The sequence below is a fragment of the Peribacillus simplex NBRC 15720 = DSM 1321 genome, from assembly GCF_002243645.1.
Taxonomy (GTDB): Bacteria; Bacillota; Bacilli; order Bacillales; family DSM-1321; genus Peribacillus; species Peribacillus simplex.
In genome coordinates this window covers 1577917-1808602 of record NZ_CP017704.1, presented here as the reverse complement: position 1 = coordinate 1808602, position 230686 = coordinate 1577917, and the positions used below count along the sequence as shown (strand labels likewise).

203 protein-coding genes, 1 tRNA gene, 8 pseudogenes and 3 riboswitches (2 of these 215 running past the window's edge) are annotated in these 230686 nt (G+C 39.6%); of the genes and pseudogenes, 161 read left to right on the top strand and 51 right to left on the bottom strand.

Going from position 1 to position 230686, the window contains the following annotated elements:
* Positions 1-331, top strand: a pseudogene (locus BS1321_RS08515) (ABC transporter permease); its annotated part reaches 113 nt to the left of the window's first position; the annotation flags it as partial.
* Positions 332-392: 61 nt separating this feature from the next.
* Here the strand turns inward: BS1321_RS08515 and BS1321_RS08510 are convergent.
* Positions 393-1619, bottom strand: a complete 1227-nt coding sequence (locus BS1321_RS08510) for an MFS domain-containing histidine kinase (protein WP_063235361.1) — start codon at positions 1617-1619, stop codon at positions 393-395.
* 670 nt (positions 1620-2289) lie between these two features.
* On the opposite strand from BS1321_RS08510, the gene BS1321_RS08505 reads away from it, so the two are divergent.
* The 8 genes and pseudogenes from BS1321_RS08505 to BS1321_RS08475 all read left to right on the top strand — a co-directional run bounded on the left by BS1321_RS08505 (position 2290) and on the right by BS1321_RS08475 (position 9566).
* Positions 2290-3213 carry a glycerophosphodiester phosphodiesterase gene (locus BS1321_RS08505; RefSeq protein WP_063235362.1) on the top strand — a complete coding sequence of 308 codons (924 nt, stop codon included), beginning with the start codon at positions 2290-2292 and terminating at the stop codon, positions 3211-3213.
* Positions 3214-3338: 125 nt separating this feature from the next.
* A pseudogene (locus tag BS1321_RS08500) lies at positions 3339-3659 on the top strand (glutathione-dependent formaldehyde dehydrogenase); the annotation flags it as partial.
* A 294-nt stretch (positions 3660-3953) separates the two neighbouring features.
* Positions 3954-4406, top strand: a complete 453-nt coding sequence (locus BS1321_RS08495) for a hypothetical protein (RefSeq protein ID WP_063235364.1) — start codon at positions 3954-3956, stop codon at positions 4404-4406.
* Positions 4407-4638: 232 nt separating this feature from the next.
* Positions 4639-5175 carry a histidine phosphatase family protein gene (locus BS1321_RS08490; RefSeq protein WP_063235365.1) on the top strand — a complete coding sequence of 179 codons (537 nt, stop codon included), beginning with the start codon at positions 4639-4641 and terminating at the stop codon, positions 5173-5175.
* A gap of 165 nt (positions 5176-5340) precedes the next feature.
* Positions 5341-6129, top strand: coding sequence for an HAD family hydrolase (locus tag BS1321_RS08485; RefSeq protein WP_063235366.1), 789 nt, complete (start codon positions 5341-5343; stop codon positions 6127-6129).
* A 116-nt stretch (positions 6130-6245) separates the two neighbouring features.
* Positions 6246-6360: riboswitch (TPP riboswitch) on the top strand.
* 135 nt (positions 6361-6495) lie between these two features.
* Positions 6496-8277: a phosphomethylpyrimidine synthase ThiC gene (thiC, locus tag BS1321_RS08480; RefSeq protein ID WP_063235367.1), complete on the top strand. Its 1782-nt coding sequence runs from the start codon at positions 6496-6498 to the stop codon at positions 8275-8277.
* A gap of 22 nt (positions 8278-8299) precedes the next feature.
* Positions 8300-8470, top strand: a complete 171-nt coding sequence (locus BS1321_RS27445; protein WP_155726515.1) for a hypothetical protein — start codon at positions 8300-8302, stop codon at positions 8468-8470.
* Between the two features lie 466 nt (positions 8471-8936).
* A complete protein-coding gene (locus BS1321_RS08475) occupies positions 8937-9566 on the top strand; it encodes a spore coat protein (protein ID WP_063235368.1) in 630 nt (209 codons plus the stop codon).
* Positions 9567-9675: 109 nt separating this feature from the next.
* Here BS1321_RS08475 and BS1321_RS08470 read toward each other — a convergent pair whose 3' ends face one another.
* The 3 genes from BS1321_RS08470 to BS1321_RS08460 form a co-directional block, all read right to left on the bottom strand.
* On the bottom strand, positions 9676-10041 hold the full coding sequence (locus BS1321_RS08470; RefSeq protein ID WP_063235369.1) for a carboxymuconolactone decarboxylase family protein: 366 nt from the start codon (positions 10039-10041) through the stop codon (positions 9676-9678).
* 113 nt (positions 10042-10154) lie between these two features.
* The gene (locus BS1321_RS08465; protein WP_063235370.1) at positions 10155-10937 is read right to left on the bottom strand and encodes a cytochrome c oxidase assembly protein; all 783 of its coding nucleotides are present in this window, start codon (positions 10935-10937) and stop codon (positions 10155-10157) included.
* Complete coding sequence (locus tag BS1321_RS08460) at positions 10927-11445, bottom strand: DUF2243 domain-containing protein (protein WP_063235371.1); 519 nt, start codon at positions 11443-11445, stop codon at positions 10927-10929. The genes BS1321_RS08465 and BS1321_RS08460 overlap by 11 nt, the downstream gene beginning before the upstream one ends.
* A 288-nt stretch (positions 11446-11733) precedes the next feature.
* Between BS1321_RS08460 and BS1321_RS08455 the strand changes: the two genes are divergently transcribed.
* The 8 genes from BS1321_RS08455 to BS1321_RS08425 all read left to right on the top strand — a co-directional run bounded on the left by BS1321_RS08455 (position 11734) and on the right by BS1321_RS08425 (position 18371).
* Positions 11734-12579: a manganese catalase gene (locus tag BS1321_RS08455; RefSeq protein WP_063235372.1), complete on the top strand. Its 846-nt coding sequence runs from the start codon at positions 11734-11736 to the stop codon at positions 12577-12579.
* 179 nt (positions 12580-12758) lie between these two features.
* Positions 12759-13739 carry an NAD(P)H-quinone oxidoreductase gene (locus BS1321_RS08450; RefSeq protein ID WP_063235373.1) on the top strand — a complete coding sequence of 327 codons (981 nt, stop codon included), beginning with the start codon at positions 12759-12761 and terminating at the stop codon, positions 13737-13739.
* Between the two features lie 199 nt (positions 13740-13938).
* On the top strand, positions 13939-14706 hold the full coding sequence (locus BS1321_RS08445; protein ID WP_063235374.1) for an arylamine N-acetyltransferase family protein: 768 nt from the start codon (positions 13939-13941) through the stop codon (positions 14704-14706).
* A 176-nt stretch (positions 14707-14882) separates the two neighbouring features.
* Positions 14883-15119 (top strand): hypothetical protein, encoded by a 237-nt coding sequence (locus BS1321_RS08440; RefSeq protein WP_063235375.1) that lies wholly within the window; start codon positions 14883-14885, stop codon positions 15117-15119.
* A gap of 358 nt (positions 15120-15477) precedes the next feature.
* Positions 15478-16095 carry a hypothetical protein gene (locus BS1321_RS08435; protein WP_144480313.1) on the top strand — a complete coding sequence of 206 codons (618 nt, stop codon included), beginning with the start codon at positions 15478-15480 and terminating at the stop codon, positions 16093-16095.
* A gap of 382 nt (positions 16096-16477) precedes the next feature.
* Positions 16478-16621 carry an anti-repressor SinI family protein gene (locus BS1321_RS27440; protein ID WP_144480311.1) on the top strand — a complete coding sequence of 48 codons (144 nt, stop codon included), beginning with the start codon at positions 16478-16480 and terminating at the stop codon, positions 16619-16621.
* 138 nt (positions 16622-16759) lie between these two features.
* Positions 16760-17329, top strand: a complete 570-nt coding sequence (locus BS1321_RS08430) for a YdhK family protein (protein ID WP_063235377.1) — start codon at positions 16760-16762, stop codon at positions 17327-17329.
* A 559-nt stretch (positions 17330-17888) separates the two neighbouring features.
* Entirely contained in the window at positions 17889-18371 is a 483-nt protein-coding gene (locus tag BS1321_RS08425; RefSeq protein ID WP_063235378.1) for a GNAT family N-acetyltransferase, read from the top strand.
* Positions 18372-19016: 645 nt separating this feature from the next.
* Here BS1321_RS08425 and BS1321_RS08420 read toward each other — a convergent pair.
* Positions 19017-19853: an RMD1 family protein gene (locus BS1321_RS08420; RefSeq protein ID WP_063235379.1), complete on the bottom strand. Its 837-nt coding sequence runs from the start codon at positions 19851-19853 to the stop codon at positions 19017-19019.
* Between the two features lie 532 nt (positions 19854-20385).
* On the opposite strand from BS1321_RS08420, the gene BS1321_RS08415 reads away from it, so the two are divergent.
* From BS1321_RS08415 to BS1321_RS08385, 6 genes and pseudogenes are all read left to right on the top strand, one after another.
* A complete protein-coding gene (locus BS1321_RS08415; RefSeq protein ID WP_063235380.1) occupies positions 20386-21570 on the top strand; it encodes a glycosyltransferase family 4 protein in 1185 nt (394 codons plus the stop codon).
* A 20-nt stretch (positions 21571-21590) separates the two neighbouring features.
* A complete protein-coding gene (locus BS1321_RS08410; protein ID WP_063235381.1) occupies positions 21591-21914 on the top strand; it encodes a hypothetical protein in 324 nt (107 codons plus the stop codon).
* Between the two features lie 37 nt (positions 21915-21951).
* Complete coding sequence (locus BS1321_RS08405) at positions 21952-23742, top strand: glycosyltransferase family protein (protein ID WP_063235382.1); 1791 nt, start codon at positions 21952-21954, stop codon at positions 23740-23742.
* A 346-nt stretch (positions 23743-24088) separates the two neighbouring features.
* Positions 24089-24573 (top strand): annotated as a pseudogene (locus BS1321_RS08395) (PaaI family thioesterase).
* Positions 24574-24770: 197 nt separating this feature from the next.
* Positions 24771-25226: a LytTR family DNA-binding domain-containing protein gene (locus BS1321_RS08390; RefSeq protein WP_063235384.1), complete on the top strand. Its 456-nt coding sequence runs from the start codon at positions 24771-24773 to the stop codon at positions 25224-25226.
* Entirely contained in the window at positions 25226-25642 is a 417-nt protein-coding gene (locus BS1321_RS08385) for a DUF3021 domain-containing protein (RefSeq protein ID WP_063235385.1), read from the top strand. The genes BS1321_RS08390 and BS1321_RS08385 overlap by 1 nt, the downstream gene beginning before the upstream one ends.
* Before the next feature lie 218 nt (positions 25643-25860).
* On the opposite strand, the gene BS1321_RS27435 is transcribed toward BS1321_RS08385, so the two are convergent.
* Together BS1321_RS27435 and BS1321_RS08380 are read right to left on the bottom strand one after the other, a co-directional pair.
* Positions 25861-26028, bottom strand: a complete 168-nt coding sequence (locus tag BS1321_RS27435; protein WP_155726516.1) for a hypothetical protein — start codon at positions 26026-26028, stop codon at positions 25861-25863.
* A 72-nt stretch (positions 26029-26100) separates the two neighbouring features.
* Positions 26101-28167: a Na+/H+ antiporter gene (locus BS1321_RS08380; RefSeq protein ID WP_063235430.1), complete on the bottom strand. Its 2067-nt coding sequence runs from the start codon at positions 28165-28167 to the stop codon at positions 26101-26103.
* Positions 28168-28550: 383 nt separating this feature from the next.
* On the opposite strand from BS1321_RS08380, the gene BS1321_RS08375 reads away from it, so the two are divergent.
* From BS1321_RS08375 to BS1321_RS08335, 9 genes are all read left to right on the top strand, one after another.
* Positions 28551-30143, top strand: coding sequence for a spore germination protein (locus BS1321_RS08375; protein WP_081113048.1), 1593 nt, complete (start codon positions 28551-28553; stop codon positions 30141-30143).
* On the top strand, positions 30140-31384 hold the full coding sequence (locus BS1321_RS08370) for a Ger(x)C family spore germination protein (protein WP_081113049.1): 1245 nt from the start codon (positions 30140-30142) through the stop codon (positions 31382-31384). Before BS1321_RS08375 ends, BS1321_RS08370 begins: the two co-directional genes overlap by 4 nt.
* Positions 31385-31398: 14 nt before the next feature.
* Entirely contained in the window at positions 31399-31602 is a 204-nt protein-coding gene (locus BS1321_RS08365; protein WP_232522777.1) for a hypothetical protein, read from the top strand.
* A gap of 59 nt (positions 31603-31661) precedes the next feature.
* Positions 31662-32762, top strand: a complete 1101-nt coding sequence (locus BS1321_RS08360) for a GerAB/ArcD/ProY family transporter (RefSeq protein ID WP_063235389.1) — start codon at positions 31662-31664, stop codon at positions 32760-32762.
* 189 nt (positions 32763-32951) lie between these two features.
* Positions 32952-34058 (top strand): GerAB/ArcD/ProY family transporter, encoded by a 1107-nt coding sequence (locus BS1321_RS08355; RefSeq protein ID WP_063235390.1) that lies wholly within the window; start codon positions 32952-32954, stop codon positions 34056-34058.
* Positions 34059-34567: 509 nt separating this feature from the next.
* A complete protein-coding gene (locus tag BS1321_RS08350) occupies positions 34568-35305 on the top strand; it encodes an extracellular solute-binding protein (protein WP_419555888.1) in 738 nt (245 codons plus the stop codon).
* Positions 35306-35326: 21 nt separating this feature from the next.
* Positions 35327-35797: a COG4315 family predicted lipoprotein gene (locus tag BS1321_RS08345; protein ID WP_063235391.1), complete on the top strand. Its 471-nt coding sequence runs from the start codon at positions 35327-35329 to the stop codon at positions 35795-35797.
* Between the two features lie 80 nt (positions 35798-35877).
* Positions 35878-36432, top strand: a complete 555-nt coding sequence (locus BS1321_RS08340; RefSeq protein ID WP_063235432.1) for an RNA polymerase sigma factor — start codon at positions 35878-35880, stop codon at positions 36430-36432.
* Positions 36433-37155 (top strand): anti-sigma factor, encoded by a 723-nt coding sequence (locus BS1321_RS08335; protein WP_063235392.1) that lies wholly within the window; start codon positions 36433-36435, stop codon positions 37153-37155.
* Between the two features lie 228 nt (positions 37156-37383).
* On the opposite strand, the gene BS1321_RS08330 is transcribed toward BS1321_RS08335, so the two are convergent.
* The gene (locus BS1321_RS08330) at positions 37384-38757 is read right to left on the bottom strand and encodes a sigma-54 interaction domain-containing protein (RefSeq protein WP_063235393.1); all 1374 of its coding nucleotides are present in this window, start codon (positions 38755-38757) and stop codon (positions 37384-37386) included.
* A gap of 280 nt (positions 38758-39037) precedes the next feature.
* Between BS1321_RS08330 and BS1321_RS08325 the strand changes: the two genes are divergently transcribed.
* The 10 genes from BS1321_RS08325 (at position 39038) to BS1321_RS08285 (ending at position 49130) form a co-directional block, all read left to right on the top strand.
* Positions 39038-40057 (top strand): NAD(P)/FAD-dependent oxidoreductase, encoded by a 1020-nt coding sequence (locus tag BS1321_RS08325; protein ID WP_063235394.1) that lies wholly within the window; start codon positions 39038-39040, stop codon positions 40055-40057.
* 23 nt (positions 40058-40080) lie between these two features.
* Positions 40081-40329 (top strand): ferredoxin, encoded by a 249-nt coding sequence (locus BS1321_RS08320; RefSeq protein WP_063235395.1) that lies wholly within the window; start codon positions 40081-40083, stop codon positions 40327-40329.
* 76 nt (positions 40330-40405) lie between these two features.
* Complete coding sequence (locus BS1321_RS08315; protein WP_063235396.1) at positions 40406-41488, top strand: aromatic ring-hydroxylating oxygenase subunit alpha; 1083 nt, start codon at positions 40406-40408, stop codon at positions 41486-41488.
* Positions 41481-42932, top strand: a complete 1452-nt coding sequence (locus tag BS1321_RS08310) for an aldehyde dehydrogenase family protein (protein ID WP_063235398.1) — start codon at positions 41481-41483, stop codon at positions 42930-42932. The genes BS1321_RS08315 and BS1321_RS08310 overlap by 8 nt, the downstream gene beginning before the upstream one ends.
* A 16-nt stretch (positions 42933-42948) precedes the next feature.
* Positions 42949-44031 (top strand): tartrate dehydrogenase, encoded by a 1083-nt coding sequence (locus BS1321_RS08305; RefSeq protein ID WP_063235399.1) that lies wholly within the window; start codon positions 42949-42951, stop codon positions 44029-44031.
* A gap of 97 nt (positions 44032-44128) precedes the next feature.
* Entirely contained in the window at positions 44129-44266 is a 138-nt protein-coding gene (locus BS1321_RS27430; RefSeq protein ID WP_155726517.1) for a hypothetical protein, read from the top strand.
* Positions 44250-46010, top strand: a complete 1761-nt coding sequence (locus tag BS1321_RS08300) for a CocE/NonD family hydrolase (RefSeq protein WP_063235400.1) — start codon at positions 44250-44252, stop codon at positions 46008-46010. Before BS1321_RS27430 ends, BS1321_RS08300 begins: the two co-directional genes overlap by 17 nt.
* Positions 46011-46553: 543 nt before the next feature.
* On the top strand, positions 46554-46742 hold the full coding sequence (locus BS1321_RS08295) for a DUF3311 domain-containing protein (protein WP_063235401.1): 189 nt from the start codon (positions 46554-46556) through the stop codon (positions 46740-46742).
* Positions 46739-48223, top strand: a complete 1485-nt coding sequence (locus BS1321_RS08290; protein ID WP_063235403.1) for a sodium:solute symporter family protein — start codon at positions 46739-46741, stop codon at positions 48221-48223. Before BS1321_RS08295 ends, BS1321_RS08290 begins: the two co-directional genes overlap by 4 nt.
* Before the next feature lie 211 nt (positions 48224-48434).
* Positions 48435-49130 (top strand): YjjG family noncanonical pyrimidine nucleotidase, encoded by a 696-nt coding sequence (locus BS1321_RS08285; RefSeq protein ID WP_063235433.1) that lies wholly within the window; start codon positions 48435-48437, stop codon positions 49128-49130.
* Positions 49131-49221: 91 nt separating this feature from the next.
* On the opposite strand, the gene BS1321_RS08280 is transcribed toward BS1321_RS08285, so the two are convergent.
* Positions 49222-50520, bottom strand: a complete 1299-nt coding sequence (locus BS1321_RS08280; RefSeq protein ID WP_063235404.1) for an MFS transporter — start codon at positions 50518-50520, stop codon at positions 49222-49224.
* Between the two features lie 468 nt (positions 50521-50988).
* On the opposite strand from BS1321_RS08280, the gene BS1321_RS08275 reads away from it, so the two are divergent.
* The 14 genes from BS1321_RS08275 to BS1321_RS28115 all read left to right on the top strand — a co-directional run bounded on the left by BS1321_RS08275 (position 50989) and on the right by BS1321_RS28115 (position 67344).
* Positions 50989-51168, top strand: a complete 180-nt coding sequence (locus BS1321_RS08275; RefSeq protein ID WP_063235405.1) for an IDEAL domain-containing protein — start codon at positions 50989-50991, stop codon at positions 51166-51168.
* Between the two features lie 1494 nt (positions 51169-52662).
* Entirely contained in the window at positions 52663-54132 is a 1470-nt protein-coding gene (locus BS1321_RS08270) for a CoA-acylating methylmalonate-semialdehyde dehydrogenase (protein WP_063235406.1), read from the top strand.
* A gap of 73 nt (positions 54133-54205) precedes the next feature.
* Positions 54206-55021 (top strand): 5-deoxy-glucuronate isomerase, encoded by an 816-nt coding sequence (iolB, locus tag BS1321_RS08265; protein ID WP_063235407.1) that lies wholly within the window; start codon positions 54206-54208, stop codon positions 55019-55021.
* Positions 55022-55043: 22 nt separating this feature from the next.
* Positions 55044-56021, top strand: a complete 978-nt coding sequence (gene iolC / locus BS1321_RS08260) for a 5-dehydro-2-deoxygluconokinase (protein WP_063235409.1) — start codon at positions 55044-55046, stop codon at positions 56019-56021.
* Between the two features lie 32 nt (positions 56022-56053).
* Complete coding sequence (iolD, locus tag BS1321_RS08255; RefSeq protein WP_063235410.1) at positions 56054-57964, top strand: 3D-(3,5/4)-trihydroxycyclohexane-1,2-dione acylhydrolase (decyclizing); 1911 nt, start codon at positions 56054-56056, stop codon at positions 57962-57964.
* Positions 57965-57980: 16 nt separating this feature from the next.
* The gene (gene iolE, locus BS1321_RS08250) at positions 57981-58868 is read left to right on the top strand and encodes a myo-inosose-2 dehydratase (RefSeq protein WP_063235411.1); all 888 of its coding nucleotides are present in this window, start codon (positions 57981-57983) and stop codon (positions 58866-58868) included.
* A gap of 22 nt (positions 58869-58890) precedes the next feature.
* Entirely contained in the window at positions 58891-60303 is a 1413-nt protein-coding gene (locus BS1321_RS08245) for a sugar porter family MFS transporter (protein WP_063235412.1), read from the top strand.
* Between the two features lie 48 nt (positions 60304-60351).
* The gene (gene iolG / locus BS1321_RS08240; RefSeq protein WP_063235414.1) at positions 60352-61383 is read left to right on the top strand and encodes a bifunctional inositol 2-dehydrogenase/D-chiro-inositol 1-dehydrogenase; all 1032 of its coding nucleotides are present in this window, start codon (positions 60352-60354) and stop codon (positions 61381-61383) included.
* 47 nt (positions 61384-61430) lie between these two features.
* Positions 61431-62309 (top strand): sugar phosphate isomerase/epimerase family protein, encoded by an 879-nt coding sequence (locus BS1321_RS08235; protein ID WP_053533868.1) that lies wholly within the window; start codon positions 61431-61433, stop codon positions 62307-62309.
* A gap of 4 nt (positions 62310-62313) precedes the next feature.
* Entirely contained in the window at positions 62314-63159 is an 846-nt protein-coding gene (gene iolI / locus BS1321_RS08230) for a 2-keto-myo-inositol isomerase (RefSeq protein WP_063235415.1), read from the top strand.
* A gap of 43 nt (positions 63160-63202) precedes the next feature.
* A complete protein-coding gene (gene fba, locus BS1321_RS08225; RefSeq protein ID WP_063235416.1) occupies positions 63203-64057 on the top strand; it encodes a class II fructose-1,6-bisphosphate aldolase in 855 nt (284 codons plus the stop codon).
* 108 nt (positions 64058-64165) lie between these two features.
* Positions 64166-65359, top strand: coding sequence for an MFS transporter (locus BS1321_RS08220; RefSeq protein ID WP_063235417.1), 1194 nt, complete (start codon positions 64166-64168; stop codon positions 65357-65359).
* Between the two features lie 313 nt (positions 65360-65672).
* Positions 65673-66698 carry a LacI family DNA-binding transcriptional regulator gene (locus BS1321_RS08215; protein WP_063235419.1) on the top strand — a complete coding sequence of 342 codons (1026 nt, stop codon included), beginning with the start codon at positions 65673-65675 and terminating at the stop codon, positions 66696-66698.
* 403 nt (positions 66699-67101) lie between these two features.
* Positions 67102-67344 carry a BclA C-terminal domain-containing protein gene (locus BS1321_RS28115; RefSeq protein ID WP_232522776.1) on the top strand — a complete coding sequence of 81 codons (243 nt, stop codon included), beginning with the start codon at positions 67102-67104 and terminating at the stop codon, positions 67342-67344.
* A gap of 257 nt (positions 67345-67601) precedes the next feature.
* On the opposite strand, the gene BS1321_RS08200 is transcribed toward BS1321_RS28115, so the two are convergent.
* Positions 67602-69005 carry a sigma-54 interaction domain-containing protein gene (locus BS1321_RS08200; protein ID WP_063235420.1) on the bottom strand — a complete coding sequence of 468 codons (1404 nt, stop codon included), beginning with the start codon at positions 69003-69005 and terminating at the stop codon, positions 67602-67604.
* Between the two features lie 316 nt (positions 69006-69321).
* Here BS1321_RS08200 and speB point away from each other — a divergent pair, with 316 nt between their 5' ends.
* From speB to BS1321_RS28615, 10 genes are all read left to right on the top strand, one after another.
* On the top strand, positions 69322-70320 hold the full coding sequence (gene speB, locus BS1321_RS08195; RefSeq protein ID WP_063235421.1) for an agmatinase: 999 nt from the start codon (positions 69322-69324) through the stop codon (positions 70318-70320).
* A gap of 97 nt (positions 70321-70417) precedes the next feature.
* A complete protein-coding gene (locus BS1321_RS08190; RefSeq protein ID WP_063235422.1) occupies positions 70418-71839 on the top strand; it encodes a sodium:solute symporter family protein in 1422 nt (473 codons plus the stop codon).
* Positions 71840-71883: 44 nt separating this feature from the next.
* Positions 71884-72645 (top strand): class II aldolase/adducin family protein, encoded by a 762-nt coding sequence (locus tag BS1321_RS08185; RefSeq protein WP_063235424.1) that lies wholly within the window; start codon positions 71884-71886, stop codon positions 72643-72645.
* A 77-nt stretch (positions 72646-72722) separates the two neighbouring features.
* A complete protein-coding gene (locus BS1321_RS08180; protein ID WP_063235425.1) occupies positions 72723-73712 on the top strand; it encodes a D-2-hydroxyacid dehydrogenase in 990 nt (329 codons plus the stop codon).
* Between the two features lie 165 nt (positions 73713-73877).
* Positions 73878-73970, top strand: a complete 93-nt coding sequence (locus BS1321_RS28735) for a putative holin-like toxin (protein WP_220126990.1) — start codon at positions 73878-73880, stop codon at positions 73968-73970.
* Between the two features lie 247 nt (positions 73971-74217).
* Complete coding sequence (locus BS1321_RS08175; RefSeq protein ID WP_063235426.1) at positions 74218-74790, top strand: TetR/AcrR family transcriptional regulator; 573 nt, start codon at positions 74218-74220, stop codon at positions 74788-74790.
* Between the two features lie 61 nt (positions 74791-74851).
* Entirely contained in the window at positions 74852-76279 is a 1428-nt protein-coding gene (locus BS1321_RS08170) for an MDR family MFS transporter (RefSeq protein ID WP_063235427.1), read from the top strand.
* A 270-nt stretch (positions 76280-76549) separates the two neighbouring features.
* On the top strand, positions 76550-77755 hold the full coding sequence (tnpB, locus tag BS1321_RS08165) for an IS200/IS605 family element RNA-guided endonuclease TnpB (RefSeq protein WP_094246684.1): 1206 nt from the start codon (positions 76550-76552) through the stop codon (positions 77753-77755).
* A 222-nt stretch (positions 77756-77977) separates the two neighbouring features.
* Complete coding sequence (locus tag BS1321_RS08160) at positions 77978-79036, top strand: alkene reductase (protein WP_081113084.1); 1059 nt, start codon at positions 77978-77980, stop codon at positions 79034-79036.
* Positions 79037-79253: 217 nt separating this feature from the next.
* Entirely contained in the window at positions 79254-79460 is a 207-nt protein-coding gene (locus BS1321_RS28615) for a P-loop NTPase family protein (RefSeq protein WP_326151201.1), read from the top strand.
* A 509-nt stretch (positions 79461-79969) separates the two neighbouring features.
* On the opposite strand, the gene BS1321_RS08150 is transcribed toward BS1321_RS28615, so the two are convergent.
* The 3 genes from BS1321_RS08150 to BS1321_RS08140 form a co-directional block, all read right to left on the bottom strand.
* The gene (locus BS1321_RS08150; RefSeq protein ID WP_063235944.1) at positions 79970-81376 is read right to left on the bottom strand and encodes a M20 family metallopeptidase; all 1407 of its coding nucleotides are present in this window, start codon (positions 81374-81376) and stop codon (positions 79970-79972) included.
* A gap of 43 nt (positions 81377-81419) precedes the next feature.
* Entirely contained in the window at positions 81420-82679 is a 1260-nt protein-coding gene (locus BS1321_RS08145; protein WP_063235945.1) for an amidohydrolase, read from the bottom strand.
* A gap of 112 nt (positions 82680-82791) precedes the next feature.
* Positions 82792-84321 (bottom strand): AbgT family transporter, encoded by a 1530-nt coding sequence (locus BS1321_RS08140; RefSeq protein WP_063235978.1) that lies wholly within the window; start codon positions 84319-84321, stop codon positions 82792-82794.
* Between the two features lie 446 nt (positions 84322-84767).
* Between BS1321_RS08140 and BS1321_RS08135 the strand changes: the two genes are divergently transcribed.
* Entirely contained in the window at positions 84768-86072 is a 1305-nt protein-coding gene (locus tag BS1321_RS08135) for a helix-turn-helix domain-containing protein (RefSeq protein WP_063235946.1), read from the top strand.
* A gap of 330 nt (positions 86073-86402) precedes the next feature.
* Positions 86403-87563 carry an MFS transporter gene (locus BS1321_RS08130; protein WP_063235947.1) on the top strand — a complete coding sequence of 387 codons (1161 nt, stop codon included), beginning with the start codon at positions 86403-86405 and terminating at the stop codon, positions 87561-87563.
* A gap of 196 nt (positions 87564-87759) precedes the next feature.
* Here BS1321_RS08130 and BS1321_RS08125 read toward each other — a convergent pair.
* Together BS1321_RS08125 and BS1321_RS08120 are read right to left on the bottom strand one after the other, a co-directional pair.
* Positions 87760-88352 (bottom strand): annotated as a pseudogene (locus BS1321_RS08125) (IS6 family transposase).
* 155 nt (positions 88353-88507) lie between these two features.
* Complete coding sequence (locus BS1321_RS08120; RefSeq protein WP_063235948.1) at positions 88508-89740, bottom strand: MerR family transcriptional regulator; 1233 nt, start codon at positions 89738-89740, stop codon at positions 88508-88510.
* A 185-nt stretch (positions 89741-89925) separates the two neighbouring features.
* Here BS1321_RS08120 and BS1321_RS08115 point away from each other — a divergent pair, with 185 nt between their 5' ends.
* The 5 genes from BS1321_RS08115 to BS1321_RS08095 all read left to right on the top strand — a co-directional run bounded on the left by BS1321_RS08115 (position 89926) and on the right by BS1321_RS08095 (position 96200).
* Entirely contained in the window at positions 89926-91212 is a 1287-nt protein-coding gene (locus tag BS1321_RS08115) for an NAD(P)/FAD-dependent oxidoreductase (RefSeq protein WP_063235949.1), read from the top strand.
* Positions 91213-91225: 13 nt separating this feature from the next.
* Positions 91226-92698, top strand: a complete 1473-nt coding sequence (locus BS1321_RS08110) for an aldehyde dehydrogenase family protein (RefSeq protein WP_063235950.1) — start codon at positions 91226-91228, stop codon at positions 92696-92698.
* 45 nt (positions 92699-92743) lie between these two features.
* Complete coding sequence (locus BS1321_RS08105) at positions 92744-94162, top strand: MATE family efflux transporter (RefSeq protein ID WP_063235951.1); 1419 nt, start codon at positions 92744-92746, stop codon at positions 94160-94162.
* Positions 94163-94207: 45 nt separating this feature from the next.
* Positions 94208-94489 (top strand): cupin domain-containing protein, encoded by a 282-nt coding sequence (locus BS1321_RS08100; RefSeq protein WP_063235952.1) that lies wholly within the window; start codon positions 94208-94210, stop codon positions 94487-94489.
* A gap of 91 nt (positions 94490-94580) precedes the next feature.
* Positions 94581-96200: an amidohydrolase gene (locus tag BS1321_RS08095; protein ID WP_063235953.1), complete on the top strand. Its 1620-nt coding sequence runs from the start codon at positions 94581-94583 to the stop codon at positions 96198-96200.
* 131 nt (positions 96201-96331) lie between these two features.
* On the opposite strand, the pseudogene BS1321_RS28730 reads toward BS1321_RS08095, so the two are convergent.
* A pseudogene (locus BS1321_RS28730) lies at positions 96332-96950 on the bottom strand (IS110 family transposase); the annotation flags it as partial.
* A gap of 410 nt (positions 96951-97360) precedes the next feature.
* Between BS1321_RS28730 and BS1321_RS08080 the strand changes: the two are divergent.
* The 4 genes from BS1321_RS08080 to BS1321_RS08065 all read left to right on the top strand — a co-directional run bounded on the left by BS1321_RS08080 (position 97361) and on the right by BS1321_RS08065 (position 101756).
* Positions 97361-98659, top strand: a complete 1299-nt coding sequence (locus BS1321_RS08080) for a hypothetical protein (protein WP_063235956.1) — start codon at positions 97361-97363, stop codon at positions 98657-98659.
* Positions 98660-98835: 176 nt separating this feature from the next.
* Entirely contained in the window at positions 98836-100023 is a 1188-nt protein-coding gene (locus BS1321_RS08075) for a M20 family metallopeptidase (RefSeq protein ID WP_063235957.1), read from the top strand.
* A gap of 12 nt (positions 100024-100035) precedes the next feature.
* Entirely contained in the window at positions 100036-100236 is a 201-nt protein-coding gene (locus BS1321_RS08070) for a DUF3311 domain-containing protein (protein WP_053344651.1), read from the top strand.
* Positions 100233-101756 carry a sodium:solute symporter family protein gene (locus BS1321_RS08065; RefSeq protein ID WP_063235958.1) on the top strand — a complete coding sequence of 508 codons (1524 nt, stop codon included), beginning with the start codon at positions 100233-100235 and terminating at the stop codon, positions 101754-101756. The genes BS1321_RS08070 and BS1321_RS08065 overlap by 4 nt, the downstream gene beginning before the upstream one ends.
* 304 nt (positions 101757-102060) lie before the next feature.
* Here the strand turns inward: BS1321_RS08065 and BS1321_RS28500 are convergent, their stop codons facing one another.
* Together BS1321_RS28500 and BS1321_RS08060 are read right to left on the bottom strand one after the other, a co-directional pair.
* Positions 102061-102189, bottom strand: a complete 129-nt coding sequence (locus BS1321_RS28500; RefSeq protein WP_255256698.1) for a hypothetical protein — start codon at positions 102187-102189, stop codon at positions 102061-102063.
* Positions 102190-103468: 1279 nt separating this feature from the next.
* Positions 103469-104812 carry an alpha/beta hydrolase family protein gene (locus tag BS1321_RS08060; RefSeq protein WP_063235959.1) on the bottom strand — a complete coding sequence of 448 codons (1344 nt, stop codon included), beginning with the start codon at positions 104810-104812 and terminating at the stop codon, positions 103469-103471.
* A gap of 351 nt (positions 104813-105163) precedes the next feature.
* Positions 105164-105329, top strand: a riboswitch (M-box (ykoK) riboswitch).
* A 289-nt stretch (positions 105330-105618) separates the two neighbouring features.
* Here BS1321_RS08060 and mgtE point away from each other — a divergent pair.
* From mgtE to BS1321_RS08035, 6 genes are all read left to right on the top strand, one after another.
* Entirely contained in the window at positions 105619-106977 is a 1359-nt protein-coding gene (gene mgtE / locus BS1321_RS08055) for a magnesium transporter (RefSeq protein ID WP_174524199.1), read from the top strand.
* 491 nt (positions 106978-107468) lie between these two features.
* Positions 107469-108497: an NADP-dependent oxidoreductase gene (locus tag BS1321_RS08050; RefSeq protein WP_063235960.1), complete on the top strand. Its 1029-nt coding sequence runs from the start codon at positions 107469-107471 to the stop codon at positions 108495-108497.
* A 426-nt stretch (positions 108498-108923) separates the two neighbouring features.
* Entirely contained in the window at positions 108924-110150 is a 1227-nt protein-coding gene (locus BS1321_RS28105; protein WP_232522775.1) for a hypothetical protein, read from the top strand.
* Complete coding sequence (locus tag BS1321_RS28100; RefSeq protein WP_335672017.1) at positions 110048-110869, top strand: FUSC family protein; 822 nt, start codon at positions 110048-110050, stop codon at positions 110867-110869. The genes BS1321_RS28105 and BS1321_RS28100 overlap by 103 nt, the downstream gene beginning before the upstream one ends.
* 166 nt (positions 110870-111035) lie before the next feature.
* The gene (locus BS1321_RS08040; RefSeq protein WP_063235961.1) at positions 111036-111449 is read left to right on the top strand and encodes a YbjN domain-containing protein; all 414 of its coding nucleotides are present in this window, start codon (positions 111036-111038) and stop codon (positions 111447-111449) included.
* Between the two features lie 185 nt (positions 111450-111634).
* Positions 111635-111708: transfer RNA gene (locus tag BS1321_RS08035), tRNA-Gly, on the top strand.
* Between the two features lie 702 nt (positions 111709-112410).
* On the opposite strand, the gene BS1321_RS08030 is transcribed toward BS1321_RS08035, so the two are convergent.
* Positions 112411-113079, bottom strand: coding sequence for a B3/B4 domain-containing protein (locus BS1321_RS08030; protein ID WP_063235962.1), 669 nt, complete (start codon positions 113077-113079; stop codon positions 112411-112413).
* A 105-nt stretch (positions 113080-113184) separates the two neighbouring features.
* On the opposite strand from BS1321_RS08030, the gene queG reads away from it, so the two are divergent.
* The 8 genes from queG (at position 113185) to BS1321_RS07990 (ending at position 120880) form a co-directional block, all read left to right on the top strand.
* The gene (gene queG / locus BS1321_RS08025) at positions 113185-114324 is read left to right on the top strand and encodes a tRNA epoxyqueuosine(34) reductase QueG (RefSeq protein ID WP_063235963.1); all 1140 of its coding nucleotides are present in this window, start codon (positions 113185-113187) and stop codon (positions 114322-114324) included.
* A gap of 201 nt (positions 114325-114525) precedes the next feature.
* The gene (locus tag BS1321_RS08020; protein ID WP_063235964.1) at positions 114526-115383 is read left to right on the top strand and encodes an amidase domain-containing protein; all 858 of its coding nucleotides are present in this window, start codon (positions 114526-114528) and stop codon (positions 115381-115383) included.
* Between the two features lie 67 nt (positions 115384-115450).
* On the top strand, positions 115451-115939 hold the full coding sequence (gene trmL / locus BS1321_RS08015) for a tRNA (uridine(34)/cytosine(34)/5-carboxymethylaminomethyluridine(34)-2'-O)-methyltransferase TrmL (RefSeq protein ID WP_063235965.1): 489 nt from the start codon (positions 115451-115453) through the stop codon (positions 115937-115939).
* An 86-nt stretch (positions 115940-116025) separates the two neighbouring features.
* Positions 116026-116775, top strand: coding sequence for an oxygen-insensitive NADPH nitroreductase (nfsA, locus tag BS1321_RS08010; protein ID WP_063235966.1), 750 nt, complete (start codon positions 116026-116028; stop codon positions 116773-116775).
* Positions 116776-117079: 304 nt separating this feature from the next.
* Positions 117080-117928, top strand: a complete 849-nt coding sequence (locus tag BS1321_RS08005) for an ABC transporter ATP-binding protein (protein ID WP_063235967.1) — start codon at positions 117080-117082, stop codon at positions 117926-117928.
* Positions 117879-118799, top strand: a complete 921-nt coding sequence (locus BS1321_RS08000; RefSeq protein WP_063235968.1) for an iron-hydroxamate ABC transporter substrate-binding protein — start codon at positions 117879-117881, stop codon at positions 118797-118799. The genes BS1321_RS08005 and BS1321_RS08000 overlap by 50 nt, the downstream gene beginning before the upstream one ends.
* Positions 118800-118865: 66 nt before the next feature.
* Positions 118866-119876, top strand: a complete 1011-nt coding sequence (locus BS1321_RS07995) for a FecCD family ABC transporter permease (protein WP_063235969.1) — start codon at positions 118866-118868, stop codon at positions 119874-119876.
* Positions 119873-120880, top strand: coding sequence for a FecCD family ABC transporter permease (locus BS1321_RS07990; protein WP_063235970.1), 1008 nt, complete (start codon positions 119873-119875; stop codon positions 120878-120880). Before BS1321_RS07995 ends, BS1321_RS07990 begins: the two co-directional genes overlap by 4 nt.
* 73 nt (positions 120881-120953) lie before the next feature.
* Here BS1321_RS07990 and BS1321_RS07985 read toward each other — a convergent pair whose 3' ends face one another.
* Positions 120954-121901: a response regulator gene (locus tag BS1321_RS07985; protein WP_063235971.1), complete on the bottom strand. Its 948-nt coding sequence runs from the start codon at positions 121899-121901 to the stop codon at positions 120954-120956.
* A gap of 4 nt (positions 121902-121905) precedes the next feature.
* Positions 121906-123168: an ATP-binding protein gene (locus tag BS1321_RS07980; protein ID WP_063235980.1), complete on the bottom strand. Its 1263-nt coding sequence runs from the start codon at positions 123166-123168 to the stop codon at positions 121906-121908.
* Between the two features lie 437 nt (positions 123169-123605).
* Between BS1321_RS07980 and BS1321_RS07975 the strand changes: the two genes are divergently transcribed.
* The 3 genes from BS1321_RS07975 to BS1321_RS07965 all read left to right on the top strand — a co-directional run bounded on the left by BS1321_RS07975 (position 123606) and on the right by BS1321_RS07965 (position 128835).
* The gene (locus tag BS1321_RS07975; protein ID WP_155726531.1) at positions 123606-124595 is read left to right on the top strand and encodes a glutaminase; all 990 of its coding nucleotides are present in this window, start codon (positions 123606-123608) and stop codon (positions 124593-124595) included.
* A 200-nt stretch (positions 124596-124795) separates the two neighbouring features.
* Positions 124796-126430 carry a glutamate/serine transporter AimA gene (locus BS1321_RS07970; protein WP_063235972.1) on the top strand — a complete coding sequence of 545 codons (1635 nt, stop codon included), beginning with the start codon at positions 124796-124798 and terminating at the stop codon, positions 126428-126430.
* A gap of 509 nt (positions 126431-126939) precedes the next feature.
* Positions 126940-128835, top strand: a complete 1896-nt coding sequence (locus BS1321_RS07965; RefSeq protein ID WP_063235973.1) for a PrkA family serine protein kinase — start codon at positions 126940-126942, stop codon at positions 128833-128835.
* 237 nt (positions 128836-129072) lie between these two features.
* Here BS1321_RS07965 and BS1321_RS07960 read toward each other — a convergent pair whose 3' ends face one another.
* The gene (locus BS1321_RS07960; RefSeq protein ID WP_063235974.1) at positions 129073-129282 is read right to left on the bottom strand and encodes a hypothetical protein; all 210 of its coding nucleotides are present in this window, start codon (positions 129280-129282) and stop codon (positions 129073-129075) included.
* 118 nt (positions 129283-129400) lie between these two features.
* Between BS1321_RS07960 and BS1321_RS07955 the strand changes: the two genes are divergently transcribed.
* The 16 genes and pseudogenes from BS1321_RS07955 to BS1321_RS27415 all read left to right on the top strand — a co-directional run bounded on the left by BS1321_RS07955 (position 129401) and on the right by BS1321_RS27415 (position 149344).
* The gene (locus BS1321_RS07955; RefSeq protein WP_063235975.1) at positions 129401-129580 is read left to right on the top strand and encodes a hypothetical protein; all 180 of its coding nucleotides are present in this window, start codon (positions 129401-129403) and stop codon (positions 129578-129580) included.
* A 520-nt stretch (positions 129581-130100) separates the two neighbouring features.
* Positions 130101-131270, top strand: a complete 1170-nt coding sequence (gene yhbH, locus BS1321_RS07950) for a sporulation protein YhbH (RefSeq protein ID WP_063235976.1) — start codon at positions 130101-130103, stop codon at positions 131268-131270.
* A 1555-nt stretch (positions 131271-132825) separates the two neighbouring features.
* The gene (locus tag BS1321_RS07940; protein ID WP_094246596.1) at positions 132826-134979 is read left to right on the top strand and encodes a toxin Cry1Ac domain D-VI-related protein; all 2154 of its coding nucleotides are present in this window, start codon (positions 132826-132828) and stop codon (positions 134977-134979) included.
* Positions 134976-136241, top strand: coding sequence for a toxin Cry1Ac domain D-VI-related protein (locus BS1321_RS07935; RefSeq protein WP_094246595.1), 1266 nt, complete (start codon positions 134976-134978; stop codon positions 136239-136241). Before BS1321_RS07940 ends, BS1321_RS07935 begins: the two co-directional genes overlap by 4 nt.
* A 183-nt stretch (positions 136242-136424) precedes the next feature.
* A complete protein-coding gene (locus BS1321_RS07930) occupies positions 136425-136961 on the top strand; it encodes a DUF4352 domain-containing protein (protein ID WP_063235595.1) in 537 nt (178 codons plus the stop codon).
* Positions 136962-137595: 634 nt separating this feature from the next.
* Complete coding sequence (locus BS1321_RS07925) at positions 137596-138933, top strand: nucleotide sugar dehydrogenase (RefSeq protein ID WP_063235596.1); 1338 nt, start codon at positions 137596-137598, stop codon at positions 138931-138933.
* 95 nt (positions 138934-139028) lie between these two features.
* Positions 139029-139688 carry a YveK family protein gene (locus tag BS1321_RS07920; RefSeq protein ID WP_157732807.1) on the top strand — a complete coding sequence of 220 codons (660 nt, stop codon included), beginning with the start codon at positions 139029-139031 and terminating at the stop codon, positions 139686-139688.
* Positions 139689-139744: 56 nt separating this feature from the next.
* On the top strand, positions 139745-140419 hold the full coding sequence (locus BS1321_RS07915) for a CpsD/CapB family tyrosine-protein kinase (protein ID WP_063235652.1): 675 nt from the start codon (positions 139745-139747) through the stop codon (positions 140417-140419).
* 68 nt (positions 140420-140487) lie between these two features.
* The gene (locus BS1321_RS07910; protein WP_063235598.1) at positions 140488-141219 is read left to right on the top strand and encodes a tyrosine-protein phosphatase; all 732 of its coding nucleotides are present in this window, start codon (positions 140488-140490) and stop codon (positions 141217-141219) included.
* A 26-nt stretch (positions 141220-141245) separates the two neighbouring features.
* Positions 141246-143057, top strand: a pseudogene (locus BS1321_RS07905) (polysaccharide biosynthesis protein).
* A 260-nt stretch (positions 143058-143317) separates the two neighbouring features.
* A complete protein-coding gene (locus tag BS1321_RS07900) occupies positions 143318-143902 on the top strand; it encodes a sugar transferase (RefSeq protein ID WP_063235599.1) in 585 nt (194 codons plus the stop codon).
* A 140-nt stretch (positions 143903-144042) separates the two neighbouring features.
* Complete coding sequence (locus BS1321_RS07895) at positions 144043-144666, top strand: acetyltransferase (protein ID WP_063235600.1); 624 nt, start codon at positions 144043-144045, stop codon at positions 144664-144666.
* Positions 144667-144679: 13 nt separating this feature from the next.
* Positions 144680-145840 (top strand): DegT/DnrJ/EryC1/StrS family aminotransferase, encoded by a 1161-nt coding sequence (locus BS1321_RS07890; RefSeq protein WP_063235601.1) that lies wholly within the window; start codon positions 144680-144682, stop codon positions 145838-145840.
* 130 nt (positions 145841-145970) lie between these two features.
* Positions 145971-146144, top strand: a complete 174-nt coding sequence (locus BS1321_RS27420; RefSeq protein WP_155726521.1) for a hypothetical protein — start codon at positions 145971-145973, stop codon at positions 146142-146144.
* A 1066-nt stretch (positions 146145-147210) separates the two neighbouring features.
* Positions 147211-148707: a BglG family transcription antiterminator gene (locus tag BS1321_RS07880; protein ID WP_063235603.1), complete on the top strand. Its 1497-nt coding sequence runs from the start codon at positions 147211-147213 to the stop codon at positions 148705-148707.
* 496 nt (positions 148708-149203) lie between these two features.
* Positions 149204-149344, top strand: coding sequence for a hypothetical protein (locus BS1321_RS27415; protein ID WP_155726522.1), 141 nt, complete (start codon positions 149204-149206; stop codon positions 149342-149344).
* Positions 149345-149360: 16 nt separating this feature from the next.
* Here the strand turns inward: BS1321_RS27415 and BS1321_RS07875 are convergent, their stop codons facing one another.
* The 4 genes from BS1321_RS07875 to BS1321_RS07865 form a co-directional block, all read right to left on the bottom strand.
* Complete coding sequence (locus tag BS1321_RS07875) at positions 149361-150584, bottom strand: CynX/NimT family MFS transporter (protein ID WP_063235604.1); 1224 nt, start codon at positions 150582-150584, stop codon at positions 149361-149363.
* Between the two features lie 14 nt (positions 150585-150598).
* Positions 150599-151276, bottom strand: a complete 678-nt coding sequence (locus tag BS1321_RS07870; protein ID WP_081113063.1) for a FadR/GntR family transcriptional regulator — start codon at positions 151274-151276, stop codon at positions 150599-150601.
* Between the two features lie 144 nt (positions 151277-151420).
* Entirely contained in the window at positions 151421-151558 is a 138-nt protein-coding gene (locus tag BS1321_RS27410) for a hypothetical protein (protein ID WP_155726523.1), read from the bottom strand.
* A 203-nt stretch (positions 151559-151761) separates the two neighbouring features.
* A complete protein-coding gene (locus BS1321_RS07865; RefSeq protein ID WP_063235653.1) occupies positions 151762-153093 on the bottom strand; it encodes an amino acid permease in 1332 nt (443 codons plus the stop codon).
* A 429-nt stretch (positions 153094-153522) separates the two neighbouring features.
* On the opposite strand from BS1321_RS07865, the gene BS1321_RS07860 reads away from it, so the two are divergent.
* Positions 153523-153657, top strand: a complete 135-nt coding sequence (locus BS1321_RS07860) for a YjcZ family sporulation protein (protein ID WP_081113064.1) — start codon at positions 153523-153525, stop codon at positions 153655-153657.
* A 343-nt stretch (positions 153658-154000) separates the two neighbouring features.
* On the opposite strand, the gene BS1321_RS07855 is transcribed toward BS1321_RS07860, so the two are convergent.
* From BS1321_RS07855 to galU, 3 genes are all read right to left on the bottom strand, one after another.
* Positions 154001-155395 (bottom strand): cytochrome P450, encoded by a 1395-nt coding sequence (locus BS1321_RS07855; RefSeq protein WP_063235606.1) that lies wholly within the window; start codon positions 155393-155395, stop codon positions 154001-154003.
* 194 nt (positions 155396-155589) lie between these two features.
* Positions 155590-155730: a hypothetical protein gene (locus BS1321_RS27405; RefSeq protein WP_144480203.1), complete on the bottom strand. Its 141-nt coding sequence runs from the start codon at positions 155728-155730 to the stop codon at positions 155590-155592.
* Positions 155731-156006: 276 nt separating this feature from the next.
* Positions 156007-156867, bottom strand: a complete 861-nt coding sequence (gene galU / locus BS1321_RS07850) for a UTP--glucose-1-phosphate uridylyltransferase GalU (protein ID WP_063235607.1) — start codon at positions 156865-156867, stop codon at positions 156007-156009.
* A gap of 177 nt (positions 156868-157044) precedes the next feature.
* Here galU and BS1321_RS07845 point away from each other — a divergent pair, with 177 nt between their 5' ends.
* The 7 genes and pseudogenes from BS1321_RS07845 to BS1321_RS07815 all read left to right on the top strand — a co-directional run bounded on the left by BS1321_RS07845 (position 157045) and on the right by BS1321_RS07815 (position 165933).
* Positions 157045-158709 (top strand): DUF6044 family protein, encoded by a 1665-nt coding sequence (locus BS1321_RS07845; RefSeq protein ID WP_174524196.1) that lies wholly within the window; start codon positions 157045-157047, stop codon positions 158707-158709.
* Positions 158710-158724: 15 nt separating this feature from the next.
* Entirely contained in the window at positions 158725-159747 is a 1023-nt protein-coding gene (locus tag BS1321_RS07840; protein WP_063235608.1) for a glycosyltransferase family 2 protein, read from the top strand.
* On the top strand, positions 159707-160162 hold the full coding sequence (locus BS1321_RS07835) for a GtrA family protein (protein WP_063235609.1): 456 nt from the start codon (positions 159707-159709) through the stop codon (positions 160160-160162). Before BS1321_RS07840 ends, BS1321_RS07835 begins: the two co-directional genes overlap by 41 nt.
* A 361-nt stretch (positions 160163-160523) precedes the next feature.
* Positions 160524-160668, top strand: a riboswitch (cyclic di-AMP (ydaO/yuaA leader).
* A gap of 138 nt (positions 160669-160806) precedes the next feature.
* A pseudogene (locus tag BS1321_RS07830) lies at positions 160807-162632 on the top strand (APC family permease).
* A 990-nt stretch (positions 162633-163622) separates the two neighbouring features.
* Positions 163623-164096 (top strand): hypothetical protein, encoded by a 474-nt coding sequence (locus tag BS1321_RS07825; RefSeq protein ID WP_063235611.1) that lies wholly within the window; start codon positions 163623-163625, stop codon positions 164094-164096.
* Positions 164097-164277: 181 nt separating this feature from the next.
* On the top strand, positions 164278-165132 hold the full coding sequence (locus BS1321_RS07820) for a RhaT/GlcU family sugar-proton symporter (RefSeq protein ID WP_063235612.1): 855 nt from the start codon (positions 164278-164280) through the stop codon (positions 165130-165132).
* Between the two features lie 15 nt (positions 165133-165147).
* Entirely contained in the window at positions 165148-165933 is a 786-nt protein-coding gene (locus tag BS1321_RS07815; RefSeq protein ID WP_063235613.1) for a glucose 1-dehydrogenase, read from the top strand.
* A gap of 77 nt (positions 165934-166010) precedes the next feature.
* On the opposite strand, the gene BS1321_RS07810 is transcribed toward BS1321_RS07815, so the two are convergent.
* Together BS1321_RS07810 and BS1321_RS07805 are read right to left on the bottom strand one after the other, a co-directional pair.
* Positions 166011-166556 (bottom strand): NADPH-dependent FMN reductase, encoded by a 546-nt coding sequence (locus BS1321_RS07810; RefSeq protein WP_063235614.1) that lies wholly within the window; start codon positions 166554-166556, stop codon positions 166011-166013.
* A 118-nt stretch (positions 166557-166674) separates the two neighbouring features.
* A complete protein-coding gene (locus BS1321_RS07805; protein WP_063235615.1) occupies positions 166675-167628 on the bottom strand; it encodes a bile acid:sodium symporter family protein in 954 nt (317 codons plus the stop codon).
* A gap of 315 nt (positions 167629-167943) precedes the next feature.
* On the opposite strand from BS1321_RS07805, the gene BS1321_RS07800 reads away from it, so the two are divergent.
* The 4 genes from BS1321_RS07800 to cobT all read left to right on the top strand — a co-directional run bounded on the left by BS1321_RS07800 (position 167944) and on the right by cobT (position 171213).
* Positions 167944-168360 carry an RrF2 family transcriptional regulator gene (locus tag BS1321_RS07800; RefSeq protein ID WP_063235616.1) on the top strand — a complete coding sequence of 139 codons (417 nt, stop codon included), beginning with the start codon at positions 167944-167946 and terminating at the stop codon, positions 168358-168360.
* Between the two features lie 114 nt (positions 168361-168474).
* Positions 168475-169182: a nitroreductase family protein gene (locus tag BS1321_RS07795; protein WP_081113065.1), complete on the top strand. Its 708-nt coding sequence runs from the start codon at positions 168475-168477 to the stop codon at positions 169180-169182.
* A gap of 303 nt (positions 169183-169485) precedes the next feature.
* Positions 169486-170034, top strand: coding sequence for a signal peptidase I (gene lepB, locus BS1321_RS07790; RefSeq protein ID WP_063235617.1), 549 nt, complete (start codon positions 169486-169488; stop codon positions 170032-170034).
* A gap of 132 nt (positions 170035-170166) precedes the next feature.
* Positions 170167-171213, top strand: a complete 1047-nt coding sequence (gene cobT, locus BS1321_RS07785; RefSeq protein WP_081113066.1) for a nicotinate-nucleotide--dimethylbenzimidazole phosphoribosyltransferase — start codon at positions 170167-170169, stop codon at positions 171211-171213.
* Between the two features lie 74 nt (positions 171214-171287).
* Here cobT and BS1321_RS07780 read toward each other — a convergent pair whose 3' ends face one another.
* On the bottom strand, positions 171288-172688 hold the full coding sequence (locus BS1321_RS07780; protein WP_375781452.1) for a sigma-54 interaction domain-containing protein: 1401 nt from the start codon (positions 172686-172688) through the stop codon (positions 171288-171290).
* 260 nt (positions 172689-172948) lie between these two features.
* Here BS1321_RS07780 and BS1321_RS07775 point away from each other — a divergent pair, with 260 nt between their 5' ends.
* Entirely contained in the window at positions 172949-174631 is a 1683-nt protein-coding gene (locus tag BS1321_RS07775) for an alpha-keto acid decarboxylase family protein (protein ID WP_063235619.1), read from the top strand.
* 672 nt (positions 174632-175303) lie between these two features.
* Positions 175304-175507 (top strand): hypothetical protein, encoded by a 204-nt coding sequence (locus BS1321_RS07770; protein ID WP_063235620.1) that lies wholly within the window; start codon positions 175304-175306, stop codon positions 175505-175507.
* A 279-nt stretch (positions 175508-175786) separates the two neighbouring features.
* On the opposite strand, the gene BS1321_RS07765 is transcribed toward BS1321_RS07770, so the two are convergent.
* From BS1321_RS07765 to BS1321_RS07745, 5 genes are all read right to left on the bottom strand, one after another.
* Positions 175787-176959 carry a C40 family peptidase gene (locus BS1321_RS07765; RefSeq protein ID WP_081113067.1) on the bottom strand — a complete coding sequence of 391 codons (1173 nt, stop codon included), beginning with the start codon at positions 176957-176959 and terminating at the stop codon, positions 175787-175789.
* 295 nt (positions 176960-177254) lie between these two features.
* Entirely contained in the window at positions 177255-178091 is an 837-nt protein-coding gene (locus tag BS1321_RS07760) for a TIGR03943 family putative permease subunit (RefSeq protein WP_063235621.1), read from the bottom strand.
* A 14-nt stretch (positions 178092-178105) separates the two neighbouring features.
* Positions 178106-178987, bottom strand: a complete 882-nt coding sequence (locus BS1321_RS07755) for a permease (RefSeq protein WP_375781817.1) — start codon at positions 178985-178987, stop codon at positions 178106-178108.
* A 341-nt stretch (positions 178988-179328) separates the two neighbouring features.
* Complete coding sequence (locus BS1321_RS07750; protein WP_063235623.1) at positions 179329-179961, bottom strand: DNA-3-methyladenine glycosylase; 633 nt, start codon at positions 179959-179961, stop codon at positions 179329-179331.
* Positions 179962-180070: 109 nt separating this feature from the next.
* On the bottom strand, positions 180071-181636 hold the full coding sequence (locus BS1321_RS07745) for an MDR family MFS transporter (RefSeq protein WP_063235624.1): 1566 nt from the start codon (positions 181634-181636) through the stop codon (positions 180071-180073).
* 274 nt (positions 181637-181910) lie between these two features.
* On the opposite strand from BS1321_RS07745, the gene proC reads away from it, so the two are divergent.
* Positions 181911-182717: a pyrroline-5-carboxylate reductase gene (gene proC, locus BS1321_RS07740; RefSeq protein WP_063235625.1), complete on the top strand. Its 807-nt coding sequence runs from the start codon at positions 181911-181913 to the stop codon at positions 182715-182717.
* Between the two features lie 84 nt (positions 182718-182801).
* On the top strand, positions 182802-184169 hold the full coding sequence (locus tag BS1321_RS07735) for an FAD-binding oxidoreductase (RefSeq protein ID WP_063235626.1): 1368 nt from the start codon (positions 182802-182804) through the stop codon (positions 184167-184169).
* A 237-nt stretch (positions 184170-184406) separates the two neighbouring features.
* Here BS1321_RS07735 and ald read toward each other — a convergent pair whose 3' ends face one another.
* From ald to BS1321_RS07705, 6 genes are all read right to left on the bottom strand, one after another.
* Positions 184407-185540: an alanine dehydrogenase gene (ald, locus tag BS1321_RS07730; protein WP_063235627.1), complete on the bottom strand. Its 1134-nt coding sequence runs from the start codon at positions 185538-185540 to the stop codon at positions 184407-184409.
* A gap of 171 nt (positions 185541-185711) precedes the next feature.
* On the bottom strand, positions 185712-186533 hold the full coding sequence (locus BS1321_RS07725) for an EcsC family protein (protein WP_063235628.1): 822 nt from the start codon (positions 186531-186533) through the stop codon (positions 185712-185714).
* A gap of 49 nt (positions 186534-186582) precedes the next feature.
* The gene (locus tag BS1321_RS07720) at positions 186583-187839 is read right to left on the bottom strand and encodes a PucR family transcriptional regulator (RefSeq protein ID WP_063235629.1); all 1257 of its coding nucleotides are present in this window, start codon (positions 187837-187839) and stop codon (positions 186583-186585) included.
* Positions 187840-187982: 143 nt separating this feature from the next.
* Entirely contained in the window at positions 187983-188981 is a 999-nt protein-coding gene (locus tag BS1321_RS07715) for an inorganic phosphate transporter (protein ID WP_063235630.1), read from the bottom strand.
* Positions 188982-188996: 15 nt separating this feature from the next.
* Positions 188997-189617: a DUF47 domain-containing protein gene (locus BS1321_RS07710; protein WP_063235631.1), complete on the bottom strand. Its 621-nt coding sequence runs from the start codon at positions 189615-189617 to the stop codon at positions 188997-188999.
* Between the two features lie 238 nt (positions 189618-189855).
* Positions 189856-190854, bottom strand: a complete 999-nt coding sequence (locus BS1321_RS07705; RefSeq protein WP_063235632.1) for an inorganic phosphate transporter — start codon at positions 190852-190854, stop codon at positions 189856-189858.
* Positions 190855-191249: 395 nt separating this feature from the next.
* Here BS1321_RS07705 and BS1321_RS07700 point away from each other — a divergent pair, with 395 nt between their 5' ends.
* Positions 191250-192080, top strand: coding sequence for an aldo/keto reductase (locus tag BS1321_RS07700; protein ID WP_063235633.1), 831 nt, complete (start codon positions 191250-191252; stop codon positions 192078-192080).
* 475 nt (positions 192081-192555) lie between these two features.
* Positions 192556-192810 (top strand): GlsB/YeaQ/YmgE family stress response membrane protein, encoded by a 255-nt coding sequence (locus BS1321_RS07695; RefSeq protein ID WP_170946860.1) that lies wholly within the window; start codon positions 192556-192558, stop codon positions 192808-192810.
* Between the two features lie 260 nt (positions 192811-193070).
* On the opposite strand, the gene BS1321_RS07690 is transcribed toward BS1321_RS07695, so the two are convergent.
* Positions 193071-193913: an RluA family pseudouridine synthase gene (locus tag BS1321_RS07690; RefSeq protein WP_335672016.1), complete on the bottom strand. Its 843-nt coding sequence runs from the start codon at positions 193911-193913 to the stop codon at positions 193071-193073.
* A 301-nt stretch (positions 193914-194214) separates the two neighbouring features.
* On the opposite strand from BS1321_RS07690, the gene BS1321_RS07685 reads away from it, so the two are divergent.
* Entirely contained in the window at positions 194215-194634 is a 420-nt protein-coding gene (locus BS1321_RS07685; protein WP_063235634.1) for a DUF5365 family protein, read from the top strand.
* Between the two features lie 68 nt (positions 194635-194702).
* Here BS1321_RS07685 and BS1321_RS07680 read toward each other — a convergent pair whose 3' ends face one another.
* A complete protein-coding gene (locus tag BS1321_RS07680) occupies positions 194703-195173 on the bottom strand; it encodes a thioredoxin family protein (RefSeq protein ID WP_063235635.1) in 471 nt (156 codons plus the stop codon).
* Positions 195173-195610: a disulfide oxidoreductase gene (locus tag BS1321_RS07675; RefSeq protein ID WP_063235636.1), complete on the bottom strand. Its 438-nt coding sequence runs from the start codon at positions 195608-195610 to the stop codon at positions 195173-195175. The genes BS1321_RS07680 and BS1321_RS07675 overlap by 1 nt, the downstream gene beginning before the upstream one ends.
* A 202-nt stretch (positions 195611-195812) precedes the next feature.
* Here BS1321_RS07675 and BS1321_RS07670 point away from each other — a divergent pair, with 202 nt between their 5' ends.
* The 3 genes from BS1321_RS07670 (at position 195813) to BS1321_RS07660 (ending at position 199938) form a co-directional block, all read left to right on the top strand.
* The gene (locus BS1321_RS07670) at positions 195813-197360 is read left to right on the top strand and encodes a carbon-nitrogen hydrolase family protein (protein WP_063235637.1); all 1548 of its coding nucleotides are present in this window, start codon (positions 195813-195815) and stop codon (positions 197358-197360) included.
* 153 nt (positions 197361-197513) lie between these two features.
* Positions 197514-199244, top strand: a complete 1731-nt coding sequence (locus tag BS1321_RS07665) for a phospho-sugar mutase (protein ID WP_063235638.1) — start codon at positions 197514-197516, stop codon at positions 199242-199244.
* A 166-nt stretch (positions 199245-199410) separates the two neighbouring features.
* Positions 199411-199938 carry an NADPH-dependent FMN reductase gene (locus BS1321_RS07660; RefSeq protein ID WP_053533937.1) on the top strand — a complete coding sequence of 176 codons (528 nt, stop codon included), beginning with the start codon at positions 199411-199413 and terminating at the stop codon, positions 199936-199938.
* Between the two features lie 131 nt (positions 199939-200069).
* Here BS1321_RS07660 and BS1321_RS07655 read toward each other — a convergent pair whose 3' ends face one another.
* Entirely contained in the window at positions 200070-200312 is a 243-nt protein-coding gene (locus BS1321_RS07655; protein ID WP_048689737.1) for a YhdB family protein, read from the bottom strand.
* A 132-nt stretch (positions 200313-200444) separates the two neighbouring features.
* Here BS1321_RS07655 and BS1321_RS07650 point away from each other — a divergent pair, with 132 nt between their 5' ends.
* The 3 genes from BS1321_RS07650 (at position 200445) to BS1321_RS07640 (ending at position 202906) form a co-directional block, all read left to right on the top strand.
* Positions 200445-201413 (top strand): M14 family zinc carboxypeptidase, encoded by a 969-nt coding sequence (locus tag BS1321_RS07650; RefSeq protein ID WP_063235639.1) that lies wholly within the window; start codon positions 200445-200447, stop codon positions 201411-201413.
* 49 nt (positions 201414-201462) lie between these two features.
* Positions 201463-201783: a DUF3889 domain-containing protein gene (locus BS1321_RS07645; RefSeq protein ID WP_063235640.1), complete on the top strand. Its 321-nt coding sequence runs from the start codon at positions 201463-201465 to the stop codon at positions 201781-201783.
* Positions 201784-202024: 241 nt separating this feature from the next.
* Positions 202025-202906, top strand: coding sequence for a radical SAM/SPASM domain-containing protein (locus BS1321_RS07640; protein WP_063235641.1), 882 nt, complete (start codon positions 202025-202027; stop codon positions 202904-202906).
* Between the two features lie 94 nt (positions 202907-203000).
* Here the strand turns inward: BS1321_RS07640 and BS1321_RS27395 are convergent, their stop codons facing one another.
* Positions 203001-203162, bottom strand: a complete 162-nt coding sequence (locus BS1321_RS27395; protein ID WP_155726524.1) for a hypothetical protein — start codon at positions 203160-203162, stop codon at positions 203001-203003.
* Positions 203163-203538: 376 nt separating this feature from the next.
* On the opposite strand from BS1321_RS27395, the gene BS1321_RS07635 reads away from it, so the two are divergent.
* The 12 genes and pseudogenes from BS1321_RS07635 to BS1321_RS07580 all read left to right on the top strand — a co-directional run bounded on the left by BS1321_RS07635 (position 203539) and on the right by BS1321_RS07580 (position 215261).
* On the top strand, positions 203539-204381 hold the full coding sequence (locus tag BS1321_RS07635) for a MurR/RpiR family transcriptional regulator (RefSeq protein ID WP_063235642.1): 843 nt from the start codon (positions 203539-203541) through the stop codon (positions 204379-204381).
* Between the two features lie 63 nt (positions 204382-204444).
* The gene (locus BS1321_RS07630) at positions 204445-205599 is read left to right on the top strand and encodes a M20 peptidase aminoacylase family protein (RefSeq protein WP_174524195.1); all 1155 of its coding nucleotides are present in this window, start codon (positions 204445-204447) and stop codon (positions 205597-205599) included.
* Entirely contained in the window at positions 205592-206386 is a 795-nt protein-coding gene (locus BS1321_RS07625; RefSeq protein WP_063235643.1) for a GNAT family N-acetyltransferase, read from the top strand. Before BS1321_RS07630 ends, BS1321_RS07625 begins: the two co-directional genes overlap by 8 nt.
* Positions 206387-206403: 17 nt before the next feature.
* On the top strand, positions 206404-207513 hold the full coding sequence (gene menC, locus BS1321_RS07620; protein ID WP_063235644.1) for an o-succinylbenzoate synthase: 1110 nt from the start codon (positions 206404-206406) through the stop codon (positions 207511-207513).
* A 163-nt stretch (positions 207514-207676) separates the two neighbouring features.
* Positions 207677-208756 (top strand): YkvI family membrane protein, encoded by a 1080-nt coding sequence (locus BS1321_RS27830; protein ID WP_063235645.1) that lies wholly within the window; start codon positions 207677-207679, stop codon positions 208754-208756.
* A gap of 170 nt (positions 208757-208926) precedes the next feature.
* Positions 208927-210342, top strand: a complete 1416-nt coding sequence (locus tag BS1321_RS07610; protein WP_063235646.1) for a SpoVR family protein — start codon at positions 208927-208929, stop codon at positions 210340-210342.
* 170 nt (positions 210343-210512) lie between these two features.
* Entirely contained in the window at positions 210513-210998 is a 486-nt protein-coding gene (locus BS1321_RS07605; RefSeq protein WP_063235647.1) for an arsinothricin resistance N-acetyltransferase ArsN1 family A, read from the top strand.
* A gap of 22 nt (positions 210999-211020) precedes the next feature.
* Positions 211021-211230, top strand: a complete 210-nt coding sequence (locus BS1321_RS07600) for a hypothetical protein (RefSeq protein WP_063235648.1) — start codon at positions 211021-211023, stop codon at positions 211228-211230.
* Between the two features lie 60 nt (positions 211231-211290).
* Positions 211291-211746, top strand: a complete 456-nt coding sequence (locus BS1321_RS07595; RefSeq protein ID WP_063235649.1) for a MarR family winged helix-turn-helix transcriptional regulator — start codon at positions 211291-211293, stop codon at positions 211744-211746.
* 63 nt (positions 211747-211809) lie between these two features.
* Positions 211810-213186, top strand: a complete 1377-nt coding sequence (locus BS1321_RS07590; RefSeq protein WP_094246594.1) for an FAD-dependent oxidoreductase — start codon at positions 211810-211812, stop codon at positions 213184-213186.
* Positions 213187-213353: 167 nt separating this feature from the next.
* Positions 213354-213653: a hypothetical protein gene (locus BS1321_RS07585; RefSeq protein ID WP_063235651.1), complete on the top strand. Its 300-nt coding sequence runs from the start codon at positions 213354-213356 to the stop codon at positions 213651-213653.
* 333 nt (positions 213654-213986) lie between these two features.
* Positions 213987-215261, top strand: a pseudogene (locus BS1321_RS07580) (IS110 family RNA-guided transposase).
* A gap of 485 nt (positions 215262-215746) precedes the next feature.
* On the opposite strand, the gene BS1321_RS07575 reads toward BS1321_RS07580, so the two are convergent.
* Positions 215747-216538 (bottom strand): putative protein N(5)-glutamine methyltransferase, encoded by a 792-nt coding sequence (locus BS1321_RS07575; RefSeq protein WP_063236583.1) that lies wholly within the window; start codon positions 216536-216538, stop codon positions 215747-215749.
* 183 nt (positions 216539-216721) lie between these two features.
* Positions 216722-217084 (bottom strand): YrdB family protein, encoded by a 363-nt coding sequence (locus BS1321_RS07570; protein WP_002144369.1) that lies wholly within the window; start codon positions 217082-217084, stop codon positions 216722-216724.
* A 381-nt stretch (positions 217085-217465) separates the two neighbouring features.
* On the opposite strand from BS1321_RS07570, the gene BS1321_RS07565 reads away from it, so the two are divergent.
* The 3 genes from BS1321_RS07565 to arsC are packed head-to-tail and all read left to right on the top strand — an operon-like array spanning position 217466 to position 219582.
* Entirely contained in the window at positions 217466-217813 is a 348-nt protein-coding gene (locus tag BS1321_RS07565) for an ArsR/SmtB family transcription factor (RefSeq protein ID WP_063236451.1), read from the top strand.
* Between the two features lie 18 nt (positions 217814-217831).
* On the top strand, positions 217832-219130 hold the full coding sequence (locus BS1321_RS07560) for an arsenical efflux pump membrane protein ArsB (protein WP_063236450.1): 1299 nt from the start codon (positions 217832-217834) through the stop codon (positions 219128-219130).
* A gap of 32 nt (positions 219131-219162) precedes the next feature.
* The gene (gene arsC, locus BS1321_RS07555; RefSeq protein ID WP_063236449.1) at positions 219163-219582 is read left to right on the top strand and encodes an arsenate reductase (thioredoxin); all 420 of its coding nucleotides are present in this window, start codon (positions 219163-219165) and stop codon (positions 219580-219582) included.
* A 185-nt stretch (positions 219583-219767) separates the two neighbouring features.
* Here arsC and BS1321_RS07550 read toward each other — a convergent pair whose 3' ends face one another.
* A complete protein-coding gene (locus tag BS1321_RS07550; protein WP_063236448.1) occupies positions 219768-220544 on the bottom strand; it encodes a SurA N-terminal domain-containing protein in 777 nt (258 codons plus the stop codon).
* A 682-nt stretch (positions 220545-221226) separates the two neighbouring features.
* On the opposite strand from BS1321_RS07550, the gene BS1321_RS07545 reads away from it, so the two are divergent.
* From BS1321_RS07545 to BS1321_RS07495, 11 genes are all read left to right on the top strand, one after another.
* Positions 221227-222225, top strand: coding sequence for an alpha/beta hydrolase (locus tag BS1321_RS07545; protein WP_063236447.1), 999 nt, complete (start codon positions 221227-221229; stop codon positions 222223-222225).
* Between the two features lie 1019 nt (positions 222226-223244).
* Positions 223245-225068, top strand: coding sequence for a group II intron reverse transcriptase/maturase (ltrA, locus tag BS1321_RS07540; protein WP_063236446.1), 1824 nt, complete (start codon positions 223245-223247; stop codon positions 225066-225068).
* A 73-nt stretch (positions 225069-225141) separates the two neighbouring features.
* The gene (locus BS1321_RS27825; protein ID WP_063236445.1) at positions 225142-225378 is read left to right on the top strand and encodes a lysozyme family protein; all 237 of its coding nucleotides are present in this window, start codon (positions 225142-225144) and stop codon (positions 225376-225378) included.
* 8 nt (positions 225379-225386) lie between these two features.
* Positions 225387-225680 (top strand): C40 family peptidase, encoded by a 294-nt coding sequence (locus tag BS1321_RS07530; RefSeq protein WP_063236444.1) that lies wholly within the window; start codon positions 225387-225389, stop codon positions 225678-225680.
* 193 nt (positions 225681-225873) lie between these two features.
* Entirely contained in the window at positions 225874-226398 is a 525-nt protein-coding gene (locus BS1321_RS07525) for a sigma-70 family RNA polymerase sigma factor (protein ID WP_063236453.1), read from the top strand.
* Positions 226395-227159, top strand: a complete 765-nt coding sequence (locus BS1321_RS07520; RefSeq protein ID WP_063236443.1) for a LolA family protein — start codon at positions 226395-226397, stop codon at positions 227157-227159. Before BS1321_RS07525 ends, BS1321_RS07520 begins: the two co-directional genes overlap by 4 nt.
* 361 nt (positions 227160-227520) lie before the next feature.
* Positions 227521-227724, top strand: coding sequence for a hypothetical protein (locus tag BS1321_RS07515; protein WP_063236442.1), 204 nt, complete (start codon positions 227521-227523; stop codon positions 227722-227724).
* 181 nt (positions 227725-227905) lie between these two features.
* Entirely contained in the window at positions 227906-228253 is a 348-nt protein-coding gene (locus tag BS1321_RS07510) for a VOC family protein (RefSeq protein ID WP_063236441.1), read from the top strand.
* A gap of 411 nt (positions 228254-228664) precedes the next feature.
* Complete coding sequence (locus BS1321_RS07505; RefSeq protein WP_063236440.1) at positions 228665-229129, top strand: hypothetical protein; 465 nt, start codon at positions 228665-228667, stop codon at positions 229127-229129.
* Between the two features lie 342 nt (positions 229130-229471).
* Entirely contained in the window at positions 229472-229891 is a 420-nt protein-coding gene (locus BS1321_RS07500; protein WP_063236439.1) for a VOC family protein, read from the top strand.
* 421 nt (positions 229892-230312) lie between these two features.
* A protein-coding gene (locus BS1321_RS07495; protein WP_053347531.1) for an SRPBCC family protein crosses the window boundary here: on the top strand, positions 230313-230686 show its 5' portion. 67 nt of this gene lie beyond the right edge of the window; the window shows 374 of its 441 coding nt (coding positions 1-374); the start codon lies at positions 230313-230315; its stop codon lies off the right edge, out of view.

The window sequence follows — 230686 nt, the reverse complement described above, 5'->3', positions numbered from 1 at the left end:
TGTGGATAAAAAACTATACGATGTTGCTCTAATCTTGGAGTTTAGCCGTCGGGAACAAATAACGAAACTCATGATTCCGGCAGCTTTACCAAACATATTACTTGGTATCCGTTTAGCCTTAAGTGCGGCTTGGATGTGCCTGGTCGTCGCTGAATTGCTGGGTGCTGATAGAGGGGTGGGCTTCATGATCCAGGATGCCCGTTCATTCATGCAAACGGACGTCGTATTCGTAGGCATCATCATTTTTGCCCTCGCTGGTAAAATCTCAGACTCGTTTGTCCGCTTTTTAGAAAATCATTTGCTGAAATGGCAAGATAGTTTTAAAGCCTAATTGAAAAAGGATGACCGCCCGGTGATGGGTGGTCATCCTTTTGCTTATTTGGAATGTATGTTTAATCTATTTCTTTATATAAGGGCAAATAAATGGTGAAAGATGTTCCTTTGTTCACTTCGCTCTGTACCACGATTTTCCCTTTGAATTTTTGAACGATGGAATAACAAACGGTCAGGCCGATACCGGTTCCTCTATCTTTAAGTGAATAAAATGGGGTACCTAGTATTTCAAGCTGTTCTTTTGAGAGGCCTATTCCTGTATCCGTTATTCGTATTTTTGCCATGGTGCGTTCCTGCTCTGTTTCCACCTTGATGAATCCGGGTTTGTTCATTGACTCAATTCCATTTTTCATGATATTGACCAGTATCTGTTTAAGCTCGATGGGATTCATGTTAATGAACAGGTCGTCACGGAAATCCAGGAGAAAGCCTATGTTGCGATTATTGGCGAAACTGGTTAATAGATCGGAAATCTTTTGGATTTCATAATTTAAAGGAATGACCTGTACATTATCCGTTTGCGGTTTTGCCAAAGACAAATAGTCATTGATAATCACTTGTGTATATTCAAGTTCTGTAAGCATGGTCTGTACATAAAATTTTTCCGTTTCATTCAGTTCCTTCTCTTGATCTAATAACTGGGCAAATCCTTTCACGACTGTAATCGGATTACGTATCTCGTGTGCAATGGTGGCAGCGAGCTGTCCCACTGAGTTCAATTGCTTGGCCTGCTGTATTTCCTTATGAAATGCATTAGTGGATTCCACCCTATTATTGGTTCCTATGAATACGAATACCAATATGATTTGTATAGCGATGAAATTAAGCGTGTTGCCGAAACTATCCAAAGCGACATATTCATAAGTGTATTGAAGATCCGTTTTTGAAATGATCAAGATGGAAGCGGGACCTAATATGATATTTAAAGTGGCGACAATATAAAACCCGATTTTATCAAAGAGAAAAATGGGAATCAAGGGCGCTATAGCAAATAAAGCCAGCATGATGGCGGTATCCGGGAATATCCAGAATTTGCTATACAAATAAACAGTAATTAAGAAAATGAATAGGGTTTTATAAAAATTGACTTCTGTTTTTAAGAAAAATAACAGAGAAATTATCATCCCCGATATTAAAATGACCTGCAATATCATCTCGTAGGGATTATCTTTCCAACTTATAGGTGATACAGAAATCCCAACTAATAGTAAAAAGGATATCATTGCCATGAATGCTTTCAGTATAAATCGGTGTTTGTTTTGATAATATTGATAATTTTTTAACATAATTCCCCTTAATATTAATATTCTGTTTGTTTGTTTAATAGTAATATGATACTAGTTTTTTGTAAATCAGAAAAAAATAGATTTTGTCACCCCTCTATCTATATTTTAGAAAGGGCTTTTCTCCAGGCAAGGTTCGGGTGAAAATTAGTACCGGAAGGGGTGCAGTATAGGAAACCACTTGTCCAGGTCCACTTGGTAAGTCAACATTAGCACATCTGATCTAATATCTGGAATTTATCGGCTCTAAGTTTGATTTATTATGGATAGGAAGACTATTGAGTGAAGGAGTGATAAAGAATGAGACTAGCGAAAGTTTTGGGATATTTAGTTATGTTCATTTGGGTGACTGTTTTTTTCTACTATTTTAATATGTTCATGCCAAGAAACGTACTATATTTTCTTATTGGTTTACCAGTATCCATGTTTAGCACATTTTTCATTTATGATTTTTTTAGAAAAAGAGGCTTTTAGTGGGTTTCTAATTCAAAGAATTAAGCTGTCATTCACCTGTTTGGTCAGGTACAACAAACTAAATGAGTGCGCTGCGGGTATTGTATTTGATAGGTTATTCTACCCATTTTGACTAATATATTATTTCTTTACATTATATTCGCTGTAGATTCACATTCCCCTTTTAAAATAATGGTAATAATAGGAGGGAGAGAGGGAAATGAAAACGAATATAAAGAAATTCGGTTTATGTATGATGAGTGCGGCCTTTATATTGCAGGCTACATCCATGGGGGCTTCAGCAGCAAAAGGAAATCATTCCAATTCATCTATTTATGAGAAGAAAATCGTGAATATCGCACATCGGGGAGCTTCTGGTTATGCACCTGAACATACCATTCCCGCTTATCAATTGGGAGAACAAATGAAAGGCGACTACATAGAAATCGATCTTCAAATGACCAAGGATGGAAGATTGATAGCAATGCATGATGAAAAGGTAGATCGTACAACGAATGGTACTGGTCTGGTGAAGGATTTAACGCTGGCAGAAATCAAGAAACTGGATGCTGGTACATGGTTCAATGAAAAATATCCGCAATTGGCAAAAGAGGTCTATGAAGGGTTAACGGTTCCCACTCTTGAAGAAGTCTTTAAGAAGTTCGGCAAGCAGGCCAATTACTATATCGAAACAAAGTCCCCTAATGTGTATCCAGGAATGGAAGAAGAACTCCTGCAGGTTCTGGAAGAATATAAAATGGTGGATTCCAAAGGCCGTACCAAGAATGTATTAATACAATCGTTCAGTAAAGAAAGCCTTATGAAGGTTCATGACATGAATCCAAAGTTACCGCTTGTGCAACTTTTTTCTTATAAGAACCAAGCAACCATTTCCGATGAAGAATTGGATTCCATTAAGGAATATGCAATTGGCGTTGGCCCGAACTTCAGTAAGGTAGACGGACAATATGTGAAGATGGTTCGCAACCATGACCTTCAATTCCATCCATATACGGTAAATGATAGAGCCGATATGAAAAAGGCTCTTGAATGGGGTGCAACGGGGCTGTTTACGAATTATCCGGATGTATTCAATGAGGTACTAAGAGAGTACAAGCATAATAATAATAATGGCAATAAATAAAGTACTAAATAAATGGTTTCATAGGTGAGTCCCGGTTTTCCGGGGCTTTTTTTGTAATGAAGGACATCTAATTCCTGGGGAAATTAGGTGTTCATAGGCTTAGTAGTCTTTTGGACGGGTATATTAAATCAACGATCGAGGCGATTGAGCAAAAGTTGAAACTTCAGGGTGGAACGTTAAGTGCGATCGAGATTGCACTTAATGCCGTACGTAAATTCGGCACGATTCAACTGACTGGCGTATACGGATCCAAATATAATATGTTCCCATTAGGTAATTTATTTGAGAGGAACATTAACCTGAAAATGGGGCAAGCACCGGTCATTCACTACATGCCCAAGCTTTTTGATAAAATCACGGCAGGAGAGTTCGACCCCACGGAAATCATATCCCATAAAGTCCCTCTTGAAAAAGCGAGTGAAGCTTCACAAATGGATCGAAGTTAATGCTGTATTATGAATCCGTATAAAAGAGGTGTGAAATATGAATGATAAATTAAGCCCGTGAACTGAAGAAATCAGGATTACAATGATTTTTTTGACTATAATCGTGGCTTTCGTTTCAAGGGAATCCGGGAATGTGACGATTGACCCTTCAGATGATGAAGGAGCGTATGATTTGAAAAAGAAGAGTTTATTTAAAAATAAGATGCAGTGCCAAGTGATCTTGAATAAGGGTTTTTGGTAATGAAATGTAGTATTTATATTATATAATGATAGTGACAAAAGGAGGATGTACAGATGGTATATAATTCGGCAGCAGAACTTTGTGAAGGGTTTGGGTATCCGCCCGTTCACGTTAAATTGACGATAGAGATCATCGATAAGAGATTGGGACCTGTAAAGGCAGAAGCGGAGATTGCCATCAAGCCTGTTAAGTCAAAGGAATATCTAGAAGTATTGGTGGAAGAATTGGAATCGGAGCATATCTTTGCTAATGAAAATGGCAGTATCTATGGCAGCTTCGGCATCGATCAAAGCATCCAGATATATGATGAAGTCCTGACTACCATTCCGTTCAAAGAGTTAATAGGAAATGAAAATTGGAAAGAGACAGTTGAGGAAACCATCACGGTGGATAAGCTAAAGGAACAACTGGGGAAATCCCTCAATGATTATCAATTCAGTGATTTGAGCGGGAAATATAAATTCAGGAAAAGATGTACAATAACAGAACTTCAATTCATAGATTAAACCATGACTGGAGAAGGCGAAATGCTTTCTCTTTTTTCGATGCTATCATAATCAAAGCCTAGCAGTGACACAAACCGTGAAATTTTTTTAACATACACAATGTCAAAGAGAGCTCAGTAAGGTTTTTCTGGTTTCAACTTGCATTTATTATATAGTTTTACATAGGGTAATATATTGATAAGGGCTTTTACAAAAAAGAAACGAATATTTTAAAAGATAAAAAGGAGAATATATGAAAATTGGTTTGGTACGGCATTTTAAGGTGGCACATGAATTTCCTACTGGGAGATCTTTGACGGCGGATGATATGAAGCAATGGTTTGAGGACTATGATGCAGCGGATATTATTTTTGGAACGACTTTATTTGGCGTAGAGGAATGGCAGGAATGTTATTGCAGTGATATGTCGAGGGCTGTCAAGACAGCGGAACATATCTATCCAGGTACGGTTCATCGGATGGAGGAGCTGCGGGAAATACCTTCTCCCCCTCTTAAAGGAAGGGTGAAACTGCCGTTCATCCTTTGGGCCATCTGGATTCGCAGCTGCTCGGTGTTCAACAAGCAGACAAGGGCGGAAATTAAGATTGCAGAGCGAAGGATCAATAAAGTATTGGATGAAGTCTTTGCAAAGGGGGAAAGGGATGTTCTGATCGTGAGTCATGCGGCCCTCATGGTATATATAAGGAAGGAGCTGATCCGACGGGGGTTCACCGGTCCGAAATTCAAGATTGCCAGTAATGGAAAGCCGTATGTATTTGAAAGATGCTGAGGGGAGAATATAGGCTTTCCCACCAGAAAGAGTGAGTCATTTTGCTGACTTTAAGAAAGAGTAAGGCATTTTCCGAATAGTTATTCTTTTTTTATTGGTTGTGGTTTATTATTGTAATAGTGTAATTTTTACGAATTCAATAATAGGGAAAGAGGGGTGGACATTTTGCTTAAAGCAGTTTTTTTTGATTTAGATGATACATTACTATGGGATCAGAAAAGTGTAAAAGAGGCTTTTGTGGCCACATGCGAAGTGGCCAAGGAGAAATATGATCTGAATGTCGACGAGTTTGAAGAAGCGGTGCGAAAGGAAGCGCGTGAGCTTTATTCTTCTTACGATACATATGCATTCACTCAAATGATCGGAATCAACCCATTTGAGGGACTATGGGGGAATTTTCAGGATGATCATGATGAATTCCGGAAGATGGCTGGGATTGCACCGGCTTATCGGAAAGAAGCGTGGACGAGAGGTTTAATGGCATTAGGGATCGATGACCCGGAATTTGGGCTTGAACTGGCAGAACGTTTTCCGGCCGAGAGACGCAAAAAGCCATTTATCTATGAAGAATCATTCCGTGTTCTGGATGAATTAAAAGGGAAGTACAAATTGCTATTGCTTACGAACGGATCTCCTGAACTGCAAAATACCAAACTTGAAATTACGCCTGAACTGGTTCCCTATTTCGACCAAATCGTGATTTCAGGTGCATTTGGACGAGGTAAGCCAGATGCCTCCATTTTTGAGCATGCTTTGGAAATCATGGAGCTTGATAAGGATGAAGTATTGATGGTCGGCGATAATTTAATGACTGATATCCTTGGGGCATCACGGGTAGGCATAAAGTCGGTCTGGATAAATCGCCATGATAAGCAACGGAATGAAGTGCTTCCAACCTATGAAATCAAGCATTTAGAGGAGCTTTTCCCTATCCTTGAGAGCCTGGGGAACTAATTGGCGGTACTCCTCCAAATAACAAATTTTGGAGAGTTGTAAAGGCAATATTAGGTCTTTCAAAGTATTTACAGAATGAAAAGGGTGATATATAGTTACCCTGTAATTAATTAAATAATTCAGACTAGGGGTGTCCAATAAAAGTTGGGCTGAGAGAGAAGCGCTTAAGCTTCTTAACCCTCAGGACCTGATCTGGTTCATACCAGCGTGGGGAAGTTAGAATCTACTAAACAATGACATTTCAATTGGTCATTTTTGTAGTCATACTAACGTTAGCCGGGTCTTAAATATGAGATCCGGCTTTTTCGTGCGAAATGGATTGGATTTTGTCCTTTTTAAATGAACTTAAAAAGGAGAAATGAAATCATGATGAGTAATTCAGTAAATGACATGAACGTTTCAATTATGTCCAGTTTTGCCGGGAGTAAAAAAGTGTATGTTGAGGGATCTAGACCTGATATTAAAGTACCTATGCGTGAAATTAAGCTAAGTCCCACTACAGGGGCATTCGGTGAAGAGGATAATCCTCCTTTACGAGTATATGACACAAGCGGTTTTTATACGGATTCAGAATATCCCATTGATATTCATAAAGGTCTTGCCCCGATTAGACGCAGTTGGGTTCTGGAACGGGAAGATGTTGAAGAGTATGAAGGCCGTGAAATAAAGCCCGAAGATAATGGGTATAAAAAAGTGGAATCACAATCCAATGCCGAAGTTTTTCCGGGATTGAAAAGAAAACCATTGCGTGCAGTGAAAGGACAAAACGTAACCCAGCTCCATTATGCCCGTAAAGGTATCATTACTCCAGAAATGGAGTTCATTTCGATCAGGGAAAATGTGGCACCTGAGTTTGTAAGAGAAGAGGTGGCTAGCGGGCGTGCGATCATTCCGGCAAATATTAACCATCCTGAAAGTGAGCCTATGATCATCGGACGTAATTTTCACGTGAAAATAAATGCGAATATTGGAAATTCCGCTGTTAGTTCATCGATCGAAGCTGAAGTGGAGAAAATGACTTGGGCTACACGATGGGGTGCAGACAATATAATGGATCTTTCCACCGGAAAGAATATTCACACGACCCGGGAATGGATTATCAGGAATTCACCTGTTCCGGTTGGGACGGTTCCGATATATCAAGCATTGGAAAAAGTGAATGGAGTAGCGGAAGATTTAAATTGGGAAGTTTTCCGGGATACATTAATCGAGCAGGCTGAGCAAGGTGTCGATTACTTCACAATACACGCTGGTGTGCTTTTGCGATACATCCCCATGACAGCAAAGCGAGTTACTGGAATTGTTTCCCGAGGGGGCTCCATCATGGCACAATGGTGCTTGGCCCACCACCAAGAAAGTTTTCTCTATACTCACTTTGAAGAGATTTGTGAAATCATGAAGGCGTATGATGTCTCTTTCTCATTAGGTGACGGCCTCCGTCCGGGATCCATTGCAGATGCAAACGATGAGGCACAATTTGCTGAATTGGAAACACTTGGGGAACTGACGAAGATTGCTTGGAAGCATGATGTTCAAGTCATGGTGGAGGGACCCGGTCACGTACCGATGCATTTGATTAAAGAAAATATGGATAAGCAGCTGGAAGTCTGTCAAGAAGCACCATTCTATACCCTGGGACCATTGACAACGGATATAGCTCCTGGATACGATCATATCACTTCTGCGATTGGTGCTGCCATGATTGGATGGTTTGGAACTGCCATGCTTTGTTATGTGACACCGAAAGAGCATTTGGGACTTCCGAATAAAGAGGATGTTCGAGTAGGGGTCATTACTTATAAAATTGCGGCCCACGCAGCTGACCTTGCTAAAGGCCATCCGCATGCAAGAAAACGGGATGATGCGCTTTCTAAGGCTAGATTCGAATTTCGTTGGAGAGATCAATTCAATCTTTCCCTCGATCCTGAAAGGGCGGTCGAATATCACGATGAAACACTTCCGGCTGAAGGTGCCAAAACAGCCCATTTCTGTTCAATGTGCGGACCAAAATTCTGCAGTATGAGAATCTCTCAGGACATCCGTGATTTGGCGAAGGAAAAGGGTCTGGGTTTTGAGTCGGTGATCGATGAAGGGCTTAAAGAAAAAGCGAATGAATTTAGGAAAACGGACGGGGAAATCTATCAATGATTCCGACGAGAGGGAGAATTCGATGAATCGGGTAATCCAGATAAAAGTTGAAATGAAACAGTTGGAAACTCAATTGGAACAGCTGAAAAGAGAGCTGGACATTTTTCGGGAGAATTGTAATCATGAATTTGTAAAAAATGATTATAGTCAACAATGTACAAAGTGCTACTTAATCGAAAGTCTGCAATGGTAGTGATTCCTTAATCGTCCTTTCATTATCTGAATTAACCCCTTAATCATATTGGAGTCAATCACAAAGTTAACATGATTAAGGGGATATTCTTTAGCTCTTCAATTAAAGAAAAGTTGGAAAATATAGATGCCGCTTGATACTTTACCTTTTATTTCTTGTAGCAATTCTTGATAACATTCATCACAGAGCATTTCATTTCTATCCATGTCAGTAACTTGAAACGTTACGATATGGATTTTTTTTCTTCCGTGTCATCAATACAAATAGAAGCATTTATGTGTGTCATTAGAAATCCTCCCATACATATAAAAGTGTTTATAGTTTAAAGCGCCACGGCTTTTTTATACAGAAAACATGATGTAGGCAGCTTAATCGGTCATCTTGGAAGAGTTTAGATTGAATAATCCTGTTGGGTTTTAACATACTAAACTTGTTCGCATGATTGATAAAACGAGGAGGGAATACAATGCAAAATCAATATCAACAAGGTCAAGTACACCAGAACATGCAAACGGGTGCTATTCCTCCACAAATGAATCACGGTGGTCACGAAGTATTCGATGTACATGAAGTGTTATCGGGAACGATTGGTACATTAAACACTTATATGCTTTTGCGTCAGCATGTACAGGATCAGGAATTGCTGGATATTTTGGATCGCCAATATCAGTTCATCCAAGATGAATATAATATTACATTGGAGTGCTTTCAAACGGGCCAGGATCCTTCTAAACCGACCCAGAGCTACAAAATGAATCAAGGTAACGATTTTATATATGGATTGACTCCAACACAGCCAAAGAAACCTTTGCAATCCGTCTCGGAAATTACGGATGAATGCATTTCAGGCATGATGCTTGGAGCTGTTAAGTCTGCAGCATCCTTGAAAGCGATGTCAGCGCTTGAAATAACGAATCCTGTGGTTCGCCGCGTATTTGCAGATTCCGTGCCGAACTGCATTGAGATGGCATATGAGATTTCGTTATATCAAAACAAGCATCATTACTACCAAGTTCCACAGCTTGCACAGCAGGATATGCAACAAATGATGAATTCGTATGCACCCGCACAAAGAAATAACAACATAAGTCATTAAAAGCACACATTAAATGACAAGGCCTTTTTTGGCCATGAATGCTAAATGGATTTCTTTGTCAATAACATAAAAAAAGGGGTAGGACTAAAACTGTCCTATCCCTTTTTTATTACTGTTTCATCTGATTTATTTCCTGGATGCATTCCTGGACGAGGGTTACAGCCTGACTCATGGTTGCTCCTCCGCCAAATGCTGCTGTCACACCAATTGCTTCAAGAATTTCTTGTTCGGAGCATCCTTGATCAAGACATCCTTTTGTATGATAGATAATACAGTATTCATCTTGAGAATATAAGCTTATTCCTAGTGCGATAAGCTGTTTTTCTTTCCTGGATAATTGACCTTCTTTAAAGCACTCTTCCGTAAAAGAATTGAATTTCTCAGCAAGATCTGGCATTTTATGCGTAAAGGCACCGATTCCAGCTTTATAATCACGAAGAGCATTTTCAGTAGAATTGTTAGCTTCAAATTCCATTTTCCATTCAGCTCCATCCTGAATTTTTTTCATCAAAAATTAGTATGAGCTAAATGTTGGACGAATAAACAGAAACACAGGAGTTTATCAAAGCAATCATAGAACCGTTCCTGCTACAAGGCAAGGGTGCCTTTAGGATGGGTGGCTTTGAACCATTGATAGCAAAGGATGCAGATAAGTGTCACGTCAATGGCATCACCGGCATAGTACATTAACATTCCGCCATTTTCCGCCTGTTCCTTGGTGACCCCGCTTGGCGGGTGAGCAAAAATATATTTAGAAAGGATATCATGGCCGGCCAGTGAAATTGTAAATACGATAGATCGAAACATGAAGCTGAACCTGTGGGGAGTCGGGTCCATATAAATCATCGAGGCAGTGAATAGATAGCCCACTATGAACACGTGAAAATGCACCAATGCATGTAGAAGGGCGTCCTGATGCATCACCCCAAATAAACCGGTTGTATAGAGTAACCAAAGCCCTCCAATATTAAGCACGGAGGCAGTGATAGGATTGCTTAAAATGCGTAGCGGCCGACTTTTCAACACCTGTGAAAGGCGTCTTGCTGATGGCACATCAAGTGTTCGCAGTGCAAGAGTAATAGGTGCAGCAAGCACGAGTAAGATGGGTGCAATCATTCCAAGCAGTAAATGACCAACCATATGCGCCGTGAAGTCCATATGCGCGCGATTGGCTATGGGGCCTGAAATTGCAGAGGCTGCACAGATGGTGCCAAGAATCCAAAAGAAAGTACGGTATAAGGGCCATTTTTTATAGCGGCGGCTCGAAATTACGACAGCTGCGATATAAATCACTATAACAAGCGTGAATAAAATCAATAAAATTGGTTCAAAACCAGAACCATTATCATGAATATGTCCATTACTGTTCATTGCGGGCGTCTTCTTTCGTTTTAAGTAAGCTGCGTCTTGTTTGAATGACGAGGGTAATGCCAATCAAGATCATGATTGTGGCTGCAATGTTCCAAATCAAGTCGTATGGAAGAATGGCGACATTGTAACGGATTTGATGGAGACGCATGAGTTTGTGCTGAATTATCCCGTCATATAATTGAAATGAACCTGCCCCGAGCAAAACTCCTCCTATCCACCTTTTCAGCCATAATCCCTTTCGACGACGAAGATCAGCGAACATGAACAAAGACCCGACCGTTGCGAACCAGCTTAGTGCATGAAATAATCCATCCGAGACAAGCCCGATATTGGATGTGGACTTGTCATAGAAATGGTGCCAATGTAATAGTTGATGAAAGATGGCCTCATCGATGAATGCCACCAATCCGATCCCAAATAGAAAACCGGACCATAGATTACGAGCGGAATAAGTATAACGTAATTCTGAAATAGATTGATCTTTTTGATTTCGGGGCTTAAAATCCATTTTCCATCCTCCTTTTAGGTTTCTTTTATATGGTTTATTTTCCTATATATGGTTCTTTTTACTTTACCCTGTATTGTAAAGTTATAGACAGGTAAATGGACCTTTTAATCTTATTTATCGAGCCATTCATAGTCCCAAGATAACTCTTGGCTTATAAGTTCAGTGATCATTGTTAACGGTATGTAAATTTTTTCTAATTATTGTGGATTCGAGTTTCAAGCATGGACAGGCGGGTAATTAAAAACCGTTAGATCATAAAAATAACCTAAAATAGAAGGAGGAGTTTATATGTTTCGTCATCAAAAAGAATTGCAATTTGAAGTTAAGGTAGATCGACCAGATCCGATGCTTGCCCGTCAAATTCAGGAAGTGTTAGGTGGACAGTTTGGGGAAATGACTGTCATGATGCAATATCTTTTTCAGGGTTTTAACTGCCGTGGAGAAGAAAAATACAAAGATATGCTGATGGATATTGGTACAGAGGAAATTGGACACGTAGAAATGCTTTGTTCGCTCATTAGTCAATTGCTTGATGGCGCTTCTCCGGAAGATCAGGCTGAAGCCGCAAAGGATCCTGCTATGGCAGCGATCATGGGTGGAATCAATCCCCAGCATTTGCTCGTGAGCGGTCTTGGCGGACTGCCAACCAACTCGAATGGGGTGCCTTGGAACGGATCTTATATTGTAGCGAGCGGAAATCTATTAGCGGACATGCGATCGAATCTGCATGCTGAAAGCCAAGGACGCCTTCAAGTTGCCCGTTTATATCATATGACCAAAGATGAAGGGGTACGTGCTACCTTCCGTAAAATGTTAGCCCGTGATCGTTACCACCAATATCAATGGATGGCGGCCATTGCAGAACTTGAAGAAAAAAATGGCGTTGTCGTTCCCGCGTCATTCCCACCGGAAGCGGAAATGGAATCTCAATCGGAAGCGTACGAATTCTGGAACTTGTCAGAAGGTAATGAATCAGCAGACGGCCTGTGGGCAACAGGAAGCGCCCCAGATGGTACGGGAGATTTTGTTTATGTAGCAGAACCAGTTGCAAAAGGGCAGATTCCTATCCCTAAGGTACCGGCAGCACAATTGCATCATGACTTGGATAGAAATCAATCGCTTAATAAAAGGTAATAGAATCCTTCAAAATATGCTCGATGGCCCCGAAAGGGACATCGGCTTTTTTTATTCTCTCATGTTTACCAAAACCTAATTATTTGCTTGTGGATATTTTTTGGAGTAGCATAGTTTCCATCTTCAAGACAAACCATTTTAAAGGATGGTCACTAATTTAATGGTAAGGAGTGGGTCAAATGAAAGCAGTAGTGGTTAAAGAACCGGGTGGAGCAGAACAATTACTATTTAAAGATTTTTCAAAGCCCATGCCGGGAAAAGGGGAAATATTGATTAAGGTGAAAGCCTCTGCGATAAATAGAACGGATATTGTTTCACGAGAAGGGAAATCCGGTTATATGGCCAATCCAATATTAGGGATTGAAGTTTCTGGGGAAGTGGTGGAAACAGGGGAAGGTGCCAATATACAATTAGGGACAAGGGTGATGGGCCTTGTAAACGGCGGCGGTTATGCTCAATATGCCTTGATGCCGGCTGATCGAGCAATGAAGATCCCGGATAACCTGTCATTTGAAGAAGCGGCAGCGATTCCTGAAGTATTCTTGACGGCGTACCAAACCTTGTTTTGGTTAGGTGAATTGACGGATCAAGATACGATATTGATTCATGCTGGCGGAAGCGGTGTAGGCACAGCAGCTATCCAACTGGCAAAAAAATTGACAAAAGCGAAGATCATCACCACAGCCGGCTCAAAGGAAAAATTGGATTTCTGTCACTCACTAGGAGCGGATATCTGTATCAACTATAAAGAACAATCTTTTGATGAGGAGGTACTGAAAGCTACAAATAATCAAGGAGTGGATGTTATCCTGGATTTCATCGGTGCTTCTTATTGGGAGAAAAACCTTAAAAGCATAAAAACTGATGGACGATGGGTACTGATAGGCATTCTAGGCGGAACTGTAGTCGAGAAGGTGAACTTGATGGAACTTCTCTTAAAAAGAGTACAATTAAAAGGCACTCTATTAACTCCTCGGAGTGATGAATATAAAAAAGAGTTAACGGAAGAATTCGTTAAAAAGGCCATGCCGTTGTTCCTCCAAAATGAAATCAAGGCAATCGTGGATCATGTCTTCCCTTTTGAAGAGGTACAAAGGGCGCATGAACATATGGAAGCCAATAAGAATTTAGGTAAAATCATTTTACAGGTAAATGAATGATTAAAGAAAACTGCTTCGAAGCATGAATGGAGGAGGTTGCCCATGATTAAGACATTATTGGACGTCCTTTTTTCATGTGATAAGGAAAAGGTGGAACCAATGGCAGAATGATTGAAGAATGAAATATGGACAAAGTAAAATGAATATATACAAAGTCAGGATACTCTTCGCCGGTATCTGTCTAAAGGGGGGAATCTTAATGAATGAACTGAATGCATTATTCAGGAAAAGAATAGGTCTCCAGGAAGATGTGAAACTGACATTTGAGAAATTAGATGAAATTCTGGATAAGACAGCGAAAACCATTCCTTTTGAAAACTTATCAATCATGGCATCCCATCTGAGTGATATCAATAAAGAGAATATCATCAACAAAGTCCTCGTGAGGAATGAGGGTGGACTATGCTATGAATTGAATGCAGCCCTTTATTTTTTCCTGATGGAAAATGACTTTGATGTATTCTTGGTTCGGGGTGTCATCTATAATCAGGGGTGGATGACCATAGGAAGGACCCATGTCACCATTCTATTGAACCACGAGGGCCAAACCTATTTGATCGATACGGGTTTTGGCGGGAATCTGCCCTTAAAACCAGTTCCGTTGAACGGAGAAACGGTCGTTTCCCAAAATGGTGAATTCAGGATAAAAAAAGAAAGTACCGACCATGGAGATCATATCCTTGAATTAAAACTGAAACATAAAGATCGCGATTGGAGAATAGGGTATGCTTTCGATTCTTCAAAATCTGTAGGAAATGTAGCGGAACTTAATGAGGTCCAAACGATCATCAGGGAAAATCCCCAATCGCCATTCAATAAGCATCAATTAATCACCCGTTTGACAAACAGAGGGAACATCACTTTAACTGATACATCCTTTACACAGTGGGAAGATGGGAAAGTGACGAAAGAAGAAATAGATGGAACACGATTTAAGGAGTTAATGAAACAACACTTCGATAGATAAAAGGTCTAGTATCAAAAGCTAGCTCACCGAAAGACTGTCCATTCTCGACAGTCTTTTTATGAATAGTATGATCATCCCATGGGACGTCATTGATGTGAAAGACGATCTAACTTTGCTGAAAGCAGGACAATTGTCATTCCTTGTCGAATGAAGTAGTTGAAAAGAGGCTGATGAAAATGAGTAATGCAAAATATAAATTTTATTATGTGAATGGTGAGACAGAAGAGTTAGAGACGAATGAACAATATTCTGATGAAGCTAATAGTATCCTGAAATTGCAATTAATTCAAAATGCGACGTGGCTGCAAGCCGGTGGCAAACATATCAATTTGGCTAATGTAATCAGTATTGAATATACAGGAGAAAAAGGTAATCATAAATCGGAGTCGATAAAGTTCAGACCTAATAAGTAAAATATCCATTATAAATGTTCAGTTTTTCGACAAAAGGGGGTTCGGAATGTCTCATCCCGAACCAATATTAAGACTAGTATATAATTTGTGTTTTATGAAATTCTCATTGAATTGAAGAAATTTGCGACACTCCTGCCGAATAACTGGCTAGTTGAGATCCCGCAGGCGTTTGCTTTGATGAGGCTTGGCAGACAGTCGGCGGAAAGGAAGCAGATTTCTGAAAACACTTGAAACGTTTTTTAAGAAAAAAATTGTAGGCAAACTCGCTTTCTTAGAATTTGTCTACAGTCTGAAACATCCATTATGGATGTTTTTACTATTTATTCAATAGATTCGAATTCAGTGGGGTGAAAAGGATATGGAGAGGAAGAATCGATTGGTTTTTACTAGATCGAATGCAGCTGCTAAACAAAAATTTGATGAAGCGATCACCATTTTGGAATATAGTGTAATGCTTGTTGAATTCTTTGGATTGGAAGAGTTCAACAATATAATTGCCGGACAGTTAAGGCTGATTCTATGTGAAACGAAAAATACGCGCATAAAGCGGGAAAAGGTCACGATTGACCAATCATTAATAAAGAAAATCAATCCTAACCCGAAATTGTATCCCATCAAAGACTCCATTCAAATGAGCAATGTTCATATTACGGAAGACCTCTTCGATTATACTAAACAGAGGGTTGAGCTTAAACTTTGGAGAAATCAAATTATCTATAAAACCGATATCGAAGGAAAAATCCAGGAAATTAAAATCATTGATTTTATTAAGGAAACAGCTAATAAGATTGGCGGTGCTCAAGCTGAATCAAGTTTCCCTAATAAGTCCATTATTTTGGATGGACATACCAAAATCATATTAATAGGTTTAGCGAAAGGGTTATTCAAATCCATAGGCAGGGATTATAAAAAACGTGCCTCCATGAACCTTTCACATATCATACAAAAAATCGAACAATCAACTTTGGAAGACTAGACATAAGAAGGACTTTTGGCCAAGTCCTTCTTGCTTTGTTTTCAAGCAATCTCCAGCAGGATTGAAGACCTCAATTAACCTCTATCAATAAATCATCTCTTTTTACTCCGTTATACCACTCTCGATAGATGCTATTCACTTTTATTAATATATAATTACGGTTATTAGTATAGAAGAATGGGGAATTCCCTGATTACATAACAAATATTGGGGCCTTATATGTAAATGTAAAGACTTTTTAAATTTACACTAAAATGCAGCTATAGATGATTGAGATAATTTATAATGATATTCCGAATATAGCTTTACATCGAAATAGACTGAATATTGCACGTTAAGATTCAGATGAATTAACTAAAAATAAAAAGAAAGAGATGATGATATGAAGGATTTTGATGGGAACCTTCCTGACGAATGGCTGGAATTAGTAACATTGGCAATGAAATCGGATGTTACAAAAGAGCAATTCAAAAAGTTTCTGCAAGAAAAGTCGAATAATAATAAAAGCAGCAATTGTGGTGGCTAAATAGAATTCTGTTCCGCCAAAGTAAAGCGATGTACATAAAAAATATGATGCTCCATTTCTTTTGCCACTAGTTACTCCATATTTTCTGCATATTTAATTGGTAAGATGGCTGTAATCATAAGGGAGGTTTTATTCAATATGAAAAAAAGAACAAAATTGCCTATCATTTTATCATTATTAGCGGCTCTGTTTTTAGTCCTTGGTGCATGTTCCAACAGCGATGATAAAAACAAAGAAAATAAAGAAGAAAAGGAACATAGTGAAATGGACATGAATCATTCTAGCTCGGGTGATGTTCCAGCAGGATTAAAAGCTGCAGAAAATCCAACTTATGAAGTTGGAAGTCAAGCGATTATCGAATCAGGTCATATGGAAAGTATGAAGGGCGCGGAAGCAACAATAGTTGGTGCCTTTGATACGACTGCTTATGCAATTTCATATACACCTGCAACTGGCGGAGAAAAAGTGGAAAATCATAAATGGATCATTCACGAAGAAATTAAAGATGCAGGTGAGAAAACGTATAAACCCGGAGCGGAGGTCACAGTAAATGCTTCTCATATGGAAGGGATGAACGGGACAGTCGCTGAAGTTGAATCTGCTGAAAAAACGACTGTTTATATGGTCGATTTCACACCGACTACGGGAGGAGAAAAAGTGAAGAACCATAAATGGGTAACGGAAAGTGAATTATCGGCGTCTGAATGATCTAACATTATGATTTTAAAACAAGACTAGATTATCCTTAATGTTTTTTTACTATAATCCTTATTGGATTGAAGAAATTTGCGACACTCCTGCCGAAAAACTGGCTAGCCGAGACCACGCAGGCGCTTAGGCGAGGAGGCTTGGCAAACAGTCGGCGGAAAGGGAGCGGATTTCTGAAACCAACTGGAACGTTTTTAAAGAAAACTTGGTTATCCTAAATGTTTTTTTACTATAATCCTTATTGGATTGAAGAAATTTGCGACACTCCTCGCCGAAAAACTGGCTAGCCGAGACCCCACAGGCGCTTGCTTTGATGCGGCTTGGCAGACAGTCTGCGGAAAGGGAGCGGATTTCTGAAACCAACTGGAACGTTTTTTTGAAAAAATTGTAAACAACTCGCTTTTCTGCGAGTTTGTCTACAGTCTTAAGGAATGGTAAACAAAGCCATTCCTTTTTTTGTGAATATGTTTTTTTGATAATTATTGTTTGTAGCGGATTGTAAAACTTTGGTATCTGCTAATATAGATTTATCAGAAATGTAACAAAATGGGGTGCGAGTATGGTGACTGGATTAACTATTAGACCTTTTATGGAAAATGACTATAAGGCGCTGAGCAACTATTGTTTACCTATTGAACAAGCAATCTATACTTCTTTACCTTTGAAAGTTATCGAAGACTTCAGGAAGGATAAATATAACCTCCCCATGGTCATTTATTTAGATGAGGATTTGATTGGTTGTTTTGCCTTATATACGGATAAAGCGGGAAATCAATATACAAGTAATGAGAATGCGATTCTTCTTAAATCATTCTCCTTGGATTTGCGCCATCAAAAAAAGGGGCTAGCTTTTAAGACTTTAAAAGTGTTGCCTGATATGATCAAACTAAGTCATCCAGATAAAGATGAGATTATTCTAACAGTGCATCATTCGAATGCTCCAGCGATAAATTTATATAAAAAAGCTGGATTCATTGACAAGGGATACAGATTTAACGGGGAAGAAGGGGAGGAATTTATCTTCCACTTTGCTCTGGATTAAGGGAGCTTTAGATGACTTCAGAAAATATGTATATAGAAGTGGAACGTGTTTGAAAATGAAACACCTCGGGGGATTATGATAGAAGAAAAACAGATCTCCCATGAGACGGTTATCAGAAAAGAAACGATAGGGGATTAATCATTATTAGAGGCATAAAGGAAATGGGAATCTCCCATAGTACCTATTCCCCGATATGAATGGAATTTAATTAAACTTCCGTATACAGTAACTTAAAAATGAAAGAGTGGTTAAACACAAAATAGGGTTCGGAATGGTCTCTTCAAGAATCCCTTTCACGGCTTTATCGAGGGAATGATTACCATGATTTTTTACTCTTTTATATGGGATGAAACCTTATTAGATTGAAGAAATTTGCGACACTCCTGCTGAACAACTGGCTAGACAAGACACCGCTAGATGCTTGCTTTGATGCGGCTTGGCAGACAGTCTGCGGAAAGGGAGCGGATTTCTGAAATCAACAGGAACGTTTTTCAAAGAAAAAAACTGTAGGCAAACCCGTTTTTCGAATTTGCTCACAGTCTGAAGCATCTAAACGAGTTTTATTTTTTGGAAGGGATACCATCCAACCTATTATGCAGGAAAATTTTCACCATAATTTTAATATGGATACGATATGTTCATAATTCATGGTATCCATCCTACAATTTCTAAAATCGTCAGAACAATCTCAAAGACAATGAGAATCACAATGATCCATTCAACGAATAGTCCCCTGATCGAATGGCTGATGTTAGAAAACCCATCCATAATATTATATAAAATTTCGGTTTTACTTTTCAAGATTTTATACCGATCATTCAATTCAAAAAAATCAAGCATTCTGTCATAAAATTCGCCAGCAATACTGCTTGTCCATGTAATATCAGGTTTATCCAGAATCATGATATACGCTAGGGTATTATATTCGTGACGTACGATTTTTGCCGTCGTCCTTGCTAGTTCCTTGTTGCCGATTCTCAGCTTGCCTTTTTCCAGTCGGTCTATCATGGCTTCGAGCTTGTCGTGGATTTTTCCGAGTTGTTCCTCAGTTTTTTCAAGTGCCACAGATTTTGCGAGAATAGTGGAAATTAATTCAGGGTAGAAAAATTCATATTTAGGCACAACAACATATTCGTCTGTCAAATTGATGTTTTCAGTTTCACTGAGTTGAAGGCTGTAATCGTCTGTATATCTATCTACAGTGACGAGATCAATGTCCGGTTCGAAAGAATGGATAAATGATGAAAATTCCTTTATCTCATCCGCGTGTGAGTAATTAATGAAGACAATGCTGCCAAAGGAAAAAACCAGTACCTGTTGCGATTCGTCCACATTTTTTTTAAGGATGGAACTTAGAATATCGCCTTTAAGGATTAAAGGCTCTTCCCAGGTGAATTTTTTAGGAATGCCACAATGAATGGCGATTTTGTTCAAATCAATTTCATTAGTGATTGCACATGCTTTAAAGGTAATTGGTCCCATCTATATCACTCTCTTCAGCAAATTGGTCTTTTTTCGATTCTATTCTATTCTTACAAAAACATGCTTGAATAATTCTTGAAGGTAGAAAAAAGTTTACTGACTGGTAATTAAACTAATAACTTCCATTAAGGATATAAAAAATAATCAAGTCTAATAAAATGGGCTTTATGCTTTACACTCCCAATTCCTTTTAACAGGGGCCAATATTCTCCAATGTACACAAAAATAATAGTTTGAATTTAAGAGGGCGATTCCGGTAAATGGATCGTCCTTCTTTATTTTGCTTGTTTATACGAATACTGATCCCCCCGGTAATGCCATTACTGAAACTTTACAAAAACAGATAAAAGTTCATGAAAACTTTACTTTTATTTACAGAATTCTCATATTGATGTCAATATTCAGTAATACATGTTTGTTATAATCGATTGACGGTTTTAAAAGAGATTGCAAAAGGGTCTTCTAAAAATCCTTCATTTACAGATAAGTAGCAGGCTGATTGAAGATGACTGAATAGTAGGAGTGAACAAAAATGGAGGAATCTATAAATCTTTATGAGCTTACATTTAGTGAAAAAGATAGATATGTAATCATTACGAATGCTTATCCACATGAAGATCAATTATATCGGAATGGGTTTATCCACCGAAGAGTCAAGGCTTATCTGGATGAGGGTTTGAAGGTTGATGTCTTTGTTTTGCATCCTGCCTACAAAAAAGCAGAAAAGTATACGTATGAAAATGTGCCTGTTTATCGAGGAACTGAACAGCATCTGCGCATTTTCTTAAATCATAAAGTACATAAAAAAGCGCTCATTCATTTTGTTAATCCAAAAATGGTACAAGCGATAAAAGAAACGAATACAGATTTACCGATTATCACCTGGATACATGGATTTGAAACGGAAGCATGGCATAGAAGATGGTTTAATTTTCTTGAAAGCCCTGAAAGCTTGCGGAAGATACTTGAAATGTCGGACGACTATTATGTAGCACAGCTTTCTTTCATGAATTGGTTTTATCAAACGAATGAATTGGATACAACCTTTGTTCATATTTCCAAATGGTTCAAAGAACATATAGCGGAATGTGACGCAAGAGCAGAGTCGAAAAATTCAGTCATCATTCCTAATGTAATAGATGACAATCTGTTTAACTTTATTGAAAAGCCAGTTGATATGCGGACAAAAGTCCTTTCAATCAGGCCATACGCTTCACGAAAATACGCCAATGATTTATCGGTGAAAGCAGTGCTGGAACTATCGAAGAGACCATACTTCGATAAGTTAGAATTTGCATTTTATGGTGATGGAAAATTGTTCGATCAAACCGTTGAGCCAATCCGGGATTTTGAGAATGTAACGATTCATAAAGGTTTTCTATCTCAGGAGCAAATCGCTGCATTACATAAGGAGTATGGAATTTTCCTTTGCCCGACCCGTTTGGATTCTCAAGGGGTTTCTATGTGTGAGGCAATGTCGAGTGGGCTAGTGCCGATTTCAACAGATATTACGGCAATCCCGGAATTCGTTAAACATGACGTTTCGGGCCTTCTAACAAAACCTGAGTCTCCTATCGAAATTGCCGATGCAATAGAGCGATTATATTACAACTCGGACGTATTTTTAAGAGTGTCAAAACAAGCTTCTCAGTCGATTTGGGAAAAATGCGCGGTAGATGTTGTTATTAAAAGAGAGTTGGAGATTATCCAAGGTTAAATGAGGGGAGTTTTTTCAATATGGACGAACGAAACGAATATTGGAAAACTATGTATGAGGAACTTGAATTACAAATGAAAGACATGATGTCCATGACATTGGAGCTCATAGAGGGCAATGGCATTGAAAAACAAAAAATAATTGAGAACGTTACAAAAGAAAATAATATGCTGCGAGAAGAATTAGAAAAAAGTAAGATGGCCCAAAAAGAAAATATTAAGCTTAACAAAGAGATACGAAGACTTAAGTTATTAGAACATAAATTCAATGTTACATATGCAGGGAAATTCACGTTAAAATATCTTGCGCTTAAATCATCTATTAAAGAACAAATAAAAAAATAAAAATTCATATCAGATTTCAGTCATTGGAGTGAAAACTTTGAATTCACATGAACTAGTTGAAAACAGAAAAATGAAGGTACTTCTATTTGGCTTTATTGACATGAATTCAATGGATGGATCTGCAGTATTTTTATCTTCCTTAGCATCGACCATTGCGTTAGATACCAATATCGAAGTTGACTTACTTTTAGCTAGCCCGGTCAAACGTGATATCTTAATTCAGCCTCTTGAGAAATTTGATAATATAACCATTCTCAATCCTTTTGTTGATCCTTTTTTTAGTGCCAACGATGATGAATGGGTAAAAAAAGGTGTCATTGATTTTGATATAGCTGAAATGCTCATTTCTCATTATTGGAGTCAAAAGGGATATGATTGGCTATTTGTTAGAAGCATCGAGACTGTTGAAAAAATAGCAAAGCATAAGCATATCATAAAGAATACATTAGTATATGCTACAGGATTGACTCACATAGGCCAGAATGTTAATGAAGAAAAATTTGAGAGCATCAAAAATATATATGATCAGTGTGCGTATTTTTTATGTCAAACAGAAGAGATGTGCGAATTTGTCATTGAGATTCTTAATTTGAATAAAGAAAAAAACAAAGTTTCCCTGCTTACGCCGATGATACCGAACGTTGAATCAGCAGAAGGGCAGACCCGGTTAACAAACAAACTTGTATATACAGGGAAATTCGACCCCGATTGGAAGACCATCCCCATTATTACTGCTTTTAAAGAATTAAAACGCGAGATTCCGAATCTATCACTTGATGTAGCGGGAGATAAGTTCAAATGGGTTAAAGATGATTCTCAGTTTAAGGAAGAAGCGGCATACCTCCTTAAAAATACAGATGGGCTTACATGGTACGGGGCATTGACAAGGGAGAATGCCCAACAATTAATCGTGAACAGTGATATTGGGATAACCTGGAGAAGTGAGGAAATGGACAGCAGTCTGGAACTGTCTACAAAGCTATTGGAGTATGGGATTTTGAGGAAGGCAGTAATAATGAATCCAACCAAAATGCATATAAAGCTTTTTGGCGAAGATTACCCGTTATATGCTGTTACAGAGAAGGATTTCCGTGACGCTGTCAAATTAGCGCTATGTAATAAGGATATATATGAGTTTGCGGCAAAACGAATGTATCAGGTTAGCAGGCAGTTTCTATTTTCGGAAGCAATAAAAAAACTGCAAGGACTATTATGGAGCAAACGTATTACAGATTATGTAGATCAAAGCACAAATATGTTTTATATTGATGAGGATGACTTTGATGAACTGAATAAGCATGCACCATCAAAAAAAGTGAAAAAATTGCCTGCAGAGTTTAATGTTGACGAAGTTGTCACCTATATTGTCAAAAATATACCTGAAGAAATAAAACGAGTCGAAAAACTGTTTAAACTGTCTGGGTATGGTCAAATTATTTCAGTGGAAAAATATGGATGTTATACATTCCTCCACATCCATAAAAGTTATGGAAACTTTGAACAAAATTTTCAAAATAACATGCCATATTTAAAAACCATAGGATTCGAAAACTATGGAAATCCTAAATTAAAACCAAAAGATGTGGAAATTTCCATGAAAGAACGGGTAACTGTTGATAAACAAAAATATGATATGAAAGCGAAAAATAAAGAATTTTCTAAAGTAGTAAAGCAATTAAAAAGACTTAATGCAGTTCAACATAAACAAATTACTAAGCTAGAAAAGCAAAACCTAGCACTTGGACGTAAATACGATTCACTTTCGAAGTCGAAAATGGGTAAAATGACATTCAAGTATTGGGATTTAAGAAAAAGGTTTAATTTTTAATAAGAAGGCAAGCCTGCAACAGAATAGGAGACAATGCAATGGAAGAAACTTCTTAACTATATTAGTCAAAGGAAAGCTCCTGAATGCTACGCGCTTACAGGGGCCTTTGTCATTTATATCGATATATCGAGTAAAGGAGCAGGGATTCTTGCAAACTTTTTTTTGAATGTCGATTTACACAGTATGTATAAAGCTGCGTCAGTTTACTATTCTATGAAAATTAAAACATGGAAGTAAGCTAACAAAGAATCATGGAATTACAAAAAAACTAACCTTTCAGTAATTATCCAAATAGACCGATTATTCTTTAATGATGTTATAATATTCTGAAAAAGGGGGAGAGATAATGGAGGAGAATGTGCTAAAAGCGATTCAAGATGATTATCCAGATGCATTTGCATGGTGTTATGGATGTGGTCGCTTAAACAAAGATGGTCATCATTTTCGAACGGGTTGGCAAGGCGAGCAAACAAGGACAATTTATACACCACGTCCAGAGCATATCGCAATTCCAGGATTTGTTTATGGCGGCTTGATTGCATCTTTAATTGATTGTCATGGAACAGGTTCCGCTGCATTGGCTTTACACCGTAAAAATGGTCATGAAGTTGGAGATGGAGTGAGCCTCCCAGGTTCGTGACTGCGTCACTGAAAGTGGAGTTCGTAAAGCCAACCCCAAATGATGTGCCATTAATAGCCATTGGGACGATTCATGAAATTCACCCTAAGAAATGGAGAATCGAAACAGAGGTATTTGCCATCGATAAACTTTGCGCCCGTGGAGAGGTAATCGCTGTGGTGATGCCAAGTACTTTTACAAGCAAAGAGTGATCTTAATCAATATAAACGCATTCAAAAATAGATTTTTCATATCAATGGGCCGTCCAATTATTTGGACGGTTATTTAGTGTATCTGACTATCCATTTCAAGCATGTTATCACTGTAAAGTTACATGTAGCCGGAAATCACAAGCGAATTGTCAAAAATATCAATATACTTACATTATAAGCAAAGGGAGGTCGCAGAGATGAAAATAAACGTAGAGATAGATGAGGAGTTCAAGGCGATAGAGGTGCTTATCCGTAATAATGAATGGAATGAGGAAGTGGAGGAACTGATGGAGCGCTTGAAGGAAAAGAAAAGACCGTATTTTGTTGGCAGGAAAGAAGAAATGCAGCACGTGATCCGGGCAGAGGAAATAATCTGTTTGTTCACAGAGCAAGATTCCATAATGGTGCGGACGAAACAGGGGACTTTCGAAATGAAAGAAAGGTTATATGAACTGGAAAGGGACCTTCCTGGTAATCAATTCGTGCGATTGTCCAAGTCAGTGATTGCCAATTTAGATGAGTTAAGCAGATTCGAGGCATCTTTCAACGGGACCTTATGTGTGTATTTCCGATCAGGGGAAAAAGAATATGTTTCTCGGCACTATGTTCAAGGGATCAAGAAAGCATTTCAATGGAAAAGGAAGGGATTATGATGAAAACACTATTATTCCGTAGCTTTGTTGGGATTTGCTTTGGGGCACTCGTGATGGTGCTGACGTGTTTTGGAGTGATCGCTTTTGGGGAGGTCACTGCATTAGACAGTGGAATATTTGTGAAAAACGCGATAGGCTGCATATTATGTGGCTGGTTCTTCAGCACGGCAACAATCTTCTTTGAAAATGAAAAATGGAGTTTGTTATCTCAAACCATTCTGCACTTCCTTACTGTCAGTATTCTTTACTTCCTATTATCTTTCTTTGTTGGTTGGATTCCATTCAGCTTAAAAGGTTTAGCTATAGGAATTGGGATTTTCATACCATTCTATATGATCATCTGGACCGTATTCTATCTCTACTTTCGCTTCCAAATGAAAATATTGAATGATGGACTTGATAAAAGAAGAAATTGAGAGTGGACTGACACATGGGATTGACCAGTTAGAGTAACTTGGAGGGGAGAGCTGTACCGTAAGAAAAAAATAAACCGACAGGAAAGACATTTTCATATACCCCGCCGGCTTTATGATACTTGTATCAACTGAGGTGGGTTCAATTGTAACAACTACTGCTTTTACAATAAAATGTGGAAGCTCTCTTTGAAGATAAAGCTGCAAAACGGTGATTTAACTTACCATTGTGACCAAACAAGAACCCCAAAAAGAATAATGGGGACAGATGCCATGAAGATTCCGTACCAACTTAAACTAAAATCTTCTGGATTTCCCATGAAAGCCCTTATACCTGCTCGATCTATAGCAGGTCTTTTCATTTCTTTTTTCCTGAGGTATTTCTCCATTTCTTTGACCCCCCTTTGGTTTTAAATAAAGAGACACCGCTCCCTGTTGTATCGGTGTCTCTTTATAATTTATCAATTTTGTATCATTAACATTTCATCATAGATTAAGTTTTGTCTAAGCTCAGTTGCCGTTTGCATGGATATTTGCTCATCTTCAACCATTAGCTGAATGATATCACGTTCGATTTGCATCGCATTCAACTGAAAATGACTCACCATCTCTTCAAAGCGATTTGCTTCTTTTTCACTTAATGTTCCGAATGGATTCAGATAACGATTATATCTTTTAATGACAAGCATGACTTCATGACGGTTTTCAGGTGTAGTTTGTTGTTTGATTAATGAAATAGCTTCCTTTGAAGCTTCTTTTTGTGCTTTACGGAACTCCCGGATCAGGTCCGCATTTCTAACGATGGATTCCTCTAATTTCGCTTCCCATTTCTTATCCCATTTGACATTGATCTTTTTCTTGAAAAGAATGGCCTGCAAATTGATCCAAGCCCTTTTCAGCGAAGATTTTTGCATATAATTTAAGGTTCTTGAAATATACACTTTATAAAGGTCTAAGGCTGTTTCAGAGATAGCCCCTTTTTCGGCTAATCCGGAAACGACCTCCAATTCCTTATTGGCCCCTAGCTCCACTAAATCGCGTATTGTCCGATTATCCGGTCTATTCGTTATTCCCCGTTCCAAATCTATCAGTTGTTCATTTAAATCTTCCATTACTTGATGGACAGCTTTCTGATTATCCATGGTTGCTTCTTTGCTCAGCTGATTGATCGTTTTATTTAAAACAATTTTATAAGCCTCCTCAGTGGTTAGGCGTTCATCTTTGAATTCAATCGGTGTCTTTACCAGTAATGGCAAGAGAACCGTAGCCAATGTGACGCTTAACAATATAACGCAAGCTGCGATAAACAAGACTGTATTACGCATCGGGAATAAAGTGTCATCCGGCATAAAATATGGTATGGATAAAGCTGTAGCTAATGTAATGGTTCCATGAATGCCGCTAACGGATGTCAGCAATGCAAATCGTGATCTTGAAACACTCTCCTCATCGGTGTCATTGCTATCTTCTGGGTGAACCCTGGACATAATGAATTGCTCTAATGGATTCACTCTGTTTTTCGTAAAAGTATCATGCAGAATGTATACCCAAATAAAACGGATCACCAATAATAAAAGAACAATCAAGACACTTATCCCAAAAAGATTACCCCTATTTAAGTTGGACTCAATTTCCTGATAAATACTCGGCAACATAAATCCTAACAAAGCAAATACAAGTCCATTCAAAACATAACCTAATACAGACCATGTATTAGTTGATACAATTTGCAATTTAGTTGTGGAACTCTGAAGGCGATCCCGCTCGATGCCATGAATTACACCTGCAGCAACCACTGCCAAGATTCCGGATACATGGAATTCTTCAGCTACCATATAGATGGCAAAAGGCGTAATTAGTTCAATAACAATAGACATGGAGATTTCTTCAAGTCCATGAACCCGTAAAAATAATCGTAATTTAACAATTAAATAGCCCAATAGGATACCTATAAAGATACCGCCTAAAGCTACAAATATAAAATTAAGCGAAGCATCTTTTATAGAAAATACTCCAGTTAAGGCAGCTGCCAGGGCAACTTTAAAAGCAACGATTCCAGCAGCATCATTGAAAAGTGATTCACCTTCCAGGATGGGCAACATATTTCCGGGCAATTTCAATCCTTTTGTAATCGATTGTACCGCTACGGCATCCGTAGGGGTAATTGTAGCTGCTAAAGCAAAAGCAACAGCCATCGGCATATCAGGTATTAACCAGTGAATGAAAAAACCTCCTGCAAAAACGGTCACAAATACTAACCCAAAGGCCAATAACAGAATAGGCTTACGCAATTCAAGCATTTCTTTACGGGACGTATTTTTTCCTTCTGTAAAGAGCAGCGGAGCAATGACACAGATCATAAATAATTCTGAATGAAAATCAAACGATAAGTGAAATGGTAATAATGAAAACACTGCTCCCATGGAAATCTGATATATCGGCAGTGGAATACGAGGCCATATTGCATTTAATATTGTAGCGATAATTGTGGAAACCAATAATCCGAGCAATGTGATTAAGAATGACATAGAATCTCCCTTATCTTCTAATGTTTTAGTCTGATTGCCCATGAAACTTCTATGAAAAAGATAAAAAAGCAGAGGTATTTTAAAGCGAATATACATCCTTTAAAAAGTATCCCCTACTTTATGGCCTTGCATATCTTGGTCAAAATCCATACTTAAACAGAGACGATATTTTCGACTAATCTGTAGCCTCGGTTTTTGTTATACCCCTTAGTTATTAATTACAAACAGGATATCACAAAGGTTTACGATTTATTCAATATCAACTTATAACGTAGCTTTTCAATTCTGCTAAATATAAGTTCATGCTGGACTCAGGATTTTCTGTATAAAATACCCTTAATGAAGAAACATAGAAAAATGGAGTTAGAGCGACCTGCAAAAAAATGGGGGTAACCGGCTTGATTCGTAATGTGGGCAAATTGTTAAGAAAAACGAAAGAAAAAAAATCCTTGATACAAAATGATTACCAAGATTCTAAGCCTGCAGATGCACTGGATGTGAGCTTCAGTCAAAATGTAGAAACACTTCGTTCTGTTTATGATAATTGCTCGGATGTCATGTTCCGTTCGTTCTTACTTTTCGGAAAGACGCGGGCGATGCTCATTTACATTGCGGGACTCTCAGACATCGAGGCGATAGAGCAATATGTGCTATCTCCACTCATGCAAGAGTCATCAAAAGAACCACAACCATTAAATGAGTTTATTGAACATAAAATGCCCGTTCCTAAAGTGGTAAAAGTGAATATGTTGGCGGATTGCATTGAATCGATTTCCTCTGGAAACCCGATCCTTCTATATGAAGGGGAAAGCGATGGGTTTTCTCTAGGATTGTCCAAATGGGAAAAGCGAGCGATTGAAGAACCTGTGGCAGAGGGGGGAGTTAGGGGGTCACGAGAGGGATTTATTGAATCTCTAGAAGTAAATACATCCCAATTGCGACGTATTATCAAAAGTCCTGCCCTTAAAATACAATCGATGAAGATTGGTACTCTTACCAGGACGAATGTTTCAATTGCTTATATTGATGGACTTGCGGATAAAACACTGATTGAAGAGATTACAACTCGGTTGGAACGAATTAAAATAGACGGAATTTTAGAAAGCGAGTACATCGAGGAAATGATCGAGGACAATCCGTTTTCACCATTCCCTCAGATCATGTCGACAGAACGGCCGGATGTAGCCTGTGCCAGCTTGCTGGAGGGACGAGCTGTCATTCTTGTAGAAGGAACCCCTTTTACTTTAATTGCACCAATATCCTTCTTTTCTTTGATTCAATCACAAGAGGATTATGCTCAACGTTTTATGGCAGGCACTTTTATCCGTTGGTTACGATATTTCTTTATGGGATTATCCCTTTTGCTTCCGTCACTTTATGTTGCTATTTTAACGTTCCATCATGAGGCGGTCCCAACCGCACTCCTGCTAAGCGTAGCAGCATCCCGGGAATCGGTCCCTTTTCCTGCAATAGTAGAGGCATTGGCTATGGAAATTACGTTTGAAGCACTAAGAGAGGCAGGGGTTCGATTGCCGAAGCAGGTAGGTTCTGCCGTCAGCATTGTTGGAGCGCTAGTGATTGGTCAAGCTTCCGTACAAGCGGGTTTAGTTTCAGCGCCTATGGTCATCGTGGTTGCGATTACGGGAATCGCTTCTTTTATGATGCCTCGTTATATTGCCGGAATTACTTTCCGGATGCTTCGTTTTCCAATGATGCTGCTTGCCGGTACCTTAGGACTGCTTGGCATCATGATGGGGATCATCGCCATAGTCATTCACTTATGCAGCTTGCGTTCTTTTGGCGTTCCATACTTAGCGCCACTGGCACCGTTAAAAGGTAAAGAGCTGAAAGATGTGCTGTGGAGAGCTCCTTGGTGGATGATGGATACACGCCCGCGTCTCACAGGGGATTCTAATGTATACCGTCAAGCCCCGGAACAGAGACCAAATCCAAAAAGGGGGAGTGAAACGGAGTGAATAATAGCTGGATGCGAACAAGGAAATTGGTGAAAGTAAAGAGGCGTCATTTAATGAAATGTGTCCTTCTTTTGCTCGGTATTTGTGGAGCGACCCCTTTTCTAAGCGGTTGTTGGGACCGAACAGAAATCACTGATTTGGCGATTGTCACAGCAGCCGCCATCGATAAGAAGGGCAATAATCAAATTGAATTATCCATCCAAGTCTTTATTCCAAGTTCAATAAGTAGTGGAGGCGGTCAAGGAGGGACCAGTCAAGAAGGGGGTGGGGTTACGACATTGGTTAGACATGAAATAGGCTCCAATATTTCAGATGCATTGTCTAAGCTTCAAAGCAAGCTTCCGCGAAAAGTATTTTGGGGACATTGTAAAGTATTTGTATTCGGTGAAAAGTTAGCGAAGGAAGGAATTCAAGAGCAGCTGGATTTTTTGCTGCGCCATCCGCAGCCAAGAGAGAAAGCAAATGTGTATGTCAGCAAAGGGAAAGCGAAGCCCATCCTTGAATCTTTGCCACCTCTAGAAAACTATTCAGGGGAAGTGCTTAGAGAACTATCTGATTTACATATTGGGATGCTGGTCACACTACAGGATTTAGATGAAATGTTAACGGGTAAACCTCAAGCTGCCGCACTTCCAGTCGTTAAAATTTTACCACCCGCGAAAGGGCAAAAGAAATTACAGGGAATTCCTTACATTGTCGGGACAGCCGTATTAAAAAAAGATAAGATGACCGGGACGATGACGGAAAAAGAAACAAGAGGGCTATTGTGGTTAAGAGATGAAATTGAATCATACACCGTGACCTTTCAACCCAAAGGTGTGAAAGGGGAGATTTCTTTAAATCCAGTGACGGCCCAAGTCAAGAAGATTCCGCTAATCCGAAATAACAAATGGAAAATTATGGTTAAGGTAAATACGGAAGGTGCTGTTATACAAAATGGAACGAATTTGGACCTTTCAAGTCCAAAATCTCTAAAAGCTGCAGAACAGGCATATCAAAAAGATATAAAAAAACGCCTCGAGATGGCTTTTCTGCATACTCAGCAGAAGAAAGCGGACATTTTAGGGTTAGGTAAAGATTTCTATCGGAAATATCCTAAACAGTTTAATCAAATCGAAAGCCACTGGGATGAGATATTCGCGGAAATGGAAGTGGAAATCGATGTTGCGGCCCATATTCGAAGACAGGGCTATATAAACAAACCGGCGGGTTTGTCTGAGAATGAGGTGAAGGACAAGTGAGATGGGGGGCTTTTTTGTGTACAGCAGTGATCGTATTTCTAATCATTTTGTATGAATGGCCGAAAATGAAAAAAAATCCTAAAAAAGATAAAGTGGCATTTCTTACACTGCTCCTCACTGGCTTGGCACTGTCCATGTTCAATCTCCCAGAGATGTCAGGACCCACTGAATGGATTCAAACTCTTTTCAGGCCGTTTGGAGAGTATATGGAAAAGTGAATCTTTCAGTAGGTTGCGTGATTTCAATTTTCGATATTATCACAGAAAGGAGAAAGATGATGGAGAAAGGGAAGATTTCATCTCTGCAGATGGCATTCATGATGTATCCGACGATTGTGGCAACGGCTATTCTCGGGGTTCCAAGCATCACAGCAAAATATGCCAAAAGTGATTTATGGCTTTCTCCCATTTTTGCTGCGCTCATAGGGTTTCTGACGGTGTATATCGCTTATAAACTGCACCAACTTTATCCAAAACAAACGGTTATCCAATTCACTGAAAAGATCATTGGTCGGATTCCGGGGAAAATTCTCGGTTTCTTACTCTTGTTTTTTTATATCGAGAACACGGGGCTGATCGTTAGAGGCTACGCAGAATTTGTTGTCGGCTCTTTTCTGGTACGTACCCCGATTATTGTGATCATGGCATCGATGGTGCTTCTGTGTGCGTTCATCGTACGCGGGGGAATAGAGGTGCTGGGGAGAGCTGCTGAATTGTTTGTACCTGTTTTTATTTTTCCAATCTGTATCTTAATCATCTTGCTGATCCCTGATCTCGAATTTAAGAATATATTCCCGATGTTAGGGGATGGTATAATGCCCCCAATCAAGGGAGCGATTGTACCGGGAGGGTGGTTCAGCGAGTTTTTTCTGATCATTTTTCTTCTTCCTTTTTTGGCGGATATGAAAAAAGGGATGAAATCCGGGATGATGACTGTGTTTGCCGTGATGATAACGTTAATTGTGGTGAATCTTTTGGTTCTTTTTATACTCGGGTCAACAACAGCCTCAAAGAATTATCCCTTGATAAATGTATCTCGATACATCAGTTCGGCCGACTTTTTTGAACATGTGGAGTCCGTTGTCATGGCGGTATGGATAGTAGGGGCATTTGTGAAAATTTCCGTATTTTATTATGCATCTGTTTTAGGTACAGCGCAGTGGCTGAATCTCTCCGACTATCGTCCTGTTGTATGGCCGATAGGGATTTTGATTGTCATATTCAGTTTTTGGTCGTTGCCTAGTACTATCGATGTCAGTCGTAATGATACCAACGTATTCCCTTTACAAGGAATTTTGATGCAAACGATTATTCCTCTGTTATTGTTGGTGATTGCTGTTGTAAGGAAAAGAAGTCATAAAGGAACCGAAACCAGCTGACTGGGCATTTTTTATGCTAAATATCCTATCGAAAAGGTGCTATCTATGTTCGTACTCGCGCAGAGGGCAGGACCAACTGAATGGATTGCATCTCTTTTTTTAGCCATTTGAAGAGTTTATGAAGGAGTAAATCTATCAGTGGGCTACGTGATTTCAAATTTACATACTATCACAGAAAGGAGGAAGATGATGGAGAAAGGTAAAATTTCATCTCTACAGATGGCATTCATGATGTATCCAACGATTGTGGCAACGGCTGTTCTCGGTGTTCCGAGCATCACAGCGAAATATGCAAAAAATGATTTATGGCTGTCCCCCATTTTGGCGTCTCTCATCGGGTATGCGACGGTGTATATCACTTATAAACTGCATCAACTCTATCCGAAACAAACAGTTATCCAATTCAGTGAACAGATCATCGGTCGGATTCCGGGGAAAATTCTCGGTTTTTTATTCTTGTTTTTTTATATCCCGATCACAGGGCAAATCCTAAGAAGTTACGGAGAATTTATTGTCGACTCTTTTCTGGTCGAAACCCCGATTAGCGTGATCATGGCATCGATGGTACTCCTCTGTGCCTTTATCGTACGCGGAGGGATAGAGGTGTTGGGGAGAGCTGCCCAATTGTTGGTTCCTGTTTTTATCCTTCCAATCCTCCTTTTAATTGTCTTACTGGGTCCTGATCTTGAATTTAAGAACATATTACCGATATTGGGAAATGGAATTATGCCTCCAATCAAGGGTTCGATTGTACCGGGTGGATGGTTCAGCGAGTTTTTTCTGATGATTTTTCTCCTCCCTTTTTTAACCGATATGAAAAAAGGGATGAAATCCGGGATGATGTCTGTTTTTGCCGTGATGATGACGTTAATTGTGGTGAATCTTATGGTTCTTTTTGTACTCGGGTCAACAACAGCCACAAAGATTTATCCCGTGATGAATGTATCTCGGTACATCAGTTTGGCCGACTTTTTTGAACATTTGGAGTCCGCCATCATGGCCGTATGGATAGTAGGAGCGTTTGTCAAAATTTCTGTGTTTTATTATGTGGCTGCTTTAGGTACCGCGCAGTGGCTGAATCTCTCTGACTATCGTCCTGTTGTATGGCCGATAGGGATTTTGATTGTAGAATTCAGCTTTTGGTCGTATCCTAGCTCTATGGCTGTCAGTCGATATGATATCATCGCCTTCCCATTTCATGGAATTTTGATGCAAACGATTATTCCTCTGTTATTGTTGGTGATTGCTGTGATTGGGAAAAGAAAAAGACAGAGAAAGGGAAGCAATTCAAGCTAACCTTTTCTGTCATTGCTTTGATTTAAGAGACTTGAAAAAGTATGGGCATGAAAGCAGGTAAAAGGAGTTCTATTTTAATTTTAAAACAAAGGTGATTGGAACGGAAGGTACGAGACTCCTGCGGGAAAACGCGTCCAAGGGATACCCAGCGGTCGTAAAGGCGCCGAGGGCGGACTGCCCACGGAAAGCGAGTGCCTGAAGTGAACGCAACGTTCAATTTATACACATCCTCAAAAAACAGTAGACAAACTCAATTATTATCGAGTTTGTCTACTGTCTGCAACCATTCCGTTTTCGAATGGTTTTTTTGTTGAGGGAAAAAAGAGAATAGCTGAAGATCATAAGGTTTATTTGGCAGAAGGATATTTGGGATTAAGCTTTAAAAAAATAATTAACAATTTTTTTCAAACCGTTTCGGGATTTGTTCCGTTATCTATAGTACAAAGGCTTTTTAGGAGGGAGAGAAGAAAGACTTGAAAAAGGTCATTTTTGTTGGGTGGATATCATTGATGTTAGTCTTGTTAGGATTTTCACCAGAAATGGGTTCGAATCGGGGGCAAGCTGTCAACGATGTCTTAAAAGTATATGGACCAGGTGGGCCTCTTGGACCTATCAAGGAAGTAGCCGAGGAATTTACCAAAGAAACGGGAATAAAAGTTGAGGTAACAGCGGGACCCGAAGAAAAATGGATTGATCAAGCCAAACAGGATGCCGATATCATTTACGGAGGTTCCGAGTATATGCTAACTGATTTTATGCATGATCATCCAGGTATCATTAATGAAAAGAGCCGTACTGAATTGTATTCGCGGGCAGCTGGAATTCTGGTTAGAAAAGGAAACCCAAAGAATATACAGTCTTTGGAGGATTTAACGAAGAAGGGTGTAAAGATTGTGGATGTTAATGGAGCAGGGCAACTGGGGCTTTGGGAAGATTTGGCGGGAAGAAAAGGATTGATTCCTGGAATTAGCAGGAATATTGACATTTCAGTGAAATCCAGTGCAGAAGCTATCGATCTATGGAAGGCAAATTCTAAATTAGACGCCTGGATTACCTATGAATCCTGGCATTACCGTCTGTCGGATGTGACCGACCTGGTTCAACTCCCTGAAGAAGACAAGCTCTATAGAGGAACCCCGGTAAGCATAACAAGTAAGAGTGAAAACAAGAAAAAGGCAAAACAATTCATTGATTATCTAAAAACGGAAGAATCCCATCAAGTGTTTCAAAAATGGGGTTGGAAGTAAATTGACGAGGAGTGAGAGTATATGAAAAAGTGGATGGTTTTTTCGGTTATCATGATGGTACTAGTATTGGCGGCTTGTGGAAATGAAGCGAAGGATTCACCGGAAAAGGATCAAGTTGTTAGTGGTACTGCCGATGAAAAAGCAGTAACCCTAAAATTATTGGAAAGTGAAAAAACAGGCGAATACTTGGCTGATTCTAAAGGAATGACGCTTTATTTTTTCAAAAACGATAAATCCGGAAGAAGCAATTGTGCGGATGATTGTTTGGAAAAGTGGCCGCCGTTCATGGAAGGGGATTTTGCTGTCCCAAAAGGATTTGAAGAAAAAGACTTTGGAACCATTCAAAGGGAAGATACAGGGGAAGAGCAGGTAACGTACAAAGGATTTCCACTCTACTATTTTGCGAATGATAAGTCAGCGGGAGATGTCAATGGCGAAGGTGTGAAAAATGTTTGGTATATTGTAAATAACAAAACAGTTTTTCCAAAATAAGAAAAAAGGGACGACCACTGATGGTGGTCGTTCCTGTTATACGTTTTTTCCAAATTTACTGTGAGGAGTTGCAGGTGCGATTGAAAGAAAAACTTGATAAGGAATTGATGGCATTAGTAATGAAAAAACATCGTCCTGCTCTGGAAGAACTTTATGACCGGCATATTAAATTAATCTATGGTTTTATTTTTAAGTTCACAAATGGAAATGCCGAAAAAACTAAAGAGATTGTGCAGTTGGTCTTTTTAAAGCTCTGGACCACAAAAAGCAGTTACAATTCCGAAAAGGGGCACTTTGTAAGCTGGCTTTTGACCGTTACACGTAATGTGTGTGTGGATTATGTCCGTAAAGACAGCGTTCATATTCGGAATAACAAACACATGGACATGAGTCATCCCATTGACATAGAAGATCCTAATAATGATATAGAAAATGGGCTATTACACAGTGAAATTGCCAATGCAAAAAGTAAGTTAAGCAAGCCGCAAAAAAGATTGATTGATTTACTGTATTGGAAAGGGTACTCGTTAACGGAAATTGCCAAAATTGAAAATGAACCGATTGGTACCATCAAGAGCAGACTTCATCAGTCGCTTAAATTGTTGAAAAAGCATTTGGAAGTAGGTGGTTTGTAAATGAATACAGAGTGCGCTAACCTGCTTTCATTTTTATCGGGTGAATTGGGAGAAAAAGAAAAAAAAGCATTCGCGGAACACTTAGTTCAATGCTCTGAATGCACTAGGGAGTATGAACAAATGACGGAAGCCTGGAATTCATTGAAATGGGATTTCGAAGAAATAGAACCTTCTTCTTCCCTGAAATCAGAGGTTATGAATTTCGTTTTTGAGACTGATGATGAAGTTCCGGTGAGAAAGGAAAAGAATTGGAGTATTTATTTCTTTAGGCAGTTTACACCAGTAACTTCAGGTCTCTTGCTTGCCGTTCTGGTTTTGGTGTTTGTGCTGTTATATTCCAATATTCAACTAAAAAAAGAACTTGCAGCTATCAATCTGCCAATGGAGGTTAAGACGGCTCTATCTCTGCAGCCTGCCGATAAAACGGCTGTAAATAAGAATACGGACGGAGCTGCATACATTTTGCAGCAAGGTGAAGAAAGAAGGTTAATCGTGCAGATCCAGAATTTGCCTAGCCTTCAAGAGTCCGAGGTGTATCAGGTGTGGTTGCTGAAAGATGGAAAACGGACAAATGCAGGAACTTTCAAGCCTGATGAAGCCGGCACGGGGTCATTGACATACAAACTGTCAATTAAAGATAAATTCAATCAAATTGGCATCACAAGAGAACCAGATTCTAATAGTACAAAACCGAGAGGCGAAAAAATAGTAGGATCTTCATAAAAATAAGAGACTTGCCCGCAAAGGGGAAGTCTCTTATTTTCTGTTCGTACCTCAATTTAATAGCTAAGTGATTTAAACAAGAAGAAGTCGGGATTTACAATGGAACTCATATGAATTATAAGTGTTTACCATTCACTATCGATCACTAGCAACGGATAACCAGCATGTTTCGGTTGGGGGCAAATGGACCTGTTTAAGGTTAGACAAACATTGTCATTTTCATGGTACCTATTTATTCATTAAATCCTCACAGTACTCCCGGATCAATGCTGAGGCTTTCGTTTGGCTGATAGAGAGATCCTTCGCGACTTTTCTTGATGACTTGTATGTTTGGTAAGATTTCCTGATCAATATCCGTTTCGTTTCATCAAGTGCTTTATCGAGAGAAGTGGGGAGATCGATCTGTGTCATCTGTTCAACGTTCTCGGTTATCATTTCAGGCAAGTCGGACATTAGGATAACGGAGTCACTTATTAAGACCAACCTTTCAATCAAGTTTTCGAGCTGGCGCACATTGCCTGGCCATGAATAATGAATTAATAGGTTCAAGCACTCTTCAGAAATGACTTTATTTTCATGATATCTATCATTGAACTTATTTAAAAAATTGTACGTAAGGGGAATGATGTCTTCTTTACGTTCTCGCAATGGAGGCAATTGAATATCAATCACATTCAAACGGTAAAATAAATCTTCACGGAATTTTTTATCATTAACCATTTCGATCAAGTTCTGGTTTGTTGCAGCGATGATGCGGATGTCGACTTTTTTCATTTCATTGCCGCCGACGGGTATGAATTGTTTATCCTGGATTACTTGGAGAAGCTTCGCCTGCAGAGCGAGCGGTATTTCCCCAATTTCATCAAGAAAGACAGTGCCACCATCTGCGGATTCAATCAATCCAAGTTTTCCAGCTTTGTTCGCACCCGTGAATGCACCTTTTGAATAGCCGAATAATTCGGATTCGAGCAGCTCTTCCGGAATGGCAGCACAGTTGATTGTCAGGAAAGGTTTGCTTTTCCGTTTACTGATCCGGTGGATGAAATGGGCAAGCACTCCTTTTCCGGTTCCAGATTCCCCCTGAATCAAAATAGTCGAATCGGTCGGCGCCACTTTTTCACAAAAAGTGAGGATGCGGTTGATTTTACCGCTATTAGTAATGAATCTCCCCGTTTCATCTTCGTCATGAGTGATTTTTGACTCGCCACTTGCTTCATTTGCTTTTAACATTTTATACGTTTGTGTTTCTGTGGATGTAGTGACGACCAGTTCAATTTCCCCCGCATCATTTAAAATTGGAATCGCTGATGTCATCAATTCAGCCCCAATATACGTTTGTTGTTTAATGTAGCAAGGCTTTTTCCTTTTAAATACTTCAGGCACGATGGAGGGCGTCCAGTACCCTTTTTCAAATAAGTCCTCATTATATTTGCCAATGACATCAGTAGGTTTCAACCCATAATGTCGCTCACATGCCTTGTTGACGTAAAGAATCCGCTTTTCGCCGTCAAGGACGAAAATCTCATCTGAGGAATGATCAAGAATTTTTAATAGAGTTTGGAGCGTCATCTCGACACTTTCAGTTGAATCCGTACTTTTCATAATGTAATCCTCTCTTTTTAAAAGGGAATGAGTGAATTCTGAATAAGGTTTCATAAATATCGAGTTAATTATAACTCGATATGATAGCGTTTTCATAGTTAATTCTAAATATTTTGTTTATTAAGGCTGTTTCCCGAGGTTGGCATGCAGATTGCATTATATAAAATTATCAATTGGTGAAATTTACGATTGGCTATGCATGAATTGACATCTGAGCATAGCAGAATTCTAGTAAATGGAATTATCTTATCTCACGGAAGACATCTAGGGGGGAATGAGTTTGGAAGAAAAGTATAAAGTCTCTGACATCACTATTATCGGTGGAGGGCCGGTTGGATTGTTCACCGCTTTTTATGCGGGGATGCGCCAAGCTTCAGTGAAAATCATTGAAAGTCTCCCTCAATTGGGAGGGCAGCTGTCTGCTTTGTACCCTGAAAAATACATTTATGATATTGCAGGTTTCCCGAAAATCCAGGCCCAAGAGCTCATCGATCGATTAATGGAACAAATGGGTCAATTCAAAACGGATATTTGTCTTAATCAATCTGTAGAGACCATTGTTCGTACTGCGGACGGGATGTTTGCCATTACGACATCCGGTGGAACACATTATACGAGAGCGATAATCATCACTGCTGGAAACGGGGCATTCCAGCCTCGGAAACTAAAAATCGAAGGCGAAGAAAGATTTGAAAATGCCAACCTTCATTATTTCGTCCAGAATATGAATCAATTCGCTGATAAGAAAGTGGTTGTGTTCGGTGGCGGTGACTCAGCGGTCGACTGGTCGCTAATGCTTGAACCGATAGCGGAAAAAGTGACACTCATTCACCGCAGGGATAAATTTCGTGCCCATGAACACAGTGTAGAGCGTTTGAAACAATCCAATGTGGAGGTCTTGACTCCTTATCTCCCAGCCGGACTGATCGGAGATGAAAAGATAGAAAAAGTGATTGTGACGGATGCGAAGAGTGGAAAAACGCTTGAATTGGAAGTCGATGACGTTCTCGTCAATTATGGATTCGTATCATCAATAGGGCCAATAAAGGATTGGGGTCTTGAAATTGAAAACAATTCCATCGTTGTCAATTCTAAAATGGAAACGAATATCAAAGGCATATACGCAGCAGGAGATATTTGCACGTACGAAGGTAAGGTGAAGCTGATTGCTAGCGGGTTCGGTGAAGCGCCAACAGCAGTGAGTAATGCAAAAGTTCATATCGACCCAAGTGCGAAAGTTCAGCCGCTGCACAGCACGAGCACAATGGGAGGAAAAGAGAAAAGCACAACGTCCGTTTAATAATGTAAAAGGGGGGAAACCACATGGCTACATACACAATAGTTGATCAGGAGACATGTATCGCTTGCGGGGCATGTGGAGCGACTGCACCGGAAATTTTCGATTATGACGATGAAGGAATCGCTTTTTCAATCCTGGATGCCAACACAGGAATAACTGAAGTATCCGAAGATCTGGAGGAGGACTTGGAGGATGCTTTTGATGGTTGTCCGACAGATTCGATTAAGTTGGCGACGGAACCTTTCGCCAATATACCAGTGACAGCCGGTTGAAGCGGAAGGTCGGATCAATTTCTTTATATCTAGTATGGCAGAAATGCTTGTAATCATTTTTTAGGGGGAAATAATGATGGCTTATAACAAAGTGGAAAATGTTACAAATCGTACATTTGAAAGAACATTGACATATGACAAATACACGGATCCGAAAGTTCTCGAAAAGGAAATCGATCTAGTATTCTCTAAATCTTGGCAGCTTGTGGGTCATGTCAGCCAATTGGAAAAAGTGGGATCATTCTTTACGACAGAAGTAGCCAATGAGCCGATCATAGTGAACCGCGGCCAGGATGAGGTGATCCGCGCTTTTTATAACGTTTGTCCGCATCGTGCTACTAAGCTTGAAAAAAGTGAATCAGGCAAGAAGAAAATTTTACAATGCAGTTATCATGGTTGGACGTTCAAATTGGATGGGAAATTGAACAAAGCGCCGAATTTTAAAGGAGAAGATGAAGCCTGTGTACAAGATGCCTGTTTACGTTCCGTTCGCATGGAAATCTTGGAATCTTTAATTTTTGTAAACTTGGATGATAATGCGAAACCTCTTAGCGAATCCTACGGCGATTTCTTTGACCGTTTAAGTAAATACCCGTTTTTAAGCGAGTTAAAAAGAACAAGCCAAAAAACGAGGGTGATTAAGGCAAACTGGAAAGCGTTCATAGATAACTATTTAGAATGTGACCATTGTCATGTAGCACATCCAAGCTTTGTTGCAGCACTAGATATGGATGATTACCAAATCATTACTTGCGATAACTATTCACTGCAAGGTTCGATCGTTAAACCGGATAAAAATTACGGAACGGTCGATTTAAATCAGGCGGAAATGCAGGGTGGATCCTTTTTCTGGCTGTGGCCTAACTTGATGTTGACCATTTATCCAGGTCCCGGAAATATGGCAACCATTCAAATGGTTCCGATTGATCACGAAACGACTTTGGCTGTTTACACATATTATTTCCGCGATGAGAATTTGACTCAGGAAGAGAAAGATCTTGTTACGTTTGCCGAACAAGTCCGACAGGAAGATGTGGAACTTGTAGAGCTGGAACAAATAGGTTTCCGCTCCCGTGCCTTTAACAAAGGTAGATATTCCTCTTCGGAAAAAGCAATTGTTCAATTTCATGAAATGGTATTGGAGGCCCTAAATGAGTAAATTAGCGAATCAATTGAAATCAATGAAACAATATCTGATGATCAATGGTGAAAAAGTCAAAACGGTAAGCTATGCTCCGCTATATTCCCCTTATTCCGGGGAAGAAATCGCCCAAATTGCCATGGCGGATAAAGAGCTGACCGAAAAGGCGATTGCAGCCGCCTACAATGCACGCGAAGTCATGGCAAAAATGCCAGCTTATCAAAGGGCGGATATATTGGAGAGGGCTGTCGCGTTATTAATGGAGAATGCGGAAGAAGCGGCGGAAATCATATCCCGTGAATCAGCCAAACCGATCATGTTCGCAAAAGCGGAAGTTGGAAGGACCATCGAAACGTATAAGTTCTCGGCTGAAGAAGCTAAAAGGATTCACGGTGAAACGATTCCTTTTGATGCAGCCATAGGCGGGGTTGGCCGAATTGGTTACACGTTAAGAGAGCCGATCGGGGTAATTGGTGCCATCACCCCGTTTAACTTCCCAATGAACTTAGTGGCGCATAAAGTCGGACCGGCAATAGCTGCAGGGAACACCATTGTGTTGAAGCCAGCTTCGCAAACTCCGCTTTCCGCACTTTTCATAGCAGAAATCTTTGAAAAAGCGGGTTTGCCGGCTGGCGTACTTAATGTAGTGACGGGTCCGGGCAGCACGGTTGGAGAAGCGATTGTAGAAAACGATCGGGTAAGCATGATCACATTCACAGGCAGCCCAAGCGTAGGAATCGGCATCCGCAACAAAGCGGGTCTGAAAAAGACCACCCTTGAACTTGGCTCGAACTCGGCTTTAATCATTGATAAAGATATAGATATCGATCAAATTATCGATCGTTGCATCATGGGTGCCTTCTCCAATCAGGGGCAAGTCTGTATTTCATTGCAACGTGTATATGCACATGAAGAAGTGTATGAAGAGTTTGTCGAAAAATTCACTGCAGCGGCCAAAAAACTTAGAATTGGCGATCCATTGGATCCGGATACGTATATTTCCTCCCTAATCTCCAAAGGGGAAGCGGCCCGTGTATTGGGCTGGATTGAGGAAACTAAAGGGAGTAAGGCAACGATCGCTGCAGGGGGGAAATTGCAAGGTGACATTCTTGAACCGACAATCATTACAGATGCGGATCATACGCTAAAAGTTTCATGTCAGGAAGCATTTGCTCCGGTTGTCATTGTAAATAAAGTGGGTTCAGTGAACGAAGCGATTGATCAAGTGAATGATTCCCGCTTTGGCTTGCAGGCCGGGATATACACAAACAATGTGAAAAACGCATTGTACGCTTCACGGGAATTGCATGTAGGCGGTGTGATCATAAATGATGTGCCGACCTATCGTGTCGACCAAATGCCATACGGCGGAGTAAAAGAAAGCGGCACTGGTCGTGAAGGCATTAAATACGCTGTGGAAGAAATGACCGAAATGAAATTGGTCGTTTGGAACCAAGACTGAAATCGAGGAGATAATTATGAAACAATTCAAAATTGCCGTCATCGCAGGAGATGGCATTGGCCCTGAAGTGATTAATGAAGGCATAAAAGTATTAAAAAAAGTGGCTGAACTGGATTCAGGTTTTCAATTGGATTTCACATACTTCCCATGGGGCTGCGAATTTTATGCCGAAAATGGTAGAATGATGGATGATGATGGGATCGATAAGCTGAAAGCGTTTGACGCGATTTATTTGGGAGCTGTCGGATTTCCGGGCGTTCCAGACCATATTTCACTATGGGAGCTATTATTGAAAATCCGTAAAAGTTTTGATCAGTATGTCAATATCCGGCCCGTGACATTATTAAAAGGGGCTCACTTGCCTCTCGTTGATGTGAAACGTGAAGATATTGATATGCTGTTCATCCGCGAAAACAGTGAAGGTGAATATTCAGGCGCAGGAGATTGGCTGTTTAAAGGGCAGGAACATGAAGTTGTTCTGCAAAACGGTGTGTTTTCCCGTAAAGGGACGGAAAGGATCATCCGTTATGCTTTTGAAACCGCGAAAAAAGAAGGCAGATCGCTCACGAGCATTTCTAAAGCCAACGCCCTGAATTATTCGATGGTTTTCTGGGATCAGGTATTCGAAGAGGTCAGCAGGGAATATCCTGAAGTCGAAACGGCTTCATATCTTGTCGACGCAGCGGCAATGCTGATGATCAAAGACCCGAAGCGCTTTGAAGTCGTTGTCACTTCGAACCTGTTCGGTGATATTTTAACAGACTTAGGGGCTGCGCTTGCTGGAGGAATCGGCCTTGCTGCCGGTGCCAATATTAATCCTGAAAGGGAATTTCCATCGATGTTCGAACCAATTCATGGCTCAGCTCCTGACATTGCCGGCAAAGGTATCGGAAATCCGCTTGCTTCCATTTGGTCAGCAAGCCAAATGCTCGACTTTTTTGGCTATGAATCACATGGTAAGATTGTTCTTGATGCGATGGAGCAACTGTTGCTGGAAGCCCGGGTGCTCACGCCCGATATGAATGGCACGGCATCCACTTCCGAAGTGGGGGACCGGGTAACGGATATCATCGAGTCAATCATTTTATCCAAGGTCTGACGTGAATTGATAAAGGATCGTTCATTATGATTGAATGGTCATCTGAATGCATCCAAGTATTAAGCCAATCGTTTATACAAAAAGAAGAGGCCAAGGCTTGGAAAGAAAAGCACTTGGTCTCTTTGTTTTTACGAGCAAGGAACACGGAATGGGGAAGGGGATCATTAATAAACAGTCAATAGTAACTCTAATCAATGGTATAGCGAAGAGGAGCGGTCATGATGAAAAAAGTTGAAATAGTTGTCGAAAAAAATGTGCCATGCACTATGAGGGACGGCACCGTACTTTATGCGGATGTATACAGACCTAATTTGACTGGGCATTTTCCGGTGTTATTGACCAGGCTTCCGTACAGTAAGGACTTACCGCTTTACTCCCATCGTTATTTGGACACAAATCGTCTTGTTGAAAATGGATTCGTTGTCATCATTCAGGATGTGAGAGGACGCTTTCAGTCAGAAGGAGAATTCCAGCCATTCAGCCAGGAAGCAGATGATGGATACGACACAGTGGAATGGGCGGCTTCACTCTCGTATTCCACGGGGAAAGTGGGCATGTTTGGCCTATCCTATTATGGATACACGCAACTGCTTGCAGCAGAAAAAAAACCTCCACACTTAATCGCCATTTTTCCAGCAATGACGCTGAATGACCAAAGAAATGGAACGGTTTATCGTAATGGGGCTTTTGCTCTCGGCCTTTTTGAAACGTGGACATTGGAATCGATTGTACCTGATTTGCTGAAGCGGAAGTATGAAAAAAATAAGGAAATGACTTCAGCATTTCGAAAGCTTGCTGACTCCCTCAACAATATTGAGGAATCGTATGCATATGCACCTATTAATGATTGGCCGCCATTAAAGGTTCTGGACGAAGATAACTTTTTCTTTGAACATTTGAATCACCCAATCGAAGACGAAACTTATTGGCAGAATTCAAGTATTACTGAGAAATTTGATAGGATACAGCTGCCTGCTTTTCATTTGGGCGGTTGGTATGATTGTTTTATCGGCCCTACTCTCGAAAATTACGTGGAAATGAACAAAGTGAATGGCCAATTAAGCAAAACTCAAAAACTAATTGTTGGACCATGGAGCCATGGCCTTTTTTCCTCGGTCCAGGGTGAACGCTCTTTTGGAGTGCACGCGTCTGGGGATTGGATTAACCTTGAAGAAGATATTACCACCCTTCATATTCGCTGGTTTAATCACTGGCTGAAAGGCATCGATAATGGGATTGTGAAGGAACCGCCCGTGAAAATATTTGTAATGGGGACTAATGTATGGCGTGATGAAATGGAATGGCCGCTTGAACGGACTGAATATACGAGTTATTATTTGCACAGTAAGGGAAAAGCGAATACGAAAACAGGTGATGGGCGCTTAAGCAGGGAGGAGCAGGAGGGTGAAAAGACGGATTCATATATATATGATCCCCAAAACCCTGTACCGACAAAGGGTGGAGCTACACTTTTTTCCGGCCCACTTACAATGGGGCCATATGATCAGAGCGAAATCGAAAAGCGGAACGACGTGCTCGTTTATACTTCAGATCCATTGAAAGAAGCACTTGAAGTAACAGGTCCGGTTAAAGTGAAGTTGTTTGCATCAACTGACGCAGCGGACACTGATTTTACTGCAAAGCTTGTGAATAAATCACCGGATGGCACAGCGATTATTTTAACCGAGGGAATCGTCAACGCAAAATACCGGAACGGCCATCGAGCTGAAAAAGAACTGAATGGGGAAATCGTTGAATACGAAATTAACTTGTGGGCTACAAGCAATGTCTTTCTTCCGGGGCATCGAATCTTGCTTGAAATTTCATCAAGTAGTTTTCCGCAATATGCCCCCAATCCGAATACAGGGAAATCAATGATTGAAAGCAGTGAAACAAAAACGGCCAGACAAACGATTTATCATAGCAGGGAATTTCCTTCTCACATTCTATTGCCAATCATTCCTACAAGTGAAAAATGATTGAGGAGACTACCTTATGTTTGGTTTTTAGCATTGTCACCTGTTTTATGAGTTAAAAACAGTTCAGGTGAGGTGATTAAAACTCAAGAAACAGATGCTCAATAATAAAAAAACAAAATTGTAAGGTTAATAAAAGCCTTGGGAGATTTAAATCACTAGTATTAATAGGGTTAAAGGGTGAATGGTTATGACTAAAAGACATTGGCATAACTCTTGCAAATAATAAAATGAAGGGGGGATAAGTTCATCCATTATTATAGATTCCAGGCATAAGGAAATGACCGAACAGATGAGGCATAATTTTGTCCTTATGTTATATGTAAGACCAGGAAAAGGTGATTACACTGGAATCTTATCTGCAACCTTAATTAGAGAGAAATTGATAATAGTAGTTTGAAAATTTGTAATATTTTTTCTTTTTGAGGTTAGTAGTGAAGCTACTGCCAGTGTGAAGGTGGTTAAGGAACAAGATTTGCATAACCCATTTTTAAGCGCCTTCACAGGCCGTTTCATTAACAGATTTATTAAGAGGGGGACTTCAATTTGAAGAAAATCATTGTGCTGCTCAGCGTCATACCCGCAATTGGCTCATTATCTGTGGTTAACCGTGTGGAGCCATATATATTCGGTTTGCCATTCATTATCTTTTGGTCCACAGCCTGGCTTATTTTGACATCCATCTGCCTTTATATTAGCAGTGTGATCTGTGATAGAAAGGAGGAGAATAAATGAACAGTTCCATATTAATCATCACCATAACTCTTGCTTTGGCTTTTTACTTAGGTATCCGCGCAAAAAAGGGGCGCGAAATGAAGCTTGACCAGTGGGCAGTCGGGGGGAGGAACTTCGGTTCTTTAATCATGTTCGTTCTGATGGCAGGAGAGATGTTTTCGACTTTTGTGTTTCTTGGAGCCAGCGGAGCGGCATACCGTATGGGTGGTCCCACTATCTATATATTTTGCGCTCTTACTTACATCGTTCCTTTCTGGATTTTACCTCCAATTTGGCGCTATGCGAAAAAACATAATGTGCTGACGCAATCTGACTTTTTCACAAAAAAGTATAATAGTAAGTCATTGGGACTTCTGGTTGCTGTTATTGGAGTCCTATCAATGATTCCCTATATCGTATTACAATTAAAAGGCTTTCAGATCATTGTTTCCGAAGCATCATATGGATTGATTCCCCCAACGGTTGCCGTTTGGATTGGAATGCTCTGCGTAACTGTTTTTGTATATGTGTCAGGTATTCACGGTTCTGCGTGGACGGCAGTATTGAAAGATATCCTCATTCTTATCGTAATTGTGTTTTTGGGCATTTATTTGCCAATACATTACTTCGGTGGAATACAACCAATGTTCGAAACTCTAGAAGCAACAAAACCGGGATTCTTATTGCTTCCGGATGAAGGGTTGAGCATCTCTTGGTATGTTTCCCTTTGCCTGACCATCGCATTGGGCCAATATATGTGGCCGCATTGCTTTGGAGCGAGTTTATCTTCCCAAAACGAATCAGCTCTCAGGAAAAACTCTGCCATTTTACCTCTGTATCAAATCATTCTGGTTTTCATTCTTTTTATCGGTTTTACGGCGGTTTTGCAGATACCGAATTTACAAGGCGGAGATACGGACCTTGCCTTATTTAAAATCGCGAAAGATGCTTTCCCGCCCTGGATTGTTGGCGTTGTCGGAGCAGCAGGCATGCTTGCAGCCCTTGTACCATGTTCGATGTTAATCTTGACAGCAGCCACGATTTTATCAAAGAATATTTACAAAGCTGTTAAGCCTGACACATCGAATGAACAGCTTGCCAAACTAACCCGTATATTTGTTCCAATCGTATCATTAGTCTCCTTAATCTTTACATTCTATGGAGGTAATACGATGATTGCGTTACTGACCATGGCTTACAGTTTTGTCCTGCAACTTTTCCCTCCTTTAGTATTCAGCTTGCTACAGAGAAATCCGGTAAGTAAAGCGGGGGCCTCTGCAGGGATGATCTTAGGGGTGGTGTTGGTCGCTTACTTTACGCTGGCCGAGGCAACAATGGCCACTTTATTCCCAAATGCACCACATTTCATACAGGATCTTGATATAGGAATCGTCGCTATTACCTTTAACCTTATCGTCATGCTGGCTGTCAGTGCTTTTACAAGAAAGAACCAACAAACGATACTGGAAGAAGAACCGGTTAAACGAATAATCACTTCTTGATTAAAGGAAGGGGGGATGTTAGAAACCGTCCTATTAGTCTTTTCCTTCTATGACTATCGATAAAGAACCATGCAAAAAAGGATAGCCTTTGAAGCTATCCTTTTTGTAGTTCTCCAAGTTTGCAGTATATCTTTACCATGAAATCTACTTTAAGTAATACGTAATGAAAGGAGATATGTTAAGTTGGACTAAAATGATTATGGAGGCAGCGATGAAATACGAGATTATCTTATTTGATGTTGATGATACATTGCTAGACTTTGGAATATCGGAAAAAAAGGCACTGCATGAAGCTTTCTTAGAGTTCGGTTTGCCCAGAGGGGCAGTGGATTATACGGGATGCTATCAAGAAATCAGTGAGGTATTATGGAGAGAATTGGAACAGGGGCTTATTGATTTAACAAATCTGGGAGTGGAAAGGTTCAAGCGGTTGTTCCAGAAGCATGGGCTTGATATTGATGCGGATTCATTCAGCCGTGCGTACCTAGAACATTTGGGAAAGGAAATACATCTTGTGCCCGGGGCTTTAGAGGTTTGCGAGAAGCTTGGAGGATGCCGACTGGCCATTATAACAAATGGCTTCACGACAGTGCAGACAGCAAGAATCGGTGGGTCACCCCTTTGCAATACCTTTGAAACTTTGATAGTTTCCCAAGAGGCTGGGTTTCAGAAGCCTGATAGAGGGATTTTTGATTATGCATTTTCCAAGTTAAAGATTACAGATAAATCGAAAGCGTTGATAGTGGGTGACTCCTTGACATCAGATATACAGGGCGGCTTGAATTATGGAATGGATACATGCTGGTACAATCCCCATCAAAAGGATAATAATCTGGGAATCAAGCCCACCTATGAAATCCGGACGCTGACTGATCTTTTGAAGATTGTAGGAAGTAAGGAAGTTTAGAGAGGTATATGCGTTCTAAAAAAACAGAGGCCGCTTGTCCAAGTAATAGGACATGCAGCCTCTGTTTTTACTTATGCCAGGGATTTTAGAATCAGTTCAAATCCAGCTTATGTGGTTTGTGTGTTTGATCCTTTACAATCCTTCTGCTGAAATACGGTGATAATATACAAAGCGCCAGGGAAATTGCGAGACCTGCCATCATGAATCCGCCAAATACCAAAGGGGATGGGCCATATGATTCCGCCATGGTAGTCCAGATGAGCGGACCGAAACCTGCAATGGCTGCCGCGACCTGATAACCGACAGATAATCCAGTATAACGGACCTTGGCTGGAAAGAGCTCCGAGAATAATGTCCCTTGTGTAGAAAAAATGGCTCCCCAGATGACGCCGAGTACAACTGCCTGCATAAAGTAGAACCAGCCGACCCCACGCCCAATCATTGTGAAATATGGGATGGCCAAGACGAAAAGGAGAATCAGGCCCCCAAAATAGATGATTTTTCGATCGATAAAATCAGAAATGTAACCAATGATAGGAATGGTAATTAGCATTGTAGCGCAGCCAATCGTTAAACCGGTAAGTGCTGAATCTTGGGAATAACCAAAATACAGTGTAGTAAAGACGAGAACATAGGACATGATGAATACATTGAAGAACCCGTCCCCAATTTTTAGTCCGATTACTTGCAGCACACTTCTCCAATCGTGTTTCAACGTTTCAATAATGGGAACTTTCGCAAGATCACCGCTATCTTTCTGCTGTTGGAATTCCGGCGTTTCTTCAATGCCACTCCTTACCCAAATTGCCAATCCAATCAGTACACCGCTTAAAAGGAATGGAATTCGCCAACCCCAAGATAAAAATTGGGCATCGGTTGTCAAGGAACTGATAAGGGTTAGGCTGAACGAACCAGCAACCAAACCGATGGGGACCCCTAGTTGGGGAACCGATCCATATAACCCACGAACACCCTTTGGAGCAGATTCCGTTGCCAATAGGATGGCTCCGCCCCATTCACCTCCCAAGGAAATTCCTTGAATCAACCTCAGCACCACCAAGATGGCGGGGGCGGCCAACCCAACCTGGGCATAAGTGGGCAGAACACCAATAAGCATTGAACTCCCTCCCATACCAATAAGGGTGAACATGAGTGCTGCCTTCCGTCCGATGCGATCACCCATATGACCGAATAGGATACTTCCGATTGGACGGGCTGCGTAGCCAGCCCCGAAAGTGACAAAGGCGAGAAGAAGTGAAATCGCAGGATCTTGATTGGGAAAGAATAGAGTTGTAAAAACCAGGCCTGTTGCTGTACCGTATAAATAGAAATCATACCACTCAATAACGGAACCAGCTAAACTTGCGAAAAGAACTCGACTTTTTTTCATGGAAAATGCTCCTTTAATGCATAGTTTTTCATCAAAATTGTTTTTGAAAATAAATAAAGCCGAAATGAACAAAAATGATGGTTAAGGAATATAAGTAAAAAACTGGATTATTTAGATTATTTTAGAGGGCTGATTCATATCGGTCAATATATTTCTGGCTTTTCTGAAAAAATGAAGCGAATAACTTAGCTCTTATCACCTGTAATGGAATATAATTAATTCTAAAGTAATGGAAATAAACGATCCGACCTTCCCGGATAAAATGACTAAAGAGAAATATGGAAAAGTTTTAACTAATGAGGAGAATTAAACTCAAAACATTCAGTATTTTTTAGGTATAGAAGAGTGGCAAAGTGGAGATCATGTGGATAAGGAAATGAAAAAGAGGAAAGGATAAGATTTTAATAAATAATAATAATCTCCAAGTTATTTAGTATAATAGAAAAAAGGTTAAGGAGTTGGTTTCGTATGGAGAAGCAATTGCCAGGAACATCGCTTGAACCTGAAGAGATGGCTGAAATGGTTTTAAAAAAGGCCCTTAGTGATTACCGGAAAGCACAAATTGAAAAAGAAATCGATGACTCATTAAAGAATCGTGATAAGGAAGAGTTCCTACGTTTAACTGAAATTTTGAAGGGCATCTCATGAAATTTTAAACACTGTGAACTAGACAAGTATAGGAAGTACACCTAAAAGCCAGCACAGCTAGATAATATAAATATGATGAAGATAAAACTTTATTTATCTGGAACATTCTAAGTAAATAGCAATCTATAGTATTATAATATTTTACATTGTAAGCGCTTTCTTGTATAATCAAATAAAGAAAATGATGGAGAGAAGAAATGAAAGTAAGCTAATGGCTGGACTCCCAGGTATTAGTGGCTGAAAAGCTTATGCACCGGGATAAAAACTAAAAGGGGGAAAAGGTATGAAAAAAAATGGAGTGTCTTTAGTTGAATTTGTTCAGGAGGATCGATTCGAACTCAGCTCCTACATTACTTCTTTATTTAACAAACTGAATGACTATGTTCCCAAAAGTCTTAAAGATAAAAGGTGAATGACAATAAAAATGGATCAGGAAGATCTGCATAACTTCCTGATCCATTTTTGTTTTAGGAATTTAGATTTTTAAGTAGTGCTTAAGTCAAAACCTCAATAATTGACCATGAGAATCTTTATCGACTAAAATGTTTCATTAGAAAAGATATTTCTTAAGTTACTGGGTGGAATATCCCATTTCTCAACTATCGCGGCGCATAGGGATGCGGAATGGTTACCGTTCACATACAATAGCTTACCTTCACTAAAATTCAGGCTCCCATTTAGGGGTGCCTTTTTTTGTTATGTAATTCCTATTCTGTTGATATATTAAAATATCTTTTACTTTATTAAATTGGTCACATTGATGGAAATGTAAAGTAAAGGAGAGAGCAGGAAGGTCGTTCTGTATGTTTATATATACAATTTATAAGAGATGCAGTTCTAAGGATGGCTGGAATTCCTACGATAAAGTCAATTAGGATTAGAAATATTAATATTCAAAAATACCATTAAAGATATCTTTAAAGTAGTGGTTAATTAATATGGGATCAAGACCTGTCCAAGCTGGGATTTCAAATACGGCGAAGAGGTATTCTCCCTGGAAATGCTTTTAAGTAAATATCCAAGCCCATTTCCATATCTATCAATGATTTGAAGTGCAAAGAAGAGAGAATATTAAAAAAAATCCAAAAAAAGTGTTTACAGGGAAAAAAATTCATTGTAATATTTCCTTATAAAGTAAATGAAATCGATTTCATCCCGGAACGCGATTATGTACAAGCTTTATTCAGAAGTTGAAGTGCGAATAGTTATGAACTAATTCATGTTTAAGGTTGAATAGATATTCGTTAGCCTGGATTGGTCTTCACCTTTTTCTTCAGGTTGAACTCCTGAAAGAAATGAAATCGATTTCATTCGCAGTTTTATGATGGATTTGATATTGGGATTGAGCTAGAAAAACTAATTGATCCCAGAAAGAAACCTGGATGGATTGTCTCCAAAGTCAAATGAAATCGATTTCATTTGGCGTCGATATCTATACTTTTTAAAAATGGCTTGATGATCTAACATACTACTTTATTTTAAGGAGGAAAAAACATGTCATCAGTAACATATGAGGTGAAAAAATTAAAAAATTATATAAATGGTGAGTGGATTGAATCCACTTCAAAGGAAACGGAAATCGTGTTCAACCCTGCAACTGGTGAGGCGATTGCCGAGGTGCCACTTTCAACTAGGGAAGATGTGGATCGTGCGGTTCAAGTGGCGGACGAGGCTTTTAAAAAATGGTCGCAGGTTGCTGTCCCGAAGCGGGCTCGCATATTGTTCAAATATCAGCAGCTACTTGTGGAAAATTGGGAAGAACTTGCTAAACTGGTCACTATAGAAAATGGTAAAAGCCTATCGGAATCGATTGGTGAAGTACAGCGGGGCATCGAGTGTGTCGAGTTTGCGGCGGGTGCACCTACGCTGATGATGGGCAAACAGCTTCCGGATATCGCGACAAACATTGAATCGGGTATGTACCGTTACCCAATTGGTGTAATCGGCGGTATCACCCCATTTAACTTTCCGATGATGGTCCCTTGCTGGATGTTCCCGCTTGCAATCGCATGTGGCAATACATTCGTGTTAAAGCCATCTGAACGTACACCTTTACTTGCAGCACGCATTGTTGAGCTTTTTGAGGAAGCAGGTCTTCCTAAAGGAGTATTGAACATTGTAAATGGAGCACATGACGTGGTTAATGGGCTTCTGGAGCATAAGGATGTGAAAGCTATCTCCTTCGTCGGTTCACAGCCAGTGGCAGAATATGTATATAAAACAGGCACGGCTAACTTGAAGCGAATCCAGGCTCTTGCTGGAGCGAAGAATCATTCGATTGTCTTGAAAGATGCCAACCTTGAAATGACGGCCAAGGAAATAACAAGTGCGGCTTTTGGGTCGGCCGGTGAGCGTTGCATGGCCGCTGCGGTTGTTGTCGTAGAAGAAAGTGTAGCGGACGAGTTAGTTGGAAAATTGAAACAGGCAGCTGATGCCATTACGATCGGTAATGGTCTGGATGACGGTGTTTTTCTTGGACCGGTGATCCGGGAAGGAGCTAAGAAGAGGACCATCGATTACATCGAATCCGGAATAGCTCAAGGTGCGACCCTTGTACGCGATGGCCGTAAAGACGAGGCAGCAAGCGGCAATGGTTATTACCTTGGGGCTACGATTTTTGATCATGTGACACAGGAAATGAAAATCTGGCAAGATGAAATTTTTGCACCAGTGCTCTCCGTTGTCCGCGCCAAAGATTTAACGGAAGCCGTTGAGATTGCCAATGCTTCAGCCTTGGCAAACGGGGCTTGCCTTTATACAGACAGTGCTGCTGATGTACGTCAATTCCGTGAAACGATCCATGCCGGGATGTTGGGCATAAATGTGGGTGTTCCTGCACCTATGGCGTTCTTCCCATTCTCTGGATATAAAGATTCATTCTATGGTGATCTTCATGCAAATGGTACCGACGGTGTGGAGTTCTATACACGTAAAAAAATGGTGACTGCACGCTACGTGAAATAAGTGAACGATAAAGATATTGCAAGATGGCCCGTTTGGATACGGGCCGGATTTTTTGAAAAATAAGGAGGTAAATATGAGTAAACTGCTTCAAAAACCGGAAAAACAAGAGGTCGCTGAAGGTGTTAGAGTCGTTCAAGCGGTTACGAAAGGAAATTCCCCTTTAGAATTTGTTGAATTCAAAATAGTGGAGTTGACTCCTGGTGCTAAATATTCAGAATTATTAATCAAGAAGGAATGCTGCATTGTCGCTCTTACGGGAAAAATCAATGTGACTGTAGGCGAAGATGTATACCATGACTTGGGCACACGCGATAGTGTATTTGATAAAGTGCCGACTGATAGCATTTACGTGTCAAATGATAGAGGTTTTGAATTGGAAGCGATAACCAAGGCCAGAGTGGCGCTGTGTTATTCGCCTTCTGATAAGCAACTTCCGACTAAATGGATTAAAGCGGGAGATGTTGACGTGGAACATAGGGGCATTTTGAGCAATAAGCGGATGGTGCATAATATATTACCGGATTCAGCTCCGTATGCGAATAGCCTTCTGGTGGTTGAAGTATATACAGAAAGCGGAAACTGGTCGAGCTATCCTCCGCATAAACATGATCGGGATAACTTACCAAATGAGTCATTATTGGAAGAGTCCTATTACCATGAAATGAACCCGCCTCAGGGATTCGTCTTTCAGCGAGTATATACAGATGACCGTTCGATCGATGAGACCATGTCCGTCGAAAACGGTGATGTCGTTCTTGTACCGGCCGGTTATCATCCGGTAGGGGTACCTGACGGTTATGAATCTTATTACTTGAATGTCATGGCCGGTCCGACAAGGACATGGAAATTCTACAATGATCCCGATCATGAGTGGATCCTGAATCGTTAAATGAAAAGGAGCTGTTAACCGGATGAACTATACTTTTAATCTCAATAAGGAGTTTGACTTGATTGCCATTGGCCGTGCCTGCATCGATTTGAATGCCAATGAATATAACCGTCCGATGGAAGAGACCATGACATTCACAAAATACGTTGGCGGTTCACCTGCCAATGTTGCCATCGGAAGTGCAAAATTAGGCTTGAAAGTCGGATTCATCGGTAAGCTTGCAGATGATCAGCACGGCCGTTTCATCGAGCGTTATATGCGTGAGGCAGGTGTTGATACATCTAATATGGTAATCGATCAAGAAGGGCATAAAACGGGACTCGCCTTCACGGAAATTAAAAGTCCTGAAGAATGCAGTATCCTGATGTATCGGGATAATGTAGCCGACCTTCATTTAGCACCTTCGGAAGTGGATGAAGAATATATCAAAAAATCAAAGATCCTATTGGTTTCAGGGACGGCTTTAGCAAAAAGCCCATCACGTGAGGCAGTTTTAAAAGCCGTCAGCCTTGCGAAAAGAAATGATGTAAAAGTCGTATTTGAATTGGATTACCGTCCTTATACATGGAATTCCATTGAAGAAACCTCCGTTTACTATTCGTTAGTCGCAGAGCAATCAGACATTTTGATTGGCACGCGTGATGAATATGATGTAATGGAAAATATCGAAAAAGGTACAAATGAAGAAACCGTCCGTTACTTGTTTAAACATTCCGCAGACCTGGTGGTCATCAAACACGGCGTCGAGGGTTCATATGCCTATGCCAAATCAGGCGACGTTTTTAAAGCGAAGTCCTATAAAACGAAAGTATTGAAAACGTTCGGCGCAGGGGATTCATATGCTTCCGCTTTCTTATATGCGTTAGTGAGTGACAAAGGGATTGAAAGCGCTTTGAAGTTTGGCAGTGCTTCCGCTTCCATAGTAGTAAGCAAGCACAGCTCATCCGAGGCGATGCCCGTTGCAGAAGAAATCGAGGGTTTGATTGCCGAACGCGTGTAAGGAATTTATCTACATAGAGGGGTGAACAGAAGATGGGAACAGTGAGATTGACGACAGCCCAGGCTTTAATCAGGTTTTTAAATCAGCAGTACATTCATGTTGATGGTGAGGAGTCTCCCTTTGTAGAAGGGATATTTAATGTATTCGGCCATGGTAATGTCGTTGGTATTGGTCAGGCACTCGAACAGGATGCTGGCCACTTGAAAGTGATTCAAGGAAAGAATGAGCAAGGGATGGCACACGCAGCAATCGCCTACAGCCGGGAAATGCTACGAAGGAAAATTTATGCCGTCACTACATCTGCCGGTCCAGGCTCGGCAAACTTGATTGCTGCGGCGGGGACTGCACTTGCCAACAATATTCCTGTCCTCTTACTTCCTGCTGATACATTTGCGACACGTCAGCCGGATCCGGTTCTTCAGCAACTTGAGCATGAGCATAGTACGGCCATCACCACAAATGACGCTTTTCTGGCAGTATCAAGATATTGGGATCGCGTCACTCGCCCTGAGCAGCTCATGTCCAGTCTGATCCGTGCCTTCGAGGTGATGACCGATCCCGGGAAAGCTGGGCCAGCGACGATATGCATCTCACAGGATGTAGAAGGGGAAGCATTCGATTTCGATGAGCATTTTTTTGAAAAACGCGTCCATTATTTAGATCGGAAAGCTCCGGTTGAACGGGAACTGCTAGGAGCTGCCGATAGAATTAGAGCAAGTAAGAAGCCGATCATCATCGTCGGTGGCGGAGCAAGATATTCCGGAGCTCGGGATATTTTGATGAAGCTTGCTGAAAAGCATAACATTCCACTTGTGGAAACACAGGCCGGTAAATCGACGGTGGAATCATCTTTTCCTAAGAATTTGGGCGGAGTAGGCATTCTCGGTACGATGGCTGCCAATAAGGCTGCCCGCCAGGCAGATCTCGTAATTGGTGTCGGGACCCGCTATACGGACTTTACGACTTCTTCCAAAACTGCATTTGATTTTGAAAGGACAAAGTTTTTGAACATTAACGTCAGCCGCCTTCAAACCTATAAATTAGATGGATTTCAAGTCGTCGCCGATGCAAAAGTGTCGCTCGAGAACCTTGAAGCATTACTAGTGGGCTATGAAACCGAATATGGGGAAATGCTTGGAGAATGGAAGGCGGAGTGGCTTTCCGAACGGACCCGTTTAAGTCAAGTCACTTTCAGCCGTGAAAATTTCACGCCTGAAATCAAAAGCCAGTTTTCACAGCAAGTCTTGAACGAATACTCGGATGCATTGAAAACTGAATTGGCCCAATCCACTGCGATGATCGCAATAAACGATACGGTCGATCAGGAGAGTGTGGTGGTCGGTTCAGCCGGATCACTTCCGGGTGACTTGCAGCGCCTCTGGCATTCAAGCGTACCAAACACGTACCATCTTGAATATGGATTCTCCTGCATGGGCTACGAAATTGCAGGAACATTAGGAGCTAAGCTTGCCCATCCAGACAGGGAAGTCTATGCAATGGTAGGGGACGGCAGTTTTCTGATGCTTCATTCGGAATTGATCACAGCCATCCAATATAATCATAAAATCAACATTTTATTGTTTGATAATTCAGGCTTTGGCTGCATCAACAATTTGCAAATGGAGAATGGCAGCGGAACATATTGCTGTGAGTTCAGAACACATGATAACCAAATCATGAATATTGATTACGCAAAAGTGGCGGAAGGGTACGGGGCCAAAACATATCGGGCCAATACAGTCGATGAGCTGAAAGCCGCATTGGAGGATGCAAAGAATCAATCCGCATCTACATTAATAGAAATGAAGGTTCTGCCGAAAACGATGACGGATGGTTATGACTCCTGGTGGAATGTTGGCGTGGCAGAGGTCTCGGAACGGAAAAGTATACAAATGGCATATGAAGCGAGACAAGAGAAATTAAAAAAGGCCAAACAATATTAAAAGGGGGAAGTCAATAATGCAGGAGATTTCGTGGGGGATTGCCCCAATTGGCTGGCGTAATGATGATATTCCGGAAATCGGGGCTGAAAACACCTTATCCCACCTTTTAAGCGATATTGTCGTGGCAGGATTTCAGGGGACCGAAGTAGGAGGTTTCTTCCCGGAACCGGCGGTCCTGAATAAAGAGCTGCAGCTTCGGAACTTAAAAATAGCCGGTCAGTGGTTCAGCAGTTTCATCATCCGTGATGGCATCGAAAAAGCAGAACGGGATTTCCATGAACACTGCAAATATTTACAGGCTGTCGATGGAGATGTAGCGGTAGTATCCGAACAGACTTACAGTATCCAAGGCGGAAGGTACGATGTATTTAAGGAAAAGCCCCACTTTACTGATGAAGAATGGGGAATATTGTGTACGGGCCTGAATCGGCTCGGGGATATTGCTGGACTTTACAACTTAAAACTGGTGTATCACCACCACATGGGGACAGGGGTCCAGACACTGAGTGAAATTGACCGCCTTATGGAAAATACCGAAAAGAAAGTGCATCTGTTATATGATACTGGACATATTTATGTATCGGATGGCGATTGCAAGTCCCTTCTGCAAAAGCATATCGACCGCATTGGACACGTTCATTTCAAGGATGTAAGGCATGACGTGCTGGAGCAGTGCCGGAAAGAGGGAAAATCATTTCAAGAATCTTTTTTAGCGGGTATGTTCACAGTGCCTGGTGACGGCTGTATTGACTTTGTGGAAGCTTACCATACATTACTGAAAAATCATTATAAAGGCTGGATTGTAGTAGAAGCGGAACAAGATCCGTCCGTTGCTCATCCATTGGAATACGCATTAATGGCTCGCAAGTATATAAATGACAGGCTGCTCCTAGTTCAAGATTAAAAACCGGAAAGAAGTGATTAACTTGAGTAATGATGGAAATCAAATGGCATTCTTACGCAAGATTATTATTATCTCGACGTTAGGCGGTCTTTTGTTCGGATATGATACAGGTGTCATTAATGGCGCTTTGCCGTTCATGTCCGAAGCGGATCAACTTAACCTCAATTCACTTACGCAAGGACTTGTTGCCAGTTCACTTCTATTAGGCGCGGCACTTGGAGCGTTTCTGGGAGGCAGGCTTTCGGATTATGCGGGCCGCCGAAAAAACATTCTTTTTCTTTCGGTACTTTTTTTCTTTTCCACCCTTGGATGCACGTTTGCACCGAATGTTACGGTCATGATTGCTTGCCGTTTTTTACTCGGCATTGCGGTAGGCGGGGCGTCAGTAACCGTTCCTACTTATTTGGCGGAAATGTCTCCTGCTGAACGACGCGGCAGGATCGTCACCCAAAATGAATTGATGATTGTTAGCGGACAGCTGCTTGCATTCATCTTCAATGCCATTCTAGGGACAACGATGGGTGACAGTTCACATGTTTGGCGTTACATGCTGGCAATAGCATCACTTCCAGCTATACTTCTTTTCTTTGGCATGATCAGGTTGCCTGAAAGTCCAAGGTGGCTTGTGTCCAAGAACAAAAATGAAGATGCCCTGAAGGTTTTGAAAAGAATACGTAAAATGGATGAGGCAGAATCGGAATTTCAGGGAATCAAAGCGACATTCGATAAGGAGAACCATGTTAAAAAGGCTACATATAAAGATTTGACCGTCCCCTGGATACGGAGAATCGTCTTTCTTGGAATCGGGATTGCCATCGTTCAGCAAATAACGGGCGTTAATTCTATCATGTACTATGGTACCCAAATTTTAAAGGATGCAGGGTTTGAGACAAAAGCTGCTTTGATCGGGAATATTGCAAACGGTATCATTTCTGTTTTGGCAACGGTTTTAGGTATCTGGCTGCTTGGTAAAATCGGGCACCGTCCAATGCTCATAACCGGTTTGATCGGGACTACGACCACATTGCTTTTGATTGGCGTCTTATCTTCCCTTCTCGAAGGGACGGCTGCCCTTCCCTATATCGTTTTGTCCTTGACCGTCACTTTCCTTGCCTTTCAGCAGGGAGCCATTTCACCGGTTACCTGGTTGATGCTTTCAGAGATCTTCCCGCTTCAAGTACGTGGGCTCGGTATGGGTGTCACCGTATTTTTCCTTTGGGGCGTGAACTTTCTAATCGGCTTAACATTCCCGGTTTTATTAGATAAAGTCGGATTGTCTACCACATTCTATATCTTTTTCGCTTTAGGCATCATCGCTATCATCTTTGTGAAAAAGTGTTTACCGGAAACGAGAGGACTTACACTTGAACAGCTTGAACAAAACTTCCGCAATCATGGAAAAGAACCTGCAAACGAAATAACACAAATAATTTAAGAATTATAGAGTAATAAACCAGATATTCATAAAAGGAGGAATATGATCATGACATTAAATTTTGGTGTAATAGGAACGGGTGCCATCGGCCGGGAGCATATTAAAAGAATTACAGACAAATTATCCGGAGGGAAAATTGTGGCTGTAACCGATGTGAATGAAGAGGCGGCAAAACAGGTCGTGGAACAATATGGACTTGAGGCACTTGTATATCCGGATGACCAATCACTCGTAAACTCGGAAAATGTCGATGCTGTGCTTGTTACGAGTTGGGGCCCTGCACATGAGCAAAACGTATTGAATGCGATTGAAGCTGGCAAATATGTATTCTGTGAAAAGCCACTGGCAACAACGGCGGAAGGCTGCAGGAGAATTGCCGAAGCGGAAATGAAACACGGGAAGCGTTTGGTGCAAGTTGGTTTTATGCGACGTTATGATAGCGGTTACGTACAACTGAAAGAAGCCATTGATAGAAATGAAATTGGCGAGCCGCTCATGGTCCGCTGCGTACACCGCAATCCAGAAGTGGATGAAAAATATACGACGGAAATGGCGGTCGTTGATACATTGATTCATGAGATTGATGTATTGCATTGGTTAATCAGCGATGATTACAAATCAGTTCAAGTCATTTACCCGAAGAAAGCAAGCCGCGCGCATGCTAATTTAAAAGATCCCCAACTCATCATAATGGAAACGAAGAGCGGGATTGTCATTCAAGCTGAAGTATTTGTGAATTGTAAATATGGCTATGATATCCAATGTGAAGTCATTGGTGAGGACGGTGTTGCATATCTTCCTGAACCGGCGAGCATCGTGACAAGGAAAGGCGCAAAACGGAGCACGGATATCTTGGTAGATTGGAAAGATCGTTTTATGGATGCATATGACATAGAATTACAGGATTTCATAGATTCCATTATAAAGACAGGTCAGCCGAATGGTCCGACTTCATGGGACGGATACATTGCTGCCGTAACAGCTGATGCTTGTGTAAAAGCACAAGAGTCAGGACAGAAAGAATCCGTTGCTCTAGAAGAGAAGCCCGTTTTTTATACGGGAAAAATCACTGTACAGTGAACGTAACTATGCATCGAAAACTAAAATGAATTATAGGGGGAACGACAATGAAACTAGCTTTGGATCCTACAATGTATGCCAATTTATCATTAAAAGAAATGGTCGATAAAACGGCGGAACTTGGCTATGAATATATCGAACTGTCACCGAGGGAAGATTTTTGCCCATTCTATAAATATCCTAAAGTGGATAAGGAACAGATTAAAAATTTGAAACGCTGGTGTAGTGACGCAGGTGTGAAGATATCATCCTTGCTTCCGCTATACTACTGGGCCGGTCCGGATGAGGAAAGGCGCCAGGCGGCTGTCCGTAATTGGAAACGTGCCATTGAAGTGGCAGTGGAATTGGATGTTGACTTGATGAATAGTGAATTTAACGGTTCTAAATTCAATGAAGTTATCTGTGAAGAGAAATTCATTAAATCAATGGATGAACTTCTCCCGGTATTTGAAAGGGAAGGCGTTAAACTGAATTTGCAGGCACACCCATTCGATTTCATCGAAACGCATGAGGGAGCGATGGATATGATCCGTGCCCTTGACCGTCCGTGGATAAACCTTGTGTATTCAACCGCACATACATTTTTCTATGATGATGGCAAAGGCGATATTGCCCCTATGTTCGATTCTGCCGGGGATCGCCTGCAGCACGTCTTGTTTGCAGATACATTCAATCATAAAGCATCCAACGGACTCCGTTATATCGTCAATCCTCCAGGCGTCGAGGCAACCGTCCACCAGCATTTGAACATCGGCGAAGCGGAAGTTGACTTTGATACGATCTTCAAAAAACTGAAAGAAATGAATTTTGACGGCATCGCGACAAATGCAGTATTTGCTTGGATCGACAAAGCAGACTGGTCAAGTAAGCTTATGCTTCAAAAAATGAGAGACGGATTGGGTTTAGCAGAAAGAATTGGAGGCTGACAGAATGAAACTTTGTTTCAACCAAGCGACAACACTTGAAAATTCCAACTTGGTCAAAGATCTCAAACACTGTGAAAAACATGGTTACGATTATATCGAAATCCGTACCATGGATAAATTGCCTGAGTATTTGGAAGAGCACTCTATTGAAGACCTAGCCGAATTTTTTAACGCAAATCATATTAAACCACTTGCCTTCAACGCTCTCGTATTCTTTAATAACCGAGATGAAGACGGCCATAAGGCGATAATAGCCGAATTTAAAAACATGATGATCATGGCGAAGAAATTGGGTGTGAAATATGTGGTGGCGGTTCCGCTTGTAACGGAAGCGAAAATATTGAAAGAAGATATTAAAAACAGCTGTGTGGAAGTATTGGCTGAGCTTTCCGAGATTGCTGAACCGTTTGGCGTTAAAATTGCAGTGGAATTTGTCGGGCATCCGCAATGTACTGTGAATACATTTGGACAGGCATACGATATCGTTGAAACAGTCAACCGTGATAATGTTGGGTTGGTGCTGGACTGTTTTCACTTCCATGCTATGGGTTCCAGTTTGGAAGACTTGAAGAAAGCGGATGGGGAGAAAATCTTCATTTTACACATTGATGATACAGAGGATTTTCCGATCGGCTTTTTGACGGATGAAGACCGGGTATGGCCTGGGCATGGTGCCATAGATTTAGACAGCATATTATCCATCTTGAGGGGAATTGGTTATTCTGACGTCGCCTCTGTGGAATTGTTCCGTCCAGAATATTATGAACTCGATGCTGAAGAAGCCATTAAGACCGCAAAAGAAACGACAATTCAAGTTATTTCGAAGTACTTTGCTCTACAGAATTTATAAGTGGATCATGATAATCTCGTGAATAAAAGGGGGTGATGGAATAATGCCTTTAGTATCAATGAGTGAGATGCTTTTAAAAGCAAAAGCAGAAAGGTATGCTGTGGGTCAATATAATATTAATGGTTTGGCATTCGCCCAGTCGTTTTTACAGGCTGCCAATGAGGAACGAGCGCCGATCATACTTGCGGCATCGGACAGGCTTGTTGATTATCTTGGCGGATTTAAAACGATTGCGGCTATGGTAAAAAGCCTTATGGAAGAAATGGACATTACGGTTCCAGTTGCCCTTCATCTTGATCATGGAATGGATGTGGAACGTTGCAAGAAAGCGATCGATGCGGGTTTTACATCGGTCATGATCGATGGCTCCCATCATCCAATAGATGTAAATATTGAAATCACCAAAATGGTTGTCGACTATGCCCAAAAGAGCGGCGTTTCCGTTGAGGCGGAAGTGGGGACAGTCGGAGGGACGGAAGATGGCCTCGTCGGCGGTATTCAATATGCAGATCCCCGTGAATGCAGTAGGATTGTAAAAGAAACGGAAATTGATGCACTAGCGGCTGCTTTGGGTTCCGTTCATGGACCATATCAAGGAGAACCTAAACTCGGTTTTGAGGAAATGGAATTAATTTCGAACATGACGAATGTGCCCCTCGTCTTACACGGTGGTTCTGGTATTCCACTGCACCAAATCAAAAAAGCAATTGAACTTGGACACGCTAAAATAAATGTCAATACCGAAAGCATACAAGTGTGGGCAAAAACGATTCGGGAAGTATTGGCCGTTGAAGGAAAAGTATACGAGCCTCGCGCCATCATCACACCAGCGAAAGAGGCTATCATCTCCGTCGTGAAAAGGAAAATGGCAGAGTTCAATACAAGTGGAAAGGCTTAAGAATGAAAAGGTGTTCCCAATTACGTTGCGGGCACCTTTTTGTATATTCACTTTTTATATGAGGTGCCATTGGTAAAAAATAGCTTACTGGTCAGAGGAAGTGGTGCAATGACTTTGTTACATACCGCACGAAATAGATTTTTGTTTTTAGTGCTCTCATTTATTTTTTGGTTTTCAAATTTCATTTATATACCCATTTTGTCTCCTTACCTTGAGACGATTGGAGGAGATTATACATTTATCGGCCTGGTATTAGGCAGTTATGGACTGATGCAATTTCTCTTCAGGCTTCCGTTCGGAATTTTTTCCGACCTCATAAAAGTAAGAAAACCTTTTATTATCTTTGGAATGGTCGTGAGTACTTTGAGTTGCGTGACATTTGCATGGGCCGATAGTTTAGGCTGGATCCTTTTGGCCCGCTCATTAGCTGGAGTTGCCGCCGCAACTTGGGTAGCGTTCACCATTTTATTTTCCAGCTATTTTTCAGATCGTGATCTTCACCGAGCGATGGGCAGTATCTCGTTAGCTGTGGTTCTGGCACAGCTGCTTGGAATGGCGATCAGCGGATACATTGTCGATCTATGGGGATGGCACGCGCCTTTTTGGATAGGAGGAATTATCGGTTTCGTTGGTATCGTCCTTTCACTTTTTATTTATGAATCGAACGAAGATTTTCACAAAGAGCCTATTCAATTGAAAGAACTGGTATCAGTCATGCTTGAACCGGCGCTATTAAAAGTATCATTTCTATCCATTCTTGCACATGGCATCATCTTCACGACAATGTTCGGCTTCACCCCGGCATTTGCTTTAAAGCTTGGGCTCCAGACTGATGAAATCAGCATGGTCATCTTTTCATTCATGATTCCACATGCCATTGCCACCATGCTTAGCGGTAAAATATTCGTACCATTATTCGGACAATGGAGGTTACTGAAACTAGCTTTCGGACTAACGGCCATTTTTACAATATGTACGCCAATGATAGATACAAAAGGGATGCTTTTTCTGATTCAAGGATTGAATGGATTCTCATTAGGCATTCTTTTTCCATTATTTTTAGGAATGGCGGTGGAGTCGATTCCCCTTGAAAAAAGGGCAACGGCCATGGGGGCATATCAAGCAATCTACGCGATTGGTATGTTTGCGGGACCCTTCATTGCAGGAGTATTGATTTCACATTTAGGTATTTCTGCAGGATTTTATTTCGCTGGATCATTAGGTGCAACCGCTGTGTTCTTTATGATTTTTTGGAGTCGCCTTGAAAGGAAAGCAACAAAACATAATTTGAAATGGAACTAAGCGATGTGTAAGGGTTTAGTTACTGATATTTTAGTTTACATGCCATTTGAAGAGATGCTGGATACGTGTGTGGATCAGGGAATAGAGACACTGGAGCTTGGATGTGGCATGGTCCGATGATCCACATCTCGATCTCGATGGACTTCTTGGCAGTGCCGCAAAACGAAAGCAATTTTTAAATGAATTAAAAAATCCATGAATGTTTTGAAAGAAACGTTGCCTGAGAATTCGATATTTTAACATGAAGTCTAAATTACTTTATAATGAACTTAATGAAAATCACAAAAAGAAATAGGCAGGTGGAGATAATAGTATGAAAATGAGCGATGTGGCTAAATTGGCCAACGTATCTCCTGCAACCGTTTCAAGAGTGCTCAGACAGCCGGACTTAGTCAGCGAGGATACCAAACAAAAGGTGCTGCAGGTGATTGAAGAGATGAATTACAAGCCTCACATGATCGCCAGTCAGTTCAGGACGAAAGAGACGAAGATCATTCTGGTCGTCGTTCCGGATATAACAAGGCCCTTTTTTTCCGAAGTGCTTCGGGGCATTGAGCATACAGCTGTAGAAAATGGCTATCAGGTTATATTGGGAGATACGGAGAACGACATTGAGCGGGAAAAGGAATACATCGATTTGCTATATAAAAAGCAGGCGGATGGAGCGTTACTCCTTACTGCTAGAATGAACAGGGAGAGCCTGGAAAAACTATCGAATCAATTTCCGATTGTGCTGGCATGTGAATACGTGGACGGACTGGACATTCCAACTGTATCGATCGACAATGTAAGCAGTGCCAGAAAAGTAACGGAACATTTAATCAAGCTTGGACATACACGGATCGCCCATATAACAGGGCCAATGAACATCATTCTTAGCCGGGATCGCCTAGGGGGGTTCCAGCAGGCAATGAAGAATCATCACTTGAAAGTCAACCCGGAATTCATCCCGGAATTCATCCAGGAAGGGGATTATGGCATTGACTCAGGTTATGACCAGATGGTGAAATTATTATCGCTGAAAAACAAGCCTGAAGCAGTGTTTGTTTTTAATGATGAAATGGCGCTGGGAGCTGTAAAGGCGATCCAGGATCATGGGTTGAGCGTTCCCGAGGATATTGCTGTCGTTGGTTTTGATAATTTGAAAATAGCATCGATTTTTAATCCTCATATTACGACCATTGACCAGCCTAAGTACGAAATAGGGAAAAAGGCAACGAACTTATTGCTGACCTTAATGAAAGGCGGAACCATTGAAAAGAAAAAATTCGTTCTGAAAGATGAGTTGATCATCCGCGAATCTTGCGGTTCCAAATTGGAAAAAAGCTTGAAAGCATAAAAATGTTTGGCAAGTTTGCTATGTTAGTAAATGAATGGCTTCCTTTTATGGGAGCCTTTTTGCATTTCGACTAAGATGTGAAAAAACCACATTTGGGGAGTTGGCCAAACATACCAGGAGGATTTCTGATAGTATGAATTATTGGGTCTATAAAGCAGGGGGGAAACCGGAACAACCGGAGCAACTGGAATAATAGGAGCTACTGGATCACCCGGGAAACTGGTACAACTGGAATAATAGGAGCAAACGGAGAAACAGGAGCTACAGGAATAACAGGTGAAACGGGTGCAACAGGAGAAGTGGGGACAACCGGTTTCCGCTTATAAGTAACCAAAATTCAGGGTCACTTTCAGTGAATGGAGGAAACACTACGTTTACCGTTCCTGTGACTTGTCTTTAATTCTTGACGTATCAAATAAATACAACCGCTGGACTTCTTGCTGGTTCGAGGTTAATTCTAAATGGTGCTACACCTATTCCCAGCTCCATAATATCACCAGCAGTCGCGATTTCTAATTATAATAATGATGTGATTCTATATTTATCAGCAGGTGATACAACCTTTCTTCAGATATTTGGTCTAGTGGCTACCGTTATTTTAACAGGTGGGGCAGGAGCTTCACTGACAATCATTCGGTTGAATTAATGTAAGCCTGCAAATCTTTAACCATAATAATATGGAAACGTAAATCATATTTGTGAATCCCTTTCATCATGAATGTGGATTTTTTTCGCTGGAATGTATTTAGGGCTTTTTTAATTGGCCTTATTGTCGATAATCATCATAGGTTTCACTTGATTTGCCGACATATAAGGTTTCAAAAAGCTCCCTTAGCTTGAATACATCTATTACTAAAGGTTAAGGACCATTCAAGGTTTGCAGAGATTCTAGTCCAGATGAATTTACAAATATTTTTTGTATTTCTTTAATTTATAGATGACTGTTGGCTGGCTGATGCCCAAATGTTCTGCCATTTCGTATGTGGTTTTACATTTTTTCCATGCTTTTGCAATCAGTTGCCTTTCAACCTTTTCCAGTGTCTTCTTTAAATCGAAATTCTCTTCACATTCCTGTTCGATAGTCAAGACGGTGGAGTCTTCAGGCTGTTCTATTTGCCCTGTGATGGATTGCGGAAGGTGTTCGGGAAATATAATTGGTTCTTCGATGGTCAGGATTAACCGTTCAATTAAGTTTTCTAATTCTCGTATATTTCCGGGCCAATGATAATGAGTCAAAACTTCATAAGTCGATGGATGGATTTTTTTGAATTTCTGGTATTTATCACTGGTTTTCTGTAAGTAATGCTGAATTAAGAGAGGGATATCTTCTTTACGTTCATATAATGCCGGAATTTGGATGGGAATCACATTCAAACGGTAATATAAGTCCAATCTAAACTTACCTTGACTTACCATATCCTTCAAATCTTGATTAGTTGCTGCAACCAGGCGGAAGTTAATATAGTTATCTTTTTTTCCACCGATGCGCTTTATCTTTTTTTCCTGTAATACTTTCAGTAATTTAGCTTGCATGGTAAGTGGAAGTTCCCCGATTTCATCCAAGAAAAGAGTTCCGCTGTCAGCTTGCTCGATCAGGCCTTGCCTTCCTTGTTTATTTGCCCCTGTAAATGACCCCGGCTCATAGCCGAATATTTCTGATTCAAACAAACTATCAGGTATCGTACTGCAATTCACTTCGATAAAAGGTTCTTTCTTTCTGTTGCTTTGGTCATGAACAGCACGGGCAAAAGTGGTTTTCCCTACCCCGGAAGGTCCTAATAAGAGAATCGTGACATCGGTTTTTGCAACATTATGGATCGTTTTTAAAATATGCTTCGTTTCATTACTTCTAGCAATCATATAATGGTAATCCAGTTCCCTTTCCCTTAAATCCTCGACTTCAGTTTGATAGCCTTTTACTTTTCGTTGTAATTGCTCAAATTGATCCTGCAATTGCAGGATCTCGGTTTGATCCTGACCATAGCTGATTACCCTAACGAGAAGTCCTTCCTTATTAAAAATGGGATAGCCAGTCGACATGACAACATGACCTGTTTTTGTTTCTTGCATTATGCGCTTAGCTTTCTTTTCTTTTAAAACAATCGCATTGATGGAAGGTGTGAGAAGTCCCTCGCTTTCTAATTGATAGACGGAGGTACCGATATAAGAGTCACTTTCCATACCATAAATCTCCCAAAGCTTTGGGTTGGAATATAAAATGATTCCATCTTGATCGGTAATGAGAATGTTATTATTCGATGTCTCAATAATCTTATTTAGTTCTTCCTCCAACATATCGTCGTACATGAGTTCCGCTCCTTTGGGTTTTGGGATGCTGTTTAATTAAAATATAAATCAAAAAGTCTAAATAATCAAAAATTAAATTAAAAAACAAGAAAATGATTAAGTTTTTAATCATTTGATGAAACAAAATAATGAAAAGCCTTATATACTGCAGAGAAATAGTTGGCCTGAATCTTGCTTATGTAAAAGGTAAGAAGGGAATTTTCAAGGGTGTTATATATATCCATTCTATTAGAAAAGATGGAAGTTTGTATGGCATCTGCAATTGCAGTGGAGTGAAAAATAATAATAGCAGAATTAGAATTTAGGAGGATGTTACATGATGAAGTATCAACCGAAAGACTCATTCAAATCACCCCGTTTTTGTGGAGTACGTACGTTTATGCGGCTCCCATTTGTTGAACAGATAGATGAACATATGGATTTTGTCATTACGGGAATTCCTTTTGATTCCGGGCAATCATTTAGAACGGGTGCGAGATTCGGACCAGAAGCCATTCGCGATTTTTCAATCCTTTTACGTCCTTATAACCCAGAACAAGATATTAATATTTTTGACTATATATCAGGAATTGATTATGGGGATATTCCGATCATTCCGGGGTATATTTCTGAAACATATAAAAAGATCGAAGAAGAGCTTACTCCCGTCATTGAAAAAGGGATCATTCCCATTTCATTGGGAGGCGATCATTCCATTACACTAGGGGAGTTACGTGCGATCGTAAAAAAACATGGACCTGTTGCCTTGCTTCAATTTGATGCTCACTCTGATACTTGGGATAGTTATTTTGATCAAAAGTATAATCACGGAACCGTTTTTCGCCGCGCAATAGAAGAGGGTCTCATCGATGTATCGCGATCTCTTCAAATTGGTATGAGGGGTGGTCTGTACGGACCGGAAGATCTTCAGGATGCCCGGGATTTAGGTTTGGGCGTTTATACGACAAACGATTATAAACGTATCGGGGTCGAAAAGATGCTAGGGGTCATTCATGAGCGTGTTGCGAATGGTCCGGTGTTTTTATCTTTTGACATTGATTTTTTAGATCCGGTCTATGCTCCAGGAACGGGAACACCTGAAGTTTCCGGTGCCAGCATTGATGATGCTTTAGCCTTAGTGAGAGGATTGACGAATATAGATTTTGTTGGATTCGATCTTGTTGAGGTTTTACCATCATACGATCACGGGCAAATCACGGCTGCAGCGGCCGCTAATATTGTCTATGAATTCATCACTCTCATCGCTCTCGCAAAAAAAGGGAAACTGGAGAAAAAAGAGAGAGTGGGAGATTTGGAAACACAGCTTAACAACTAGTTTCCATTCTAATGGAAGGGATCGAAGAAAAATCCCTTCCTTCCATCTTTAACAAAAGGCGTTATAAAATAAAACAACTTTAAAAGGAGATGTGTACATGCATATTTTGGATATATCGATCATGATTCTATACTTTTCTGTTTTAATCATTGTGGGAGTAATCGGATCCAAACGGGCAAAAACAGCAGATGATTTCATTGTAGCAGGGCGTAATCTCGGTCATTTTATGTATTTATCCTGTTTAGCTGCTGTTATATTAGGGGGAGCTTCTACTCTAGGAACAGCAAAGTTAGGTTATCAGTTTGGGATATCCGGTATTTGGCTAGTTGTGATGATCGGGCTCGGGATTATCGCAATCGGGTTGTTTTTAACGAATAAGATCTTTGATTTAAAAGTACTGACGATCAGTGAAATGCTTGAGAAGCGCTACAACTCTCAAACAAGATTGATCAGTGCCCTTGTCTCTGTTATCTATACATTCATGCTGACTGTAACGCAAGTGATCGGGATGGGGACAATCTTACATGTTTTGGCTGGCTGGAATTTAACAGTTTCCATGATAGTCGGGGGTGGGATCGTTTTATTTTATACAATTTTAGGTGGTATGTGGTCAGTCACCATGACTGATGTCGTGCAATTCGTCATCATGACGATCGGTATTTTCTTTATCATGCTTCCGATGAGCATCTCTAAGGCAGGAGGGTGGGGCTCGCTTAAAGAAAATCTCCCTGCATCACATTTCGAGTTAGGCAACATTGGCGGAGAGACAATTTTTCAATATTTCCTACTATTTACTCTAGGGGTAGTTGTTGGCCAAGATATTTGGCAGCGTCTTTTTACCGCACGAACCAAAGCGATCTCTCGTGGCGGAACGGTAGGAGCGGGAATATATAGTGTTTTTTATGCGATTGCAATCAGTATCATTGGAATGTGCGCTTTTATTATCCTTCCTAATTTAGGCGATCCACAAAATGCATTTACTAGTATAGCGATGGAAACTTTACCTGCTGGTCTATTGGGGGTTGTCATTGCGAGTGTGGTATCTGCCCTTATGTCCACAGCTTCAGGAACATTGCTTGCTTCGTCCACTTTAGTTGTTAATGACATCATTAAAAAATATATCGGTCCAGGAATGAGTGAACGTCAATTTTTAAAAACATCTCGAATTACAACTTTAACGATTGGTGTATTGACCATAATCGTTTCGATATGGATTCAAGATATTTTAGTTGCACTGGATGTAGCTTACGCAATTTTATCCGGTGCTGTGTTCTTTCCGATCATTCTTGGCTTCTTTTGGAAGAGAGTCACGGCTAAAGCTGCATTCTACTCCATTCTAGCTAGCATGATCGTTATTATTGTTGGATTGGTCATTAATGGACCTTCCTCCACTCAACCCATTCTATACGGACTCGCTACTAGTTTTGTCGTCATCACTACCCTTACTTTCCTCAGCCCCAATAATGAGGTAAAACAAGATGTAAAGGATAAAGCGGACATGGACACCATGGCTAATTGATGGTAGGCAAAAAATGAGGAAAAAGAATCGAGGAGGAAAGAAAAATGACAAAGACAATTTCCCTGCAACCCGCAACATTCAATACAATGGAAGAAGAACGTAATCACCGGAAAGAACGATTGGCAGCTTCATTCCGTCTTTTTTCAAAGTTTGGTTTCGATGAAGGGATAGCTGGCCATATTACGGTCCGCGATCCTAAATATCCTGACCATTTCTGGGTTAATCCGTTTGGGATGCATTTTAGTCAAATTTCCGTTTCCGATCTTATATTGGTTAATCATAAAGGTGAAATAGTAGAGGGGGAACATTCAGTGAATGGTGCTGCCTTTGCCATTCATTCGGAAATCCATAAAGCACGACCGGATGCCATAGCAGCGGCACATGCTCATTCGGTATATGGAAAGACATGGTCTTCATTAGGGAGACTGCTAGATCCGATTACGCAAGATGCCTGCCAATTCTATAAAGATCATGCATTGTTCGATGATTTTACTGGTGTGGTTTATGCATCTGAAGAAGGGAAACGCATCGCTAGGGCTTTAGGTCAATATAAAGCTGTCATCCTCCGCAACCATGGTCTGCTTACGGTGGGCCAATCTGTAGATTCAGCTGCGTGGTGGTTCATAACGATGGAACGTTCATGTCAAGCGCAGATTATGGCCGAATCAGTCGGTAAGCCCATTTTTATAGAGGAGGAGTATGCAAAATTAACAGCAGAACAAACGGGCACGGAATATGAAGGATGGCTGAGCTTTCAACCACTTTGGGATAGAATTAGAAAAGAGCAACCAGATTTCCTGAAGTGATCATAAAGCATGGCATTCGACTTGACATCTCATTAATTAAAGAAAAAGGAATCGTAGGTTCTTGAGGAGGTTTTATCATGTCAGAATCAAAGAAAGCAGCTCCCTCACTTTATATAAGGGTCGATATACCGGAGAAATACATCAATGAGTTGAAGGAGATTTGTTCTGATGTCGTTGTCGAACCATGGGAATTCGGCGAACCTGAACCACAGCCAACCGTTGATCTATCCAAGTTTGATGTTCTTTATACGATGGGACTTCATGATAACCTCAGCATTCTTAAAAAGGCACAAAAGATTCAATGGGTCCATTCAGACAGTGCGGGAGTGGAGGCCATGCTTAATGAAGGTATTCAAAACAGCGATGTCACCATCACCAATGTCAAGGGCTGCACATCTGTCCCGATTGCCGAGCATACGATTGCGATGCTATTTTCGTTAGCAAGAGGTGTGCCGACAATGATCCGAAATCAAATGAATAAAAAATGGGTTGAAATTCCTGTGACAGACCTTGAGAATTCGACAGTGGGGATAATTGGGTATGGTGACATTGGCTTTGAGATAGCAAAGCGATGTAAAGCACTTGGAATGACCGTTATTGGCTGTCGTCGAAATCCCGCCAAGAGGAACGAAGAATATGAACCTGCTGATTTGATAATGGGTATGGATCAAGTGGATGAGGTCCTTTCACGGTCCGATTTTGTTGTCTTGGCGCTCCCATTTACGAAAGAGACGTCGTATTTTTTTAATGAAGAACGATTAAATAAAATGAAAAAAGGCAGCTATTTAATTAATGTCGGCCGAGGCAATACGATTGTGGATGAGGATTTAATTGAATCCTTGAGCAACGGGCACATAGCTGGGGCGGCGCTCGACGTGTTTGAAGTAGAACCTTTACCTGAGGATCACCCTTTCTGGCAGCTTGAAAATGTCATGGTTTCCCCACATAATGCTTACAACTCTTCCAAACACCTAGATCGTGTGATGGAATTATTCCTGAAAAATTTAAAGCTTTTTTCTGACGGTAAACCCCTAATGAACGTTGTGGAAAAAAAACTAGGTTATTAATCGGTTATTTGAACAGAAAGTTTCAACGATCAATGATATGAATGGAGTAGAGGGCAGACCCTGATTGGGTTTGCCCTTTTTTGTTTAAAAGCCACCCTTTCATTTTTTTCTTGTATAGGACAATCTCTGATCAGGAAAAGCTGGATATAAGGAGGCGATGTATGAATGGGTACTTTCGAAGTTATTTCCCTGATGCTAAGCTTTGGCATGTTTGTAATTGCTATTCTTGATTTCAAAAATCATGACAAGAATCCTTGAAGATAATGAAGGCAGGCCTGTATGATGGATTAATAATGGAAGTGTTTGAAAAAAATACCGGATTTTATATAAAAGGTATTGAATTCTTTTAAAAACTTGCAGAGAACACCATTATGAGGTGTTCTTTTTGTTTTCAATGAGTTCAATAGCATATTCCATTCATAGGCTGTCATTTTTGACAAAACAATGATATACAAGTATAGTCTCTAATAGACCGGTTGATATAATTTCAAGGAGTGATCCAGCTATGGCAGAAAAACGAAACTCGAAAGACATTCTTATTGAAGCTGCTTCCCGACTTTTTCGTATACGTGGATATTACGGTGTAGGGCTTAAGGACATTATTGAGGAAAGTGGTATCCCAAAAGGTTCGCTGTATCATTATTTTCCGAAAGGCAAAGAAGAATTGGCGATCGAAGCGATTATTCATACAAAAGAATTCGTGATAGATGAAATTAAACGGGGATTTGATGAAATCGAAGACCCTATCAAAGCCATTCAGACTCATATTTTTCATTTATCCGAGGTTTTTGGTGATAGTGAAAATCTATTAGGACTGCCAATCGGGACGATTGCAGCGGAAACATATACGACGAGTGAGCAGATAAGAACGGCTTGTCAAGAAGCGATAGAAGATTGGCAAGCCATATATGTGAAGAAATTACTCGAGGCGGAATTCAGTGAGAAACGGGCAAAAGAATTGAGTATCGTAATTAATGCATTAATTGAAGGAGGTATCCTTTTATCCTTAACGGCGAAAAACGGGGAACCTCTCCAAGCCATTGCGGAACAGATACCATTATTGCTGATAAATAAATAAGTCATACAGAAAAATTATCTTAAGCTTAGGTCGAACAGTTAGTAATTGGAGGAACTATTTTATGTCTACAGATGCAACACAGCAACAAAACCCAGTTATTAGAACGACCCCCATTTTAATTGCTTTTTTAATTGCAGGGTTCATTGGGTTATTCAGTGAGACGGCTTTAAACATGGCGTTGGGGGATTTAATCCAGGAATTCAATGTCAGTCCTTCGACCGTGCAGTGGCTGACAACGGGTTATCTATTAACATTGGGGATATTGGTTCCCGTTTCGGGACTCTTGATCCAGTGGTTCAATACTCGTCAATTATTTATTGCCTCAATGGTGTTCTCCATCATTGGGACGCTCATTGCAGCAATTGCACCTGGATTCGGCATCTTGATGCTAGCCCGTGTCATCCAGGCAATCGGAACGGGTCTTTTATTGCCTCTCATGTTCAATACCATTTTATTGATTTTCCCTATTCATAAAAGGGGAGCAACGATGGGATTGATGGGGCTGGTGATCATGTTTGCCCCAGCAATCGGGCCGACAGTATCAGGTTTGATTATTGAAAATCTAAATTGGAATTACATTTTCTGGGTGTCTTTGCCGTTCTTTGTGATCGCTTTACTATTCGGTCTCAAGTATATGCAAAACGTTTCAACAATCACCAAACCTAAAATCGATGTACCTTCCATCATTTTATCGACCATTGGTTTTGGGGGAATTGTTTATGGTTTTAGTATTGTTGGAGAGCAAGGATGGAGCAATGCAATAGTTCTATCCTCGATCATTGTCGGACTTATAGCGCTATTCCTGTTTGCTGTAAGACAATTCAACATGGATAAACCGATGATTGACTTGCGCGTTTTTAAATACCCGATGTTCACGTTAGGGTTAATCACCGTCTTCATCACCTTCATGATCATCATGTCATCCATGATTCTCTTACCGCTATACCTGCAAACCGGGCTTGCATTAGCTGCGTTTTCAGCTGGGCTTGTACTTTTACCGGGTGGAGTGCTTAATGGTATCATGTCTCCGGTTACGGGGCGCATTTTTGATAAGTTCGGGCCAAGAGGGTTAGTGATCCCAGGCTTCATTATCATGATTGTCATGTTATGGACTTTGACGAACGTAACGACTGAAACTACGATCATTATGGTAATCGTCATGCATTCTCTCCTTATGATTGGAGTTTCGATGGTCATGATGCCGGCCCAGACAAATGGGCTGAATCAACTGCCGAAAAATCTTTATCCGGATGGAACAGCTCTAATGAATACTTTGCAACAAGTATCGGGGGCTATCGGTACAACCGTTGCCATTACAATCATGTCAGCATCACAAAAAAATTATATGGCAAATGCAGAAGATCCGTTCGATCCATCTGCCATAAGCGGTTCATTGACTGCAGGCGTTCAAGATGCCTTCATTTTCGGTCTTGTCCTTGCAATCATTGGTTTGATCGTGTCGGTTTTTATTAGAACAGCACGAGACTAATAAGATCTTAATGAAGAAAAATAAATTAGCCAGCAGGGAAAAGATATTCTCTGTTTGGCTTTTTTGTTTGAAAAAAAGCAGTAAATTATAAACAATGCTGAGGAATAAATCGTTTTTTATCATTTCCCGCCAGAAGACTCCCTCTTAAAGCGTGCGAAGGGCGAAAGCCCAACGGTAAGGGGGAGATGAATGGCGGTTGGCATAAGCCAAAGTAATCTTTTGGCAAACATACGTTCCCTGATTAATAATAACTATAAGGGGGTGAAACCAATGGTTATAAACAAAGCTTATAAATTTCGAGTCTATCCAACGAAAGAACAACTAGTTCTAATCAATAAAACGATCGGCTGCTCCCGTTTTGTCTATAACTTCTTTTTAGGCAAACAAAAGGAGAAAGATGCCTACTGGTATATCTGTGAAGAAATGAAGCAGAACGGCCAATTACCCTCTAATGAATGGAAAGGTTCTTTTCTGAATAAATACGCAACAATCAAAGAACTTCCAGCTTTAAAGAACGAGTATTCTTTCCTGAAAGAAGTAGACAGTATTGCCTTACAGAAATCGGTGGAAAATTTAGCAGATTCCTATAGTCGATATTATAAAAAGCAAAACAAATCACCACGCTTCAAATCAAAAAAGAATCCTATCCAGTCCTACACGACTAAACATACGAATGGGAATATTGGAATGATTGGTAACCAAATCAAATTACCAAAACTCGGTCTCGTTCGTTTTGCTATAAGCCGCGAAGTCGAAGTACGAATCATCAATGCCACAATCAGGCGAAACCCTTCGGGTAAATATTTCATTTCCGTTTTAGCCGAAACCAATGTACAAGTACTTCCTAAAACGAATCGTTCTTGCGGTGTAGATCTTGGTTTGAAGAACTTTGCATTTCTTTCAGATGGTACGGTCTATAAAAACCCAAAATTCTTCCGGACGGTCGAAAAGAAATTGGCCAAAGCACAACGAATTCTTTCAAGGCGACAAGAAATAGCCTTGAATCAAAAGAAACCATTGGCTGAAGCCAAAAACTATCAAAAACAAAAACGAAAAGTGGCCATCCTACACGAAAAAATTTCAAATGCCCGAATGAATTACTTACATAAAGTCTCTACCGAAATCATCAAAAACCACGATGTTATTGGAATGGAAGACTTGCAAGTGTCCAATATGATAAAAAATTACAAACTAGCCAAAGCGATTAGTGAAGTATCTTGGTACCAATTCAAAAAAATGTTGGAATACAAAGCAAAATGGTATGGTAAACAAATCGTGACCGTATCTAAAACGTTTGCTTCTAGTCAATTGTGTTCTGGCTGCGGGTACCATAATAAAGACGTTAAACATCTGAATCTTCGTGAATGGGATTGTCCTTCTTGTTCTACTCACCACGATCGAGATATTAACGCAGGACTCAATCTAATGAATGAAGCCATAAGGCTTCTAACCGTAGGAACTACGGGGATAGCCTAATTAAAAATTGGCCGATAGGCTAATGTTCTTAGGAATCCCCGACTTCAATCAGACCGTAAGGTCGATAAGTTGTGGGTAGTTCAATGGTCTTTATTACCATATTTTATCAATGGTTATAAAATCTGAGTAAATTATTTGAAAATCAACCACTTATCGGATAATCTTACACAGTAATAGTTACTAAAAGTTAGCTCAATAAAGTGGTTAACAGGAGGAATTCAAATGAATAAAATAAAAACCAAAATGTTTGAACCTGTAACAATAGGAGCATGGAACTTAAAAACAAGAACGGCAATGGCTCCTATGACACGGTCGTTTGCCGATAACGAAACCGGTGTTGTGAATGACCAGACCGTAGAATATTACCGAAAACGGGCTCAAGATGGAATCGGACTTATCATTACTGAAGGTGTAGTGATTTCACCAAGAGCAAAGGGCAATCCTGGAGTTCCCGGAATATATACTCAAGAGCAAATCAACGGGTGGAAAAAAGTAACGGAAGCAGTACACGCAGAAGGCGGAACGATTATTGCGCAAATCTGGCATGTGGGCCGTGCAAGCCACCATGAAATTGCAGGAGGACTTCCTCCGCAGGCTCCGTCACCTATTGCTGCAGAAGGAAAGGTTTCACGATTCGGCAAACCTTTTGACATTCCTGAAGAAATGACGGAGACGGATATTGCAGAAGTTGTGAACCAATATAAACAAGCTGCAAAGAATGCAATGGATGCTGGCTTTGACGGCGTTGAAATTCATGGTGCACACGGCTACTTGATAGACCAGTTCAATTCTGACACTTCCAATAAAAGGACCGATCGGTACGGTGGTGATTTAAAACAGCGCCTGACATTTATGAAGGAAGTGCTAAAAGCAGTTATAGATACGGTTGGAATGGAACGTACCCTTATTCGTTTCTCGGCTTTGAAAATTGACCAGCCATCTTACATGTGGGAAGACCCTGAAACAGCGATCCAAACATTTATAGAGGCGTTCAATGAAACAGGAGTCAAAATGATTCACCCATCCACGATGGAATTTACCAAACCGATTGCAAGAGGATTGACCATGCATGAATTGGTACGCAGCCACTGGGATGGAATTATAGTCGGTGTGGGCGGGCTTGATCCTGAAACTGCAGAAGCCGCACTGGAAAAAGGCATCATTGACGTTGCGGCGATTGGACGTCCGCTTATCGCCAACCCGGATTATCTGGCACGAGTTAAGCAGGATGAAAAACTTGTTGATTACGAGGCAAAGAAACATTTAGGGCAACTGATTTAATAGAGATAAAAAATAAGGCAGGCTTGTTCATTGACAGGACAACGCAGTAACCATACTTCCTTTTCTATAACTGATGCGATTCTTCATTCAAGAAGGGTCGCCTTTTCTTATGGAACTAAAAGGGAAGGGTAGAGGAAGAAGGATGTTAAAAAGGTTATATATATTTGGTAGACTTACTGGTTATTTCAATAAATAAAGTGAGGAAGCTGGTATATCAATGGAACGTATAATGGTTATCGGAGTGTCCGCCGGTGTTGGAAAATCTACTTTTGCAAGAAGACTTGGAGATAATTTGAATATCGAAGTGCATCATTTGGATACTTTCTACTGGAGGCATGGCTGGGTGGAAGCTCCTTTAGAGGATTTTATTTCTTCTCAGAAGGAAGTATTGAGTCATGACAAGTGGATAATGGAAGGCAATTAGAGTAATTCTTTTAATTTACGTTCGGATCTTGCCGATACGATTATTTATTTAGAACTCCCTCTCCGTGTTTGCCTTTACCGTGTTATAAAACGTTGGTTATCTTATCTAGGTAAAACAAGACCTGATATGGGCAAAGGCTGCAATGAAAAATTAGACTGGCAGTTTGTTAAATTTATCATGACCACCTACTTTCCTCGCAAGAAAGAAATGAAAACCAGATTTGTAGATCTTCAAAAGAGTGACCCTGAAAAGCAAATAGTTATTTTAAAAAGCAAGCACGAAATTGAAGGATATCTGTTGAATATGAAGGGATAAGCTTTTTACCATTAATTTTTATGACACTTAGAGATTTCCGAAACTTAGGGAAATTTGGAGTTAATATAAAGCCCCCAATGGAAAATGGATCTTCAAATCGAAGATCCATTTTTATACATCAAGGGTTTCATGAGCTCATTACCATAAAATGCTGCGAACAAAGGACGATTACAGCATTACTCTAATCTAGTCTATCATCTTTTAACTAAAGGCTTTACATCTTGCGGAATAGGGGAGATATAGCCTTTCCCTTGTAATCGTTCTTTTAGCTCTGCTTTAGCCTTTTCAATTAATTCAGGATTTTGAAGTACTTCTACTGCAGTGGCAGCAATGACCTTGCCAGCATGAAGCATTCCTTTATGGGCAATAGATGTTGATCCGAGTGTAACCCACTGCCAGCTATGCAAAGGGGAACCAAGAACAAAACAAGCTGTTGTGCATTGGGCAGTAGGAACAATCCAACTAACATCTCCCACATCCGAGGAACCTGTTAATGGCGCTTGGAAGCCCTCAATGGGTTCTAACCAATTTGCCAGTGCATCATCTTGATTATCTTTAAATGGATTGATTGTACTGTTCCTTTCTTGTTCGGTTAAGGTAGCACGGATTTCTTTGGCAAGCTGTTTTTCCTCATCATCGTGTTGTGGAATACCTAGTTCTTGAAAATTCCTATACATGACGGAATCCAACACAGTGTTTTGGATAACATTGGAACAGGCTTTATCGAAAACGATTTCTACTTCAGTTCCTGTCATAAGGGCAGCTCCTCTAGCAATATTACAAACTCTCAAGTAAATATCTTGTACTTGTGAAACTTCTGGAGCTCGTAATAAATAAAGAACTTCTGCATCTTGTTGGACCACATTAGGCGATAATCCACCTGAATTCGTTATCGCATAATGGACTCTTGCTTCTTGGATAATATGCTCTCTTAAATAGTTCACGCCAACATTCATAAGTTCTACGGCATCTAAAGCACTCCGTCCCAAATGTGGTGATGCTGCTGCATGAGAGCTTTTGCCTTTAAATTTATAATACACTTGGAAATTGGAAAGCGAATCCATCGACATAACGCCGTTAACATCCAGTGGATGCCAACAAAATGCAAAATCAACGTCATCGAACAAACCTTCTCTGACCATGAAGGTTTTGCCCGATCCGCCTTCTTCTCCTGGACATCCATAATAACGAACTGTCCCATTTATATGATTCTCTTCCATATAATCCTTCACTGCAACAGCTGCAGCTAAAGATCCCGTACCAAGTAAATTGTGACCACATCCATGGCCATTTTCACCTTGTACAATTGGCTCTTGTTTAGCTGTAGCTTTTTTTTGACTCATACCTGACAACGCATCAAATTCTCCCATGATTGCCACAACAGGTTTACCGGTTCCAAAGCTGCCAATGAAAGCCGTTTCTATGTTTCCAACACCTTTTTCAACGGAAAATCCTTCGCTTTCTAACGTGCTGCATAGCAATTCAGCAGATTGATATTCTTCAAAACGTGTTTCTGCAAAATTCCATATACAGTCACTGACTTCAATGAATTTTTCTTTTTTTTGTTCAATGATTTCTGATAGTCTATTTATATATGACATTTCACTCTTTCCTTCCTATATTGTATTCGAGTTAATATGAAAATTATTTTAAAAGCCGTCTTGCAATAAGATTCAAAAGTTCTACACTCCTTGGTAAAACTTCTTCTTGAATATCAAATTTAGGGTGGTGATGTGGAGCGGGAATATCAGTCCCAATAATCATATAAGTTCCTTTACCGCCATTATCCTGTACTCTTCGAATCATAAAACTTGCATCTTCGCTGCCAGCAGAACCGGATTCCCTGCATGCTTTGATTGTTGAAAAACCATCTACATTTCGAGCTTCTTCCATGGCTAGATCGACCAGTTCTTGATCACAATGAATGGTAATTGCTTGTCCTATAATTTCAATTTCATGTTCAAGCTCATGCATACCTGCACTGTGAGCCACAATATTTCGAACTCGTTTCTCTATTTCTGCATTTGTTTCTTCGGTTACAGAACGGGTTTCAATTACCATTTTTGCATGCGCTGGAATAATATTAGCGGCTGTTCCGCCATTAAGAATACCTACATTTATGCGGGTTGAGCCTGAACTAAATCTTGGGATAGCATGAATATTCAATAATGCAGTGGCTGCTCCTAATAATGCATTTTTTCCTTTTTCAGGAGAAGCACCTGCATGAGAAGATACTCCATGAAAATGGGCGGCCATTTTCGTACTTGCTAAAAAGCCAGAAGACCCACCATGAAATTCTCCTAAAGGGACATCTGTGCCAAGGTGCATACAATATATATGATCCACATCATCCAAAATTCCTTTTTGTACAATAGAATAGGCACCGCGTACTCCTTCTTCAGCTGGTTGAAAAATAAGCTTGACCGTTCCTGCGAAGTTCCGGTCCGCTAATTTTTCAGCAAGCCCTAAGCCAATTACTGTATGGCCATCGTGAGCACAGGCATGCATATTCCCTTCATATTTGGAGCGAAAACCGTTTGCTTGTGGGAAGTGGTCAGAATCAGTGCTTTCCGTAACAGGCAATGCATCCATATCAAACCGGAATGCTACAGTTGGACCTTCTGTTTTTCCTTTTAATATACCGATAACGGCAGTATATCCGCCCTCCATTTCTTGGAGAATTTCTGGATTGGCGCCATCTTGCAATGCTCTATTAAATGCATCTTGTAATACTTCTGTAGGGGGAACTCCACGGCGGGAATCCCCATCTAAAGCATCTCTCCCAAATATCACGTTATATTTCAGAGAAGTTAGTGCTTCCACTACCTTTGAAGCAGTTCGAAATTCGGTAAACCCAACTTCTGGGTGTTGATGAAGATCACGTCTTAATGAAATAATATCCAATTCGTTTCACTCCTAATTTTATTTGATGAAATTTATAAATGTTTCGACTGGCCCAAGTACCGCAGCCCCTTAAGTCGCTGAAGGGGCTACAAGGCGCATTTGATTTTTCAAATTACGGTAATTTCGGATATACTCCTGGACCAATTGGGAGGCCAAGGAAATACCAAACCACTACCAATAGCGTCCAAATGATAAAGATGATAATCGGATATGGCAATATAAGAGAATAATATGTTCCTAGTTTTGCATCTTTTCGATACTCTTGTAAGAAACTTAAGAATAGTGGGACAAATGGAGATACAGGTGCTAATGGAAGTACAGATGAATCCGCTACCCTGAACAACATTTGAGCGAAGGCAGGATGATAGCCCAATACCATGAACATTGGGACAAAAACAGGTGCTAATATAGACCAAATGGCGGATCCGCTAGCAATAAACATGGAAAGAAGCCCGGATAAGAACATTAGCCCAATAAGGACTGGTGCACCATCTATGTTTAGCTGTTCTAAGAGATCCGTGATGGATAAAGCTAAAAATTTACCCATATTACTCCAGTTAAAGCAAGCGACAAACTGCGAAAGTGGAAAAACCATAATAATGAATCCGGCCATTCCTTTAATTGGGTCTACTAATAATTCCGGAATGTCATTTTGTTTCTTAATCGCTCCCACCTTAACTCCATAAGTAATAGAAACTGTAAAAAAGAAGAGTAAGATGATTGCGACAATTCCAGACATGAATGGTGAGGGGAGAATAGCTCCAGTTTCTGGATTTCGTAATAGAGCACCTTCTGGAACGACTAGAACTACCATAACAGCTATAAAAATCAATGCTGAAATGCCTGTAGCCAGGAGTGCTTTGTTTTGTTGCTTCGTTAATTGCTCCAATTTTTTATGCTGACCGCTACCTTCATATTTTCCTAAGCGCGGCTCAACAAATTTATCTGTAATCAAGGCAATGACAACAGTAAGTACGAGAACTGAAGTCGCCATAAAGAACCAGTTATCAGTAACGTTAACTGTCAAATTTGCTTTCATGCCATTAGCTACTTCTGAACTAATTCCTGAAAGCAAGACATCTGTTGTGACGATTAATAAATTGGCAGTGAAACCCGAACCAACCCCAGCAATAGCAGCGAGCAACCCAGCAACAGGGTGACGTCCCACAGCAAGGAAAATTAAAGCTCCAAGAGGAGGCATAATAACAAGCGCAGCATCAGAAGAGACATGGCTAAAAAAGGCGACGAATACAACTAAATAACTCGCGTATTTCCCTGAGACCTTTAACGACATTTTCCGAATCAAAACTTCTAACAAACCGACTTTTTCAGCAAGTCCTACGCCTAACATAAGGGCTAAAATAGAACCTAGTGGTAAAAAGCCGGAAAAGTTTTTAATCATATTCGGCAGTATCCATTGAATGCCTTCACGGCTTAAGAGGTTTTGAACTTCTACTTTCTCTCCACTAATGGGATCCGATGCCGAAACATGGAAAACGGATAAGAGAGCGGTTACAACAAATAAAAAGGCAATCATATAAATAAATAAAATAAACGGATGGGGGATTTTGTTTCCTATTCTCTCTACTTGATTGAAAAATCCACCTTTTTTATGATTTTGCAGATTAGTTGTATCTTTCATTACTTTTTGTTCCATTACATTCTCCTCCTAAACCTTCTTCCATTTGTAGTTTGTGCTTTTTTTGTACCAATCATGTTTAAACCTGCTTAAGCCTTCGTGCACTTCATACATACCTTGGTTTTTATTTAACGAATACTTAACGTTATTTTCGTTAAATGTATTATATAATTAAGAATAATCTATTTCAATAAAATTTTCAGATAAAATAGAATATTTTTTTTCAAGCTTTAGGAATCTTGCTAAACAAACAATAGGCTTAGGATCCTTGAAATGCATTCGTACCCACGATTGAGAAGTCAACCATATTAAAAAGTAGCACTGTTTATTTATGTCAAACGGTGCTTTACATGTTATTAATATTTGGATCTCATTATTATTCCCTGTTGGGGTTAATTGGTTATTTTGATATAATAAATCTAATAGTAGGATGTAGGGGTGAAGGAAACTTGTATAAAATTGGTGTTGTAGGTCCACTTGCATCTTTAAAGAAAATTCGGGATGTAACCAATGAATTTGAGCATGAAATAGATTTTATTGATTTTCCATATGAAGATGCACGAGAGGTAACGGACATTATAAAAAATCACCAAAGTACTGTAAATGGTTGGTTTTTCTCTGGACCAGTTCCTTATAGAATAGCAAAAGGAATGTTGGATTCAGAGGCTAATTTTACATATTGTCCTCCTGTAGGATCTAGTTTATATAGATGTTTTTTACAAATGTCTGCAGATCAAAAACATTTTTTCGATAAGATATCCATCGATATGATTCGATTGGAAGACTTTTTTTTGCAAGAGTCGCTGCAAGAGCTAGGGATTTCCACCGAACATATTTATGTAAAAACATTTGATGAACAATATGATTATCAAGAAATTGTTCAATTTCATCTTCAGTTATGGAGGGAAGGGGAGATACATGGTGTCCTAACCGTTTTACAATCTGTATATGAGGCCTTGAAGAAAGAAAATGTTGCTGTCTACAAAATAAATATGACAAAGATGGAAATTCGACAAGCGGTCAAAATTTTGATTGAAAAAGCAAAAAGCACCTATTTTAAAGATAGTCAGATAGGTGTAGAGATTATTGAAATTGATCAGTTTGATCAATTTGTAGACGAGGTTAATATTCGTTATCATCTTCAGCATTTGGAGCTGAAAATTAAACAAACATTGCTTTCATTTTGCGAAAAATTAGATGGATCCCTCATAGAAAATGGAAACGGCCGCTATCAAATATTTAGTTCACGGAAGGCAATTGAACGAGAAATTAGTAGCTTGCAAAGTACTGTTCAATTACTGGCCCTTGATATGGATGTCTCAGTTGCAGTTGGTATTGGTTTTGGTGAGACGGCTGCATCGGCTGAAATCAATGCTCGCAAGGCGATCCGTCATTCGAAAACGCAAGGCAGTTCCGGAATTGTTGTTATCCAAGAAGATGGTGTAATGATTGAATCCGTAGGTCAAGAAGAACAATTGGCATATACCTTCCGTTCTAATGATAAAGAACTGCTTGATAAATTGAATCAGGCTAACATTAGTGTAAAAACGTATAAAAAGATAGAAGCATTGGTTGATCGTATGGGCTGGGATGGCTTCACTTCCTCAGACTTAGCTTCTCATTTATCCATGACCGTTCGAAATGCCCAGAGAATAATGAGTAGTTTAAGTGAAAGCGGTTTAGTGGAGTACAAAGGAGAAGAACTTCAATCGCCTAGGGGAAGACCTCGTAAAATTTATATGTTAAAGAAGTAACACCTCGACGTTCTTGGTACGCAAAAAAAATATGGTAATAAGACCTTGTAAGCAATCGTGCTATTATATTTATAACAGAATACATAATCTAAGGAGTATTGAAAAATTCATTTATGTACATAAAAAAGATGGGTACCAATCCGGAGGTAATTGAAAATTCTAAGCGGGATTCATTATCGATTCCTGTCCACGAATTATTTTTTTGTGGTTCTGCCAACTCTTTAGAGAAAAATTAGAAGGAGTATGGGAGTGAATGAGAAAAGACCTAGCTAAACATGGCGGGCTATTTTTTATCGGGTATTTATCTTGCTTTTTAGAGAGGAGTTAAATTTGGATAAACGCGTGTATTTATTGGCGATTGTCTCGTTTGTTGTCGGGATGGTTGAATTAATCATTGGCGGTTTACTAGATATTGTCGCGAATGATTTAGATGTGAGTCTTGGGCAAGCGGGTTTCCTTATGACTGTTTTTTCCCTTGCATTCGCGTTAGCAGCGCCCATATTGTTATCAGTAACACAAAGAGTGGAACGAAAACGGCTAACTTTAATTACTTTGGTTATTTTTTTATTAGGAAATGTCATTGCCATTTTAAGCCCCTATTATAGTATTTTACTTGTTGGGCGTATCATTGCAGCTTCTAGTGGTTCATTGCTTATTGCTTTATGTTTAACGATGGTTCCAAATATTGTAACTGAACAATACCGTGCAAGGGCGATCGGAATTGTTTTTATGGGAGTCAGTGCCTCTCTTGTACTAGGGGTACCAATTGGATTGATGCTTGGAAATGCTTTTGGCTGGCGGGCCCCCTTTATCATGATCTCCATCCTAACCTTAGTTTCGATGGCGGGGGTGTTTTTCTTTCTGGAAAGGATGGCACCAAAACCCTCTATTCCAATTAGAAGACAATTACGTACATTGAAAAATCGAAAAATTTTATTTGCCCAGGCAACTTCCTTTGTCATGTTGACAGGTCATTTAACACTATATGGATACCTAACTCCATTTTTAAAAATGAAACTAGGCCTTGATGGAACATGGGTTAGTATTGTCTATTTAATTTTTGGAATTGCAGCTGTAGTTGGCGGGGGAATTGGAGGCTTTCTGGCTGACCGTTTCGGCTCAAAGCGTACTATAATTTCTGTCATTATCTTTTTTGCGGTTTCTATGTTATCAATCCCTTATACAACCTTCTCTTTACCGCTTTTCCTAATCTTGATGGTAATATGGAGTATGCTAAGTTGGGCGATCACACCAGCGATGCAAAGTTATCTGATTGAGTTGTCACCAGAAACCTCGGATATCCAGCAAACCTTAAATAATTCGGCGGTCCATGTCGGTATTGCTTTTGGTTCATTTATTGGTGGAATTGTCATTGAGCAAACCTCTGTCGAGTTCAACCCTACAGTTGGTGGTGTGCTCGTCTTGATATCCTTAGGTACAGCTGCTCTTTCTGTCATGAGTTATGGTCATCAAGAGTTCAAAAAAAGCTGATTTCCCTTAAAATTGTCTTAGCGTGTTTCTTTCCTTTTTGCTGGCGGCACCCGGGTAATACCAGCGTCCGTGCAACCAGAGGCAAAGTATATCCAATTTTGTTTATATAATCCTATGGGTTCCGGTACAAATACTTAGGAAAGATATAAAGCGGCGAAAAGTTTCCTAGAGGAACAATTCCAAATAGATGGATGAACTACACATGATTTTGGACAGGCTTGTCCATTGAATAATTCGCATTTTTTGCCATATGTATAGCTTGTATTCCAGAAATAATGGATGTAGCTGTGCGAAAGGGTTTCAATCCTAACATCGAACGAACCTGCTTTTTAATGAGATACTTCACTTGCCTTATTTGGATGCCTAATGGCATCTTTTTTTTCTCAATTCTTCAACTACAATAGGATAAGCCAGATTTTTATCGACTGTCACGACACTAGAATCAGAAAATATGAAAAGACTGCAAAGAATTGCTTTGCAGCCTTGTGGTTTCTTGTTTTGCTTAGGTGAAAATCGATGGTATTTCCATTCGAATCGTACCGGTACACTTTGATTTATGTTTCATCGACTCTCCAAGAGTCATTGGTTTGCTTGAGATGACGACGGATTCGTTTGTCTAATTCAAGACCATACTGATGAACCCAACGCATAATCGTTGTATGAGCAAATGATAAGCCCCGTTCTTTCATCATTTCTACCTAATCACGAAAGCTAAAGTTTCCATCTTACTGTTTGCAAAAAAATATCATGATGATAATGTTTCCACTTGAATAAATTTCGCTTTTTCATTCTGAAGCACCTTTATTAGAGTAATAGTATCAGTATGTCCAAAATTTAGAGATTACTTGTATTTATCTCGAAGTTTTCGCACCAGAACTTTTTTTGCTACAAGGGAGCTGTCTCATCCGTCAACTAGCCTACTTTTCGGCCAGCCTCTTTGTGTGCTATTTTTTCATACTAGCCAAATACATTAGCATGTGGAATTTTTCGTCTATTACATGATAATCAAAAAAAGGCCCTGGATCTGTACAGTAACCGATATTTTCACTTTGCGTAATTTGAAATCCGTTGACTGATATATTTTCTTCTATGTATTTTGGATATAAAATATGCACGTGGGAATTTGGATATAAGGCTGAAATATTTTTCAAGGATTTGGCCGAGCTATCATAATAGGAGTACCCGCCGACAATTGTTGAACTGCTATGTAAATAGTTTTTTAGAACATGAATTGGGAACTGCGGATTGAGCAGTGAAAAATCATTTGCTGTAAAACTATCCACAAAAACATCGATGCTAAGCGGTTTCAATGGCAGGTTTAAATCAGAATTCAAAATATAAAGGACATTTGGCTTCGGATTCATACGCTCAATTCTTTTTCTAACCTTCTTGAGCATCGCAAGCGAATAGCCACTGAATACATAGGATGCGCTCGTTTCAAGAATATCGATATATTTGGGTAGTGACACAAAAGCGTCAACGTTTGTTTCCACGATTAACTTGTTTTTCAAATCTACATTTTGTAGAACTTTTTGAAACCAAAAATTACTTTTTTCAAATAAGTTAATCATATTGGGATTGATCTCTTTAATCGTTTCTTTATCGTAAAAATAAGATGGATAAGGAGACGTCTCGTACAAGTTCCCGGTAATGATAATACCTTCCTCGATAGCTGCCTCGTATCCACAGGTACAAGTTAAACTCCCAGTTTGAATGTAGACTTTTTTAATCGTCACATCTTTCATTTCAAGTGGAATGTGGCACTTCGGACAATAGAGCAAATTTACAAAGGAAAGTGGGACCCCTGTAAAATTCTCTTCTTTGGATGAAGGCGAGTTGGTTTGAACCGTTTTTTCAATCAATTGGATAGCATTTGATATGTCTTCTTTTTTCTTGGTCAGCTGGTTCTTTTTATCAATGAGAAAGTTGTTGTAGTAGTCGATATCCTCATGGTCCGAGAAGTTTGTGACACGCTGATACGATAAAATTTGTTGAATTTCTAGCAGTGAAAAATGAAATTTTTTCAGCTCAGTAATAAAAGCCATGTCGTCGAGACACAATTGGTTCATTTGATACTGGGTGTTTTTTTTGTCTGGTATTAATAATCCCAGTTCAATGTAATAACGAACGGTATCGGTGGTAACATGAAAAAGCTTTGCAAATGTACCAATTTTCATAGATGCCCCCCAATGAAGAAAGTGGAGTTACTCCACTTTTTTACGAAAATGAATTCAAAAAACTCTTAAATGGCTATTGACTTGGAGGAAACTCCAAGTCATATGATGGACTCAATAAGTGTGAATATTGTGAATAAAATTTGACTGTATTATAGCATACATGTCACATAAGGAGAATAACAAGCATGGATAAGATGGATCGAATGGATACTCTATCACTGTGGGCAGTGACTGCAAACAGCTATGAAAAAGGAAAGTTTCTTGAAGGAAATGAAGAGGCTGATGTTGTCATTATTGGAGCAGGTTTCACAGGTCTTTCTTCTGCGTATCATTTGCAAAAATTAGGGAAGAGTGTCATTGTCCTTGAGCAAGAAACGATCGGATATGGTGCCAGCGGTCGTAACGGCGGGATGGTATTGCCAGGCTATAAGCCAACGATGAAGGAGCTTGCCAAAAAGTATGGTGCCGACGAGGCAAGACAGCTTAACGATCTCTCCTTGTTTAGCGTTGAACTGGTTAAAAAAATCATTGACGAGCATCAAATCAACTGTGACTTTAGAAAGACAGGTCACATTGTGGCGGCTTACAAAGCCAAGCATTTTGAAGAATTGAAACATGAAAGCGAATTCTTAAACAAAAATTTTGGGTACGATTCAAGCGTGCTTGATCGAAGTCAGTTGCATCAAGAGATCGATTCCCCACTTTATTATGGCTGCTTAGTCGACAACTCGAGTTACTCGTTCCAGCCACTGAATTATGCAATTGGTTTGGGAGAAGCAGCTAGATCGATCGGTGCAAAAATCTTTGAGCATTCGAAAGCACTATCTATTGAGTACGGTCAAAACAGAGTGAAAGTTGTAACAGAAAAAGGAGCTGTTACTGCGAAAGACATTATTGTCGCTACAGATGGTTACTCCGGAAAAATCATGAATGAACTGAACAAAGGCGTACTGCCAATTTCGGCACGTATTATTGCTACTGAACAGCTTCCAGAATCACTGGTGAATACCGTCATTCCTAAAGATCGCATGGTTTTTGATACAAGCAATTTCCTTTACTATTTCCGACGTACACCAGATAATCGGATCGTATTCGGCGGTGGCGATATTCGTCCAAACTTAGGCGATGCCGTTTATCAAAGTGTTTACGATGCCATGGTTAAAATAATGCCAAAACTAGCAGGAAGCAAGATTGATTTCAGTTGGGGTGGATTTATCGGGGTTACAATTGATACGTTCCCTGTTATCGGCAAATCCAAAGAAGGCGCATATTTCGCAACGGGTTATACGGGCCACGGCGCTTCTCTCTCGACATTGTTTGGCAAGTTATTGGCACAATGGATCGTTACGGGGAGTGCAGGTGGATATCGATTTGAAAAGGAACGCCTCAAATCATTCCCATTCTATAATCAGAAAACCATGCTGGTAAATCTAGCACATATTGGTTTTAAACTGGTAGATATTATTGCTTAAAGGAGAGTTGTTTATGAAAATAAACATGTTCATTGATGGGAAATGGGTAGAAGCATTATCCGCTGATAGACGAAACATTATCAATCCTGCAACCGGAGAGGTGATCGCAACGTCTGCTGATGGATCAGCAGACGATGCGAAGATAGCAATCAAGGCGGCCCGTAAAGCGTTTGTCAGCGGGATCTGGTCGGATTTATCAGCTGATGAAAGAGCTGATTATCTCTATAAGATAGCAGACCGTCTTGAAGAGAAGGCAGCTGAAATTGCACGTTTGGAAACTGCAAATAACGGTAAGGTTATTCGTGCAACCACCTATGTGGATATTCCGGTATCGATTCAATGCTTCCGCTATTATGCTGACTTGATCAAAGGCATGAAAAAGGAATCTTACACTCGTGCTGATTCTTCAGAAACAATTATTATTCATGAACCGATTGGTGTTTGTGGACTTATTGTACCTTGGAACTTCCCACTTATGTTAGCTGTTTGGCAAATTGCTCCTGCACTCGCCGCAGGGAATACAATTGTACTTAAGCCTGCTGAGGCCACTCCTGTAAGCGTTTTCAAATTATTTGAAATTATCGAAGAGGTTGGACTTCCGGCCGGAGTGGCAAACTTGCTATTGGGACCTGGATCAACAGTTGGGAATGAGCTTGCCGAGAGCCATGATGTTGACAAGATTGCCTTTACTGGTGGAACAAAAACAGGCCAAAGCATTATGCGCGCAGCTGCGGGCAATATGAAAAAAATCACCCTTGAACTGGGTGGTAAATCTCCACTTATTGTGTTTGACGATGTGGATTTTGAAGCTGCAGTCGAGAATGCGATGTTTGGTATTTTCCACAATGCTGGGCAAGTTTGTTCAGCTGCATCTCGTTTGCTTGTACAAGAGACCATTTACGATAAGTTTGTTGAAAGATTAGCCGAGCGTGCAAGCAAAATTGTAGTTGGCAACGGGGAAAGCGAAAACATTGAAATGGGAGCCCTCACAAATGAGACTCATATGAATGAAGTTTTACATTACATCAAGAGCGGAATCGAAGAAGGTGCAAAATTAGTTTGTGGTGGTAAGCGCTTAACAGAAAATGGGCTTGATCGAGGATTTTTTATTGCGCCAACGATCTTTGCTAATGTAAATGCGAATATGCGTATTGTTAAGGAAGAGATTTTTGGTCCAGTCCTTGTTGTACAAAAATTTAAAGATGAGGAAGATGCCATCCAAAAAGCGAATGATTCCATTTATGGATTAGCTGGTGCTGTATTTACTGAAGATATGGATCGAGCAAAACGTGTCATTAGTAAATTGCGTGCGGGAATTACTTGGATTAATAGTTATCATCTCGCTTATGTTGAAGGTCCTTGGGGAGGATATAAGCAAAGTGGAATCGGCAGAGTGTTAGGTGCTGTTGGGCTGGAGCACTTTATGGAAACGAAGCAAATCAATATCCACCAGCATGCCAAGCCTGTAGGTTGGTATGCGAATTAATAGAGCTTAACTTACTACATCTATTATTTATAGGGGGACATGCTCATGAAAATAGCAGACAACCGTCCGTCATCGAAGATAGAGCAAGTAGAAGTAATGAATAAGCCAGCGTATGATTCATTGCTGGGAACTAAAAGTATTCCGTTACTATATTTACGATTTGCTTTGGCAGGAATTATGGCTAACGCGATTCTAGGGGTTGCAGCGGTTGTCGATGGCTATTTCGTCAGTGGCTTTCAGGAGGTGGAAGTAGAAGGGATTGGAATTGGATTTACGGTCATGGTTATTACCCGTATGCTTGGAGTTCTTTTGGGTGTGGGAGCCGGAGCGGTCATTTCACTTCGGCTTGGAAAAGGGAAAATCGAAGAAGCTAGAGGTATTATGGGACAAACCTTATGGTTTACTCTTTTCTTCTCCATTTTGCTAGCTGTAATTGGAGTGGTCCTTGAAAATCAAATTATGACCTTATTCGGAGCAAGTGATGAAGCGCTTCCATATGCGGTGCAATATAGCCGACTGCTATGGGTATCATTGCCATTAACGATATTGGCCGTTGTATTAAGTGTTTTAACAAATATCGATGAAAAACCTGTTTTATCAATGAACAGTTGGTTAGTCGCAGCAGTTGTTGGTGGGATTACAGAATGGATAATGGTAACGAAGTATGACATGGGGATGATGGGTTCCTCATGGGCCAATACGATTTCTCAATCGATCCCTGTTTTCCTGATCTTTTATTTCTGGTTTGGTAAAACAAAACTTAAGCCAAAAATGAAAGATATGATGATTAATCTCAAGACGATCGGTGAAGTGGCTTGGACGGGCTTTGCATCTTTCTCGAGTCTGTTCATGATGTTTATTGCCATTATTTTCTTCAACAACATGCTGCAAAGCTACGGTGGTGGGCTGCACGTTGCCGCTTTCACGATTCAAAACGGTTACATTACAAATATGCTCGCCTTAGCAGCTCTCGGTGGGATGACAGGACTTCAACCGATCATTAGTTATAATTACGGTGCGGGCAACCTTGATCGTGTTAAACAAGCAATTAAGATGGGACTCATTTTTACGGTTGCCTTCTTTGTGATTGTGACAGCCATACTAATCATTTTTGCAGATCCAATTGTGTCATTTTTTTCCGTTGGTAATCCTGAATTGCAGAAACTGGGCATTTGGACGACAGTTGTATTCAATTCTTTGTTTACGCTTAATGCAGTCAGCTTGCTTATCTCCGGTTATTTCGAAGCACAAGAGAGAAACTGGTCCGCAACGTTTATCAGTGTTAGCAAAATGCTGTTGTTCATGTTCCCGTTTTTATTTATTTTCCCGAAATTCTGGGGTGTAGAAGGTATATGGTACGCAGGTCCTGCTGCAGAAATTCCAGGCCTTCTCATTGCCATATACTTTATGAAAAAAGAGTTCAAACGTTTAAAAGATACAAATGTTAAGACAGTACGTTTATAAAACCTATTCCTTCAAAATTACCTATAAGAAAGAGAGAGGATCATCATGTTTTTTGCGAAAAAACTTACAGCAGAAGAAGCACAAGAACTAGGTGTTGACACGTGGGAACCATGGGTAGGCGAACCGAATAAAGGAACGTGGCATCTAGAAGAACAGGAAGTTTTCTATGTGACAGACGGTGAAGTGTTTATTTCTGTTGATGGAGAAAAGTATCTTATTACAAAGGGCTGGGTCGTTTCCTTGGCTAAGGACCTTGTCTGTGAATGGGAGTGTCCAGTATTTTTGAAAAAGAATTATAAAATGAACCATGAGATCAATCTGAAATAATGTGAAATGGGGAGTGGGCAAATTTTAAGCAGATGAATGCTAAATACTGAATTGATCACTCTAAAAGAGTAATTTCGAAAGGGATGAGTTTATGAAAGCTGATGTTGTATTGATAAATGGAGAAGTTATTACAGTAGACCAAAAGAATACAGTAGTCGAAGCTGTAGCAATAAAGGATAATCGTATCGCAGTTGTTGGTTCAAATCAGGAGGTTAAGAGTTTTATAGGAGAAAAAACGGATGTAATTGACTTGAAAGGAAAAACGCTTCTTCCTGGATTCATTGATTCTCATATTCACCTCATTTTTTATGGGGTGAATCAGTTGGCGGTAAGTTGTAAAGCTGAACATATCGATTCTATCGAGGCTTTGTTAGATGACCTGAAAAAGAAAGCCTTAGTAACTCCTAAAGGTGAATGGATACGTGCTTGGGGCTTTAATGAAACCGGTGTGAAAGAAAAGCGTTATCCAACAATCGCTGAGCTAGATGAAATTTCAGATGAACACCCCATTATTGTATCACGTACTTGCAGCCATATAAGCGTGGTGAACAGCAAAGCATTAGAAATTGCGCAAATTAACGAGAACACCCCGGATCCTAATGGGGGAGTTATTGAAAAGAATAAGGCAGGAAGGCTTACAGGAAAATTAATTGAAGCAGTAAATATGAGTATGAACGAGTTTGCAAGTTATACAGAAAGTGAACTGATGAAGGCTGTGAAAATTGCATCAGATCATTTCGTTGCAGCGGGCATAACAAGTATACATGAGGCAGGTGGAAATGGTCCTGAGAGTTACCGTTTACTGCAACAAGCTGTGAAGAGTAAGGATATTCGTGTCCGAATATATGCAATGATATGTCAGGTGAATAACTCCCATGAATTTGTTAATAAAATGGTCGAAGCTGGTGTGGTAACTGGTACCGGAGATGAGAGATTCAAAGTTGGACCAGTTAAATTGTTTACAGATGGAAGTAGCACCGGGCCTACAATTGCAACTCGTGAGTCGTACTCCAGTGACTCTAACAATTATGGCATTCTTTATTATAGTGAGGAAGAAATCTATCGGGTTTTAGGTGAAGCACATAAAAAAGGCTATCAAATCACTGTACATGCACAAGGTGATAAAGCCATTGAAATCTATTTGAATTGTGTGGAAAAGGCGTTGGAGGAATCACCAAGAAAAAACCATCGTCATCGGATTGAGCACGCGGGAATTTCTTCACCAGATTTACAAGAGAGAATGAAAAAACTCGAGATGGTTCCTATTCCAAATCCTCCATTTCCATATGAATTCGGAGAGATATATGTCCAACACTATGGTGATCGTGTTAATCACATGTATGCTGTTCGTGATTTTATTGATCGTGGCATCATGGCAGCAGGTGGATCGGATGCGCCAGTTACAGACTATAATCCTTTATTAGGAATTCATGTTGCTGTCAATAGAAAAAGCCAGTCTGGAATGGAGTTTGGTGCTAATCAATCTATAAACGTAATGGAAGCTATTAAACTATACACCTGGAATGGCGCTTATGCGAGTTTTGAAGAAGAGATAAAAGGAAGCATAGAGGTCGGAAAGTTGGCGGATTTAGTTATATTAAATGACAGCATTTTAAGTGTCAGCCCAAACCAAATTAAAGATTTAAAAGTAGAAACAACTATTATTGATGGTGAAATTATCTATCAAGAAGAACAATCAGTGAAAATTTAATATATTATAGTTTGCAAACCACGTAATCTTTGTAATGTTACGTGGTTTTTTATCGAAAAAGGTACCCAAAATTAGTTGAAAGGAAGGTTCTGGTGCCAGAGCTTGCCTCAGCGAGGTGCAATCCTGCATGCAAGCAGGGAACGGGCTCTTTTATGCCTGGAATGTCGCTTCATACATAATTTCCACCCGGTTACGATATCTTGAGGCTGTAAGGAACATAATTCAGCTGGGGTAGGAAAGAGTGGTAGGATTGTGATTGCCACTTTACATGATACGTCTTTAAACACTTGCCGGAGCTCGGGAAAACAACATCCACCCAGCGATTAATTTGGTTGATGGAGCTTACAAGACGCTTAACGATCACATCTCGGTTAGACCATAAGGACACGAAGTTTTTTCTAATGATTATGAAATGGAACGAACGAAGGCATAGTAGCCATTCTTCACTACATCAGCGATGACAAGGGCATCTTTTTTTATCACTTTTGGATTTCGTATTATCACGATTTTCTTTGTTTCTTTTGACATGGTGAGGATTGACCGTGACTACATCAATCTTTTGTTTGAATAGCCACTTTGAAAGGTTCACCCAATAATGACCGGAAGGTTCCATTCCGACTATCGTTGTGTCTAGCTTTTTCATGTGTTTTAGTTCCTTGAACCAGTTTAGTAATCTAAAAAAAACCCTCTTCGTTATTTTCAAAAGACAAAGGTTTCCCGAACACAATCCCCCCGATAGTTTACAGCACGAGTTTTCCAAAAATAAGTGTTTCACCAAATAATTTTCAATCAGTATCGTTTTATAATAAAAATGGATTATTTGTGCTAAAAATCGAATGAGATGGAAAAGTGGTTATGTATCATTTGAATAAGGTATACAACGTGTTTTTCCTTCATGCCGCATGATAAAATGGTACTGAAGGGAAAAGTTGACGTTGATGTGTATACAGCTTTATATTTCATTTCTATCATTCTTTTCTTTTTGCTGCTGTTAGGATCAAGAGTAACATACAAAACTAATCAACAGGACTCAATACAAATTGAGCAAAAGTTAGACAGCAAAAGAATTAAAATTTACGATAATATGACTTACGTTAAACCAGGATATTCTACAAAGAACCATGAATATATTAAAGATGATAAAGGAAGTCGATTACTGGATGTATAAAATCGGACTAGTCGGTCTAAAAACTTCTATAGAACAAATTTTAGTCTTAGCAGAAGAATATAAACACGAGTTGGAATTCATCTCATTGCCCTATGTAAAGATCGAAGAAGTGGAGAATATTGTAAAAGAACATAATCCTCACGTACATGCATGGCTCTTTTCAGGTCCACTTCCCTATGAAATTGCCAAAAAAACACTAAGTACAGATAAAATAATGGTTCATGTTCCTGCTACGGAATCAGGTTTTTATAAATCCTTTTTAGAGATGATCTACGAACAAGGGAAAATCATTGAGCATCTTAGTATCGATACTATGTCCTCAAATAATATTAGCGAAGAAGCTTTGTCACAGTTGAATATAAAAACCAAAAAGATTTATACGAAAGTGTTTGAGACAGAGGTTGATACGGATGAATTGGTACATTTTCACTTGAATTTATGGAATACGGGAAAGACAGAAGGTGCTTTTTCTTGTTTTCCGTCCGTGTGTGAAGCTTTAAGGGAGTATGGCATTCCAGCGTACCGGATGTCGATGAGTAAGATGGAAGTGCGGCAAACGCTTCGAATCCTTTCTGAAAAAGTAAAGACTTCCTACTTTAAGGATACACAAATCGGAGTGGAGATCATTGAAGTCGAATACTTTGACAAAGTGGCAGAGGAAATGAAAACTCCTTATCATTTACAGTACTTGGAACTTCGGCTAAAAGAAATGTTGATTCAACTTGGAGAAAAAATAAATGGTTCCTTTTCAGATAAAGGGAATGGGAGGTACATGATTTTTAGTTCTCGCGGCGCAATTGAACGAGAAATCATTACCCTCGAAGATACCATCCAAAAATTGGCGTTTGAAGCTGATACAACCGTTGCCGTTGGAATTGGCTTCGGCGAGACTGCCTATTCGGCGGAAATCAATGCTTTTCGTGCTATTCAACATTCAAAAGAGATGAAGAAGCGAGAAATTGTGATTATTCAAGATGATGGCAAAATTATCGAATCACCAGGCAAAAAGAAAGAACTGCAATATGATACCCGTACCCACAATAAACCCCTTATAGAAAAGTTGAAAAACGGAAATATCAGTGTTAAAACCTATAAGAAGATATCGGCTCTAGTTCAAAGAATGGGCTGGAGTGATTTTACTACAAAGGACTTAGCGACACATCTTGAAATGACAGAGCGCAATGTACGGCGTATTGTTGCGGATATGTGCGAAGTTGATTTGGCACAATGTGTAGGTGAAGAGGCTAACGCCACCCGTGGAAGACCGAGTAAAATTTATCAATTATTATAAATTACAAGCACCCATAATTTGGGTGCTTTTTTAGTGCAAAAAAACAGTTTGGAATTTTCAAAAAATAATTGTAATAAAGACCATGTGAGATTATACTCTATTTAAGGAATTTTTTCCTTAAACTATCCTAAATTAGAGGTTGGTATGTAAATTGAATGAAAAAGGGGTTGTAGTGGATGTCTCAAACTATAATGATTCATGATTTAATCGAGGCTGTTAAAGATGAAGTGATTGCTTGGAGAAGATATTTACATAAGTATCCGGAGCTGTCTTTTCAGGAGGAAAAAACAGCACAATTTGTTTATGAAACGCTACAAACTTTTGGTGAATTGGAAATTTCACGTCCGACAAAAACGAGTATAATGGCTCGTTTGATCGGTCAGCAGCCTGGGAAGGTTATTGCACTGCGGGCAGATATGGATGCGCTTCCAATTGAAGAAGAGAATGATTTTGACTTTGTGTCACAGAATTCAGGAGTTATGCATGCTTGCGGACATGATGGGCATACGGCGATGCTGCTTGGAGCAGCAAAAATTCTTACACAGTTAAAGGATCAAATTAAAGGGGAGGTGCGCTTTTTATTTCAACATGCTGAGGAACTACCGCCCGGTGGAGCTCAAGAAATGGTGAGAGCCGGTGTGCTGGATGGGGTGGATATGATCATTGGCACCCATCTCTTGTCGACTCTTCCTTTAGGGAAAATTGGTTTGGGTTACGGTCCGATAATGGCTGGAGCTGATACTTTTAACATTACCGTGGTGGGTAAAGGGGGGCACGCCTCACAGCCTGAACTTACCGTAGATCCCATAGCGATTGGAACACAGGTTGTATCCAATCTCCAGCACATTGTTTCGAGGTATCGAGATGCCCAGGAAGCTCTGGTGATTTCAGTGACTCAGTTCCATGCGGGAAGTGCGATTAATGTTATTCCAAGTAAAGTAAGCATTGGTGGATCAGTTCGAAGCTTCAATCCGGAACTGCGGGAAGAAATCCCGAATTTTATCGAACGGATAGTAAAAGGGATTACTGAAGCACATGGAGCTACTTATGAATTCGATTATCAGTTTGGTTATGCTCCTACCGTTAATGATGAAGAAGTTACCCGATTGATGGACGAAACGGTTTGTGAAGTATTTGGTGAAGAAAGTCGAGAAGTTTCAAAGCCAGTTATGGGAAGTGAAGACTTCTCTGCATTTCAAAAAGTAGTTCCGGGATCTTATATTGTTATAGGAGCTCGTAATGAAGAAAAAGGGATTATATATCCTCACCATCATCCCAAATTTACAGTCGATGAACAGGCTTTACAGTATGGGGTGAAGTTATTTGTTCATGGGACTTTTAAAATGTTAAATCTAACATACTAGGGGGTTAAGAGTTTGAAAAAAATATATTGGCTCGGAATTATCCCGTTTCTTGGCTTTATTGTGGGAGCTTTGTTTACAAATAAAGTAACTCCCTATGTTCTGGGTATGCCATTTTTTCATTTTTGGATTGTACTTTGGTCTGTGCTAACCACAGGTATAATGGGGATTATTTATCTACTGGATCCTGCTAATCAGAAGGGAGATTCAAGATGAATATTGCCGTTTTTTTTATCCTGTTTTTTTTCGTCATTTCTGTTTTGATTGGTATCCAGGCTAAAAAAGGGAAAGAAATGAACTTAGAACAATGGTCAGTTGGAGGTCGCGGAATGGGAGCCCTATTGATTTTCCTCTTATCCGCAGGTGAAATGTATACTACCTTTACCTTTTTAGGTGCAAGTGGTTCGGCTTATGGGGAAGGTGGTTCCATCTTTAGTATCGTGACATATGGCTGTCTGGCTACAGTCATCTCCTATTGGACATTTCCGGCAATCTGGAGGTATGCAAAGAAACACCAATTAGTTTCCCAATCTGATTTTTTTGTGAAAAAATATCAAAGTCCATATCTTGGTGTGCTTGTTGCTGTGATAGGTGTTATAGCTTGTACTTGCTACTTAGTCCTGCAATTGAAGGGGTTAGGATATATCGTTTCTGCAACATCCTATGGGGTCATATCTTCTACAGCTGCCATTTGGGTTGGAGCATTTGGTGTTACCATTTTTGTAATGGTTTCCGGTATACACGGTTCTGCCAGGACAGCTATTTTGAAGGATATTCTGATTCTTGGCATTGTTGTATTTTTAGGAGTTTATTTCCCACTTCATTATTATGGCGGTATTCAACCTATGTATGAGGCTATTGAACAGGCAAAGCCGAACTATACCATACTTCCAGATCAGGGAATGAGTGTTTCATGGTATATATCGACCGTTGTATTAAGCTCTATTGGATTTTATATGTGGCCGCACGGGTTTTCTCCTATTTATGCTGCCTCTAGCGAGAAAGCCCTACGAAAAAATGCAATCCTAATGCCAATGTACCAATTGATTTTATTGTTTGCCTTTTTTGTTGGATTTGCAGCTATCTTACAGACGCCTGGATTAAAAGGAGGCGAAGCCGACCTTATCCTGCTGCAGCTTTCTAAACAGGATTTTGATCCATGGTTTGTGGGCTTAATTGGTGGCACTGGCGTATTAGCCGCCCTAGTGCCAAGTTCCATGCTGTTGATGTCTATATCAACATTGCTGGCGAAGAATGTTTATAGCGTATTCACTCCATCGGCAACGGAAAATCAAATTGCAAAACTGGTAAAATACTTGGTTCCCCTTATTTCACTTGTAGGGATTTACTTGACCTTTAAAGGTGGAAACACCCTCTTTAGTCTCGCTTTAATCGCTTATAATTTCATTACACAACTTGCTCCTGCATTTTTCGCAAGTTTGATGAGAAAGAATTTTGTAACCAAACATGGAGCATTTGCCGGGATTATAACAGGAGGAGTGCTGGTCTCTATTATGGAACTAGGGAACATAAAAATCGGTCAACTGTTTCCTTATCTTCCGCAAGCTATTAAAGACTTGAATGTAGGAATTATCGCCCTACTTGTTAATATCGTAGTCTTGGTGGTTGTAAGCCTGATGACAAAAAACATAAATTATAATCATCAAGGTACCGATAATTTGGAGACAACAACGGTAGGGCATAAGGTATCAATACAAAAAGAGTCAAATAGCTAACTCAACATGATTAATAATTTCGCTTTCAATATAATAATAAATAACGAATGCCCTCAACTATGCGATATGCGGACAGTTTTGCAGGATTTATTTACATCGAGTTCGGATAACGCGATATTGTAGACCGACAAAGAATTGCACTTTTTTTGAAACCAAAGGTGGTCCAGTGCACATGGTAATTCAGCGAGTTTCCCTTTTTTGGAGTAAAGAGGGAAGGGGTGACTTGAGAATCCATGGAAACCAAAGAAGATTAATCTACAAATGAAACAAACCGGCCTGAATATGGCCGGTTTGTTTCAATTAATTACTCTGTTTTAGAACTTTGATCTTTATTTCTTTTATTTCCTTTACTGTTGTCCCCACTAACAGGAGCTTGGCCGTGTAATTGCGGTGAATTTTGATTACGGCTACCTTTATTAAATTTTTTTGTCATGTCTCACATCTCCTTTCTTTTTTCAAATACAGTTTGTCCCTTTTTGGTGAACTTATGTTTTTCAATTGAAAAGAACATTTTTACCCAAGTGTTTTTCAAAACCTTCATTCACGGCCAGTAAGCGGTAGCGCAGTAGGGATGATAGATAGAATAATCATTAGCTGTTGAAAAAAGGGGCTCATCTGAATATCAAGTCAGGTTGGTTAGAATTGAGTCACAGGACTGAGTTAAAATCTAAAAACGCTTGTCGGACCTCCAAGTTTATCGATTTGGAGGCAGCAAAGGGAATTGTCATTTCGCCCTTGATGATCATACACAGACAAAGCGTGCCAAAGGGCTGTTTTGACTATTGAAAGTTCTGATTATGGAGAAAAAATAAAATATCGTTAGGGAATGTTTCGAACTAGAGGATCTTTTTTCATAAGTTCATTCATGAGGTTTGAATTACATAATTCCTACTTTATTTTTAATATGCTTGCAGTGGTAGTTTGTAGCTCTGAAAAAAAGAACAGTATATATAGATAAATGATTTCAAGGATACATGTGGTATTCTTTTTTAAAGCATGTATAAACATCTTCATAGTGATCTTTCCTTTCTTACTGTAATTTCATCAATTATACTAATGATTTTATACAAAATCTTCCTCTTTGTTAGATTACCTACCATTGTTTTTCTGAAAGTAAGGTTTTGTTGAAAAAGAATAGTTCACCAATTCCAAACTGGTGAATATCGTCATGAAAATGAAGAAGGTCCATTTTAAGTGGACAATATTTCCGACAATTACCTCGATAGAATATATTTTACGTACTATTTTGGGAATGACAAAAACTGATTTTGGTATGTACTTTATGAAGGACCAGTCGAATATTTGCTCCACAGTTACTAGCACTTGTACCAATAATTCGGCATGAGGGAGCTTTTCTGGTTGCTGCTTTTTCTAAAAAGATTATTAGCTTATAATTTAAAAGTGGGACAGAGTATCTCGGAGAAAATATAAAAAACAAAAGGCAGAATTATTCTGCCTTTTGTTTTTATATTTAACTTCTACATAGCAATATAGAATTATTTAAAGTGCATTTAACTCATTTAATAAACTATTCAATTCTATAATATCGATATCTCCTGGGAATTCTAAATGATCTTCATTTCTGTTATTAATACAAACCTTTATGGGATACCCAGGGCTAAGATGATACAACTTAAATGATTATTCACCCTAATATTGGGGGCACGAGGATCATTTGAGTGATCTTTGCAAACCCGGGGGAGACACAATTCTCAATTGTCATTTTTATGATCGTCATTACTGGTGATGTCATATTTGTTTAAAAATTCAATAATTCCATTTACCAATCCAGGAGATAATGGTAGTTCAGGATTTGTATAGGTTGCTAAATTTCCATTTCGATCTGCAGGGGCTTCTTTCAATACATGATTCATCTTTTCGAGTATAAGTAATTCAGAATCGCCTTTTTCCTTATGTAACGCTTTTGCGTTAGTTGCCGGCACTTGAATGTCTCTATTGCCGTTTACGATTAGAACAGGGATATTCAGTTCCTTTACTGATTTAATCGGGTTATATTGAATCCAAGAAATCATGTAAGGTTGAACAGAAGGACGGAATACACTTTGCAAATCAGCACTGACAGTCTCGACTTGTTTTCCTTGTTTTAGCTTTGCCAGTATATCTTTGGATTCCGTTAATAACTTCGGTGTCAGTTGCTCTTCAAGCTGTTTAATGAGTAATTGGTCAATAGGTTCGCCTGCACCCGCTAATGAAATGAATATGTCTGTTTCTGTTTTCTTTGCAGCCGCCATTCCAATTAAAGAGCCTTCACTATGGCCGATGATGCCGACTTTGGAAAAACGGCCATCCTTTTTAGCAAATTGAACCCAAGCAGCTGCATCATCAATATATTGTTCAAATCTCAGGTCCTTTTCATTTCCTGCCAATTGCATATTTTCACCAATTCCGCGCTTATCATACCTAATGCTTGCGATGCCTTTTTCAGCAAGACTCTCGGCTAACATTTTCAAACTATCATTTTTCCCGGGATTTGCAATGGTGTTACCATCTTTATCGGTCGGGCCAGAACCCGCAATTATAATCATCACAGGAAAAGGCCCTTTATTTTTTGGTGTTTCTAAAAGGCCTTTAATGGTTCCGTTCTTTAAGTCGGCCTGCACGATTTCACCTGATTCTTTTTCTTCAACTGCCTGATCGGATTTCTTAAGCAATTCAAATGGGAACGCTTGCCCTTTTTGAACAAATGTTCCTGCAATCCTTTCCTGATCTACTTTCCCATCAAACGTTATTTGCTGATTTTGGATTTTCATATCAAAAAACAAGTCTGATTTACTTAACTTTACACTTGTTAAGGGGAATTCGTTCAACCCTTGTACAGGAATACTAATCGTTCCATCTTTCTTCGTAAAATGAACAATGATTGGAAGCGGTTGATTTGGAATCTTAATATCTCCCTCCCACCTGCCTTCAATAGCTTTCAACGAGCTCACTTCCTTCGATTTCTCTTCCACATGTACCGTGTCCTTGGTTCTGCAACCTACCATTAATACAAAAGCACTTACGATAATACATATAATCGAAAAAGGTCTTTTCATTTGAGCAATTTCCTTTCTTTAAATAATTAGAGATAAAAAGATATTTTTTATTAGAACATGTAACGTGTTTTTTTGTTTCAGTCATTCATATCCGTCTTCATTATAAGGAATTTTTAATATATAATTCCAATTTTCCCCTTGCGGTTGCATTTGTTTTTTCGTTGTTCTTTTTAAATATGGTGGTAATTGCGGTTGTACTGAGGGGTGTTTTAAAAAAATATCGAAGAGATATTCAATTAGTCAGTCTTAATCGAGAGCGCTTAAGTCGGTGTTGTTTTCATGGTACCTAAGAATTATTTGAATCAAACATTGACATCTAAAAGAAACTCTTTTAGAGTGGATGTGTAAATTAAATATCCTCGTTAGGTGAGGCTCCTGTGTAGGAGATACGCTACTGCCCAAAAATGTCGAAAGACGCCAATGGGTCAACAGAAACCATCGACATAAGGTGGTTTTTAATGTAGCTGGCTTTGTCCTATGCCACACAGTGCTAAAGCTCTACGAATGGAGGAACTGGATTTATGCTTGTATTTGTCATTCAGTCGTATACGACCGTTTGTATTTGTCATCCAGACAATGTATGTACGCATATATACCGTATTTGACACCTTCATTTGTAATGGAGGTGTTTTTATTTTTTCCTAGTGGTGAGGATAGAGGATAACTATTCACGACGATATACTCGAAGCTTAATGAAAATTGAATGAACACAAAGATTTTGGATGGGGAATAATAATATTTTTTTTACTCTTATTATATTTAAGGGAAATATTTTTTGGCTCCCCTAAAAAGGAGTGAGTGACGAAATGATAAAAGTCCTGACGGAAGATCAAATAACTTTACAAATCATAAAAGTTTTAAAAGAAGGAAAAAAGAAAGAATTTCAAGCAATAGTAGAAGAACTCCAACCATATGACATTGCGCGGATTTTTGAGGGGCTGCCAGAAAAACACCATACACGTTTCTTGTTATTACTTGATTCAGAACAAATCGCTGAACTGATTCAAGAAGTTGAAAAAGTACATCAATTAAAAATTCTTAGTAAATTAGGAATAGAGAAATCCGGCCATGTAATGGATTTAATGGATAATGATGATCTAGCTTCATTGTTAGAGGACCTATCCCCTGGAAAAATCGAAGAACTTCTTTCAGGTATGAAACAAGAAGAATCAAAAATCGTTCAAAATATCATGAATTATCCCCCTGAAACGGCCGGGCGAATAATGACAAACCGTTTTGTATGGATTCCCCAACATTATACGGTTCGTGAATCTGTTGAAAAACTGAAAATCTTTGCGGAGTTTTCGGAAACGATCAACTATCTTTATGTTATAGATAATGATAAAAAATTAGTAGGTGTTGTGTCATATCGGGATTTAATAATAAATGATGAATCTGAAAAAATTCAAGATATTATGTATAGCCGGGTTATTTCCGTATCTGTTTATGAAGACCAAGAAGAGGTAGCTCGTGTTATTGAGCGATATGATTTTTTAGCAATTCCTGTAGTTGAAAAAAATAATGAGTTATTAGGAATTGTAACCGTCGATGATATTATTGATGTTGTCATTAAGGAAGCGAATGAAGATATTGAAAAATTATCGGCATCCGGTAAAGCTATAGACTTTGACACGAAGGCGCACGTGGCCGCATACCGTCGGCTACCCTGGCTTATTTTACTTTTATTTATCGGGTTAGTGTCTGGAACTATTATAAGCGGTTTTGAAGAAACATTGTCCAAAGTTGTTGCACTTGCTTTCTTTATGCCGATGATCGCGGGGATGACTGGAAATACAGGTACTCAATCTTTAGCAGTTGTTGTAAGAGGCCTAATCACTAGTGATACGGATAAAGGAGTCGTAACCAGACTTATTATACGGGAACTGAAAGTTGGATTGATAATAGGTATTACCTGTGGAATATTAATTTCCATCATAGCTTATGTTTGGCAGGGAAATCCCGTTCTGGGAATAGTGGTTGGAAGTTCGTTAGTGATGACCCTAATTATCGGGACTTTAGCTGGGACCATTATTCCTCTGATATTATATAAATTTAACATCGATCCTGCAGTTGCTTCTGGTCCGTTAATTACAACATTAAATGATATACTCTCTTTACTTATTTACTTTGGAATTGCAACGATGTTTATTTCAAAATTGATGTAGACTATCCATTAAACCAAGTTCACATATGTTTGCAAAGTTTTATCAAGGGCGTACATAGTCTCAGCAGTACAAACTGTCCAGGCTGACGTTTTACATCGGGAATTTAGATAAGAAGAAAAAAAGTAGCTGCTGAGCTTGAACATTTGCCAAGCAGACCAATAAAAATAGTGTATTTCAAGCTGCGGCCTTTTCTTGGTATCCAAACGGGGAAAGGCCGTTAAATTTTCCAGGAAGCGAACCGTATATTTTAGAAGTCTAGCGACATTATTTATTCTTAATGAACATGAGAGGTAACAAGGCCTTTTCCTCATGACCTTTATATGAATGAAAAACATGGGACATAATAGGTCGTAGCAAGTTTAGGATTTTCAGGAAAGGCTACATAAAAAGTGTTATGGAAGCAATAGCCAATCATATTCTTTGACCTATGAACTTCATCAGTGATACGCTTCTTTTCGAAATTACGTATTCAAAACCAAGGAGGAACAATGATGACACAAACTAAACAAAAAATAATCACCCTGGCAAACCGTCCAAAAGGTATGCCTTCGAAAGGCGATTTTAACTTTGTTGAGAGTGAAGTTCCCACACCAAAAGATCATGAAATTTTAGTACGTACACTATATTTATCTGTCGATCCATACATGCGTGGCAGAATGCAAGATACCAAATCATATATTGCTCCATTTGAATTGAATAAGGTCATCACGGGTGGCGTTGTTGCTGAAGTTGTTGAGTCCAAATCGAGTTCCTTCAAACAAGGGGATGTCGTTGTTGGGAATATCGACTGGGCAGAATACACAGTTGTCACCGAAAAGGAAATCCGCGTGATAGATCCCAAGGTGGCTCCGGTCACAACTCATTTGGGTATTCTTGGAATGACTGGTTTAACTGCTTACTTTGGTTTGCTTGATATTGGTAAACCTCAAGAGGGTGAAACTGTAGTGGTTTCAGGAGCGGCTGGAGCAGTTGGTTCAGTAGTCGGACAAATTGCTAAGATTAAAGGTGCGAAGGTTGTTGGTATCGCTGGTTCAGATGAAAAACTTGAGTACTTAACGAAAGAGCTCGGATTTGATGGAGCCGTAAATTATAAAAGTGATAGTTTTGCGACAGATTTAGCTAATGCTGTTCCCGATGGAGTGGATGTTTATTTCGATAATGTGGGCGGCGAGGTGTCCGATGCTGTTTTCACACTTTTGAATGCGAATGCCCGAATTCCATTATGCGGAGCGATTTCCTCGTATAATGCAGAAGGGAAAGACTTAGGACCGCGTCTGCAATCGGCTATGATCAAAACGAGTGCACTTATGAAAGGTTTCACAGTTGGAAATTATGCCGCTAGATTCCAAGAGGGTGCTACGGATTTAGGTAAGTGGCTTCAAGAAGGAAAGCTGAAGTATGAAGAAACGATTATTGAAGGGTTCGAAAACACACCTGATGCATTTTTAGGTTTGTTTAAAGGAACGAACCTCGGTAAACAACTTGTAAAAGTTGCGGAACCTGAATTCGCTCAACTATAAGTTTATGGAAATAAAGCTGAAGAAGGTCCTTTGTTGTGATTTTAAGCAGCTTATAATAATAATAGCGGTCTTTTTTCGATATTCAATCGGGGAAAGGCCGTTTTCCTTTTCATAATAAGATATTATTCCAGACTGTAGACCAACTTGACTAAAATCGAGTTTCTCTACAGTTTTTTAAGGATTTGGACAATTTGAACGTTGCCCCCAGGCTCTCGCTTTCCCCGTAGGAGTCTCGCACAACCGCTCCATTCTACTTTGTTGTAAAATTTAGATAGAGCCCCTTTTGTCTACCAACTGATAATCCTTCATTACCTTTATTGGTATCTTTTTATCCATATGAAGGATATTAATTATTAGAAGTCACCTTATCAGACATAGCTTTCACTGCAGGGTTAATAGAATCATTAACGAAAGGATAAATTGAAAATGGGTGAAAATAAGCACAGGTCCTCTTCCGAATCTCTGAAATTGGATACGATACATACGACATTTAAACAGGCTTTTGAAATAAAAAAGAATCCATTTCCTTGGATAAAAGCACTAAGTGCAGGCATAGCTGCTGCCTTACCTGTATTCATTGGTTTATTATTCGGAAATTTAGCTTACGGTTTACTGGCAGGGATAGGAGGTTTCACTTATTTATACGTTTTTAACCAACCGTATCACCAAAGAGCTAAAAAGATTTTCTTTGTGATGGTGGGTCTTGCTTTATCTGTTGTTTTAGGGACGCTTTTGGCTCCATACCAATTGGGAACAGCCATAATGATGGGAATCATCGGGGCAAGTGTTTTTTTTCTATTTGGTGCATTAAAGATTGCCGGTCCTTCGGCGGTTTTCTTCGTCTTAAGTTTTGCACTTGCGACAGGTATGCCCGTAGATCAAAGTCTGGCCCCGTTGCGTGGAGGCCTCGTTTTAATGGGTGGGGCACTATCTTGGATAATCTGTATGTTAGGCTGGTTTTTCAACCCTCATGGACCAGAATCGCTTGCGATGGAAAAGGTGTACAGAGAATTGGGGGCATTTTTTGATTCCATGGGAACCGAGAAATTCAATAAAGCAAGACAGGGAACGGTATTGGCGATGAAACACGCTGAAGATACACTGTTAGCCGGGTTTTCAAACAGGCGAAGTTCAGATGAGTTAAAGCGGTTGTTCTTATTGAATGAACATGCAAATGCCATATTCTTGGAGGCACTGGAAATTTCCTTGAACAAAAATATCGTACTGCCGCCAGAATTAGGTCAATCCGTTCGTGCCCTGGCCGGTTCCATTGCATCTAAAACAAAGAATAAAAAAAAGATCCTTCAACCTGACCAAATGACTGAAGAGGTGGAAGAGTTATTCATGAAGATTTATAATGCAGATGCCATCATGAATGAACCTGTCCAGAAAATCGATCAAGCAGCAACCATCTCAAAGCCTTCTTTAAAAACCATTTTTCTTGGGGCGTTCGATAAGAATTCAATTGTCTTCCTCTCTTCCGTTCGATATGGAACAATCCTTACCATTGCTGCCATCATCGCCTATTCCGCCAATTTTAACCGTTCGTACTGGATTCCCTTATCCTGTGCGGCCGTTATGTCGGGTTCGACCATCATCGCCACATTCCATGGGCGGTCCAAAGGACTTTCGGGACGGTCATCGGACTCCTGATTGCAAGTTTAATTCTTGCATCCGTTCATAACGAGTTCATCATCGTTCTGATCATTTTATGTTTAACATTCATTACAGAGCTTTTCATCGTTCGGAATTATGGATTGGCGGCGATGTTTTTTACCCCTTCAGCATTGATCATGGCGGAATATTCATCTCAAAGCTATGATTTCAGTTTTTTTGCGACTGTAAGGATAACCGATATCGTCGTTGGAAGCCTGATAGGTCTTATTGGGTCGCTGTTGCTCGGAAGTCGTTCGGCATCCAGTCTTCTCAATCATTTGATAGCCAAAACGATTCGAAGCCAGGGGCAGTTATTATTGATGGCGTTCTCTGAAAAAGATAATGACCTTGCAATTGATGAAAGCAGCGAAAGGAACAAAATGCAAACAAATATGGTGAATCTATTAACGGTCTACAATGCATCCCTTGGTGAGATATTCAAAAACAAGGCTAGACTGGAATCTCTTTGGCCCGTTATATTTTCGATAGAACAGATGGGCTATTATCTAAATGCCAGCTTGCCTGAACGGCCAGTACTATCAGAGAGAAAGCTCGCTCAGCTGCTGTATGTTTTCGAAACCATGGCGATAGCGGCAAATAAAGGTAGATCACATACTAATAAAGAAGTGCCCGAAATTGAAGGGTATTCAAAAATCCGCCAGGAAATTTTGGACCTTCAAGAAGCGCTTCGGTTTTGCGGAGGAGCAACTGGCTAATCTATCTATTGATTCTAATAAGGGAGTTCATATTTGACTCCCATTCATTTAATAAATGATTTCTTCGCCTCTGTTAATAGGATGAAATTGGCAGGATTATAGAAAAGTCTGTAAAAATGCCGGATTTCATTATAAAATGTACTTACAAACAGAAAGGTGATGAACCATGTCAAACGTTGCTAAATTTCGTGATTTTTTAACTAGTGAGAAAATCTATATGAATGAGTTGAATGAAGATGGCACCACCTTTTTTAGAGCTGAGCAAAAGTTAAAGGACGGGTGGAAGGTCCTTTTAGTATTTGCTTTCAATCAAGATGAAAATGTGGCGGACTTATTTTGCTTTAATGTCGCCGAGTTGAAGAATCCTGAAAAGAAACAGGATGTACATACACTGTTGAATGAATATAATGCTAATTTTAGGTATTCCAAGCTCTATGAAGAAAATGGGACTATTTCCATTCGGTATTCATACTCCATTGAGGGGGATATCGTACCGGATCTGGCTTTCAGGAAGTTAATCATGCTGCTTGAAACGGCACAGCAGGTTTATCCGCGTTTAATGGAAGTCATTTGGTCTTAAATCATCAGATATGATGAAAAAGTTCTCTGAATCAGGGGACTTTTTAACATCTTTACTAGAGTGAATGAATATATTAACGTTACAATACATTAATTATTAATTTTTTTTAAAGAACTATTGCATTTTTTCACATTAAACTATATAATTAATTTTGTTAGTAATTCGACAAAGTTCTACAAGGATATGCGGGTGTAGTTTAGTGGTAAAACCTCAGCCTTCCAAGCTGATGATGAGGGTTCGATTCCCTTCACCCGCTCCAATACATACTCATAACGTAGGGTTTCGTTACCTGGAGAACGAAGCTTTGCGTTTAAATATTTTTACAAGAATTCTACTGTTTACAGTGGGATTTTTTTATTGTCCAAATGCCATGTCCATCTCTTTGAATTGATAGGACGGGATGGGGGATTAATATGGGCAAAGATAACCATTGCATAGGTATCTGTTCCAATTTCGATACTAATTTGGCTGAGAGGTTGAAGAATAGGGAACCGATGAATGGATATTAATAATACGAAGGTCTTGATTACTTCTACCGTAACAAAGGTCGTGTTTCTGATGAGCTGGAGCATTAGTATAATGAATGAACCTTAAAATAAGACATTTTTTTAGATACCTAAAAAAAATGGTACTAATTTTATAAAGCATACACTTGTTCAAAAGTGATTACCTTCATTAGTAGAATCAATTTGGACAGGTGTTTGCTTTTTTTGCTTTCCACTCCGCCATTTTAGTCTTCTTCAGCAGGGAGCCTTAATGCCCCTTTCCATTTTGAGTGAATTGGTATCATCAAGATTATTGTTATTCGTATCCCAAGGTATAATAATACTAATTGCTACAATGGCTGCCATGTATTTTATACCGAAAAAAAGCGTCAATCAAAGCTATTCAGCATAACGGAATAAAATCATGAAAAGACCCCTTCCGATTGTGGAAAGGGTTTATTTCCGTTCAATTTTATTTATCCTTCGACAATAGAGTAAGTACCTTCGCCACCGTGGATTTCAAGGAACATGTCCATCAAGGATTTCGTTAGCTGATGTGCTTCCGTGATTGGAGTGTTGGGTTGTAAATAAATGATTTGGATGGCTTTTTTCGTTTCTTCTGTGACTTTCGTGCGTTCTGAATCAACGTAAGGGCTTCCGAATGCGCCCTCATGATCGGCTGATGTAATCATATTTTCCATGGAATTCAAGCGGCCGTTCAAACCGTCATAACCATCTGCCCCCTCGCCAATCTTAATCGAGATGTCTCCTGATAATTTTTCGGCATCATAAATGCCGATCGGAACTTCATATAACAGCGAGAAGAAGTTATTCAAATCGATGGCCGAATGGATGGGTGTCAAGTAATTCTGTTTTTTTACGCGGCGGTAAAGGGCTTCCACGGAGGGGCGATACCGTGACGGGTTTGTGCCAGAAGCCTTGAAGATCTCCCGCCACACTTTAATGCCGGAAAAGTCGGTCAATTCCTTTTCCTCAAGGTCGAAGAAAAGAGCTTCCTGAAATAGTTGAAGTCTTCCTTTCACCATTTGTGGGGAGGGACCTACTTCGATGTTTTCATATGTAATGATCCCAACTTTGAATTGAGGGATTTTACTGCTAAGATTAGCTGATACGGTAATTTCCAAGCGTTTCACCTCCAAAAATGATTGCAATTAGTTTATCATAGATAGCAATGGTTTGAAATGGATTCAAGCTTCAATGGGAATACTGAATGAACGTGGGTGATTTATATGGATATGAACACATTCAAGCAAGAAGTGATTTTATATAGTAAGGAAATCGGCATTGATAAAATCGGCTTTACGTCAGCCACGGCCTTTACCGAATTGAAAGGTCGGCTGATACGTCAACAGGAACTTGATTATCAGTCAGGGTTTGAAGAAGCCGATATAGAAAAAAGGGTCATGCCTGAATTGATATTCGATAAACCGCAATCCATCATTTCGATTGCACTTGCTTATCCTTCGAAATTGAAGGATGCTCCGCAAAGTACAAAAAGTGAGCGCCGTGGGATCTTTTGCCGGGCTTCTTGGGGAACGGATTATCATACCGTTCTTCGTAATAAATTGCAGTTACTTGAGGATTTCATTAAAGATAAAGTGCCCGGGGCAGTGACGAAGTCCATGGTTGATACGGGTGAATTATCAGATAGGGCAGTGGCTGAGCGTGCAGGAATTGGCTGGAGTGCAAAAAATAGTATGATCATCACTCCGGAATTCGGGTCTTATGTATACTTGGGCGACATGATTACCAACCTGCCATTTGAACCGGATCAACCGATGGAAGATCAATGCGGGACATGCAATAAATGTGTCGATGTTTGCCCGACTGGTGCGCTCGTTCAGGGCGGGCAGCTAAATTCCAAGCGTTGCATTGCGTTCTTAACGCAGACAAAAGGTTTCCTTCCTGATGAGTTCAGGACAAAAATAGGCAATCGTTTGTATGGGTGTGATACATGCCAGACTGTTTGTCCGAAAAACAAAGGAATGGATTTTCATTTTCATGAAGAGATGGAACCCGACCCTGAGCTTGCGAAACCGCTGTTGAAGCCACTGCTTACGATTTCAAATCGAGACTTTAAAGAGACATACGGCCATGTATCTGGCTCTTGGCGCGGAAAAAAACCAATCCAACGAAATGCCATTTTAGCATTGGCCCACTTCAAAGATGAAACGGCATTGCCCCAATTGATACAGGTGATGAAGGATGATCCGCGGCCTGTCATAAGGGGAACGGCGGCCTGGGCAGTTGGGAAAATCGGCCGGAAGCAGGCCGTTTCCATTCTGGAAGAAGCACGAATGAAGGAAACGGATGAAGAGGTACTGGCGGAAATTGAGAAAGGACTGCAGTTTACCTTGGAAACAAAATGATATATAAGATGTAGCCGCTCCGTTAAATATTAATGGGGCGGTTTTTTTTTGATTTAGATATTCCGGTGCCTTCAAGAAAATCTTTATAGTAATTTCTTAAGACTTAAAGTCGATTGAAACCCCCACATTTTATGAAGTTGTGTTTTTGTCATGCCCTCATACATACACATTAGCATAGATGGTAAGAAGGAGGGCATGAACTTGAGGGAACAATTGCAACGCCTTTTACAAGAAAGAGTGGAGTTTTATACTTCCGATGATCTGGAGCGGAGTGAAAGGAAGTTACATTTGAAAAAGGAATTGATGAGGAACCGCGCTGCGGAAATTGTCCGGGTGAATGCGGCAGGCAAGGTTCATTCGAAGAGGAAGGAAGACAGTGATACAGTCCTGACATATCATGTGCACCTGCAATATTTATTGAAACAGGAGGATTCCTTTTATATAGAAGAAGAAATGGAAGAAAGGGAGGCACGGTTTCGAAATGGATATATAGTGGATGAACGTGAGCTGATTCCCAGTTTTGAAACCGAAGAGGCACCGCCAAAATGTGATCCAGGCGCAGAGCGTCTCGCATATAAGTATGATCGAATGAAGGCCGTCCAATATGCCGAGCGTTGGTGGAACGAATTCAATCCGGCTTATCATAAATTCACTGATGATTGTACGAATTACATTTCACAATGTTTACATGCGGGAGGAATACCGATGTGGGGGGCGCCAAACAAAAGTAAGGGATGGTGGATAAGAGGGAAAAGCTGGAGTTACACATGGACGACGGCCCATTCTTTATATCATCTGCTCAGAGCCGGGAATGCCATCAGGACAAAGCAGGTGGGGTCGGCCAAGGAACTGAATTTGGGTGATATCCTCTGCATAGATTTCGAAGGGGACGGACGGTTTGATCATAACTTGATCGTAACGGCGAAGGATCAGGACGGGGTGCCGCTTGTGAATGCACATACGATGAACAGCCGTCACCGGTATTGGACATATGAGGATTCAACCAGGTATACACCGAACATCGTTTATAAATTCTTTGTGATCTTGGATGGAAGGTGATTGGTTTTTAGTCTTTTTTGTTTAATGCTATAATTAAGGTGAAGTTCAAACTAGAGGTGAAAAAGAAGTGTCAATACATGTAGTTTTATATCAACCACAGATTCCAGCAAATACAGGTAATATCGCAAGAACGTGTGCAGGGACGGATACGTCTTTACATCTCATTCGCCCACTCGGTTTCTCAACGGATGACAAACAGCTCAAACGTGCCGGGCTCGATTACTGGGAAAATGTAAAGATCCATTATTATGATTCGTTAGAAGAGTTTTATGAAAGAAATGCCGGCGGTGAATTTTATTACTTAACGAAATTCGGAGAGCAGCCGCATTCCAGCTTCGATTACAGTGATCAAGACAGTGAGATATTCTTCATTTTTGGCCGTGAAACGACAGGTCTCCCGAAAGAGCTGATCCAAGAAAATATGGATCGGTGCCTGCGGATTCCAATGACGGATAAAGTACGTTCCCTAAATCTGTCGAACACGGCTGCCATCTTGGTTTATGAAGCACTGAGACAGCAAAATTACCGTGAATTGGATTTGAAAACAAAAGGTTGAGTTTCATCAATGCCATATTGTCATCGGGGGTATTTCAGCCCCGATGATGGATACTTTACTTTACATATTCATTAGGGGTGGGAGCATTGAATAATATTATTGAGAAGATTTTAGATCACCGTTCCATTCGTTCTTTTGAGGACAAGCCATTGTCTGAGGAGCAAATCAATACGATTGTGGAATGTGCCCAAGCTGCATCGACTTCAAGTTATATTCAAGCGTATTCAATCATAGGGGTAACCGATCCGGAAAAGAAAGCCAAGCTTGCTGAACTTGCCGGACCACAATCTTATGTAGAGAAGAATGGACATCTATTCGTCTTTTGCGCCGATTTATATCGTCAGGATATGGTTTCCGAAATGGAAAACACGGACCTGTCTGAATCGATTGAAAGTACCGAGAAATTCATGGTTGCCTGTATTGACGCTGCTCTTGCGGCTCAAAATGCAGCATTGGCAGCAGAATCGATGGATCTTGGCATTTGCTATATAGGCGGGATCCGCAATAATCTCTCGGAAGTTTCAAGGATTTTGAATATACCGCATCGCGTTATACCATTATTCGCTCTAGTGGTCGGATATCCGAAAAACCGTTCGGATAAAAAGCCGCGTTTGCCGCTGTCCAATATCTATCATGAAAATGGATATCAGGAGGATAAGCAGGAGTTCATCGGACAACTTGAAGAGTATAATGAAACGATTTCCAGTTATTACGAGCGTCGTACTAAAGGTAAACGAAAAGACACCTGGACCGAGCAAATGGCTGGCATGCTTGGAAAGAAAAGTAGGTTGTACATGAAAGATTACGTGGAGAAACAAGGATTTAAGAAACATTGATTGATGAAAATGTCCTTTAGGAATATTCTTGCCCGTTCCCATGAGGGACATTTTTCAAAATCCTGCATTATGAGCCAAACAGTAAAGATCCCGGAAATGTTTCCGGGGTCTTTACTGTTTTCATTTGTTAGTTGGTAAATACGGCTCGGCTCAAAAAATCCTAGCAGAATTTCTTCTTATATACCCATGAAATTACCATTGACAATATATTTAGATAGAATTATAGTAATTAAGTAGTGGATAATGATAATCATTTTCATTTGAGTTTTTACTTACCTATTTTTCAGTAAATGGAGGTTAAAAAATGGTTCGCCTATATACAGAGAATTTGAATATTGGTTATGGTGAACGTTTAATTGTAAAAGATCTCAGTGTGAAAATTCCAGATAAAAAAATCACAACGATCATCGGTTCAAATGGATGTGGGAAATCGACACTTTTGAAAGCGATCACCAGAATCATTCCAAATCAATCAGGTACGGTTGTTTTAGATGGGGTGAATATCTCAAAAGAAAGCACTAAGATCCTTGCAAGAAAAATGGCCATACTTCCGCAGACACCTGAGAGTGCAAGCGGATTGACGGTTGGGGAGCTCGTATCATATGGGCGCTTTCCCTATCAAAAAGGTTTTGGGCGCCTGACCCAAAAAGACTATGATGTGATTGATTGGGCACTTGAAGTGACCGGCACGAAAGACTTCAAGTTCCGTCCGGTGGATGCTCTATCAGGAGGTCAGCGCCAGCGTGTTTGGATTGCCATGGCCCTTGCCCAGGAAACGGAAATCATCTTCCTTGATGAGCCTACCACCTATTTGGATATGGCGCATCAACTGGAGGTTCTGGAATTATTACAGAGGCTGAATGTAGAACAGGGACGTACAATTGTCATGGTTCTTCATGATTTGAATCAAGCTGCTCGCTTTGCCGACTATATCATTGCCTTAAAGGACGGTGAAATAGTCAAAGCTGGAGATTGTGAAGAAGTCATCACTCATGAAGTGCTTAAGGAAGTATTCCATATTGATGCGGTAATCGGACGAGATCAACGAACAAACAAACCAATGTGCAGCACATACAATTTATTAAAAGGAGATTTGAAAACAAATGAAAAAGATATTGATCCCGTTTATACTGCTGTTAGTGTTAATTATTAGTGCTTGTGGTAACGAGTCTACCGAAAAAGAAAAAAGCTCCGCTTCCAAAAAGGAAAAATCAGGTACCATCACATATCAATCTGAAAATGGTCCTGTTGAAGTTCCGGCAGATCCTCAGCGTGTTTTAGTACTATCTTCTTTCGCAGGTAACGTAATGGCTTTGGATGTTAACCTTGTAGGGGTTGATTCCTGGTCTAAAATGAACCCGAATTTTAAAGAGTTAAAAGATGTTGAAGAAGTGACGGACGAAAACCTGGAAAAGATCATCGAGTTGAATCCGGATTTAATCATTGGTTTATCAACGATTAAAAATGTCGATAAATTAAAGGAAATTGCTCCAACTGTAACGTATACATATGGAAAAGTGGACTATTTAACACAACATGTAGAAATCGGTAAACTTTTGAATAAAGAAAAAGAAGCTCAAGCATGGGTGGATGATTTCAAAAAACGGGCAAAAACAACTGGTGATGAAATTAAGGCTAAAATTGGAGAAGATGCTACCGTCTCCGTTTTCGAAAAGTTTGACAAACAGTTCTATGTATACGGCGATAATTGGGGCCGTGGAACGGAAATCCTTTATCAAGAAATGAAATTGGGCATGCCTGAAAAGGTAAAAGAAGTGGCATTGAAAGATGGTTACTTTGCCTTATCATTAGAAGTCCTGAAAGACTATGCCGGTGATTATGTGATTTTGAGCAATAACAAAGATCAGGACAATTCATTCCAACAAACAGATACGTTTAAAAACATACCTGCCGTTAAAAACAATAAACTATATGAAGCTGATGCAAAAAAATTCTACTTCAATGATCCAATAACATTAGATTACCAATTAGACTTCTTTTCCAAAAGTTTTCTTGGAAAATAATACAGCGAGGGAGAGGGATTCCAATTCCTCTCCTTTTATTCTATAAAAAAGAGATGAGAGAGACAGATGACTAATGAAAATCAACGTTTCATCCCATTTATATATAAACTGATCATAGGGATTGCACTATTCATAGCCATGTTCATTATTTCTATGGCATTTGGTGCGGCTGATGTTACCGTAAAAGATGTCTGGCAAGCCCTGACATCAGATGCTACCGGTGAAAAGATTTCAATCATTCGGGAAATCCGATTCCCTCGTGAAGTTGGGGCAATCTTTGTTGGTGCAGCACTTTCCGTTTCTGGTGCCATCATGCAGGGAATGACTAGGAATCCACTTGCTGATCCGGGGCTGCTTGGGTTGACGGCAGGAGCCAATGCGGGTCTGGCCATTACTTTGGCATTTATTCCAGCAGCTAATAACTTAGGGATTATGACTGCGTGTTTTATAGGTGCCGCTGTGGGGGCAACCATGGTTTTTGGCATTGCTGCGATGAAGAAGGGTGGTTTTTCTCCTTTACGGATCGTATTGGCTGGTGCTGCAGTCTCTGCATTCCTATTTGCCGTTTCGCAAGGTGTCGGCATTTATTTCAAAGTATCAAAAGATGTATCGATGTGGACTGCAGGCGGGAATATCGGAACATCATGGGGTCAGCTTCGTGTAATCGTCCCGTTCATTATAATAGGCATCCTGATCTCCCTTATCTTTTCCAGACAGCTCACCATACTTAGCTTAAGTGAAGAAGTGGCGGTAGGATTAGGTCAAAAGACAACACAAATAAAGGCTGTTCTCTTCGTAGTCATCATTCTTCTGGCAGGAGCTGCCGTTGCGCTTGTTGGCAATATGGTATTCATCGGGTTAATGGTCCCCCATATTGTTCGGGCTGTCGTAGGTACGGATTATCGATTCATCCTGCCCATGTCCGCAATTTTAGGAGCTACTTTCATGCTTTTGGCCGATACGATCGGCCGTACAATCAATTCTCCATATGAAACACCTGTGGTAGCGGTTGTTGCGATGATTGGTTTACCTTTCTTCCTCCTAATCGTCCGTAAAGGAGGGAAAGCATTTTCATGATCCAGTCAGCTTTAGTCAAAAAACAGCGATGGCTAATCGGTGCCTTAACCGCACTCATCATCATTACCATCATTATCGGGACATGTTTAGGATATTCGAATCTTTCAATAGGGCGACTGATTCCCACGCTTTTCGGGCAAGGGACGTTTAAAGAGGAATTCATATTATTTTCCGTCCGATTACCACGAATCATCATTACCCTTTTAGCAGGCATGGCCCTTGCACTGTCGGGAGCCATTCTACAAGGAATCACACGCAATGATTTAGCCGATCCCGGAATCATCGGAATCAACTCAGGAGCTGGTGTTGCCATTGCCGCTTTCTTTCTGTTTTTCCCGATTGACGCTGGTTCGTTTGTTTATATGATTCCACTTGTCGGTTTTATCGGTGCGTTATTGACGGCCTGTTTAATATATATCCTCTCATTCAAGAGAGAGGGGGGCCTTGCACCCGTTCGGTTAGTGTTGATCGGTGTTGGTTTTTCAATGGCGCTTTCAGGTCTGATGATTGTCCTCATTTCATCAGCGGAACGAGCAAAAGTCGATTTCATCGCAAAATGGTTGGCGGGAAATATATGGGGCACGGATTGGCCTTTCATTTGGGCAGTTCTTCCATGGTTAATCATCCTTATTCCATTCACTTTATATAAAGCAAATCGTTTGAATATGCTTGGTTTAAGTGAACCGGTCGCAATTGGGGTGGGTGTATCGATTGAAAAAGAGCGGATCGTATTGCTAATCACGGCTGTAGCACTGGCCGCGGCTGCCGTTTCTGTTACAGGCGGAATTGCATTCATTGGTCTCATGGCCCCGCATATAGCAAAATCTTTGGTAGGACCTCGAAATCAACTATTCATTCCGGTGGCCATTTTAATCGGTGGATGGCTATTGTTGCTTGCCGATACGATAGGCCGTAATATAGTTGAACCCGAGGGGATTCCTGCAGGTATCATGGTTGCATTGATCGGTGCTCCTTATTTCATGTATTTATTGTTGAAAAAATAAGAACTTGCTGAAATCCCTTGAAATCTTTCAGGGGATTTTATGTTTTTTGAGTGCTTCCGTTTTTAATCATTGATCATCTATATCTAATTATTTCATCAGGATTCAATCGTTTCGCTTCGAAATAAAATACTTGAATAAACTTTTTTGTATTTACCCGGGTAGGGGTAAGAACTATTGTTGAATCATTTTGCAGTTCTTTCATCTTTTGGCGAACGACCGTGAAATCAAAAAATTTAGAAGCGTAATTTTCAAACTTCGGATTTGAAAAATCCGTTAAACCGAGCGAAGCAAAATGATTTAACGATTGGTTAATCGTTCTGCGTATTCGCTGTTCGGCAGCTTTTATTTCCCGATTGATATCAACCTGCAAAGCTGATGTGCCAAGCTTTTTTTTTGTGATTTCTACAAAGATATCTTTAAGGGTAGGGAAATGCTTTCCAAAAGTAAAAGTCCGCTCATACATAAATAAATATTGAAGCATTTCCATTAAATCTTTTGCGCCATTTTCTCCCACGATCCCTAATTCCGATAAAAGGAATTCACCCACCTCCCTTATACTTTTTTCATTAAAATTATTGGATTTATCAACTTTTGGCTGTTCAAAATTCAATACACTATTTAAAGAGGCTTGGATATTTGTGATCGATCTTTCTAAATGAATACGTTCCATAACTTTTCGGATGACTGTTAATATTTCAATACGATTGATTGGTTTAGTAATATAATAATCGATTCCAAGTGAGTATGCCTCACCAATCAGCTCCTTTGATTCAACCTGCGAAATCATTATTATTTTCCCGTTAAATGTACTTTTTATATGACGAAGTGTCTCAATGCCATCCCGGATGGGCATTAATAAATCAATAAATAATATATCAATTTGTTTTAAATTCAAAATATGCCCTTCTAATAGAATTCCATCCTCGGCTTCCTCCACCACTTCTCCTAAATCTTCGTTCTCTATAATTTGGCTTAAGTTTGAACGTATGGCACAATCATCATCTGTTATAAAAAAACGCATGGAATCATCCTTTCTGGATCAACTTATGAATGGGTAATTTTATTGAAAAAACGGCGCCGTTAAAACTATTCTCAAACAGTATATCGCCTCCCAGTTCTTTTACGACTTCTTTAACATATGAGAGACCAATCCCTGTTGAAGGTGTCCCTAAATGATCATATTTTGAAGTGAATCCAGGTTTGAATATGACAGTTTGATATTTTTGAGGGATTCCAGGTCCGGTATCAGCAACTTTAAATTCTACATTGTCGCAAATTTCACACAAACTTAAACGGACGATTCCCTTTTCTTTAATTGCTTCCACTGCATTGGTTACTAAATTATTGAAAAGAGATAACACGGTATATACATGATAATGTGAATCGTTATTTCCATCCAAAGAATATTCAAATTGGATATCCTTTCCAAGTGATAAGGCGTATTTTTCATTAATTCGGATAATTAAATGAAAAAGTTCAGCAGCATTCATATAATCTTTAAAACTTTCATTAGAGATCAATTTGGAGAGACCAGCAAAAATCCGTTGATTATCTTTCTTGACTTCATGCATTTCACCCGCGATGCGCAATGCTTTTTGACTATATGGCTCTGTAAGAACATGAAGCTGCTTTTCCCGTTTTTCCAGTGCTTTTAATTCTCGATACAAATCATACGATTTCTTTGTAATATTCTCTGCATTTTTTAATGTTTTTTTTAAATGAATCGTTTCCTCGTATAAATTGGAAATGAGCATCAGCATATGTTCATTTTGTTTTCTTATTTGCCTTTCCCTTGATTGTGCTTCATATAGTTTCATCATATTAAAAAAGCTTAAAACGATAAAACTGTGGGCGAATGCGATCATGATCATCTCGTTTAGTGAACCTAACGTAATTGTTGTTTCTAATACAATATATTGAAAGATTAATTCTACGGAGTCAGACAATATTTCGATAATGAGACCAATAAATCCAATAATCAAAGATCGGTTTTGAAAGCGATTGATTTTCACTAAATAAAAAAGAAAGGAGTAGGTGAAATAAAAGAAAAAACTTGGAAAATGAACTTGAAAAGAGGAAGCCCAGGAAAAACTATCGTGCATAAAAAAATCTATTAGAATTCGAAATGCCACAACCACTGTCCCTGTCAGGAAGCCCGAAAAAATGGCATGTGTTTTCTGTAATAATAGTAAAAAGAAGAAAAGTACAGGCGGACCAAAACTTACCCGAAACGTTTCATTTAAAGGATAAAAACTCAATTCGCCTGCTAATGGCACCGTTACCAACATCAAAGCAAGGATATTGACCTCTTTTTTCATTAACGTACTGAGATTCAAGTCGTCACCTCCCCATTTGTTTAAAAAATCAGTATACAGTTTCATCGGCTTCAATACAACGCTTACTTTGTTCCTGAATAGAACGACTTATAACCAATTATGGCAAAACCAATCTGTTTTTCTATCCACAAAAAATGGTAACGGAACATGTAAGATGATCACGTTTTTTTTAGAGGATTTTTATTTTTTAGATTTTGTAGGTTTTCGTATGATTATGTAGTTCCCAATTTAAAATTAACGGTAGATAGAAAGTTTTGAAAGCGCTTAACAATATTTAGAATATTCATTATGTTTTTCATCGAATCTTTACAAGTAAGCTTGATGGCATTCGGTAAAACGCTCATATTGAAAAAATAATGATACAACAACTGAAGAGGTGGAAGAATGTGATTGAAGAATTGTCAAAAGAGTATGGCATTCACGTTAATACTCAAAAGCAAGCCGACTTAGATGGTTGGGTAGCACATTACAGACCCTATGCTACTGAAGGGCAAACTGCCAATTATATACCGGCACTGAGAAATGCACACTTATCGCAATTGGGCATTTGCATACTGGAGCCTGGTGGAACAATGATCAAGTCAGGAGATTGGGAAGTCCCATTCACGCTGCAAAGTATTTCAAAAGTGCTCAGCTTTATAGCCGCATGCTTGGGTTGCGGCATTTCTTATGTGTTAGAGAGGGTCGATGTGGAACCAACCGGGGATGCCTTCAATTCAATTATTCGTTTAGAAATGCATAAGCCGGGAAAACCGTTTAATCCTATGATAAATGCTGGAGCGATTACCATAGCTTCGCTTCTCCCAGGGGATTCTTCGCAAAGGAAATTGGAATTTCTCTATGAGCTATTTGAAAATTTGTTAGGGAAGCGCCCGACCATCAATGAGGAAGTGTATCAATCTGAATGGCAAACCTCTCATAGAAATAGAGCTTTAGCTCACTATTTAAAAGAGACCAATTATTTGGAATCGGAAGTAGAGGAAGCTTTAGAGGTTTACCTCATGCAATGTTCCATAGAAGTAACTACAGAAGACATAGCCCTGCTTGGACTGATTCTTGCACAAGATGGATACCACCCCATCCGTAAAGAACAAGTACTCCCTAAAAAAGTAGCTAAGCTGGCCAAAGCATTAATGCTTACTTGTGGTATGTATAATGCTTCGGGTAAATTTGCGGCTTTTGTAGGGGTGCCGGCCAAAAGTGGGGTATCTGGCGGGATTATGGCGCTTGTTCCTCCAAGTGCCAGAAGTGAGCTTCCTTTTCAAGAAGGATGCGGCATTGGTATATACGGACCTGCCATTGATGAATATGGGAATAGCTTAACAGGTGGAATGCTATTGAAACAAATAGCACAAGAATGGGATCTAAGTATTTTCTGAAAAAAAGAGAAAATTTCTTCATATAAAAAATGCAATATAGGGACATCCATATATTTGCCTTATCAATTTACTAAACTTTATCAAGAGGTGATGTAAATGCAGCAATTACTTTAAGATGTAATTGGACGCACTAGCAAAAATCATTAATCCAGTTACTTTTAAACGTAAGGAATAATTTTGGAAAGCATGGTGATGAACATATGAATAATTTGCAGCGAAAGATGGGGACATTTTCGTTAACGATGGTAGGACTCGGGTCTATTATTGGCTCAGGTTGGTTATTCGGAGCTTGGAGAGCGGCACAGATTGCAGGACCAGCTGCCATTATCTCTTGGATTATCGGGATGGTTGTTATTTTATTTATCGCACTTTCTTACAGTGAATTAGGGTCTATGTTTCCTGAAGCTGGGGGAATGGTAAAATACACGCAGTACTCTCATGGTTCGTTTTTAGGGTTTCTTGCAGGTTGGGCAAACTGGATTGCAATTGTTTCTGTAATTCCAGTCGAAGCGATTGCTTCGGTTCAATATATGAGCTCATGGCCATGGAAATGGGCACAGTGGACACATGGTCTGGTGGAAAATGGGAGTCTTACTGGGGGAGGCTTGGCAATTGCCTCTGCATTATTGGTCGTCTACTTTTTATTAAATTACTGGACAGTTAGTTTGTTTTCAAAAGCAAACTCATTTATTACAGTCTTTAAGGTTATTATACCTGGACTTACGATTGGTTCACTTTTATTTGCTGGTTTTCATGGGTCCAATTTTACGTCTGCAGGAAGTATCGCTCCTAATGGTTGGGCAAGTGTACTTACTGCTGTAGCAACTTCTGGTATCATCTTTGCATTTAACGGTTTTCAAAGTCCAATTAATATGGCAGGTGAGGCAAAGAATCCTGGACGTTCGATCCCAATTGCAGTAATTGGCTCCATCTTAATTGCAACGGTTATCTACGTTTTATTACAGGTTGCGTTCATTGGAGCCGTTGATCCGTCCATGATTGTGAACGGATGGCAACATTTGAATTTCAATTCACCGTTTGCTGACTTAGCAATTGTTCTAGGCATAAACTGGTTGGTTATTTTACTATACGTTGATGCTTTTATTTCTCCTTCCGGGACGGGAATAACATACACGGCGACAACGTCACGAATGCTTTATGGAATGGAAAAGAATAAATATTTGCCAAGCGTTTTTGGGAAATTGCATCCACTTTATGGTATCCCTCGTCAAGCCATGTTTTTAAATCTAGGTGTATCTTTCTTATTTTTATTCATGTTTAGAGGCTGGGGCGTTTTGGCAGAGGTTATTTCGGTTGCGACATTAGTCTCTTATATTACAGGTCCAGTTACTGTTATGACATTAAGGCGCACAGGTCAGGATTTGTACAGACCATTACGTCTAAAAGGATTAAGCATCATTGCACCACTTGGCTTTGTTTTTGCTTCTTTGGTTCTATATTGGGCAAGATGGCCACTGACGGGACAAGTATTATTTATCATTATGATTGGTCTTCCCGTTTATTTCTATTATCAATCAAAAATAAAATGGAAGGGATTCCGGCAAAACTTCTCGGCAGGGCTTTGGATGGTTGTTTACTTACTCTGTATGATGACCATTTCATACTTAGGCAGTGAAAAGTTTGGTGGACTAAACATAATCCCATTTGGTTGGGATATGGTCATCATTACATGTTTATCTCTAGGGTTTTATAGTTGGGCAATAAAGAGTGGATTCCAAACAGAATATTTGGAACAAGGACAAAAAGTAAATGAAGACTTGAAATCGATGGAGAATAACATTGCATCTCAAACGGATAAAAAGAACGCTGTATAAATGATGAAGCCACTTCATTGATTGGCATGCTTCCAATAAGCTATTACATTCGTTGAATGACTAAAGTGCTTCTTTCTATTTATATTGTTGAGGACGCAAAAAAGGGGGACAGCAAATTTAATTTGCTGTCCCCCTTTTTGGAGTTTAAGAAAAGGCTGTTATTTTTATTTCACACCTGGTTTATCGTCATACCCGGCAGTGAAGATAGCGGCTAAAAATGTAATAGCAACTCCAACGATAATAACTGTGCCCATGTTGTGACCTCCCTTTACCCATATTGTCCCACTTAAGTATAGGCTTAGTATACCCTAATTTTTAGCAGGAGTGCACACAAATTTTCTTGTCATCAAATTTGTCATCAATTCTTCAATGATTAAGCCTTTTTCGATACTTGGAGAGTCAAGGGGGAATCGAAACAATGTCCGGCCACTTTTTAAAGTCTGACATGTTTGTCAGACTTGGAGCATAGATTTAAGTATTCTCTGAAAGTGACAGGGGGAGGTTCCTTAATGGATATTTTAAAGAAAATCGAAAAATTTAGAGAAGATGAACAGAAGCTGAAGTGGGAAGGCACCTTCGCAGAGTACTTAGAAATATTGAAAGAAACGCCTTTAGTTGCTCAATCTGCTCATTCACGTGTATACAACATGATCAGAGATGCAGGGATAGAGGAAGTAAATGGGTCAAAGAAATACAATTTCTTCAGCGGTCAGTTGTTTGGTCTTGAAGATTCACTGGAAAGGCTTATCGAGGAATATTTCCATCCGGCGGCCAAGCGGCTCGATGTCCGTAAGCGGATATTGCTTCTCATGGGTCCGGTGTCAGGCGGGAAGTCCACACTCGTTTCTTTACTGAAGCGTGGACTTGAAAATTATTCGTTAAAAGACTCTGGTGCGATTTATGCAATAAAAGGATGCCCGATGCATGAAGATCCCCTGCATCTCATTCCGCAATATTTACGGAATGATTTTTTTGAAGAATATGGCATCCGGATTGAAGGAAACCTATCGCCGCTGAATGTAATGAGGCTAGAACAGGAGTATGGAAGCAGGATTGAAGATGTGTTAGTCGAGCGTATTTTCCTTTCGGAGGATAAGCGTGTTGGAATTGGAACATTCAGTCCTTCTGACCCTAAGTCACAGGATATTGCTGATTTGACGGGCAGCATCGATTTTTCGACCATTGCCGAATACGGATCTGAATCAGATCCGCGTGCCTATCGCTTTGATGGCGAGCTGAACAAGGCGAACCGCGGGATGATGGAGTTCCAGGAGATGCTGAAATGTGATGAGAAGTTCTTATGGCACTTGCTATCATTGACTCAAGAGGGGAATTTTAAAGCAGGACGTTTTGCATTGATCAGTGCAGATGAACTTATTGTGGCTCATACGAATGAAACGGAGTATAAAGCGTTCATTTCGAATAAGAAAAATGAAGCATTGCATTCCCGTATCATTGTCATGCCTATTCCATATAATCTGAAGGTTACCGAGGAAGAAAAGATTTATGAAAAAATGATCCGTGAAAGTGATGTCTCGGATGTTCATATAGCCCCACATACATTAAGGGTTGCGGCAATCTTCAGCATCATGACCCGCCTGAAGGATCCTAAAAAGGGCGATATCGATTTAGTGAAAAAGATGAGGCTTTATGATGGGGAAAATGTCGAAGGATTTAATTCCGCAGACATCAATGAATTGAAAAAGGAATATCAAGACGAAGGCATGAGCGGAATCGATCCGCGTTACGTGATTAACCGAATTTCCTCTACGATCATTCGTAAAGAAAATCCATCCATTAATGCATTGGATGTACTTATGTCATTAAAAGCAGGTCTTGACCAGCATCCGTCCATTACGAACGAACTTCGGGAGAGGTATTTGAATTTCATTTCACTGGCACGTAAAGAATATGATGCCATTGCAAAAAATGAAGTGCAAAAGGCATTTGTTTATTCATATGAAGAGTCGGCGAAGATCCTCATGGATAATTATCTGGATAATGTCGAAGCATACTGCAATAAATCAAGGCTGCGCGATCCATTGACTGGGGAAGAAATCAACCCTGATGAAAAATTGATGCGCTCGATAGAAGAGCAAATTGGAATTTCCGAGAATGCAAAAAAAGCATTCCGCGAAGAAATATTGATTCGCATTTCTGCATATGCGCGTAAAGGTAAGCGATTCGATTATAATTCCCATGATCGTTTACGGGAAGCGATCCAGAAAAAACTATTCGCGGATTTGAAGGATGTCGTTAAGATCACTACTTCAACGAAGACACCAGACGAAAGGCAACTGAAGAAAGTGAACGAGGTCATCACGAGACTTATCGACGAGCACGGATATAATTCGACTTCAGCCAATGATTTGCTGCGCTATGTGGGCAGCTTGTTAAATAGGTAATCCATACTTTTTTGCCCCTGCCCCATATCGGGCAGGGGTTTTATATCCTTTTGCGGAAGGTGGAATGCTTGAAAAGTGGATTAGAGGAAATCCAATCAATTCTTCAACTTCTGAATTCCCAAAGAAATCATGCATCTTTTGAACGTGTTAAAGGGTGCTTTGACAAGGAATGAGAAATAATAAACCAAAAAAGCACCGGGCCCTTCTGAATGGAGGGGAGCCCGGTGCTTTTTATTTCTATTTAGTTACATTCAAGCCATACTGTTCAATAAGTGTAATAAGTTGATTCGGTGATAGTTTGTCTTCGCTATGATCGATTTTAATTTCCCCATCATCAACATCGATGATTGCACGTTCCACACCTTCCGTTTTCAAAAGTATGGACTCCAGATTTAAAATCGGGCCTTCTGACGTTGCTTCCTTCACATAAAGGGTAGTTGTTTGCATACTTCTTGCACCTCCTTACATTTGCTCATAATGACTTATCTATACCCCATATTTCCATTAGATATGTTACGTTTTGGATTTGGAAATATTGGGTATCAATAAGTAGAGGTGATGGCAAATGAGTAAAGAGGAATTGAAAAAAGAACATGTTCCGGAAAATAGCTCGATGGCAAAGGACTATGAAGAGATGAAAGAACTTGGAAAGCAGATGGAAAATCAAAGGACGAATGAAGAATTGAAAGAGTGGGATAAACGCCCAGGTACAGTTCAACATGAAATAGAGGAAGATAAAGATTGACGAAAATCACAACCAGAATCATTCTATCTGTGTAAAAGGGGTGTCCAGAAAAACTACTGGGACACACCCTTTTTGTTGTGTTTCGTTGCTTTTTAATGATATGTCCTTGGAAGTCTCTGTTTTGCAGATCAATTACGTGGCTAAGTTCAAAAAGATATTTTAAATTATCCTATAATCCGACAAATGAAACCTGCTTAAAAAACGAACAGACCTGATGATCATCAGGTCTGTTCGTTTTCTTGGAATACTTATTTTGCAGTAACATTTAGAAAAAAAAACTTTAAAGGGCCGCTAATGCCCATGTCAGGACTTGTCTAGTTCGTAGGCAAACATCCATTATTGAATTTTTTTGTAAATTATCCTGCATCGCTGCATAAGATAGAGTAATACTTTTCTTTTAATCCGTTTTTTCGCACTGTATTTTTTATTGGAAAACCGGAATGATGTGGGCATTCCCACACTAATTTATTATATGAAGGAATGATGAAAAGCGTGCAAACATTTTTAAGGGGGGAAGAGAATGTCGGAAGAGAGTAATCAACAGTATGTTATCTCACAGGAAAATTGGTCCCTCCATCGGAAAGGCTATGATGATCAACAACGTCATCAGGAAAAGGTGCAGGAAGCGATCAAGAATAATTTGCCTGATCTAATTTCAGAAGAAAGCATCGTAATGTCCAATGGCCGGGATGTTATCAAGATCCCCATTCGCTCCTTGGATGAATACAAAATTCGTTATAACTATGATAAAAACAAACATGTAGGGCAAGGCGATGGAGACAGTAAAGTGGGGGATGTGGTCGCAAGGGATGGCTCACCATCCGATGCCGGAGCCGGTAAGGGCCAAGGTGCAGGTGACAAGGCCGGCGAGGATTATTATGAAGCCGAAGTGTCGATGATGGAATTGGAGGAAGCCCTGTTCAGCCAATTGGAACTCCCTAATCTTCAGAAGAAAGAACACGCGGAGCACACGCTTGAACACATCGAATTCAACGATATCCGCAAGACAGGCTTAATGGGAAATATCGATAAAAAGAAAACGATGATATCGGCTTTCAAACGGAACGCATTAAGGGGGGACCCAGGTTTTCATCCAATTTATAAGGAAGACTTTAAATTCAAAACCTGGAATGAGATTCAGAAACCTGATTCCAAAGCAGTTGTACTGGCAATGATGGATACTTCCGGAAGTATGGGGTTATGGGAAAAATATATGGCTCGAAGCTTCTTCTTTTGGATGAACCGTTTCTTGCGGACAAAATATGAAACGGTGGAAATCGAGTTCATTGCCCATCATACCGAAGCGAAAGTTGTTCCGGAGGAGGATTTCTTTTCAAAAGGGGAAAGCGGCGGTACGATTTGTTCGTCCGTATACAGAAAAGCATTAGAACTTATTGATCATAAATATGACCCCGTGAAGTTTAATATCTATCCGTTTCACTTTTCCGATGGTGATAACCTTACATCAGATAACGTCCGATGCGTTAAGCTTGTTGAAGAACTCATGAAGGTTTCCAATATGTTCGGATATGGGGAAGTCAATCAATACAATCGTCATTCGACATTGATGACAGCGTATAAGAACATCGATAATGAAAAATTCAGGTACTATATTCTTAAGCAAAAGGCAGACGTTTTCCATGCGATGAAGAGCTTTTTTAAAGACGAAGAAAATAAGAAGTATGCATAAAGAAGCGCGTTAGCTTGTTCTGGATTGTAGGGAAAGCGTCAATCTCTCTACAATCTATTTTTATTTATCGTTTAATCGATTAAAAATATTCAGTTCCACAAATTTTTCCGACTATATTAGTTTGTAAAGCTAATCGTTGAACAAATCTGTCCAATGAGGCAGATGAATAGCATTTACCGATTCAAGATATAAAGTTATTGTTTTTGTTCATGACACTCCGTTTCGAGCCTTTTTTACCGGCTTGATGATTTCTTACGGGAGACACAATAAAAAATAGGTTTATATCATTTCATTTTTGAAACGATATGATTTTGTAAATATTATAAAATAAAGTAGTAGTGAGGAAACTTCCCTAAAACCCCATTGTAAATGAAGACCCATTCTCTGAGCGGTTCCAAAACATTGTGCCTTGGATAAACACTCAGGCTGCCTGTTCCCTAGTTCCTAGGGGGCAGGCTGTTTTTTATGAATGACTTTTTTAACCCTTTAAGAAATAAAAAGTTCATGTGGATTGAATATTAGGAGATCTGTCCACCAGAATCTATTCGATTTTATTTGCGATGCCCCACTCATCCTTTTTATCCCTATACCATTTCATCCAAACTTAGTTTTTCCGAATTAAAATCAGTCGCTCTCTGATCTGTACCAACATTTTCAAAATCCAATGAAAAATCAAACAGTGCAAAGTTCCATTCATGAAAAATGTACTGCATTTCTTTTCTGAACGAATGATTTTACTTTATGAAATACCGACACTTATCTATTTGTATATAATGATGCCAGAATATAAATCTAGATAATATCAACATCATGATAAAGGAGAATTTGATGTCGAAGCATTTTAACTTTTTATTACTATGGGTGTCACAAACTTGGTCCACCCTATTCAAATATAGGATCTATTTTATTCAAGCCTTTTTAGTCTTATTTTTAATGTATCTTTTATTAAATGAACAAGAAATAAATACGCTGAAAATCACCCTCATTTTAATAACTTCACTATCCTTTCTTAAAAGTGCCCATAGAAAAAAAGGGTGAATAAAAGTAAATGTGGTATGTAAGAGGATTACGGGGGGAAGGTCTATGGACGCGTACCGAGTCGCCACTTATGCGCTGGGTGATATATGTTCATGTAATGCCGACGGAACGTTATGAAAATGTGCTACAAGATAAGATAGAAGAAACTCTTCAGGGAATGAAAATAATAACCAAATAGGATAAATCCTTTCAATGGAAAATGTGATAAGAGGGAACCAATGGTTTCTCTTATCACATTTTTAGTTATGTAACCATAAGGATTGTAACCCATAAAAGAAACTTTGGATTTTATGTTATTTAAACGCTGGATTTGATAAGAAGATATGCTTTTATAAACTGCAGGATCGTTTAAACCCATAACCATAAATGAAAATAATCACATTAAAATTGACGTTTAATGCCCTAATGTGGTTCCTAAAATGATTTTTTATGAATCATTATTGGAACGAGGTACTTGTCGAAAAAAAGTATTATTAATCTTGTAAGTAAAATTAATATTTAGGGGAGCGTTTCATTTATGAAGAAAAGTAAAATGTTAAAACCTATTAACGTTATGACAACATCCTTTCTTTTAGCAAGTTCTCTATTAATGCCAAGTGCAGGATTTGCCGAAGAACTATCCACACCAAAGAATAAGGATAGTTCGAATGCACAAACATCCGAGGTAAAAACTCAAGAAGCGCGTACACAAACAACTGAAACACAATCACCAGGGAAAGCAGTTTCAAAAATGATGGCAAACGAAACGGTCGTTAACAATTTTCAGGAGCTAAAGGTTGCTTTAGAGGCAGATAACGGAATAACGACGATTCATCTAGGGAGAGATATAGACATAAGCGGAGCGATTAAAATTCACCCGGCAAAATCAAAAATTGTGATTGATGGAAATTACCATACAGTAACGGAGACAGGAGCGACAGGAGCATCAGGTGGTATCTATGCCAACGGAAATATATTAAGCAGTGTCCATGTAAAGAACCTGTATATTTATGGAAAGAACTATTATGGTTTCATTACAATACATGATGTAACAAAAAATGTAGAGCAAATATACGAAAATGTAAATTACAATGGACCTCAATTTATCTGGAACCGTAACGGGAACGCAATTTTCAAAGGAGTAAACGACATTTATATTCAGGATAATGCAGTACCAGGCTCATCAATAACCCACGAGATGGCAGAAACTGGAAGTTTAGAATTTGATGGTGAAACTCATATTAGCCATAATAGTGGCCATGCTCTTATTTGGTCGATTTCAAAAGAACCTCAATTTAAGATCGCACCAAATGCGAATGTGAAAATTTTTACAAATAAGAGTGGGTATGGAATATTTTATGCAACAGGCGGCGATGGAGATTTTTCCATTGGAGCTAATGCAAAGGTAGAGATCGATGGAAAAAAAGGAGTTACAAGCTCTGGAAAGTTTAAGTCATTTAACGTGGATGCCGGTGCAGATGTACAGATGAATAGATCTGGTACGGATTCATACCCAATGATCTCGCTTTATGGACCAGCACAGATCAATAATCAAGCTAATCTCCATGTCACTACAGAAGACGGTCACGCTTTGGAAGTGGAAAATAAACTATCCACAATTGATTTTAACAACCCAAAGAATGTTGTATTGTCCTCAATTAAGAAACAGGCGATAAATAATTTAAGTACCTCCCTAACGATGAGTATGGATACAAGTATGGCAAAGTTTTGGACAAGTGCGACAGGCGATCCTACAAATAGCTATGTTGGCAAATCCGGTGGCAATCTTACTTGGAAAGCTATGTATCGTTATAACGTAGCTCAATCAATTAGTAGTAGTAATCCAGAGAATTTCATTATTGAATTTACTAAAACAAAAAAGATTGAATTAGGAAAAAATGATGGCGGGCAAGCAGAAAAAGACCTAGCAGATGCGAAGAACAAAGTGGAAGATCTATTCACGGATGACAAGTTCGACACATTGAAGGGAAATACCGATCAAGGAGCGATTGATAAAGCAAAAGATGCGGTCAACAAATTACCAGCCGGCCCTGAAAAAGAGCGTCTGGAAGATTTACTGAACAAAGCCCAAGATCTATTGAACAAGAAAGAACAAGCAGAAAAAGACTTGAACGATGCGAAGAACAAAGTGGAAGATCTGTTCACGGATGACAAGTTCGACACATTGAAAGGAAGTACCGATCAAGGAGCGATTGATAAAGCAAAAGATGCGGTCAACAAATTACCAGCCGGCCCTGAAAAAGAGCGTCTGGAAGATTTACTGAACAAAGCCCAAGATCTATTGAACAAGAAAGAACAAGCAGAAAAAGACTTGAACGATGCGAAGAACAAAGTGGAAGATCTGTTCACGGATGACAAGTTCGACACATTGAAAGGAAGTACCGATCAAGGAGCGATTGATAAAGCAAAAGATGCGGTCAACAAATTACCAGCCGGCCCTGAAAAAGAGCGTCTGGAAGATTTACTGAATAAAGCCCAAGATTTATTGAATAAGAAAGAACAAGCAGAAAAGGACCTGAACGATGCGAAGAACAAAGTGGAAGATCTGTTCACGGACGATAAGTTCGATACATTGGAAGGAACGACGGATCAAGGGGCGATTGACGAAGCCCAAGAAGCGGTCGATAACTTCCTGAGGGTGCAGAAAAAGACCGTCTGCAAGACTTATTGAACAAAGCGAAAGATCTATTGAACAAAAAAGAACAAGCAGAAAAAGACCTAGCCGATGCGAAGAACAAAGTGGAAGATCTGTTCACGGACGATAAGTTCGATACATTGGAAGGAAGTACCGATCAAGGAGCGATTGATAAAGCAAAAGACGCGGTCAGCAAATTACCAGCCGGCCCTGAAAAAGAGCGCCTGGAAGATTTACTGAATAAAGCCCAAGATCTATTGAACAAAAAAGAACAAGCAGAAAAAGACCTAGCCGATGCGAAGAACAAAGTGGAAGATCTGTTCACGGACGATAAGTTCGATACATTGGAAGGAACGACGGATCAAGGGGCGATTGACGAAGCCCAAGAAGCGGTCGATAAGCTTCCTGAGGGTGCAGAAAAAGACCGTCTGCAAGACTTATTGAACAAAGCGCAAGATCTATTGGATAAAGATATAACGGCTCCAAATGCACCGAAACTAAATGAAGTTACAACAAACAGTAAAGAAGTAACAGGAAGCGGTGAACCTGAAGCAAATGTGACTGTCACCATTAATTCCAATAAATATACTGGAGTTGTAGGTCCAGACGGGAAATTCAAGGTTGCGATTCCAAACCAACCTGTCAATACGGTAATAACGGTCACCCTTACAGACACGGCAGGGAATGTCAGCGAAAGTTCATCTGCTAGGGTAATACAGTTTATGCCAAGTGAACCTGTAAAGATTGATACGGTGTACAAAGATGCACAAACTATAACGGGAACTGCACCTGAAGGGGCAACGATCGTACGCTTACTGGTAAATGGTGTAGCACTGCGTACGGCACCTGTAAATGAAGTTGGAACATTCAGTATATACAGCAGGTACGTAGGGGTGGACGAGAATGGAAATAATATAACCTTACAACCGGGCGATATCGTAACGGTTGACTACGGAATGCGGACTCCATCGAACTTACAAGCTCATACTACAGTAATCAAGGAAGCGGAGAAACTGCAGGTGAATCCTGTGGCACCTAATGCAGATTATGTTACGGGCAAAGCACCGGAGGGAACTATGAGTCTCCGTTTGCTAGTGAATGGAATAGCACAGAGAACGGTTTCCCTTACTCAAACGGGATCAGGAGTCATTAATACGGATGGAAGTTACCAAATTTACAGCCGGTTTATTGTGGATGAACATGGGGTTACTCGAAGATTGCAAGCAGGAGATGTCATTGAAGTTGACAATGGAACTCTAGTAGTTGGAGGAGATATAGCAAAAACAATTGTCAAATAATCAATGTAATAATGATGTGAGAAGGCCTCTCCTATAGGAAGTGGCCCCTTCTTACATGTTTGAAAACGCTTCTTAAAGTGGTTGAGTATTTTTTCGTTTCAAGGAAATGAAGATCCATTTTATGAATGAGATACTGAAGAATCTCTCTTTAAGAAGATTTATATTTTTTAAAGGGGTGGAATCATGATATTGAAGAGAAGATTCAGAAGTATTTGGATCTGTTTATTAACTTTAACCATATTTTTGACAGGCTGTATTTCTGGAGAAAAGGAAGACCAGGATAAACAGAAAGAAATGCAAAAGCAAACGAATACTTCCACTAAGGACGAAACGGATAAAAAAGAAACTGGACAAGAGAAAACCGTATCTGGCGTAAGCATTCGGATTGAAAAGGCTTTAAAGCTTGAACATCCAGATCAAAAAGGGAAAAAAGTTTTACAGTTACAACTGAAAGCAACTAATAAAACGGCAGAAGAAAGATTTGTAGACGTTTTTGAAATGTCGGTATGGAATCAAGAAAATAAAAAACTTAGAATCTATCCGGGAGATAATTTGGGGACACAACTGTCACCTGGCAAAAGTGTTAAAGGAAATGGATACTATGTGATAGAAGGTAAGGGACCGTTCAAGGTGCAGTATGAAAATACCGACACAAAAGAAAAGCAGGAATGGATAATTGACAAAGTGACAGACATGACAGCGGAAGCTCCTAAAAAGTAGGATGTGTTCTTGAATACTTGGCTAAATGAATTCCCCCGAGTGACGGCACCATGATAAAGGCCAATTCAATCGGGGGATTTTTGTATTTCTTAAACATAAAAAGAAGAATAGTGTGGAAACTTTTTTTATCGTTTTTTGCTGGCTGCCGTTAATATTTTTTGAACTGGCGAATCCATTTTTAATGTAGAAGTGTACTGTGTAAGTCCTGATCCAAGTTAACTATATAAATGCGGTAAAATGCGCAAAAGACAGGATTACACTTATCCCTAAAGCGTAACCCTGATCTTGATGCAGGTTTTTTTATCATGCGAAAAAACATGAATATTAAGGTTATACAGGGTAGGTGATTCAAAAACAGAACGATTCATTCGAAATCTGGAACTGGCATCAAAAGTAATTATGTTAATTTATTAATGCTAACGAAAAATAATGGAACAAACAAAGCGGATGTTCAAATTCCAGTAAATGAATCGGCCATAAATATAAATTTCTTGGTTTTGCTGACTTAGATCAATAGTATTGGAAGATTGCTAGTTTATTTTGTGTATTGGTATGTTCCGGTGAATTTACAATTGGGCTTGTTAGTTTTAAATACCGTTATGTTTTTTTATAAGTGGAATGGAGGAGTTGAATCATGATAACAGCGATAACTCAAAAAAGAGTTCAATACTCGCTGCAATCTGCTCTGCAAAGAGAATTAAAGAACAAGACGGCTAAAGTCGGAGTGATTGGATTGGGGTATGTTGGACTCCCAACAGCTTGTCATTATGCATCTATAGGTTATAAGGTGACCGGATTCGATGTTTCAGTAACAAAGGTCGAAAGTTTAAAGCGCGGAATCAATTATATCAATGATGTAGATAATGTCGAGCTTACCGAATTGATTAACAAAAAGCGATTTACAGCGACGACGGATATGAAGCAGCTTGGAGAGATGCATGTCCTTTTGATTTGTGTTCCTACCCCAGTTAATAAGTTGAAGGAACCTGATATCTCGTATGTGAGGGATGTAGGAAAGATTGTGGCTGAACATGTGAATGAAGGTACAATGGTTATTTTGGAAAGTACAACATATCCAGGAACGACAGAAGAATATATCTGTACACCATTAACGGAAAGGGGGTATGTGATCGGGGAGAACCTTTTTGTAGCTTATTCCCCGGAAAGAATAGATCCAGGAAATAAAAGGTTTAATTTAAGCAACACGCCAAAGATTGTCGGGGGGATGACGGAAACCTGTACAGATCTAGCGTGCAAGTTTATCGGACCGACAGCCCAACGTGTTAATGGGATCCGTGTTGCAGAATTAAGCAAAATCTTTGAGAACACTTTCCGATGGATTAACATGGCTTTGGTCAATGAAATGACGGTTCTATGCAATGAACTGGAAATTGATATATGGGAAACGATCAATGCGGCTTCCTCAAAACCATACGGGTTCATGAAATTCACCCCAGGCATTGGTGTCGGGGGGCATTGCATACCGGTCGATCCATACTACTTGCTCTATAAAGCAAAAGAACACGGTCATCGGACAAAAATGATTGAATTGGCTGGGGATATTAATGACGGAATGGTTCACTATTCTTATACGCGCATACTTGAACTGCTTGCAGCCAATGACAAGCTCATGAAACACTCACATGTTGTGGTTTTGGGGGCAACTTACAAAAGTGATATTGGCGATTTAAGGGAAAGCCCGGTCGTCCGCTTACTTGAACGATTACAAAACAAGGTCCAGAATCTAACCGTCATCGAACCCTATGCAAAAGAAATAAAAATCAATGAACTGATTCTACCGGTGGAAAAATATGATGCTGATATTCTTCAAAAAGCCGATTTAGTTGTCATTGGGACACCACACAATTGTTTTGACTGGAAAAGTGTCCATGATAATGCTTCATTAATATTCGATTCCAAAAATGTGATGGAGGAAAATGGACTGCTTTCTGTTAAGGTCGCAAAATTATAGGAAACAGAAAAAAGAAAAGGATAAACGGAAAGTATTTTAGATGGATTGGATTTGATTGAATGAGGGAGACACTCAATATAAAAGATCTTTTTCAAATGGTAAAAAAACGCATCGGGCTCATTATTATCATCACAACGCTTATAACGGCAATGACGGGAATCGTTAGCTTTTTTATTCTTTCACCTGTTTATCAAGCTTCTACACAAATCTTAGTCAATCAATCCAAAGAAAAGTCAGAACTTTACAATGTAGGTGAGATTCAAACCAATATTCAATTGATCGAAACGTACAGCGAGATCATCAAAAGTCCAATGATGTTAGAAAAAGTCAAAGAACGACTGAATCTTAAAATTTCAAATTCTGCATTATCGGAACAAATCAAAATCGTCAGTAATGGGAATTCACAAATATTTACCATTAAAGTTGAGGGTGATGACCCAAAATTTGCCGTTAGTGTCGCCAGTGCAATAACAGACATATTCCAAGATGAAATAAAAGCGCTTATGAATGTGGACAATGTCAATGTATTATCCAAAGCAACTATAGGAGATAATTCATCACCTATAAAACCGAATCCGATCTCGAATACGATCATTGCATGTTTTGCAGGGGTGATCATAAGTTTAGTTCTTACATTCATGATCGAATTTTTTGACAAAACAATCAAGGTTGAGTCTGATATTGAAGAGCATTTAAAGATCCCGATGCTAGGCATCGTAAATTTAATGGAAAATAAAAAAAAACGGAAACTATAAATCTGTAATCACAACCTCAAGAGGTGAAAAGCTTGACACGCAATGAACGACATAAAATGACGGAGATAAAAAAAAGAAGCAGTATTTCTATGTGGAAATCGAAGTCACCGGTTGTGGAGCAATATAGGACGATTCGAACGAATCTTCAATTTTCCGCTGTGGAAAAAGACATAAGGTCGATGATTTTCACCTCTGCAAATGCAGGTGAAGGAAAATCAACCACTTCAATCAATGTTGCAGCAGTTTTTGCACAGCAAGGGAAACGCATTCTCATCATAGATGCAGATTTGAGAAAGCCGAGTGTTCATACTAACTTTAATATGGAGAACTACATGGGGTTAACGAATATCATATCAAAGCAAAATCAATTACTTGATGCTGTACAACCTACCATTTATCCCAATTTAGATGTGTTGACTAGTGGACCCATCCCTCCAAATCCATCGGAGTTGCTTGGGTCAAACGGAATGGTGGCAGTATTGGATGAAGCAAAGTTGAATTATGATTTAGTAATTCTGGACACACCGCCTGTTAATGCAGTTACAGATGCTCAAGTACTAGCGAATATGACAGACGGCGTTGTTTTGGTGGTCAGCAGTGGAAGCACTGAAATACAGCAAGCAAAAAGAGCGAAAGAATTACTTGAAAAGGCAAATGCAAAGCTTTTGGGCGCAATCCTAAATAAGAAAAAACAAAAGCATCCTGACGAATATTACTACTACGGTAAATGAAAATAAGTAGTTTGGAAGTTGTATGAATTTTTTTTTGCATTCGTAGTTAGGCTGAAGAGGGGATAACAATGATTGATATTCATAGTCATATTTTACCGAAGATGGATGATGGAGCTGGAGATATCCAGGAAAGTATAGAAATGGCGAGAAAAGCTATAGATCAAGGAATTTCAAACATCATAGCAACCCCTCATTATAATAAGGGGATATATGAAAATGATAAGGAAAAAGTCTTGAATGAAACTGCAAAATTAAACCAAGTGCTAGATGATCTGGATATCCCGCTAAAAGTATGGCCTGGACAGGAAATAAGGATATCCGATGAACTTTCAGATGATTATGATAATAATGAAATCATGGGCTTGAATGGTTCGCAGTACATCCTTCTCGAACTACCTTCAAACCATGTGCCAAGGTATACGGAACGATTAATTTATGATCTGCAAATGAAAAGGATGACACCGATCATTGCTCATCCAGAGCGGAATTTGGAAATAATAAAAAATCCGCAACTTCTAAAAGAACTAATTTGGAAGGGGGCGTATTCACAAATAACAGCAGGAAGCATCACGGGTAAATTCGGATGGAGAACAAAAAGGTTTTCCAAACGTTTAGTTCAATCAGGTCTTACTCATTTTATTGCTTCAGATGCTCATAATGTTGGAAACAGAGGTTTTCAGATAAGGGAAGCACATAAGTTGATTGAAAAGAACTTCGGACAAGAAATAGTCGACGCCTTTAATGAAAATGCCGAGAATGTTTTGTACGGGTTGAAAGTTAAGGAACTCTTGTTTGACTAAAAATATTAATATGGGGAGAAGTAGATTTGACATATTATAACCGGCTTTTCACATTAGTCGTACTGGACGCTATGATTGTTGTGACAGCTGTATTTTTAAGTTACTGGTTATTACATCCATTTGATGGACTTCCGGTATTTACACTGACGATTACGTTTTTTTTGCTTATTTGTCATTATTTCTTTACTGCTTATTTGAAACAGTATAAAAAGGCTTGGGAATACGCCAGTATCAGGGAAATGTTCAATGTATTTAAAGTGACGGCCTTTTCTATTACCATTACTACCGTCTTTCAGCTATACTTTACCCATTTTCTATATATAAGAGAACTATTCATTACATGGATTCTATATATGGCCATGATTGGGGGCTCACGTTTTGCATGGAGGATCTATTTTGAACGATACATTAAGCAATCAACTAATAAAAAAAGAACGTTGATCGTTGGAGCAGGGTCTGCCGGGACGATGATAACGAGTCAGTTGTTAAAATCCAGCAAGATAGAATTAGTCCCAGTTGCATTTGTTGATGATGATAAAACGAAGCTAAGTTTATAAATCTTCAACATACCAGTGGTAGCAGCAACAAAACATATTTCTCAAGTGGTTGAGCAATACAAGATCGAACATATCGTGATTGCGATTCCTTCTTTGAAAAGAGAGGAAATCAATGCTATTTTTTCGGAATGCACCAAAACTTGCAAAAAGACTCAAATTGTCCCTAGCCTAGAAGCGATTGTTCAAGGCAAGGTTCCAATTAATGAATTGCAAGATATCCAGATGGAAGACTTATTGGGGCGATTACCCGTACAACTTGATGATAAAGGGATTTCAGAACAGATTATGGATGGCACTATTTTAGTAACAGGTGCGGGCGGTTCAATTGGATCAGAAATCTGTCGTCAAATCATGAAGTATAATCCAGCTAAAATTGTATTGCTTGGGCATGGTGAAAACAGCATTTATGCGATCGAGTTGGAATTGCGGGAGGCTTATGCAGATACAATTGAGATCGTGACCGAAATTGCAGACATTCAGGACCGCAGGAGGATGTTTCAAGTAATCGACTATCATCGTCCTAATATCGTCTATCATGCAGCCGCTCATAAACATGTACCACTTATGGAGTCAAACCCTAAAGAAGCGGTGAAAAATAACATGATTGGCACGATGAATGTTGCGGAGGCATCGGAGGCTGGCATGGTGAATATTTTTGTCATGGTATCGTCAGATAAAGCCGTAAATCCGACAAGTATAATGGGTGCTTCTAAATGTTTAGCCGAGATGATGATCCAGTATAAGAGTTTGTCGAGTCATACTAAATTTGTAACGGTCAGATTTGGGAATGTCCTTGGCAGTAATGGCAGCGTCATCCCACTTTTTAAAAAACAAATAAAAAAAGGAGGACCTTTGACAGTCACTCATCCGGATATGATTCGCTATTTCATGACGATTACGGAAGCTTCAAGATTAGTCATTCAGGCAGGAGCTCTAGCCAAAGGCGGAGAGGTATTCGTACTTGATATGGGTGAACCTGTCAAAATTGTCGATTTCGCTAAAAAGCTTATCCAACTGTCAGGCTACAACGTTGAAGACATTGGGATAACCTATACTGGAATTCGGCCAGGTGAAAAATTATACGAAGAATTACTTGGGGAAGATGAAGTTTACTTAAATCAGATCTATCCGAAAATCCATATTGGAAAACCAAGAGAAGTAAATTGGAATGCAATAAAAGATATTATCACGACATATGATGTCTTGAGCGAAGAAACGTTAAAAGATAGAATGTTGAATTTGGCGAATTACAGGAAGAATAACAAAATTCCCATAGCGTGACAATGCTTCATATCCGGGTGATGATAGCAATCACCAGAAAAGGTAAAGCAAGTGTTACACATACAAGCAAACTCGATATTTAATGCGTTTTTCAATGAATGAAATTGGGAATGTATTCACTTTCTTGAAAGTGTTAAAGAGAAATAAGAATAATAGATGCGATGAATTTTCCAATTAATTACTAAGAATTCTGTAAAGCTATCTGAAGAATTCCTTCGTTTACTTGATAACGATACACAATGATGATTTGGGAGGAAAAAATGAAACGGGCTTTTGAATTATTGATATCTTGTTTGGCACTCATATCCAGTTCACTTCTTATGCTGCTTATCGTCATCCTCATCCGTTTGAAATTAGGTTCACCTGTCATTTTTAAGCAGGAGCGCCCAGGCCTTGATGGCAAACCATTTTATTTGTATAAGTTCAGAACGATGACAGATGAAAAAGATGAAAAAGGGGATTTGGTTCCTGATGAGAAGAGATTAACCGGTTTTGGGAAATTACTTAGAAAATTAAGTTTAGATGAATTACCTCAATTATTTAATGTCATGAAAGGCGATGTTAGTTTTGTAGGCCCACGGCCATTATTAATGGAATATCTCCCATTATATAATTCCGAACAAGCAAGGAGGCATGATGTCCGTCCAGGAATGACGGGTTGGGCACAAGTTAATGGACGTAATGCAATCTCGTGGGAGAAAAAATTTGAGCTTGATGTCTGGTACGTAGAAAATCAATCCTTTTTATTGGATATGAAGATCGTATACCTTACCTTGATTAAGGTATGTAAACAAGAAGCCATTACCCAAGAAGGACATGTAACAACCCAAAAATTTGTTGGATAATAGGATGAATGATATTGATTGATGATTTACCAAAACACAAGTTAAATTGAACCTGGAGGAAACAGCTAGAAAATCTCCAGGTTCTGTAGATATCTATCTTAAAGAAACTCCAAATTTGATGATGTGAGAAGTGATTTGAATTGAAGAAAATCGTTATTATCGGTGCAGGAGGGCACTCAAAAGTTGTTCAAGATATTGTTGAAGCAATGGGTGAATATCGGCTCATGGCTATTTTAGATGATCAATACGAAGTGCTGAAAAGAAAGGGAAATGTATATTTTGGCCCCATCTTAAGCTATAGAAGCTTGTTTATTCATTTTGAATGTAAGGTAATTATTGCGATAGGCAGGAACGATTTAAGATTAAAAATCGTAAACGAGCTGAATCTAGATGTAATGGATTATGGGACAGTCATTCACCCCACTGCTATAGTGGGTAAAAATGTCTCGATAGGTAAAGGAACGGTCATTATGCCTAATGTCGTCTTGAACGCTGGCGCAAGCGTGGGGAATCACGTAATTGTTAACACGTCGTCAGTCATTGAGCATGATACCCATCTTGATGACTTTATCCATATAGCACCAAGTGCAACCCTGACAGGAGCTGTCAAGGTTGGAACTGGTACCTTGATAGGAGCTGGATCTACGGTCATACCAAGCATAACGATAGGGGAATGGTGTAAGGTTGGGGCCGGGTCAACCGTTATTAAAGACATTCCTAACGCATCTACGGCTGTGGGGTCCCCAGCCAGGATAATAAAATAAGGAGTGTTGTGGGATGGAGAATAAAAGATTGTATCTTTCGCCTCCTCATATGAGTGGGAATGAACAAATGTACATTAGCCAAGCGTTCGAGACAAATTGGATAGCGCCACTAGGACCGAACGTAAAAGCTTTGGAAGAAGAATTTGCCAAATATGCAGGCACTAATGGGGCATTGGCAGTAAGTTCAGGAACTGCGGCCATTCATTTGGCATTGCAAGTATTGGGAGTCACCAATGGTGATACTGTATTTTGTTCTTCATTAACTTTTATAGCCAGTGCAAATCCTATCATCTATCAAGGGGCGAAGCCTGTTTTTATAGATTCCGAACCTGATACATGGAATATGTCACCTAAGGCATTGGAACTGGCTTTGGAATACGCTAGAAAAAAGCGGGAAATTCCAAAAGCTGTCATTTTGGTCCATCTATTTGGACAGAGTGCAAAGGTAGATGAGATCAAGAGCATTTGCGGGAAATATAAGGTTGCTTTAATAGAGGATGCGGCAGAATCCCTTGGTGGTACATACAAGGGGAAGCAAACAGGAGCGTTTGGTGATATAGGGATTTATTCGTTTAATGGAAATAAAATCATAACAACTTCAGGTGGGGGCATGCTGGTTTCAAATAACGAGGAATTTTTACATAAGGCTCTCTTTCTATCTACACAAGCACGTGATCCAGCGCTTCACTATCAGCATAGTTCGATTGGATATAACTATCGTTTAAGCAATATTCTAGCTGGAATCGGTCGTGCCCAATTAGAAGTATTGGATGAGCGTGTAAAAGTTCGGAGAGAAATTTTTGATCGGTATAAAAAATCGTTGGGAAACATACCTGGCATTACCTTTATGCCTGAGTTAAAAGATACGCTGGGGAATCGCTGGCTTACGGCTTTAACAATAGACGACAAAATCACTGGAGTACGAAACAGAGACGTGATTAAAGCGTTAGAAGCAGGAAATATTGAGTCAAGACCAGTATGGAAACCATTACATTTACAGCCTGTCTTTAAGGATGCAGCATTTTTTACAGAAAGCGGCGATAAAGGCATTTCAAGTATGTTATTTGAACAAGGTTTATGTTTGCCGTCCGGTTCCGGCATGACATTTGAAGATCAAGAGCGGGTCGTGGAAATTGTAAAGGAAGTACTTGAACCGTCCAAAATAGCCCGATGATTCTTCGTCGTATGATACGGGTTAAATCATTAAAGGAACAGTTTCATGCAGTTACATTGAGCAGAAAAAATAATGCCCGCTTTAAAAGTAATTAACCTTCCTTACAATGAAAAGGAGGACAAACCCAAATATGAGAATTACATTTAAACAGATTTATCAGGATATCGATAATCTAGTATGTTTATCCAATAAAAGAAATGGTTTGAATTTCAGAGAGATGGAGCTTACAAGAAAAAGACTGGTTGAAAATATAAAAGCGATAGAGCTGCATACCATCATTTGCAATAAGGAAGATTCTGAATAAATATCGCCTGATCATCTTTTCCTTCTGAAAAATGATTTCATTTTTGGAAGCCTTTTTAAATATACATTAGAAATGAGTGTGCTTATGAAGATTGGTGATAAAGTGATTTATAAATCAAGAGAATATAAAATTATTTACATCTATAGAAATGATTTAAAAGTCGAGCTTCTTTCCTTTGATGGTAAGCATGAGAAATTCGAATTAGCACATATATCTCATTTGATAAAGACTAACATTGCCTATGTAGAGAATCCACAGAAGTGGTCCCATTATGAAAATTGATGAGTGAGGGTTGTGTTTTTTCCTTGTTATTGAATAAAATGGCATATTAATCACCACCCTGGAGGTAGGTCTGGCTGTCGAGAAATTCACCCCAGTCTTTTTCTTTCCTTTGTTTAATATCTATTCACCGTGTTAATTAGACATATTCCTATGCTCGGTCTTATCACATCAACTATAGGGTCATAAAAAGACAATTAATCTTTCGATATTCTATTGAATCTTGTTGGGGATCGTATTAAACCTATGAATAATTTGTTCTTCCTCCTCAATAGATGACTTCTGTAAATTTTCAACTAAATCATTTTACCGATTTTAGTAGGCACTGCATTCTTTTAAGGTGTATTCTCTTCAAATCCTTTATAAAAGAATGAGGTGTTTTTTTTTGTCAAAAACAAATGAATGCTGTAAAGAAATCCATTATTGCTTAACGATTGATAATGCAAAAGTAATTATTTCTAAAATGAAATGCTTCATTGCTAATTTAGGATTTATTGCTAACTAAATTTATCTTTTTAATTCCTACAACTATACATAGCATGTTGAGAGTATTCGATGGTCATGCTTTTACATCAAAAATAAGTTTCAAAAATTGATTTCCCCGTACCGCATTTGAAACGACTCTGAAATAAAATTATGGTAAATTTGGGTAGTAAGTATTATGTATTTTCTGTTACCTTTAAAAAAAGTGTGTGAAGGTTATGAGTGTTAGGTATTAATACTCAATCATGGGTATTAATAGTTTCAATAAGAAGATATGAAAATCAATAAAGTTAAAGGTGATTGTATGAATCGATTTAATGATCGTTATTCAAAACTGCTGTATCATTTATTTTATGAAGATAATTGGTGCAGTTTAACAGAACTATCAAAAAAAACAGGTTATTCGAAAAGCACATTATGGCGTGATATATTACATATGAGTTCAAATCTTCCACCTGAATGGAATATTGAAAAGAATGAAGTTCAGGGCGTAAGATTATTGAAACCTAAAAACGGCACCTTGGAAGAACTTTGGTTTCATCTTAAAAGTGAAAATACCTATTTTCAAACCTTGGAATTAATTCTTTTTAACGATGGAGTAACGATAAAATATATTACTCAAAAAGTACATATTAGTCGCTCCACAGTATATCGACAGTTAGAGAAAATAGAAGAAGTATTAAAAAATGCCGAAGTTCAATTATCGAATAGTCCGTTTAAAATTGTTGGGGATGAAAAAAAGGTAAGGCGATTCATCATGCAGTATGTAGAGTATATGTCTGGCAATTTAAATGATTTCATTACATCATTTAATCTAAAAGATTTTCAAGACACTCTACTGGAGCTATTGAAGGAACATACAACTTCTTTACATATGGGTGCCATACAAAGACTAGCGATAATCCTTCATATCTCTAACATTCGAATAACTCATAATTGTTTTGTGACATTCCCAAAAGTGGTTATAGATGAAAATGAAACTTCCAAAGCATTTGAAATATCTAAGAAACTATTCAAATTCATGGTGAAATGTCCAAATAGGGAGAAACAGATTCGGGAAATTTTATTTTTTTCCTTATATCTAATGAGCGAAGAAATGTCTTTAAATCGTACCCAAGAGCTTCGTTACATTCGTTCCAAACTTATTTCGGATAGCGGTAAGCCTTTAAGTCAATTTTTAAGTAATTTATCAAAGAAAATTGGGTTGGATGTTTCTCAGGATGATATTTTCATGTACGAATTTGCGCAAACTCTTCGTGGGATATCGTTTGACTTTCAGTTAATAACGGATACGAGAATAAATAATATTTTACAATTCGTTCCTTATTTTGAAAATAATCTGTTATTCGGGATTATTGAAGAAATAGCACAATATATATCAGATGAATTTACTATTTCTTTTGAAAATATAGAAATATTAGAAATATTCATGTTGGTCCAAGCTTCAATTTTAAGAAAACAAAACCAAATGGTTATAGAGACTGCATTAATTTGTCGTTCATATGTAGAGAAAGATTATATTCGTGAGGTATTAAAATATCATTTCGGAAACAAGCTAAATATTTATGTAATGGATTTTTCCGATATAGATTCACTTTTCAGAAAAAATGGGTTTGATATCTTAATAACCACAGATTTAGGGCAGTTAATTAATATTGAACACATTCCTGTATATAAAGTTTCTTCATTTCCAACTCCTTCAGAATTAAAAGAAATTAAGATGTTCACTCGAAAGAATTTCATTGATAGGTATGGTTTAAACCCTAATATTTTATATCCATTTGAAGAAGACATCGATTGAGATCAGTCTTAAGGCATTTTTTCACTTTGTACTTTAACCACCTGATATGAGCAGTAATATGCAGCTAATAAACTACCTCGTCATTAAGCCTAGGTCATTTCTTTTTTCGCCAAAGGGAGAAGGTGAAACGCAATACTTATCTGACAGAGTTTAAGGTTGATAATTTACAATAGATAAGGGAGCCCCCCAAAAGACCAAGGCGAGAACGCCATACATTCACTTCTCAACTTAAACCACAGATCATTCTCTTAAATTTAAAAACACGAAATGATGCCTTTTAAAAGCGATATCTAAAATCGGTTAGACTTTAGTTAGCGAAGTAAAAACATTTACCTACTTACGATCTCGAATTTTTGAAACGATGTTAAATGGATTTATTAGCTCCATATGAATGGGTAACTATGTGCTGCAATAGTCGGACCGAAACGGGATCTAAGTTCATCCACCATAGTAATTTAGAATAAGTACAGGGTGCCGTTGAAGGGAGGGGAACTTTTTGGGGTGGAGTCACCTTAAGGATTTGGCAGATCATGAACCTGTCGTACAGCTATCAGTGGCTGCTAAGAAAATGGCCCCGGTACAATACCGGGGCCATGGCCGTTTAGAACCTTTTATACCGTTCATAGCTCTCTTATAGTTGGTTGTAACTGGCTTTATTTAGTTACATATTCATTATTTCCAGCACGCATTCCAACAATGAAAATAAGTGCCGATATTACGACCAACATCAGTAAGGGAACTGTCCAGCTGTGTGTAATGTCATGAAGCAATCCGAATAATACTGGTCCAATGGCAGCTAAGAGGTACCCGAATGATTGAGCCATTCCTGATAATTCCGTCGCCTCATGGGTGCTTTGTGTTCGAAGACTAAAGAACATCATGGATAAACTGAATATGGTTCCGACTCCAATCCCGATCAATATCATGCATACTGGTATGAAGAGAGTGCTTCCATATAATATGCCGAATATCCCTGTAATAAGGAAGACGACAGGCGGGACCACTAACAGACGCTGACTTTGTAAGCGTCCAGCTAAAATGGGCACAAGGAATGTTATGGGAATGACGGCAAGCTGCATGATGGATAGCATCCAGCCAGCCTCATCAGCATTCAGACCCTTTTGCTCGAGGATTTCCGGCATCCAGGTAATTACGGTATAGAAAATAAACGATTGCAATCCCATGAAGAAAGTGATCTGCCAAGCTAAACCAGAACGCCATAAGTTAATCTTTTTATCCTTTTGAGCCGTTTGTACATCCTTACCTGACTTGAATGGCCGTCTTAATTGCGGCATCCATAAGAAAACTGTAATAAGTGATAAAATTCCCCAACATCCAAGGGCACCAGCCCATCCCAATCCGGATGAAGAAGCAAGGGGAATGCTGATCCCGGAACCTATTGCGCCACATAAATTCATGGAAACAGCATAGGTTCCTGTCATCAAACCGATATTCCTGGCAAAGTTATGCTTTATCAGACTGGGTAACAATACATTGCCGATTGCGATGGCTAACCCGATTAAAATGGTTCCTATGAACAATGTCGGCACTCCGCTAACTGAACGTATCCCAATCCCGATCGTTAATAATATCAAGGAAAGGAAAAGGGTTAGCTCCATTCCAAAACGCCGTGCTATCCTAGGTGCAAATGGTGATAATAAAGCGAAAGAAAGCAAAGGCAATGTCGTTAATGAACCTGATAATGTATTGGATATCCCCAAGTTATCACGGATCGAAGTGACAAGGGGGCCAACAGATGTTAAGGGAGCCCTTAGATTTGCTCCAAGAAGAATGATCCCGATGATGAGTAGTCCAACTCTGGGTTTAATATCCATTTTTGTTTGTTCTAGTTGATTTGCCGCTTGTTGAATGCCCATAATCTCCTCCTTACTTACTCTAAAGATTTTTTGAATTGTGCAATGTATTCATTGACTGCTTCGGTTGCCCGGTTCACATCTTGTTCGATGATGGCATCTACAAGGCTGCAATGAATGTTCAAATGAAAGTTCGCATCAGAACTCATCTCAACTATCTGATGGATGGATTCATGGAGGGAGTGTTCCATATGTTCGTACAAATCAATCAATAAATCATTATGTGATGAACCCATAATCGATTTATGTAACTGTATATCCGCTTCTTCGTAAGCCTTGATATCCTTTGCTTCAGCAGCTTTACTGCATGCTGTTATATGAAACCGCAATCGTTCTATATCTTCTTGATTACGTCTTAATGCCGCTAACTGAGCTCCCTCTCTTTCAAGGGCATGACGGACCTCTAACGTTTCTAATAAACTTGACTGCTGGATCCTTCTTTCAAATGCAGCCCCCAAGGCACTTGATGACCTTACGAATGTCCCCTTTCCTTGTTTCGTTACTAAAAGACCTGCATAAACAAGTGATCGTACAGCTTCTCTTAATGTATTTCTGCTTACATCGAACTGTTGGATCAAATCCATTTCAGGGGGGATTTGATTTCCAATTTTCCATTCACCTGATTCGATTAACGATTCGATTTGGGAAACCACTTGCTCTACAAGTGATAATCGATTTGTTTTAGATATGGTCAATATGCACACCTCAAATTTGTAGGATGATTGGTTCATTGGTTATTTTAACATATGTATGTTGAAATAATAAATAAGAATGTTGAAGCACACGGAGTATTTGTAAAACAAAGTTTCTTAGAAAGAAAAAAAGAGTTCCAGTTGATTTCAGAACTTCGCTCCCTTTTCGTTGACTGTCTGCCAAGCATCTAGCAGGGTTTCGGCTAGCCAGTTATTCCGCAGGAGTGTCGCAAATTTCTTCAATCCAGTGAGGGTTTCATCCAATATAAAATAGTAAAAAAACATATGTAATAATCCCTCAAGAAATCATTAAAGGGGTTCGCGTCCAGGACAGGGGAGACCCCGCAGGCGGAAAGCGAGTGCTTGGAGTTCCAATCAACGTTCAATTTGTACTAGTACTAAAAAAACTGTAGGCAAACTCGACTTTCATCGAGTTTGTCTACAGTCTGAAATCCATGGTATTAAAATTCAGGGAGGGCATAATATTTCTATTTTTTTGGTTTGACAATGAAAGAGAGAAGGATAAATATTACCAACGTGACAAGACATACTGTGGTCCCAATGATGTTTTGCTTATTAAAGATAAATGCCAAAAAGATAATGCTTAAAGCCGTGATGGCTAATATAGTTGTATATGGGTACCATTTTACCCGGAAACCTGGTTTACCAGTGTATTGATTACGCAGCTTCAATTGCGCGGAACAAATACTGATCCATAATAATAAAACTGTGAATCCAGGAATGGCCATAAGGTAGCTTAAAATCAGGTCGGGAGTCAAATAGGATAAAAACACACCAGCCAATATACATAATGTAGTTAAAAATATACCATTAAGCGGGATACCCTTTTTGGTTGTTTTTAAAAATGCCTTAGGCGCTTCCCCGTTCTGGGAAAGAGTGAACAATGTCCTTGAGGTAGCATATATCCCTGAATTTGCAGCTGATAAGACTGCGGTTAAAAGGACGAAATTCATAATATCGGCAGCTCCGGGAAGACCTGATAAGCTGAAAACCTGAACGAAAGGACTTACTTCAGTGCTTACTTGGTTCCAAGGTATTACCCCACAAATAATAAGTATCGGCAAGACATAGAAAAGAATCACCCGCCATACTGTTCCTTTAATGATTTTTGGTATGACTCGCTGACTATCTTTTGTTTCCGTGACCGCTACACCAATTAATTCTGCACCCCCATATGAAAACATTACCACTAAAAGTGCACTTAACATTCCGTCAATTCCTTTTGGGAAAAAACCACCATGTTCCGTGTAATTAGAAAACGAAGCCGAACTAGGAAGAAGTCCCAGCATGATTAAAGCTCCTAAAATAATAAAGGCAATCAAGGTTATTATTTTAATTCCTGCGAACCAAAACTCGAGTTCTCCATAGTATTTTACTTGAAACAAATTTATTCCTATAATTACTGAGGCGCAAAGGATACTTAAAAGCCATAATGGTACTGAAGGAAACCAATATTGTAGAAAACTGCCGGCTGCGACTATTTCCACAATGATTACGATAATCCAATTAAACCAATAGAGCCATCCGACTATGAAGGATAGTTGAAACCCAAAAGCTTTATTAATGAGGTGTTGTACGTTCAAATTAGGAAAAGCGGTTGCCATCTCTCCTAATGCGGCCATTACAATAAATAACAATAGCCCCCCTATTAAATAGGCTATCACAACACTTGGACCTGCCATATTTAATGTATCAGAACTCCCCTTAAAAATCCCTGTTCCTATCATTCCAGCTAAAGCGATGAACTGGACATGCCTCGGCAATAGGCCCTTTTTTAAATCTTGATGAGTCTTCTCCATTTTATTCATGCCTTTCATTCATTATTTTAATAAAATAGTCTATAAGTAAAATTAAAAAGTTCTTCTATTATTGAACGCTTTTACGTACTAAAGTAACTATATTAATATATCATGATTCGGAAAAATGTCAATTTAGGCAGGTGAGCTGGAAATTATTTCTTTAACAGTAAAGGATCAATTCTCCTTATTATGTTAAAATATTTGAATTTTATGAAATGGAAAGCAAAAGGATAGTTAATTTATATGGATGGAATCAAATTTAATTTAACAAAATGGCACAAGGCAATTCTGCGTCATTTAAGTTAAATACATATTGAAAGAGGAAAGAGAGTATAAAATTTTTGTCTAATTTCATTATTACTTACATTTTGTTTGGTAGTGAATAAGTGATGTAATCGTTCAAGTCCTTCCATAAAAAGATGTTCATATTTGTCAGGTTGGGATGGCGGCTTTGGATTTGGCGGAGGTTTCGCCTTTATAGTCGTTTTGTTTCTCCTTTTAGTGATTGTTGTAGCCAGCATTTGTGGCGGCGGGGGAACCCAGGGTTATGGAACATACTGCTGAATAACAAAAAACCGACCATTCAAGGTCGGTTTTTTTTCTTAGATATACGGTTTGAAGTGGGAAAGGCTAACGAAACTATCCGTTCTCATATATAAAGGGGAGAGGGGGCGGCTGTAGGTTTTCGGTTTCTTGTATCGGTTCAATTTCGCTTAGAAATTCCAAATAACCGGTATATACCTGCGAGGCCATCCCTAAATAGTGCAATTCAGTGTGGATGATTCCCTTCCGTGGTGAATGGAGCATGTACATTTTTTCATCCCTCCTTTCTAAAAGAATAGCCAGTCTGTTATAGGAGTTAATCGAACCAATATGAATGTTATGTTTATATGTCATTCTTATTACTTCAAAAATTGGATGCCCCAGGTTCGAAGGCTTCTGCATCTCTTTCTTCTATCATTATGCGTAGTCCATTCTTGGGTCTGAGTGTAAGGGTTGGAAGAGGGGTTACTTCATGGTGGTCAGGTGCAAGCTTTATCCTATATCGTTGGGCAATGCAGGCCAGGACAAGCACCGCTTCCATCATGGCAAAATGATTGCCAATACAAACCCGCGGCCCTCCGCCAAATGGAAAGTAAGCGAACGCAGGCAGGCTTTTCATAAAGTTATTTTCAAATCGCTCAGGAATAAATGATTCCGGTTGATCAAAATACTCTGGATTATGCTGCATCACGTAAGAACTTATTAGAATCATATCGCCTTTTTTAAAGCGATATCCTCCTATTACGACATCCTCCATCACATCACGGGATAAGATATACAGTGACGGGTACACGCGAAGTGTTTCATGAATGATATTTTGAGTGTATGGTAATTTCATGAAATCTTCAGGCTTGGGACTTCGGTGACCGATTATGCTATTTACTTCACTGAAAAGCTTGGCTTGAATTTCTGGATGCTTCGAAATTGCATACAGAGCCCAGGAAAGAGCATTTGCTGTCGTTTCATGACCGGCAAGAAAAATAGTCATTAATTCATCACGGACCTGATGGCTTGTCATACCTAATCCGTCGTCGGCATCACGGGCGTCCATCAGGATCCCAAGCATGTCTTCATGTTTTACTGTGTCGTTTTTCCGTTTTTCAATAATGCCGTATATCACTTTATCAAGTCTTTGTATCGCCTTTTTAAATTCACGGTTGATTTTAGTCGGTACCCATAATGGCATACGGAAAATCTTTCTCATCCTTTTTACTGTTATTCTTAAAGCTGTTTCCAACGGTTTCCCAACAATTTCATACCCATCCTTGAATTCCATACTGAACATGGTCTTGCTGATAATCCCGAGAGTAATGTTCATCATATCCTTAGTTATAATCCGTTCATCACCATGTTGCCAAGTTGATATATAATCCATTGTGGTATCAATCATATCCTTGGCGTATTGGCTAATATGAGTCTTTTTGAAAGAGGGTTGGATAAGCCTTCTCTGTCGCATATGGAAGTCTTTTTCGCTTGTAAGTAGACCTTCACCGATAAGCGGTTTTAAAACATTGAAGTCCTTGGATTTGACGAAGGATTTTTGTTTTGTTACTAGAATTTGTTTTATTAAATCAGGATTTAAAACGTGATAAACATTTTGGAATGGTCCTAAACGGAATTTAGCGACTTCCCCATATTCATTGGCCAATCGGGTCAGAAAGCCAATGGGATCTGTTTGAAACTCCTTTGTATGTCCGGAAATCAGCCTTCCTTTTGGAACCTTTGGAGAAGTGCGGAAGACATCATCAGCGTGGCTCAATGTAGTTATTCCCCTTTCTTAAAATAATTACATGTAATCATTCTATGAGGATATGCTAAATCGGTTTGGACAAGTCGTTAAAGAAAGGGCGGATAATTCTATGAAATAAATAAAGTTACATAAGTTAGCCAAAAAAAACTCTGGATGAGAAGAGCCAGAGTTTTTGATGAAGCTTTAGATTAATGATGTAGGATTCAAGCTCTTTCTTCATCGTCCCTATGTAGGAAACGATCATTTTTTTCATTTATGGGCCCGCCAAATTGTGCATTGATTTCCTTAACCACTTGATCTAAAAATTCATCGGATATTATTGGATTATTAGTTTTTTTGTGCATGTGTTTCTCTACAATCCTTTCTGGATATCGTTGTTTGGATCAATAATAAATGAAGGATACGTTATCAACATAACCTCACTTATAATAAATTATTCTTTTTCTGCCCAACATTTTCACTTGCTTTTGCATTTCACAGTAGCGTTTATAATAAACAGTTATATTTTGCTTAGAGAATATGGTACGGGGATATGTTAGTGATACAACCAAAGGGATTAATTCGATGTGGAAATAGCCCAATCACCACTAGGTGATTGGGCGTGGGGTATATTGACTTCATTAAGGGAACAGCTGCCTTAAATATGTTATTAGCTGATCACGAAGTTCAGGTCGTTTCATGGCGAAATCTAATGAAGCTTGGAGGAAGCCGAATTTATCGCCGACGTCATATCGATTCCCTTCGATGATATACGAATATAATGGTTCCTTTTCTAACAAAAGGTCTAAAGCTTCGGTAAGCTGGATCTCCCCCTTCCGATCGGGCTGTACGGTTTCAAGGATTTCAAAAATCGCAGGTGATAATATATATCGGCCAATAATCGCCTGTGTTGATGGTGCATCCTCCACTTTTGGCTTTTCCACTAAGTTTCTTACCAGAAATAAATCCTCATATCGTTCTTGGAAATTTACGATTCCATACTTGGAGACATCGGCAGGTGACACTTCCTTACATCCGATAATGCTCGCTCGAACCTTGTTATACTGTTCCATTAACTGCTTCAAAGCTGGAACCTGACTATCCACGATATCATCCCCTAACAGGACGGCAAAAGGTTCATCTCCGATAAAAGTTTTGGCACATAAAACTGCATGCCCCAGACCTAGAGGTTCCTTTTGTCTTACATAGTGGATATCCACCATGTTGGAAATGTTCTCCACGATCTTAAGAAGATCATTTTGACCTTTCATTTGCAGAAGCATTTCAAGTTCAATGGATTTATCGAAATGATCTTCGATGGCACGTTTGTTTTTACCCGTAACGATGATAATATCTGTAATCCCTGATTGTACCGCTTCCTCGATAATATATTGAATGGTCGGCTTATCGACAATCGGCAGCATTTCCTTTGGTTGGGCTTTCGTAGCAGGTAAAAATCGTGTTCCTAAACCGGCTGCTGGAATCACTGCTTTCTTTATCATAGCCCAGCCCCTTTTTCAGGTTCTTTTATATGCTTTTTATTCTACCCTTCATTTTATGTGGTCATTGGTTGACCTATATCAAAAAAGGTTAAAATAAATCCCTGAAAAAGAATAGATTTACCTCCGAAGCAAATATTATGGATATATGAATTTGGTCAAGAGGTGTATATTTTGCCAATTGAAAATCAAGAGAGAAAACAAATCCTTTTTGCCTTTCTCGTCATTGTTTTATATCTTTCTCCTTTATTCATCCTTGGAGAAAATGCGCATATTCGCGTACATGATAATTTGGATTCCAACCTTGCCTGGTATAAAGTCCTTTCAGAAAGCGGTGAGTTATTCGGTGCTATTGACGCCAAAATTCCCCAGATTATGAATGGGCTGCCCCGAAATGCTTTTGGCAGCGAGTTCAGTATTATCGTGTGGCTTTATGCTCTTTTTCCGACAATGGTTGCATATGCAATAAGCCAGGCATTAACAAGGTTTATTGCATTCTTCGGTATGTATATCCTATTAAAGAAACATTTGGTTACAGGAAGCCAATCAGCTTGGATTAGGGTTGGAACATCCTTAGCCTTTGCCCTTACTCCATTTTGGCCATCGGGAATGCTCAGTACACTTGGGATGCCGCTAGCACTTTGGGCTTTTTTGAATATTCGCAGCAAGGACCATTCTTGGAAGAATTATTTGGTCCTAACACTTTTACCGCTTTATTCAAGCATCGTGCTTGGCTTTTTCTTTTTCCTTGTTGCAATGGGCGTTCTTTGGCTAACGGATGGGATCAGGAGAAAAGGGTGGAATATAACGTTTCTTCTTTCGATCGTGTATATGACCGTCATTTTTGGTTTGGTGGAGTATCGTTTGGTCGCTTCATTCATTTTTGATTCGGATCCAAACAGCAGAGATGAATATTTTCACGCAAGGCTGCCGCTCGATTGGGTCATTAAGCTTACTTTCAAAAATTTCGTTCTTGGACATACGCATGTCATGACTGTACATGCGCTTATCATCCTGCCGATTACAGTCTTTGCCCTTTATATTATTCTGACCAAAAAACTGTGGAGACAGGAAAAGGTTTATGTTTTTTTATTCGGCTTGAATTTTATGCTCTCAGCGTGGTACGCATTTTGGTTTTATAAAGGCTGGCTTCCTTTAACGGAAAGGTTTCATACCTTGGATACCTTTAATTTTGCCAGATTTCACTTTTTAAGGCCGATGGTAATTTACTTGGGGTTTGCCCTAGCGATAAAAATCATTTGGGAACACAGCGTTTATGCTAAGAAAACCCTTTCTATTTTCATCGCCATTCAAATTATGATTTTGATGGGTTTCAATGAAGAAATCACTCACAATAAAAAACCATCTTTTAAACAGTTCTATTCAGAAAGTCTTTTTCAGGAAATAAAAGATCATATTGACCTTCCACAGGAAGAATATCGTGTTGCTAGCATTGGGCTGCACCCCGCAATTGCACAATTTAATGGATTTTACACGCTCGATAGCTATAACAATTTCTATCCGCTTACTTACAAACATCACTTTCGTCAAATAATTGAAAACGAATTGGCTAAGAATAAAAACATCAGAATCTACTTTGATGAATGGGGAGGACGTTGTTACCTATTTACCGATGAGCTTGGGAAGCATTATATGTTCAAGAAAGGCTCGAAGAAAGAGCTGGAAAATTTGGACCTTAATATGGATGCGTTTAAAGGATTAGGTGGCAAGTATATATTTTCTGCCATACCAATCAACAACGCGAAGGAAAACGGATTGGTACTAGATAGGATTTTCACAAAAAAAGGAAGCGTATGGAAAATTCATTTATACAGAGTCATGTGAAAAGGGGGGAATAGAGTGAATTCACCGATACTAACGATTGTTGTACCTTGTTATAACGAAGAAAGCGTATTGCAGGATACCATTTCCCAGCTTTGTGGATTGGTGAGGGGGTTAGTCGAAGAAAACATTGTTTCTGGTCAAAGTAAAATCCTATTGGTTGATGATGGAAGCAAAGATCAAACATGGAAGATCATTTATAAGGAAACGATTAATAATGAATTTGTTCGCGGGCTAAAGCTTTCCCGGAATGCAGGACATCAAAATGCTCTCCTGGCAGGATTGTTTACAGCCAAGGAAGCCTCGGATTGTGTGATATCCATTGATGCAGATTTACAGGATGATATTCAAGTCATCCCTGAATTCATTCGGAAATTCAATGAAGGATGTGAAATTGTATATGGTGTCCGCCAGAAAAGGGACCTTGATTCATTTTTTAAACGAACATCTGCAACTGGTTTTTATAAATTGATGAACAAGATGGGTGTTAACCTTGTCTATAATCATGCCGATTTCCGGCTAATGAGTAAAAGGGCGATCGCTGAGTTGGAACGATTTGATGAAACGAATCTTTTTTTACGGGGGATAGTACCTCTCATTGGGTTTAAGACGGACTCTGTTTATTATGACCGAAAAGAAAGATTGGCTGGGGAAACGAAGTATCCATTTAAGAAGATGGTTGCGTTTGCGCTTGATGGCATTACTTCCTTTTCAGTTACACCGATCCGGCTTGTATTATGGCTAGGATGTCTTTCCTTTTTCATTAGCTTACTCTTTGGGTCTTACTTTTTATGGTTAAAGTTTTATGGGCAGACCGAAACTGGTTGGACCTCATTAATCACCTCCATATGGTTGATCGGTGGACTACAGTTGATTGCTGTCGGCTTGATTGGGGAATATATCGGTAAAATCTATAATGAATCCAAACGCCGGCCTAAATATATTGTTGATTTGGATTTATTTAATCCGCTCGATTTAAAAAAACGGGAGCAACTAGACAATGAACGGAACAGTATTGAAAAACTATCTAAAACACACTAACTCCTTTATCCGCTTTTTATTGGTTGGAATAGTCAATACAGCGGTTGGACTTTCCATCATGCTTTTTCTCATGAATGTTCTTGAATTATCTTACTGGATCTCCACCTTTTTCGGCAATGGTACGGGAGCTGTAACGAGTTTTCTTTTGAACAGGACTTTTACCTTTAAAAGCGATATAGAATGGCGGAGAGGAGTTGCCCGTTTCTTTTGCGTCATCCTGATTTGTTATTCCGCAGCTTATTCTTTAGGCCAAGCTATAGCAGAATCAATGGAAGGATCCGTTCATTTATCCATACAACAAAATGTGGCTGTACTGATAGGAGCAATTTTTTACACAGTTCTTAACTATATTGGCCAGAAATACTTTGTCTTTAAAAAAAGCAATTTGAGACCAATTCAAGAAGGAAGGAACTAATGAGGGTGGATCAGTGGAATAATGCCCCCGAGTGGACGGGAATTAAAGTGGATTCGGGAAGCGAAATTAAATGCTTGTTTAATGACTATCCAAGCTGGGGCAGATCCGTTTAATTTCGTCCTTCGCGCACTCCCTGTGGCGATCATTTTATCATTTTGGGACCCTGTTGTTCATTGACCCCTTGATTATTTTCATTTTGACGTTTTTATTTACCTCCTTTCCTCCCTTCGAATCATGTGTTTGCATGACTTATGTTATATACGTCAAGAACAAAACTACACCTACAAAGATTATTCTATTAATGTACAAAATTTTCATTTACTTTTTCATTTCACGGGAGTATGATAATCAACAGTTTCATATTTCTAAATCGCTTAAACCTTATGGTGCGGGGGACCCGTTATAGGGATTGTTACTACAATCCAAGGGGTGAATCCTTTCAAGGTAGGGCTACTCTTAGGTCCGAATCCGACAGCTAACCTCGTAAGCGTTATATGAGAAGGAAGGTGGAGCTTGTTAGACAAAAAAATTAATGTCTACAGGTCTATTTAGCTATGACTTGTAGGCATTTTTCTATTTCGTCTTGTTTTTTGCTAAAGCTGGGTAACATAAACTTATTAATTAAATATGGTGGTGAATTCTTGATGTTATCTTCTATAAAGAGGTTCTTGATTGGGAGACCTTTAAAATCAAATGCACTTGGTGAACAAAAGCTTAACAAAACAAAGGCTTTGGCGATATTATCTTCTGATGCTTTGTCTTCGGTTGCTTATGGACCGGAGCAAATATTGATCGTCCTGATCACGGTCGGTGCTGCGGCATTCTGGTATTCCATCCCTATCGCGATTGGGGTATTGATCCTGTTAACTGCTTTGATTTTGTCCTATAGACAAATCATTTTCGCTTATCCGCATGGCGGGGGGCCTATGTGGTTTCAAAAAACAATTTAGGTGTCAATCCAGGGTTGATAGCTGGAGGATCCTTATTGGTCGATTATATATTAACTGTCGCTGTAAGTGTTTCTGCAGGTACGGACGCCATCACGTCCGCTTTTCCCGGCCTGCATTCATATAATGTCATCATAGCCATCATTTTCGTCATTCTACTTACAATCCTGAACCTTCGGGGGGTTACGGAGTCGGCCTCTGTTTTGGCCTATCCGGTATACCTATTCGTTTTAGCATTGTTCATCTTGATTGGTGTTGGCATTTACAAGATTTTGACGGGTGGGGTTTCACCGGAATTGCATACGTCCATCGGGACTCCGGTAGCAGGCATCAGTTTATTTATACTGCTAAGAGCATTCGCATCAGGAAGCTCCGCATTGACAGGAGTCGAAGCGATTTCCAATGCAATCCCGAACTTTAAAGATCCAGCCCCGAATAATGCTGCGAAAACTTTAATAGCTATGGGTTCCTTACTAGCTGTATTATTTTCGGGAATTGTATACTTAGCCTATTATTTAAGCATTGTTCCAAGCGCGGAGGTAACGGTCGTCTCCCAGATTGCTGAAGAGATCTTTGGACGGAATTTCATGTATTTCTTCATTCAAGGTACGACTGCATTGATCTTGATACTGGCGGCCAATACTGGCTATTCGGCTTTCCCTCTGCTTGCGGTAAATCTAGCGAAAGATAAATTCATACCAAGGGCGTTTACGATAAGAGGGGACCGATTAGGGTATTCCAATGGAATTATCATACTGGGACTTGCATCCATTATCTTAATAGTCGCATTTGAAGGACATACAGAAAATCTCATTCCGCTTTATGCGGTAGGGGTATTCATTCCATTTACGTTGTCCCAGACCGGGATGATTGTTAAATGGATTCGTGAAAAGCCAAAAGGCTGGATGATGAAACTAACCATTAATTCAATTGGTGCCATGATTAGCTTTATCGTCACGATGATATTCTTTTTAACCAAATTTACTCAGGTTTGGCCTGTTTTGATTTTTTTACCTATCATTATTTTACTTTTTCATCGAATTAGAAAGCATTATGAAGCAGTTGGTGACCAACTAAGGATTACAACATGTGAGCCGATCTTACCAATTGAAGGGAATATCATCATTGTACCTGTGGCGGGTATAACTCATGTGGTTGAGAACTCTTTAAATTATGCAAAATCTCTATCAGCACATCAGGTTATTGCCGTTTATGTTGCTTTTGAAAGAGAAGATGAAAAGAAATTCGAAGAAAAATGGAAAAAATGGCAGCCGGATGTCAGACTCGTTACACTGAATTCTTATTACAGAAGTATCATTCAGCCACTAACTAAATTTGTGGATACAGTTGAACATAAGGCTAGGGAATCCAATTATAAAGTTACAGTGATCATCCCCCAATTCATTCCGAAGAAGGGCTGGCACAATATACTTCATAACCAATCAAGTTTACTGATACGCGCCTACTTGCTTTATAGAAGAAATGTGGTTGTTACGACAGTGCCATATCATTTGAAGAAGTAAGTTCTATTTCTAAGAAAAGAAGCAAACCTTCATATGGTTTGCTGAGACTGTAGACAAATTCGAAGAAATCGAGTTTGCCTACAGTTTTTTTATGGCTTGTACATTTGGACGTTTATTTCCGCTCCAGGCACTAGCTATCCGCGGGCGGTCCGCCCTCGGCATGTGCCTGCGGGGTCTCCCTTGGACGCGCTTTTCCCGCAGGAGTCTCGCACCTTCCTCTCCAATCAACTTTGGTATAACATTTAGTTAGAAACCATACCTGAGGAGTTGAAGGTGTTGCTTTGGGAACATAGTAATAATCTCATAAATAAAAAGACAGCCACTACAGCTGTCTTTTCTCCAACTAACGCCCTCGATAGTTGAAGAAGAACATTAATTAAAAACTCATTAAATTCACGGTAACGATTATTGCTAATGAAGTCCATACAAGGAAAAGGATTGCAGTAAGATGCTGGGAAACTTCCTCTTTTATAGTTTTAATTAATGATAATATAAAACTATATCCAAAAATGAAAAATAAAATTACAAATAAGAAAAACAATATATACATTCCTTTCGTAACATATAGGTTACTGGATTTTGTACACATAAACTAGAATGTTTTACCATTTATCCTGATCAACATTTAAATAACTCAGAGCCTTTTATTTTCAACGAAGATAAAAGATAACTCAAGTGTTCTGTACGTTGGATATTGTTTTTTGAAGTGGGGAGTATATTGGTTTAAATTTTTTCAGTCAAAAGGATTTTGGAAATACTTGTCGAAAATTATAAAAATAACGCTCATGTTGATAATAGAATTCAGCTTGCCAGATGGGTGGTCATTCTTCCTGTCATTAAAAATCAGTCGTTTCACTAACTATTGCTAGTAAAGGGGGAAACGAATCGAATGCTGCTGCTGACCAGTTTTATGATAGTCGTGGCATATACATTTTACTTTTCTAAAAAAGCCCATCAGAAAATAGATCATATTGGTGTTAGCCTGGGTAAATGCATGGTCATGATGTTAAGCATGACGACAAGTTTAACCTTAAGTTTAATGCTGTCATTCCTGTTGCCCGGCAAGCTGGCGGTTTAACCGTTCTAGCCATCGCAATATGTGCAGTGGCAGGCTTCATCATCGGAAGGCCATTCGGTTTAATATCGGTTATGGAGTGTCTATCAACAACTCTGATGGGGGCAATGATGGGAGCCATGCTTGGGGTCATGCTGCCTCTTGATTCACAAACTTTCATGCTCGTTTCGATGGACCTGATTTACCTTGCCAGTATATTCTTGGTGACTTTTTATATAAAAAGAGAGGATGTAAAAGAAACAAAAAGTGGGAGGGGATTTGCTCCTTTCTTTCTGACCCTCTTGTTCTCCATTATCATTATCGGAACAACGGCTGTTTGGGAAAGTGATTATTTCAAGGTCGGTGATGATTCGGAAATGGACATGCAACATCATCAACATGATGGGTAGTTGTTGCAAATTTTACTATCATCAAAAAGGGCTGCGTCTGCAGCCCTTTTTGTGTTGAACACTTTTATGGGGAAACACTTCATAAAATTACCAAGGGTCAATTCAAATAATGCGAACATATTAAAAGAAGACAAAATGAAATTTCCTGCTTAGTTTGAACTTACATAAATGGGGGTTGAAAATGGATATATTATTAGCTCTCTTGCCGGCATTATTCTGGGGAAGCATCGTTTTATTTAATGTGAAACTCGGGGGTGGACCCTATAGTCAAACACTAGGTACAACGATTGGTGCCTTGATTTTTTCAATTGGTGTTTATATTTTTGCCGATATTAAGTTGTCACTTCTGGTGTTTGGAGTCGGAGTCGTATCTGGATTGTTTTGGGCCGTTGGACAAGCTAATCAGCTTAAGAGCATTGATTTAATGGGAGTATCCAAAACGATGCCGATATCAACTGGATTGCAGCTCATTTCAACCACATTATTCGGGGTCATAGTTTTTCACGAATGGTCTACAATGAAAGCGATTATTTTAGGCGTTTTGGCATTAGTCTTCATTATTATAGGAATCGTCTTGACCTCCTTGGAAGATAAAGAATCAAAAGAGGGCAAGTCGGGAAACTTGAAGAAAGGAATTGGTATTCTCCTCATCTCGACATTCGGTTATTTGGTTTATGTGGTCGTGGCGCGTCTATTTGATGTTGATGGCTGGTCAGCGTTGTTCCCTCAAGCGATCGGGATGGTGCTAGGCGGTCTGTTATTGACTTTTAAACATAAACCATTTAACAAATATACGATTCGCAATATCATTCCGGGATTGATATGGGCTGCAGGGAACATGTTTTTATTCATATCCCAGCCCCGTGTGGGAGTGGCTACTAGTTTTTCCCTTTCGCAAATGGGCATAGTCATTTCAACTCTCGGCGGGATCATCATTTTGCGTGAAAAGAAAACGAAGCGTCAACTAATTGGAATTGGAATTGGAATCATCTTGATCATCATAGCTGGGATTATGCTCGGATTGGCAAAAAGTTAATTGGAGGGTGATTATATGTATACAGATTTAGAAGGTAAAGTCGTTGTTATAACGGGTTCATCCACTGGTTTAGGAAAAGCGATGGCCATTCGCTTTGCTAAGGAAAAGGCAAAGGTCGTGGTTAATTATCGCACTAAATCAGAGGAAGCGGATAGTGTAATGGAAGAAATCCAAACAAATGGTGGGGAAGCTATTGCAGTAAAAGGAGATGTCACCGTTGAAGAAGATGTGATTAACCTTGTTCAATCAGCGATCAAGAATTTCGGGAAACTCGATATATTCATCAATAATGCAGGAATTGAAAATCCGGTTCCATCTCACGAGATGCCGTTAAGTGACTGGAATAGGGTAATCAATACAAACTTAACCGGAAATTTCTTAGGCTGCCGTGAAGCTATCAAGTATTTTGTCGAGAACGACATTAAAGGGAATGTGATAAACATGTCCAGTGTACATGAGATGATTCCCTGGCCTTTATTCGTTCACTATGCGGCAAGCAAGGGAGGGGTGAAGCTGCTTACGGAAACCCTGGCACTTGAATATGCACCAAAAGGAATCCGTGTGAACAGCATTGGTCCTGGAGCCATCGCCACGCCAATAAATGCCGACAAGCTTGAAGATCCCGAAAAGAAAAAGGATCTTGAAAGTATGATTCCGATGGGGTATATCGGAAAGCCTGAAGAAATTGCTGCGGTTGCTGCATGGCTGGCATCTTCAGAGTCCAGTTATGTAACGGGCATCACTCTATTCGCTGACGGAGGAATGACAAAATACCCTGCATTCCAAGCGGGAAGAGGATGAATTTTATAATTCCCTCTTTTATGATGCAACAAGAATCCCAGCAGGATCAAACCTGCTGGGATTCTTGTTAAAAAGCATTAACGAGTATGATGATTATACCAGCTAATGAAGTTATCGACGACAGTATCGATAAACTGGACAGTTGACTCATGTGTAAGCTTGCCTGCGTTATCGATTTTGTCATGCACTGCACCAACATATACTTCATTCCCGGGAAGGAGTGGGGAAGAGATGCCTATTGCGAATAGGATTTCACGCAAATGCAATTGAGCTTTAACCGTTCCTAATTGCCCCATTGACGCACCCATGATCCATGATGGTTTGCCGATCAAGACTTTATCGACACGTGATAACCAATCGATTGCATTGCCCAATACGCCTGGAATAGTACCATTGTATTCAGGTGTTACCCATAAGACTGCATCTGCTTCGGCCACTTTGCTTTTAAATTCTTTTACAACTAATGGAGGGTCATTTTCAATATCTTGATCATAAAAAGGTAAATCCCGAATGTTTAAGATTTCGAGATCAAACCGATCTTGATATCTAGTTTGAATATATTTGGCAAGCTTAAGGTTGTAAGACTCTTTACGGATACTTCCCACTATTGCAACAACTTTCATCTTCAATACCTCCAAGGATTTATAATGGATAATCATGTAAATGTGTTCCACTCACCTATTATAATTGGAATATTAATGAAAGGGAAAAAGGATGCTTGGGAAATAATCATTCGGCGGATCACCCTTCATTCACACCACGATGAAAATGCTTTTCCATGACATAGCCAAAAAAGGAGGCAAGCATTTGTTGAAACAGCATGCCAAGTACAACGGGTACTGCGACGGCAGCAGGGAAATAGGTGGTTGCTAGAACGGCTCCTGCACTGATGTTCCGCATACCGCCTGTAAATGTCAAGGTGATGATATCCGCCTTTTCCCATCTTAAACATGCACCGACCATCCAAGAAAGGGCATACCCTGAAGCAGCTATGAACAAAACCAAGAAGGCCATGATCATTAATTTCTTATCGAAATGGGTTAAGTAAGGCGCAATTTTTGAGCTGTTCAATATGACTACGATTCCAACGCTTATCTTGGAAAAAGGAGCTAAGCGGGGGGATAGTGTATATTGTATCTTCCCTTTTGTAGCCTGATTCAAGAACATGGCAAGCATGGAGGGAAGAACGACCATTCCGATTAATCCTTGCACCATCGACCCTAAATCCATTTCGATCGAACCGCCTCCAAAAAGGGAAACACTGTAAGGAACGATGAATGGCGAGAGAAGGGTATCGATTAAGATTATGGTTAGGGCAAGTACGGCATTCCCATTATAAATGGATACCCAGATCATACTGGTGACACCGGTTGGAATCACTACAGCCAGGACTAGGCCGGTAATCGTGAAAGCATCACCATGAAACACTAAATGGCCGAGACCAAAAGCCCAAATAGGCATAAGCATATGTAAGATGATCAATACGATTAATACAGGTAAAGGGTGGGTGACTGCCTGTTGCAGAGATTTAAAGTTAGAGCCTAAACTTCCGGAAAATGTAATGAAGGCAAATATCCATGGAACAAGAAAGGTGTAATCCATTAGATGTTCGGCCAATAATACCCCAATAACCACACTTATCGGCGTGATGATAGGCATAACTTTATCCATTTGTTCATTTATTGTTTTCAGCATCATTCATCCACTTTCTGAGCAAAGTAAATTCTATTAATCAAGTTTACCATATTCCTATAAATATAATTTGTAAGACAAGAAATTTGTCTATTTATTTTTGTCTGGATTTTTTATAATGGTGAAAAGCATGTATTGGAAGGGTAGATCTGGTGAGGGATTCATCGTTCCTATTACTATCACTGCCCTGGAACTCCCAGCGGTCCAAAAAGGGTTTTCCCGATGATGTTCATTAAAAAGAGATTTTGGCAGGATTGTTCGATGCAGCGTTGTATATTCATTGAAAAATAGTTTAAAGTAGAGGGAGAGGTGAAAGAAATGTCAGAAAAGGTTTCCAGTATAATGTGGTTTAGTCTTGCAGTACAAGCCCTGCTTGTTCTTGCTGATCATGATGGATTATGTAATAGTAATAAATTGGCCGATAAGCTTGATTCGGAGTCAGGCTTTCTTAGAAAAATATTAAGTAATTTAGTGAAGGCAGGGCTAATTCAAGCGAAGGAAGGCAGGGATGGGGGATATTCACTTGCCAAAAATCCCGAACAAATCATTCTTGCAGATATATACTCTGCAATTAAATCCGAACCTTTTTCAAAAGGCTTTCTTGATGTGAATGATAAAAAATGCTTTCAACCCTCTTCCCGTGAAGCTTTATGCGGTTTGAAAAACGAGATGGAGAGCTGGATAATACAAGGCCTGGAGAAGAAGACGATTGCTGATTTACTATCAAAATCTTAATGTGAGAAACGAAACTGACATGGTTTCGTTTTTCTTTAACTGTATTTGACAAAAGAACAGTATACGTTATATACTGTTCCTATATTAATTACAGTTAAATGGAGGTCATTATAAATGACAAAAAATATAATGAGTAAAGAAGAGTACCTAAATAAATCGAAAGAATTGAATATACCGCATGAAAAGCCGAAGGTCCTTACTGATACGGACTTCATTACGGTAGCAAAAGAACGGAGATCTGTTCGCCAGTACGATGCTGAATACGTGATGACTGAAGAGGAAATTCGTGAAATCCTGGAGATTGCGATTCAAGCACCGTCTTCTTCCAACTTACAACCATGGAGATTCCTTGTGATTCAAGATAAGCAAACCCAGCAAGAATTGCTGCCCATCGCCAATAACCAACAACAAATCGTCGATGCATCTGCTGTCATTGCCGTTTTAGCTGATATAGAAGGTTACAAAAATGCAGAGTGTATTTATGGTGAATTAGTCAATAAAGGAATCATGAAGAATGAAATCAAAGAGCCATATGTTGCCTCAATTATGCATAATTACGGTAACTTTTCTGCTGAGAAAGCTTTAAGTGTAGCCATGATTGACGGTGGCTTGGTTTCCATGCAGATCATGTTAGCTGCAAAAGCAAAAGGATATGATACAGTTCCAATGGGAGGGTTCGATGAAGCCAAATTTGTGGATGCATTCAATGTACCGGAAAACTTCAAACCTGTCATGTTAATTTCCCTTGGAAAAGGAACTAAAGCAGGATTTGAAAAAGTCCGTTTGCCACTCGATACTATATTGACTTGGAATAAATACTAAGGTTTTAATATAAGGTTTTTGAACAATATTTGTACTAAGTAAAAGGATAGCTAAAATTCGCTATCCTTTTTTCATGGTTTGAGATTTGCTCTGCACTCCAAAAAAAGATTTATTCTCGCAAGCTATAAATGGATATGTTACAATTTTTCCAGATATTTCTTTTGGGATATCACCTCTAAAAATCACCGACCGGCAAAACAAGGCATTAAGGGATTAACAGCGCTAAAGAATGTTTTGGCGCTGCAACAATATTTCAGCAATTATCGTTGGTTTAGCCGTTCACAATGGATGGGGGGAGTCCTTATGAAGAATGATATGAAAAGTGAAGTGTTTTCGTGGTTGAAATCTATTTTATTCGCTTTAATCATCGTGTTCATTTGCCAACAGTTTTTATTTACGCCAGTCACAGTCAAAGGTGAATCAATGGAGCCGACTTATGAAAATGATGACCGGATTGTGGTAGCTAAAATCGGAAAGCCAGAGCGCTTCGATATGGTCGTATTTTATGCTCCGGACGCGGAAGAGAATTATATAAAAAGGGTAATCGGTTTACCAGGTGACAGTGTCGAAATGAAAGATGATGTCTTATATATCAATGGGAAAAAGTATACAGAACCATATTTGAAAACAAAAAAAAGGGAAATTCCACCTGAAGAAAATCTGACGGAGAATTTCACCCTTAGTGATTTACTTGGAAAATCCAAGGTGCCTGTTGGTCAGTTATTTGTCATGGGGGATAATCGAAGGAACAGTTGGGATGGAAGAAGATTTGGTTTTATTTCTGAGGAATCACTTGTGGGCAAAGTGAAATTTCGAATCTACCCATTAAATGAAATGGGAATGCCGAAGTAAATGGATCACAGTGAATACAAGTGAGAGCTAAAAGGATAATTATATGGACTAAGTTGTATTTATAGCAGATGATGGTTAAGAACCTTTTCCGATGGATAAGGTTTTTTATTTTGGATTGTGGGGGGTATTAATATGACGAATGGGTTAGCTGCCATCTCCATCCCGATGTTGGATGAAGAAATGGGACGGCAGGTTAAAGGCCATGTCGATTCGCTTACGGTTCCTCAGGGAAGCCTAGGACGGCTTGAAGAATGGATAATTGAACTGGCCAAGATGACAGGAGAGGCATTTCCGGACATTTCGAAACCGGGGGTGATCGTGTTTGCAGCCGATCATGGAATTACGGAAGAAGGGGTTTCGGCTTATCCAAAAGAAGTGACGGAACAAATGGCACTCAATTTCCTGAATGACGGTGCTGCCATAAATGTATTAAGCCGAGCGATAGATGCTTACTTGGACATTGTCGATATAGGGATCGATGCAGATATCGAAGCACCGGGATTAACTTCGAGAAAAGTCCGCAATGGAACTAGAAACTTTTATAAGGAAGAGGCAATGACAAAGGAAGAAGTGATTCAAGCGCTTGAAATTGGATATGACCGTGCACAGAAAATGATTGCCCGTGGAGCGAACTGCTTGATTCTTGGTGAAATGGGAATAGGAAATACGACTTCCAGTACCGCCATCATCTCCATCGTAAGCGGGAAAAGCGTCGAATCACTAGTGGGGCAGGGAACAGGATTGAAGTCAGAAGGCATTTTACATAAGCGAAAAATAATTGAAGAAGCTATTTCATTAAGAAATCCTAATCCTGATGATCCAATCAATATTTTGATGAATATCGGTGGATTCGAAATTGCAGGTATGGCAGGGGCCATGCTTGCTGCAGCTAATAACCGTATACCCATTCTCGTTGATGGTTTTATTACAACCACGGCTGCTGTGTTGGCAAACTTGATTTCCGGACGTGCAGCCGATTATATGTTTGTTGGACATCGCTCTGCAGAACCGGGTCATAAAACCGCCATAGAACTGCTTGGCAAGGAGCCGATCCTCGACCTGGGAATGAGAATCGGGGAAGGAACAGGGGCCGCACTGTCATACCCCATCCTTAAGGCAGCGACATTGGTCATTAAAGAAATGGCAACATTTGAATCTGCAGGTGTGTCAAATAAGTAAGAAATAGGAGACCTTCATGTGAAGGTCTCCTATTTTTACATACTCAAAAGGGGAGATTTCAGTAAAATATTCTTTTACTTAATGGGTAGATGACCTTTATATTTCTTCATTTTCCTGACGACGGAAGGCTGGCTGATCCCTAAGAATTTAGCCATTTCATATGTGGACTTACATTGTTTACTCGCTTTCATCATCATCCATTTTTCCACTTGTTCGAGCGCGGTATTGAGATCACGATCATCAACCATCATATCGTCGATCATTAAGGTATCATCTATTTTCTCTAAAGATTCCTGTCCATGCAAATGGGAGGGGAGAAAGCCAGGGAAAATGATGGAGTCTTCCGAGGTCAAAATGAGCCGTTCAATCAGGTTTTCCAATTCACGCACGTTTCCTGACCATTTATGCTGAATCAGAATTTCGTAAGTGGAAGGGTGCAATTTCTTATCTGACTTGTATTTCTTGTTGATGATTTCGAGATTATGATTGATTAAGATGGCAATATCTTCTTTTCTTTCTCGTAATGGCGGTATTTGGATGGGAATTACATTTAAGCGGTAATATAAATCGAGCCTGAATGTTCCCTTTTCCACCATTTCCTCAAGGTTTTGATTGGTTGCCGTTACAAGTCGAAAATCTATCTTATGCTCTTTTTTTCCACCCACTCTTTTAAAAGTCTTCTCTTGCAGGACATTTAATAATTTCACTTGCATATCCAGGGGAAGCTCCCCGATTTCATCGAGAAATAAGGTTCCGTTATCTGCTTGTTCTACCAGCCCTTGTTTCCCCTGCTTTTGCGCACCGGTGAAGGACCCCGCTTCGTATCCAAACATTTCAGATTCAAAGAGACTTTCTGGGATGGTACTGCAATTGACTTCGATGAATGGTTCTTTGCTGCGGTAACTCTGATTATGTAGCCTGCGGGCGAAGACGCTCTTTCCCACACCGGATTCCCCAAGGAGCATGACGGTTGCATCCGTTTTGGAAACACGGTGTACCGTTTTGGCGATTTGCCGCATTTCCTTGCTGCGATAGATCAGCTCCTCCTGTTCCCTAAGTTCCTCGACCTCCGATTGGTATTCTTGAATCTTTTTCTCCAATTGACCGTACTGATCCTGGAGGTTCCTGATTTCAGTTTGATCTTGGGCATAACTGACGACACGAATCAATTCACCATCATCATCGAAGATGGGAAAGGCAGTCGACATGACGATTTTTCCCGTCTTCGTATGCTGCATGATCTGGACAGGTGTTTTCTCTTTCAATACCATGGCGGAAATCGAAGGTGAAAGGATTCCTTCCGTTTCGAGCTGGAAAACGGATTTCCCCAGATAATGGTCTGGTTCGATTCCATATATCCACCAATGGTTAGGATTCGTGAATAAAATGAATCCTTTTTCATCGGTCACGGTAATATTGTTATTGGATGTGTTGATGATGCATTCCAAAACTCTTTTGACATTGTTATCACTCATCATTTTCCCCCTTATCCACTGTTCCGGTGATTCAAATATAAATCAAAAATAGAGGTGGAATCAAGAATTTTCAGATATTTTGATTTGTATTTGAATCATTTTTAATAAGATTCCATGTATGGGATCATGACACTCACTTCATTCATCAAAGCTAAAACTAGAGTAATAGAGTAGCTAAACCCATTAAGTATATGGATACTTATACGATTAACCTGCTTATGTTTGGGTATAAATAAAGTAGAGAGTAATCGAATGAAGGAGTGATTGACTTGGCTGGAAACAGAACTTTGGGACAATATTTATACGACTGCTTAAAAGCAGAAGGCATTACAGAGATTTTTGGTGTGCCCGGAGACTATAATTTCTCATTGCTAGATACTTTGGAAGATTACGATGGGATTGAGTTTATTAATGGACGAAATGAACTAAATGCTGGATACGCAGCGGACGCTTATGCCCGGGTGAAGGGCATGTCGGCACTCATCACCACCTTTGGTGTCGGTGAAATGAGCGCATGTAATGCAATCGCTGGCGCGTACAGTGAAAATGTGCCGCTCATACATATTGTCGGCTCGCCAAAGTCCATGATGCAACAGGAGAAGGAGCTTGCCCATCATACGTTAATGGACGGAGATTTTGATGTTTTCCGTAAGGTTTATGAGCATATCACCAGTTATACGGCGATTCTTACACCAGAAAACGCAGATAGGGAGATACCGGCTGCAATCAGAATCGCTAAAGAAAAGAAAAAGCCCGTTTATTTGGTAGTGGCTATCGATCTTGTTGAAAAACCGTTGCTTTCTCATAATGAGATTTCTGAAAATGTGGCCAAAACGAATATCGATGCGTTGCAATCAGCAGTGGAACATATAAAAGGTATGTTAAAACATGTAAACAAAGCGGTTCTGCTTGTCGACGTGAAAACACTTCGTTATAACCTGCAGAAACCCGTACTGCAGCTCGCTGAGAGGTTAAATATTCCAGTTGCTTCGTTAATGCAGGGAAAAAGTGGGTTTGATGAGAGCCATCCCCAGTATATTGGTGTATACGGCGGAGCTTTCGGAAGTATGGATGTAACTCAGACTGTAGAAGAAGCGGATTTCATAATAGCCGTTGGTGCTGTTTGGTCAGACGTCAATACTTCCAAAGGTACAGCAAAGCTTAACCCGTTGAAAATGGTGGAAATTCAACCTGACATATTAAAAGTGGGAGAAGCCAGTTATATGAATGTCAGGGCAGAGGAGATTCTAAATGCCCTCCAGGACATTGGCTACCGGCAGAACGGATCTGTCGGAAACATCTCGTTTCCATATGACACAATGGTGGAAGACCCATCAGCACCACTGGAAGCGGCTTCCTATTATCCTCGAATTCAGCAAATGTTGAAGGGAAATGACATTGTGGTCACGGAAACAGGAACATTCTCTTATGGCATGTCACAAGTCAGGTTGCCGAAAGGGGCGACCTATATAGCTCAGGGAGGCTGGCAAAGCATCGGATATGCGACGCCCGCAGCTTTCGGTGCTTGTATAGCGGATAGAAACCGGCGTGTTCTTTTGTTTACCGGAGACGGCTCGATACAGCTGACAGCACAGGAAATAAGCTCGATGCTTGAGAACGGCTGCAAGCCCATCGTGTTTATTCTCAACAATAACGGGTACACGATAGAAAAATTCCTAAACGTCAAAGTCGATATAGAAAAACAGAAATACAACGAGATACCAGAGTGGGATTATACAAAACTGGCTGAAGCGTTTGGTCAAGAGGCATTTACAGCAAAAGTCGAGACGAATGGTGAACTGGATGAAGCCATTACAAATGCTCAGGACATGAACGCCGATAAGCTTTGCCTTATAGAATTGGTCGTGAAAGATCAAATGGATGCACCGGATTATTTGCAAAAAATGAGGCAGTATCTTGAAAAGCAAGAAAAACTAAATTAATACAAAAATGAGGTTCGGAATCTCCCCCCGGCCAATGATTTTAAAACAAGACTAGATTACCCTTAATGGTTTTTTACTGTAATCCTTATTGGATTGAAGAAATTTGCTACATCCCTGCCGAATAACTGGCTAGTTGAGATCCCTCTAGATGCTTGAGGCGAGGATACTTGGCAGCCAGTCGGCGGAAAGGGAGCGGATTTCTGAAATCAGCTGGAACGTTTTTTAGTAAAAACTGTAGGCTGGTCTTATCCCGAACCTTGATTATGACTAGTTTAACCTTTGTGGTTTTTTACTGTAATCCTTATTGGATTTCTGAGATCAAGCTGGAATGTTTTTTTAGTAAAAACTGTAGGCAAACTTGCTCTTCTAATTAGTCTACAGTCTGAAAGGTCTTCTGTGATGAAGGCCTTTTTTTGTTGGCAATGTAGATACTGTACTTACTATATATACACGGCCCCTTCAAGGACAAGAATGGCAAGTTGAAAAAGTAAACAGGATATATTCAGAGTGACAATACCAGTATTGGTCACTGTCATTTCAAAATTGAAACCAGGAATTTTTAAATTAAGAGTATTATGAAAATGTCACGAAGTAATAGGGAATATATTTTTCCTAAGTGGAGAAAACCATTTTTTTAAGCTTGGCAATTTCTATAGATAAAGGGGCACAAAAATGCGTAAAAATGTATCATTGGCACGGTTAATAGAGTCGAATAAAGAAAATCTCAACAATAATCAGCTGTTCATAGATCTTATTGAAGAAAAAGTCCATAAAAATCAAGTGGAAATGCAGGAAAGACATCTAACAAAACAGGCAGGTGATGAAAATGTTATTAAGAAAAGCCTGGTTATTACAACAAACGATGGCCTATCATAGAAAAAAGAAGGATGAAATAGCTGAACGAAAGGAATTATCAAGCTTGGAAGGAGTCCGTATCAGTAAACAACTCAATTATACGATTATGGAGATGCAAAGGTTAATGCGCGAGTGAGGATGAGAAGTGTTATAAGCCATAACACCAGTTGGCGGCTATTTGACATTATAATACGCAAAAAAAGCGTGTATGATGTATATCAATACACGCTTTTTTTGCTCTTTTATCAAGGCCTATAGAGTTAATTTTTTAGCCAACAATTGTTTAATGCATATCATTATTTAGTTAAGAACTCGGACTGCCTTTACAAAGCTAGGACCCCAGTAAGAATTGTTAATGTTAGCGTAGGATACACCTTTAGATGTAGAAGCATTCAGCATTTGACCATTACCGGCATAAATTCCCACATGATTGATTACACCATCATTATTGGTATCAAAAAATACTAAATCCCCTTTTTGAAGGGATTTTGAAGATACAGCTGTACCAACGTGTGATTGTGCCACTGAATTTCGAGGCAAGGAAACACCTGCACTTTGGAATGCCCTTAATGTGAATGAAGAGCAATCAAATACGTCAGTGCGTGAAGTGCTCGCACCGTAAACATACTTGGCTCCCATGTATTTAGCGCCAGCTGCCAAAACTTGATCCGCTTGGGTCGATTTGGACGGCTTTTTAATTGCAGATGCCGAGGCCTTCCCAGAAACACGGATGGTTTGGCCTATACGAATACGATCCGAATTAGAAATATTAGGGTTTATTTTAAGTAAGGCACTAAGTGAAAGGTTATATCTTTTAGCGATTGTTGATAAGGAATCCCCTAATTTAACCACATAAACTTCTGTTGTATTTTTACTATTATCCGGATTGCTGGTAAGAGTATTAATCTTCAAGACCTGGCCGGGAAAAATAAGGCTACTAGTCAAATGGTTTTTAGACTTTAATTGTTGGATAGTCATATTATTGACTCTGGCAATTTTGTCCAGGGTGTCCCCGGATTTGACTGTATATGTAGCATTAGAATGACTGTTTTTAGCCGTAGAGCTGGATGCAGGGGCTTGTCCGGAAACCCGGATGGATTGGCCTATATAAATGCGATCCGAATTAGAAATATCAGTGTTTAATTTAAGCAGGGCACTAAGGGAAAGGTTATATTTTTTAGCAATTTTAGATAAAGTATCCCCCAATTTAACCACATATTTTTCGGTTTTATCTATATTTTTATCTGTCTGGGCTTTAGTATTAACCTTCAAGACTTGGCCGGGAAAAATAAGGTTACTAGTCAAATGGTTTTGAGATTTTAATTGTTGGACAGTTGTATTATTAGCTTTAGAGATTTTATCAAGGGTGTCCCCTGATTTAACTTGATAAGAACCAGCATAAGCAGAGGTACCGGCGATAAGGGTTCCTATAATAGTTCCTGCAAGAATGAAAGAGTTTTTCGAATTGTTCATTTAGGAAAGTTCCTCCTGATGTGGTAAAAAAATATGTAGCATTTATATTATAAAGGTAAGGCATATAAAAAACATGATCCATATAAATAAAATTCAACTTTTTCGTCATTTTTCAGGTTATTTTGTAGATCTGTCACATCGAGTGGATTCAAGTGGGGAGTAAAAGGCCCATATCTTTAATTTCGCATAAAGAGATAACTAGTCTAAAAGAGCATTTCATAAAATGGAAGTTTTGAGGTAATAAAAAAGAAAGGAAAGAATAATATAATATCCTTACCTTTCCATGATGAATTTTTTAATATTGTCTATAAACGTAGGGATCATCTGGTTCAGCGATTTTACTATGTGATGATACTTTGAGCAGGGGAATGGTTTTCTTGAATGGCTGATAATAAATGGATTCCAATTCACCTGTCACGGAATACCACTCATCATTTTTAGGATGCATTCCTTCAGGAAATTCGATTAGCATACCGAATACCCCAGAGTCTGCTACACAGTGAATGACCCCAAAACGAAACAGGAATACCTGGTTTTTGGCTAGCTCATCTGAATTGTACGAAAATCCAGTTAACGTTATTTGCTTGCCAGTGAACTTTCCAGGAGAGTAATAGATGGCTTCTAAATCGTTTAGATAGTTTTCATCGGTTAATTGAAGACTATCACGATCAACCAAGCCTTTGAGAGAGTTATCCATTAAAGTTAAATAGTCATCCTTGCCATAATAAAGACTCGTATCCGGCTGCAGAAATTGATGCTGGCTATATTCATCTGAGTCTTCATATACTGGGAAATGAAATCCTTTTTTTTCTACAATATTAGAGTCCATAGTGGCAACAGGCAAAAAGAGACCGGTTAAAATGGGAATGAAGTATAGGAAGTAAGTAAGGTTCCTTTTCCATTTCTTATTTTCCTGGGAGTGATCATGTCCGCACTGATAATCAACACATTCTTCTTGATTATCTTCTTTAAAATATAAGTAAGATCCCATTAACGTGAATATTGCCAGTATATAGATAGCAATCTGTGAAACATATGAATATTCCATATTAATGTATTTCGATATATTCCCTGAGGCGTGTAAATGCATGAATAAAAAAGTAAGTCCAAGTAATATGAATAATCTTCCCATATAAAACACCCTCTTTAAGAAATAAACAATAAAGTTAGGCCTAAGACGGAAATAAATATATAGGCCATCAAACATAAAACGAATTTTGTTTTGAAGGTACCTAAAAGCATGATTGTATTTTTAATATCAAACATGGCACCAAATACAAGAAAAGCAACTAGTGAAGAGGGCGAGAAGGTACTTCTAAAAGAACTTGCCACAAAGGCGTCCGCTTGGGAGCACAAGGACATGACATAGGACAAAGCCATCATGACTGCATTCCCGGATAGTTTTCCTTGCCCAATTTCAAGCAATAGGGATGTTTTCAAAAAGGTTTGAATGCCAGCTGCCAGCAGTGCACCAATGATTAAGTATTTTCCAACAGAAAAGAACTCTTCAATCGAGTGTTTAAACATCCCCGTTATTTTGTCTTTAAATGTAAGTTTATGGTGATGTATATGTTCGATATGTTCCTGTTTAAGCTGATTTGTCTTAAATTGAAAAGACAGGATGCATGCAATAATCAGGACGACCACGAATGCAATTCCGCCACGATAGAAAACCATGCTCCAGCTATTACCAAACGCTATATAGGTGGAAAACAGGACGATCGGATTGAGAATGGGTGCAGAAAGCATAAAGGCAATGGCCGCTGAAAGAGGAACCCCTTTAGCGATCAAACGGCGGGTAATCGGGACGATCCCGCACTCGCAGGCAAGAAAAAAGACTCCTGCACCTATTGCGGATAGAACAGATAAGATCGGATTTTTCGGAATAATTTTTGCAATCATCTCTTCTGACACAAACATTTGGATGATTCCAGATATAAGGACTCCCAGTAAAATGAAGGGAAGGGATTCAATTAGGATACTAATAAAAATTGTATTCATTTGCAAAAGGGCCTGAACGTTCATCATAAACCACCTTCCATATTGCTGACTTAACTATATTAGGTACGTAAAAGAAGGAAGTCAATTTATTATTACTGGGGTAATAGGATGGAAGTTGAATGGGTAAGGAAATTATGGAAATTGAATTATGGGATATTGAGGGGATTTGAATAATCTAATGAAAAAGTTTGGCAGAAATTAAGTATTACTTCAATTTAAACCTTGTTCCTTTTGGGCTATGCCAAGCTATTTCCTAATCCTTTCATTCAAGACTTTTGATATTTCGGGATGCTTACGGACAAAGTAAAAACCCCTCAAAGTTGTGTAACATCCACAGAATTTACACTGTTCACTTAGAGGAGATAAAATCATGGTTTATTTTTCGGTACAACTTTATTAATTAAGTTTTTACGGGAAATAAACGGATTGTCGGTAACCCAGAAACGCCAAGGATAATCTTTTGCTTCCCCGGAGTTGTCGATTCCGACGCGGGGCCCGCTGGATATGTGTTCAGGCTTTTTTCCGGCAGCAAGATATAGCGGGGGATCCGTAAAAGATCGACCATAATCATCCATGGTGATGCCTAGTGCCTTTGTTAGCTTCCCAGGTCCATCGGTCCATTTACGAATATCGGCAATTCCGCGTCTTTCATGCATTAACTCAAGCCCGGAATAAGGTTCAACCGCCCGGATTAAAATGGCCTCCGGATTTTCAGATCCTCCGCTTACGACATTGACCAGTGTATGTGTGTGCATGACGTATGTATATATCAATCCGGAATTACCGAACATCACTTCCGTCCGTTTTGTCCTTCTATTTCCAAAACTATGTGCGGCCCTGTCCCCAGGTCCAATATAGGCCTCTGTTTCAACAATGAATCCAGAAGCGGTGCCATCCGCTGTTTCTTTTACAATAAGGCAGCCAAGAAGGGATTTTGCCAGTTCAAGCGTGGGCTGCTGATAAAAATCCGCAGGTAAAATTGAATGGTTTATCTTGTTCATAGTATCACTCCATTTAGTCTCATACAGGTAAAATTCCCTTATCAATGAAAAAGAAACATGAAGGGATTTAAAAAGGCCGGCTGATTAAATCAGCCGGTCCCGAGCATATTTAGCCTAATTCTTTTTCAGTTTCTTGATCTCTTTTGATTCGGCCTGAACCCACGGAAAGTGCCACTAATATCCCCGCGGAAACAAAAAAGATACCAGTGATGAAAACACTGGAGAATGCATCGATCCAAGCATTTTCAATCGTTTTTACAAGTACATTGCTGACTTCTGCCGGCATTTTAAGGTTTTCCGGATAAAGCATGATGTTGAATAACGCATCCGTTTTATCGGCTAATGCTTTCAGTGCCTCATGCAATATAGGGTCCTTTTGACTTACGACCGCATCATCCATATTTTGCTGGAGATTGTGATTCATGACAGCGTTCAAAATCGTGATGCCCATCGTTCCTCCTATAGATCGGAAGAATGTCGAAGCCGCTGTAACCGACCCTAGCTGGGATTTTGGAAATTCGTTTTGAACGGCAATCATCAATGTCGGCATGACAAGACCCATACCTATTCCAAGGATGGCCATGAATGAGTACGCAGTGAATATAGTCGTACTGCCGTCCATCATGCTCATTAGGAAGAAGCCAAGCGTTGCAAAGACCATTCCAAAGGTAAGCACGGTACGAAAACGGAATTTTAATAGTAACCGCCCTCCAATGATGCTGGAAAGAATCATACCGATCATCATTGGAGTCATGGTCGACCCCGCTTTTGTTGGTGAAACTCCCAGTACGCCTTGCATGAACAGCGGGACGAACATGATTGCCCCGAACATGCCAAGGCCCAGCAAGAATCCCAAAATATTCGTGGTGGAAAAAACTCTATTTTTAAAAAGGGATAAATCAAGGATCGGTTCGACTGCTCTTCTTTCAAAAATGATGAATAGGGCAATGAAGACAAGGGTGCTGCCGAAAATCAAGAGAGATTCTAGTGATAACCATTCGAATTTATCACCACCGAAGGTCAAGCCCAGCAGTAACAGGACAATACCAGGAATCAAGGTGAAAATCCCCAGATAATCGATATTCACTTTCTCTGCTTTCCTTATGGCTTCGTGTTTCAATCCTACATAAATCAAAATGGCAGATAGTAAGCCCGTCGGTACATTGATCAGAAAGATCCAATGCCAGCTGATATGGTCAACGATCAGGCCGCCCAGAAAAGGGCCAATGACGGAACTTAAACCAAAAAGGGCTCCAAATACACCCTGCCATTTGGCTCTTTGTTCGGCAGAGAATATATCGCCGATTATCGTTTGGGATAAAGGCATGATCATTCCGCCGCCGATTCCCTGCAGCCCTCTATAGATGATCAATTGCTCCATCGAAGTGGCTGTGGCACATAAAAACGAACCAATCGTAAAAATGATCGTACCAAGCAGATAAAGGGTACGTCTGCCATATAAATCAGATAGCTTTCCAACAATGGGTACAACAGTCGTTGAGGCTATTAAATAGGCAGTCGTCACCCATGCAAAGATGGTAAAACCATTCAATTCCCCGATGATTGTCGGCATGGCCGTACCGACGATCGTCTGTTCCAATGAACTGAAAAACATTCCAATGATCAATCCTGTTAAGACTAGCTTGGTATTGACCGCTTTTTTTTCCATTTGCATAAGATTTCTCCATTCCTAGAACTGTATTCCTTATTCGTTTGTGACTAATAGGTCAAAATTATAAATCTGAAATGACCAATTAGTCAACGGTTTTTTCGCTGAAAATTTCAATTGCATAAAGGTGGATATAAAGATTCATCCATAACGCTTAAGTAATTCGACCAGAAACCACCAATTCCTTCCTGATTAATATCTCCAACGTGTTTCCATTTATCAAATTCGATATAATAAATAAGAAGGAATATAGATGAACTTATGATTGGAAGTGTAAGATATGAATAAAAAAATCGGGTTTATTGGATGCGGTAAAATGGGTGAGGCAATGCTTGAGGGCATGTTGCTTGCAGAGGTCATTTCACCAGAAGGAATCATGGTCAGTACTGCGAGTGTGGAAACCAAAACTAAAATCACCACGAAATACAAGGTTAAAGGCACTTTGGATAATAAAAAGGTTGCCGGTTTTGCCGATTTTCTCTTTTTAGGGATCCAACCTGCCATGCATAAGCAAGTGCTTGAAGAAGTGAAGAATCATGTGAAAGAAGACGCTGTGATCATCACTATGGCAGCGGGGATCACTATATCTTTAGTTGAGAGCAGCTTTGGAAAAAAAGTGAAGATTGTCCGGACGATGCCAAACACTCCTTCGCTTGTCGGTGAAGGCATGACGGCCATGAGCATTAATGATGAAATTACCGATGCTGATATAGAGGATGTGACTGCACTGCTGAATAGTTTCGGTAAAACGGAAATCCTCCATGAAGATTTGATGGACTCAGTACCGGCCATCAGCGGTTCGTCGCCTGCTTATGTATACATGTTCATCGAGGCGCTGGCTGATGGAGGGGTCCGTGATGGCATTCCACGGAAACAAGCATACCGAATGGCAGCACAAGCTGTAATGGGAGCTGCTAAAATGGTACTCGAAACGGAAAGACATCCTGCTGCTTTAAAGGATGATGTCTGCACGCCGGGCGGTTCAACGATAGCTGCGGTAGCTTCTTTAGAAGAGAATCAGCTAAGATCCAGCATTCTACAAGCAATGAAGGCCTGCACGGATAAAACGAAAGGTTTCAGTAAGTGAAGAAAGATGGATTGCCTATTAGCGGGCAATCTCATTTTGTGTAATATTTTCAGAATGTTTAGTAAAAAAAGAGGGGGCAGCATAATGAATGGTTATATAGAGGAATTAAGGAAGATACTGACGGAAGAACAAGTAACGGTGAATGAAACTTTATTGGAACAGCACAGCCATGATGAATCCTACCACACTCCGCATTTACCGGATATGGTCATATATCCAAGGGATACTGCGGAAGTCAGTGCAGTCATGCGGTATGCGAATGAGCATGAAATACCGGTCATTCCTTTTGGATTAGGATCAAGTTTGGAGGGGCATGTCGTTCCAGTCAAAGGGGGAATTTCCCTGGACTTGTCCTTGATGAATCAAATATTGGAAATCAGGGAAAATGATTTCCTTGTGAAGGTCCAACCAGGTGTGACAAGGACGCAACTCAATAAAGAATTAAAAAAATACGGTTTGTTCTTTTCCGTCGATCCTGGTGCCGATGCTACATTGGGAGGGATGGCAGCTACGAATGCAAGTGGGACGACCTCGGTCAAATATGGGATAATGCGTGATCAAGTCAGGGATTTGGAAGTGGTTCTAGCAAACGGTGAAGTGATTCATTCCGGAAGTTTAGCGACAAAATCATCTTCAGGCATTCACTTGAATGGCTTGTTTGTCGGCTCTGAAGGTACGATAGGTGTATTTACTGAACTGACTTTAAAGGTATACGGCATTCCTGAAGTCACAATGGCTGGGAGAGCTTCATTTCCAACCGTCGAACAGGCAGTATCTGCGGTTAATGGGATCATGCTTGCTGGAATCCCGATTGCACGAATTGAATTGGTTGATGCCGAGTCCATAAAAAAAGTTAATCAATTCATGGACAAATCCTATGATGTCCAACCAACTTTATTCCTCGAGTTTCATGGGAATTTTGCCGGACTTGAACAGGACGTCAATTTTGCCAAGGAAATCGTAAGTGATTTTGGCTGTGGGGATATCCAGTTTGAAACCGATTCAAAAGCACGGAATGCCTTATGGGAAGCGCGCCATAATCTTGCGTACGCATTCATTCACAGCGCACCTGGAAAGAAGCTGATGGTGACCGACGTAAGTGTGCCCCTTCATGAATTATCGAATGCCATACTAGATACAAGGAAGAAAGTCGAACAATCCAAAGTGGAGGGTGCGATTGTAGGACATGTAGGTGACGGAAATTATCACGTATTGTTCATGATCGATTTGAAAAATCCTGAAGAAGTTAAAGAAGCGAAGAGGTTAAATGAAGAAATCGTCGAATATGCATTAACCAAAGGCGGTACATGTACGGGTGAACATGGGGTAGGACTTGGAAAATCGAAGTATCAGCGAAGGGAGCATGGAGGAGCTTACGAAGTGATGAAAACGATCAAACAGGCATTGGATCCGAAAGGAATAATGAATCCCGGGAAGATTTTCATAGATTAAGAGGAATATTCCATTTTGTTAGATTAGTAATAACAAGACTTGTGCAGATAATCCGACCTATATCTGGAAAAGTCGCCTGTCCGTGCTGATAATTCGACCTATATCCGGAAAATCCGACCGTTTGCGAGATAATCCGGTCTGTCCAGATATTGTCCGAGGAAGTACAGCTTCAACGAGGTTCCTCGACCAAAAAAAATAAGACTCCAGACAAGATTGTGTCTGGAGTCTTATTTTTTATTAAGCGTTAATGTTATTTGAGTTTAAGGCGTTTTCAACACTTACATAGTTGTAGCCAAGGTCTGTGGCAACTGCTTCGAACGTGATTTCACCGTTCGCTACATTGACGCCTTTTGCAAGTGCATCATTTTCAAGGATCGCTTTGATGGCACCTTTGTTTGCAATTTGAAGTGCAAATGGTACTGTTACGTTAGTTAAAGCAACTGTAGAAGTTTGAGGCACTGCTCCTGGCATATTCGCTACTGCATAGTGCACTACTCCATGTTTAACATAAGTAGGGTTATCATGTGTTGTTATGTGGTCGACCGTTTCAAAGATACCGCCTTGGTCGATTGCAACATCGACAATGACTGAACCTGGAGACATCGATTTAACCATTTCTTCAGTAACGAGCTTAGGAGCTTTAGCACCTGGAATCAATACAGCACCGATTACTAAGTCGGCATCTTTGACTGCTTCTGCAATATTATAAGGGTTGGAGATAAGTGTAGTCAGTTCATTTCCGAAAATATCATCAAGTTGACGAAGGCGGTCAGGGCTTAAGTCAAGAATGGTAACATCTGCGCCTAATCCAATAGCGATTTTAGCAGCATTCGTTCCAACCATACCTCCGCCGACAACAGCGACTTTACCACGTTTAACTCCAGGAACTCCGCTTAAGAGAATTCCTTTGCCGCCGTTATTTTTTTCAAGGAACTGAGCACCGATTTGTGCAGCCATGCGTCCTGCAACCTCACTCATTGGTGTCAATAAAGGAAGTGTGCGGTTTACTGCAACCGTTTCATAAGCAATGGCCAAGACACCGCTTTCTTTTAGGGCCTGAGCTAGTGCCGGTTCAGCCGCTAGATGTAAATATGTGAAAAGGATTAAATCTTTTCGGAAATATTTATATTCAGATGAGATAGGTTCTTTTACTTTCATGATCATTTCTGTGCTTGACCAAACGCTAGCAGCGTCCTCGACTATAACAGCACCAGCTTCTAGATATGATTCATTTGTAAAACTGCTTCCTAGACCTGCGTTCATTTCGATTAATACTTCGTGCCCTGCGTTGACTAATGCTACAACCCCAGCTGGAGTGATAGCTACACGGTTTTCATTGTTTTTAATCTCTTTTGGAATTCCTATTCTCATCTTAATCCCTCCAATAATATGTTTTACTATTTGTATCACAAGTATAGTTGGAAAAAGAAACAGTTAGTATGTGGAAATCAGAAAAATGAAAAAGGTGTATTTGTGGAATTCCACAAACGCAGTTTCAAAAAACATGGACTCGCCAGGATCAAGATCCTTTTAATGCTGAATTCAATTCTTTGTAATAGGTTCTTGAATGCGCTCTAAAATCCTTCTTTTTTTATAAAGCATGATTCCCGTATCGGCTATATCGGCAATCATGGAACGATTTGTAAGGGCGCCAAATATTATTCCGGCAACAGGAACCATTTGCAAAAGCTTTTTCCAGCCAAACTGATCACGGTATGTATAAACAACTTCTCGCCATCCTTGCAGTTCGGATGCTATTTCCCTTTTTGATTGGGTATCAGACTGGTTCATTTTCGACAATTCATTTAATAGAGCCTTTTTGCCGACAATATCCGATGTTGTGAATTGCAGACATTTGACGATGAAAATACGTTCTTCGCGGTCTCTAGGATTGAAGCCATATGTGATGGCGATATCCTGAAGGGTTTTGATCGACATGCCGAGAAGAAGGGGGATGTCGATGGCCAAGGTGAAGATTCCGCCAATCCCTGTAGTGGCACCTTGAACTGTTGCCAATTTACTGCCTGAATTTTTAATATCCTGACTCACGCTATCCATGATATGGAGGGGGATGCTTGAAATATCTTCCAGGTCAGTAATAATCAACTCGGGAACCTTGGCTTGCAGCTGACTTAGAATATGAGCTTCTTTCGTTAAATATTTTCCGCCATTCTGAATGTAGCTGCCGATTTCATCAAGCATGACACCTAACTTTTTCTGAATGAAATCGGGTGTCAACTTATCCAATAGCTTGAAGGGAATCCGCCCAATCCGTTCCCAAAACCATAGTCCTTTCTGATCTTTCTCCCATTTTTCAATGATTGTTAATTCTTTTTCAAGTTCTTCTTTTGTTTCAAATATCATATGATCAACCTTTCCACACTTCTAGTATTCCATATCAGGGAATATATCATTAATTTTTCTTGAAAAATTCATCATATTGATTAAGTTTAATATTAAGAAAGAGGGACATTTTTTGAATCGGGTCTTTTAACCGGATATTTCCCACTTCCGAGATCCTTTTTAATCGGTAATTCAATGTATTCACATGGATATGAAGATTTTTTGAAGCTTCATTAGGGTTGCAGTCTTTCTCTAGATAGACAGAGAGTGTTTGCAGCAATTCCGTCTGGTTTTTCATGTCGTATGCTTTTAGCTTAAGGATGGAAGGATGAACACGACGCTGTTTGTTGCTTGCGAGTGTTTCAATCATTTGAAACATGCCAAGTTCTTCATAATGTAAAATGAGTTTCATGTCATCTGGGAAAATATTCTTCATTTTTAGGGTGTATTGAGCTTCTTCGTAACTTGATTTAACATCCATTAAGTTTTTATACATATTGCCAGCCGTTCCAAGGATATTCTCAACACCGAAACGCCGTTTCATCTCCAGAATGAAAAAAGGAATGAACTCATAAATCGATGAAGTGAAAGAAGGGCTGTTTTCCTGGTTGGCTCCCGCGAAAAGAATGAGCTTGTTATGGTCAATGGCAAATAAGGAACTGTTTATCTTTTGAGTGGTCGTTAACATGTATGAAATGTAGCGCTCCACTTCGCGATTGATCTCTTTAGGAAATTCGAATACCAATATAGAAAAACCCACTGGAACATGGATGGAGAATTTCGTATAATTTTCAATTATTTCCGATTCTTCTTGGTAGTGCCCGGTCAACATGCGCCAAAGGAACTCCTGATGACCTGCTTCTTTTCTTTTCTTTTTCAATTGCAATTGCTGTAACTGGTTCTTCGCCTCCTTGGCAGCGAATTGCAGAAATTTCATATCTTCTTCTGAGAAAGGTTCATTTACTTCCAAAGCCCAAATGAATCCAAGTACTTCGTTATTTTTCCGTATGGAAACCGCAACCCTGTTACCGAGACCGACATCATTGATGGCCCCGATTTTAATGGGGACATCTTCTTTCAGTAACGCGGGGATGAAGCCATCTTTCCACAAACTGTTGATGACCTTTTCAGGGACACGTCTTCCGATTATGGTCATGATACGAGCCTGATCCGTAGTATCATCGTGTGTGCTATAAGCAAGTAAGCGGTGGTTACCGTCCTCGATTGTAATGGGGCAACCTAAAACAGAACTGATTCTATCTGCAAACTCCATCATATCTCCATAAAGGTCTTTAAAAATATCTCTATTTTTTTCGAATTCCTTCATTTTTATTTTGCCCCTCGCTAAAAAAATTCCTTCTTCTTTAAATTTTAAACGATTATCCATGATTTCGCATAGAATTATATCTATGTTATTACAAAGGAAACAGAAAATCCCTGCCGATGGAAACCGGAAGGGATTTTTTTATTTTAGAATAGGAAATTTATTAAATAATAAAGCAAACCTGCTAATGTTGCTGAGATAGGAATGGTAATGAACCAGGTTACAATCATTCTTCTTGCCGTTCCCCATTTTACTCCCTTAACACGGTGGGCTGAACCAACTCCAAGAATCGAAGAAGAAATAACATGTGTTGTACTAACTGGCATGTGTATCACGGTCGCGCCAAAAATGATGAAGGCTCCGGTTAAATCCGCTGCAACACCATTGACAGGGCGGATCTTCATAATCTTGCCACCAACCGTTTTAATGATTTTCCATCCACCAACAGAAGTTCCAAGTCCCATCGCTAACGCACATGAAAATTGAACCCAGAAGGGGATGTCAGTACTTGTTGCATAGCCGTTTGCAATAAGGGCCATCGTGATGATCCCCATGGCTTTTTGGGCGTCATTCGTTCCGTGGGTATACGATTGAAGTGCTGCAGTAGCAATCTGTATAGTCCGGAATTTTTGGTTTGTTTTTGTCAAGTTATTATTTTTAAATACAACTTTAAAGATGCTGTATACGATAAACCCGATTGCAAAAGCAATTAGCGGGGAGAAAATCAAAGCTTGAAGAATTTTTAAGAATCCTTCCCATTTTATACCGGCGAAACCAGCGGCGGCAATGGCGGCACCTGCAATCGAACCAATCAATGCGTGGGATGAACTGCTTGGTATCCCGTAATACCATGTAAGGAGGTTCCATATAATAGCGGCAAGCAAAGCTGCCAAGATTACATATGAACCATTTGGAAGCGTGAACGGATCCACGATATCCTTCGTTATGGTCTTTGCTACGCCTGTAAACGTCATAGCTCCGACGAAGTTCATAATGGCTGCCATGATAATGGCATGCCGAGGCTTCATGGCCTTTGTTGAAACAGCTGTAGCAATTGCATTTGCTGTATCATGGAAACCATTGATGAAATCAAATGCTAAAGCAAAGAAAACGATTAATATTGTTAAAATTAATAAAGTATCCATTTATTGGGGTACTCCTTAGGCGTTTTTCATTATGATTGTTTCAAGTGTATTGGCCACTGCTTGACAGTGATCGGCAATCTCTTCAAGGCTTTCGTATATTTCTTTATATTGAATGATCCTGATAGGATCTTTTTCAACTGTAAACAAGTTTTTGATTGATTGACGTTGGATTCCGTCACAAACGGATTCAAGATCTTTAATTTTGATTGCATTTTCACGAATCATAGGCAATTTTTTAGTGGATAGTGTATCGACAGCATTTTCAATCTCATACGTACACTGTTTGATTGCATCCACAAACTTAAGCATATACTCGTCTGCATTGACAATTGAGTACATTTCGAATAATGCCGCACAGTGTTCCAAACCGTCTATGACATCATCCATTCTCATGGTTAATTCAAGGATATCCTCCCGTTCGATGGGAGTGATGAAGGCATTGTTCAGCTCTTTAATCACATTATGAACCATTGAATCGCCTTTATGCTCATAGTCTTTCATCGTATCTGAAAATACTTTTAGATCGGAGATGTTTTTGAGTTTATAATCCGCGAAATAGTCAGCACCTTCTTTAAGGTTTTGAGCGATGTTAAAAAGCATTACTGCGAATTTGTCTTTTTTTGATTTAAAAGCCATGTTAAAGCCTCCCAATTAGTCATGCAAATTTACGCACCTTAGTCGTACGCTTAGTATTAACAAATTGATTGTAACGAATTCATGTAGTATCCGGGAAGGTTTTTCGACGAAAATTTACAAAATCTTAATAAAACTTTACATAAAAAAACAAGGAAAATTAAAAATTGGGAAAAACATACGCTTATAAAGGAAAAATCTGTAGAAAAAAAGCCTTTCCGATATGGAAAGGCAAAGGGTTCTATAAAAATAAAGCAATCAAATAGTAAATGATTCCAGCTAAGGAAGCGGAAATTGGCAATGTGATGAACCAAGTGATTAACATGTTTTTTGCGGTTCCCCATTTTACCCCTTTAATGCGGTGGGCAGAACCGACCCCAAGTATTGAAGAAGAAATGACATGTGTCGTGCTGACCGGCATATGCAGGAAGGTTGCACCGAAAATGATGGCCGCTCCAGTCATATCGGCAGCCACACCATTAACCGGCCGGATTTTCATGATTTTACCGCCAACGGTTTTGATGATCTTCCAACCTCCGATTGATGTACCAAGCGCCATGGCTATTGCGCAGGATAATTGTACCCAGAAAGGAACTTCAGAGGTAGAGGCATATCCGTTAGCGATCAAAGCCATCGTGATGATACCCATGGATTTTTGAGCATCATTCGTTCCATGTGTATAAGACTGGATGGCCGCCGTGAGAATTTGTATTCTCCTGAATCGCTTATTGGTTTTTCCTAAATTATTATTTTTGAATACGACCTTGAAGATACTGTATACAATGAATCCAAGCGTAAAGGCAAGGATAGGTGATAGAATCAATGCTTGTACAATTTTAGTGAATCCATTCCATTTAATCGCATCGAATCCACTAGCCACGATGGCAGCTCCCGCTATTGAACCAATGATCGCATGGGAGGAACTGCTTGGAATACCAAAATACCAAGTGATTAAATTCCATATTATTGCCGAGAGCAGGGCAGCAAGGATTACATAAGAACCATTGTTCAATGTGAAAGGATCAACGATATCCTTCGTAATGGTATGCGCTACACCGGTAAAGGTCAGTGCTCCTAATAAATTCATGACCGCAGCCATGATGATTGCGTGACGTGGTTTAAGCGCCTTGGTTGATACTGCTGTAGCGATGGCGTTAGCCGTATCATGGAAACCATTGATAAAGTCAAAGACCAAAGCAAAAATAATAATTAGCGCGGTTAAGATGAGTATGCTATTCATACATGGAGGACTCCCTTGATTTCAAGTATGTAAAGTGTACATGGATTGTGGCCAATGAATGGGCTCAGGACTGTTTGCAACTCCTCAATATTTAGAATGGGAGTTTTTCGTTTGATTATTCTTTAAAGATGGCACCTTCTTTTTTACTTGGTTTAAAGTCGAACTATACAATTGTAACGAATTACATACCTATAAGGATAGATGTTTCGTCATTTTTTTACAAAATATTTAACTTAGTGAATGATTAAAAAGTAAAATGTGCCCTTTAATATATATAAATGGTATTCAAGGGTGCGTTTTCGCTTAAGGGACTCTATAAATCCCGAGGCTTATGGTTAGAAATAGAAGGTGGAGGGATGTATAATTGGTAAATAAAAGTAAGGGGGAATAATGGAATGATTTCAAATATTGGGGAAACGATCACCTTACATAATGGAGTTAAAATGCCACAGTTGGGTTTCGGTGTATTTAAAGTGAAAAACGGCAATGAAACGGTTGAGTCTGTCAAGAAAGCAATTGAAGTTGGTTATCGTGCGATTGATACGGCGGCCATTTATGAAAATGAAGAAGGTGTTGGTCAGGCGATTAGGGAATGTGGAGTGCCTCGTGAAGATTTGTTCATTACATCTAAAGTGTGGAATACAGAGCAAGGATACGAAACGACGCTCCAGGCATTTGATGATAGTTTAAATCGCCTTGGTTTGGAATACCTGGATTTATACCTGATCCACTGGCCGGGAAAAGATAAATATCTGGAAACCTGGAGGGCATTGGAAAAGATTTATAAGGATGGTAAGGTGAAATCAATCGGAGTAAGTAATTTCCATGTTCATCATTTAGAAAATTTACTTGCAAACAGTGAAGTGAAACCGGTCGTCAATCAAATAGAATTGCATCCACTTTTGACTCAAGTCGAAATTCGTGATTACTGTGCAAAACATGAAATAAAGGTAGAATCTTGGAGCCCGCTAGGCAGAGGGAACCTATTGGAAGAGCCGACAATTAATCATATAGCGAAGAAGCATGGGAAAAGTTCAGCACAAGTGTTGATTAGGTGGCATCTACAAAATGATCTAGTTGTAATTCCTAAATCGATTACGCCGTCCCGTATCGAGGAAAATGCACAAGTATTTGACTTTACATTAAGCTTGAATGAAATGAATCAAATAGATGCCTTGAACAAAAATGAACGGTTCGGTAGCAACCCCGATGAACTTTTATTCTAAAAAGAATACTGCAAATGATAGGAGGGTGTCCCGATAAGGGGGCATCCTTTTTCTTTTTCCTTTATGAACATAATTGAAACAGTTACTGCTTATACTAACTATGTGACAAAGTAAAGCCTATCGTATACCCGTTTAATATGTCTGATAATCCTGTTTTCGTTGCCAAATATTTTTAAAAAAAATTAGGTTTTAGATTAATTAAACGGGGAAAATAATGAGTACAGCGGCAAACAAAAAGAAAAAATTCACTAACATGAGGATTGTCCAATCAGTTACTCAAGGGCTATAGCTAGCTAACTCTACCCAATAACTAAAACATTCACATTCATTAGATATTATGCGAATCGGCATCATACCATTTGAATGAAAAAGTTAAAAGAACTGAAAACAGGCATGACAAAATGGAAGTGATTGGTTTTCTTGGAGTCTGCTGCAGGAATTAAAAAATTAACTAATTTGAAGGAGGAAATATATTATGGGATTTTTATGGTCATTAATTATCGGAGGTATCATTGGTTGGTTAGCAGGTATGATCGTTGGACGTGACGTTCCATTTGGAATTATCGGTAACATTATCGCTGGTTTTGTTGGAGCTTGGTTAGGTTCATTAATTCTTGGGAACTGGGGACCTTCAGTAGCAGATTTCGCTATAATTCCAGCATTGATTGGTGCAATCGTATTTGTCTTCATCTTAAGCCTTATCTTAAAAGGCATGAGAAAAGCGTCATAAATACAAAAATAAAGCTGGCCCAAGTGGCCAGCTATTTTTTTGTGTCAAAATGAACGGGTTTCGTTCCAACTTGCGAATATTCCAACTGTAGAGTGTGAAATTTCGAACCAACCTGCGGATAATCCGGCCGTAAAGGATTATTATCCGTCCAACATAGTTCGTCTGCTGGTTGAGCAAAAAATATAAGCAACAATTTCGGAATAATATTAATGAAGAAATAAGACCACCGTTCCGAAATGGAACGTTGGTATCTGTTTGTATTATATGTGATCGTCGAATATTTCAGGTCTATCAATGAAAGGAGCTTCAATGATCATTTTTAATTCTGAAATGGGGTGGATGAATTCGATTTTCCTTGCATGCAGGGCTTGACGATGAAATGTCTTTTTTCCGCCATATAAGGTATCTCCGGCCAAGGGGTGATTCAAATGACTGAAATGCACCCTGATCTGGTGGGTTCGGCCGCTTTCCAGGGTGCAGCTGACGAGCGTCAAGTTTTTCTTGGAATCGCGATTGATCACCCGAAAATGGGTAACTGCCGTCTGGCCTGTAGGGGAAACCCTTCGTCTCGTGGCATGGTGGCGGTCACGGCCAATCTTTTCTTTGATATCGCCTTCATCTTTTTTAATGTTTCCTTCGACTAAAGCTAGATAAGTCCGTTTGATTTCCCTTTCTTCCAACATTCTATCCAGCATGGATCCAATGAGGCGGTTTTTGGCAAAAAGGACCGCACCGGTGGTATCTTTATCAAGCCTATGAATATGCTTGATCATACAGGTCTGGCCGGTTTTTTGAAGATGGTGCGCGACTCCATTTATGAGGGAGTGTGCTTCACCGGGGTGAGAAGGGTGAGTATCCATTCCAGCCGGTTTATTGGCTATCAACAAAAGGTCATCTTCATATAAGATGGGAATTCCTAAATTTTCCGCTTTAATTGTTTCATTTTCTGCGTGATCCAATAAGGGGATGCTGATTGTATCTCCTTCGTTAAGGATAGTCGACCATGTGACGGAATTCCCGTTCACTGTCACCTCTTTACTCATCCTCCATTCATGTACTAGCTTCTTTGGGGCCTTCCAACGCTCCCTAAAAAGCTTTTCCAATGTTAATCCATTCCAACTTTGGAGAACTTCTATTATTAAATGTTGGTTAGTTATTTTGAAATTTTCCAATTTAACTCCTACTTTCGACTCGTTTGGTTGTGCTTAAATGAAAAAAATATATAATAATTACGGATAAGTTGTAAAAAAGTAACCTTGGGCCTATTGCTAAGATTTTTGGTGGTGGAAATTACCACATATTTTTTACAATTTTTATGTTATTCTATGGGGAAAGAAATCGCTTGTCCTAGAATATACATATAATAGATAGGTCTAACGGATCTGAAAAAAGGTGGTTTTTTTAGTGAAGACGGTCTTTTCTTCAACAGAAGAACAAGAGCAGGAAATAGCGAGTCTCGTTTCTCGTTTCTACGAATCTGTATTTCCAAAATACTTTACGGAAAGTGAAATCCTTCACTTCCGCGAGATTGGCGTTTTAGAGCCCAATCAAAGTTCCTTTACTTACTTGGCAACATTAAGAGACGCATTTCAAGTTATGACATGTCTTCAAGTCCTCATGTCGATATTAGACAAACAGAAGGAAGAAGATTCTATATTGATGGAATCTAAATCTGAAGAATTGTTCCAACATAACATCACTCTATTGAATGAATACGGAATATTCTTCCCTTTTTATTATGACCATTTTTCAAGTATAAACCATGAAGAGAGTAATGATATGCAGATGTTGGACATCCAGGTGGCGAATCAATATTTAGTATAAGGCAAAAAAAATGAGCCGGCTATAACGGGAGAAGCATTTCCGTTAGGGCCGGCTCATTTTTTCCATCCTTAATTAATATCATGGTCCTCGAACCATTTCTCGAACGTTTCCTCATCTTTATAGCCAACGATCCGTTCTTGTTCTTTGCCATTTTTATAGTGAACGATGGTCGGTGTGCTTTTGATGCCATAATCGCTCCATCCTTGTTCAAACTCCAAAAGATTGTATTGAACTAGGTCGATTCCCAATTTTTCTGCCAAAGGAGCTACGATTGGCGTGGTTTTTTGACAGTGCGGGCAATCAGGACTATAGAAATAAACGGTCATATCTTTGTTATCCTGGAGGTCCTGCTCCAATTCTTCCGGCAGGATCAAGTTTTGGTAATTGGGGTCATCCAACTGATCGACCGTAGCGGGTTTAAGTTTATCCTTGCCGTATGGATTTCCTTTTGTTTTTTCTTCTTTTTTCATGTTTGTAAAAACGCCCAGCAGGACAAATGTCGCGACGATTATCACTAAAAATATAGCCATTTTCTTCATTAAGCTGCAACCTCCTTGGATCTTGTCCATATGATGTAACTGCAAATGAAAATAATGATGAATGCAGTCAAGGCTAGGAACGGGATGGTTATGAAACCAAATACGTTTATATATTGTCCTGTACATGGAACCCTTCCGCATGCAAGGGTGTGGTCAGAAAAGAATGAAACCTTTTGTATCAAATAATGGTATGTGGAAATGAATGCACCGATAGCGGATAATATCATGGTATAAAAGCTGATCCAATAATCTTTTCGAATGATTGCAATTCCTAATATGATTGTAAAAGGATACATAATGATCCGCTGATACCAACATAGCGCACAAGGTTCATATTGCTTAATTTCAGAAAAATATAAGCTTCCAAACATAGCAATGATGGAAGCAGTCCAGGCAACAAATAATAAGTTTTCCACACTGCGTTTTGTATTGTTCATGGTTCCTCTTCCCCATCTCTTTTTGCTCTCATGAAAAGTATAGTATGTATGGACTGCGTCTGTAAAATATATATTCTTTTTAAGGGACATTAAGAATGGATTTTATCAATGTAATTTTGAAAACCTTGGGTAGGTTCGTCTGTTTTAATTTTTGAATAAGGGGTATAATTCTTATGGAAGAGATTAAAGGAGTCTGAGGAAAATGCCTAATTTGGACCTGCATAAATATGAAAAAATAATGGAAATACGTAATATGAGGCTAGGAGACATAGATGAAATAATTGCTTTGCAGTCGAGTTGCTTTCCTGGAATGGTTCCCTGGAAGCGAGATCAGCTTGAGAGCCATCTGGCGATTTTTCCGGCAGGACAGTTCGTGGCTGAATATGATGGAAAAGTGATTGGCTCATGTTCTAGTCTCATTATTAATTTTGACGAATATGATGATCGCCATACATGGGACGATGTAACAGATGGTGGGTACATCACTAACCATAATCCGGACGGTTATAATTTATATGGAATCGAGGTCATGGTCCATCCTAAATTCCGCAGGATGAAAATTGGTCAAAGACTATATGATTCAAGGAAAGAACTTGTTGCCCATTTGAATTTGAAAAGCATCATTATCGGCGGCAGGATCCCCAATTACCATAAACATGCGGATGAACTGTTACCTAGGGAATATGTGAAAGAAGTGCAATTGCATAAAATATATGATCCGGTTCTATCGTTCCAGCTTTTAAATGGGTTCACGCTTATGAGGATCAATCCGAATTACTTGCCGGATGATCTGCAATCCAATAAGTATGCTACGCTCATGGAGTGGAATAACGTCGATTATCAGCCGAAAACAAAACGTTATTATAAAACATCCGAACCGGTACGGATCTGCGTCGTGCAATACATGCTGCGTAAAATAGATTCATTCGAAGACTTCGCTAATCAAGTCGAGTATTTCACCGACGTTGCTTCGGATGCTAATGCGGATTTCGCCGTGTTCCCGGAATTGTTCACCACCCAGCTGATGTCTTTCTTGAATGAAAGGTCACCAAGCTTGGCTGTACGGAAACTGTCGGACTTCACGGAGCAGTATATTGAGTTGTTTACCACTTTAGCTGTAAGGTATAACGTCAATATCATCGGCGGTTCCCATTTCGTAAAAGAAGATGATGACAATATCTATAATATCGCTTATTTATTCCGTCGTGATGGGACGATTGAAAAGCAATATAAAATTCATATCACACCGAATGAAAGAAAATGGTGGGGTATTAACGCAGGTGACCGCGTTCGTGTCTTTGATACGGATTGTGGAAAAATCGCCATACAAATTTGTTATGATATTGAGTTTCCGGAACTCGCCCGGATTGCTACCGACATGGGAGCCAAAATCATATTCACTCCATTTTGTACAGAAGACAGGCAAGGCTATCTGCGCGTTCGTTATTGTGCCCAGGCCCGTGCTGTAGAAAACCAAATTTATACCGTCATTTCCGGAACGGTCGGGAATCTTCCGCAAACGGAAAATATGGATATCCAATATGCCCAATCTGGAATCTTCGCTCCATCAGATTTCGAATTTGCGCGTGACGGCATAGTCGGGGAAACCAGCCCAAACCTTGAGATGGTCCTGATTGGCGATGTTGATTTGGAAATCTTAAGGCGGGAGCGTCAGTCTGGTACTGTAAGGCAATTGAAAGATCGCCGCCATGATATTTACAATCTGCATTACAAAGATGGCGGAAAATAAAGAGGTAAATGGGCTCGTGATGGGAAGAACGCAAAATTCAGTTCTTTTCATTACGAGCCTTTACTTCATTTATTGGAATAAATGTGATAATTTTGTATATGTAGGCAGATACATAATAATTACAAATAAGGCGTTTGGGAGGAGATGTTGGAGATGGAATGGAAATCTTTATACACCACTTGGGCAGGGTACCAGAATTTAAATGGGGAATTACGTGTCCTCCTTGAGGAAATGCAGCAGGATGAAGCACAACTCGAAGATGCCTTTTATAAAAATTTAGAATTTGGAACAGGCGGAATGCGTGGGGAAATCGGAGCGGGAACGAACCGGATGAATCTTTATACTGTAAGGAAGGCAACGGTTGGGTTAGCTCAATATATCTCTTCGTTTGGGGAAGAGGCAAAAGGAAGAGGGGCTGTGATCGCTTATGATTCGAGACATAAGTCTCCGGAATTTGCACTCGAAGCAGCTAAAACCTTGGCAACATTTGGGGTTAAGGCTTATTTATTCGATGAATTGCGTCCGACACCAGAATTATCATTTGCGGTTCGCGAGCTGAATGCTTTTGCTGGAATCGTTATCACGGCAAGCCACAATCCGCCTGAATATAATGGATACAAGGTTTATGGGCCAGATGGGGCACAATTGCCACCGGAAGCAGCGGATCAAGTGATCAGCTATGTGAATGCCATTGAAAGTGAGCTTGAAATTCAAATTGAAGAAGCTGAAGTCCTTAAAGGACAGGGCCTAATCGAAATGATTGGGGAGGAATTGGATGCGGCATATAACCGTGAGTTGCTCACAGTTCCCGAGAATCCGCAGCTTGCCGAGGAAATAGATGTGTCAATCGTCTTTACGCCGCTTCATGGTACGGCAAATAAATCGGTCAGAAGGGCACTGCAAAGCTTAGGGTATCAAAATTTGCATATCGTTAAGGAACAAGAAATGCCAGATCCAGATTTTTCAACAGTGAAGTCTCCAAATCCAGAGGAACCAGCAGCGTTTGAAATGGCGATCGAGCTTGGAAACAAAGTGGAAGCGGACTTATTGATAGCAACGGACCCGGATGCCGATCGGCTTGGAATTGCCGTGAAAAACGAGATGGGTCAATATGTTGTCCTGACTGGAAATCAAACAGGTGCACTTTTCCTGGATTATTTAATATCCCAGAAAAAAGAAAAAGGGAAGCTTCCTCAAAATGGAGTCGTCTTAAAAACCATCGTCACTTCTGAAATCGGGCGGACGATTGCGGAGTCATATGGTTTGAAGACGGTTGATGTACTTACCGGGTTTAAGTTCATCGCCGAGAAAATAAATCAGTATCATGAAAGCGGGGAAAATAGCTTTTTGTTCGGATATGAAGAAAGCTACGGTTATCTGATTAAAGACTTTGCACGTGATAAGGATGCCATTCAAGCGGCAGTGCTGGCTGTTGAAGTCTGTGCTCATTATAAAAAGCAGGGATTGACACTATATGAAGGGTTGCTGAATGTGTTTGAAAAGTACGGTTTTTACTTGGAAGGATTGCGTTCATTGACTTTAAAGGGCATTGAGGGGGCAAAACAGATTCAAGGAATATTGAATCAATTCCGTCAAAGTCCTCCTGCCCGAATAGCTGGCATTCAGGTAGTCGCTGAAGAAGATTATCAAAGCGGTAAAAAGCGTACATTACTTTCAAATGGTGAAGAATTGATCGAGCTTCCGAAATCAAATGTTTTGAAGTATTTCCTTGAAGATGGTACATGGGTTTGCCTACGTCCTTCAGGTACTGAACCGAAAATAAAATTCTACTTCGGTGTCCAAGGTAAATCAATGCCGGAAGCTGAGTCCAAGTTATCGGGTGTCATGGAAGATTTCATGAGCAAGATTGAAGCATTAGTTTAAATGTATGAAAGCTAAACGAAAGACTTCTTTGGTCTTTCGTTTTTTCGTGAGGGCAAATCTTTAGTAGCATGAATTATCAAAACTCTAGGAAATTCCCCTTCGGTTTTGGTATACTGTATTGGCGACTGATCTCGGAAAACATCGGGAATAATGGAGGTATATATTCATGAAATTAGTAATCATTAATGGTTCACCACGTAAACAAGGGCGGACGGGGATAGCTTCACGCTACATATCCAAGAAATACGGAGCGGAACTTATTGATTTAAGCAATAGTGAAATCCCTTTATATTCAGGTGAAGGTGAGCAATATCAATTGGAAGTGATTCAAGGTCTTCGGAAAAGCATCGAGGAAGCTGATGGCGTAATTCTGACCACTCCGGAATATCATGGCTCCATGAGCGGTGCCTTGAAAAATGCCTTGGATTTTCTAAGCAGTGAACAATTCACGCATAAACCAGTAGCATTATTGGCTGTATCTGGCGGAGGAAAAGGCGGGATCAATGCCTTGAATTCCATGAGGACAGTGGGTCGAAGCCTTTATGCAAATGTGATCGCAAAACAATTAGTTCTGGATCCACATTGCTTCGATTACGAAAATGATGGTTTATTTGAAGAGTCTGCCGTACTTGTAGAAGGTATGATTGAAGAGCTTAAAATGTATGCAACTGCATATGCTACAATGAAAAAATAATGAAATGAGGGTCAGGTATTTAAATACCTGACCCTTCCTTGTTTTTATAGGGTTTCACCAGCCAAAGTTATATCCCCGCTAATCAATCTTCTTGTATAAATTTTCCCGTTTTGCAAAAACTATAGTTGTTTTTAGCTTGGAAGTTCACTTAAATAATCACTTGTTTTTTCTGCCGCATGATCCAGATAACGAAGCAGTGCATACAACTGGGATTGAACAATTTGATAATCATGCTCAAACCTGTAAGCGTGCAAAAAATGTTCTATTTTTTTCGAAAGAAAGTGATCTTTCGTTCGAACCATCAATACTAACAAGCTGTCCCAATCAGAACGGTGTGTGTGAAACAAAGCCTGATCATAATCCGCAATCCTCATGTTCTTCTCCCCCTTAATAAGGAGCTATTTGTATTTTGTTCAGATATGTCAGAACATTTCCTTACAATAAGTGGCGATGTATTTGGACCGCGGTTGTTGCTTTTTACCTGAATAAAAATAAAAGGTGAGTACATGAGAAAAATAATGGTAATTGGAATATTGGTGCTGCTTTTTTTCCCTGAACAATCGCTGGCGGCAGAAGTGTATTCCCCTGAACAGATGGAAATGGATCTGCAAGGAATCCAAAAGCAGTATGAACTGGACGTTCAAATAATCGGGAAAACTGAAAAGGGGAAAAATATAAAGGCAGTCAAGTTAGGAAAAGGAAAAAGATCGATTTTGCTAGTGGGAACACATCATGGACGGGAATGGCTTAGCTCCATACTTTTAATGCGCATGCTTGAAGAGTATGCAGCCGCCTATCGAGCGGGCAAACCTGTTGGAGAATATCGGACGGAATCATTGGATGAAGTGAGCATCTGGTTCATCCCGATGCTGAATCCAGATGGAGTCAGCATCCAGCAAGGAGATTTATCCCACCTAAATGTTCTTGAAAAGGCTGCAGTATGGAAAATGAACCGATATAGCAGGGATTGGTCCCGGTGGAAAGCCAACGCTAAAGGTATTGATTTAAATAGGCAGTATCCGGCTGGATGGAAAGAAGTCATGAGTCATGAAACGAAACCAACGTATCAATTTTATAAGGGCGGAAAACCATTAGAAGCAGCTGAAGTAAAAGCGCTTACGGATTTCACAAAGGAAGTCGATCCCCTTATTGCTGTTTCCTATCATACCTCAGGAAGGGAAATCTTTTGGCATTACAAAAATAAACGGAAAAATATGGCGAGGGATTATGGGATTGCGAAAAAGACTGCCGAATTGACTGGATATGAACTGACCTTTCCGGAAAAAGAAGCGGTAGGAAGCGGGTTTACGGATTGGTTCATAACTGAATTCCACCGCCCGGGAATGACGATCGAACTTAGTTATTTAGTGGATGAAACCAATCCGCCGTTGACTGTGTTTCCTGAGGAATTGAAGAGGAATCGATTAGTTGGAATCATGCTTGTAAAAGAAGCGAAGCAGCTGCATAACAACTGAACAATTTTACATAATAATACTAAGAGGAAAGTATGAGGAGGAAAACAATTTGAAAAAGGTCATCGTGATGTTAATGGGGATTTTTTTGATTATACAATCAGGGGCGATTTCAGCACAGGCCCAAAAACCCGATTACGAAAAATACGGAAAGATTGCGATTGCTGTAGTGCAGGCGGATTATCCTGAAGTTGAGATTACCGATTACGAATATAAAGGCAGAAAAACTGCAGCGAAAAATCTAGTCGAAGACGATTTCAGTTTTTTAATCAAGGATAAAGGAAATGAGTTCCATGTCATCGTGACCGTACAACATGATTTGAAAAATGAAAAATTACTTAGTTTGAAGGTCACAGAGCAAAAAGGAAAGTGAGATCAGAACAAACGGGAAATTTAAGGTATGCATCTTACCGAACATCTTCATCTCGAGAAGATGTTTTTTCTGGTTGCATTTAAATGTTTTCCAGAAAATGATGGATATCGGATTAGTTGCCAATGGGAAGTGATGTCTGTCAAAGCAGCTGCCATGAAGTTTTCATTGCATTTATGAGTAGCTAACCAGTATAGTTAGTATCAGATTGAAACAATAAGCTTGATTGTAGGGGTATTAGAAAATGAGAAAGTTTAAGAAAGTTTATGTGGAAATTACGAATATATGTAATTTGAAGTGTAATTTTTGTCCAAGCTCCAGCTTGCAAAGGACCCTGAAATTCATGGATCCTGAAGGGTTTACGGATGTAATTAAGAAAATCAAACCACACACCGATCATATTTATTTTCATCTGATGGGTGAACCATTTTTAAATAAAAATTTGGGTACATTTCTGGATATCAGTGCTGAAAATGACCTGAAGGTTAATATTACAACGAACGGTACTTTGATTCAAAAGGTAAAAGACAAGCTGCTCTCCAAAAAAGCCCTTCGGCAGGTGAATATTTCACTTCATAGCTTTGAGGCAAACGATACGAGCAATAGTCTTGACTCTTATGTCAGTAATATTGCCGATTTCATAAATGAAGCAAATGAAAAGAGTGAAGTGATTTGTGCCATTCGTTTATGGAATATGGATACGGATGAATTAAAAGCGAGTAATGGCCTTAACGACGATATTCTTAGCATGTTGGAGGAGAAGCTTTCATTGGACATTCGCTTAAGTGAAGCTCTTCAGCAAAAGAATAATATTAAGTTGAAGGACCGGGTATATATAAACATGGCCGAAAAATTTGAGTGGCCGGAATTGGACCGTGACATTATCGATGAAAATATTTTCTGCTATGCTCTTAGAGATCAGTTAGGCATCTTGGTGGATGGTACAGTCGTACCATGTTGCTTGGACAGTGAAGGCAAAATACCGCTGGGAAATATATTCGAAACATCACTTGAAGACATTTTAAATGGTGAACGGGCGAAAAATATGTACGATGGTTTTTCAAGAAGATGTGCAGTTGAAGAATTATGTAAACGCTGTGGCTATGCAAAGCGTCATAAAAAATAAGATTAAGAAAAACCACGGAGTCCATCTTCGTGGTTTCAGACTGTAGGCAAACTCGATGAAAACTCAGTTTGTCTGCAGTTTTTTATTTAAAAGTTCAGTTGATTTCAGAAATCCGCTCCCTTTCCGCCGCCTGTCTGCCAAGCCTCCTCGGCGCAAGCGCCATTGGTGTCTCGGCTAGCAAGTAATTCGGCAGGAGTGTCGCTAATTTCTTCAATCCAATGAGGAATACAGTAAAAAACCATAAAGACCGGAGCACTGTATTCGACCCGCTGCACTGTCTTGGGCCGTGCCGTTGACGCAGTTTATCGACCTAAACCACACTTTATTCAGCCGTTCACGCACTGTATTTGACCACTCAGGCACTATATTCGACCGTTCACGAATTTTTTTTGACCTTCACCTCACTATTCGGACTCCGAACACCATTTTGTCGCCAAACTAAAACCACGAAGTTCATCTTCGTGGTTTTTTTCTGATTGAAGCATCGCCTCCTTTTTATATTAAAAATTCAGAATATTATTGTTTTATTAATAGTCCCGTGATAAAATACTCTCTATTATTGATGAAGTTAAAACTTCATATTGTCATATTAAAAGTTTTGGATTCATATCTTGCTTTAGAGGGGATGTTTTATGGATTTACAGCAAAAAGTTAAAGAAGTATTCCCTGATTTATCTACTGGCCAAAAAAAGGTAGCAAAATACTTGTTAGTGCACTCACATACATTTGCAGTCACTTCAGCTCAGAATCTCGGAAAAAATATAGGAGTAAGTGAAACGACCATCATCCGCTTTTGCTATTCATTGGGGTTAAGTGGATATGCGGAACTTCAAAAACTTATACGCAATCAGTTAATATATGAGAGCAGCAGTTTGAATGAATATCATTCTTCAAAACTTGAAGCCGCGAATCAGCCAAACTTCATGGCTCAAGTGATGGGGCAGGATATTATAAGTATAGAAAAGACAATGAAAAATCTATCAAATGAAGATTTCTCCAAAACAGTTGATAAATTGGCGGCAGCTGACAATGTTTTGATATCCGGACATCGGTTATCATTTTCGGCAGCACATTGGTTAACCTTTACCCTGAGGCTTGTTAGGGAAGAGGTCCATTTATATAGGCCTGATACAGATGATATTTTTTTACTGTTGGATAAAATGACTGAAAATTCCGTTTTTGTAGCTATTTCATTTCACCGCTATGTTAAAGAGACTGTGAAAATCACGGAAATGGCCAAAAAAGCGGGTGCATTTGTAATTGGGGTCACGGATTCTGAGCTGGCTCCAATTGCTGAGTACACTGACATTTTATTGCCCATTTCAACACCTAGGACTTCCACTATCGATACGGCACCGGTGTTATTCTCCTTATTGAATAGTTTAGTAGCCGGTGTATCGATTAAAGACGAACAGGGTTTCAAAGAAAGAAAAGCTATATATGATGCGTTCAATCAAGACGATTATTTCTTTTGAGATAAAACTTCCATCAGTTTGGTGAACAAGCCGATTAAACCGGGATACAAGGGGGAGACAGAAATGGATATCAGACAATCTATCGGAAAATTAAGGCCTCGTATACTCGATATCTTTGATCATTTACACGCACATCCTGAAACGAGTTGGAATGAAGTGAATACGACAGCTTTCATTTCAAATATTTTAACGGAAAATCAATGTACGGTGAAAACATTCGAGGACTGTACAGGGGTGATTGGGGAAATCGGGAAAGGGAATTTCACAGTCGGATTACGATCGGATATCGATGCACTTTGGCAGGAGGTGAATGGGACGTTTCAGGCCAATCATTCCTGTGGACACGATGGGCATATGGCCTTGGCACTTGGAGTATTCCTGGTATTGAAGGAAATGGACTTTCGACCAAGAGGCAAGCTGAAATTCATTTTTCAACCTGCTGAAGAAAAAGGTACGGGCGCCTTGAAGATGATTGAAGAAAAAGTTTTGGATGATGTCGATTTCTTGTATGGTGTGCACTTAAGACCGGTTGAGGAAGTGAAGGATGGGCAAGCGGCACCGGCCATTGTCCATGGAGCCGCTCAGTTCATTAAAGGAGAAATAGCGGGGACGGATGCACATGGAGCAAGACCGCATCAAGGGCAAAATGCCATCGAGATAGGAGCAGCATTCATCACCTTATTAAATGGTATCCATCTTAATCCATCCATTCCTTATTCGGTAAAAATGACGCAGTTTTTTGCTGGCGGGGAAAGTTCCAATATCATCCCGGGGAGAGCCACTTTCTCATTGGATTTACGGGCACAGGATAATGCTGTGATGGAAGAGCTCACCAAAAAGGTGGAAAAGGTTGCAGAATCTTTGGCCATTGTCCATGGAGTCGATGTGAAACTCGAACCGGGAACCAATGTTGCTGCAGCTATCGTGAACGATCAAGCACAGGAAATAATGTCTGAAGCGATAGCCGATACACTCGGGGAAGAAAATCTGGTAGCCCCTGTCGTTACAACAGGAGGAGAGGATTTTCATTTTTATACGTTGAAAAGACCTGAACTCAAGGCGACGATGCTTGGATTGGGCTGTGATTTAGCACCAGGGCTCCATCATCCGAACATGACGTTCAACAAAGAAGCTTTGTTATCGGGAATTGAAATCCTGACCAAAGCCATCATACTGACTTTCGAGAAATATGGAGAGGGGGGCCACTTACATGACTGATGAATTAATCATTAAATCCCTATCAACACTAGAGGATTTACAAGAAGTGCAGCGATTGGAAGTCCTTGTATGGGGCATGGATTGCGTTCCCACCCATCAGACGATTACGGCAGTCAAGAACGGCGGGCTTGTTTTAGGCGGCTACATCAATGGCCAGTTAGTCGGGTTTCAATACAGTTTCCCGGGATTCAAGGACGGAAGGGTGTATCTTTGTTCACATATGTTAGCTATCCATCCGGCTCATCAAAAGAATGGCTACGGCAGGTTACTTAAACTTGCACAAAAAGAAGAAGCACTCAAAAAAGGCTACGACTTGATCACATGGACGTATGACCCATTGGAAAGTGTGAATGCAAACTTGAATATCGGTAAGCTAAAAGCTGTTTGCTCTACATATATGGAAGATTGTTATGGGAATATGAATGATACCCTCAATGAAGGATTGTCCACTGATCGGTTCATGGTGGAATGGAATATACGGCAGGAAGCAAAGGGAGATACCTCACCTTCTGATAAAGCCATACACATCGTAACGACAGGCATGAATGACCAAGGCCTTCCTTACATCAAGGATTATCATTTCGAAACCAATGCCGAGGTGATCGCCATACCCATTCCGACGGATATTCAAAAAATCAAAAAAGGTGATCTCCGCCTTGCGATTGATTGGCGGTTAAAAACGGGTGAATTATTCAAAACGCTTTTTGCCAAAGGATATGTTGCAGTCGGAATCGAACGGGAACAAGGAGAAAACATTCAAAACTATTTATTAAAAAAACAGGAATAAGAGGGGAAGGAATCGGGATGAAAATAACTGAAGTGCGTTTACGTCATTTAAATATGGATTTGGTAGCTCCCTTTACCACAAGTTTTGGAACGTTTGTAGATAAGGAGTTCATTCTTGTGGAAGTGAAAAATGGAAAGGGGCTTTCAGGTTGGGCTGAATCAGTGGCTTTTTCAGCACCTTGGTATAACGAAGAAACAATAAAAACCAATTGGACCATGCTGGAGGATTTTCTGATTCCGCTTGTATTGGATAAAGAAATAGAGCATCCTCGTGATGTATCGGATATGTTCTCGCACATGCGTAAAAATAATATGGCAAAGTCGGCTATCGAGGGAGCCATCTGGGATTTATATGCAAAAGAAAAGAATATCCCATTAAGTATGGCTTTAGGAGGGGAACTGGAAAAAATCGATGTTGGGATCAGTATCGGCATCCAAAAAACGGTACCTGAATTACTGGCGAAGATAGAAGCTGGATTGAAGGATGGGTATAAAAGAATCAAAATGAAAATTCAACCAGGTTGGGATGTAGATGTAATCAGGGAAGTACGCAATCGATATCCTGATGTCCCGATCATGGCAGATGCAAACTCCGCTTACCGTCTGAAAGACATCGAATTACTGAAGCAGCTTGATCAATTTGATTTAATGATGATCGAGCAGCCCTTGTCATCGGATGATATTGTTGATCATGCCACATTACAAGCAGAAATCAAAACACCGATTTGCTTGGATGAAAGTATACATTCCGTGGAGGATGCAAGAAAAGCCCTTGAATTGGGAAGCTGTAAAATCATTAATATTAAGATCGGCAGGGTTGGCGGTTTAACGGAAGCAATGAAAATTCATGAATTATGTAAAGAAAGGAATGTACCGGTTTGGTGCGGAGGCATGTTGGAATCTGGTGTGGGGCGTGCCCATAATATCGCATTGACAACACTTGATAACTTCACGATGCCTGGTGATACAGCAGCATCCGCGAATTATTGGCATAAAGACATCATCCAACCAGAGGTTACAGTGAATGATGGGGTCATAACCGTTCCAAAGGCGGCAGGCATTGGCTATGAAGTCGATTACGCTGCGGTCGATGAATTCACTTCCTATAGTAAAAGATATACTAAATGATATGTAAATAAGAGTTGGAATTGAAGAACCTCCCAGCTTCATGGGCATCGGCCCGTTAACTTGAAGCTGGGAGGCTATTGAAGAACAGGATAATGATGAAAGGGAAGATATTTCTTTTAACTTAAATTGTCAGAATAATCATATAATTAGGGTGGTATGTGATATGAAAAACAGTATAAATCTTGCAGGAGCATATATTGGAATCATCATTGGAGCAGGTTTCGCTTCAGGACAAGAAGTATTACAGTTCTTCACGAGTTTTGGAATCTACAGTGTATTGGGAATTGTTGTGGCGACGGCTTTATTCGCGTTTTTAGGCATGCAAGTTACGCAATTGGGGAGCACTCTCCAAACACGCTCCCATAAAAGCATCATCGATCATATTTGCGGCCGCTATATAGGCAGGGTGGTCGATATTATTATCACATTTTTCTTGTTTGGCGTTACAGTCATCATGATTGCCGGTTCCGGAACGATTTTTGAAGAACAATTCGGGATTCCAAGTATAGTTGGTGCAATCGTCATGACGGTGCTCACGATTGGTACGCTTTTACTTAATGTAAATAAAATAATGTCCATCATTAGTGCAGTCACACCGTTTTTATTTGTTATTATGATCATTATTTCAGGTTATTCATTTTTCACATCCGATCTAAGTTTCAATCAAATCATTTCATCTTCAAGTAAAGGAACGGCTGCAACCGGAAATTGGATGATGGGTTCATTACTTTATGTTTCATATAATATGACTGCCGGAATTGCCATGCTGGCCGTAATGGGAGGGACCTTTAAGAATAAGAAAGAGGCCGGTATGGGAGGCATTCTAGGAGGTATCGGGTTGGGGATATTGCTATTCTTGATCAATTTGGGGATGATGTCCGACTTGAATGGCATAGAAGGCTCAGGAATGCCTACCCTTCATTTAGCGAATAAGATTTCTCCATGGTTGGGATATATCCTATCAATCATCCTTTTAGGAATGATTTATAATACCGCTGTCGGGATGCTGTATGCATTCACCGCCAGGTTGGTGCCTGCCGAAACGAAACGCTTTAAAATATCCGTGATTATGGTCGGGATCCTCGCTTTCCTTGCAAGTTTCGTTGGCTTTATTAAATTGGTTGGGACGGTATACCCAATCACAGGATACTTAGGTTTTGTCATCATTGCAGCGCTCATCATTTCCTGGATCCGTTCAAAAACGAAAAAAGAGGCTGTGAATACGGAATTCGCGAAATTTTAATATTAAAGGGAAAATTAAGATTGAGTGCAGAATGCATGAATCAATTCACCTGACATCTTCTTCATGGAGGTGTTTTTTTCTGTTATCGAAGACCTTTACTCATGATCACGGCATTTTTCCTCCTTTTTTTCATACATTAGTTTAAAGGCGGAAGACAAGGGGGATATCGGATGAATGGAGCGGAGCAAAAGGCTCTGGAATATGCCATTAGTGAAATTACGGAAATAGCAACTGGGTTCGGGTTGGATTTTTACCCGATGCGTTATGAAATATGCCCTTCAGAAATCATTTATACATTTGGTGCCTATGGGATGCCGACCCGTTTTTCTCATTGGAGCTTTGGGAAGCAATTTCATAAAATGAAGCTGCAGTACGACTTTGGATTGAGTAAGATCTATGAACTGGTCATTAACTCTGATCCTTGTTACGCTTTTCTGCTGGACTCCAATTCACTTGTACAAAATAAATTGATTGTTGCCCACGTTTTGGCGCATTGTGATTTCTTTAAGAATAATGTACGTTTCAATAATACTAAGAGAGATATGGTAGAAAGTATGTCGGCAACGGCAGAAAGAATCCGTGAATATGAAATCCAGCATGGCAAAAAGGAAGTGGAAACCTTCCTTGATGCACTTTTAGCGATTGAAGAACATATCGATCCGTCGCTGATGAGACCGAAGCTTGCCTGGACGATGGAAGATGAGGAAGAAGAAGAGGAAATAAAACCGACAGCCACACAATACGATGATTTATGGAACCTTGATAATAAGGATAAACCGAAGGAATCCAACATTAAAAAAAGAAAAAAATTCCCGCCAAGGCCTGAAAAGGATATAATGCTTTTCATTGAACAGTACAGCAGGGATTTAACCGATTGGCAACGGGATATCATGACGATGATCAGGGAAGAGATGCTGTATTTCTGGCCGCAGCTGGAAACGAAAATCATGAATGAAGGCTGGGCATCCTACTGGCATCAGCGCATAATCCGTGAATTGGATTTATCCTCAGGGGAAGCCATTGAATTCGCAAAACTGAACGCAGGTGTCGTTCAGCCATCACGGACCAGCATCAACCCTTATTATCTTGGATTGAAAGTGCTTGAAGATATTGAAGAACGCTATGATAATCCAACCGAAGAAATGATAAGGCTGGGCGTCAAGCCTGGATCTGGCCGGGAAAAGATGTTCGAAGTCAGGGAAATCGAATCGGATATTTCCTTTATCCGCAATTATTTGACGAAAGACCTCGTCATGCGGGAGGATATGTATTTATTCCAAAAGCAGGGCAAGGATTATAAAATCGTCGATAAGGCATGGGAACAGGTTCGTGATCAACTCGTCAGTATGAGGGTTAACGGCGGTTTCCCCTATATAACAGTTAACGATGGGGACTTCATGCGTAATGGGGAACTTTATCTAAAGCATTGGTATGAAGGTATTGAACTGGATCTGAAATATCTCGAAAAAGTCATGCCATATATCCATCAGCTCTGGGGCCGCTCCGTTCATATGGAATCAGTCATGGAAGGAAAAGAAGTCCTGTTTTCCTATGATGGAAAAGGTATTCACCGGAAATATTTATAAAGCAGAAAAAAACTGCCGGTCACTCGGCAGTTTTCTTGTTTCAATCTCTATTATTCGTTAAGAGCTACTTTGTATAAAAAACCTATAATATTTGTAATTTGCAACTAATAATGTTATAAATCGACTGTAGAATATTGAAAAACTCATTAGTCAAACGAAAGGGGAAAGGTATGATCATTCGTGAAGCGATGGAAACGGACATAGATTCCATCAAAGAAATTTACAATCAAGGGATTGAGGATAGAATTGCCACGTTAGAAACGGAGCTGAAGGATCAAACCAACATGGAGGAATGGTTCGCCCAACACATCGGACGCTATAAGGTAATTGTCGCCGACCAAGAAGGAGAAATCGTTGGATGGGCTTCCTTGAATCAATATAACAGCCGCGATGCTTATAAAGGGGTTGCTGATTTATCCGTTTATATCTCAAGAGATCATCGAGGAAAAGGGATTGGCGGTTTATTGCTGCAATCAATCGAAAAGCTCGCAAAAGAAAATGACTTCAATAAAATTGTGTTATTCACTTTTCCCTTTAACCAGATGGGTCAAGGATTGTACAAAAAACGGGGGTATCGAGAAGTGGGTGTGTTTAAGAACCAGGGAATATTAGACGGAGAATTTGTCGATGTGATGGCTATGGAGAAATTACTTTAAACATTTAGGGGGGAGGAGGATTATGACAGTGAACCATTCAAGCGTATTGTCTGTGGGTTATTTTGATGCCTATTTCAAGCTGGTTTTAGCTTCTCGTGAACCTGTGGTGGAAAAGGCAAAAGAATTCATTGAAACAAACTTTTTTAAAGGTGAAGCGTGTTATTATGGAGAACAAACTCACCGAAATTTCATGACGGCTTTTAATAAGCTAAAAAGATCAACAAAAAAATAGTTGAATAAAATAGTTGCAAAATGCAAATAATTAGCGTATAAATAAAGTGAGGTGAAAGTAATGGAAAATGAAAACCTTAGAGGTCTCTTCCAACTCTTAACAAGACGTTTTGGATTATTGAATAAAAATTGTTGCAGAGCTGATGGAATTGAGATATCCCTCGTTCAAAGCCATATCCTGTATGAAATAAACCGACAAAATAAGGCTTCCATCCAGCAAATTGCAGAAACATTGGGAACGGATATTACGACGTTTAGTCGACAAATCCAATCCCTAATAAAATTGAATTTAGTCACAAAAACCCCTGATGCGGAAGATCGGAGAATTTCTATTCTTTCACTGACCGATGAAGGCATGAAAATCAATCAAACCATCGATCAACAAATGAATGATTACTTGAATGAGATCTTCAAGACGATGAATGAGTTTGAGAAGGAATCAGTCGTGCGTTCTCTGACATTGCTTAATGATCGGATGTTGAAGTCTTCCGTATGTTGTACTACTCCTTGGGGGTAGTATAATTTTTCGACAATACTTGCAAATTACAACTTTTTTTAAATGAAAATATAGGAGGGAATAATGATGGTTCAATTTGATAAAAGTGCTTTACCCGTAGCAATTATAGGTGGGGGTCCTGTGGGGCTGGCCGCTGCCGCTCATTTACTAAAAAAAGGGGAGAAGTTTATCGTATTGGAAGCGGGGGATTCCGTTGGTTCGAGTATGTTGGAGTGGGGACACGTTCGAATGTTTTCTCCGTGGCAATATAACATCGATAAAGCAGCAAAGGAATTACTGGAGAACGATGGATGGACGTCACCTGACGAAAATGCTTTGCCAACAGGTCGCGAACTGGTAGTAGAGTACCTTCTTCCGTTGAGTAACCTTCCAGAAATGAAAGAAAAGATCATCTTACAGGCAAAAGTAGTCGGTGTTGCCAAAAAGGCTCATGATAAATTAAAAACAGGAAAACGAGACACTGTTCCCTTTCAACTGTATGTAGAAGTGAATGGTGACACAACAGTCATTGAAGCGAAAGCAGTGATTGATTCATCAGGTACTTGGACTAATCCGAACCCGATCCTTTCCAATGGAGTCTGGACGAATGCGGAGAGACAATTACACAATCAAATCCACTATGGCATCCCTAACATCGAACAATTAGAAAACAGATATCAAAATAAAACCACCGTGGTGATCGGAAGCGGTCATTCTGCCATAAATGCCTTATTGGATCTGGCAACCTTACAGCAAAAATTTACGGATACCAAGATCTACTGGGTTCTTCGTAAAAAACAAATCCATGAAGTGTACGGTGGACAAGAAAATGACGGCTTGGCCGCTCGTGGAGAGTTGGGCATAAGAATTCAGCAATTAGTGGAGTCTGGACGAATCAATATTCTAACGCCCTTTCATATTAACGGAGTGTATCCAACAAACGATAAAATCACTGTTGTGGGAGAACGTAACGGAGAAGAAACCACAATCAGTGAAATCGATGAAATCGTTGTGAGTACAGGTTTCAGACCCGATACATCCTTTTTAAATGAAATAAGAATAAACCTTGATTCAGCTGTGGAAAGCATAGAAGCGCTTGCTCCGCTAATTGATCCCAATATTCATAGTTGTGGAACCGTGCGGCCGCATGGTGAACAAGAATTACGGCACCCTGAAAAGAACTTCTACATTGTTGGCATGAAGAGTTATGGAAGAGCACCTACCTTCTTACTGGCGACTGGCTATGAACAAGTCCGTTCCGTGGTGGCTTATCTTACTGGCGATGTAGAAGGGGCAAAAGAAGTACACTTGGAACTCCCTGAAACAGGAGTTTGCAGTGTGAATCTGAAATCTAATTCCTGCGATTCTGATATTCCAGCAACTGAAACGAAGGATGGTTCTTGCTGTGGCAGCCCCGTTCTAGCCAGATTGGATATTAATAATAAATCTTGTTGTGAATAAAACAGAAGACCAGTCTGGTGTTAACAGACTGGTCTTTTTATATTGATACTTTTTTATTTCAGATGCAGTATTTATTGCGATTTCTACCTTCCCATCAATAGAATAATTTAATGGGTCTGTGAGAAACTATCAGTTGTTGTTTAGTTAAATCAAAAGGAGGAATTCTTATGACTCACATCACAGACCATCACCACACAGGAGAAACTGTATCAGAAGCTGGTGCTTACATTTGTACTACTGGGGAAAAAAAAGATCTGCATCAAGGGGAAACATTTCCTGAATGTCCTTCCACAGGAAATTCTACAACCTGGACTCATGCAAGCCACGCTCATAGAACTGGAGAAACTGTTATGGAATCAGGACATTATCTAGATGCAGATGGAGAACATGTGGTGCTTCAGCAAGGAGAAAAGTTCCCAAGCTGCCCATCCACAGGTGAATCAATCACTTGGACGCATGAACAATAAAACTGAATGTACAATAATTTAAACAGCAAATAAAATGGCTGTCAGACTGTCGACAAATCGCCGATTCTTCTTAACATACGGAAGATCGGTTATTTTAGTGTCGAATTTGCCTAGCATACGTTTCCGCGTTTTGATGGTGTTACCCCATGTACGAGTTATGTAAGAAACATACTTTCAAAAGGGCCGCCAATTGGCGGCCTTCTTATGGCGCTAACGCACCCGTTAGCATTCCTGTAGATCGTTAAATATCAGGTTTGAAAAAAATAGAGCCCCTCAGTAAGATACGAGTATAGAGACCAATCTAACTCAAAGTCTTAAGGAGGAAGCCCTACTATGAATTTTAAAATGCAAAACAAACAAAATCAACTAATTGAGAGAATTACGGATCAACATCTAGTTGTTGGTGTGGATATTGCCCAACACTTACACGTGGCCCGTGCTGTAAACTTTCGGGGCATTGTGGTCGGGAAACCCTTGTCTTTTGAAAATAACGAAGAGGGTTTTACTCGATTACTAAACTGGATCCAGGAACTAAAACAAATGAAAAACCTAGACACAACGATAGTCGGAATGGAACCTACCGGACATTATTGGATAAACCTTTCAAAGTGGCTAGTCAAACAAAACATGGATGTCGTCACCGTCAATCCTCACCATGTCAAAAGAAACAAAGAAAATCGTGATAATACGCAATCCAAAAGTGATAAATAAGATGCCCTTGTCATCGCTGATATGGTGAAGAATGGCTACTATGCCTTCGTTCGTTCCACTTCAGAATCATTTGAAAAACTTCGTGTCCTTATGGCTAACCGAGATGTGACCGTTAAGCGTCATGTTAGCTCCATCAACCAAATTAATCGCTGGGTGGATGTGGTCTTTCCCGAGCTCCGGCAAGTGTTTAAAGACGTATCATGTAAAGGGGCAATCGCAACCCTACGCCTCTTTCCTACCCCAGCTGAATTATGTTCCTTACAGCCTCAAGATATCGTAACCGGTTGGAAATCATGTATGAAGCGACATTCCGGGCATAAAAAAGCCCGTTCCCTGCTTGTATTGGCCAAGCGTTCAATTGGTACGAAACAAGCCCTTGATGCGTATAAACTTCACTTGGGACAATTATTAGAGGAATATGATCTCGCTTCATCCCAACTCGAAAGAGTGACGCAAGAAGTCACAAACGTCTTGGAACAGATTCCATTCGTTAAGCAAATACTTGCCATTAAAGGAATCAGCGAGATTTCACTAGCGGGAATCTTAGGAGAAGCTGGAGATCTGAGTGGGTTCGCTCACGGGAATGCGCTCCTTCGTCATGCAGGATTGCATCTCGCTGAAGCAAGCTCTGGGAAGTGGAAAGGCCAAATTGTTCTTTCCAAACGTGGAAGATCACGCCTGCGGCGTTACCTCTTCCTTGCGACCATGAGTCTAGTGATGAATAACCCTGAGTTTAAGGCCCTACACTCGAATAATGTTAAAGTGAAGAAGATTAAGAAAATGAAATCCATCATGAAACTTTGTGGAAAACTCGCCCGTGTCCTAGTAGGTATAGCTCGTAATGGCTCTGCCTATAAACCGGAAATGATCTTCCCATTTGAACAACTAGCAGCGTAAATTTACATTCACATTGTTATTTAACGAAAGTTGGCTTATTCGTAGGATTTCAAAGAAAGCACGAAGTACTGGATGTAATGAACAAAAGGGCAATGACCCGTTCCGTTAGCAAAACCGGCCTTCACCCCTTGGATAGGCATGACGAAGGAATGAAAGGGCATAGGATTATGACCCGTTGAGACATGGGAGGGAAAGCCTCCAGGGGCAGCGTGGAGAATGCGTGCAGTATATGTAATAATATGGGATTTTCAACAGATCCCCTATTTCAATCTGCCCTCATCTTATCAAAACGGTCCTATCTCTTGCGTTCATCTATAGCAACCTATACCATGTGGTTTGAAATCCTGCGAATAAGCGAGTATTCGTGAGCATTATCTATTAAACTGAGGGAGTTCATTAAGAAAAGCGATTCTGGAATAAGGAAATTTTGGTTATTAGTACAGTGCCAAGAAATTATCATTTTATTTGTGATTAGAACTAACTGTTTATTTACCATGAAAGCTAAAATTTGATCCGACAACTATAGTAGCATCCAATTCCTCGTCTCTGATCACTTTCGTAGTCAGCCCAACACTATCAAAGATTTCAAAGGTTTGGGCTGTCTGCATTTCGCTCGTTTCTATCAAAAGATGTCCTCCCAGTGCTAGCCAAAGTAATGCTTCTTCAGCTACTCTTCGCTGAATGTCAAGTCCATCCTCTCCTCCGTCAAGCGCCACCTTCGGTTCATATAGGCGAGCCTCCTGGGGAAGTAGCTTGATTGCCTTGGTGGGAACGTAAGGTACATTTGCAACTAGGATGTTCACATGGCCCTTAAGTGAGTCGGGTAAGGCCTTATACAGGTCACCTTCAAAAACGTGACCATCGAAAATCGTTACATTGCGTTCAGCACATCGTATTGCGACAGGGTCAATGTCAACAGAGTACAACACAACCCGTCCCAAAGCTGTAGCCAGTGCTACACCCACAGCACCTGACCCACAACATAGGTCAACGACGATATCATCAGAACATGACAGGGCTTCTGCCTGGCGAACAAGAAACTCGGTACGTTTGCGTGGAACGAAAACGCCCTGATCCACTTCTATCCGCAGACCACAGAAATCTGTGCATCCAACAACGTATTCAAGAGGTAAACCGTTGGCTCGCATTTCTACCATTTTATCGAGGTCCTTTAGAGTCCTTGCCTCTGAGATAATTAACCGGGTCTCATCTTCTGCGAAAACACAACCGGCGCTTCGAAGTCTGTTAATAATATGTTTTTCCGTTTTACAGTCCAAAAAGAAATTAACTTTTTTTTCTATCTACCTCACCACTTTTGATAAGTTTATTTTAATTCTGTATTCGTTAAAAATAGGAAATATCCCTTCTTCTACAAAATGGCCCTAAAAAGGAAAATGAGCGCTTATCCTTGTTCCAGGATAGCGCCCGATTATCGAAGTTCGGTTTTAGACTAATCCACTTCACATATTTACTTTATGAAGCTTCAAGATGAAGACTGCTGCCACGATAAGAAGGGACACCGTCAGAAAAGTAACTGCGAACGCGCTTTGCCCACTTGCGTACAAAGCTGCGGAAGCAACAATGAACACAACCAGCTTAAGCGTAGTTCGTATGGGGAAGGAGAAGATGGGGAGCGACGCCTTCGGGGAGAGAAACATACCCCATAGAGTGGCTATGACTAGTGGCGTGGCAACCGCGAGTATAATTTTGACCGCTGCCCCTGTCTTGATATGATAACCCCAGTAACTGAACGCAGCCATTGCACCAAGCTCCAGTAGAAAGAATCCGGTGAGGACGCTAACACCTATCCATTTTATTTCCATCCGACTCTTCCTCCCAATAAAAAGAATTAAGAAACTAATGTTAATTTTTTTATATACAATATGTTTCGGCCATATTCTAAAATCTGCCCTTTAACTTAATAACAATTATTTCAAAATTCCGTAATTTGAGCAATCGCTTTATTCCAGAAAATGGCCCAATTGTTGAACAAAGATTAAACAACACTCTTCAACTATCCTGCCCCGTTAGTTCATCAAGAAAATCAACAACACCCTTTATGAAACATCTTTTAAGCAGACTAAAATTAAAAATTATCTTGTTGAATATTTAATGCTTGATTATATAAGAATATGCTTATACACTGATATTGAATCATAGTATAAGCATATTCTTATTTGTTCGATTGTGCCAGGAGGGATACAATGCAAACGAATGAAGCGTTGGATTTAGAAACAACGGCAAACATTCTTAAATTACTAGGTGATAAAACTCGGTTGACCATGGTTAAGATCATGGCTGAGCATGAATGCTGTGTCTGTGAATTTGTGGACCTATTCGAGATGAGCCAGCCTGCTATCAGCCAACATTTACGAAAGCTGAAAGATAGCGGAATTGTGAATGAAGCGAGAAGGGGACAATGGATATTTTACTCGTTAAATTCGTCTTCTTCCTATTACTCATTTATTCAGACGGTCATCAAGGACTTACCAAGTCAAAACTTTAAATTAGAAGAATTAACAGCACAAGGAAAACGGATTTGTTGTGACTAACTAGGAGGTACAACTTCAGTGGGATCAGTTATTTTGGCAGTTATCATCTTTTTATTAACACTCACTCTCGTCATCTGGCAGCCAAAGGGATTGTCGATCGGATGGTCAGCATGCGGGGGAGCGGTACTTGCCTTACTAGTTGGAGTTGTTGACTTCAACGATGTAATTACCGTTACGGGTATTGTATGGAACGCGACGTTGGCGTTCATTGCTATTATCATTATTTCCTTGATTTTAGATGAAATTGGTTTCTTTGAATGGGCAGCTCTACATATGGCTAGAGCGGCCAAGGGAAATGGAGTAAGGATGTTTGTGTATGTGAGCATTCTCGGAGCCCTAGTCGCTGCGTTCTTCGCAAATGATGGAGCAGCTCTCATCTTAACTCCGATTGTTTTGGCGATGGTTCGAAACTTGAAGTTGGAAGAGAGAATGATCTTTCCATTTATCATCGCGAGTGGGTTTATTGCGGACACTACATCCTTACCGCTTGTGGTAAGTAATCTGGTCAACATTGTTTCTGCTGACTTTTTTGATATCGAGTTTATTGAGTTCGCCTCTAGAATGATAGTACCAAACCTGTTTTCATTAGCAGCAAGCATCCTGGTATTATATTTGTACTTCAGAAAGAGCATTCCGAAGAATTATGATATGGCTCAATTGAAGAAGCCAGTCGATGCCATTCGGGATGTGAAAATGTTTCGCCTGTCTGGGATTGTTTTAGGTGTTCTGTTGGTAGGTTATTTTATCAGTGAATTTTTCAGCATTCCTGTATCCATCATTGCAGGTGTTATCGCAATTTTCTTCTTGTTTATGGCAAGACGAAGTCCAGCTGTTAATACCAAGACAGTTGTAAAAGGCGCACCATGGGCTATTGTGTTCTTCTCCATTGGAATGTATGTCGTGGTGTATGGATTGAGAAACGTTGGATTGACGAACATTTTAGCTGACCTTATACAAGTTACTGCTGATCAAGGATTATTTGCCGCAACGCTGGGAATGGGCTTCATTGCCGCCATACTGTCATCCATTATGAATAACATGCCAACTGTTATGATTGATGCCCTTGCCATATCTGATACCCATACAACAGGCGCAATCAGGGAGGCCCTTATTTATGCAAATGTCATCGGTTCGGACTTGGGCCCGAAAATCACTCCGATCGGTTCTTTGGCAACGTTATTATGGCTGCATGTCCTTTCATTAAAAGGCGTAAAAATTTCATGGGGAACCTACTTTAAAACGGGAATCATCTTAACCATCCCAACATTGTTCATCACATTAGTTGGCTTATATATATGGTTACAAATTATTCATTAAACAGTTACTTACTAACAAAGGAGAGAAACATCATGGCAAAAAAAACACTCTACTTCTTATGTACTGGTAACTCTTGCAGAAGCCAAATGGCAGAGGCATGGGGGAAGAAATATTTAGGTAACGAATGGCAAGTGCTTAGTGCAGGAATTGAAGCACATGGGTTAAATCCTAACGCTGTAAAAGCAATGAATGAAGTTGGAATGGACATCTCCAATCAAACATCGGATATCATCGACCCAGACATATTGAATAATGCCGATTTTGTCGTTACATTATGTGGCGATGCGGCAGACAAATGTCCAATGACGCCACCGAATGTTAAACGTGAACACTGGGGTTTTGATGACCCGGCAAAAGCGGAAGGAACAGATGAAGAAAAATGGACTACCTTCCAACGTGTTCGTGATGAAATTGGGGACAGAATTGCACGTTTCTCTAAAACGGGTGAATAAATAAAATTGAAAGGCCGTGAGTGGAGTGCGGCAGCAGTTGTTGTCAAGAAATCGCACGGTTGTTTATAATCAGCAATAAAGAGCGACCTTGAACATGCATGGGATGTTAAACGCGTTAATGCGTTTAGTAGGCGGACCAAAGGCCATAAAGAAAGAGCTGCCAATATTGGCAGCTCTTTTCATCTTTAAATCTTAATATCGACCTTAGCATTTTTCTGAAGTTCTTCCACATGCTTCACAAGCTTTTCCTGTTTCTTTTGCTGCTCTAGTTGTTCCTTGATTTGCGGCTTCATTTCTTCGAGCTTCTGAACCTTTTGCCCGCTTGTTTTAGCTTGCTCCGCAACCTGATCGTAATACTTTTGGATTTCTTCATCAGTTGCTTCTTCCACTTTAATCTCTTTTTCAACGTACTTCGTATATGGGATGTTCTCTGCGATCTGAGCATTCAGCATTTCCGAATTCAGACCTGCTTGTTTCATCGCTTCCTTGAATTTCTCTTCACTCTCATATTGCTTTTTGATTTCGGCAAGTTCCTTTTCAATTTCGGCCTTGGAAGCTGTGTAGCCCTTTTTATCAGCAGCTTGAAGCAGCAATTTTTGCCCCACTAAAGAGTTGAGCGTTTGCTCTTTAATTTGTTTGACTCCCTCCTTGGTTGTTGGATCTTGTCCGAATTGCTGCATTTGCATTTGTGTGGTAGACAACACGGTATTATATTCCGCACCTGAAATTTTTTCGTCATTGACGATGGCCACCGTTTTCTTTTCATCCACCTTTTGCTTGTCTAGTTTCTTCTGCATTTCTTCCATCTGTTTTTGCTGTTCCTCAGTTGCTTTAGCCGTTTCTTTCTCAGTTGTTTTAGTTTCTTTCTCGTCATTTTTCTTATCAGCTTCATCGTTCGAACCACAAGCTGTTAGAACAACTGCCAATAATGCAATGATGATTGGGTATAATAGTTTCTTCATATTCAGTCTCCTCTCGAAATTCAGTGCTAAAAAATCATCTAATGCGCATTATAAAGGAATTTCCCATTAAAACACAATATTTTCATTCTTTTTTCCATAAAACAGGAAGATAGTATAGGCAATATCTCATTATATAAGTGTAACATTCGTGGAAATGAACCGATTTACCCTTCGTCATGCAATAAGCCTAATGGGAAACAGGCAGAAACTTGTAATTTATCTCTTAATCGCAAAACAATGCTTAGTAACTATTGTAAAATAAAACGGTTTAGTAAAAGAAAGATTCGTCAGAAAGTTCTTGGATACTCTTCTAGGAATCAAGCGATTTAAACAACTTATAAATCAAAGAAGGAAATATTTCCTCTTCCAGGTTAGTATCCAAAACATACAAAAACACATTTCCTTTTTCCTACAAAAAGCGGCTAACAATTTTACACGCAAGTTATTAATATAAAAACAAGGAAAAAATTTCAATTTAACAAGAGACTACATGATAAATTGTTGGCGCTTCCATTACATTTTAGGTCCTAATAAAGGAGGATACAATTCATGAACGTGGTTGAGTAAAAGTGTAGGTTATTTCATTATATGTAAGCGCTCAAATAACTCTAATTTTATTAATCAACATCCTAATGGGTTATTATCATTAATCTTTAAAATATTTGCTAGGAGGTTAATTTGAATGAAAATAAAAAAGGCTCTCTTTCTTTCTTTACTAATGGTTGGTATTCTTGCTGTTGCTACTCCACTTACTAGTGCAGCTGACAACAAAGCAAAAATGTTAGAAGTCTCTATTAAGGAACCTTCTGTTAATTTGGTTTCAGATGTTGTTTACTCTCAGCAACCTATTTATGGTTATTCCAATGTTCCACTAGAAATGGATATATTACAGCCGGAAGGTAAAAAACCACTTCCTGCAGTTGTATTTGTCCCAGGAGGTGGATTCATGTCAGCTAATAACGATAAGTCTGTACAACAAAGAATGTCCATTTCGGAGGCAGGATACGTTGTCGCTAGTATTGAATATCGGGTTACGCCTCAGAGTACCTTCCCTTCACCACTTGAAGATGTTAAAGCGGCCATTCGCTACCTGCGTGCCAATGCTGAAAAATTTAATATCGACCCTGAGAATATCGTTGTAATGGGTAGTTCAGCTGGCGGATATCTTGCTGCGTTTGCTGGAACAACAAATGGTTTGGCGGAATTTGACAAAGGGGAAAATTTAGATCAAAGCAGTGATGTGAAAGCAGTTATCGATTTATATGGGCTTTCTGACTTAACGAGAGTTGGATATGGTTTTTCAGAAGAAGTTCAGGCCCTTCACAAATCGTCTTCCGCACCAGAAGGTATGTGGGTAAATGGACCTTCCGTAATGAGCCCTGGTGGTTCGATTTTTGATAATCTTGAAAAAGCAGCCAAAGCAAATCCTATTACGTATATCACTAAGGATGCACCTCCATTCTTAATCATGCACGGAGATAAAGATGCACTAGTTTCACCAAATCAAACTGAAATATTACACGAAAATTTAATTAACAAAGGGGTTGATTCCACTTATTATGTTGTAAAAGGTGCTGGCCATGGTGGAACTCACTGGGTGCAACCAAAAGTCACGAAAATCTTGATTAACTTCTTAGATAAACACGTAAAAGGTAAAGAAAATAAAAATAACAAAAGATAAAAAAATAAATTAAGGCCAAGCCTTCCGTGAATCATACGGAAGGCTTTCTTAGTAAATCCTGCACTGAGAGGGACATTTCACTATACCTCTGCAAAATAGGTGAAATTCTATTCTAACAGTTGTAAATCCGCAGAATCCTGCCGCTTTCTATAATGAACAGATCTTTACTGGGTTTACTCTATATTCAATTCCTGATATATAGTAGCAGCCGTGAAAGATTTTGCAGAAGTGATGAAGCAAGCCAAAGGTGATGTAAACCTAGCTTTGCAAAGCTACAACTGTGTGACACGTTCCTAATTGAAAAGATTAGGCTTAAACCGAATAGTTTTTTTAGAACTGTTATTCCAAGAAGTCAAATGAAAGGGTAACGCCTTGAAGGGCTTCCTCTAATACTCCGACATGCGACAAGGTTAGTAAGAACCAAATTGTGTGAAGCTCGGTGAAGTCGGCTGAGAGCTACCGTAGGTCATTTCGACACGAAAGCTGTCCAGAGGTGGATGGTGTAGCCTATAGGCCGGGAGTCTATAAAGTACCTATGACTAGAATGGATTTTAAAACCCAACGGTAAGGTAAATCTGACGAATCTCCGAATGTACGGGTCTAAAAGCTTAACATGCAGAAATGCATGGGCTACCAAGTGTAGTGTTGATGCGGATGAGTAAGATTAGTTGTTATGAAAGTCCATACATTGTTACAGGCAATGTCAAGTCAACAGGTCCAAAGGAGAAGTCTAAGGGTACCATGTATAGATAGGAATAATGGAACGTGGAAAGCTACTGACATGGAGGGCTTACTTCCAATGAAATGGTTTGTAGGAAAGCGTCCATAAGAATAGTGGACGTATAACTATAATTTACAGTAGTGAGAGTGATGGCACGGTACTGTAGAAGCTATGGAAACATAGTGGAAGGACAGCCATTAGTCTAATGAAGATTGACCAACCATTTAGTGACTTAATCGGTTTATAAGGTTCTTGTAAGACTAAAAAAGGTTTCGCTCCAATAAGGAGGTACCGACTTATAGAAAAGATTAAGAAACTGCGACACGCCGAGTACTATGATCTCCAACATACATTTGATCTTCTATTTCAGCGTAGTCAAAATGGGAACAATTTTTATAACCTAGTGAAACTTGTGAAGATGGATGAAAATATAAGGTTGGCCTATCGGAATATTAAAAAGAATATGGGTAGTACAACAGCCGGTACAGATGGATTAACTATTAATGATATCAAGTGTTTACCAATTGAAGAAGTAATAGTTAAGGTCAAATCCATGTTTGAATGGTATGAACCGCAGTCTGTAAGGCGAGTATTCATACCAAAGCCCAATGGAGATAAAAGACCACTAGGTATTCCTACGATATGGGATAGAATCTTTCAGCAATGTATTTTACAAATACTAGAACCCATTTGTGAAGCGAAATTCCATAATCACAGTTACGGATTCAGACCCAATAGAAGTACACACCATGCTTTAGCAAGAATGAAATCACAAGTCAATAGAAAAAGTAATGGACTGCATTACTGCATCGATATTGACATTAAAGGTTTTTTTGACAATGTGAACCATGGGAAATTACTTAAACAAATGTGGACATTAGGAATAAAAGATAAAACACTTCTTTCCATTATTTCAAGGTTACTACGAGCAGAAATCCAAGGAGAAGGAACACCGACTAAGGGCACACCGCAAGGTGGAATCCTAAGTCCTCTCTTATCTAACATTGTACTCAACGAATTAGATTGGTGGGTCAGTGAACAATGGGAGACCTTTGAGACTTCTTACAAATTTCATGCCCCTAGTGCAAAATTTAGGCAACTAAAGAAAACCAAGATGAAGGAATGTTTTATTGTAAGGTACGCTGATGACTTCAAAATCCTATGTCGAAACTATCAAACAGCCCAAAAGCTTTTCTACGCAACGAAGGACTTCCTTAAAACAAGGCTCCATTTAGATATTAGTCAAGAAAAGTCACAAATAGTTAATCTGAAAAAGAAAAGCAGTGATTTTCTTGGTTTTAATCTAAAAGCAACTAAGAAAAGAAAAGGTTATGTAGCTCACAGCAGGATGACTGAAAAAGCAAAAGTACATGCCTACCAGAAACTCAAACGAGCAATTAAGGAAATGCGTAGGAAACAAACACCGGAAGCTGTTTGGCACTACAATACCATCGTAATGGGCATACAAAACTACTACTCTGCGGCTACCCATATAAATAAAGATTTAGAACGGCTAAACTACCATCTTACTAGAACTCTTTATAACCGATTAAGAATAGATTGGAAAGTAGCAACACGAGCTGATATGTCGAAGACATTACAAGATAGGTATAAGGATTATAATCCTAAATTATATAAAATACATGACATCGTTCTTATACCTCTTTACGCACAAAAACATAAACCAGCAACGAATTTCTCACAATGGATCACAAACTATACACCTAGAGGAAGAGAGAAAATTCACCAAAATCTAAAGTGCATAAATAAAGATGTCTTACGACATATCCAACGCTTCTACATCAAATATAGGACTATAGAATATAACGATAATCGCATTTCAAAATTTGTTGCCCAGTATGGGAAGTGCTCTATTACAGGCATAGAATTAGGTTTGAATGATTTCCACTGTCATCACATTCAACCAAAAGCATTAGGTGGAACTGACGATTATCGGAATCTGACTATAGTTCTCGAAAACATACACCAAGCTATACATACAAAGGATGTAGAAACATCAAGAATTCTACTTTCCAAGTATCGATTAACGGAAGAGAAGAAAATTCGGTTTGATGAACTAAGACAAAAAGCTCATTGTAAACCCATTTTCAATCTAGGTTAATATTGGTCAATTGAATTAGATGGAACGCCGTATGAGGGGAAACTCTCACGTACGGTGTGGAGTGGGGGAAAAGATGGCGATAACATCAAAATCTTACCTATCACTATTTGGAGATGGATTTATTGGATACGCATTGGAGCGTGGAGGCTATTCCAAAGAAGTAGCCACCCAGTTTAGTTATAGGATGGCTGCTAGGGAAGGGTGGAGCCGTTACGGTGATGTGCCTTATGTGGACCATGTCATGCAATATTACAATGGTGGAAATGGCAGCGTGGTGGTCATGGGGGACGGTTCGCAATTTTTGATGTAGAGGACATCATGAAACAGTACTTCGGCAGACCCTATGTATGGGGAGGCAGGACACCAGCAGCAGGAGGGTTCGACTGCAGTGGGCTGCTGGAATATGCCTTTGCACAGGGTGGCATGGATATGTACGGGTTAGCTCAAACGCAGTACAACAAAACAAAGCCGGTTTCAGAGGAACATATAAAGCCGGGTGACTTCGTTTTTTTCTCCACATATAAGCCAGGGGCTTCGCACTTAGGCATGTATGTGTCAATGCCAATAGCAGTGGTGGTATTTCACCTTTATTTAGGGTCAAAATTATTGTGAAAAAAGTAGGGAATTCATTTTCTCGTTCAATGACGACAGAACTGGACATAAAAGTTTCCAATTATGCACACCTCAGCATTATCATACATTTGAATTATAGTGAAAAAACGGAAAATATCTAAATAATAAAAAAAGTAAAGCCAAATACTCTAGGTTTTTCGTCTAATATTTGTAATAAGAGAAAAAGAAGGTGATGAAAATTGAAAGGTTAGTTAGAAAAGCACAAAAGGGTGACAAAAACGCTTTTGAAACATTATTTCAAAACTATAAAGAGGAAATATATCGAACTGCTTTTATTTATATGAGAACTCAAGAAGATTCATTAGATATTGTACAAGAAGTAGCTTATAAAGCTTTTAAATCGATCAAATTCTTAAACGAACCAAAGTACTTTAAAACATGGTTAATAAAGATTGTTATAACTTGCTCTATTGATATGTTAAGACAGCATAATAAAATTTTTTCCATAAAACCCGAACACATGGAACTAATAACTATTGGTAAAGAAGAAGATATCGCATTATCTTTGTATTTACAAACTTTGATTGAAGAGATTAGTGAAACTGAAAAAAGTGTTATTCTTTTAAAATATTTCCATGATTACACTTTAAATGAGATTGCAATAACATTGGATATGCCTTTAGGTACAATAAAAACCACTTTGTATAGAGCATTAGAAAAGTTAAGAAAAAGATTAAATAAGGAGGATATCCTATGAGAAATAAAATAAAACAAGAACTTGAAAATATTGAAATACCCAAAGAGTTCGAACTGATGAGTCAAAAAGGAATTAACAAAGCCTATAGTGAAATGAATAACAATAGAAAAAAATCAAAATGGTTAATTGGGTTTATTGCAAGTGCTGCAATTCTATTGCTTAGTATTGGATCGTTGTCAACACCCGTTGTAAAGGCATCCATTCAAAACGCTCTAAATGTAATACTGGCTGATAAATTTAAAAAAATGGAAAATGGAAGCGGAATACCACCCGAAGAAGTACTAGTAAGTGTTGAAGAAAACATCAACGGAGAATTAATCACAACATATATTTCTGGTAGTCAAGAACGAACTGAAAATGAAAACGGGGATTTTTCAGTATCGGATGGTAAAACTATTGCTTCTTACACAAAAAATGATAATGAATTTTTAATTGAAACAAATGATAATCCTGGACCACCTATTGAATCAAAGATATTCTCTGAATTTGAAAAAGAAAAAATTCAGTCGTTAGGGACGAAAAAAATATTGGATAGAGATGCAGAAGTCTACAAAATAACAATATCATATGAAGAAACACTTGAGCTTTGGTTTGATAAAACTACTGATGTGTTAGTAAGAGAGGTACAGATTATTAATGGTAAAACTTACGAAGAAGGGAAACTAATTTCACTTAAAACAATAGATAAGAAATCTAATTTGGACTTGTTTAAAATCGAAGCGCCTAAAGAGGCAAATATAATTGATCATACAAAAAAGTAAGCTAGGAATTAATTATCTTAGGGTCATAACGCTTTAGTGTATGAAAATAAAAGGACCGTATAATATGTTAACGGGTTCCGTTTTGGAGGAGAAAGCGATAAATAACAACGCGTTACTTCAATATAAGGAGCTGATCAGCAGTTCCTTTTTTAATGAACAAAAGGGGCAGTTTAGTAGTATAAGAAAATGTTAAATTAGAGAGTAGAAGGTAATGAGGATAGTAAGTTGATAATAGGGGATGTTTATATGAATTGGAACTGGAATGAAACCACTATAGATTTTCCATTCTCGTCCGAAAACTTAAAGAAAAGAAAACAGATTTTCACAATTTGAGTTTATTAAGTGGTGTGATAACCTCACAATGGCTTTTGAGGAAGATGAAGCTGAAGTATCTAATGAACTTGATGAAATAGCTTTTGGGATAGCAAGAGATATTGAATGTCAATGGGATTTATTTTTGGTAAATACTTACTCATTTAAAGAATTGCAGAATTTAGACCTCTCAAAAGTAAATTTACCTCAAGATTGGTTTATAGAGTGGTTAAAGCAATTAAACGAGGAATAAAAGGTAACTCCTTATTCTACTAACGGATGCGTTAGCTGAAAATTGGATCTGTTTTTAAGGCAGCTCTTTCTTTATGCAACTAACGGGGCAGTATAGTTAAAAAAGGAACTTAAATTTAAATCTCGAATATCTAATGTAATCGGATAGCTAAAAATTTGATGACAGACAGGAGTTAGATAAGATGATAAAAGGTTTCGGAGGAATATTTTGGAGAACTAAGAATCTTGAAGTTGTAAAAAAATGGTACAGTGAAGTGTTGAAGATTGAAATAGAAAATTGGAATGGGGCTGTAATAAAACCCCAATTAGGAAATGAGACTATCTTTTCTTTCTTTACCGAGAATGACAGTTATTTTCCAACAGAACAACAAGTGATGTTAAATTTCCAAGTACATAATCTAAACGAGACTATTAAGCATCTTGAACATATTGGTGTACCTCTTGCAAAGAAAAAAGAGATTAGTGAATTTGGAAAGTTTATTTGGATTGAAGATCCTGAAGGTCGACTGGTCGAGCTTTGGGAGAAATAACGAGTTGTAATTCATTTGCTATTGAGCTAACGGGTGCGTTAGCTGAAGATCGGAGCTGTCTTTAAGGCAGCTTTTTTTTAGGAACTAAAGGGGCAGGATAGTTGAATAAAGGAATTTAGTTTTCAAAAAATATAGGTTTTTGAATAAATTAACGGGCACGAGTGCTCAACAAAGGTAGTCGATTCTTGTGCTAACGAAGAAGTTTTAAGTCAGCAGATAAGGTTGTCATCTCGGTTGAAGGATTAAAATCCGTTAATGAGTTAGAAGAGCATAGAGAAAATTTTCTCTGTGCTTTTTTTGCTAAAAAGTAAGAGCAATTTGATTTTAAATTTGATCAATTGACAACTTTTAGGGGCGAAAATATAAATGAAACATAGAATATTTTAGAATTTTTAAAAGTGGGTGAATGTATTGAACTATTATTTTCCCTACCGGCAAGACTGGTCTTCTGTATTGGAGTATTTAAACTACAGTCTGAACGGCGAACAAATGGTTTGTTCAATGACGACGCAATTATTTCATATTCCTGTCACTAAAAATCTAAAAGGACATGCAGAAATGCATAATCATCTTATTCCAGCCTCCTATCACCGGGTTACAGCATTAGGCTGTGCAAAACGATTACAGAGTGGTGAATACCATGAGTCCATTATTAAAGCTCTGGTTGCATGTGTTAATAATGGGTTAAAGCAAGACAAGGAAGTAACGATATGGTTAAGGGTTATGAGGGAAAATGCTCCAAGTGAATATAAAGAGTTTATGGATTCTGTTATCAGCTGGCAGCAGAAGACAGAGCAAAGTTTAGCTTATACCCAGCAGTTGCTAAGGGGAATGGGATTTGACACTGAAACTGAAACCGGAGAGCCAGCTTACTAAATTAATTATTATGCTAAAGGGTGCTTTACTTCAATAAGGGAGTTGCTTCGGCAGCTCTTTTTCTTTATGGAGATAAAGGCAGGTGAGTTCAACAGTGCTGTTTGATCTATGTTCAACAATTGGGCCATTTTCTTGAATATGAGAAGGGATTATTCGTAAGTAAATCGAAGTGAATCAAAGGAATAAATGTTCAAAGCACTTTTGAAAAAATCTTCTTCTCCACTGACATACTTGTCAGCATTAGACGTATACAATAGCTATTGGAACAGCAATTAGGAAATTATCCGGCGACCCTAAATATGAAGTATAGTTATTTACTCAACATTGAGGAGGAAATCGATTATGAGCGACACAAAGACATTACGAGGACTCACCACAGTCAGTTTTTGGGCGACTGATCTAGTGGCGGCAAAGAAGTGGTACGCTGAGCTGTTGGGTATGGCCCCATACTTCGAACGCCCAGGATATGCCGAGTTTCGCCTCGGGGACTACCAGCACGAGCTGGGCCTGATCGATAGCCGCTACGCGCCCGATGGTTCGTCGATCGGCCCGGCCGGTGGTGCTGTCGTGTACTGGCACGTCGACGATGTGACAGCAACTTTCGAGAAGCTGCTGTCTATGGGGGCGAAAGAACACGAGGCACCCACAGTTCGCGGTCAAGGGTTCATTACTGCCTCAGTGGTTGATCCCTTTGGGAATATCCTAGGCATTATGTACAATCAGCACTATTTGGAGGTTTTGGGTTCGACCAGAAAAGCGTGATTCGTACTGTGGGCATTCAGCTTAACGCATGTCCAGTTTGTACTACTCGCATCGCTGGTTTGTTTACACAATTTATTTTACAGAATCATTTACTCGAATAAATGATGATAATTAATTAGTATTCCTCGAAAGGGAGGGATTCTTTAATTAGAATCCCTTTTCTTAATGAACTAACGGGGCAGGATAGTTCCATAATTAATACTGTTAAGTGACATTAAAGTCGTTTAAAAACGTCAGTCTTGTTATTCCATTAAAGGGCCGGATTGTGGAGGATTGGAAAATTTTGATTCTACAAATAATTGGGGGATTGGAAGAAGGAAAGCTATGTATAATTAGTGATGTAAGTTTATGCTTTTTATGTAATAATTATTTTGTAGAAATGTAAAGTTACAATTCATACATAGTGAAGGTGGGGATCATAATGGCAACGGGAACGCATACTGTAGTAGTTCCAGTAGATGTACAAGCAGTTTGGGATTATGTCAGTGATCTCGAAAAATGGGCAACGACAGTACCAGCCTATAAAGAACATGAAATCATAAATGACAAGCAATCTATTTGGACATTTGAAGGTAGTGTGAAAGGTATTAAAAAAACAATACAAGCGCAGGTAGATATTACCGAATGGAATGAACCTTCAAATATTAAGTTTGAACTAAAAGGTTTATCAGATAATTTTACAGGAAGCGGTCACTTTACTGCAGAAGATGTTAATGGTAAAACAATAATGACTTGTACGGTGGAAATCCATGCAGGCGGATTATCTGGTGCGGTGTTAACACCAATTATTAAATG

Bases quoted from the DNA above. Each gene is read 5' to 3' on its own strand.
- BS1321_RS07800 (WP_063235616.1), top strand. From the start codon at position 167,944: ATGTCAGAAAAGGTTTCCAGTATAATGTGGTTTAGTCTTGCAGTACAA.
- BS1321_RS07765 (WP_081113067.1), bottom strand. From the start codon at position 176,959: ATGAACAATTCGAAAAACTCTTTCATTCTTGCAGGAACTATTATAGGA.
- BS1321_RS07625 (WP_063235643.1), top strand. From the start codon at position 205,592: ATGACTGATGAATTAATCATTAAATCCCTATCAACACTAGAGGATTTA.
- BS1321_RS08080 (WP_063235956.1), top strand. From the start codon at position 97,361: ATGTATAAAATCGGACTAGTCGGTCTAAAAACTTCTATAGAACAAATT.
- BS1321_RS08435 (WP_144480313.1), top strand. From the start codon at position 15,478: ATGGAGAGGAAGAATCGATTGGTTTTTACTAGATCGAATGCAGCTGCT.
- thiC (WP_063235367.1), top strand. From the start codon at position 6,496: ATGATGAGTAATTCAGTAAATGACATGAACGTTTCAATTATGTCCAGT.
- BS1321_RS07915 (WP_063235652.1), top strand. From the start codon at position 139,745: ATGACGGAGATAAAAAAAAGAAGCAGTATTTCTATGTGGAAATCGAAG.
- BS1321_RS28735 (WP_220126990.1), top strand. From the start codon at position 73,878: ATGGGTACTTTCGAAGTTATTTCCCTGATGCTAAGCTTTGGCATGTTT.
- BS1321_RS07635 (WP_063235642.1), top strand. From the start codon at position 203,539: ATGGATTTACAGCAAAAAGTTAAAGAAGTATTCCCTGATTTATCTACT.
- proC (WP_063235625.1), top strand. From the start codon at position 181,911: ATGAATAAAAAAATCGGGTTTATTGGATGCGGTAAAATGGGTGAGGCA.
- BS1321_RS08095 (WP_063235953.1), top strand. From the start codon at position 94,581: ATGAAAGCTGATGTTGTATTGATAAATGGAGAAGTTATTACAGTAGAC.
- BS1321_RS07780 (WP_375781452.1), bottom strand. From the start codon at position 172,688: ATGAGTGATAACAATGTCAAAAGAGTTTTGGAATGCATCATCAACACA.
- BS1321_RS08310 (WP_063235398.1), top strand. From the start codon at position 41,481: ATGAGTAAATTAGCGAATCAATTGAAATCAATGAAACAATATCTGATG.
- BS1321_RS07675 (WP_063235636.1), bottom strand. From the start codon at position 195,610: ATGAACAATACAAAACGCAGTGTGGAAAACTTATTATTTGTTGCCTGG.
- BS1321_RS07670 (WP_063235637.1), top strand. From the start codon at position 195,813: ATGCCTAATTTGGACCTGCATAAATATGAAAAAATAATGGAAATACGT.
- BS1321_RS07680 (WP_063235635.1), bottom strand. From the start codon at position 195,173: ATGAAGAAAATGGCTATATTTTTAGTGATAATCGTCGCGACATTTGTC.
- BS1321_RS08475 (WP_063235368.1), top strand. From the start codon at position 8,937: ATGCAAAATCAATATCAACAAGGTCAAGTACACCAGAACATGCAAACG.
- iolB (WP_063235407.1), top strand. From the start codon at position 54,206: ATGAGTAAACTGCTTCAAAAACCGGAAAAACAAGAGGTCGCTGAAGGT.
- BS1321_RS07515 (WP_063236442.1), top strand. From the start codon at position 227,521: ATGGCTTTTGAGGAAGATGAAGCTGAAGTATCTAATGAACTTGATGAA.
- BS1321_RS07550 (WP_063236448.1), bottom strand. From the start codon at position 220,544: ATGAAGAAACTATTATACCCAATCATCATTGCATTATTGGCAGTTGTT.
- BS1321_RS07545 (WP_063236447.1), top strand. From the start codon at position 221,227: ATGAAAATAAAAAAGGCTCTCTTTCTTTCTTTACTAATGGTTGGTATT.
- BS1321_RS07865 (WP_063235653.1), bottom strand. From the start codon at position 153,093: ATGGAGAAGACTCATCAAGATTTAAAAAAGGGCCTATTGCCGAGGCAT.
- BS1321_RS07590 (WP_094246594.1), top strand. From the start codon at position 211,810: ATGATGGTTCAATTTGATAAAAGTGCTTTACCCGTAGCAATTATAGGT.
- BS1321_RS07630 (WP_174524195.1), top strand. From the start codon at position 204,445: ATGGATATCAGACAATCTATCGGAAAATTAAGGCCTCGTATACTCGAT.
- BS1321_RS08385 (WP_063235385.1), top strand. From the start codon at position 25,226: ATGAAAACACTATTATTCCGTAGCTTTGTTGGGATTTGCTTTGGGGCA.
- BS1321_RS07735 (WP_063235626.1), top strand. From the start codon at position 182,802: ATGAATGGTTATATAGAGGAATTAAGGAAGATACTGACGGAAGAACAA.
- BS1321_RS08285 (WP_063235433.1), top strand. From the start codon at position 48,435: ATGAAATACGAGATTATCTTATTTGATGTTGATGATACATTGCTAGAC.
- BS1321_RS07980 (WP_063235980.1), bottom strand. From the start codon at position 123,168: ATGTTGGTAACGGTGCCATTAGCAGGCGAATTGAGTTTTTATCCTTTA.
- BS1321_RS08005 (WP_063235967.1), top strand. From the start codon at position 117,080: ATGGTTCGCCTATATACAGAGAATTTGAATATTGGTTATGGTGAACGT.
- BS1321_RS07655 (WP_048689737.1), bottom strand. From the start codon at position 200,312: ATGAGGATTGCGGATTATGATCAGGCTTTGTTTCACACACACCGTTCT.
- arsC (WP_063236449.1), top strand. From the start codon at position 219,163: ATGGCAAAAAAAACACTCTACTTCTTATGTACTGGTAACTCTTGCAGA.
- BS1321_RS08315 (WP_063235396.1), top strand. From the start codon at position 40,406: ATGGCTTATAACAAAGTGGAAAATGTTACAAATCGTACATTTGAAAGA.
- iolE (WP_063235411.1), top strand. From the start codon at position 57,981: ATGCAGGAGATTTCGTGGGGGATTGCCCCAATTGGCTGGCGTAATGAT.
- BS1321_RS07520 (WP_063236443.1), top strand. From the start codon at position 226,395: ATGAGAAATAAAATAAAACAAGAACTTGAAAATATTGAAATACCCAAA.
- BS1321_RS07760 (WP_063235621.1), bottom strand. From the start codon at position 178,091: ATGGGAAGATTATTCATATTACTTGGACTTACTTTTTTATTCATGCAT.
- BS1321_RS08110 (WP_063235950.1), top strand. From the start codon at position 91,226: ATGAAAATAAACATGTTCATTGATGGGAAATGGGTAGAAGCATTATCC.
- BS1321_RS08175 (WP_063235426.1), top strand. From the start codon at position 74,218: ATGGCAGAAAAACGAAACTCGAAAGACATTCTTATTGAAGCTGCTTCC.
- iolI (WP_063235415.1), top strand. From the start codon at position 62,314: ATGAAACTTTGTTTCAACCAAGCGACAACACTTGAAAATTCCAACTTG.
- BS1321_RS07960 (WP_063235974.1), bottom strand. From the start codon at position 129,282: ATGCAAACAACTACCCTTTATGTGAAGGAAGCAACGTCAGAAGGCCCG.
- mgtE (WP_174524199.1), top strand. From the start codon at position 105,619: ATGATAAAAGTCCTGACGGAAGATCAAATAACTTTACAAATCATAAAA.
- iolD (WP_063235410.1), top strand. From the start codon at position 56,054: ATGGGAACAGTGAGATTGACGACAGCCCAGGCTTTAATCAGGTTTTTA.
- iolC (WP_063235409.1), top strand. From the start codon at position 55,044: ATGAACTATACTTTTAATCTCAATAAGGAGTTTGACTTGATTGCCATT.
- BS1321_RS07695 (WP_170946860.1), top strand. From the start codon at position 192,556: ATGGGATTTTTATGGTCATTAATTATCGGAGGTATCATTGGTTGGTTA.
- BS1321_RS08305 (WP_063235399.1), top strand. From the start codon at position 42,949: ATGAAACAATTCAAAATTGCCGTCATCGCAGGAGATGGCATTGGCCCT.
- BS1321_RS07530 (WP_063236444.1), top strand. From the start codon at position 225,387: ATGAAACAGTACTTCGGCAGACCCTATGTATGGGGAGGCAGGACACCA.
- yhbH (WP_063235976.1), top strand. From the start codon at position 130,101: ATGTCGGAAGAGAGTAATCAACAGTATGTTATCTCACAGGAAAATTGG.
- BS1321_RS08235 (WP_053533868.1), top strand. From the start codon at position 61,431: ATGAAACTAGCTTTGGATCCTACAATGTATGCCAATTTATCATTAAAA.
- BS1321_RS08440 (WP_063235375.1), top strand. From the start codon at position 14,883: ATGAGTAATGCAAAATATAAATTTTATTATGTGAATGGTGAGACAGAA.
- BS1321_RS08150 (WP_063235944.1), bottom strand. From the start codon at position 81,376: ATGTCATATATAAATAGACTATCAGAAATCATTGAACAAAAAAAAGAA.
- BS1321_RS07715 (WP_063235630.1), bottom strand. From the start codon at position 188,981: ATGGATACTTTATTAATTTTAACAATATTAATCGTTTTCTTTGCTTTA.
- BS1321_RS07990 (WP_063235970.1), top strand. From the start codon at position 119,873: ATGATCCAGTCAGCTTTAGTCAAAAAACAGCGATGGCTAATCGGTGCC.
- BS1321_RS07995 (WP_063235969.1), top strand. From the start codon at position 118,866: ATGACTAATGAAAATCAACGTTTCATCCCATTTATATATAAACTGATC.
- BS1321_RS08430 (WP_063235377.1), top strand. From the start codon at position 16,760: ATGAAAAAAAGAACAAAATTGCCTATCATTTTATCATTATTAGCGGCT.
- BS1321_RS08300 (WP_063235400.1), top strand. From the start codon at position 44,250: ATGATGAAAAAAGTTGAAATAGTTGTCGAAAAAAATGTGCCATGCACT.
- BS1321_RS27830 (WP_063235645.1), top strand. From the start codon at position 207,677: ATGAAAAACAGTATAAATCTTGCAGGAGCATATATTGGAATCATCATT.
- BS1321_RS07710 (WP_063235631.1), bottom strand. From the start codon at position 189,617: ATGGCTTTTAAATCAAAAAAAGACAAATTCGCAGTAATGCTTTTTAAC.
- BS1321_RS07900 (WP_063235599.1), top strand. From the start codon at position 143,318: ATGAAACGGGCTTTTGAATTATTGATATCTTGTTTGGCACTCATATCC.
- BS1321_RS07565 (WP_063236451.1), top strand. From the start codon at position 217,466: ATGCAAACGAATGAAGCGTTGGATTTAGAAACAACGGCAAACATTCTT.
- BS1321_RS07805 (WP_063235615.1), bottom strand. From the start codon at position 167,628: ATGCTGAAAACAATAAATGAACAAATGGATAAAGTTATGCCTATCATC.
- BS1321_RS08380 (WP_063235430.1), bottom strand. From the start codon at position 28,167: ATGTCATTCTTAATCACATTGCTCGGATTATTGGTTTCCACAATTATC.
- BS1321_RS08290 (WP_063235403.1), top strand. From the start codon at position 46,739: ATGAACAGTTCCATATTAATCATCACCATAACTCTTGCTTTGGCTTTT.
- BS1321_RS08410 (WP_063235381.1), top strand. From the start codon at position 21,591: ATGGACGAACGAAACGAATATTGGAAAACTATGTATGAGGAACTTGAA.
- BS1321_RS07820 (WP_063235612.1), top strand. From the start codon at position 164,278: ATGGATATATTATTAGCTCTCTTGCCGGCATTATTCTGGGGAAGCATC.
- BS1321_RS07875 (WP_063235604.1), bottom strand. From the start codon at position 150,584: ATGGGCATTCAACAAGCGGCAAATCAACTAGAACAAACAAAAATGGAT.
- BS1321_RS08050 (WP_063235960.1), top strand. From the start codon at position 107,469: ATGACACAAACTAAACAAAAAATAATCACCCTGGCAAACCGTCCAAAA.
- menC (WP_063235644.1), top strand. From the start codon at position 206,404: ATGAAAATAACTGAAGTGCGTTTACGTCATTTAAATATGGATTTGGTA.
- BS1321_RS08455 (WP_063235372.1), top strand. From the start codon at position 11,734: ATGTTTCGTCATCAAAAAGAATTGCAATTTGAAGTTAAGGTAGATCGA.
- BS1321_RS08160 (WP_081113084.1), top strand. From the start codon at position 77,978: ATGAATAAAATAAAAACCAAAATGTTTGAACCTGTAACAATAGGAGCA.
- ald (WP_063235627.1), bottom strand. From the start codon at position 185,540: ATGAGAATAGGAATTCCAAAAGAGATTAAAAACAATGAAAACCGTGTA.
- BS1321_RS08270 (WP_063235406.1), top strand. From the start codon at position 52,663: ATGTCATCAGTAACATATGAGGTGAAAAAATTAAAAAATTATATAAAT.
- BS1321_RS08425 (WP_063235378.1), top strand. From the start codon at position 17,889: ATGGTGACTGGATTAACTATTAGACCTTTTATGGAAAATGACTATAAG.
- BS1321_RS07585 (WP_063235651.1), top strand. From the start codon at position 213,354: ATGACTCACATCACAGACCATCACCACACAGGAGAAACTGTATCAGAA.
- BS1321_RS28105 (WP_232522775.1), top strand. From the start codon at position 108,924: ATGGGTGAAAATAAGCACAGGTCCTCTTCCGAATCTCTGAAATTGGAT.
- BS1321_RS27410 (WP_155726523.1), bottom strand. From the start codon at position 151,558: ATGTTTTTTTACTATTTTATATTGGATGAAACCCTCACTGGATTGAAG.
- BS1321_RS07600 (WP_063235648.1), top strand. From the start codon at position 211,021: ATGACAGTGAACCATTCAAGCGTATTGTCTGTGGGTTATTTTGATGCC.
- BS1321_RS08505 (WP_063235362.1), top strand. From the start codon at position 2,290: ATGAAAACGAATATAAAGAAATTCGGTTTATGTATGATGAGTGCGGCC.
- BS1321_RS08345 (WP_063235391.1), top strand. From the start codon at position 35,327: ATGAAAAAGTGGATGGTTTTTTCGGTTATCATGATGGTACTAGTATTG.
- BS1321_RS08190 (WP_063235422.1), top strand. From the start codon at position 70,418: ATGCATATTTTGGATATATCGATCATGATTCTATACTTTTCTGTTTTA.
- BS1321_RS08460 (WP_063235371.1), bottom strand. From the start codon at position 11,445: ATGGATTTTAAGCCCCGAAATCAAAAAGATCAATCTATTTCAGAATTA.
- BS1321_RS08215 (WP_063235419.1), top strand. From the start codon at position 65,673: ATGAAAATGAGCGATGTGGCTAAATTGGCCAACGTATCTCCTGCAACC.
- iolG (WP_063235414.1), top strand. From the start codon at position 60,352: ATGACATTAAATTTTGGTGTAATAGGAACGGGTGCCATCGGCCGGGAG.
- galU (WP_063235607.1), bottom strand. From the start codon at position 156,867: ATGATAAAGAAAGCAGTGATTCCAGCAGCCGGTTTAGGAACACGATTT.
- BS1321_RS08375 (WP_081113048.1), top strand. From the start codon at position 28,551: ATGGGGGTAACCGGCTTGATTCGTAATGTGGGCAAATTGTTAAGAAAA.
- BS1321_RS07985 (WP_063235971.1), bottom strand. From the start codon at position 121,901: ATGCGTTTTTTTATAACAGATGATGATTGTGCCATACGTTCAAACTTA.
- BS1321_RS08465 (WP_063235370.1), bottom strand. From the start codon at position 10,937: ATGAACAGTAATGGACATATTCATGATAATGGTTCTGGTTTTGAACCA.
- BS1321_RS08450 (WP_063235373.1), top strand. From the start codon at position 12,759: ATGAAAGCAGTAGTGGTTAAAGAACCGGGTGGAGCAGAACAATTACTA.
- cobT (WP_081113066.1), top strand. From the start codon at position 170,167: ATGACGAATGGGTTAGCTGCCATCTCCATCCCGATGTTGGATGAAGAA.
- fba (WP_063235416.1), top strand. From the start codon at position 63,203: ATGCCTTTAGTATCAATGAGTGAGATGCTTTTAAAAGCAAAAGCAGAA.
- queG (WP_063235963.1), top strand. From the start codon at position 113,185: ATGGATATGAACACATTCAAGCAAGAAGTGATTTTATATAGTAAGGAA.
- BS1321_RS07745 (WP_063235624.1), bottom strand. From the start codon at position 181,636: ATGCAAATGGAAAAAAAAGCGGTCAATACCAAGCTAGTCTTAACAGGA.
- BS1321_RS08330 (WP_063235393.1), bottom strand. From the start codon at position 38,757: ATGAAAAGTACGGATTCAACTGAAAGTGTCGAGATGACGCTCCAAACT.
- BS1321_RS08100 (WP_063235952.1), top strand. From the start codon at position 94,208: ATGTTTTTTGCGAAAAAACTTACAGCAGAAGAAGCACAAGAACTAGGT.
- BS1321_RS28500 (WP_255256698.1), bottom strand. From the start codon at position 102,189: ATGACAAAAAAATTTAATAAAGGTAGCCGTAATCAAAATTCACCGCAA.
- BS1321_RS07750 (WP_063235623.1), bottom strand. From the start codon at position 179,961: ATGAACAAGATAAACCATTCAATTTTACCTGCGGATTTTTATCAGCAG.
- BS1321_RS07700 (WP_063235633.1), top strand. From the start codon at position 191,250: ATGATTTCAAATATTGGGGAAACGATCACCTTACATAATGGAGTTAAA.
- BS1321_RS07835 (WP_063235609.1), top strand. From the start codon at position 159,707: ATGAACGGAACAGTATTGAAAAACTATCTAAAACACACTAACTCCTTT.
- BS1321_RS07640 (WP_063235641.1), top strand. From the start codon at position 202,025: ATGAGAAAGTTTAAGAAAGTTTATGTGGAAATTACGAATATATGTAAT.
- BS1321_RS08335 (WP_063235392.1), top strand. From the start codon at position 36,433: ATGAATACAGAGTGCGCTAACCTGCTTTCATTTTTATCGGGTGAATTG.
- BS1321_RS08490 (WP_063235365.1), top strand. From the start codon at position 4,639: ATGAAAATTGGTTTGGTACGGCATTTTAAGGTGGCACATGAATTTCCT.
- BS1321_RS08000 (WP_063235968.1), top strand. From the start codon at position 117,879: ATGAAAAAGATATTGATCCCGTTTATACTGCTGTTAGTGTTAATTATT.
- BS1321_RS08470 (WP_063235369.1), bottom strand. From the start codon at position 10,041: ATGGAATTTGAAGCTAACAATTCTACTGAAAATGCTCTTCGTGATTAT.
- BS1321_RS08320 (WP_063235395.1), top strand. From the start codon at position 40,081: ATGGCTACATACACAATAGTTGATCAGGAGACATGTATCGCTTGCGGG.
- BS1321_RS07770 (WP_063235620.1), top strand. From the start codon at position 175,304: ATGCGTAAAAATGTATCATTGGCACGGTTAATAGAGTCGAATAAAGAA.
- BS1321_RS27420 (WP_155726521.1), top strand. From the start codon at position 145,971: ATGAGAATTACATTTAAACAGATTTATCAGGATATCGATAATCTAGTA.
- BS1321_RS08060 (WP_063235959.1), bottom strand. From the start codon at position 104,812: ATGAAAAGACCTTTTTCGATTATATGTATTATCGTAAGTGCTTTTGTA.
- BS1321_RS08140 (WP_063235978.1), bottom strand. From the start codon at position 84,321: ATGAAAGATACAACTAATCTGCAAAATCATAAAAAAGGTGGATTTTTC.
- lepB (WP_063235617.1), top strand. From the start codon at position 169,486: ATGAAGAATGATATGAAAAGTGAAGTGTTTTCGTGGTTGAAATCTATT.
- BS1321_RS08415 (WP_063235380.1), top strand. From the start codon at position 20,386: ATGGAGGAATCTATAAATCTTTATGAGCTTACATTTAGTGAAAAAGAT.
- BS1321_RS07825 (WP_063235611.1), top strand. From the start codon at position 163,623: ATGCATGGTCATGATGTTAAGCATGACGACAAGTTTAACCTTAAGTTT.
- BS1321_RS08390 (WP_063235384.1), top strand. From the start codon at position 24,771: ATGAAAATAAACGTAGAGATAGATGAGGAGTTCAAGGCGATAGAGGTG.
- BS1321_RS07665 (WP_063235638.1), top strand. From the start codon at position 197,514: ATGGAATGGAAATCTTTATACACCACTTGGGCAGGGTACCAGAATTTA.
- BS1321_RS08040 (WP_063235961.1), top strand. From the start codon at position 111,036: ATGTCAAACGTTGCTAAATTTCGTGATTTTTTAACTAGTGAGAAAATC.
- BS1321_RS28615 (WP_326151201.1), top strand. From the start codon at position 79,254: ATGGAACGTATAATGGTTATCGGAGTGTCCGCCGGTGTTGGAAAATCT.
- BS1321_RS07720 (WP_063235629.1), bottom strand. From the start codon at position 187,839: ATGAAGGAATTCGAAAAAAATAGAGATATTTTTAAAGACCTTTATGGA.
- BS1321_RS08445 (WP_063235374.1), top strand. From the start codon at position 13,939: ATGAATGAACTGAATGCATTATTCAGGAAAAGAATAGGTCTCCAGGAA.
- BS1321_RS08075 (WP_063235957.1), top strand. From the start codon at position 98,836: ATGTCTCAAACTATAATGATTCATGATTTAATCGAGGCTGTTAAAGAT.
- BS1321_RS07810 (WP_063235614.1), bottom strand. From the start codon at position 166,556: ATGAAAGTTGTTGCAATAGTGGGAAGTATCCGTAAAGAGTCTTACAAC.
- BS1321_RS07525 (WP_063236453.1), top strand. From the start codon at position 225,874: ATGAAAATTGAAAGGTTAGTTAGAAAAGCACAAAAGGGTGACAAAAAC.
- BS1321_RS08180 (WP_063235425.1), top strand. From the start codon at position 72,723: ATGTCAGAATCAAAGAAAGCAGCTCCCTCACTTTATATAAGGGTCGAT.
- BS1321_RS07705 (WP_063235632.1), bottom strand. From the start codon at position 190,854: ATGAATAGCATACTCATCTTAACCGCGCTAATTATTATTTTTGCTTTG.
- BS1321_RS08220 (WP_063235417.1), top strand. From the start codon at position 64,166: ATGACTTTGTTACATACCGCACGAAATAGATTTTTGTTTTTAGTGCTC.
- BS1321_RS07500 (WP_063236439.1), top strand. From the start codon at position 229,472: ATGAGCGACACAAAGACATTACGAGGACTCACCACAGTCAGTTTTTGG.
- BS1321_RS07650 (WP_063235639.1), top strand. From the start codon at position 200,445: ATGAGAAAAATAATGGTAATTGGAATATTGGTGCTGCTTTTTTTCCCT.
- BS1321_RS08200 (WP_063235420.1), bottom strand. From the start codon at position 69,005: ATGTACGACGATATGTTGGAGGAAGAACTAAATAAGATTATTGAGACA.
- BS1321_RS07725 (WP_063235628.1), bottom strand. From the start codon at position 186,533: ATGATATTTGAAACAAAAGAAGAACTTGAAAAAGAATTAACAATCATT.
- BS1321_RS07925 (WP_063235596.1), top strand. From the start codon at position 137,596: ATGATAACAGCGATAACTCAAAAAAGAGTTCAATACTCGCTGCAATCT.
- BS1321_RS07510 (WP_063236441.1), top strand. From the start codon at position 227,906: ATGATAAAAGGTTTCGGAGGAATATTTTGGAGAACTAAGAATCTTGAA.
- BS1321_RS07755 (WP_375781817.1), bottom strand. From the start codon at position 178,987: ATGATGAACGTTCAGGCCCTTTTGCAAATGAATACAATTTTTATTAGT.
- BS1321_RS07910 (WP_063235598.1), top strand. From the start codon at position 140,488: ATGATTGATATTCATAGTCATATTTTACCGAAGATGGATGATGGAGCT.
- BS1321_RS08120 (WP_063235948.1), bottom strand. From the start codon at position 89,740: ATGAAAATTGGTACATTTGCAAAGCTTTTTCATGTTACCACCGATACC.
- BS1321_RS07570 (WP_002144369.1), bottom strand. From the start codon at position 217,084: ATGGAAATAAAATGGATAGGTGTTAGCGTCCTCACCGGATTCTTTCTA.
- BS1321_RS08350 (WP_419555888.1), top strand. From the start codon at position 34,568: ATGTTAGTCTTGTTAGGATTTTCACCAGAAATGGGTTCGAATCGGGGG.
- BS1321_RS07920 (WP_157732807.1), top strand. From the start codon at position 139,029: ATGGTAAAAAAACGCATCGGGCTCATTATTATCATCACAACGCTTATA.
- BS1321_RS07610 (WP_063235646.1), top strand. From the start codon at position 208,927: ATGAATGGAGCGGAGCAAAAGGCTCTGGAATATGCCATTAGTGAAATT.
- BS1321_RS07595 (WP_063235649.1), top strand. From the start codon at position 211,291: ATGGAAAATGAAAACCTTAGAGGTCTCTTCCAACTCTTAACAAGACGT.
- BS1321_RS27440 (WP_144480311.1), top strand. From the start codon at position 16,478: ATGAAGGATTTTGATGGGAACCTTCCTGACGAATGGCTGGAATTAGTA.
- BS1321_RS07970 (WP_063235972.1), top strand. From the start codon at position 124,796: ATGAATAATTTGCAGCGAAAGATGGGGACATTTTCGTTAACGATGGTA.
- BS1321_RS07605 (WP_063235647.1), top strand. From the start codon at position 210,513: ATGATCATTCGTGAAGCGATGGAAACGGACATAGATTCCATCAAAGAA.
- speB (WP_063235421.1), top strand. From the start codon at position 69,322: ATGATGAAGTATCAACCGAAAGACTCATTCAAATCACCCCGTTTTTGT.
- BS1321_RS08280 (WP_063235404.1), bottom strand. From the start codon at position 50,520: ATGAAAAAAAGTCGAGTTCTTTTCGCAAGTTTAGCTGGTTCCGTTATT.
- BS1321_RS07930 (WP_063235595.1), top strand. From the start codon at position 136,425: ATGATATTGAAGAGAAGATTCAGAAGTATTTGGATCTGTTTATTAACT.
- BS1321_RS07815 (WP_063235613.1), top strand. From the start codon at position 165,148: ATGTATACAGATTTAGAAGGTAAAGTCGTTGTTATAACGGGTTCATCC.
- BS1321_RS08360 (WP_063235389.1), top strand. From the start codon at position 31,662: ATGGAGAAAGGGAAGATTTCATCTCTGCAGATGGCATTCATGATGTAT.
- BS1321_RS07890 (WP_063235601.1), top strand. From the start codon at position 144,680: ATGGAGAATAAAAGATTGTATCTTTCGCCTCCTCATATGAGTGGGAAT.
- BS1321_RS07955 (WP_063235975.1), top strand. From the start codon at position 129,401: ATGAGTAAAGAGGAATTGAAAAAAGAACATGTTCCGGAAAATAGCTCG.
- BS1321_RS08185 (WP_063235424.1), top strand. From the start codon at position 71,884: ATGACAAAGACAATTTCCCTGCAACCCGCAACATTCAATACAATGGAA.
- BS1321_RS08510 (WP_063235361.1), bottom strand. From the start codon at position 1,619: ATGTTAAAAAATTATCAATATTATCAAAACAAACACCGATTTATACTG.
- BS1321_RS08275 (WP_063235405.1), top strand. From the start codon at position 50,989: ATGGAGAAGCAATTGCCAGGAACATCGCTTGAACCTGAAGAGATGGCT.
- BS1321_RS08065 (WP_063235958.1), top strand. From the start codon at position 100,233: ATGAATATTGCCGTTTTTTTTATCCTGTTTTTTTTCGTCATTTCTGTT.
- BS1321_RS27825 (WP_063236445.1), top strand. From the start codon at position 225,142: ATGGCGATAACATCAAAATCTTACCTATCACTATTTGGAGATGGATTT.
- BS1321_RS08105 (WP_063235951.1), top strand. From the start codon at position 92,744: ATGAAAATAGCAGACAACCGTCCGTCATCGAAGATAGAGCAAGTAGAA.
- BS1321_RS07660 (WP_053533937.1), top strand. From the start codon at position 199,411: ATGAAATTAGTAATCATTAATGGTTCACCACGTAAACAAGGGCGGACG.
- BS1321_RS08355 (WP_063235390.1), top strand. From the start codon at position 32,952: ATGGAGAAAGGTAAAATTTCATCTCTACAGATGGCATTCATGATGTAT.
- BS1321_RS07880 (WP_063235603.1), top strand. From the start codon at position 147,211: ATGAATCGATTTAATGATCGTTATTCAAAACTGCTGTATCATTTATTT.
- tnpB (WP_094246684.1), top strand. From the start codon at position 76,550: ATGGTTATAAACAAAGCTTATAAATTTCGAGTCTATCCAACGAAAGAA.
- BS1321_RS07940 (WP_094246596.1), top strand. From the start codon at position 132,826: ATGAAGAAAAGTAAAATGTTAAAACCTATTAACGTTATGACAACATCC.
- BS1321_RS27405 (WP_144480203.1), bottom strand. From the start codon at position 155,730: ATGCACAAAAAAACTAATAATCCAATAATATCCGATGAATTTTTAGAT.
- BS1321_RS08420 (WP_063235379.1), bottom strand. From the start codon at position 19,853: ATGGGACCAATTACCTTTAAAGCATGTGCAATCACTAATGAAATTGAT.
- BS1321_RS08495 (WP_063235364.1), top strand. From the start codon at position 3,954: ATGGTATATAATTCGGCAGCAGAACTTTGTGAAGGGTTTGGGTATCCG.
- BS1321_RS08115 (WP_063235949.1), top strand. From the start codon at position 89,926: ATGGATAAGATGGATCGAATGGATACTCTATCACTGTGGGCAGTGACT.
- BS1321_RS07795 (WP_081113065.1), top strand. From the start codon at position 168,475: ATGACAAAAAATATAATGAGTAAAGAAGAGTACCTAAATAAATCGAAA.
- BS1321_RS08170 (WP_063235427.1), top strand. From the start codon at position 74,852: ATGTCTACAGATGCAACACAGCAACAAAACCCAGTTATTAGAACGACC.
- BS1321_RS27435 (WP_155726516.1), bottom strand. From the start codon at position 26,028: ATGGAGAAATACCTCAGGAAAAAAGAAATGAAAAGACCTGCTATAGAT.
- BS1321_RS07965 (WP_063235973.1), top strand. From the start codon at position 126,940: ATGGATATTTTAAAGAAAATCGAAAAATTTAGAGAAGATGAACAGAAG.
- BS1321_RS27445 (WP_155726515.1), top strand. From the start codon at position 8,300: ATGAATCGGGTAATCCAGATAAAAGTTGAAATGAAACAGTTGGAAACT.